The following is a 229385-nucleotide window of genomic DNA, read 5'->3' as shown; positions in this document are numbered from 1 at the left end:
TGCGGCGGTCCAAAATTGATCAGCTTGTCGCAAAAGGAAAGAAAGGTGCTAAAGCGGCAAAGCATGTCATCACTCACCTTGATGAATATTTATCAGCCTGTCAGCTGGGCATCACAGTCGCAGCTTTAGGACTGGGATGGCTTGGGGAACCGACTGTGCAAACTCTGCTTCGACCGCTTTTTCATAAAGCAGGCTTAAATGAATCGCTTACCCACCTACTTTCACTCGTCATCGCATTTTTAGCGGTTACGTATTTAAATGTCGTTATTGGGGAACTGGCGCCAAAGAGTTTTGCCATTCAAAAAGCAGAAAGCATTACCTTGTTGTTCGCTAAACCGCTTATTTGGTTTTATAAGATCATGTTTCCATTCATTTGGCTGTTGAACCACTCTGCCCGATTGATTACAGGAGTGTTTGGGCTGAAGCCGGCATCAGAGCATGAGCTGGCTTATACAGAGGAAGAACTTCGGGTCCTATTGGCTGAAAGCTATAAAAGCGGAGAGATCAGAAAAAGTGAATTAAAGTACATGAATAATATCTTCACCTTTGATAAACGAATGGCAAAGGAAATTATGGTGCCGCGAAATGAAATGGTCAGTTTGTCACTAGATGAAGACTCCATTTCAAATCTTCAGGAAACAGTCAAGCAAACAAAATATACACGGTACCCAGTTGTAAGAGAGGATAAAGATAACGTCATTGGCGTGATTAATATGAAAGAAGTGCTGTTTTCCATGCTGACGAAAGATTTTTCAATCAAGAAGCATCAAATTGAACCTTTCGTACAGCCCGTTATCCATGTCATTGAGACGATTCCTATTTATAAACTACTGCTGAAAATGCAAAAGGAACGCACTCATATGGCGATCCTCATAGATGAATATGGAGGGACGTCCGGTTTGGTCACTGTCGAAGATATTATCGAGGAAATTGTAGGAGAAATCCGTGATGAATTTGATGCGGATGAAGTGCCTCATATCCGCGAACTTGGAAAGGATCATTACTTGTTAAATGCAAAATTATTAATCAGCGATGTTAACAGCCTGCTTGGAACCGATTTATCAGACGCAGAAGTAGACACCTTGGGCGGCTGGTTTTTGACACAAAACATAGACGCTGAGCCTGAAAGTACCATAGAATATGATGGCTACTCTTTTAAGGTAAAAGACATCAACAGCCATCACATTTTATTTATAGAAGTTAAAAAAGCTGAATAGCCCGTGAAAGGCTGTTCAGCTGCTATCTTTCAAGATAAACATGGCAAAGGCATCAACACTCTTTTATTTTAAACCCTTTATTGGCCAGGGCTTTAGCAAGACTTTGCTCGGTTTTCACATTCGAAAAATCCAGACCCAGCTTCACGACAGTTTGGGCAATTTCCGGCCTGATTCCTGAAATAATCGTCTCAATGCCGAGCAATTTGGTGCTGTCAATCACTTTAAAAATTTGATAGGCTACCATGGTATCAACGATAGGAACGCCCGAAATATCTAAAAATAAATACGAGAGCTTTAACGCTGAGCACTGCTCCAGCACAGACTCCAAAATCGTCCTCGCTCTGTGCGTATCAATTTCACCGACAAGCGGAAGAATCCCAATTCCATCAGTAATCGGCATAATCGGCGCACTCAATTCATTAATCATTTCTTTTTGCGCGTTTAATTGTATCATGGTCACCTGGTGATATTCTTCCGTAAACACTTCGATGATCTCATCAATGTTTTGATTCAAGATCCGGCTCCACTCATAAAATTCCTGAATGCTGATGTCTTGAGAAGAAGCTTCGCTGAATTTCTGAATCCATTCAAACATGATGTGCCTGAAAGTGTTAAACTGGCCGACACTTTGTGTAACCGTCACTTCATGAACGGCACGGTCTCTGGCGCATTGAAGAGACCACCGGTTGAGCTCATCCTCTACGTCTTCTTTTCTAAGGGATTTTGCTACGATGGTCACCAATAATTCATGCTGGTCTTTTAACTTTTGTTCTAGTTTTTGCTGATCTTTCGCTGAATACAGCCAGCTGCCGTTTGACGTACAAACTTCCAGCCATTGTTGCGTGATATCTTCTTTGTGCTCTGTTAAGTGCTGATCAAGAGCTATCATCTTAATGAGCTCCCTCCTGTTTTTGAAAAATGTACGCTATATATGTATAACGCGTCTGCCTTTACACATACTATGTTTAGATTCAATGGGCTATAGCCAAGCGGTAAGGCAATGGACTTTGACTCCGTGATCGTTGGTTCGAATCCAGCTAGCCCAGTTTCTGAACAGGTGAAAAACCGAAGATAAGCTGATTCGAATAAATCAGCGGATCTTCGGTTTTTCATCATGCAGATTGATGAACTGTTTTCTTCTTCGATAACTTCAACAATTCTCCCGGGTTATAACCAATCACCAGCTTTTTGTTGTCTACTAGAATCGGGCGTCGCAAAAGCTTCGGCTTCTCGATTAAAAGTTCCAGCACCTCATTTACCGTCATTTCTTCAATGTTTAAATTTAAATTTTTGAAAGTCTGGCTTCTTGTCGCCAAAATTTCATCAATTCCTTCTGTCGTTAACGATAAAATGTACTTTAATTCTTCTCTTGTCGGGGTTTCTCTGAATAAATGCCGTTCGTTAAATTCAATTTGATGTGCTTTAAGCCAATGTTTTGTTTTTCGGCATGACGTGCAGCTTGGATATGAGTAAAAAGTTAATTGTTGTTCCATTCGTTTTTTCCTCCTCAGTTAACCATCTCTTTGTAGAATAACTACCCGGATCATTTTTCATTTAAACCATTTACAGAACTTTTTTCGGATTATTTTTTAAAAAACATTCATACAATAGAAAACACAATCAAAGGGACAAATTCCATTTGTATATTAATAATGAAAATGTTTACATTTCTAGGTGTGATCTATTATAATAACAGTCAGAGGGACTCTCGGGAGGGGATAAAAATGAATCGCATGTTCCGGGTGTTAGGATTTTGGACGGGAATTTTTGCAGTCATGTTTTATTTAGGTGATATGAAAGATGCTTCCCTTTTATTTTTTGGACAGACGATCTTATTTGTGTTTCTATCGTATTTGAACTTAACCGAACGCATGTATATTTATATTTTTGGCGCTTATTTAACGATTTTCTTCGCCGGCTTTACATATTACTCAATTTTTATTATGGTGCCCGGCGGCGGAGGCCATTAAATGCAAAAAGAGACAAACCTTATCGGTTTGTCTCTTTTTTTACAATGAAAACCCATTTAAAAACGGATTTTGATCCTGCTCAGTCAGTACGTCTGTTTCAGGTCCATGGCCGCTTAACACCAGCGTGTGTTCCGGAAGCGTAAGCAGTTTTTCATGAATGGACGTCAGCAGCGTCTCTTGATCGCCGCCTATTAAATCCGTACGTCCTATACCGCCTTGGAACAAGACATCTCCGGAGATAACCAAGTCTGCATCTTTCACGTAGTAAGACACACTGCCTGGTGAATGTCCCGGCGTAAATAATGTTTCCAAATGAAACGGCCCGATATTCAACTCACCGTCGCCTTCAATTAGATGATCTGCAGGCTTAGCTGTGACTTCTATCCCTCGCAGCATGCCGGAGCCGTTTAAAGAAGCGTCCGTAAGCCAATTTTTTTCATTTTGATGCAGGTAAACAGGGATATCCCATTTTTCTCTCACTTCATCAAGCGCCCCAATATGGTCAAAATGGGCATGTGTAAGCAAAATGGCTAAAGGCGTCAGCCCTTTTTCTTTTATGTATTGATTGATTTTATGTCCCTCGCCGCCCGGATCAAAAATCAGGCATTGATCATCATTGATGAGAAAATATGCGTTCGCTTGAATCGGCCCTACTGGCATTCGTCTCCATTTCACTATTATCACCTCTTTCTTTTTTATGCTCTTATTATGAGGGTTTTTTAAAAAAGATTCAAACAATCGCAATGAAAACGCTATCGACAAACCTATAAAAAACAGGTAGAATAAAACTGGAAAGAATTGCAGGTTTTTCAATGTAAAGGGGGCTGTGTTATGTTACTTGTCGTGATTTTCGGCCTTGTCGCTCTTTTCGCTTTATGGGGAGTCTTGCGTTCTGTTAGAAATAAAAATATACTCGGGTTTTTATTAGCCGGTGCCACCTTATTTGTCTTTGGATGGTTTACCGTGATGACCGTAATAAACAGCGGGTATCCAACCGCACATTAAAACCTGTATCCGATCGGATACAGGTTTATTTTTATGGCTGTAAATGTTTATTGACACTTTCTATTTTGCTCTCAAGCGTCGTTTTTTTGTCACGCCTGTCATCGATGCGGATATTCGTTGCCACTCTGTGCAACCCTTTTTGAAATGGCGCTTCGTGAATTGCCTGAATGACTGCAAAAAGGTCACTGAGTTCTCCCTCGATCAGCGTATTCATCGGTGTCAGCTGATATTTGATTTTCCCTTCTGCTTGATATCCTTCTAATATCTTTTGTACATCGGCTACGTAAGCACTGACACTGGGTGTTTCCGTACCGATTGGGATAATGGTTACATCTGCGATAGCCATCGTTATTCCATCTCCTTTTGATCAATGATGAGTTGCTTCGTTTCATGTGATTTCAATAAAATAATTTGCTCAAAATGAAAGCCGTATAACGCATATTTCCCGTTCGGAGATATTTGAATCGGCTCCATTTCCCGCAGAGACACAAGATCTTTTGTCTCTCCCGATGCTACATTGACTGCTGCGAGCTTATATGCATCGCCGCTTTGTTTGAATGTATAAAACAGGCCTCCTGCTTCATCATAGTCATACTCCATTGGAGACAAACTTGTATATTTCGCTTGGAGCGGCCATTTCACTGTAACAGGTGATGTTGATTGCGGCGTTTTAAACTGATACGTCCCTTTTCCTCCGGAAGCTGATTTGACAGTAAAACTCATTTGATGGAAAGAATCGAAGAATAGAACGTCATCCTCAAGCTTCTGTTCCGTCTTAGAAGCTGTATCGAATGTATATAAAGGCCCTGTTTTATCGTCTCTTCCCTCTTTTACATAATCAAATGTATTTTTGGATGTCCAATGAATGAACGGAACCTGTACTGGGCTTAAGAAAGATTCGTCTTTTTTAGCATTCACCTGATATGTATGGAAATCCCAGTTTTCATTGAATTCCGTCACCATCATTTGATAAGGATCATACTGATTCCAAGCAGCTTCAAGCTCATACGTTTCGTAATCTTTTTCGTAAAGCGTCTCCCCTTCTGCATTAAGCAAAACCACTGCCGTCTTTTGGCTATGTGTGATTTGCAGCAGAATCATCTGCTCCCTCGCATTGATTTGAACATCAACGATTTGACCATCCGTTTGATAGAGCTTTTTCGCTTTGCCTGTAAAGATGCGGTACGCAAAAAGCTCTGTTTTTGTCGGATTAGACGCAGTATATAATATTGTGCTGTTATTCAGCCAGCCTTCCGCCCCATCCGCTTTTTCCGCGGAAAGCGGTATGATGTCTTTTTTCTCATCTTTTGCCGCCGATGCCTGTTTTTGCTGCTGATGAGATGGTTCGCATGCCGATAAACTAAACAGCAATACCGCCAGCAGAATAAAACAAACTGATCTCATCAGCATTCCCCTCCGATCATCTTTATTCTCTCATATTTGCTTCGGCAGAAAAAAGAAAAAGTTTCAGTTATTCATAAAAAAATAACGCCCTCCACAAGATGCCGCTTGTGGCGTTATATATGTGTGAAAACTGCTGAAACGGCAAAGGATTTTGGCCTTTTCCAAGTTCCACCGTATACCCTTCCTTAAAATAATGGTGAATAAACCAATCACGAAATCCAGCATAGCTGTCTATATCCCTTACTCCCTTATAAATGTTCCCGCTTAACTCCTCAAACTCTTTTATGACGGCAGCAGATTCCTCAGGCTCAAGGCCTTTATAGCCCCAATAAATTTCTTCTCCTTGAGTATGAAGAGCCAGCAGTCTGTCAGGCGGATTCTCCGTGATCAGCCGGTACATCGCAATAGATTCCGGCTCCGTAAGCGGAGAGATTCCCGGAAAATCGCGGTAGCTGGGTGCTGTCGGTTTTCGGTATTTTTCAATTTCCCATAATGATGGAAATTGTTTATTTAAATCAACCCCGTTTATATTCGCCTTCCATTCATTAAAATTCGGACGATGTTCATTTAGCCTTTCGAGCTCATCTCTTCTGGCTCCCATGACTTCTGATCCGTTTAAAACAAGATCAACGCCATCCGGATTGACAAGAGGAACGAGGGATAAGGATGTGCTGTTAAACAGCTTCATGGGAGAAAAGCCAAAATAAGGCGAATTGCAGCATAATGACATACAGTATTCCTTAAACCATTTTAGCAGGACAGACGTTGTAATCCACTCATTCGCATGAAATGACGCGTTCATATGGACCTTTTTTACGGCATGCTCCCCACCAGCCTTCAGCTCCCAGATAGGCCTGCCGAGTACAGAACGGCCAATTTCCCGGCATGAGACAAACGGAAAAACATCAATAATCTTCTTTATTTCCTTTTCAACAGCTGAATCATCATAGATTTTCTCTTGCTCAATCCAGCTATCAGAAAGTTTCAGCTGCCGAGGCTGTAAAAAGCGCTTTATGTCCTGAATGGTTTGAAGCTCTTTGCCGCTATGCTCCTCTATCACATAACCAGGGCAATACAATTGATGTTTTTGTGCGGAGCGATTTGCACTTTTAAGCAATTCCTCGTCTATCTTCAGTTCTTTCGCCACTCTGGCCAAATTGTTCTTGATCTCAGGTTTCACCGTAATAAACGCCATCATCATCCCCCTTTTTTGTTACTATATGACAGCGTATTTAAAAAAAGAAAGCCTCCCGCTCACTTTAACGCGGGAGACATTGTGATTACGATGCCTGATCAAGCATTTGTTTTTCTTTCCGTTTTGACGAATTGTCCAGCCTTTTCTGATCATAAAATCGCAACAAATCCCCATAAATGATTTCATCAGAAAGTGATAGCTCCTGTTTTGCTTTATCAGCAAATGCTTCACATTGTTTTGTCTCCTCTAACGGTTTTCCCGTCTCTTTGTCATAACACGCACCGTCTGTATAAACAACCTGATCTGTGATAAAGCTCCCGTCCCGGAGCACTGTAAAGTCCAGTTTTTCGTTTGAAAGCAGATCGTTGCCGAATTGAATTTGATCTTTCGTATCAATCCCTAAAAGATTCATTAGCGTCGGCCTGATATCAATCTGCCCGCCTACTGTTTCAATGGTTTTCGGCTTTTTATCAGTAATACCCGGAATATGGATGACCAGCGGCACTTTTTGGAGCTGTACCTCTTCAAATGGGGTTATTTCTTTTCCTAAAAACTGCCCCATCGCTTCATTATGGTTTTCTGATATACCATAATGGTCACCATATAATACAATAACAGAGTTGTCGTATAACCCGTCTTCCTTCAGCTTTTCGATAAACCGTTTCAGCGCCTCATCCTGATAACGCACTGTCGGAAAATATTTATTTAGCGTCTGGCTGCTTGAATCATATTCATCAATCAATTGGTCCTCTTCATCAAGATCAAACGGGAAGTGGTTCGTCAGTGTAATCAGCCTCGAGTAAAACGGCTGAGGCAGATTTTTCATCAGCTCTGAAGACTGCTCAAAAAATTCTTTATCCTTAAGTCCCCAGCCGACTGAATTTTCGTCAGTTACATCATACGAGTTAATATCAAAAAACGAATCATATCCAAATGAGTCGTACATTAAATCACGATTCCAAAAGCTCTTATTATTAGCGTGGAGCACCGCTGAATAGTATCCGCTGTTTTTCAAAATTTCAGGAGCGGCCATATATTGATTGCCCGCATTCGTAAAAAATACGGCACCTCGTCCAAGCGGATACAGTGAATTGTCCACGATAAATTCAGAATCCGAGGTTTTCCCCTGGCCTGTTTGGTGGTAAACATTATTAAAGTTGTAGCTCTGTTTTATAAAGTCATTCAGAAAAGGCGTGATTTCTTCTCCATTCAATTTTTCATTAATCACGAAGCTTTGCGTCGACTCTAAGGATACGAGAATGACGTTCCTTCCTTTTGCAGCGCCGAATAAGCGTTTGTTGGCATCCTTCACATTAGCGGTTACGTAGTTTTCAATCTCCGTCAGGCTGTTGCTGTCTGCCAACGCTCTCTGTGCGGATTGCTTTGACTGAAGAACGCCATCGTAAATATGAAAATTAAACAGGCTAATGTTTTTAACAAGCATTTCTCTGTCAAATGAGCGTGTCAATAGCTGAGGTCTTTCCGCCTCAGACAAGCCCAGGTTGAAGAAATAAACAGAAGCAACGAACAAAAAATAAGCCGCCCGTTCATTTTTCGTTGAGGGAATGTCCGATTGAAAAGCTTTTTGCCGGATGTGAAGCCATATTAAAACCGCAATATCTACAGCTAATAGGAGGTCTGTCGGCTCAAGAAGTGTTCCGATGCTGCTTCCGAGATCACCCATATTGCTCGTTTGAAAAAGAACAGGGATTGTTAAGAAATCATTGTAAAAACGGTAAAAAACCATATTTGCCAGCAATACAAACGTGACAAGACAGCTCATCGCGATAATGTAGCGATTTCTGTTTTTGCCTTTTAAAAACAGGCTGAGGCCAAAAATAAGCAACAAAAAACTCAATGGGTTGATAAACAGAATAAATTCCTGTGTTAGATTGTCGATTTTAATATGAAAACTGGTTTTGTAAACAGCATACGTTTTCAGCCACATCAATAAAATGGCAATCAGCATAAATGAAATCTTCGAAAAAAACGTTTTTCGCATTTCAACCTCCTATGCAGCACGCTCAAAAAAATCAGTCTATTCCCAACATTCTCATTAACACATCAAATTAAATCTTAACCTGAGCACAACAAAAAATCAATTTCATTTACACAATTTTAACAATTTTGATGTTTCAGCCATTCATTTTTAGCGATCCAAGCGCCTCCGATAACGCCGGCATCATTTCCAAGTGCTGCGATTGAAATATCAGCAGCTTGGGCTGCCCGCGGAAACGCGCATTTGCGGAATGTTTTCTCGACTTTTGATCTCAGCAGTTCTCCGGCTCTCGATACGCCGCCGCCAAGAACGATTTTGGATGGATTAAGCGAGCTTGCCAAATTTCCGAGCACCAAACCAAGATGCTTGGCTACATAATCAACCACCTCAAGGGCAATTTCATCATTTTCACCCGCCGCTTCAAACACATCCCGCGCTGACAATTGTTCGGTTGCTTTTAAACGTGTCGTCTTTTTAGCATTTGCTATTTTTTCTTTTGCAATTCTTACAATTCCGGTTGCTGACGCAATTGTTTCGATACAGCCCGTTTTGCCGCAGTTGCAGGGCGCTCCGCCTTCAGGGATGCTGCAAATATGGCCGATTTCTCCGCCGGCGCCATTTATACCATGTACAATTTCACCATTTGCAATGATGCCGCCGCCAACTCCTGTGCCAAGCGTCACGAGAATGACGTCTTTTGCGCCATCACCCGCTCCCTTCCACATTTCCCCGAGCGCAGCAATATTCGCGTCATTTTCTATAACAGCTGGGATGCCGGTTTCTGTCTCCAGATGGTTTTTCAAAGCATAATTTTTCCACCCTAGATTTACTGTTTCATAAACCACTCCTGCCGCCATATCTACAGGGCCTGGTGCACCCATTCCGATGTATTTGATGATGTGCTTCGGTTTTTGCAGCTCATCCAGCTTGCTGTCGATTGTTTTTGCAATTGTGACAGTAATCGTGTCGCCGGTTTTATCAGTCGGAACTTCCCACTTATGCTGAATTTCGCCATATTGATTAATAAAAGCGAGTTTAATCGTCGTTCCTCCCAGGTCAATGCCCGCAAACCATATCTCGTCCATTTTTATCACCTTAGCCTTTATAAAAATCTCTTCCGTTTTTTGTTTGTTCCAATTCTTTTCGAAGGACAGCTGCCGCTCTGGCCCACTGCTCCTTTTCAATCATGTGGTTCATGTATAATTCCTTTAATTCATCCAGCATAAACTCAATTTCAAGCTCTCTGTCTCCAAAATAAACAATGTGGCCAAACGTTTTTAACAGCTGCTGCACATCATAAAATGTATTCATTTTCCTCACCATTTCTTGAACTTAACTATCATAAGCGTATTCATAAGGAAGCGGTCAGTCAAGAAGAAAACGCTGACAAAAAAGCCAGCTTCCTTTCCATATTCCACCTCTATGATTCTTTATTGTTTTCAATTTGCCGCTGCAGCTCCTTGTAGCGCTGCTCCTTCGGCTTCAGTTTCACAGCCGTCTGGATGGCCTTTTCTGCTTGTGCAAGCTCATTTTTTTCCGCATACAATAACGCTAAATTGTAATAGGAAGCATGGTCTTTAGGTTCTTTTTTCACTGCTCGTTCCAAAAGGGAAACCGCCTGATCATATTCGCCGATTTGAATATCAGAAACAGCAAGAATTTTCAAAAGATCGGCAGAGGCATCTTTTTGCGCTGCTTCTCCGTTCAGCAATTCTGTTACTTCTTCATACTTTCCTTCCTGATACAGCTCGCTTGCCTGCTGAATCAGCGCTGACTCCTGGTGTGAAGGCGAATGCAATCCGTAATATAAAAATCCAACAGCCAAAGCAATCAGCAAAACCGCTGACAACAATCTTTTTCCAAAGGCTCCGGCTTTAGGCAACCCCAGTGCTGCTGCAGCGAAAAAGCCGCCAATCAAGCCGCCGATATGTCCTGAATTATCAATATTCGAAACCGCAAAACCAAAGCCCAGATTGATGATAATAATGACAATAATATTGGTTCCTATAGTTCTTAAAAACATTTTTCGATTAGACAAAGCAACATACAGTAATGCACCTAAGCATCCGAATATGGCTCCTGATGCCCCTGCCGAAGGATACGGGCTGAACACAAAACTCGCAATCGAACCCGTAATGCCAGCAGCCAGATAAATCAGCAAAAATCTCCCCGATCCATACATCCGCTCAACCGCTGTACCAACCGACCATAAAGCCAGCGTATTAAAAGCTAAATGCGCTATGCCGATGTGAAGCACGATCGGTGTCAGAAGCCGCCACCATTCTCCTTGTGCAATCAGGCTGTTTTCTTTTGCTCCAAAAGCCACCAGTGTCTCCGTATTAGTGCTGCCTCCGTTTATTTCGAGCAAGAAAAACATCAGGATCTGAAGCGCAATAAATAAATATGTAAAAGTCGGTTTTCCGTTTTGAAAAACCGCCGCTTCAGTTTTTCTCTGTTCTTCTTGTTTCAGCACTAGCGAAAGGAAGCGTTCTCGCGCCATTTGCGCGTTTTCAAACGAAGCGTGTTCCTCTGAACAATCTTCTGTACGAAATGATGGAAAAACCGCTTGAAGATCATCTCGAAGCATCGTTCCTCTAACGATCGCCGGCTCAACTGACACAGTTCCCTTCTCAAAAGTTTTTTTTGCAATCTCTTCCCAGTCATCAACAGGGGCTTCCGTTGAAAAAAACACATTCAGCAGCTTCATCCTTCGTCTGCCCAATTGATGTCTGACTCGTTCTACTCGTTCGGCCTGCTCTTCGATGTCTCTAACCATTTCTTGACGGAAATCAAGATCGTGCTTATAAAGACGAACTAGATCATGAGAGGACTTGTCCGGCGCTTCCAGCCATATTTCATCTGACTCACCGGCTTGTATGACGCCATACCCGCTATTCACCAGGTGCGCCGCAATTTTCCAATATGTATACTCCAGCAAAAACATGTTTACCGCTCCAATAGTTTTTTTTTCATTATAACAGCTGGCGCTCCGAAACGCCTACTGAAAGCAAAAAATCCCGTTTTTCACGGGATTTTAGAAAGCTTGCTGTATAAACTTATTGCGGATAAATGGAATTCTTAAAAACAAATGGATAAAAGACCGCCTGATTCCTGGCTGGCTGAGTACAGTATTCATAAGACGGTAGCGATTTTGATAAAACATGACGGCAGAAACCGCGAAAATGGCATATATCAAAAGTTTTTTCATGATATCCCTCCTGCCAATAGGGTTTGTTATTCTGCCTTATTTATTCTCGAATAAGGGACAGGAAAGTTATGAAAAACAAGAAATAATCCGATCCTCTGTTATCAGCTTATGTACCGGGATGTCATGCGGCAAACGGGGTACGTGCGCAAACAGCTGGCACTCCAAAAGCAAAGAGACTGTCTCCCCTTCATATTCACTTAAATAGCGATCATAATAGCCGCCTCCAAAGCCGACCCTAAACCCGTTAACATCAAAACAAACACCTGGAACGATCACCAAGTCAATTTGTGATGGGTTTACTTCTTTTGTTTTTTCAATTACCGGCTCGAGCAGTCCGGCGTAAACGGTTTCGAGCTGATCATCGGTCTTATATGTCCGAAATTGCATTTTCTTCGTGTCCGGATGGCATTTTGGGATGCAAACTTGTTTCCCTTCTTCCCAAGCCTGCTCAATGACAGGACGCGTCGGTATCTCTAATCCTCTGGAGATGGTGACCGCAATGGTGCCGGCATTTTGCCACTCCGGCAGAGAAAACAAGTACTTATACATACGTTCCGTTTTTTGAAGCAGATCTTCATTTGATAAAGCAGACAGTGCCTCCAGCGTCTTTTTTCTTAATTGTGATTTCATCTCTCATCCCCCTCGGAATAGAAAAAAAGCCAGAACCTTTTTCAAAGCTCTGGCTTTTTTCTTACACCTCAAACAGCAAAGCTGTTATTTTGTTTCACGGTGTAACGTAGATTTTTTATCACGTGGGCAATATTTTTTAAATTCAACGCGGTCTGGATTGTTGCGTTTGTTCTTTTTAGAAATATAGTTACGCTCACCACATTCAGTGCAAGCCAAAGTAATATTAACGCGCATTATTTTCCCTCCAAACTAAAATCATTTACTTATTCAGACTTATATATAATACCACTATAATGGACGGAATGCTAGGCTGTTTTTCAATGAATTGCTGAATTATTGAAGATACGCTCATAAAGCTGCAAATATGATGACATAATGAGTCGGGGGTGGTGGAGCTTGAACACTTGTTGTCTGCCAGCTTCTTTTATCCGGCGGGCTTTTTCCCGGTCTTTTAAAAAACTGTCCAGCAGATCAGCCGCTTCCTGTACGAGCGTAAAATCAGCGATGATTGCCGTTTTGTCATGAACCGCATAATCACAAAAACCACCTGACCGAGAAACGACAGTCAGCACACCTTGTTCCATGCTTTCTTGCGCGGCAAGCCCAAACGGTTCATAAGAACTAGGGAAAACAGCCATTTCACAGTGAGACAGTAACGTTCTGATATCTTTCCTATTTAGAAACGGCAGAAACATGACGCGATCCTTCAGGTTATATGCCGCAGCCAATTTCTCATAGCAGGACAGAGACGGCCCCTCCCCAGCCAGCACTAGATAGAGGTCAGGCTGACGCTGCTTCAAGATGGCAAACACCTTTAACAGCTGCGATAATCCTTTTTCCGGAACAAACCTTCCATATGAAAAGAGGAATCTTCTATTCATGCTTCTCGGGATTTTCCCCTTCTCTTTCTCCATAGATGCAGGACTCGGGATAGCGGTTATTTTCTTATGTGCCGCCTTATCAAGAGACCGCTTCATAAATGTGCTTAATACGATCAATGCATCAGCGGATTCTATAAGGAGCCGTTCGGTCATGAGCCTGTATGGGTGTGGGGCTTCTCGGCACACCTTCTTCCTTTCGCTTTCAAGACCGTGGATTGTCGCAGCAAGCGGAAGGCCAAGCCGTTGTTTCAAATACTGGGCGGCAGGGGCAGTTGTGTCATCATGGGCATGAATCAGATCAAAGCGTTTATTGTGTGATAACACATGGCGAACCATTGTAAAGTTAGCATCAGCTATGTAATCTTCAAACTTCGCATACGAAAACAGCTGCCCGCTCGGAGTACAAACCGTAATGTTGATATGAGGGTTTAAATAGGAAATGAGGCGGTTTAAATGGACACCGAGCCCGCTTTTCGGCTCATCGGGATGTTCGGGTGAAAGCATGAGAATGTTCACCGTTCTTTTTCCCCTCTCCCATAACAGGTGTATGCAGAAAATTGCGCCTCCCACCTGGTGTGCGCTTCTTCAATCTGAAAACTGTTTATATGACGAATCCCATTTTCATCAAGATAGATGTCGTCTGTACCGGCAAGCTTGAGAGAGACATTCATTGAATTCACAATTCTGTATTCAGCCCGATATACAGCATCACCAGCCGCCTGTCTAATCGTCCATTCTCCTTTATCATACGTTGTGCGTTTTGTCCTGACAGCTTCAATGTCTTTTCTTTTGATGACAATGCGCAATTCTTTTATCATATCCTGCGTTTTTTCGAAAAGGACCGCTTCAGCCAGCCGCATTGTTTCTTCCGAGATTTCCCAGCTTACGGTCAAGGTGTGAGCGTTTTGAATGATTATGTCGAATGTGTCCCTAAAAAAGGAAAGCTTATGTCGTATATTATAGGGAAATGGGTGTTTATCCATGGACTCCTAACATTCTCCTTTCCAATCGTTCACTTCGTGTTCCTATTAAACCATTACATAAAGAAGAAGCAAAGAAAGATTTCTCGACAAAATCTCGTTTTTTTCGCGAATTCCTTTAGAAACTATTGGTTTTATGGTATAAAAAAGAAGGATAAAAAAAGAATAGAAGGTGATGAAACGTGGAAATTGCTATTATTGCGTTGTTTATCGTCAGTATAGCGCTAATTGCATTCTCATATTCTCAAAGAGACCCGATGAAAGATGTAGAACAGGAGCTCGAAACACTGCAGCTTTCTGCGATGCAGGAAATTTACAAGCTCAAAAAGAAAATGACAGTGCTTGAGGAAGAATTACTGGAAACAAACCTTGTCATTCGCAAATCAAAGCAGAGCGACATCAATCAAAAAATCGCTAAACAAATACTTTCTAAATATAATAACGGTATGTCAGCTGAAGCGATTGCTAAAGCTGAGCATGTATCAGTGGAAGACGTGAATACGATTATCAAAGATAATGAGAAGGTGCTCGTATGACAAAACGGGGCATTCAGGCATTTGCTGGCGGCATCATTTTAGCGACAGCCGTTCTTGCAGCTGTTTTTTATCTGACTGACGAAGATCAGGCCGCTGCTGTAAAAGATAATAAAACAGTAACTGAACAAGACGTGAACAATTACCTTGATTCTAAAAAAATGGTTTCTGTGAACCGTGATGAATATCAAAAACTTCTTGATTCAAAAGAGAAATCGTTGACCGATGACAGCAGCTCAGACACGAAAACAGACAAAGTCAAAACGTACAAGCTCAAAATTAAAGATGGCATGAGCACTGCGGATGTATCTGCTATTCTTGAAAAAGAGGGCATTATCTCTTCGGCTCAAGACTTTAATGACTATGTCATTGATGCCGGCTATCACAAAGAAATTCGTGCCGGCGAGTTTAAAGTAAAATCAGACATGAGTTTCAAAAAGATCGTAAAAACGTTAACACGATAAAAAAACAGGCTGACTCAGCCTGTTTTTTTCATCCAAACTTTCCTGAAATGTAATCGAGCGTTCTTTGGTCCTTCGGGTTAGAGAACATTTTATTCGTATTGTCGCATTCAACAAGCTCGCCCATGTAGAAAAAGGCGGTTTGATCAGAAACCCTTGCTGCCTGCTGCATGTTATGCGTGACAATGACAATTGTATATTTATTTTTCAGCTCTAGAATGAGTTCTTCAATTTTTCTCGTTGAGATTGGATCTAGTGCAGATGTCGGTTCATCCATCAGCAAAATATCAGGATTGGTCGCAAGTGCTCTGGCGATGCAAAGACGCTGCTGCTGGCCCCCTGACAGCGAAAGAGCGGACGTATGCAATCGATCCTTCACCTCATCCCATAACGCCACGTCTTTTAATGACTTTTCCACAATTTCCTGAAGCTTCTTCTTATTTTTGGTGCCGTGGACTCTCGGTCCGTAAGCCACATTATCAAAAATAGATTGCGGAAACGGATTCCCTTTTTGGAATACCATGCCGATATTTTTCCGTAAATCCACGATGTCCACTTTATCCTTTAAAATATTGCTGCCATTATAGTTCAGCTCACCTGCAAGCTTTACATTTGGCGTCATTTGAATCATTAAATTCAATGTCTTGATAAAGGTCGATTTCCCGCATCCGGATGGACCGATAATCGCCGTAACCTCATTTTCATAAATGCTCAAATTGATATTTTTTAAAGCATGATGCTGTCCATACCATAAGTTCATTCCATTGACTTGATAGACTTCCTGTTTCATTACAGCTTCGGTAGCAATACTCATTGCCGCCCTCCTATCCGAATTTCCCGTTAATATAATCCTCTGTCTTTTGCTTTTTCGGACTCGTGAAAATCTGTTCGGTCTGTCCGTATTCTACAAGCTCGCCGTTTAAAAAGAATGCCGTCCGGTCAGAAACCCGCAGAGCCTGCTGCATATTGTGCGTGACAATAATAATTGAGTATTCTCTTTTCAATCCTGTAATTAATTCCTCTATTTTCGCATTTGAAATCGGATCAAGCGCTGAAGCTGGTTCATCAAGCAGAAGAACAGCCGGCTTCATCGCAAGTGTTCTCGCGATGCATAAACGCTGCTGCTGGCCGCCGGATAACGAGAGTGCGGATGAATGTAAACGATCCTTCACCTCATCCCAGAGGGCCGCTTTTGTTAAACTTTCTTCCACAATTTCATCTAAAACAGCTTTATTCCGCTCTCCGGCATATTTCAATGCATGTGTGATATTCGCATAGATCGATTTCGGAAATGGATTTGGTTTTTGAAAAACCATTCCGATTTCTCTTCTCAAGCTGACAACGTTAATATTGCCGCCCAATATATTTAATCCTTCATAAAGGATTTCACCTTCCGCTCTTGCAGATGGAATTAAATCGTTCATTCGGTTAATATTTCTCAAAAAAGTAGATTTTCCGCATCCCGACGGCCCAATTAAAGCAGTCACCGCATTTTTTTCAATATCCATGTTTACATGATGAACGGCTTGTTTATTTCCGTAATAAATGGACAGATCTTTGACCTCAAGCACGTGATTCTGCTTCGGAACAATAACAGCTCGCTCAGGTTTTTCTTTTACCATTTGTTCAGACATGTTTTTCGCCTCTTTCCGTTCTAATTTGCCGTAAGCTTTTTGTAGATCATCGTGCCAAGCCATCTCGCCGCGAGATTAAACACAAGAACAGAAATCACCAGCACGGCAGAACCACCGTTGGCAATCGCTTCAGCATCCGGAATCATTCCTTGTGTATTGACGTTCCAAATGTGGACCGCAAGTGTTTCAGCGGGCCTGAAAATATTAAGCGGTGATGTTTCCGAAAACGGGTTCCACTCCGTAAAATTAAGACGCGGTGTTGTCAGGCCTGCCGTAAATAATAATGCGGCCGCTTCCCCGAACACCCTTCCTGACGCTAAAATTGCTCCTGTGATGATAGAAGGAATCGCACTTGGAATTAAAACTGTTTTTACGGTATGCCAGCGTGATACACCTAAAGCGAGAGAGGCTTCCTTCAGATCTTTAGGGACTGAACGGATCGCGTCTTCTGTCACACGCACCATGACAGGAAGGTTAAAAACAGTTAACGCAAGCGCTCCGCCTATGATCGTATATCCCCAGCCTGTTAAGTTGACAAACATCAATAATCCAAACATCCCAATGACAATAGACGGAAGAGATGAAAGCACCTCTATACATGTTCTGATGAAGTCAGTTACTTTGTTATTAGGCGCGTATTCAGCCATGAAGACTCCGCCGCCCACACCGAGCGGGATTGTAATCAGCATTGTAATAAACAAAATATAAAAGGAGTTAAACAGCTGATCTCGTATGCCTCCTCCAGCTGCAATGGCGCTCGATTTTGTTGTAATAAATTGAAAACTGAGCTGAGAAACACCGTTTATAATAATATAGGAAAACAAACCTACTAAAATGGCAGCGATAATGGCTGCACACAAACCAAACATTCCGGTCGCCAGTTTATCTGTTATTTTGCGGTTCATTACACTTTCCTCCTAGATGACAAGTAGCGAATAAGCAGGATGAACAAGAATGACATCACCAGAAGCACAAGCCCCATTGACCACAGCGTATTGTTTTCAACGCTTCCGTATGTGGTGTGGCCCATATTCAGCGTGATGATCGTTGTCAGCGTTCCCGCAGTGTCAAACAGGCTTTCCGGCAATACTCTTGTATTTCCAATGACCATCTGAACAGCCAAAGCTTCGCCGAACGCCCGAGCCATGCCTAACACAACAGCTGTCATCAATGTTGGAAAAGCTGCAGGCACAAGTACTTTTCTGATCGTCTGCCATCTTGTCGCACCAAGCGCGTAAGAACCCTCTCGTAAACTCTTCGGAAGAGAAGCCATTGCATCAGCAGAAATCGATGTGATCGTCGGCAGAATCATGACGGAAAGGACAATCGTTCCCGCCAATAAACTGTGCCCTGTTCCGCTCGATTTGAACTGGGCGATAAACGGCACCAATACTGTAAGACCTATGAATCCATAAACAACAGATGGAATACCGACTAAAAGCTCAATCACCGGCTGCAACACTTTCTTTCCCCAATTCGGGGCAATCTCTGTCATAAAAATCGCACCTGCAATGCCAAGCGGCGCAGCGATTAGAGCAGAAAGAATCGTTACTGCAAATGAGCCAAAAATAAATGGCAGCACTCCGTATTTCGGATCAGTATCTGTAGGATTCCAATTTAAGCTCGTTAAGAATTCAATTGGGCTTACACCATTTACAAGAAAAGATTGCAGCCCCTTCACGCCGAGGAAAATGGTGATCGCAACAGATGCCGCAATCATAATCAGCGCACATGCTGTCACAATCATTCTTCCCCGAACTTCATCCAATTGCCGATTTTGCCTTGAGCTGATTAAACGCTCGCTCACAGACATATTTTCTCTATTGTTTATCATTGTTTTACACTCCTATGAATGTGTTAAGAGGAGAAACGGTTGTCCCCGCACTCCTCTTTTTATTAAGATCAGCTTTGCTTCCCGTTGGCATCGCGTGTCACTTTCATATCAGTAACCGGAATGTAGCCTTGGTCAGTAACAATGCTTTTTTGAATGTCTTCACTCTTTAGATAATCAAGAAATTCTTTAGCTAAACCTGTCGCTTCACCTTTTGTATAAGAATGCTGATATGCCCAGATCGGATACTCGCCAGTTGCTACATTTTTCGCTTCAGGTTTAACACCGTCAATAGATAGAGGAGTTACTTTGTCATCTGTTAAATATGAGAATGCAAGATATCCAATCGCTCCCGGAGTATCAGCAATGATTTTTTTCACCGTGTTGGAGGAATCTTCAGTAATGCCTTCTGCAGGCTCCGCTCCGTCAAGCGCATATTTCACAAATGTAGCACGTGTGCCGGAAGAATCAGGACGGTTTACAAGTGTAATCTTTTGGTCTTTGCCGCCGAGCTCTTTCCAGTTTTTAATTTTGCCAGTGAAGATTTTTTTCAATTCATCTTTTGAAATATCCTTCACACCAGCATCAGGGTTTACAGCTGCTGCCATACCAACTACAGCGACTTGATGATCGACAAGCGCTTTTGCATCGATGCCTTCTTTTTCTTCAGCAAAAACGTCTGAATTCCCGATCTGAACAGCTCCTTCAGAGACTTGAGAAAGCCCTGTTCCAGAACCGCCAGCTTGTACCTGTATATCAGCATCAGGGTTTTCTTCCATAAATTTTTCCGCGGCTGCAAGTACTAGTGGCTGCATGGCCGATGAACCAGAAATGGTTAAAGAACCTGATGCCTTTTCTTCTCCTTTTGCAGAATCGCTATTCGATTTTTTACTTTCTCCTGCATTTCCGCATGCAGCTGCAATCATCATAAAAGCAGCCATCAGAAGCATAAGCACCAATTTGTTTTTTTTCATTTCCTGAATTCCCCCTGCGTATAATGTGTAATTTGTCCTACACGTATAGAGTAAAGGTTCTATGTAAAAAGGGTTTGAACCGAATGTTAAGGTTTTGTAAATCAGTGCGTTTTTTTGTATAAAAAAAACGCCCACATCATGTGAGCGTTTCTTTTTAGTTATCAGAAGACGTTGTGTTTTCTGCATTTTCTTCAATTTTGTCTTTATTCTTTTGCTGAGTATCTTCTTTGTCCTGCTTCGATTTCAGCTCAAAATATTTATCCATTACTTCCCTGCCGATTTCGTTTGTAATGGTATATTTAGCGCTGTAATCAATATAAGCCCAAGGGACTACTACAGAGATCGCAATCTCAGGATTATCAGCCGGTGCATAGGCAACAAGTGTCGTATTATAAGTCGCTGTTCCTGTTTTTGATTTATCAGGTCCATCATAGAACGATTGTGCTGTTCCTGTTTTGCCGGCAGGCTGATAGGACGCTGAAGCAAATTGGCTGGCAGCTGTCCCTTTTGTCATCACCCGTCTGAATCCGGCCTGAACCTCTTTAATGTATTCACTCTTCATGTCGATTTTATTCAGCACTTCCGGCTGAACGGATTGTACGACAGCACCGATCCCTCTTTTAGCATCAGGTTCTCTGACTTCCTTTACAAGCTGAGGCTTTAAGCGATATCCGCCGTTTGCAATCGTTGATACGTATTGCGCAAGTTCCAGCGGTGTATATGTGTCGTATTGCCCGATCGCATAGTCAAGCAAGAATCCCGTCAATCTGTCTGTTCCTTTATAGCCTGTCATTTCATTCGGAAGATCAATTCCAGTTTTGACACCTAATCCAAATTGGCTGAAATAATTACGGAACGTATCAAAGGCCGTCGTATCAATCGGTAAAGCTTGGTGCGGTTTATATTCACCTTTTCCGAGCGCGATCGCTGTTTTAAACATAAATACGTTGGAAGACTGCTCTAAGGCTCTTTGAATGTTAACAGGTCCTAAAGTAGTCCAGGATTTTTTACCATTTTTATCCTGACCGATATACAATGGTTCATCCTGAAAAACTGTATTCAGGTTGATGGCACCGGTTTGAAGGCCTGTCAAGACTGTTGCCCCTTTGACTGCTGAACCCATGGCGTAAGATGACGTCATTGTACCTAAAGCGTAATCATCAATTTTATATTTCCCATTTTCTTGTTTAATCTGCTTGCCCGCCATTGAAAGCACTTCACCGTTTCTTGGGTCCATCATGACAACGAATGCCCGGTCTAACAATTGCGTGCTTGGTCTTGCTTTAGCAGATTTGAGGTTCTTCTCAATGATTTTTTCCACTTCTTTTTGCAAATCAATGTCAATCGTAAGCACGAGATCTTTACCGGCTTTACCTTCAGAAACGGTTTTCGTTCCCGTGACATTGCCGTTTGAATCTGTGATATTTTCGACTTTGGCTTTTTGGCCCTGCAGAAGGCTTTCGTATTGGTATTCCAAATAGCTTTTTCCGACCCTGTCATTACGGCTGTAGCCAAGCGACAGATAATGGTCGAGCAAGTTGGACGGCAATCCTTCATTAGAGCTGGAAACACTTCCGAGCACTGAGCGAAGAAGGTTTTTATAAGGATATTCACGTTCCCAATCGGACGTGACATCAACACCTGGCAGTTCGTCTAAATGTTCACTTACCACTGCCATTTCCTTCGCTGATACATCTTCGTTTTTGATATATTGAGGGGTCAATGCATAGCCCGAATCCATCTGTCTTTTGATAGCAAGGATCTGCATATCTTTATCCGTCAATTCATTCAGCTGCTTATCAGTAATCCGTTTTAGCTGAAGCTGGTATAAATCGTCATCGGATATTTTTTTGTCTTCAACCTGCTGTCTTTCTTTAGAGCTAATGAGCTTTTTCGCTTCTTTCGGTCTAGTCAAAATCCAATAATCTTTTTTATCCCGTTCTGTTACTTTTTTTGTATCGACTTTGATCATGTCAGACAGCTTTTTTGCGATCTTTAAGCGCTGTTCTTGCGTGGTCGATTTAGATCTCGTGTATGTGATTGCATTTAAAGCCTTATTTGTCACAATGGCATTAAAGTTTCGATCATAAATTTTCCCGCGTGGTACCGCTGAGCTGACTTCACTTTGTTCCTGCTTATTCGCTTGGTTTTTGTAATCATCACCTTGCACGATCTGCTTGATGCCCAGTTCCACAATAATCCAGGTAAATATAACAAAGGCAGCTAAAAATAAAATATTCAGCCGGATCGGAAGCGACTTCTTTTTCTCTTTATGATTTTGCTTTTTTGGTTTATTTCTCCTCATAACATCACCTTTTCTATTTACAGAAAGAAAAGACACTCAAGTAAGAGTGCCAGTTTTCATTTTAAAGGTTTTTTCGACTTTTTTCTACAGATAACCCCTTTTTGGCAAAAAAATTATCTCTCGCCTTTTAAAAGGGTCGGTTCTGTTACCCGTTTTTGGCCGTCTTCTTCCATGGTTTCATTTTCCCCTTCTTTCTCCTTAAAACGAATATCCTTGACAAAGTAATAAATCAAAGGATGTCCTATACCCAATATCGCAAGTGACAAAGGAATTCCCACATCCTCTTTCAGAAGGGCCACAATCAGGAGAAAGCACAAAATGGAAACAATTCTGCCGGCGTTCAAGAACATTTCTCTAAGCACGATATATTCAATTCTTGCTTTTCTGGCATGCCTCGCGCGCCCTATCACATCATATGTAAGTGATACATATGGCACAAGCAACAGAGGATAGCCGATGGCAATAAAAACGCCGTACGTTAATAATGTCGAAAAGCTCATATGGAACAGAATCAAAAACAGCGCGCCATACAAAATAAGTCCGCCCAGCAAAATCGATTTTTTTCTCGCCTTTTTCTTAATCAGCCTGGATGCAAAGTAGTAGGCAAAGAAGGAAACAGCTGAATTGACAAGACCGAATGTACCGAGAGCAAGCTCGCTGTTTGTCTCAATAAATACAAACACACTGATTAAAAAGACAAAAATCCCTTCTCTCAAACCCTGAAAAAAATGCGCATTCGTGATTCTCCGCCAATTCATATTGCTATGGCGCTCTCCAAATACTTTGCTCAGCATAAAACGGCCCTTTGATTCTCTCCGTTTTAAGAAAAAGCTCATCACGACAGCCAGGGCAAATAAACTGAGGGAGAGACTGAAAATCACTGTATAACCCGTATTATTTTCAAGCCTTGAGATCACGAATCCGGCTACAATCGGGCCGATCATTCCTGCAGAGGAAGACAGAATGCCCATAAACCCGTTGAAAAAGTCTCGTGTATCCGGCTCTGTTATTTCAAAGGTCAGCACGTTAAACGCTAGCCAATAAAAGCCATAGCCAACTCCGAGCACCGCGCCGATTAGCACGAGGCGGCTGGCCGCCGTTTCTCCGGCTAAAAGCACACTTAAATAAAAGGCAGCTAAAAAAATGACGCCGAACCTTAAAATGAATACCCTGTCTATTTTTTTGGCTAACCGTCCAGCCAAATAAAAGGTTATCGGCTGCATTGTCACAATGGATAAATTATATATCGCCAAATCAATAAATTTCCCTGACTGCTTCCAAAGATACACATTAACAAATGTATTGGACAGTGCAATTCCCAGCGAGTAAAGCCCGCCAATGGTCAGCAGAAAGAGTAACCCTTTGTTTACGTCTACATCGCCTATCACTTTTTTTAGTTTGCTCATTACTGACTCCCCTTTACTATCCCTTAGTCTGTCTCACTCAAACCGAGATATGTAAAAAGAAGACATAAAAAAACAAGGTCCCATAATGAGGACCTTGTTTGTGCCATTATTTTGCTTCGCTGTATAGACGAGCCACTTCGTCCCAGTTTACAACATTCCAGAAAGCTGAAATGTAATCAGGACGGCGGTTTTGATAGTTAAGGTAGTAAGCATGCTCCCAAACGTCAAGACCTAAGATAGGCGTTTTGCCTTCTGAAAGCGGAGAATCTTGGTTTGGCGTGCTTGTGATTTCAAGTTTACCGTTGTTCACAACAAGCCATGCCCAGCCAGAACCGAAGCGTCCAGCTGCTGCTGCTGCGAATTGCTCTTTGAATTTGTCAAAGCTTCCAAATACACTGTTAATCTCTTCAGCAAGCGCGCCAGTCGGTTCGCCTCCGCCGTTTGGAGATAAAAGTGTCCAGAATAATTTGTGGTTCGCGTGTCCGCCGCCGTTGTTGCGGACTGCAGTGCGGATGTTTTCAGGAACAGAATCAAGATCTGCAACAAGCTCTTCAACTGATTTGTTGGCAAGAGCAGTGTTTCCTTCAACCGCTTTGTTTAAATTTGTCACGTATGTGTTGTGGTGTTTCGTATGGTGAATAGTCATAGTTTCCTTGTCGATATGCGGTTCTAAAGCATCGTACGCATAAGGTAATTCTGGAAGTTCGTAAGCCATGATAATTCCTCCTTAGTATATATGTACTGAAATGCCGCTTCACAGCGAGCCTTTCTTCATTCAATGTAACAAAAGAATGCTTTGTAATCAATGAAAAAGCTCACGATTTGGCTCATTTCAGCGGACATATTTCACTTTAACCGATAATCTGCCCCATTAAACCTGCCGCCAGCATTTCTTATAGGACCGTCCATAAAAAGTATCCGATCATCAAAAGCTGTATGATGCCCTTGGCAATAACCCCTGTTAAAAAACCAATGAGTGAGCCGAGGCCAATTTTAAACGCTGACTTTAAGTCCTTCTGATGGACGATAAGTTCTGCGCAAACAGCCCCGATAAACGGACCCAATATGATCCCTGCAACCGGAATGACAAAAGGCCCGATTAATAAACCGATCGTGCTTCCCCATATGGCAGCTTTGCTTCCTCCGAACCTTTTTACTCCAAGCAGATTCGACACGTAATCTGCTGCGAATAATACTGCGGCAAAAACTGCCTCAACAAGCCAGAACATATAAGAATACGGACTGAATGAAAATAAAAATCCGTACAATACAAATCCGGCAACAATAAATACTACGCTTGGAATAACAGGATACACCAGCCCGATAAAGGCAATGATAAAAACCGCTGCAATTAACAGCCAATACAACATATCCATAGCTTCCATCCTCCCATTTTACTCTGTCTTCTTCATGTCTTCCTTGTATTCACACGCATGCAACGATACAATAAGCAACATATATTAGTTTAGCTAGGAAGTGAAGATAGTGAATGTGTTTCAGCTTTTCATTAAAAGTACATACTCTCCCCGTGATATTGCAAAAACAAGATTTCAAGGAATCGGAAAAGCGATTCTTTATGTATTTTTGCTCTCTGTCCTGTTTGCAATCCCTACCGCTTATTATGTAAGTACAGGGACCGTAAAATCAATGAACGGCTTTAAAACTGTTTTAAACAAAGATTTCCCTGATTTCACAATTTCAAACGGCAAACTTCAAACGAATGAGAAAAAAGCCACGGAATCTCAAGCAAATGGTTTCGTTATCGTGTTCGATCCGACAGACTCCTATGGCACTGAACAAATTGAAGCAAAGCAAAACGCGATCGGCATCCTTCAGAACAAATTTGTTTTGGCCATTGACGGACAGGCCCAAGAAATGTCTTACTCAATGATGCCGTCAGAGTTACAGAAAAAAGATGTCATTGCAGGGTTAAACCAAAATAAAGCGATGATTGTAACTGTTCTCTCAGCTCTTATTTTTCTCGTAACAGCAGCGGGAAAATTTATTGAAGTATCGTTTTTAGCGCTTATCGGGTTAATCATTAAGAATTCGCAGAAAAAACATTTATCCTATCATCAGCTCTGGAAGCTTTCTGCTTATTCCATCACCCTTTCAACTGTATTCTTTACAATCATGCGGGCATTAGAAGCAACCGTACCAAGTGAATTTTTGCTGAACTGGTTTGTCAATTTTGTCATCCTGTTTCTCGTTTTAAAAGAGATTCCGTCCAAAAAAGCTGCTGTATAAACCGAGGCTGCATTCGCAGTCTCTTTTCTTTTGTCATGAATCGAAATGGACAAGCATACTATGATATAAAATTTCGTATGCGGGAGGAAAAGCGATGAAGCGTCTCACCTTAGTATGCAGCATTGTTTTTATACTTTTTATTCTTTTTTATGACCTTAAAATTGGAACCATACCCATTCAGGACCTCCCTGTCTATGAAGCATCAGCAAAAACGGCTGCACAAGAACCGGCTTATAAAACGGTGAAGGTAAAACCGGGTGATACGGTTATGTCGATAGTCGGATCAGCAGGTTCTCCGGATGACATTGTAAAGGATTTTGAAGCACTGAATCCAAATGTGAAAGCCAATGCCATTCAAGCGGGAACAGCGTATAAATTCCCGGTCTACCCTTAATTTAACGTTAATTTCTTGTCAGTTCGGCGAAGACACTGTTACAATGTAATTTGTAAAATAAATTCACATAAACCATACTAGAATTGTTATATCTAGAAGCGGCAACTACAATTAAGGAGCGATTGCAAGTGAGTGAAATCACACATCGTACAAAAACGCGTCCCGTCAAAGTGGGACCTTTAACAATAGGCGGCAACAATGAAGTTGTCATCCAAAGCATGACAACAACGAAAACACATGATGTAGAAGCAACGGTTGCGGAAATTAACCGTTTGGCTGAAGCCGGATGCCAAATCGTTCGGGTAGCATGTCCGGATGAACGGGCAGCAAACGCCATTGCGGATATTAAAAAGCGCATTTCCATTCCTCTCGTTGTTGACATACATTTCGATTATAAACTTGCGTTGAAAGCCATTGAAGGCGGCGCAGATAAAATCCGAATCAACCCCGGCAACATCGGCCGGCGCGAAAAAGTTGAAGCGGTTGTTAAAGCGGCCAAAGACAAAGGCATTCCGATCAGAATCGGAGTAAACGCCGGTTCATTGGAAAAACGCATTTTAGAAAAATACGGTTATCCGACTGCCGATGGAATGGTAGAAAGCGCACTTCATCACATTAAAATTCTTGAGGATCTTGATTTTCACGATATTATTGTCAGCATGAAGGCCTCTGACGTGAACCTTGCAATCGAGGCTTATGAAAAAGCGGCGAAAGCGTTTGACTACCCGCTTCACCTCGGGATCACCGAGTCAGGAACACTGTTTGCCGGCACAGTAAAGAGCGCAGCAGGACTCGGCGCCATTTTAAGCAAAGGCATCGGGAACACCATGCGCATTTCACTAAGCGCAGACCCTGTAGAAGAGGTAAAAGTAGCAAGGGAGCTTCTGAAATCTTTCGGCTTAGCCTCCAATGCTGCCACGCTCATCTCATGCCCGACTTGCGGCCGTATTGAAATTGATCTAATCAGCATTGCCAATGAAGTGGAAGAGTATATTTCTAAGATAAAAGCGCCGATTAAAGTTGCTGTTCTCGGCTGCGCTGTAAACGGACCTGGTGAAGCGAGAGAAGCTGATATCGGAATCGCCGGCGCACGCGGTGAAGGACTGCTGTTCCGGAAAGGGAAAATTGTCCGTAAGGTTCCAGAGGAAACGATGGTAGAAGAACTCAAAAAAGAAATTGACATTCTTGCTGAGGAACACTACGCAAAACTTGAAGCTGAAAAAGCAAAATTAAAAGAAGAAACACAAAAAGCTTGACGGGAACCCGTCAAGCTTTTTTGTGTTAGAAAAATGGAATAATAAATATTCCAAGCACTAATGAAACGACACCGATACCCATTGCCCAGGCGCCAAGGCCTTGAGCACCTCTTCTTCTTGCGATATAGCCGACAATAATACCGGCAGCTCCCAATAAAACAGGCAGTACAAACAATGAAATAATAGACAAGGCTAAAGCGATATATCCTATTCCCCGTCCTTCATTGACATTGCCGCCGCTGCGATCATTGTCTTGGTCATTGCTGCGGTCAGCAGCACGATAAGGCTCTGCGATTTCAGCAGCTGTTTCCTCAAAAAAACCGTCATTGTCACGGGTAATATTTGTCCCTTCAGATCCATGATCAACATAGTAACTGTTGTTATCACGCTTTTCGTAATCGTTTGCCACCTTCAATTCCCCCTTCTGTTTTATTAAAGGAGCTTTTATAGTTTGATCCATTTTGCCTGATTCATGTTTGCTAAACTTTTCTGTTAATGTCAATTGTTTATGTTACACTTGAAGGGATGAAACTGAAGGAGTGTGGGCATGTTACGCTTAGGAATAGATATTGACGGCACAATCACGGCTCAGGATACATTCGTCCCTTATTTGAACCGTTCGTTTAATCTTTCCATTTCATTAAACGATATGACGGATTATGATTTAACAAAGCTGTTAAACATTACCCAGGAAGAATTTTGGGATTGGATGAATCAAAATGAAGCGATCATATATAAGGAAGCATTGCTTGCACAGCATGCGAAACAGTCACTTGATCTTCTCAAAGAGGAGCACAAGCTTATTTATATTACAGCGAGACGGACTCATTTAACTGATATTACCTATGAATGGTTTGACAGACAAAACATTCATTATGACCACATCGAACTCGTTGGCGGTCATCACAAAGTTGAAGCGGTCAAGAATCATAACATCGACCTGTTTTTTGAGGATCATCACGGTAACGCCATGATGATTGCGAAAGAAGCCGGGATACCGGTGATTTTGTTCAATTCCCCTTATAATCAGCTTCCGATTGATTCAAACATCATCAGAGTAAACAACTGGCTAGAAGCCGTTCAATGGATGAACAACAACAAGCATCACTTAATACGCGTCAATAACTGAAAAAGGAGCCCAAACCGGGCCCCTTTTTCATATATACGCATTTTACGCAGTAGTGTTGTCTTGGTTTTCCGCTGTACAATCAGGGCATGTGCCGTAAATCTCAAATTTATGTCCGCTGACCTGATAGCCATCCAAATCATCACAAAGCTTGTCCATCGGACATGATTCAATTTCCTTTGTTTTGCCGCAGGCAAGACAAATAAAATGATGGTGGTGATGGGTGAATGAACACTTAAATCGGAAGAGCTTTTCACCGGACAGCTCAGTTGTTTCCAAAATCCCAAGTTCTTCATATAAAGAAAGATTTCTGTAGATTGTATCAAAGCTTAAGCCTGGATAATCATCATTCAGTGCAGACAGTACGTTTTTAGCGGTAAGATATCTGTCTGAATCAGCAAAAAGCTGCAGCATATCCTCCCGTTTGTTTGTATATTTATATCCGTTTTCTTTTAGTAGGTTCAGCGCTTCTTGTACGTTCATGAAGGGTCCCCCTTTTCGCTTTGCTTAAGAACGTATCACATGTATGAAAAAGAAAATGGCAGCTGTCTGTCCAGCAAGCCATTTTCTTTACTGCAGATAAAATTATACCCATAAAATGAATAAAAGTAAATGAAAGCCTAGTGGATTGCGTTTTTGAATTTTCCGCCTCTCGTTTCATGAGTATTCATAATTGTTATGAATGCATTTTGATCAACTTCAAACACGATCGATTTGAGCTTTGTCACTTCCAGCCTTGTGACAACCGCGTAAATTACGTCTTTTTCTTCGTCCGTATATCCGCCTTTCCCCTTCAGCTTCGTTGTGCCCCGACCGAGACGGTGCAAAATCGCGTCGGAAATCTCATCATACTGCTCAGACACAATAATGACAGCTTTTGTTTCATCAAGCCCTTGGATCACGGCATCAATCGTTTTCATCGCAATATAATAAGTCATGAATGAGTACATCGCTTGCTCAGGACCGAACACAAAAACTGCCCAAATGAAAATGAACACATTGATGAACATAACGAACTCACCTACAGAAAACGGGAGTTTTTTGGTCAGCAAAATACCGAGAATTTCTGTACCATCCATTGAACCTCCATTTCGAATAACAAGCCCGACGCCAAAGCCGAGTAAAAGACCTCCGAACACAGTAGCCAAAATAGGCTGGGTTGTAATGGCTTCTACATGGTGAAGTGAGGATTCAATAACGGCAAGCCCGACAATCCCTATAAACGTAGAGACTAGAAAGGTCTTACCGATATATTTATATCCGAAGATCATAAAAGGAATATTTAATATGACAACGAAAAAAGCGAAATTCAGAAAGGGGTTTGACATAAAGAGGTGGTCTAAAATAAGAGATACACCGATAATCCCGCCATCAATAAAATCATTGGGGATTAAAAATAATTCAATACTTACAGCCGCAGATGCAGCTCCTACCAGAATCATAAAGACCCTGAAAATAAAATGGGTAAATGTTTCTTTCTTATGTTGTTTTGTTGGGGTCATAAAATCTCCTTTCCTGCAATAACTATTTTAAATACATTATAAATCTATTTTACCATTAAACACTGACACATTTTACTGATTTGCCCATACATTAAGTCTGGAGGTGGAATGACCGATGATTTTATTTCAAAGAATTATTTTGCAGCGGCTTAATCAGGCTACTGCTGATGATTTGCTGAAGTACTCAAAACAATACGGAATCAGCTTAACAAGATCGCAGGCCGTTGAAGTAGCGAACCTGTTATCCGGGAAAAATGTAAACATCTTTAATGAGAGTGAACGAATGCGGCTGCTGAAACAAGTAGAGACGATTACATCGAAAGAAACAGCTCAAACAGTTAATGAACTATTCAAACAATTTACAAGCTAAAAAATGGGGGTGTTATCCCCCATTTTTTATTGCTGTAAAATCTTTTCAAGCAATGTATCATCAAATTGTTTTTCTTTCAGCATTTCAATCTCAAAACGGTATGGCGGTTTTTTGTTCTTTTTATCTTCACCGACGTATGGTGTTTCAAGAATTTTTGGAATGTCTTTTAACTGCTCATGGTGAACAACATATTGCAGTGCGTCAAAACCTATTTCACCAAAGCCAATATTTTCATGGCGGTCTTTTCTCGCACCTTTGACATTTTTGCTGTCATTGATATGAAGCACTTTAATACGGTCAATGCCAATGATTTTATCGAACTCATTTAGCACTCCGTCAAAGTCTTCGACAATGTTATACCCGGCATCATGTGTATGGCACGTGTCAAAGCACACTGACAGCTGCTCATTGTGTGTAACGCCTTCGATAATCTGCGCAAGCTCCTCAAAGCTTCTGCCGCATTCTGATCCTTTTCCAGCCATTGTTTCTAATGCAATCTGGACATTTTGATTCGGATCAATCACTTCATTTAAGCCTTCAATAATTTTTTTGATGCCGGCTTCAGCTCCTGCCCCTACGTGAGCGCCAGGATGAAGGACAATTTGCTTCGCTCCGATGGCCGCTGTCCGTTCAATTTCTGAACGAAGAAAATCAACACCCAGCTCAAAAGTGGACGGATTTGTCGTGTTGCCAATATTAATAATATAAGGCGCGTGTACGATAATCTCGTCAATGCCGTTTTCTTGCATATGTGCCCGGCCTGCTTCTATATTTAAGTCTTCAATTTTCTTTCGGCGCGTATTTTGCGGTGCGCCTGTATAGATCATAAACGTATTCGCCCCATAAGAGACTGCTTCCTGGCTTGCAGCCAGAAGCATATGTTTTCCGCTCATAGAGACGTGTGAGCCTATTCTCAGCAACAGGTTCCCCTACTTTCTTTTCTTAGATTGGTTTCTTCTCTGTTTTTTCTTGATTTTCTCCATCTCATAGCTCATTTTCTTTTTATACCCAGGCTTAACCTTCTTCGGCTTTTTCACGAGACGATGAGCAATTTCATCCGCTTCATTCGGCGTTTTTTTACGTTTTTTGCGGCGCTGACGGTCATCGCCTTTTTTCCATTCGCCCTTTTCAAGCTCTAAGTACTCAAATTCGATGCCCATTTTTTCAAGTCTTACTAATGCATCCTCATCAGTAAGCTCATAAATGGTCATCGCTTGTCCTGATGAGCCGGCACGAGCCGTTCTGCCCACACGGTGAACATAGAAATCGAGATCATCCGGCAGCTCATAGTTGATAACATGGCTGACACCTTTAATATCAATACCTCTTGCGGCAAGGTCAGTTGCAATGATATATGTGAATTCCAAATCATTGATCTGCTTCATGACTTTTTTCCGCTCACGTGGTGTTAATCCGCCGTGCAGCAAGCCGATTTTCATGCCTTTGCCAGTCAGATACTGGGCAATATGGTCAGCCGTATTTTTCGTGTTGGCAAACACAATCCCCAGGTATGGATTCAGATGCGACATGATGTCAAAAAGGAGCTTGTCCTTGTCACGATGTTTCGAAGGAATGAGGATATGCTCGATTTTCGCAGCAGTCACCTGTTTTGGCTCCACATGGGCGTATTTCGGATTTTCCATGTATTTCTTCAAGAATGGTTTCAGCTTTTCCGGTATGGTCGCTGAGAACACAAGCATTTGCAGATCCTCAGGCATGCGGGAACCGATGTAATCTACATCTGCAAGGAATCCCATGTCCAGCATTAAATCCGCTTCATCAATAACAAGAGATTCCGCTTTATGAACACTTAACGCCTGTTCTTTGATTAAGTCAGCAATCCGTCCAGGTGTACCGACAACAAGATGCGGCTGTATTTTCAATTTATCAATTGATTTTTGTTTATCAGTGCCTCCGATAAAACATTTCGAGCGAATCTGACTTCCTTCTTCACCCTGCGTGATTTTAAGCGCTTCCTGATAAATCTGGTTGGCAAGCTCTCTTGTCGGAGCCGTAATGACTACCTGAACGACATCCTTAGCAGGATCGATTTTGTTTAATAAAGGCAGTAAATAAGCGTGAGTCTTTCCAGTACCCGTCTGAGACTGGCCGATGACGCTTTCTTTTTTTAACACTGCAGGAATCAGCCTTTTCTGGATATCAGTCGGTTCGTAAAAACCAAGGCGATGTACTGCATCTATAATAAATGGTTTCAATTCATAAAGTTCAAATTTCGTTTCTTTCATTTTTCCCAGCTCCTTAAAGCGGCACATTATGTGTCCATCATCACATTATACCCGATTTTGCTTAAAAACACCACGTTTGCAAGGCGTTTGTTTTATTCAGTTATGTAAAGCAAATACCGCAGCCCATGCATATTCTAATAGCAGAGAGAGCTGAAAGGAGGTACAAGTATGTTTTCACCGCAGCAGCCAATGAGAAATTACCCACAGCCCGGACCGCCCCGCCCCATGCCAAATCAGCGAATGATGGGCAGAAGACCGCCTAATATGCGAGGACCTTCATTTGGAGCACAGCAGCAAGGTTTTCAGCAAGCCGGACAATTTCTTCCTCAGGCAAATGCCGGAGCGAGAAATGGTGCAGGTGCAGGCGGAGGCTTAAAAGGAATGCTGTCAAGGTTCCTCCCCGGCGGAGGAGGCGCTGGCAGCGCCGGGGTTCCCGGAATTCCAGGAGCAGGTGCAGCAGCGAGCGGAGGTGCTGGCCTGCAAGGCATTCAAAATATTGCCAATCCTGCATCATTATCCAGTATGCTTGGAAATGTGCAAAAAGTACTCGGCATGGCGCAGCAAGTCACCCCTATGATCCAGCAGTACGGCCCATTAGTCCGCAATCTGCCAGCAATGATGAAGCTGTACAGCCAATTAAGTAAAAGTGATGATACTGAGACAGAGGCCAATGAGGAAAGTGAAAAACAATCCGTTTCAGAAGAATCATCAGAAAAAGAAAAAGAGACTGAAACAAAAACCTCAGATGGGAACAAAAAATCAAAACCAAAAAGTTCTTCTCTCCCAAAGAAATCTAAAACAACTGACAATAAAGAACAAGAATTAAAAACATCTGCCCCGAAGAAAAAGGAAGCTGCCTCTCCTGCTCCGAAAAGAACATCAGGCAGTTCAAAACCGAGATTATATATTTAACATTCTTTGATATCTTAAGTGAGATTGGCTATAATGAGATCAGAAGAATGCAAGAATAGAGCCGTTTGATTACGGCTTTTTATATTGCCTTTACTCACTTCAGTATTGGAGGACAACCGAAAATGGACGTAATTAAAATTTCACCGCGCGGCTATTGCTATGGTGTTGTTGATGCTATGGTCATTGCCAAAAATGCGTCGCTAGATAAAAGCTTGCCAAGACCCATCTATATACTCGGGATGATTGTTCATAATAAACACGTCACTGATGCGTTTGAAGAGGAAGGGATTTTTACATTGGACGGCTCTAACCGTCTGGACATCTTAAAGCAGGTTGACAAAGGAACTGTCATTTTCACTGCGCACGGTGTTTCTCCCGAAGTCAGAAGAATCGCAGAAGAAAAAGGGTTAGTCGCAATTGATGCTACATGTCCGGATGTGACAAAAACTCATAATCTAATCTTAGAGATGAAAGAAAAAGGATATCACGTGATCTATATCGGCAAAAAAGGGCATCCAGAGCCTGAGGGAGCCGTTGGCGTAGCGCCGGAGATCGTTCACTTAGTTGAAACAGAAGAAGATGTAAAGAACCTTGATATCCAATCTGAGAAGTTAATCGTGACGAATCAAACAACAATGTCTCAATGGGATGTTCACGACATTATGGAGCTTGTCAAAGAAAAATATCCTCATGTCGAATATCACCAAGAGATTTGCCTCGCTACTCAAGTGCGGCAGGAAGCTGTATCAGAGCAGGCAAAAAAAGCGGACTTAACAATCGTTGTCGGAGACCCGAAAAGCAACAATTCAAATAGGCTTGCTCAAGTGTCAGAGGAAATAGCCGGGACAAAAGCATACCGGATCGGCGACTTAAGCGAATTGAAGCTCGAATGGCTGAAAGGCGTTAATACCGTTGCAGTTACAGCGGGAGCTTCAACACCGACGCCGATCACAAAAGAAGTCATTCGCTTTTTAGAGCAGTTTGATCACGAAGATCCATCAACTTGGACAACTGAACATAATATACCGCTCAAAAAAATACTTCCAAAAGTAAAAGCAAAAAACTGAGGCTGTAAAAGCCTCAGTTTTTTTATAGAAATGTAAATGGATTTGTATCTGTTTCAGAAACAAAGATATTCACGCCAAACTTTTTATCATTACACATTGATGTAAGTTTTCTCGTGACGCCTTCTTTCATGATTTTTTCCGCGTAATGGCCCGGATCAACCACATTTAGGCCAAGCATCATCGCATCATGGGCCACATGGAAGTATAAATCTCCTGTGACGTAAACATCGGCTCCCTTTCGTTTTGCATGATGAATATACTTGTTTCCATCTCCGCCAAGAACAGCTACTTTTTTCACCATGCTGTCAGCATCCCCAACCATTCTGACACCATTGACGTCAAGCTTGTCTTTCACAAATAAAGCGAATTCCTTGAGCGTCATCTCATTTTTAAGGGTTCCGACACGGCCGAGCCCTTTTTCGGCGGGAGTCTGTTCGACAGGATAGATATCGTAAGCGACTTCTTCATATGGATGGCTTTTTATCATTGCATTGATAACAGCCTTTTCGACGCTTTTAGGAAATACAGTCTCAAGCCTTACTTCATGAACAAGCTCAAGCTCTCCCACTTCACCGATAAAAGGCTTAGCTCCGTCCAATGGCTTAAAGCTGCCGATTCCTTCAGATGAAAACGCGCAATGGCTGTATTCACCGATATGGCCGGCCCCCGCATTTCCGAGCGCGGCTCTGACCTGCTCTTCATATTCCTTCGGCACGTAAACTGCCAGCTTTTTCAGAGGATCCGTATAAGTAGGTGCCAGCACTTCCGTCTCACTCAGCTCTAATGCTTCAGCAAGCAAATCATTCACACCGCCGTCCGCAACGTCTAAATTTGTATGAGCTGCATAAACAGCAATATCATGCTTCAAACACTTTTCAATTAACCTTCCGGCAGGCTGATCTGTTGAAATATGCTTTAGCGGCCGGAAAATTGGTGGATGGTGTGCAATAATCAAGTCAACCTCTTTTTCAATCGCTTCATCGATAACGCTCTCTAACACATCAAGTGTAACCATCACATTTTTAATTGGTTTGTTTAAGGTGCCGATTTGCAGGCCGATTTTATCTCCTTCAACCGCATAGGCTTTCGGGGAAAATTGTTCAAACAGCTGGATGATCTGCTGCCCATTTACACTTTTAGCCATGATCGATTACCTCCTTTAACAGCTCCATTCGATCGGCGAGCTCCTTTAATTTTTGTTTGTTTTGCTCTGTATCCGCCGCTTGGCTGATCTGTTCATAAATGCTTTGAGTGTGCTGAAGCTCTTGTGTCCACTTTTTCAAAAAGACAGCATTTTTTTCTTTTGCCAAGAAAGGGCCAACGAGCATCCCGGCTGATAAAGAAATACCGTCATAAGCCGCATCCCTGTCTCCCGCTTCTGCCACCAGCACCTCATAGCACTTTCCGTCCTCTTCAAGGATTACCTCATCTATCAGCGCATATCTTTCTTTATAAAGCCACTCCCTGATATGAACAGCATGAATATTCGGCTGTAAAATGAGCCGTTCCTTCCCCGTTAATTTGTCTTTGCCCGCTTCTAAAATGTGAGCGATCAAAGCCCCGCCCATTCCGGCAATCGTAATGGCATCAGCTTCACCTTTTTTAATCACTTCCAGTCCGTCTCCCTGCCTTACAGAAATGTGCGAGTTTAAGCCTGATTTTTCAACCTGCCGCTTTGCAGACAAAAATGGGCCGTCTGTTATTTCTCCGGCAATCGCCCCGCTGGCTTTATGATTCAGCACCGCATAACAAGGAAGGTAGGCGTGGTCAGAGCCGATATCGGCCATCACCGCTCCATTCGGTATGTACTCCGCTACTGTTTGCAATCGTTTAGATAATTTTAATTCGTTCACTTGTCATCACAACTTTTCTCAATCATTTTTTCCTTTACTATCATATAAAAAATCAGCCCGGAATCCAAGCTGAAGCAAATGATTTTGAAATTATTTCTTTTGATGCGGGTCTGCACGCAGCAGTCAAAAATAAAAGGCTGTCGAGAACATCTCGGCGGCCTGTGAATGTATAAAGAGAAAAATAGTTCTTTTATTTAATTTTTGACACCCACTCTGCCATATCATCCAGCTTATCGGCCGGAACAAGACCGGAAGGCATTCCATTACCGCCTTTTTCGATCTTTGTTTTAATTTCAGCGACATCTTTCTTATCCCCTACACCTTTTAAGCTAGGACCCGAAACACCTTCATAATTTTCACCGTGGCATGCGATGCAGTTTGCCTTGTAAATTTCTTCTGGTGAAGCGTTTGCATCTTTCTTTTCAGCAGATTTGCTTTCTCCTCCGCTCGCAATCTCCCGAGAGTCATCAAGTCCTTTTACTGATAAAAAGAAAGTTAGACCAATTCCTAAAACAGCGATCAGCAAAAATGGAATAAGCGGGTTCCATTTCATTTCCCTTCCCCCTTTTTGATCCTTCCCCCTATGTAAACACTTCTAATTCTAACTTATTTTTACAAAAAGTAAATGGATTGCTATACAAAAGTTTTTTATTCACACTTTATACAAAATTGAATAGAAACATGCCTAAATCTCTAATATCCTTTTTATTCTATTGTATAATGTATTGTATACGCTTACAATAGAAAATATGGAATTAGATTTTGAAATTTTTCACCACAATGTTCATTTGCAAATGACATCATTTTTCAGTAAAATAAAGGCATATTATCCATATATCTTTTTAAAAAAAGAAGAACGGATCTTCAAGACCCGTTCCATCTTATTCAAGGAAATCTTTCAAACGTTTACTTCTGCTAGGATGTCTTAGTTTCCGCAACGCTTTGGCTTCGATTTGTCGAATACGCTCTCTCGTTACTCCAAATACTTTGCCGACCTCTTCTAATGTTCTTGTACGGCCGTCATCAAGACCGAATCGAAGACGCAATACATTTTCTTCACGATCAGTTAACGTATCAAGCACATCTTCCAGCTGCTCTTTCAATAGCTCGTATGCGGCGTGGTCAGAAGGTGAAGTTGCTTCTTGGTCTTCAATGAAATCACCAAGGTGCGAGTCATCCTCTTCACCGATCGGTGTTTCCAGAGATACCGGCTCTTGAGCAATCTTTAAGATTTCGCGTACTTTTTCAGGCGTTAAATCCATATCTTCCGCAATTTCTTCAGGTGTTGGTTCTCTGCCTAAGTCTTGCAGTAATTGACGCTGCACACGGATTAATTTATTAATGGTTTCAACCATATGAACGGGAATCCGGATCGTTCTCGCCTGATCGGCAATGGCGCGTGTAATCGCCTGTCTGATCCACCACGTAGCATACGTACTGAATTTATAACCTTTGCGATAATCAAATTTTTCAACGGCTTTCATCAGGCCCATGTTTCCTTCCTGGATCAGATCAAGGAACAGCATACCGCGTCCGACATACCGTTTTGCGATACTGACAACAAGCCGCAGGTTCGCTTCAGCCAATCTGCGTTTAGATTCTTCGTCACCTTCTTCAATCTTTTGAGCGTAGGCGATTTCTTCTTTTGCAGAAAGAAGGTTAACCCGACCGATTTCCTTTAAATACATACGAACTGGGTCATTGATTTTAACGCCAGGCGGTACACTTAGGTCATTAAGGTCAAATTCTTCTTCGGCTTTGGCAAGCTGCTGAATATTAGGATCTTCTGTTTCTTCATTCTCACTAATTAATTCAACACCTTGTTCACCTAAAAATTCATAATACTCATCCATTTGGTCTGATTCAATTTCAAAGCTGGACATACGCTCAGCAATTTCTTCATATGTCAAAACGCCACGTTTTTTACCAGACTCTGTTAATTGCTCTTTTACTTGGTCGAATGTTAATTCTGTCTCGTGGGTTTGTTTATCAGCCATTATGGATCCCTCCTTCCAAAGCTTGCAACGAATTCTATAAGCGGTATGATTCTTATTCGGTCCATTCAGGCGTTTTCTATGTGAACTGCCTTTAACAATGTGCGAATAATGAAATGACAATTCATGATGAGGTTAAGCGATCTATTTGCTCCTCCGCAAGGAATCATTGCCAATAAATGCTCCTCATCAGTTCTCCAGTTATTTTAAAGATCGGTTCAATGTAACGATTTCTTGAGCCAAAGAAGCAGCTCTTAAAAAATCTTTTTGCCTTTCTGCTTCGGCTCTTTCCGCCTCTTTTTCTTTTATCATTGACCAATTTCTTTGATTCAACACTTTTTTTACATAATCTGATAACTCGGCTTCGCTAAGCTCTTGATTAACCTGAAGCATTAATATATCGGACAAGAGCTGGCTTATATGATCATCCGTCACCCTGGCCATCAGATGCTGAGGCGTCAGCTCGGCTCCCTCTTCATAAAAAGCATAAAGATAAGCGGCTAATGCCCGGTGCTCATCAATATTAAATTGAAACCCTACCCGGTCAATCACTTTTTTGATGACGCTCCGATCTCGAAGCATGTGAGCGAGTAACAGCCTTTCTGCATTTTCATACGCCGGACGCAAACGTTTTTGCCTTGCTTTTGTCGTCAGATGCGCTCGCCGCGTTTTAGTTTCACCGCTATTGTCAGCAGGTTTGTTTTGCTTGCTGAAAACAGACAGCTGCTCAGTTAAAGACTCCTGTGAAAGCGAAAACTCTGAAGCAAGCTGCTTTACATAGACTTCCTGCTCTAGAGACCCTGAAAGCGTGCTGATTTCTTTCAGTACGTCTTTAATGTAAGCTAGGCGGTCGCCTTCATCGGACAGGTTCTTTCCTTTTCGGAAATATTGCATTTTGAACGCCATTACGGTGACACTTGCGTCAATAATGTCGTTTTTAAATTTTTCCCCGCCGAATTTTTTGATGTAATCATCAGGGTCCAATCCGTCAGGAATCATTGCAACTCTGACTTTGCAGCCTTTTTTTTGCAGAAGCTCCGAAGCTTTTAAGGTGGCTTCATAACCGGCTTTATCAGAGTCATAGCAAAGAATGATTTCTTCGACGTTTCTTCTCAGGATCTTGACATGATCATCTGTAAGAGACGTTCCCATCGTGGCTATGCTTTCCTTTACATCCGAGCTTACGGCCGATATGACATCAGCAAACCCTTCAAATAAGACTGCTCTTTCCTGCTTTCTGATATGAAGGCGGGCCTTATAAAAATTGTAAAGCAGTTTGCTTTTATGAAAGAGCGGGGTTTCAGGACTGTTCATATACTTAGGCTGCTGGCTGCCAAGAGCCCTGCCTGAGAAAGCAACAACAGCCCCGTGATGATCATGGATCGGAAACATGACACGGTTTCTGAAGCGGTCGAAATATCCGCTTCCGTCTTCGCGTCTGATCAGGAGACCCGCTTTTTCCATTTGCGCCTCACTAAATCCCCTCTTTACAAGGAATTTCGTGATAAAGTCCCAAGAATCAAGAGCATAGCCAATCTGAAATTCATTAATCAGCTCTTTCGTAAAGCCCCTAGAAAGCAGATAATCCAGTGCCTCTTGACCTTCTTTTGTATTTATTAACAAATGATGGTAAAATTTCTTCAGGAGCTCATGTGCCTCAGCCATTTTTTGTTCTCCAGAAGACTCTGGCCGGGCTCCGGAATGGACTGTTATATCATCTGGAAAATCAATTTGGTATTTGTCAGCAAGGTGAGAAACCGACTCGGCAAAAGAATAGCCTTCCATCTGCCTTAAAAAAGAGAAAACATTGCCGCCCGCTCCGCAGCCAAAGCAATGAAAAATCTGTTTGTCGGGCGATACGGAAAACGAAGGTGTGCTTTCTCCATGAAAAGGACAGAGTCCAAAGTAGTTTCGGCCTTGCTTCTTTAATTGAACATAATCACCTATGACTTCAACGATATCTGCCGACTTTTGCACCTGATCCACAATTTCATCTGGTATCCGATTTCCCATCTTATAACACTCCGTCGTACATTATTCGATGCTTTAGTGCAAAATCCCTTCATCGTTCGACAGGATTTTTTGCAGCAGTGTAATAAATCGTTCTCGATCTTCTTTATTCAATTTTTTAGGCCCTTTGGCATATACGCCTTTTCTTCTTTGTTTGCCGGAAAAATGACGGCCCTCTAGGGCAAAATCAATCGTGTCTTCCTTGTAAAGACGACCTCTTTCCGACATAACAGAGACATTTCTGTTCAACAGCAGAGATGCTAATCCGATGTCCTGCGTCACAACAATATCTCCCGGTTTCACGTGATTTGCGATATATAAATCAGCAGCTTCTTTATGAGGATCAACATACTTCCATTTTTCTTCATTGCTTCTGGAAAGCTGATAATGTTCAAATGAAGCGACAAAAAGAACTTGAACTTCATACTCGGATGCTGTTTGTAAAATTTCATCTTTTACCGGACAAGCATCAGCATCGACAAAAATCGTCTTTTCTTGTTCATTAAGAAGAGTAATTCTCCATCCCTCCATTAAACTCCTGCATAAAAGCAAGCAAAATCGCACATCCTTTATTATTGTGGATGTATATGAATTTGTCGAAAAATTTCCGGGAGAAATTCTTGACATCTTACCCATAATAGTTTATTCGTATCACACGATCCTTAAACCTAAAATTAATCATTTTATCACAATTTTTTATTATAATACAAACTTCACAAAGATGCTATTGTTTTTCATTATTCCCTTTTGGCACAGCCAAAAACCCAGGATAGAGCGTCCTGAGTTATATGTTTTTTGTTTTGAGATGATGGATAATATTTGCTGTTTCCTCAACCGCTTTATTTGAAACATCAACAACCTGGCAGCCGATCCGATCCACAATCTTTTCGAAATACTCGAGTTCCTCTTTGATTCTGTTGATATTTGCATAAATCGCTTTATCATTAAGCCCGAGTGATTTTAAACGTTCTTTTCTGATATGATTCAGTTTATCAGGGCTAATCTTTAAACCGATGCATTTTTTCGGATCAACGTTAAAGAGTTCTTCCGGCGGATCAACCTCCGGTACAATCGGAACATTGGCAACCTTCAGGCGTTTGTGTGCGAGATATTGAGACAGCGGTGTTTTAGACGTTCTTGACACGCCGATCAAAACGATATCAGCTTTTAAAATCCCTCTTGGATCACGTCCATCATCGTATTTAACTGCAAACTCGATGGCCTCCACTTTTTTGAAATAATCTTCATCAAGCTGGCGCACCCGCCCCGGTTCGTATTTCGCTGTTAAACCGTAGGCTGTTTCCATTTTATCAATCAACGGGCCGATAATATCATAATATAAAACATTTGCTTTTTCCGCTTCGGCTATCAAATATTCTCTGATTTCCGGCACCACGAGTGTAAAACAGATAATGCCGCCGTCTGCCTTTGCAAGTGAAATCACTTCATTGATAGTGCCTATATCTTCAACATAAGGAATTCTTCTTACATGAGTATCATCCGCCGATCCGTTAAATTGGCTGAGTGCTGCTTTTACTACCAATTCAGCCGTTTCACCGACGGAATCCGATACAACATAGATGATGCGGTTATTCATATTATCCCCCCGTTAGTTTGCAATCTTATAGGATTTCATTTTCAGATAAACTGACAAGTATTTTGGTCATATTTGTTTTTGTCACTCTGCCGATCACTTCAAAGCCTTTATCGGTGTCTTTGATGACAGGCAGTGCATCAATTTGTTTTTCTATTAAGTGCTTTGCAATGTCCATCACATAATCCTCGCGTCTGCACACCGTAATGTTCGGCATCCTTGTCATAATGATGTGAACAGGGACCGATGTAAGCTCCTGCTGGCCAATGCTCGCTCTGAGCAAGTCTTTTCGTGAAAGCACCCCGACTAAAACAGCATCGCGGTCCACCACAAACAGAGTACCTACATCTTCTAAAAACATGGTGCAAATCGCATCGTACACAGAAACGTTTTCGTGAATCACTACGGGGATAGATTGAAAGTCTTTCACCTGAAGCTTTTTGAGTTTATCCGCCAAAAGCTGTGTGCCGGTTTTTCCCGTATAGAAATAACCGACTCTCGGGCGCGCCTCGAGGAATCCTGACATGGTGAGTATGGCTAAATCCGGGCGCAATGTCGCCCTGGTTAGGTTCAGCTTTTCTGCAATATGCTCCCCTGTAATCGGCCCGTTTTCTTTTACAATCTGCAAAATATGTTCTTGCCGTTTATTTAGTTCGATCGTACTCACCACCTTTTCACTTCATAGCTATGTAAAGAAATAATAATCCATATTATAACGTAAATATCTTGTAATCAAACAAAAAACTTATAAATGGGGAAAAGACGATTACCGATCACACAGCAACCGCCTTTTCTCTCTTTATTTTACAATAAGGGCATTCATATTCGCAAAGGACTTGATCTCATCCGCCAAGCTTACCATTTGCGCTAAACGATTTGCCTTTAATGACTCATTATCCGCTATAACCATTGTATGATCGAAGTAAGCATCGATCGGTTCTTTTAAGGCTGCAAGTGAAGCAAGCGCCGCCTCATAATCTTTGTTGCTGAAGTTTTCCTGCAGATTTTGCTTCGCTGTTTGGTAGGCATCAAACAGTTTTGCTTCGTATTCATTTTCAAAAAGATCAGGCTGAATGTCTCCGCGGACTCCTTTTTTGCTGATAGAGATCACTCGGCCTAACGCTTCGGCTGTTTCCTTAAAACCAGGTGCACCAAGCTTTTGCTCCAGTACTTGTGCTTTATGCAGCGCAGAGTACGGCTCAAGCTCAGAGCTTTCCAGCACGGCGTCAATGACATCATGTCTGATTTGTTCAGCATTCAAGACATATTTCAAGCGCTGAGTGAAGAAATCCAGCAGTTCAATTTCTTTATCGGTTTGTACGAAAGTTAGCAGCTCTTCAAATGAAATTCCCCAGTTGCGGTCAAGAAGAATCGCAACAATACCGCTAGCTTGGCGGCGCAGTCCGTAAGGGTCCTGGGAACCGGTCGGAATTACGCCGATAGAGAAGAATGAAGCGATTGTGTCAAGCTTATCCGCCATTGCCACAACAGCTCCGGTGAAAGTAGAAGGCGTTTCTCCGCCCGCTGATCTAGGCATATAATGTTCATTAACTGCCGCCGCCACAGCTTCATCTTCGCCAAGCATTCTCGCATACTTTTCGCCCATAATTCCTTGAAGTTCAGGGAATTCATATATCATATGCGTCACAAGGTCGAATTTAGAAATTTCAGCAGCCCGCTTCACATGTTTTAATGTATCTTCATCAGCCTGAAGACGAACGGCAAGTTTCTCTGCGATTGATGTGACTCTTCTAACCTTATCAGCAAGAGAACCAAGCTCTTCATGGAAAACGATATTTTCAAGCTTCTTCACATTTGCATCAATGTTTAGTTTCTGATCTTCCTTGTAGAAGAATGACGCATCAGATAAACGTGCGCGCAGCACTTTTTCATTGCCTCGGGCCACATTTTCAATCGCGTGGCTGTTGCCGTTTCGGACTGTGATAAAGTGAGGCAGCAGGTCACCGTTTTTGTCTTTGACAGGGAAGTAGCGCTGATGCTCTTTCATTGTTGTGACAAGCACTTCTTCAGGAATTGACAGAAACTCGGATTCAAATGAACCGTAAAGAGCTGTCGGGTATTCTACTAAATGATTCACTTCATCAAGAAGGTCTTCGTCAACTGGAATGCTCCAATCGTTTTCAGCAGCCATTGCTTCCAGCTGAGATTGAATCATTTGCTTTCGGACGCTAGGATCAGCAATAACATGCCGTTCTTTCAGCTGCTCTTCATAAGCTGAAGGTGATTCAATTGACACTTCATGTCCGAGGAAACGATGTCCCTGTGTTGTCCGTCCAGACTCAACGTTTGTGATCGAAAATGGAATGACATCCTGTCCAAATAATGCGACAATCCATTTGATCGGTCGGATATAACGCAAATCTTCATTTCCCCAGCGCATGTTTTTCGGGAAATGCAAGCTTGTAATTAAACCGCTCAGTTCCGGCAGAAGCGACTTCGTTTCTTGGCCGGCTTGGAATTTTTGCACGAATACATACTCTATGCCTTTTACTTCTTTGATGTACAGGTCTTCCACATTTGCGCCTTGGCCTTTTGAAAAGCCGATTGCCGCTTTTGTCCAGTTCCCGTCCGCATCAAGGGCAATTTTTTTCGCAGGCCCTTTTGCTTCTTCTTTTATATCATCCTGCTTTTCTGCGACATCCTTAACGAACACAGCAAGACGTCTCGGTGTATTGAAGAGTTTCACTTCACCGTGAGTAATATTTTTTTCTTTAAGCCAGCCTGTCAGCTTGTCGCCAAGCTGAACCATGCTTTCATTCAAAAAGCGCGCCGGCATTTCCTCTAATCCGATCTCTAAAAGTAAATCCTGTTTACTCATGAGAAGAACCCTCCCCTTTAAGCATTGGGAACCCTAGTTTTTCTCGTTCCTCATAGTAGGTTTTTGCTACTTTTCTAGCTAAATTCCGCACTCTTGCGATATAGCCCGTCCGCTCGGTAACAGAGATCGCACCTTTGGCATCAAGCAGGTTGAAAGTGTGCGAGCATTTCAGCACATAGTCATATGCTGGATGAACAAGTCCGTTGTCCATTTGCTTGATCGCTTCTTTTTCATATGTGCTGAACAATTGGAACAGCATATCGACGTCTGATGTTTCAAACGTATAAACAGAATGCTCATATTCAGCCATCATGAATAAATCTTTTACTGTAAACCCTGACGTCCATTCCAAGTCAAACACGTTTTCTTTATCCTGGATATAAGACGCGAGACGCTCAATTCCATACGTAATCTCTACAGAAACGGGTTTACACTCTAATCCCCCGACCTGCTGGAAATACGTAAATTGAGTTATTTCCATTCCGTCAAGCCAAACTTCCCAGCCTAGACCCGCACAGCCTAAAGACGGATTCTCCCAGTTGTCTTCAACAAAGCGAATATCGTGCTCAAGCGGATCAATTCCAAGAGCACGCAAGGAATCCAAATACAGCTCTTGAATGTTATCAGGTGACGGTTTAATAATGACCTGGAACTGATGATGCTGATACAGTCTGTTCGGGTTCTCCCCGTAGCGGCCGTCTGCCGGACGTCTGGAAGGCTCTACATAAGCCACTTTCCACGGCTCAGGACCGATACTGCGCAAAAATGTATACGGGCTCATCGTGCCGGCTCCTTTTTCTACATCGTAAGCCTGCATAAGCACACAGCCCTGACTGGACCAATGCTTTTGCAAGGTTAGAATCATGTCTTGAATATTCATTTCAAGCACCTCCACTTTTCTTTCATAAGTTGACTGCGGCAGCAACCAAAAAACTCCCGTCTCTATGCTTGCCAGCCGCAAACATAGGGACGAGAGTTCTCCCGCGGTTCCACCCTAGTTGCTGAGAACAAAATCCCAGCCTCTTTTTTTAAAATTGCTCAAGAATGCCTTTCGTTGCGTGCTCATCCTTAGCTTACACCGCCCTAAGGTCGCTTTCATGAGGTAAACGCAAGTACTTCTTTCTCTCACTGCAACATATTTTATAATAAATGATCATATAAAAAGATGGACCAAATGTCAACTTTTGTTTTCACCCATAAGATGTTTCATGCTTTCCATTTGATCTAAAAAGCGCTTTGATTTTAAATACAATCCCGAATATTCTTCGTAATATAAATCAATCACTTGCTTTAATTCAGCTTTTGTTTCCTCTTTTAAGGACACATTGCCGAGTCTCGACAGATCAAAATAGTAAAAGAGCCTTAACAGCCTTGCCGTTTGCGGTTTAATCGGTATCCTGTAAGGATCTTTTTCAAAACAGCGGTGGCATATAAAACCATTATCACGAACAGAGAAATGAAAGGTTCCGTCTTGGCTTTTACAATGTACACAATGATTCAGCTCAGGATACAGGCCCATGACACCGAGCATCTTCATTTGAACAATGAAGGTGATAACATCCGGATCTGTTCCTTCATTCAACTGTTTTAATGATTCTAATATGAATTCAAATAAATAAGGATTTGGCTTTTTTTCTTCTGTGCCTCTGTCGACTAACTCAGCAACATAGGCAGCATATGCTGTTAAAAACAAGTCTTCCCTGATGCCTCTCATGCTGAGGATCATTTCCCCCTGCTGAAGCGTTCCGAGGCCCGATGTTTTTTGCATTAAGAAAGAACCATACAAAAAGGGCTGGCTGACTGCTGATAAACGGCTGTTCGGTTTTTTGGCGCCTCGTGCCATAACACCTATTTTTCCGTGTTCTCTTGTCAGTAATGTTACGATTTTATTCGTCTCTCCGTAATCATTTGTGCGAAGAACGATCCCTTCACATTTTGTCAGCATTTCCGCACCTTCCTCAAGCAGGAGCGGCCAAGAGGTTTATAAAATTGGATAATCAAATCGGGCTAGCTCATCTTCTAGTTCTTCGGGTCTTTCCATGTTCTCTTTTTCCAGTTCTTTAAAAAGAAGATACGTATCAACATTTCCTGTTTGAGAAAATACGTTCCAGGTAAAATTCAACACAAGAAACCCACCTTTCTGTAGTTAAACTAGCTTACCTAAACTCCAAATTCTTACCTTTATCTTGACCAGATGTCCTCCATTTCATGTTAAACAAAATTTGCTAATGTATCCCTGTTCCTGTGAGATAATGACACACACGGGAAGAGATTAATATTCGTCCTCTTTAAAGCCAAAATCGCGAAGCTGGGACATTTTATTACGCCAGTCTTTCTGCACTTTCACCCACAATTCAAGGTAGACACGGGAGCCCAACAGTGCTTCAATATCCGCTCTCGCTCTTTTTCCAACCTCTTTTAGAAGGCTTCCTTTTTTACCGATCACGATGCCTTTCTGGGAATCCCGCTCGACCACAATCGTTGCCGCTACGTGCACAGAACCGTTGTCCTGCCCTTTGATGGATTCGATGGCCACCGCAATGCTGTGCGGGATTTCTTCTCTCGTCAAATGCAGCACCTTTTCCCTGATTAATTCAGAAATGATAAATCGTTCAGGGTGGTCAGTTACCTGGTCACTCGGATAGAATTGCGGCCCTTCCGGCAAATACGCTTCGATCTGCGCGAGCAAGGTTTCGATGTTATTTCCTTCTAAAGCAGAAATCGGAACAATTTCCTTAAAAGGATAACGTTTGCGGTATTCGTCAATTAGCAGAAGCAATTGGTCGGGATGAATTTTATCAATTTTGTTTACGATTAAGAATACAGGCGTAGACATCGTCTGCAATTTCTCAATGATGAATTCGTCGCCCTTCCCGTAGCCTTCCTCAGCATTGATCATAAACAAGATCAAATCGACTTCTTTTAATGTATTTTGCGCCACTTTCATCATAAAGTCCCCAAGTTTATGCTTAGGTTTATGAATCCCTGGTGTGTCAATAAAAATGGTTTGTGATGTGCCTGTCGTCAGTACTCCTTGCACCTTGTTTCTCGTCGTTTGGGGCTTATCGCTCATGATCGCGATTTTTTGTCCAATGACTCTGTTCAAAAATGTAGATTTTCCTACGTTTGGTCTTCCAATAATGGATACAAATCCTGATTTAAAGCTTTCGTTCGTCATGTAAATCCTCCGATGAAAATGCGCCTGGCAATAATTCTTCCACAGTCATTTCTTTTATTTGTCCTTGTAAATTAGTCAGTACGACAATAACGTCTTTTGTGCAAAGCTCAGAAATCACCTGTCGGCAGGCTCCGCACGGAGATACTGGTCCAGGGGTGTCAGCCGCAACGGCCAGCATCTGAAACTCTGTATCCCCTTCAGAAACAGCTTTAAATAAAGCGGTACGCTCGGCGCAATTGCACATGCTGTATGCCGCGTTCTCAATATTGCAGCCTCTGTACACTTTTCCATCCTTGGTAAGAAGAGCGGCTCCTACTTGGAATTTGGAATACGGCGCATATGCCATATCACGCGCTTTTAAAGCTTCTGTTATTAATTCTTGTCTGTTCATGTGTACATTCCTCTCTTACCTATAATGGTACCGCTATCACTTTATATTTTACATAATCGCGCGCTTTTTTTCACGCCCATTTCTAAAAATGTAAAATAAATGTAAGAATTTTCAGCCATTACAGCTTTGGCAAAAAAATAAGTAAACCAATGATACACGAAATCACGGCAAAAACGCAAACAGCCCCGGCAGCAGCGTCCTTGGCCGCTTTAGCAAGAGGGTGATGTTTGTCAGTTATTAAATCAACCGTATGTTCAATGGCTGTATTTAAAAGTTCAAGCGAAAACATACCACCTATCAAAAGGAATATAATCATCCACTCAATAATGCTGAGCTCTACAAGGAAGCCGCAAATGAGAACAGCGCAGGCGGCTGCGGCATGAAATTGGAAATTCCGCTCCGTCCGCGCTGTTTCCCATATGCCCCGGCCTGCATGCACGAAGCTTTTGAAGAATCGATTCAGCTCATTTCTATGATCTTTTGAGTCCATAAGCGTCCAGCAATTCCTTTTGCTTAGTAAACATCTCCTCTTCTTCCTCTTTCGTCATATGGTCATATCCTAAAAGGTGCAGAAATCCGTGTACAGCTAGAAATCCGAGCTCTCTTTTAAAAGAATGATTATACTCCTCTGCCTGCTCTCTTGTGCGATCGGCACTGATGATAATATCACCTAAAACCGGAGGCATTTCGGCGCCCACGATTTCGATCTCGCCTTCTCCCTCTTCTTCAAGAGCAAATGAGATGACATCTGTCGGAGCATCCTTTCCCCGGTATTCTTTGTTAATCTGATGTATGTCATCATTGGAAACAATCGTGACAGAAACTTCAGCCTGATCCTGAACGCCTTCACGCTCAGCGGCAAATTGAAGCAGATTTTCTACTTCTTTGAGCATCTCTTCTGAGACGCTTCCCGTTTCATCAACGATATCAATCAGTAAACTCATCTATTTCACCTTCTTAGTAGCCTCCGGATATTCAATCCGGGAGTGGAAAATTCCTTTTAATGTTGCACAGAGCGTTTTTGCGATTGTATCCAGCTCTTTAAATGTCAAATCGCATTCACTGAACTGTCCGTCCTGAAGCTTATCGGATATAATACCCCGGACAAGCTTTTCAATTCGTTCAGGATTTGGATTGTGCATGGATCTGACGGCCGCTTCAACACTGTCGGCCACTGATATAATTGCGGCTTCCTTTGACTGCGGCTTCGGTCCCGGATAACGGAACTCTTCCTCTGTAATCTGGTCGCCTTTTTCCTTCGCTTTATAGTAAAAAAACTTTAAAAGCGAGGTTCCATGATGCTGCTCAGCAATATCGACAAGCTCTTTCGGAAATTTATAGCTTCTCAGCATATTCGCACCGTCTGTCGTATGCGAGATAATAATATTTTTGCTCAACTGAGGTGACAGCTTGTCATGCGGATTGTCAATATTCATTTGGTTTTCAATAAAATATTGCGGGCGCTTTGTTTTTCCGAGATCGTGATAATATGCGCCGACTCTTGCAAGCAAACCATTAGCCCCAACCGCTTCACAGGCTGCCTCTGATAAATTGGCAACCATTACACTGTGATGATATGTACCTGGTGTTTCCGTCAGTATTTTGCGCAATAGCGGATGGTTAGGATTAGACAGCTCGAGCAGCCTCATGGTGGATAAAATGCCAAAGCCCGTCTCAAAAAACGGCATCAGACCGATGATCAATACAGATGAAGCAAACCCCGACACAACCCCCATGAGCATTAACGTGCCGATTTCAAGACCCGACAGCGCAGTGTTCTGGATCAATAATAAGGATAGAACGACAACCATATTAATAAACGCCACGAAAAGTCCGGTCTGCAAAATCTTTGATCTTGCATTGTGTTTTCCTAAAAATAATACACCTGAAATGCCGCTGATCAAATAATAAATCCCTATGACATAATTGAATGTTCCTGTCACACCCTGATTAAACATCATACTTCCGCAAATCGCAAGAATGATACTTCCCAAAATGGCAATGCGTTCATTCATCAGCAGTTTGATTAAGATGGCGCCGGCCGCAATGGGGACCAGATAGCCGATATTATTATACTCCATCTTCTGAAACAAACTGACAACCTCCATGATCACAAGCAAAAGTGTTGTGATTATGGAGAATAACAGAATGGATTGGTTTTTAAACTTCAGATTTTGTTTCTGTTTTTCAAAATAATATACAAGTGTTGCAATGAAAAGTCCGATCATAATCAATAGCCCGCTGATCGGTTTAAAGAGATTTGAGTTATTTAATAACCCGGTCAGCTCAAGTTTCCTGTACACTTCCCGATCAATGAGGTCATTTTCTTCCACGAGCACTTGCCCCTGTTTGATTTGAACCTGCTGGACATTATCTGAGGCTTCCTGCCGTTTTGCCTCTGTTGCTTTCGGATCGAAGACGTAATTCGGAATAATAGCAAAACGCCCGATTTCTGTCGCGGCTCCCAAGTATTTAGAAGGAATAGAATTGCTTTTTAGCTCTTTTTCTACCTTATCCTTTGCATCAGATAGTTTATCCGATGGGATTTCACTGCTCATGACCGTATTTACTGCGGTAATGACCGTATCTCTGACAAAAGAAAAGTCTTCACTGTCTGCTTTCAGCAATGTCTTGATGGAATCCTCCGATATAGAATCATTCACATCTGATGTCAATTTGTCCTTTACAGATTTGACCATTGATTTTTCCGATGGTGATTTACTGCCTTCTTCCGATGATTTTTTCACTTCACTAATACTGTCGAATATTGATGACACAAGGTCAATCCGATTGTCTGTATATTCTTTTTTTAATGTATATTGATCTTCAACCGCGTCCTCAGCGGCTTGCTTTTTTTCCTCTGTGGCTTTTTGATCTTCTACGGTTGCCGGAGCGTAAATGGTCTTGTCGCTGACTGAAAACAGGTCTAAATCAAGTGTTTCCGGCTTAACATGTACAAAAAGCAAAGCAAACATAATGGCAGCCAGCAGAAGATACAGCAGTACATGCATGGAGCGGGCATTTTTAAAACTGCTCCATTTTTTCGAGCTGCTTTTGGTCTTAGCCTTCTTTTTCAACACAAGAACCTCCTCTTGAAACATCAAGCCCATAAGCAATCATAAAAATGACCCGATAACGCGCGATCGGGTCATTCAGCATTAATTTTGCTTATCGTATGCTTCAATAATTTTCGCAACAAGCGGATGTCTGACCACGTCTGTCTGGTCTAGCTCAATCATAGAAATGCCGTCTATTCCTTTCAGCATCTCCTTCGCTACTGCAAGTCCCGATTTGACGCCTTTCGGCAGATCAATTTGGCTGACGTCACCTGTAATGATCATTTTAGAGCCAAAACCCAGTCTCGTCAAAAACATTTTCATTTGAGCAGGCGTGGTATTCTGTGCTTCATCAAGTATAACATAAGCATCATCGAGCGTCCGCCCCCTCATATATGCGAGCGGAGCAATTTCAATGATGCCTCTTTCCATCAGACGTTCTGTATGATCTGCCCCAAGCACATCATGGAGAGCGTCATACAGCGGGCGCAAATAAGGATCTACTTTTTCTTTTAGGTCACCTGGGAGAAAACCAAGGCTTTCACCGGCTTCCACGGCAGGTCTTGTTAAAATGATTTTTTTGATATGTCCGTTTTTTAAAGCATGGACTGCTTTTACGACAGCCAGGTACGTTTTCCCGGTTCCCGCCGGACCAATGCCGAATACAAGGTCATTCCGCTTCATAGCGGCCACGTATTCCCGCTGTCCCATTGTTTTTACACGGATTGATTTGCCTTTTGCGTTTTTTGTAATTTCTTCTTCATACATGCTTTCAAAGTATTCAAGTTCATTCTTCTTTGCCATTTTGATGGCGTAAATCACATCACGTTCAGAGATCTCTATCCCCTTGCGAATTAAAGCGAGGAGCGATCCCAGCAGCCTGTCTGCAATCTGAAACGATTCATCATCGCCTGAAACATAAATCGTCTCGCCGCGCGTAATGATATTTAAATTCAGATCTTTCTCCATCAATTTCAAAAAAGAATCTTGGTTCCCGAAGAGTGAAAGCGCCTCGTCCGGGTTTTTCAGTTTTTGATTCATCGCAAGTAAATGTTCTGTCATTCTTCAGTCTCCCTGACAATAGGTGTGGTTTGAACGATATCTTCTATAACTTGGTAGAGAATAATCAACTTTACTTTACCATTCTCAACAGTCTGGTGCAAAACTTTTTCACTTTTCACCTCGCCGTTTTCGCCTATTTTATCCTCTACATCCTGTTTACCCAATTTAATGCCTTCTTGAACTGCTTCTTCTTTTGTATATTTTCGCAAAGCCTCTTCACTTTCTCTCGTTTGCTCTTTGACATAGGATACAGGGAGCTTAAATCCGAGAAAATGAAGCGAATGCTTTTCTTGTTCTGTTTTTGGATGCTTCAATTCCTCTTTTTTAAACGTCATCCCCCAGATCGGGATTGCCAAAGAACCAAAAGAAAGCTTGTGCTTTGTCCTTACTTTGCCCGTATAGACGTTAAATAATGTTTCAAGCGGGACTGTCACTTCTGATCTATACCAGGTTTCTCCATAAATTTCTGCTTTTGAGGCGACTTCCTGCTGATGGTCTTCGCTGCCGATCAGTCCCGAAACAAGCAGCTGCCCCTTTTCAACATGATCGTGTATGGCGGCCATGGGCTGTCCTTTTTGCACAAACATTCTCGTAATGGTTGCTTTCTTTTTGGCGACAATATTGCGCGGGCTAACATACTTTTCTTTTTCGGGCTCATTTTTCTCCACAACTTTCATGTGAATGGTCGTCCCCTTCAGATCAACTCCGACCCAAGTAATATTGTCTATTCCATTGGTTAATGATTTCTGTATTTTTTCGGGCGACATCATTAAAAACTGCAGACGGCCCTTTTTGACGCCGATTTCATTAAGATGCTGCCTCATTTGATGTTCTGTTTCAGGCTTAGCGCCTGTCACATCAATTTTCCACACCATATTGGACAGCAAAAACAAAAGGATGAAAAAAATCGCAAAACCGATCGTAAACCCTATATTCAGCTTTGATTTCAGCAACAGGAAGGGAAATCCCTTCCGATTGATAAATCGGGCTTTACATTTAAATTTACTTCTCACCCGCCGAAAGGCATGTACATCCTGAAGCTGTATATATAACGATACGGCTTCTTTCTTTTTTTTGACATGAAAGACCGGAATCCCCTGTCTTGTGCATTCATTAAGGAGCCGCTCAATCCCTCTTCCCGTCAATTCAAGCTGGACCTTACCCGAAAAAAAAGACAGCCATTTATTTTTCACAACATTTCCCCCTCGGCTTTATGACTCAACATATCGAACGACATCAATCGTACCCTCCAAAAGTATCTCTTCCGGAAGAATCGCCTTGATGACAAAATTTTTACCAGATATGATGCACTGGCCCTGCTTCAGCATCAGCCTCACTTCATTCTCACTGAAAAGCAAAAGGCCTCTGTGGTTTTCTATGTAGATATGAAGTCTGCCAACCATTGTAATCCTCGGCAGATCCATCATAACGTCCGGGGGAATTTCCAATGCTCTTGTCAGCCAAGCTTTCATACGATTCTTTCTTTGCCCCATACAAAAAGAACCCCCTTTCATCTCATATGTATGATTTGAAAGGAGGTTCTAACACTTTAATTTTTACGGGCTGAGCGCATCGTACGGTGAGGTTTTTTCGCCCGTGGAGGCCCGAACACCTCTCCTAGAACGATCCCCTGTACGACGGTGTCCTTATTCACCTGAAGCATTTTTTGTTTTGTGTATACTGTTTTTTGTTTGGCAGCAGCAAGATCTCGTTCCAGCCCTTTCAGGTTTCTTGCTGTTTCCCTGCGTCTTTCTTCCGCTTCCCGTCTTGCCTGTTCCATACGGTTAGGGATAGGTGCAGGGGCATCTTCTTTTGAGTGCTTCTTTTGAGGAGAAGCAGATTGCACGTGTTGAGGTTTTTTTCTTTTTTGGCTGTTTTGCTTTTCTTCTTTGCTCTTTTTGCCGAAAATCGCAGAAATGATTCCGATGATCGCTGCAATAATAAGCGGATTGGTCAGTAAATCTTCCATCAGCGTTCTCCCTTCTTAGAGAGATTATGATTTGCGGTCTTCATCCGAAGGGTCTTTCGTCAGCTTGCCGAATGAATCACGCATTTCTGTGTCAGCATCGATGTTCTTGATATTCATGTAATCCATGACGCCAATATTCCCTTCACGCAAAGCTTCTGCCATCGCAAGCGGCACTTCCGCCTCGGCTTCTACCACTTTCGCGCGCATTTCTTCTACGCGGGCACGCATTTCCTGTTCTTGAGCGACAGCCATCGCACGTCGTTCTTCCGCTTTTGCCTGCGCGATGTTTTTATCAGCCTCGGCCTGATCGGTTTGTAAAATTGCACCGATGTTTTTGCCGATATCTACATCTGCAATATCAATTGAGAGAATTTCAAACGCAGTTCCTGAGTCCAATCCTTTTCCAAGGACTGTCTGAGAAATCATGTCAGGGTTTTCAAGCACTTTTTTATGATTATCAGATGAACCGATTGTAGAAACGATCCCCTCACCTACACGAGCTACAATGGTTTCTTCCCCTGCTCCCCCAACGAGGCGCTCGATATTCGCTCTTACTGTGATTCTCGCTTTCGCTTTCACTTCAATCCCGTCCATTGCGACACCGGCTATGAATGGTGTTTCAATCACCTTAGGATTAACGCTCATTTGAACAGCTTCCAACACGTCCCGGCCTGCAAGATCAATGGCAGCACAGCGCTCGAATGTAAGTTCAATGTTAGCTCGCTGAGCGGCGATAAGCGCGTTGACGACTCTGTCAACATTACCTCCAGCCAGATAGTGGCTTTCAAGCTGGTTTGTTCCAACATTAAGTCCCGCTTTATGCGCTTTAATCAGCGGGTTAACAACCCGATTCGGAATGACGCGGCGAAGCCTCATCCCAACTAGAGTGAAAATGCTGATTTTCACTCCGGCTGCCAAAGCTGAAATCCAAAGCATTACAGGCACAAATGTAAAAAATACTGCCAAAACAATGATCGCTACTGCGACAATTGCCAGAATCATAAGTGTTGACGGATCCATATAACTTCTCCTCGTTTCTATTTAAATTTCTCTCACAACAATGCGTGAGCCTTCTACTTTAATCACTTTTACTTTTTTATCTTTTTCTGTAAACGATCCCTCCGAAACAACGTCAAGGCGTTCATCATCAATAATCACGGTACCGGAAGGACGCAGCGGTGTAAAGGTTATACCCACTTTTCCTATTAAGTCCGTTCGCGTTTGATTTGAAACGTAGCCGCTCTCCGTATTTGTAGAATCATTTAATATCAATTTCTTAAAGAATTTCATACGTTTTCCCAACACCCTTGTCAGTAAAATAAACGCTGTAATCGAAACAGCTGAGGCGATCAAGAGAGAAACCGCCATGACAGTGAAGCTCCCCGCAGCTAAAAACAGGCTCGCAATAATCGCTCCCAAGCCCAGTAATCCAATGATTCCTCCGGGAAGAAAAATCTCAAGCAGAATGAGAATCACCCCTGCTATAAAGAGGAGAACCGTCTCATACCCGGCAAGACCGGCTGCAAGATGCCCGTAAAAGAACAGCAATAACGCAATGAGTCCAGCCGTTCCAGGGAGGCCGACACCCGGGGAAAAAAGCTCCACCGTCAGACCTAAAAAAGCGATTGTCAGCAGAATAGGGACAATGACCGGATTCGTCAGCCATCTTGCTGTCTTTTCCGCAAAGCTCTCCTTTGCGTAGCTGATCTGCGCTTTTTCGAACCCAAGCTTCTTTACGAGCGTGGACAAATTGTCAGCAGTGCCTTCTGAATAGCCTACCTCAATTGCCTTGTCTGCGTTAAGTGTCAACAGATCTCCCTTAGGCGCGCCGACTTCCTTGGCATCTATATCCGGGTCAGCCATTGCGAGCGCATATTTTGGATCGCGGTTATTTTTCACTGCGGCATCTTCCATCTCTGCCAGCCAAAGTGATTGAGCTTTTTGGTCAGCGGCATTGCCTTGGCCATCAACAATCGCGGCGGCTCCCATTTTTCCGCCAGGCGCCATATAAATGTGATCTGCTTGAAGTGCAATATATGCACCAGCAGACAACGCGCGTTTGTTGACATATGCAGTTACGGGGATCTCGCTTTCGGTTATCAAATCGGCCATATCAATAGCAGATTTGACCAATCCCCCCGGGGTATTGATATCAAGAATAATATGGTCTGCATGTGCATCCTTTGCGTCTTGTAACGAACGGGACAAAAACGTGACGAGACCCTGTTCGACATTTTTTTCAACCGGAATCACATAAACAGTTTGTTTTTCTGCTTTAGCGTTCAGCTGTACGCCTAATAAAGAAAGCAAAAATATACCCAAAAGAGCAGCACGGAATCCTTTGATTTGAAGCAAGGGCGGTGTATCCCTCCTTCCTTTTATAATAAGTGCCTTCTCTTCATACGTAACAAATGTATCAAAGGTTTCATTTTTTTATGTATAAAAAAAGACATCTCTCTTAGAAAGATGTCCTTTTCTTTGCCATTTAAGACAGTTGACTGCTCACAAGCTTATTAATTAAACTTCCGTCAGCTTTACCTTTTACTTTAGGCATAATTGCCCCCATCACTTTGCCCATGTCCGCTTTTGAGCTCGCACCGACCTCCGCGATGGTTTCATTTACGATTGTACGCAGCTCTTCTTCTGACAGCTGCTCAGGTAAATAAACTTCTAAAATGTCCAGCTCTTTTTGAACTTTATCTACTAAATCTAAACGATTAGCGTTTGAAAATTCCTGGAGGGAGTCTTTACGTTGCTTAAGTTCACGAGAAAGGACAGTGAGTTCCTCATCCTCGGTCAAACTGTCTTTCTTAAGCTTAATTGCTTCATTTTGAAGTGAAGCCTTAACCATTCGAACGACAGTCAGTTTGTCTTTCTCACGGTTTTTCATATACAGCTTCATATCCTGGTTGAGACGCTCAAGAAGACTCATAAATCCACCCTCTTTTAGAATTTGCGTTTTCTAGCAGCTTCAGACTTTTTCTTGCGCTTTACGCTAGGTTTTTCATAAAATTCACGCTTTCTTGCTTCTTGCAAAGTACCTGTCTTTGATACACTGCGTTTGAAGCGACGAAGAGCATCTTCAAGCGATTCGTTTTTTCTAACGACCGTTTTTGACATTCTCTTTCCCTCCCTCCGAATACACCAATCGACTACCTTTAAGTTACACATATAAACATGTACTTTGACATTATAATATAAGCCATCAGTCAGGTCAACTAAGTGAGTTCACTTTTCCGTCATGAGTGCGACTGCCTGTCTATATAATGATAGAAAGGGGTTGGTGAATAGGATGTTAATTCTGATTAGCTTTACTGCTCTTATATTATTCTTTCTCACAGGCATGAACATGCTTCGAAAAGGCTTAATTTCTATGGCGTACTCAAAAATTGAAGATCGTTTGCTTTTATTTACAGACCATCCATTAAAAGCGTTTCTTATCAGCATTGTATTTACGGGGATACTTCAGAGCAGTTCAGCCTTTATGGTCATTGTCATCGGCTTTGTTAGTGCGGGTGTGCTTTCTTTTAAGCGGACGATACCGATGATTCTCGGAACAAACGTTGGGTCTACCTTTACAACTGAATTTATTGCTATCAAAATGGATATTTTGATTTGGGTTCTTTTAATAGGAGGTTTATTGTTTTTTCTGACTGGCAGGTATCCTTTGAAACAGCTGGGAACAAGCTTCCTCGGACTGGGCATCATCTTCTTTTGCATCAGCGGATTCAGCCACCTTGCCGGGCCGCTGACGAAGCTGAAAACGGGAGCCGACGTTCTATACCATGTTAACGATTCAAACTGGTCCGCTTTGCTCATCGGCATGGTGTTAACTGCCATCATTCACTCCAGTTCTGTCTGTATCGGCATTTTGATGAGTTTTATGAATGAAGGGATTATCGGACTGACACAGGCGATGAGCGTCGTACTCGGATCAAATATCGGGACATGCATTACAGCTGTCATGGCTGCTGTATCCGGTGGATATGCGGCGAAACAGACAGCGTATGCGCATGTGGTATTTAACGTGCTAGGGGTGGCTCTAGTATTGCCTTTTCTGACCGCAGCGACCGGCTTTGTAGAGCAGTTATCACCCGATCCTGCCCAAAGGATTGCTCATTTCAGCCTTTTATTTAATGTAGTAACAGCTCTTTTATTTCTTCCGCTTACAAACTTGTTTTACCGCTTGATTCACCTTCTTATCCCGGCTAAATAAAAAACCGGTACATTTTAATGCACCGATTTTTTAGGTTAAGAAGACAAACGCATGTGTTCAGTTATTTCATCCTCAACCACACGGACAAACTGTCCTTCGTTGTAAGGATAACCTGCTTTTAGGATTTTGACTTTTACGATTTTGCCGATCATATCTTCCGTACCTTTGAAAACAACCTTCATATAATTGTCTGTGTAACCGACAAACATATTTTCTTCTTCTGTTTCCTTAAACGCTTCCTCAGGGATAATCTCAAGCACTTCATTTTCATACTGAGAAGCGTATTCTTTTGCAAGCTGGTCAGAAAGAGCAATCAGGCGGTGCACACGTTCGTTTTTCACGTTTTCATCCACTTGGTCTTCCATTCGCGCAGCTGGTGTTCCTGTACGTTTACTGTAAGGGAAAACATGCAGTTCAGAGAATTTATGTTCTTTAATAAAGTTATAGGTTTCCATAAATTCTTCTTCTGTTTCTCCAGGGAATCCGACGATGACATCAGAAGTAACAGCTAAGCCTGGCAGTGCTTTTTTCAATTTATTTAAACGGTCTGCAAAGAATTCCATTGTATATTTGCGTCTCATTCGTTTAAGCACTGTGTTTGATCCGGATTGGATAGGAATATGCAAATGATTCACTATCTTATCTGAGCGGTCTAAGACCTCGATCACTTCGTCAGTGATTTGGCTGGCTTCGATTGAAGAAATTCTGATCCGTTTCACGCCTTCCACACGGGTGTCTAATTCGCTCAAAAGCTTCGCGAAGTTGTAATCTTTCATATCTTCGCCATAGCCGCCTGTATGAATACCCGTAAGAACAATTTCCTTATATCCGGCATCAACAAGCTGCTGCGCTTGTTTAATGACTTCTTCAGGATCGCGGGAGCGGAGCAGGCCGCGCGCCCACGGAATGATACAGAATGTGCAGAAATTATTGCAGCCCTCCTGTATTTTTAATGACGCTCTTGTGCGGTCCGTGAAAGCAGGCACATCAAGCTCTTCATATACTCTTGCTTTCATGATGTTGCTGACGCCATTAATCGGCTGGCGTTCTTCTCGGTATTGGTCAATGTAGCCAAGCATTTTTTCACGGTCCTGTGTTCCAACTACAATGTCGACACCGGGGATCGCCATAATCTCAGCAGGTGAGGTTTGCGCGTAGCAGCCTGTGACACAGATGACACCGTCAGGATTTTGACGAATGGCGCGTCTGATCACTTGGCGGCTTTTTTTATCTCCCGTATTTGTAACCGTACATGTATTAATGACATATACATCAGCTGTTTGTTCAAAGTCTCTTCTTTCATAGCCCGCTTCTTTGAAAAGCTGCCAGATTGCTTCTGTTTCATAATGGTTGACTTTACAGCCAAGCGTATGGAAAGCAACAGTTGCCATTACTGATCACCTCTTAATAACTCTGTTTGATAAGAAATCGCACTCAACGCGTATAGCGGAGCGGTTTCTGTCCTTAAAATTCTCGGTCCAAGGCCGCACGTCACACCGTCTTGCTCTGTGAGCCGTTCAACCTCCGCTTCTGTTAAACCGCCTTCGGGACCAAATACGATCAATAGAGATGATCCTTTCGGAAGGCTGCTTACAATCGCGCTGAATGCGCTTATTTCCCCTTGCTTCGATGACTCCTCGTATGCAACGACACATTTATCGAAATCCTGCATCCTTTGAAGAAGCTGCTGAAAAGAATGGACATCCATCACTCGCGGCACTTCGTTACGGTACGATTGCTCAGCCGCTTCCTTCGCAATTTTCGTCCATCTTTCCCGCTTTTTCTTTGCCTTTTTGTCATCCAGCTTGACAACAGAACGCGCGGCTTGGAAAGGAATAAAGGCATGAGCTCCGAGCTCAGTCCCCTTTTGGATAATCCATTCAAGCTTATCTCCTTTCGGAAGGCCGCTCGCAATATAGACCTTTATCGGAAGCTCTCTGTTTTCATTCGTCCATTCTATCACAAGGCAGGACACTTTATCTTTGGAAACAGATTGAAGTTCACATTTTGCCTCGAAGCCGTCTTGAGAGCAGCAGATAATCTGATCTCCCTCATTCATTCTCATCACGTTCACAATATGATGAACTTCTTCGCCGGTAATCGAAAAAGTCGGCGCTTCCTCTATTTGCTGCTTCGTGAGCTCGATAAAATATCGTTGCATACGCTGTGACACCTACTAACTGTTATTTTTTCGCAATAATGCTGACCCAATCTTCCATTGAAAGGATTTCTACAATGGTAAAGCCAGCTTGTTCCAGTGCTTCTTTTACTTCTTGTTTTTTATGACCGATGATTCCTGACGTAATAAAGTGACCGCCTTCTTTTAACAGGCTGTACGCTTGTGAAGTAAAGCGAAGAATGACTTCAGCCAAAATGTTGGCCACAATCACATCATGTTCCCCTTCAATCCCGTCTAACAAATTGTTTTGCTTCACTTGAGCAATATCGCTGACTTTGTTCAGCTTGAGATTGAGGCGTGCACTTTCTACAGCCACGGGATCAAGATCGTAGGCATGAACCGATTCAGCCTCAAGCATTGCAGCCGCAATACTTAAAATTCCCGAACCAGTGCCGACATCAATCACCTTATCACCCTTTTGCACAAAGCGTTCAAGCGCCTGAATGCAGAGTACGGTTGTCGGATGTGTCCCTGTGCCGAAAGCCATTCCCGGGTCCATTTCAATAATCAGTTCATCAGTATGGACCGGCGTATATTCCTCCCACGTCGGCACAATTGTAAACTTTTCAGAAATTTTCACAGGATGATAATACTTTTTCCAGGCAGTCGCCCACTCTTCTTCATTTACTTCAGAAATAGTGATGTGGTTTCTGCCCAAATCAATATTGTAAAGAAGGAGATTATTAATCGTTTCTTTGATGCCGTCTACAGTTTCGCCCAGAAAACTGTTAACCGGCAGATATGCTTTGACAATGACACCCTCATCTGGGTAATCATTGGGGTCGAGCTGGTAGATTTCCCCGTACACATTCTCACGTTCTTTAATTAAATCAAGCGGGTCCTCTATCACAACCCCACTTGCACCAGCTTCATGCAATATATTTGAGATAGGTTCGACCGCTTCATGTGTTGTGTGAATGCTTAATTCGGACCATTTCAAAACTACCAACTCCTCATCCAATAATTAATCGCCTTTAAACGCGCGTTTTACCTTGTCAAAGAAACTCATTTCCTGTTCGTCAGGCAGGTTTCCGCTGACTTCGGCAAATTCGCGGATAATGTCTTTTTGTTTATCAGTCAGATTTGTCGGCGTAACGACGCGGACGACGATATGCTGGTCACCCTGTCCATAGCCTCTGACATTTTGAACGCCTTTGCCTCTTAATCTGAATTTCGTTCCTGTTTGTGTACCGGCCGGAATTTTCAATTTCACTTTTCCATGCAGCGTCGGCACTTCTACCTCATCTCCAAGAGCAGCCTGAGCAAACGTTAACGGCATTTCACAGTAAATATCATCGCCGTCACGCTCGAAGAACTCGTGTGCGCGTACATGGAACACGACAAATAAATCCCCGGCAGGGCCGCCGTTTATTCCTGGTTCACCCTGTCCCGAGAGACGAAGCTGCTGCCCGTCATCTACACCGGCTGGAATTGTCACATTGATTTTCTTGCGTTTTTTGATTTTTCCTTTGCCGCCGCAGTCCGCACATTTGTTTTTAATGATTTTGCCTGTACCTTCACAGTGGTGGCAGACCCGTCTGTTAACGACTTTTCCAAACGGTGTATTTTGCTCCACGTTTAACTGGCCGGAGCCTCCGCAGTGGGAGCATGTTTCTGGATTTGTTCCAGGTTTCGCACCTGAGCCTTTACATGTTTCGCACGTTTCCTCGCGGGGAATTTCGATGGTTGTTTCTTTACCGAAAGCCGCATCCTCAAACGACAGGGTCATCGTATACTGTAAATCAGCACCCTGGCGCGGAGCGTTTGGATCTCTTCGTCTTGTGCCTCCGCCGAATATACTTGAGAAAATATCATCGAAACCAAAACCGCCGAAATCGCCGCCGCCAAAACCTCCGCCGCCGAAGCCTTGGTTAGGGTCAGTGTGACCAAATTGATCGTAATGCGCACGTTTTTGGTCATCTGACAGCGTTTCGTATGCTTCTTTTACCTCTTTAAATTTTTCATCTGATCCGGCTTCTTTGTTAATATCAGGATGATATTTTTTTGACAGCTTCCGATAAGCTTTTTTAATTTCATCCTTTGAAGCGCTCTTACTTACTCCCAGCACTTCATAGTAATCACGCTTACTCATCTCGCTTCACTCTCCCGAATTTCTCACATAAATTAGATTGTATCATTTTGAATTATGATTTTTCAATTCCTTTTATCCCGGGCAAGAAAAAAAGTCAAAGCCAAGAGATGCCTGACTTTGACTTTCTAATCATTGAATCAGATTATGAAATGTGTTCTTTTCGGTCAGCTCCGGAAGCGGGGCTGACACTAAAAAGAACTTATTTTTTGTTTTGGTCGTCGTTTACTTCTTCGTATTCAGCGTCGACAACGTTGTCATCCGCTTTGCCTTCAGCGTTTGCTCCGCCTTGAGCTTGCTGTGCTTTAGCAGCTTCTTCATAAAGCTTCATAGAAAGCTCTTGAACGATTGTTTGAAGCTCATCTTTTTTCGCTTTGATCTCTTCAAATTCGTTTTTCTCAATCGCTGCTTTTAAAGCGTCTTTGGCATCGTTGGCTTTTTTCACTTGTTCTTCGTCCACTTTGCCTTCAAGATCTTTTAATGTTTTCTCAGTTTGGAAAACAAGCTGATCTGCTTCGTTGCGGACTTCGATTTCTTCTTTTTTCTTCGCATCAGCGTCAGCATTTTCTTCCGCTTCTTTTACCATGCGTTCGATCTCTTCATCTGAGAGACCTGAAGAAGATTTGATTGTAATGTTTTGTTCTTTTCCTGTGCCTAAGTCTTTTGCTCTTACGTTTACGATACCGTTTTTGTCAATATCGAAAGAAACTTCGATTTGAGGCACGCCGCGCGGTGCTGGCGGGATATCAGTAAGCTGGAAGCGGCCGAGTGTTTTGTTGTCGGCAGACATTGGGCGCTCACCTTGAAGAACATGGATATCAACAGCTGTTTGGTTATCAGCAGCAGTTGAGAACACTTGAGATTTGCTTGTTGGGATCGTCGTGTTGCGGTCGATCAGTTTTGTAAACACACCGCCCATTGTTTCGATACCGAGAGAAAGCGGTGTAACGTCAAGAAGAACAACATCTTTTACGTCACCTGTGATAACGCCGCCCTGAATCGCAGCACCAAGCGCTACAACTTCATCCGGGTTTACGCCTTTATGCGCTTCTTTTCCAGTTTCTTTTTTGATTGCTTCTTGTACGGCAGGGATACGAGTTGATCCGCCGACAAGGATGACTTTGTCGATTTCGCTTGCAGAAAGTCCTGCATCTTGAAGCGCTTGACGGACAGGACCCATTGTGCGCTCTACTAAATGAGAAGAAAGCTCTTCGAATTTAGCGCGAGTTAATGTAAGTTCAAGGTGAAGCGGTCCTGCTTCTCCAGCTGTGATAAACGGTAAAGAAATTTGCGTAGAAGATACGCCGGAAAGATCTTTTTTCGCTTTTTCAGCTGCGTCTTTCAAACGCTGAAGCGCCATTTTGTCTTTTGACAAATCAATGCCGTTTTCTTTTTTGAATTCAGACACCAGATGATCGATGATAACTTGGTCAAAATCGTCCCCACCCAGACGGTTGTCGCCGGCAGTTGAACGAACTTCGAATACACCGTCGCCAAGCTCAAGGATGGAAACGTCGAATGTACCGCCGCCAAGGTCGTATACTAGGATCGTTTGATCTTCATCTGTTTTATCAAGTCCGTATGCAAGCGCTGCTGCAGTCGGCTCGTTGATGATACGTTCTACTTCAAGACCTGCAATTTTACCAGCGTCTTTTGTTGCTTGACGCTCAGCATCGTTAAAGTATGCAGGAACTGTGATAACTGCTTTTGATACTGTTTCGCCAAGATAGCTTTCAGCGTATGATTTAAGGTGTTGAAGGATGATAGCAGACACTTCTTGTGGAGTGTAATCCTTTCCTTCAATTTCAACTTTATAATCAGTACCCATATGACGTTTGATAGACATAATTGTGTTAGGGTTTGTAATAGATTGGCGTTTAGCCACTTCCCCTACTTGACGTTCGCCGTTTTTAAATGCAACAACTGATGGCGTTGTGCGGTTTCCTTCAGCGTTAGCAATAACTTTAGGCTCGCCGCCTTCAAGCACTGCCACACATGAGTTTGTTGTTCCTAAGTCGATTCCGATAACTTTACTCACTTGAATAACCTCCTGCTATGTAATTATTGATTCACTTTGACCATGGAAGGGCGAATGACGCGATCCTTCAGCTTATAGCCTTTTTGCATTTCCTCAACAACAATGTTGGAGCCGTAGTTTTCGTCTTCAGCCTGCATAACAGCTTGGTGCAGATTAGGATCAAATTCCTGCCCTACAGCTTCGATGGCTTCGACGCCTTCTTTTTTCAAGGCTTCTACGAGCTGACGGTGGACCATTTCCATTCCCTGGAGCAAACTTTTCGTCTGTTCATTGTCGGCTTCAACCTGAAGCGCTCGTTCAAAGCTGTCAAGAGCCGGCAGTAAATCAGTCACGATATTTTGAGAACGGTATTTTTGGGACGCTTCCATCTCTAAACGGCTGCGTCGTTTATAGTTTTCAAAGTCTGCTTGAACACGCAAAAGTTTGTTTTCTTTTTCCTCAAGCAAACCTTGCAATTCGTTAATTTGGTTTTGAAGAAGTTCGCTTTCATTTGTTTCTTCCTGCTGTTCATCAGCGGCAGCTTGTTCTTCAATGATTTCTTGCTCTTCTGTTTCGTTTTGTTCAACGGTTTGTTTTTCTTCTGACATTGTGTTCACCTCCCTCAAAGTGTAAGGAGAAGGACAGGTGCTGCCCTTCGATAAAATTTGCCAAAATTCCCTTATTCATCATACAGACTTGTTAATGCTTTTGACAAGTCCGAAGTCACATGCTGAAGCAGGCTGACAACCCTGGAATAATTCATGCGGGTCGGGCCGATAATCGCAATTGAGCCGATCTGCTTCTGGTCTACGGAATAAGAAGCCGTAATCAGACTGCAATTTTCCATCTCTTCATAGTCGTTTTCTTTTCCGATTTTAATCGAAATTCCCGTGTGCGGGGATTGAACCAGCTTTAAAACATCCTGTTCTTTCTCAATTAATGAAAGCAGCGACCGAACTCGGGTGATATCATGGAACTCAGGCTGGTTCAGCATATTGATTTTCCCGCCAAAAAACAACTTTTCAACGTGATTTGTGGAATGAAAGGTTGAACGAAGCGCGTCGAGTATATTGTCATAGTTCTTAATGTGCTGTCTTAGGTACATGACAACTTCCTTAAATATGCGCTCATTCAGTTCATCCATTGGAACGCCGCTTAATCGGTCGTTCAGTATATTGACCAGTTTTTCAATATCAGACAGATCCATTTTGGTCGGAAAGTTAATCGTTTTGTTTTCCACATGCCCCGTATTGGTAACGAGAATCGCTACCGCCATATCAGGCTGAATCGGAATGATTTGAATCTGTTTAAGGTAATTCTCACTCAGCTTCGGCCCGAGTACGATGGATGTGTAATTCGTCAGATCGGACAAAATTTGCGCTGATTTTTGAACTGTCTTCTCCAGCTCGAAAATTTTCTCTTTGAAGATCGAGTGGATTTGGTCCAGGTCGCTTTTCGTCAGTTTGACGGGTGACAGCAAATGGTCAACATAGTACCGATACCCTTTTTCTGACGGAACACGTCCTGAGGATGAATGGGTTTTTTCAATAAAGCCCAATTCCTCCAAGTCAGCCATCTCGTTTCTTATTGTTGCAGAGCTAAATGTGATTTCATCTTTTTTCGAAAGAGTTCTTGATCCCACCGGCTGTGCCGATTTAATAAAATCGTTGATTATAACCTGTAGGATCAGCAGCTGACGATTTGTTAACATCATCATCACCTCTGTTAGCACTCTCAATAAGCGAGTGCTAATTCTATAACAAAAGTATCAAACCACAAGAAAAATGTCAATTATAACTCACCCAAAAAAGCGCCAAAAACTTCATTGCCTAATAATTTCCCTTGATGAGTCAAATAAACGGCAGACTCCGAATTGTGAATCAGCCCTTTTTCAGCGAGGTCTTTTAACACGCTTGGGAAAAGTCCATCCAGGGAGCGGCCGTATTTTTCTGCGAATCGTTTTTTGCTGACACCGGCTGTTTTTCTCAAACCTAAAAACATTTCTTCCTCAATCTGTTCTTCTGTTGTCACTTCATGTGTATCTCTGTACGGAAAACCCTTTTCAGCTATCAGGTCAATGTAATGCTTAACAGGTCCGACGTTCACTGTTCGTGTGCCGCCAATATATCCGTGAGCGCCAGCTCCGAAACCGAAATATTGTTCGTTGCTCCAATACGTTAGATTGTGCTTAGATTCCATGCCTGCCTTAGCAAAGTTGCTGATTTCATATTGATGAATGCCGTGAGCTTCCATCTTGCTCATCACTATTTCATACATTTCAGCTTCCTGCTCCTGCGGCGGAAGATGAAGCCGCCCTTTTTGCATCAAATTATAAAATACCGTTTTCGGTTCTACAATAAGGGAGTAAACGGAATAATGCTCAGCGTCCAATGATAAAGCAGTGTTTATGGAATGTTCCAGATGCTTGAGGGTTTGCCCCGGAAGCCCGAACATGAGATCAAGACTGATATTCTCAAAACCGATTTCCCGCGCTCTTTCAAAAGAGGTGAATACATCTTTTTGCTTGTGCACTCGGCCGATTTTTTCTAACAGATCGTCTTCGAACGTTTGCACACCAAAGCTAAGGCGATTTACGCCTGCTTCTTTTAATATTTTTAATTTCTCTGCGGACAAATCGTCCGGATTCGCTTCAACCGCAAATTCCGATAAGTCGCTTGAGGGCTTTAGCACGCGGTTGATCATATCCATCAGCTTTTTAAGCTGTTCCTCAGACAGGGAGGTCGGCGTGCCTCCTCCGATAAAGATTGTTTTGAGATCAGGCTGCCCGGTTTTTGCTATTGTATTTATCATTTCCTGTTCGAGTGCGTTTAAATACTCGTCGACTGGCTGACTTTGAATAAAATATTTATTGAAATCGCAGTAGTGGCAAATATGCTCACAAAATGGGATATGGATATAAGCTGATTTCAACGGATTCACCTTCTTTACAGAAAGAAGCCGCAGTACAAGACTGCGGCGGCTTCTATTGTTTTTTCGGACTGTCGTCCATTTTCAGAACTGCCATAAATGCTTCTTGCGGCACTTCAACTGAGCCGACCTGCTTCATACGGCGCTTTCCTTCTTTTTGTTTTTCAAGAAGTTTCCGTTTACGCGAGATGTCCCCTCCGTAACATTTAGCCAATACGTTTTTACGCATTGCTTTTATGGTGGAGCGGGCCACGATTTTCTGGCCGATTGCGGCTTGTACCGGAACTTCAAACTGCTGGCGCGGAATGAGTTCTTTCAGTTTTTCAACGATCACTTTTCCCCGTTCATATGCGTAATCACGATGCACGATAAAGGAAAGGGCATCGATTTTTTCACCATTCAGCATAATGTCCATTTTCACAAGCTTGGACGGTTTGTAGCCGATCAGTTCATAATCAAAGGACGCATAGCCTTTAGTGCTTGATTTCAGCTGATCAAAAAACTCATATACGATTTCCGCTAATGGCATATCATAAATGATGCTGACACGGTTTGCGTCTAAATACTGCATATCAATGAAATTGCCGCGTTTTCCTTGGCAAAGCTCCATTACAGCGCCGACATAGTCATTCGGCACCATCATCGTCGCTTTTACGTATGGCTCCTCAACCCTTTCGATCTTTTGAGGATCCGGCATGTTGGACGGGTTGTCGACAACGACCTTTTCGCCGTCTGTCATATACACGTCATAGATAACGCTTGGCGCTGTCGTAATCAGGTCGATGTTGAACTCACGCTCAATTCGCTCCTGAATGATCTCCATGTGAAGCATGCCTAAAAATCCGCAGCGGAACCCGAATCCAAGCGCTTGCGAAGTTTCCGCTTCATATTGAAGGGAGGAATCATTCAGCTCAAGCTTTTCAAGAGCTTCCCTTAAATCATTATACTTCGCTGTATCAATCGGATACAAACCACAGTACACCATCGGGTTTAGCTTGCGGTATCCCGGCAGCGCTTCTTCTGCAGGATTGGCAGCGCTCGTTATTGTATCACCGACACGTGTGTCACCAACATTTTTGATTGAGGCAGTCAGGAAGCCTACATCACCGACCGTCAGTTCATTTGTCGGAGTTGCTTTCGGCGTGAACACGCCCACCTCTGTTACTTCGAATTCTTTGCCGGTTGCCATCATTTTGATTTTTTGTCCCGGCTTTACCGTTCCTTCAACGACTCTGATATAAGCCACGACACCGCGGTAGGCGTCATAAAGCGAGTCGAAGATCAGCGCTTTGAGCGGCGCCTCCGGATCTCCGGTCGGAGCTGGCACCTTTTCTACGATTTGTTCTAAAATCTCCTCAATCCCGATACCGGCTTTTGCTGAAGCAAGCACGGCTTCTGATGCGTCAAGGCCGATAACGTCTTCTACCTCTTGGCGCACACGTTCGGGCTCGGCGCTCGGAAGGTCGATTTTATTGATGACCGGAAGGATTTCAAGATCGTTGTCAAGCGCTAAGTAGACATTGGCGAGCGTCTGCGCTTCAATCCCCTGGGCTGCATCCACGACAAGAATCGCTCCCTCGCAGGCAGCAAGGCTTCGGGATACTTCATACGTGAAGTCGACGTGTCCCGGCGTATCGATTAGATGAAAGATATATTCTTCTCCGTCTTTTGCTTTATATTTAAGCTGAACAGAGTTTAATTTAATGGTTATGCCCCGCTCACGTTCAAGATCCATAGAATCGAGCAATTGTTCTTTCATTTCTCGTTGAGTGATTGCCGACGTTTTTTCTAAAATACGATCCGCTAAGGTCGATTTTCCGTGGTCAATATGGGCAATGATAGAGAAATTCCGTATTCTCGATTGCCTCTCTAAACGCTTTTCTTTATCTGTCACAATCTATCACTCCTACTATTAAACGCAAAATACACTAGCTTAGATTATATCAATAGGATTGTAAAGATTCAATGTAAAACAAGAAAGAGAAAAGTTCCCTATCATATCTGGGTTGCTTTTCTCTTTCACGTACTTATTGATTCATATCCCGTATCCATTCATACATTGACTGGGCAGTATTGGTTACGGTGTCCGAAAGCGCTTTTCCGGCTTTTGAAAACATATTGAATGTCTCCACCTTTTCCAGCTCTTTTTGTTTTTCTACTAAATCTTTTGCCGTGACTGTTTCTCCTAGGATTGAGGCTTCTTTTTCATTATCTTTTCCGTCGGTGAGCGTAAACGCCCCCTTCAGTGAAGGGTCATGATAGCCTTTCATACTCAGCATCCCGTGGTTTGCCTGCTGCATGCCGAACAGAACGCCTAAAAACATGATCGTGACAAGCAGTAAGCACTTTCCAAAGTATGCAATCAAATCAACCACCTATTTCTTATTGTTTTTTCGTCTCCCCGCTCGCTGCGTTGACCTTTTCAGCATCCCAGTACATTTCGCTGAATACGTCCGCGGCCGCGTTAGCCGCACGCTGCAGCTCTTCGAGATTATTATCCACTCCGCCAAACTCGAGCAAAAGCGCTCTATCGGTTAAATCCTGATTGTAAACACCATTATCGCCTGGCGAGCCTTTGGAAAAGACACCTGTGCTAAGTCCGGGGTATTTTTTCTCCATCAGTTTATGAAGCTCACTCGCAATTTTATAGTTTTCTTCGAAGTTTTTGCTTTTTTTCCCGACGACAAAGGCTACCCTGGCATAGCTTTTCCCTTTAATCGTTGCGGTTGTGTCTTTTTTGCGCCGAGAGTCTCTGTGGATGTCAATGATATATTGCAGATTTTTGTTTGAAGCGAGGGCGTCTTTCACGACCGGCCTTGATTCATCATAGGACCTGGCATAGTTTAAGCCTTTTTTATTCAATTTTGACTGTATATCGGTTTTATTCACTGTGGCTCCGATTCCCTGGGATTCAAGCGCTTGTCCGAACATATCTCCTACAAGCGTGACATTGGCTTTAGAATGGCGCGCCATGTCAGGATCGGTCTCGCCTTTTAATAGAGGGAGATATGATTCCGTATTGTGCGTGTGATAGATAAACACGACCTTTTTATCACCTGTTGTTTGTTTCGGCGGATCTTTTTGCGCATTATCTGATTGCGTTTGCTGTTTTTCAATCTCTGCCAAATTCGCTTCTCTTTCTTCCTCCATCACCTTAGACGGCGGCGGCGATTCCGCAGGCATATTCGTATAATCCGTTCCTTGTCCAGCTAACAAAATCTCGGTATCAAATTGTGCAAATCCTGGCAGCTCCCGACCGAGAAAGCTCCGCGGATCTTCGAGGTTAATGCTCGTCGCCAGCTTTAAAGAAAGACGAGAAAGATGAAATGAGCTGTCTGTTTGAGAGAGGTCAGAAGCGAAATAATGGTTTTCCATCTGCAGCAAATGTGCAAATACGTCACCCGGCAATTCTTCAGCAATCCCATAAAAAGAGTCAGACGACGGCCTAAGTTCCGGCCGGAGAGACGTCAGCACACCGGATAGAACAAAAATCACGATAAGGCTTACGATAAATAGAAAGATGGCTTTTACCGCTTTCCCTCCATTTACCGCAACAACAATCTGTCTGTTTCTGCGTTTATTTCTCATTGAATCCCTCCAGCGCTTGTCTAGTAATTACTCTATGAACAAGCTAGAGGAAGTAGAACTGTTTAGTGATTGTAGGAGCCTTTGTTTTCTTGTGACACTTTTTCATGAAGCGCTGTGTTTAATCCGTTCGCTAAAACATTTGCCATATCGTCGATAAATGAATCGACTTCCTTCGGTGTAACCATTAAGTTGTGCCCTAAAGGCGAAAGCACCTCGTGAATGAGCTGCCGTTTTTCATCTTCTTGAAGGGTTCCGACAATACCTAGGAACGATTGGCGCTGCTTTTGATCGGGAAGATCGTCTTCAGTGAGCACTTTCTTTTTCCCAAACGTCATGCCTGCCGGAACAAGCGATCTTGATGGCCTGTTATCCTTCATTTCTCTGCCAAAATGTTTTAATATGTAGTCCACCGTGTCGCTGGCAATTGTCACGGCATCAACTACTGTCGGAACACCGATAGCAATCACCGGAACACCAAGCGTGTCTTTGCTTAAATCTTTTCGTTTATTCCCCACTCCAGACCCCGGGTGAATGCCTGTATCCGATATTTGAATGGTTGTGTTGACCCTTTCCACCGCCCGCGCCGCCAACGCATCAATGGCGATGACAAAATCAGGCTTCGATTGCTCAATCACACCTTTAATAATGTCACTTGTTTCGATTCCTGTTATCCCCATTACACCCGGTGCAAAAGCACTGACAGGCCTGTAACCCTCCTGTACGTTTTCCGGCTGAAGCTTAAACAAGTGCCTTGTTACCAACAGATTTTCTACTGCCATCGGTCCAAGCGCATCAGGTGTCACGTTCCAGTTGCCGAGCCCAACGATCAAACAGCTCGCATCTTTTGAGATATTAAGGTTTTCAAGAAAAGCTGAGAATTCCTCCGCAAAGACAGCAGAGACCTTCTCCTGCATTTCCGAATCATTCTCCCTGATTCCCTGTGCTTCAAGCGTTAAATAGCGCCCTTCTTTTTTTCCCGAAAGCTCTGCGCCTTCCTTTGTAACATCAACTGTGCGGATTTTAATGCCGCCGTGATCACGCTCTTTTTCAATAAAGCCTTTAATTTCTTTTGTCGGCACAGCCTGCTGATTGGCCATTGCTTCCTTCGTTTCCACTGCCAAATCGGTCCGTATCAAATACTGATTCACATCCAGCTCACTCTTTTTCATACAGGGGCCTCCTTCACATTAAGTACCTATATTGTTGCCATTTGCTGAATAAATCATGCTAAAAAGAGAACCTTCAATGAAAAATACTTTACATTTATATTGCAATCTAAAGGTGTGTTTGATAGAATACAATTTGTTCTATTGTGAAGAAGATTTAACCTTAAGACACTGTGCTACAGGTTGTATCTTAGGAGGTGAAACACATGCCAAACATTAAATCAGCGATTAAACGTACAAAAACAAACAACGAACGCCGCGTTCATAACGCGACAATCAAATCTGCTATGCGTACTGCAATCAAACAAGTTGAAGCTTCTGTTGCCAACAACGAAGCTGACAAAGCGAAAACTGCTCTTACTGAAGCAGCTAAACGTATTGATAAAGCAGTGAAAACAGGTCTTGTACACAAAAATACCGCAGCTCGATACAAATCAAGACTAGCGAAAAAAGTGAACGGACTTTCTGCATAATATAAAAACGATCCTCAATAATGGGGATCGTTTTTTTCATTTCTTTTTAACAGCTGTAAAAGGAACAGTTCGAGCAGGAGCTGCTTGTCCTTTTTCCCGGTTTTCATCTCATAGTCCATGACGGCAAGCTGTTCAATAATTAAACGGAGCTCCTCCTCTGAAAAAAGCCTTGCTTGATCCATCGCCAGCTTTACCCGAAATGGGTGAACTTTTAGATTAGAAGCGATTTGTTTTTGTCCGTATCCCTGTTCCGCGAAGTACTTCGTCTGCAGAATCAGCCGGAACTGATTCGAAATAAGCGCCATAATTTTGATCGGTTCTTCATTTTGTTTTAGCAAATCATAAAAAATTTGCAGACTCTCTGTTCGTTTTCGGTTGACGATTTTATTGATCAGCTCAAAAATATTTTGTTCAAGGCTTCTAGCAACAAGCATTTTTACATCATCCAGCGTAATTTCTTCACGATCTCCAATAAACGTGCAGAGCTTTTGAATCTCCTGAAAAATCGATGACAGATGACCGTTCACAAGCAGAACCAAATGCTCCGCCGCTTCCGTGCCGATTGTTTTCTGCTCTGTTTTTGCAAGGTTGACAGTAAAGTCTGTCGTTTCCTTTGCATTTAATTCCTTCGCCTCCATCATAAACGCGTGCTTCTTTAACGCTTTCGTCAGCTTTTTTCGCTCATCAAGCTTTTCATACGGAGCAAGCAGGACAAAGACTGTGTAAGGCGCAGGTGATTGTATATATGATTCAAGCGCACTGACGTTGTGCTCAATTTTTTCTTTTTTCTTTTCACCTGTTAAAAAATATGGATTTTTCACAATGACAAGACGCCGCTCCCCCATAAACGGAAACGTTTCAGCATCTGCAATCGCTTGATCCAGCGGGTCCTCTTCCAGATCAAAAACGGACAGATTGAAATCCTTTGTCTCCTGATCAACGACCGTCTGTCTGATCCTGCTGACGGTTTCTTGCAGCAGATATGTCTCTTTTCCGTATAAACAATAAACCGGATGGACCTCTCCTTTTTTCAGGCTTTTCCACACATCAAATACCATTGTTGTACGACTTCCTCTCTTTCATCATCCCCTTCTATCCTAAATTGAGTTTGCAAAATAGTAAAGAGGAAGCCTGACTGCTGCTTCCCCATTTATATTAAACGCCTGTTCGCAAGCCCCCGGGACAGCTTGTAAAAAGGCGATAATCACCAGAACAGAAAACGTTACCTTAGCTTCTAGATTTTTCAAAACAATTCCATTATACTTAAGTCAGTCAGGAGGGATAAAGTTGAATGATTTTGAAAAAAACGTTCAAAGCAAACGAAATGATGCTGTAGATTCAGCTGTTGGTTTTGTTGTGTCCTTCGGATTTTTCGCCTTCTTGTTTGTCATGGCAACGGTTATTCACCTAGTTGGTTCATAACAGCGACTGCCCGGGCTGCTGATTTCTCGGCAGTCTTTTTTAGTTCGTCTCTGTTATATCTGATGTATCATATGGAGGATAGACAGAAAAGGTTCCAACTCTGTTTTTGTATCTATATTGGATCGTTCCGTTTTGATCTGTTCGCAGCACGCGGATAGAATGTCTCTGTAATAGTTGCAGAACTTTTTGATGAGGATGATGGTACCGATTGTTTTTCCCGGCTGAGATAATGGCCGTTTTCGGCTGAAGCTGTTGGATGAAGTCTTCACCGGTAGAGCCTTTGCTCCCATGGTGCCCCACCTTTAAGACATCTGCTTTAATATTTGGAAACACGTCCATCACCTCCTGTTCCCCTTCTTTCTCCAGATCACCCGTCAAAATCCAGCTCAGAACGCCCGTCTCCATCCACAGAACGAGAGAGGAATTATTTTTGCTTGCCGGATCAGGTGTTTCAGGTGACAGTACATGGAACTGCAAATCCTTTATTTGCAACACATCGCCTCGCTTCACCTCTTCAATTGTCACTCCCTCTTTTCTGGCTGTCTGCAGCACTTTCTCATCTTTAGGTTCAGAAACGAACCCTTTCGGAATCACGAGGCGCTTTACTTTATGATGCTTCAGCAGAGTCTCCGCCTCTCCGATATGATCTTGGTCAGCGTGCGTCAGGATTAAAGCGTCAAGCTGTTTGATTCCCTTAGCAGTTAAAAACGGAATCAGCACCTTTTCCCCCAGTGAAAACGGATGCTGTTTTTCGCGCCAAGGCTCTGACGAGTAAGACAAAGTGCCGCCGGTATCAATTAAGACACGACCCCGCTGATGCGGAGCACCTACAAACATGCTGTCACCCTGTCCAATATCTATCATATCCACTTCTCCTTCGGAACTAAGACACGGATATATAAAGAGCAGAAACAGCACCGTGCAGCAAATGCCTCCGGTTACCATCAACTGCGACAAGGAGCGTTTTTCAATCGCCATAAGCAATAGGATGATCGCAACCGTGAATAAAAAAAGCAAAACAGGGGCAGGATGTGCGATCATAATCGTGAACACATCAACATCTGCAATGTTTGTGATTAGCCTATTGGTCCAGCTTATCAATAAATCAAACCAGCTGAAAAACAATCTCCCAAACGAAGCGGAAAGACTTAATAGAAGAACACCTGCTACAGCTCCCGGCAAAATACAGAAGGTATAAAATGGTACCATCAACATATTCATCGGTACGCTGATGATAGAAAACTGATGAAAATGATATAGAAGAATCGGAAGCGAGCCCAGCTGAGCGATGAGTGATACAATTGTCAGCTGTCCCAAGGAGGTTTTAACCTGCTGAAAAATAGAAGAGGATAGAATTAAAGAAAAACTGACGGCGAACGATAGCTGAAAACCGGCTTCAAAGAGATGATAAGGATTGAAGAGCAGAAGGACGATGTATGAAAGGCAAATTGCAGTTGCAGAGTGGACACGCCATTTGACAAGGCTTCCAGCTAAGTAAACACCCGACATGAGAGCGGCGCGTAGCACTGAAGGAGCAGCGCCGGTCAACATCACATAGAGTGGCAGAAATAACAGCAACAGAATTGACGCCTTTTCTCTAGTTATACCAAGGCGAATCATGATATAAAACAAACCTGCTGTCAAAATCCCCACGTGGAGTCCTGATATTGCCAAGAGATGGACAACACCAAGCTTTTGATACGCGGTAAGCACTTCGTCCTCCACATAAAATCTGTCACCGACTGTAAGTGCCTGTACAATTCCTGCCGAATCAGGAGGCAGAAGGCTGTTTGTGAATGATATGATATGTTTTCTCAAGCTGAGCACCTTGTACTTAAAATTTTCAGGTTCACTGCAGTTTTGGATAGACGTGACAGAGTAGTTCCAATGAATATGCTGCCGATAAAGATACTCGTTATAATCAAATGCACCCGGCACAGTTGCGTGATTCGGTTCTTCCAATGTACCAGTCAACTCACATGACATTCCTGGTTCTATGTATAACAGCTGTTCTTTTTCACCAGCAGACTGAATGCGATACGCAGCAGCCCATTTTTCCTTATCAGGTGTCTTAACCATCATAGACATACGGTCGCCGTCAATTTTGGGAATAGTGTCAATCACTGCCTTGAATTGATAGGTTCCCTGCCGATAGGAAGAGACATTCTGAGAATCTGTGACTGCATACAGTACAAAAAACAATATAAAAGAGAAGAAACAAACAATAATAAGAAAAGCGTGCCTCGTTTTGATTAACATGATGAGGAGAAAGAGGATGAAAAGAAAAATAGCGGGGAAATAAGCGGCGGCAGTAATTCCAACCGTTGCCGAAGCTGCCGCCATAGGCAATAACAAACGCGAATTACGCATTCATCACACGTAGCTCGTGAAAAGTATATTCGCCTGTTCATGTATCTTTTTCAATTCTTCCTCCGCTAAACCGGCATCGGCCAATTTCCCTATAAGACCCGCTACAAATGAAAGCTTTTCTCTGTTTTTCAGATCAACGATCATTTCATCGAGTTCAACCTGTTCAACAGTTACACCCGCCTGTTCAAATAATTCCTGCGCATACGGATGTGTTTTGTAATCCTCAGCATAATAAACCGTTTTGATACCAGCTTGAATAATAGATTTGCAGCATTGAATGCACGGATAATGCGTCACATAAATCTCCGCTCCATCAGTCGGCACCCCAAACTTAGAGCATTGAAGAATCGCATTCATTTCAGCGTGAATCGTTCTTGCGCAATGATCATCTATCATTAAGCATCCTTCATCTGCACAATGTACACCGCCCGCGATTGACCCGTTGTAGCCTCCTGCTATCATGCGTTTGTCTCTGACTATAGTAGCGCCGACAGATAATCTCGGACATGTGCTGCGCAGCGCCAATAAATGGCTTTGAGCCATAAAGTATTGATTCCATGAAATTCGTTCCACGTTGTTCCCTCCAAATGTTGTGTTGCCTGACCTATAGTTTACCTATCATAATGCATGACCGTCAAATCACTTTACTGTAATGGAAGACTTTATTTTCTCAAATGACTTTTCACCTATTCCTGAAACCTTAGTGATTTCTTCAATTGTTTGGAAACGCCCGTTTTCTTCCCGGTATGCAATAATAGCTTCAGCTTTGGATGGCCCCACCCCTGAGATGCCTTGTAACTCCTCTAAGGTTGCTGTATTGATATTCACCAGCGCTCCCTTCCCTCCATCGCTTTGGACAGACCCTCCGCCACCTTGCTGCACTGCTGTTTCCTCTCCCTTTTTCGGGATGTACACCACTGTCCCGTCCTGCAGAATCTCCGCCAAATTTACTTGCGCTTCGTCTGCTTGTTCACTGGTCCCGCCCGCTTTCTCAATTGCCTGAGATACTCTGTCCCCTGTTCGCAATTCATAAACGCCAGGATGCCGAACAGCACCTTTGATGTCTATCACAATTGTTTCATTTGACTCGTCGTTGTTTGCTTCCTGCTTTACCACTGTATTTTCTGTCTCTGTTGGTACAGCTTGCTTCACCGGCTCTTTATTTTTCCCTGTGGCCAGAAAGATCATAATCGCTGTGAAAACAGCCGCAGAAGCCGCTAAAATAATTGCTTTCTTATGCTGATTCAACCAATTCATCGTGCATGTTCCCCGCTTTCGTCATATTTTATTTTCATAACACATATGGTTTAGAGGATAATAGCTCAAAGGAGGGGAAACCATTGAAGATAGGCTTTATCGGCACAGGAAATATGGGTACGATCCTTATCGAATCATTTATTGAATCAAAAGCGGCCGATCCCTCAAACATAACAATCACAAACCGCACAATTGAAAAAGCGTTGCACATAAAAAACCGCTACAACAGCATAAACGTTACCGAAAGTCTCGAAAAGCTCGCTTCTGAGAACGAGATGATTTTTATTTGTGTTAAGCCGCTTGATATATATCCTTTACTGGCAATAGCGTTACCTTATTTAAGAAAAGATCATATTCTCATTTCAATTACAAGCCCCGTTCAAACCGAACAGCTCGAACAATATGTGCCGTGTCAAGTGGCGCGAGTGATCCCAAGTATTACGAACAGAGCGCTGGCAGGTGTTTCTCTCGTCACTTTCGGCACAAGCTGCGGCGAATCTGCAAAAGCGAAAATCAATGAGCTGATGCAGCATATCTCTCATCCGCTGCAAATTGAAAGTGACATCACGAGGGTTGCATCAGACATCGTAAGCTGCGGCCCCGCTTTTATGAGCTATCTGATTCAGCGGTTTATAGATGCAGCTGTTTCGGAAACATCAGTGTCTAAACAGGACGCGATTTTGATGTGTAAGGAAATGCTTGTCGGAATGGGAAAACTGTTAGAAACCGAATTGTATACCCTGCCTGCATTACAGGAAAAGGTTTGCGTTAAAGGCGGTGTAACAGGAGAAGGCATTAAAGCGCTGGAAAGCGGTGTGCAGGATATGTTTCACCGGGTATTTCAAAATACTCATATGAAGTACGAGGAGGATATTTCCGCAGTGAAAAAGCAGTTTCATGTGTAGACGAGTATGTCATACGTTCGTCTGTACTGCAAAAGCATAAAAAAGCATTTTAAAAAACCATCGTTTTAGGAAACGATGGTTTTTGATTTCTGCGCCTTGAAAAAGAGGCGTTCTGATTGTGCTGATGGCTCGGTATCCGTAAAATCAGCTGTCACGCGATGGAGCTGAAAGCCGCAGTTCTTAAGCATTTCTTCGTATTCTTCCACCGGGAACGTTCTTTGCTCGTGTGTCTCATCAAAACGATCATACGCTTCTCCGTTCCACACAAAAAACGACATATCATGAATGACAGAAAGCTCGTCACTTCCGGCAAAGCTCTGCCAAATATAGCTGATATCTTCGTCCTGGTCAGCAAATGTGCTATCCGGAAAGACTTCCGCAATTTTAAAAGATGAATGAACATCAAACAGCAGGATGCCTTCAGGCTTTAATACCCGAAAAACACTTTTAAAGGTTTCGATCACATCATTTTTTGTTTTTAAATAATTTAATGAGTCACAGCATATCACAACAGCGTCAAATTGACCGTCAAAGCCGGTAATCTCTCTCATATCCTGCTGAAGAAATAAAATAGGCTGGCTACTCGATACCTTTTGCTGGGCGAAAGAAAGCATCTCTTCGCTGAGATCGATGCCTGTAACCTCGAAGCCTTTTTCGGCAAGCCGGATGGAGATTTCCCCCGTGCCGCATGCCAGATCGAGAATACGGCCTTTTTCCGGGAGAGATGCTTCAATCCATTTTGTCCATTGATCGTAAGGCGCGTGTGACATTAACTCGTCATACACGCTTGCAAAGCCTTGATAAATCATTGATTCATTCCAAGATCAAGATCTGCGAGTGGAGCGTCTCCCCACAGCTTTTCAAGGTTGTAGTAGCTTCTTTCGTCCTTGTGGAAGACATGGACAATCACATCGCCTAGATCAACGAGAACCCATCTTGCTTCATCAAAGCCTTCCATCTTTTTGACTTGAATGCCGTTTTCATCAGCTTGATCCTTGATTTCACGGGCAATAGCCTGTACCTGTTTATCTGAATTTCCGTGGCAGATCAGAAAATAATCAGCAACCAGAGAAATACCTTCCATATCCAGTGCTAAAATATCCTCTGCCCGTTTATCATCGCAAGCCGCAGCTGCGATCTTTAAAATGGACTTTTGGTTCATTCACAAATTCCTCCTGTTCAGCTGCCAGACACAAGCCAGTTATACGTTAAAAATGTGTCTGGAAAAACCGGTTGATTTTTTTTCATAAGAAAAACCATTGTATTTTTAATGGACTGAATCAGCGCTTGATTCAAATCTGTCTCAGCAAGCTTACGCACCTCATCGACACCGGGAAATGCCCGGTTTGGCTCAATGTAATCGGCAACGTAAATGACTTTTTCTAAAAGTGTCATGCCGGGGCGGCCTGAGGTATGATACCTAATGGCGTCAAGAATGTCTTCATCTTGAACCCCTGCCTCTCTTTGGACCAAATAAGCGCCGACCGGAGCGTGCCAGAGCTCCGGATTATGATCCAATAAATGCGCAGGCATTTTTTCACGCGCAATAATTTGTTTCATTTCTTCTTTCGGGCGGAATTTGGCGTAATCATGAAAGATTGCCGCTGTTTCCGCTTTTTTAGAATCGGCTCCAAAACGCTCCGCAAGTTCGATCGCCGTGTTCATCACGCCAACCGTATGGATATATCGGTGTTCGGTCAATTGCTGCTTCACGCATGCAAGTGCCTCCTCACGATTCATATAAACCATTCTCCTCTACATACTTCTTCACTTTATCAGGGATTAAGTAGTCAGTGGGCTTCTTGCTTTTAAACCGTTCCCTTATCATAGTTGATGATACCTCAAATTCCGGAACGTCTGCAAAGAGAAGCGGATAAGGGGTTTCAACATGAAAACCGGGGCGCTTTACTCCAATAAATTGAATGAGGTTCAGCAGCTCGTCCAGCTTATACCATTTCGGCAAATATTCAATCATATCAGCGCCGATAATAAAGAACAGCTGATCATTTGGATAACGCTGCTTCAGTAAAGAAACGGTATCAAAGGTATATGATGGCCCTTCTCTTTCCATTTCAACAAGCTCCAGCTTAAAGGACGGATTAGATTGAATTGCAAGCTTTAGCATTTCCACGCGATGAAAGCTGTCGGTATAGTCTTCGTTCTGTTTATGCGGCGGAATTTGATTAGGCATAAACCAAATTTCATCAAGCCCCGCCTGGTACAGCACCTCATTCGCCATTAAGAGGTGACCATTATGCGGAGGGTCAAACGTGCCTCCGAAAATTCCGATTTTCTTCATTTCAACCACCTTTAAGGAAGCTCGATTTGTTTATTTTCCTTTGATTCCTTATATAACACAATCGTATTGCCGATTGTCTGCACCAATTGAGAGCGGCTTCCTTTTACAAGAGCTTCCGCTACATCGTTTTTATCCTCTTCGCAATTCTGAAGCACGCTGACTTTAATCAGCTCTCTCGCTTCAAGCGCCTCAGCAATTTGTTTAATCATGTTGTCGTTTACTCCGCCTTTACCTACTTGAAAAATCGGCGTTAAATGATGCGCTTTTGAACGCAAAAAACGTTTTTGTTTACCTGTTAACATTCTGTTCCTCCTAATTTTCCTATTACAATAGATCTCATTTTTTCAATATCAGGCTCTTGTCCAGTCCACAATTGGAAAGACAATGCTGCCTGTTCAACAAACATGCCCACACCATCGAGTGTTTTCAAGCCTTTTTGGCTTGCTTCTTTTAAAAGGGCCGTCTGTATTGGATTATACACGATATCACATACGACGGCACTGCTCGCGGCACGCTGTAATGAAAGCGGCACATCGTCCACGTTCGGATACATGCCCACAGACGTTGTATGGATGATAACATCATACTGCTCAAGACGTTCTTCTGCTTCTTTTATGCTTAATACTTCTTTATTGTGAAACGAGGGAGTAGCTTCTGTAAGCCGCTTTGCTTTTTCTAACGTCCGGTTGCAAATGTCAAATTTTTTCGGGGTATTTCGGACAATTGTTGTAAAAATGGCTCTCGCCGCTCCGCCAGCGCCGATCATTAAGAATGACAGTTCAGAGATGGGCTTGTCTAATACCTTCATTAATGACTTCACGAAGCCTTCCCCATCGGTATTGTATCCGACAAGCTTATCTCCCTCTCTTCTGACCGTGTTTACGGCACCGAGCACTTTTGCACTCTCATCAATATGATCCAAATAATCCATAATGGAAACCTTGTGCGGAACAGTCACATTGATTCCTTGTACGCCTAGAGCTCTTATTCCTTTTACCGCATCCTCCAGATCATTCTCTTCTACCTTGAAGGCATGATAATGTCCGTCAAGCCCGAGGTCTTTCAATGATGCGTTATGAATATCAGGTGACATAGAATGGCCAATAGGATTTCCGATAACCCCGTACAGCTTTTTCATACACCTCTCCCCTTTTCTTAAATTAATGAACGCCGAACAAATACATGAACGCCTTTTGGCGCGTATGCAGTTACCTTTTTATCAGCGTCATGGACAGTAACCCAGCCTAACCCAGAGAAAACGATATCTGTCTTTTTGTCTTTTATCGTAAACGTATGGGCGACCAATTCCGGAAACTCATCCATTTCATCTTTACCCGGAGGTGTGAGCAATTCCCCTGCATGCTTTTCATAAAGCGCGTCTGCATTTTCAAGTTTTGTTCTATGAATCATCAGCTCATTCGGCATATAGCAAATAAAAGGAGATCTTTCCCCAGACACATAATCAAACCTTGCAAGTCCGCCAAAATACAGTGTTTGCTGATCATTAAGCTGGAATGTGCGAGGCTTCAGCTCCTTTTTAGGAGATAATATTTTCAGATCCTTTTTATTGACATAATGCGCCATTTGATGGTTGTTGATAATTCCCGGTGTATCATAAAGCGATGAACCGTCATCCAGCGGGATTTCAATCGCATCAAGGGTTGTGCCAGGAAATTGGGATGTTGTAATAATATCTTCTTCTCCTGACACTTCTTTAATAATCCGGTTAATAAAGGTTGACTTTCCTACATTTGTACATCCGACAACATAGACGTCTTTTCCGTTGCGGTAATGCTCAATCGCGTCAATTACTTCTCTGATTCCCTGGCCGCGTCCCGCACTGACCAAAAATACGTCAACCGGTTTTAAGCCAAGCTCTTTCGCTTCACGCTTCATCCATTGGATCAGACGCTCTCTTTTCAGTGACTTAGGCAAAATATCCGCTTTATTGCCAACTAATAAGATAGGGTTTCCCCCCACCAAGCGCTGCAGCCCATTAATCCAGCTGCCGTTAAAATCAAAAATATCAACAATTTTTACGACAAGAGAGTCCGTTTCTCCAATACCGTGAAGAATGTTCAAAAAATCATCATCAGTTAAGGAGACATCTTGTATTTCATTATAGTTTTTCAGTCTGAAGCAACGCTGGCAAATCACATTTTCTTTCGTAAGCGATGCAGGCGGCGCGTACCCCAAACCTGTTTTGTCCTCGGTTTGGATCGTAACTCCGCACCCGATACAAACAACCTTTTCCATTTCTTACTCCTCCCACTGAATGTGCCCTTTTCGTTTGAGAGCACTCAGTATTCTGCGTTCGACCTGGCGGTTAAAGCGCGTAATGAATCCGTCAGAGGAAGCGACTGGCACGACCAAAATCGTATGGTAGCCGTTTCGGTTTCCCCCGAGTACATCGGTCAGCAGCTGGTCTCCGATGACAACGCAGTCCTCTTTTTTCAGCTCCATATTGCGCACCGCTCTATTAAAGGCTTTACCCATCGGTTTTCTTGCTTTATAGATGAATGGGATTCCAAGCGGTTCTGAGAAAAGTTTCACTCTTCTTTCGTTATTATTAGAGACAATTGTCACTTTAATGCCGTGTTCCTTCATTTCTTCAAACCACTCGATCAATCGCGGCGTCGCGTTCGGCCTGTCCCATTCAACAAGCGTATTATCCAGGTCAGTAATAATTCCTTTTACATTTCGTTCCTTTAATTTCTCAGGTGTAATATGAAAAATATTTTTTACAAACTCGTCAGGTAAAAAAAACTTTTTTAACAAAACCCGCACCCTTCCCTTTTCTTTCTCTCAAAATGATTGTCGAAAAAAATCGAACTTGCGCCTAAAGAAAAACTGAGCAAAAAAATTTCGACAAAAATTGGGTTTCTTCACCAGGTGTGGATAAATTTACACACACTATCCACTCTTATTACATCACTCTTTAGACAAATTATAAACACGATACTCACAAGTTATCCACTTTTTGGTGTGGATAACAGAACGATTGTTCTTATATGCATTTCATGGTAGATTAAAGATAACTTCAACCTCAGATGAACGCAACTTATCATTGTATGCGTTAAAATCATGAATGATTCCAACTTTTAAGGAGGTGCCTCTCCCATTAATTGGGTTCCTAGCATGAGAAAACTGTCTGATGAATTACTAATAGAATCTTATTTCAAAGCCACCGAAATGAATTTAAACCGTGACTTTATCGAGTTAATTGAAAACGAAATAAAAAGAAGATCGCTCGGACATATTATTTCCGTATCTTCTTAATAGGAATTTGTCTATTTTTTCCGGGCGTATTTCCTTTTTTTACTCAGATGACTGATATTATATCACTTTGGCTGCGCGCTTTACTACTATTTTCAGCAAAAAACACCCCTAAAAAGAGGTGTTTTAAAGGGCCGGTTATTATGCTAACCAGTATATGCCGCCCACAACCAGGAGAACAACAACTAAAACAACAATAAAAGCGTATCCATATGCTCTGCCTGCGCCATACATGTGAAGCGCCTCCTTAATAAGGTTTTATAACAGCCTATGTAGGAGAAATAAATCGGACTAGGCGGTTGTCCGGCTCAACGCTGCAGGATCTGCCCATCTTGTATTCCTTCATATACGATCCTTGCCCCTTTAGGTGTCATATGATTTCCAGAAGGATCTATAAGACCAGATTGGATAAGCGCTTCATCAGTTGCTTTTCCGCCGTCTGCTTCTATAAAATGCTTCCAGTTATCTACAAGAGGGACATCCAGGCGCTTCGACACATCTCTTGTAATATCGTTATATGAGTTGTGCCATTTCCTTGCTCCGCCTTTTGGTTCAAAAGCAGCTGCTTGATATCTGGAATAGTAAAACAGATGATGCTTCCCATTACCTTCTATAATTGGGATACACGTCATTAAGATTGGCTTGATCCCGTGTTTTCTGCTTTCTTCAATAAAATAAACCAGATTTTCTCTAAAACGCTGCTTCGACACTCTCGGTTTCCCCTCAGTCAGTATGGCAGCGTCATTGGTGCCGAACATAATAAACAAATACTTCGGTTTTTGATCCAGCACATCTGTCTGAAATCGGAGACGGGCATCCTCTGTCGTCTGTCCGCCGATTCCCGCATTGAGTATATCAAGGTTACCGCGCTCAGCTGTTTTTAATATATTGACCCACTGCTGTGCTTTTGGATAATCGCGATAATCCCAATTAGAGCCACGCGTATTGCTGTCACCAAATGCTACAACGTCTTCGTATCCCCTTCCCTCGCATCCTGCTGTAACAAACAGCAGAAGGAAAAGGATGATAAAATGTTTCATCTTTACACCCCCAAAAGCCTCACCTTAATGTTATACCTCTGTTTCTCTTCATTCAATGAAGAGTTTTTCGCTATCACTGTTTTTTCCTATAGTTAACGTGTCCCCCTCAGTGAATATCATTCTGCTTTCATTGCGGCGCAGCTGATGATTTTTTAAAATTCCCTTCTTTCCAATCTGAAAAACACACAAACCAAAGAAAAGAAAATAACCTGAATCCGCACTGGAAACAGGTTATCCGTTAAATCCTGCATTTACTTTAACTTCGATTTAAGCTTGGCCTTTGTTTTTGGCCCATAAATCCCGTCTGCAGTTAATCCGTTCATGAGCTGAAAACGCTTGACGGCATTCGCTGTTTTCGGTCCGTAAACTCCATCTATGCCATTGTTTTTGGCTCCCTTATCAGGGTAAAAGTGAAGTGCAGCTAAAGCCTTTTGCAGCTGGAGAATGTTTGTGCCCTTTCGATAAGGCGAAGAGAGCTTTATAACCCCAGACGGCAGAGGATATGATGGTGAAGTTTCTTTTGGAGGTGTATCCGAGGAAGAAATTCCGTTTATAAAAGAGTTCCAGTGGTCCAAGAGTTTCCGCGGACATTCTTTCCCGGACCATTTTTTGTGGGGAACAACACGATGTAACGGAATATTGTTTTCCTTCATCAGCTTTCTGATCAGCCACTGGGCATTTGATGTTGCTTTTTCAAAATCGCCGTCAGCATTTTCGCAGATTTCAATCCCGATCGATTTGCGGTTTCCTGTCCCGTTTGTACCGTCTCCCGCATGCCAGCCGTTTTCATCTATCGGGAGATGCTGATAAATGACTGAATCGTCAACTGTAAAATGCCAGCTTTCGGATGTGTTCGGGTTTTTCACAAAATTGGCGTGCATTTTCGCATCAGCGCCTTTTGCTGTATTCGCTGTATTATGCACCGTAATATAAGCAGGCGTCATCGAATAGCCAGGACGATTATTATTTGATAGCGGTATAAAATCCTTTTTTATGGTTACCATTTCTATCCCTCCCTATTATTAAGAATGCAGAAAACACAGAGATGGACAGCCTTTTTTATGAGGTAAAAAAGAATTGTGTTCTTAACCTGGTTTTCAGTTGAACCGCTGAAATGGCACCAGTTATACTAATTTAGATGACGGAGGTTTTGGCTCCTGACATCACCTAAGTTGGGAGTGACCATAGACATGTTAAAAAAAGTAATAGGTATACTTGTGATTATCGCTATCATTGCAGTCGGTTTTTTTCAGAAAGAAGCTTGGCTTGATGCAATCAAAGCAGGAGGGATGTTTTCCGTTTTATTTAGTATGCTGCTGATTGCTGCCGATGTTTTTTTCCCAATAGTGCCGTTTGCTTTGGTTGCTGCTTTAAATGGCGCAGTGTTCGGGACTGCAAATGGAATTTGGATTACACTGACCGGCTCAATGCTTGGTACAATATTGCTGTTTTTTCTCGCCAGGTACAGTTTTAGAGATTGGGCCAGAAAAAAAGTTCAGGCCTATCCTGCCATACAAAGCTACGAGGCTTCCTTCAACAAAAACGCTTTTACCGCTGTTTTATTAGGAAGGCTGATACCTGTCATACCTTCACTTGTAATGAACGTGATCTGCGGGCTGAGCCAGGTTCGCTGGCATGTTTTTTTCTTTGCGTCTTTAATAGGGAAAATCCCCAATATTGTTGTTGTCACTATTGCAGGTGCCAATTTCACCAGCAATAAATTATTGTCTATCACCATTTACGGTGCATATATTCTGATCATCATGCTGGTCATTTATAAAAAGTTCCCTCATCTTCTGAAGGTGCCAAAAAAATAAGGAGGCTTGTTGGCCCCCTTACTTTTTTTCTGTCGCATGGCCTCCAAATTCATTTCGAAGCGCAGCAACCACCTTTCCTGTAAACGTATCGTCTGTTAAAGAACGGTATCTCATCATCAGTGACATGGCGATGACCGGAGTTGCCGTCTGCAGATCAAGCGCGGTTTCCACCGTCCATTTTCCTTCACCTGAGGAATGCATAATGCCCTTGATCTGATCCAGTTTCGCATCCTTAGCGAAAGCTCGCTCAGTCAGTCCCATAAGCCAAGAACGAATGACAGAACCATGATTCCACACTCTGGCAACCTTCTCGTAGTCAAAATCAAATTGGCTGTTTTCAAGCACTTCGAATCCTTCACCAATCGCGGCCATCATTCCATACTCAATTCCATTATGGATCATTTTTAAAAAATGTCCGCTTCCCGCTTCACCAGCGTATAGATAACCATTTTCGACGGCAGTATCACGAAAAAGCGGTTCCACAATCTCCCATGCTTCATGATCGCCCCCCACCATAAAACAGGCTCCATGCCGTGCGCCTTCCATTCCGCCCGACGTTCCGGCATCGAGATAATGGATACCCGCTTCTTTCATTTGATTGTAGCGGCGAATTGATTCTTTATAATGAGAGTTTCCAGCTTCGATAATCATATCGCCTTTACTTAATAAAGGTGATACATCACGCAAAACAGCATCGACAATGCCATGCGGTACCATAACCCATAGGATACGCGGCGGGTCTAATAAAGAAATGAACTCTTTAAGATTCGTTGTCCCCTCAGCCCCGTATGCTTTCAGTTCATCAACAGCCGCTTGATTTACATCATATCCAACCGCTTGATGATTGCGGTCAATGAATTGCTTTCCTATGTTTATGCCCATTTTCCCTAAGCCGATTAATCCAATTTTCATATCTGTTCCTCCTGATTGTCTAAAAAGCCTTTACTCTTTATGTTCCCTTTGGATTGTATTGTGATACGCAGAAAACAAATGGGGCTTACATCGTCTGCGCATGTAAATTTTATTTTTCATGACTGACTGTGCCTGCCAGTTCTATTACTGAATCTCTTTATATCCATAATTATCACTTTATCCTTGATTTACCATCAGTTTAAGTTAAAATATGGGAAGGTATTCGATTTTTTTAGTAAAAAGAAGGTGACATGTTGCAGAATCAATCTCATACTCTTATCGGAGTTACGAAAACCGCTGTATTCTTTTTATACGCTGCACTTGCAATCATCGGTTTTGCAATCGGGTATTTTATTCCGCAGATTGCGAAATGGGCATTATCCCTCCCCTGGATCCCTCTTGAAGGACCACTTCGGCTCATTACCTCTTTTCAGGGATCTACAGCTTCATTTATCACTGCTCTTCTCGGTATGTGTGCGGGGATTTGGTTCGCTCATTCTGTTATTGCAATGCTGCTGTCTGTCAAAATTACAGATCACACAGTGGAATTCATCAAAGGAAAAAAAGTGCAAACAATTCATTCCGATGACATCGCTCTTGTATTTATGGATCACAAACGGCTTGTCCTCCTGGGAACAGCCGGATATGAATTGGTACGGGAAGAAATTGATGAAAAACCAGTAAACGTTGAGAAGGCCTTTAGACAGCATCATTACGAATGGGCAACAGATGGTGATCCGTTTAAAGATCAATTTCGCCGATGGATTCCTGATGCACCAGACCTATCGCAAGGCGCCCATGCCTTATTAAAAGCTCGTCACAAAGCACTGCAGGACGAAGAAAAAGACGATATTGAAGAATTCCGTCTCGAACTGGCACAGCTGGGCATCGTTGTACGGGACGAAGGCACACGCCAATATTGGCGAAAAGCAGAAACCTATCCCCCGAAAATTCAGCTCGGCGAAGGATTGTAACAACAGAGGCTCAAGAAAGAGCCTCTTCTTTATTACTGCACAATAAACAGCACTCTGGTGCCGTCAGGGTAGCTGCTCATTTGATTCCCTACCCACGAGCCGGCGCCGCGATTATCAGAAGGCGTCACATATCGGACATCAGCCCCTGCACCGCCTTCCTCGCAGACCGCCATCGGCCACTCATCCCGGTCATAGCCCGGCTTGGTCGGGATTCCCTTTAAAGATTCCTCCCGCCTTTTGTCTGCTCCATCTCTGTCAATGGTACAAATATCTGGATGTCCCTCTGCAATCGCATCCCTAATATGACTGCCGGTTTCCGGATAACGAGACAGCGGAAAATATAACACTTTGTCATACGAAGATGCGCCTTGGATCTGTTGCGGAACCATTAAACAAAGAAGAACTGCTGCAGCAAGAAACAGGCCTGCCATCCATTTTTTCATTCCCATCCCCCCATACCTTTGTTCATTTCAATGTATGGGCGCTTGATGAAGAATATTTTTAACATTTGAAGTTAGTATGCTGCTTACCAAAGCCGGACTCCCCCGCGAGAAATTTCCCGGTACAGACACAGACAGCCTCCCGGTCACATACATTTACATATAGGCTTTTGCCTACATACTTTTGTGGAGGTGACGATGGTGACAGGTGTTTTCGCAGCGCTCGGCTTTGTTGTTAAAGAGCTTGTCTTTTTAGTATCTTACGTGAAAAACAATGCCTTTCCACAACCGCTCTCAAGCAGCGAAGAAAAAAAATACTTAGAGCTCATGGCTAAAGGGGATGAACATGCCAGAAACATGCTGATTGAGCATAATCTTCGCTTGGTCGCCCATATTGTGAAAAAGTTCGAAAATACAGGTGAGGATGCAGAGGACTTAATCTCCATCGGAACGATCGGGCTGATAAAAGGAATTGAAAGCTATTCCGCTGGTAAAGGGACAAAGCTGGCGACGTATGCTGCGAGGTGTATTGAAAATGAGATTGTAATTACAAAAGGGGGGTGCATACACCCCTCTTTAATACGTTTCAATATATATGGTGTCAGAATCCACAATGGTAACTTCTTTCACGATAAAGTTAACAATTGTTTTTTTATCTTCAAGAGTTAAGTTATCTGCACCGATTGATTGAAAATAGTCGATGGCTCTTTTTAGAGCATTTTCACTTGAGCTCGTATCATCTAGGACTTTCATTTTTGACTGGATTTCGTTACACTTTTCAGTAAGCTGATTTTGCTTTTTTTGCAGTTCAATAATTTGTGCTTTGATTTCATCTATGTCTAAATCATCGTCATCGCTTAGGCTGATTAGCGTTAAAAGACGCTTGCGGCCTTTTTTTGTTTTCTCTATCTCTTTTTCAATAAGTTCTAATTCATCAGACAGGTGATTTGATTGTTCAGCCTCTTTAAAAGAAACATACTTTTGAGGATTTGTGATGAATTTAAAAATTTCACCCCATACATGCCGGTTCAATTTATTCTCAGACATTTCTTTTCCGCAGCCGCGGTCCTTTGCGCCAGAATAATTTTTCCGGCAAGTATATACATAGTAGTCTTTACCATGTGATTTTCTTTTCTTCCCTGTCATGGTATTTCCGCATTTTCCGCATCTAACCAAACCCGATAACAAGTAATTGTGAGGGCTGATACTCAAGTGTTTTCTTTTACTTTGACCTAAGAGTTCTTGAGCATAATCCCATTGTTCAGCTGGAACAATTGCTGGAATTGTCACAGTGATTTGTTCTTCTTCAGGCCTTATTTTAATTATAGATTTGTTCCCTGCCTGCTTTGAAACATAGGAACCCTCTGTATCATATTTATACTGTCTATGTTCACCCTTATAGGAAGAGTTCATTAATATTTGCCGAACAACCTGCCTGTGCCATACTTTGGCGCCTTTTTTTGTTTTAACCCCCATCTGAGTTAAATGTAGAGCAATACCATTTACTCTGCCGAAAAAAGGGCTTTTATGATCGGTGAAATAGTTAAAAATCATCCGAATGATTTTTGCTTCCTCTTCTAATATCTCAAGAGTTCTTTTCTCTTTAACAAATTTATAGCCATATAGTTTAGAATCTTTAATGATCATGCCTTTTTTCATTTTTTGAAGTCGGCCGCTTGATGTCCGTTCTTTGATTTTGGCTTTTTCAAATTCTGAGATTGCCCCGCGCATTGCGAAAAACAATTGACCTTCTGGAGAATTGGCGTATTCACCATTTACAAAAATCAAAGGTATGTTTCGCTTTCGCAATTCGTCATCAATGATTAGCTGATTCATTAATTTCCGAGAAAGACGGTCAGGATCGTAACAAATGACTTGACTTATAAGTCCCTTGCTTGCATCCTCCCTCAAGCGATTCAAAGCCGGACGTTCTAAAAGCTCTCCTGAAAATCCTTCATCTGCATACTTCAGCACATCTTTAGTCCCTGCTTTCTTTATACAGGCCTCGATTTGGCTGTCGATGCTCGATCCCTTGATCGCTTGTTCCTCGGTCGATACCCTTACATATATTGCTATCACCCTGAATCTCCTTCCTATAAAGTTTTATTAAATAATGATAGCAATCGTTAATGCATTTGTCAGCTTGCGGTCCCTCGATGATTATCACTTTCATAAAATGCATCACCCCTTGGGTAATGCTATGTAACAGCTGTTTGTCCAAATGAGGAGATTTTAAATTAAACTATAGTGTTATTAAACGTTTCAATGAATATGCAAAAAATTTAAAAAAAGTTGTTGTGACTTTTCTACACTCCTTTAGGTCCTCAATAGAAAAGATTTTATTTTCTATGCCTCAACATTCGCTTATTATAGTTTTCAATGATTTATTATTATTTGAGAGTACAATGGAGTAGTGTTTTTCATTGTTAGATAGTTAATGACATTTCACTGGTGTCAAGTTCGTATAGCTAGACATTAATAAAAAAAGGACACATATAAATATGCATCCTTTAACAAAAGAGTTTATTTATTTCCCTGTTTCAGCAAATTCCTTCAACCTATTCCCTATTTCATCACGAACTCTTTGGAAAAACGCCCATTTTTCTTCTTCTGTCCCTTGTGCTCTTGCCGGATCATCAAAACCCCAATGCTCACGTTTTACATGTGGAGGCGTCATCGGGCATTTATCAGCAGCATCTCCACAAAGCGTAACAACTAAATCAGCATTGTTCAGAATATCAGAATCGATTATATCTGACGTTTGATTAGAGATATCTATACCAACTTCCTTCATCGCTTTAACAGCATTCGGATTTAATCCATGTGCTTCTATCCCCGCGCTATACACTTTCCACTCATCACCTAAATATTGTTTAGCCCATCCTTCAGCCATTTGGCTCCGGCAAGAGTTCCCTGTACATAAAAAGTAAATGATTTTATTCTCCATATATTCCACCTCTACATCGAGTGACTTCCAAAGTATTTTCGTTGAAACCATAAAGCAACCTTAACAAGTGCTATCATGACTGGCACTTCTACAAGCGGACCAATTACGGCGGCAAATGCTGCACCCGAATGAATTCCAAATACACCAACAGCTACAGCAATCGCTAATTCAAAGTTATTGCTTCCTGCTGTAAAAGCTAAAGTAGTAGTTACAGCATAGTTTGCCCCGATTTTCTTCCCTAAAAAGAAGGAAACAAAGAACATTAAAACAAAGTAAATCAATAATGGAATCGCAACTCGGACAACATCTAACGGCAAGCTAACAATTACATCACCTTTTAAGGAAAACATGACGATAATTGTAAATAGCAAAGCAATTAACGTAATTGGACTAATCTTAGGAATGAACACTTTTTCATACCATTCTTTGCCCTTCACTTTTACAAAAATATAACGTGTCACCATTCCTGCAATAAAAGGAACTCCAAGGTAAATGAATACTGATTTTGCGACTTCTGCCATCGTAATATTCACTACTGCTCCTTCCATCCCTAACCATTGCGGAATAACTGTTACAAAAATGTAAGCATAAACTGAGAAAAAAAGCATTTGGAAAATTGAGTTGAAAGCAACTAATCCTGCCGCGTATTCCGTATCACCTTTTGATAAGTCATTCCAAACAATAACCATCGCAATACAGCGAGCTAATCCAATCATAATAAGCCCAATCATATACTCCGGTTTATCTGGCAAAAAGATGATAGCCAAAATAAACATGAGAGTCGGTCCGATGATCCAGTTTTGCACTAAAGATAAAATTAACACTTTAATATCTTTAAATACCCGTCCAATTTCTTCATATCGAACCTTTGCTAGTGGTGGATACATCATTAATACTAATCCAATAGCTAAAGGGATAGATGTAGTTCCTACTTGTAATTTGTTTAATCCACCAACAAAACTCGGAAATATAAAACCTAATCCTATCCCCAATGCCATCGCAAGAAAAATCCAGATGGTTAAATAACGGTCTAAAAAAGATAAACGTTTCATTACTTTATCCTCACCTTTTTTACTAACAGCAAGAGTTCGTTGTAATATCACTTGGCGGTGTTACACAACAAGAGGAGGAATCTTGTTTTTGAACCTCGCTGTTCGATTTGGTATAGAAAAATTCCCACTCGTTCCCATCTGGATCAGTAATCCAAAATTTATCTTGGACTGCATAACAACAAGTCGTATCCATTTCTTCACGTGCAAAAAACCCTTCTTTTTCAAGCCTTTTCTTGTGTTTCAAAACTTCTTCCAAACTATCTACTTGGAATCCAAAATGATTCACTTGATTTCCCTTCACCTCATCTGCGACATTTAAAGTGAAATTCAGTCCAGGAGTCTCTAATAGAAACTTTGCATAGTCTGTTTTTACTTTTACAGCCTTTACTCCAAAAACTTTTTCATAAAAATTGATCGATTTCTCTAAACTGACAACGTTAACCCCTACATGAACATATTTCATTTTAATTCCCCCTCTTATATATTAATCAAAAAAATTTGATATAATACCTAAAAAATTTTTTTAGCAGCAATCTCCTTCACCTTTTTTTCTAAATATACAACAAAGCTCTTCTGATAATAAACCATTTACTTCCTCATCATTTAGATCATAATAACTCCATGTTCCCTTTGTCTCTTTCGTTATTAAGTTGGCATCCAATAAAATTTTTAGATGATAAGAAAGTTTAGATTGCGTCACCTCAAAAATCTCAGTCAGATCACAAACACAGGTTTTTCCCCTTTGACAAAGTTCATACATGATCTCTAATCGTTTCTGATCAGCAAGAGCCTTAAATTTTTGTTCATATTTCCGTAGCAGTTCTGATTTCGTCTCATCCATTCATATCGCCTTCTTTAATCAATTTTTTTTGATGTATTTATTATACTCATGATTTTTAAATTAATGCAAGCAAATAAATCAATTTATTTTGATTAATTGTAAAACCCGCTAAAAGCTTGTGTAACCAGATAGAGGTTTTCCATTTTTATTATTTCCTCCATCGCTACTTTGCTACTACAGCAACGGAGATCATAAACGCTAATTTCTAATTTCAAGAAAAAAACATTAAATAATTTTTGTGAATATGTAGAATCGATAATAATTCGAGATAATACGTATTTAGTCAGAGCACACAGATTTATCATCAATTAAAACCTTATGTGAAGATATAAGCCATTCAATCCATCCTTCCACATAAGGTTTTAAACAATTTAATCAGACCTTTTCTTTTTGAATAAGTTCTTCATTTTCATAAAAGGGCATTGTGACACTTGATTTTCATCATCTCGCAAGAAGTACTGTTTCCACTCCAGATTGTCTTTTTTTCCATACCATCCTAAATGCGGATGGATAGGTACTTCATCATATGCCTCAAGCCTTTTTCGAATTTGCTTACTCATATTTCGTCCAAATGCAGTAGTATCATTTAGATCCTCAAAAACCCATCTAGGCTGAAACGTCAACATAAAATAAGGAAAACTTCTGCTTTTTCTTTTGCTGTGAGCCGGTGTAGCACACAGAACAAAATATGGTTCTCCATTAAAACAGTATTCCCATTGAAAGTTATCTGGATTTTCTGGTATATCATCTGGCCAATCAGCTGGATCTTCCATACTCAATGAATTGAGCAACTGCCAAAACAACGATTCGTAATCCTCAATTTTGTAATCAGTCAGTAATTCTTCTGGTGTATGAAATATTACAGTTAATGATGCATACTTTCCTGTCTCTCGTGAAATAGTTCCATACCGAGTAAGCAATGGCGCTAATTCCTTCGCAGTCTCGGGATTCCTAGGATCACCGACAAAAGCAATTCGCAGCTGGTCGCTTAAAAATGCTTGCCTTCCCGGTATACAAGGAAATTTATTTTCTTTATCACCTATTTTTTCATTCAAATAGTTAAACGAATCTAATTGCCAACCAGGTAGCGTTTCTTTAATTTTTTCAAGATCACTTTTAGCATATAACTCAGTCAATAAATCCACCTCCGAAGGCATTTATCATAATGTATTGCGGGAGCACGAAGGAGGTGAATGTCTAATTACTTTTTCATAAATCCGAATGAATATTAATTAAATGGTTAATGCTTTAATGGGTAAGTAGTATTTGCTTATCACAAAAAACAAAAATCCAGGTTTAAGTCTGCGTTTAGACGTTCATGCACACTCAGCCCTCAAAACGTATAACGCCGGACTTTCTGGATTTTTTTATTTTAACACCAACAAACGATCTTTAATTGAGTAAAAAGTAAACATATTGGTATTATCTCTAAAACAGTATGCACTTAGATTAGTGATGATTTTGATGCTCTTGATGCTTTTTGTTATCAGGTTTAAAAACGTTCTTGTCCTCTTCAAGTAGCTTACCGACTATAACCTGTCTGGTGGGCATTACATGTGCGTCTCTTGTTTTTACATCTGCTTTAATATTATATAAGCCATCATCAGTAAATGTCTTTGTAGCAACGTATATCCCATTGTTTTCATACTCAGCTTCTACCACTTCTAAATGCTCTTTATGATTTTCTTTCCATATCTCAAACTTTACATTCGTTGCATACTCTACTTTTTTTCCTTCTTGCGTCAGTTTCATTTTTAAATTTTGTTCTTTATTCTTTGATAGGCTAGAAGGTAAAATTATCTCTACATCAAGTTGTTTTGATTGTACATACTGGTCAGCAGCATTAGGATCAACAGTGCATGAAGTTAATAGGAGCATTAATATGATTAGGAAAAAGAAAGACAATCCTCTACTATTCAAATCGACCTCACTAATCAATCAATTTTTATTAATTTATTATGGTTTTCAACTTTGAAATCCTTTTAATGAGGAGATTATCAATTATCCAGACTAGCACAAGAGATATTCCTACCAAAGGGAATAGGACACCAAACATTATGATGATAAGTATTAGGAGTTTCATGGTTTTGAGTTCGGGAGATTTTGGTGCCCCTAACTTTCCGGCAGGTTTACGTTTCCACCAAAGAATAAATCCACTTATCCCAACTGCTACAATTCCAATACAGATCATTAAACCGATCAATTGGTTAACCAGTCCAAACTGTGTCCCTTTGTGAAGAGTTATTCCAAGAGCAATTATTTTTCCCATAGTGCCGTAGTTGTCATAACGATAATCTGCTAGGACAGCCCCCGTGTATTGATCTATATGCATCGTTGCCTCATCTTGTGCTTTGGGCGGAAAAACGGACATTGTATAAACTCCGTCAGTTTTTTGAGGAATGTAAATATCATAACCAGGCGTAATGTTTTGTTCTTCTGCAATCGTTACAACATCATCAATAGAAAGTTACTTGAAACAGGAACTTCTAGATTCTCAGCTGCCCAAGGGACATCGGCAACTTCTTTTGTTTGAGTTGATGTCGGAGCTTCTCCAACCCAAATAGATGGAGGATATCCGAATCCTGAATTTGTAGTTAATTGCTGAAATGTGTTTCCCCATAAACCAGACCATGGTAATCCCGTTAAAACCAAAAATAACATGCCTGCAGAAATCCAGAATGCAGGTACTGCATGTAAATCCCTAGTCAATATTTTCTTTCCTTTTGTAACTCTGGGAATCATGACACCCCGTACCTTCATTCTATTTCTGGGCCACCATAAATAAATACCGGTCACGATAAGTATTAGCGCCCAACAAGCTGTTAATTCCACAATTCTGTCCCCTGCTGTTCCTGCCATTAATTCACCGTGAAATTCTTCGATTTTATCCATTATTCGATTATCATCAGCAAGTTGCCCTATAATTTGCCCATTATGTGGATTAACAAACACAATATAGGAACTGTCTTTGGAAACAATACCCACTTCGGCAGATCGTTCTGGATGATCACTGGGTCTATATTTTATTATTTCAGCGTCAGGATACCTTTCTTTTATTGCTTCAAATTGTACTGATGGAGAGACTGTTTTTGATTCTGCCTGAACCTCGTATAGATCTTTGTATAAATGATTTTCGATTTGAGGCTTAAACAAGTACACACCACCTGTGACAGCCAATATAAGTAAGAAAGGCAAAAAGATCAAACCCGCATAAAAATGCCATCGCCAAACTGTCTGATAAAGTGAAGTTCTCGCTGTTTTTCTCTTAGAATATTCCTTCTTTTCAATTGCAGAATAATCTGATTTTAACATTTGTTTTCTCCTTTTTATTTTCTAAAACAAATTATTGTCTTATCACAAAGTCAATATTTAATGTTGTTACAAAAAGAAATGTGCAAGACAAATTACATAGCCCCTTCCTCATTCTCTCTTTTTAAAAAAATACTAAAGAGACCTTATAACAACAATACGATCATGTTAATATTTGTTAATTTTTGTTGAATTATGTTATTTCATAACAAAAAAAGACTCTTTTAAGGTCTTTTAAGATTTTACGCATAGGTTTTGTTTAGATTCCATTTTTTCAAACAAGAATAACCTTACTTTGGTGCAAGTCATGAAATCCTAAAGAAGATTTAATAAAACTCCAAAACAAAAAAGATACCAATATAGTTTGGTATCTTAAATAAAGTGAATGCTTATGAAGTAGTGAAGTCATTCATTATATGGTTTTAAGGCTAGCACTATAATCCTTGCTTACCTCAACGCTTGTTATACTTCAGGCCTCATTTCTGTTTTTATATTCGCTATATCTTTTTCTGTTACGTAAAGAGTAGAGATTGAACCAATAGAATTAAGTGAGCTTTAGAAGACTTAAAAAGCTCTGATAACAAATCTCTTTATAATATTCATGTGAATTTATATCTTCACTCATTAGCCATTGAATGAGCAATCCATCTACAATAGATCGCATTGTTTTTGAAGCTTTTTCAACATCTATACTTTGGTCAAATACTCCTGTTTCCTGTCCAAAAATAATAATGTTAGATGTGATGCCCCAGCACTGTTGATAAAAGCTATGGTTAATTTTCCTGTACGTTTCATTTCGGGTTGCCTGAGACAAGAAATCTAAATAAACCTTGTAAAACTTTTCATTTTCCTCGGGAGAGACAAATATTGAATTTACATAAGCTTTCAACTTATCCAGTGGCGTAGATTCCGAATCCACTGCTTTCAATTCATGTTTATAAATTTTATTTGTAATCCACTCAAGTAGTTGAGAAAGGGTATCTTCCTTATTATCAAAGTAATAATGCACGACGCCCTTACTAACTCCTGCGTGATCAGCAATACTTTGTAGTGTAACTGAATTATAACCTTGTGTTGACACAGCTTGGAAAGCTGCCCTTAATATTTGATTCTTTCTTTCTTCTGCTTTTTTCTTCATAATAAACCTCCAGAAAGCTAACCTTCAATTAGTATACAACAGTTCATGAAATCCACACAAAATTATTCTGACCAGACAAAATAGTTTGACCGGTCAGAATAATTGTGTATACTTAAAGTGGTTTCACATCAAGATAGCATATTGGAGGATTTATAAAATGAAAGACGAATTCAAGGCTCTAGTTGTAAACAAAGTTGATGATGAATTTTCAATTAAAGTAAAGAATGTTTCTCCAGCGTTTTTACCAGAAAGTGATGTCCACATCCAAGTACACTACTCTGGAATTAACTACAAAGATGGACTTGCAGGGAACCCCAATGGGAAAATCGTAAGAAAATACCCATTTATACCGGGTATAGATTTAGCAGGTGTAGTCATTTCTTCTAATGATCCTCGCTTTAAAGAGGGAGATAAGGTGATTGCCACAAGTTATGATATAGGTGTTTCTCATTTTGGCGGTTTTAGCGAATATGCAAGTCTCCCTGGAGACTGGATTGTACCTTTACCTGATAATTTGACCCTCAAAGAAGCAATGATAGTAGGAACAGCTGGCTTCACAGCGGCACTATCTATTCAACGTCTAGAAGAAAATAACCTATCTCCTGAAAAAGGAAAAGTTCTGGTAACAGGAGCAACAGGTGGCGTTGGTAGTTTTGCTGTTTCATTCCTTAACTCTCTCGGTTATCAAGTAGAAGCTAGTACAGGTAAAGAATCAGAATATGATTACTTACGAAAACTTGGAGCTAGTACAATTATTTCACGGGATATGACCTATGGAGGGAAGGTCAAAGCCTTAGGATCACAAAAATGGGCGGCAGCTGTTGATCCTGTAGGCGGGGAACCTCTTGCCTCTATCTTAAGCCAAATTCAATATGGAGGTTCCGTTGCTGTTAGTGGATTAACAGCTGGAACAAAACTGCCAACTACTGTTTTTCCATTCATCTTAAGAGGTGTTAATTTACTTGGGATTGATTCTGTATCTTGTCCAATGGAAACACGGTTAAAAACATGGCATCGTGTAGCAACTGATTTTAAACCATCTAGTTTAGAGGAATTTATTTCACAAGAAATTACTTTAGATCAACTTCCTAACGTTCTTCCTGAAATATTGGAAGGACAAGTAAGAGGGAGAACGATTGTAAATATCGTATGATTATTCATCAGAACTCATCCAGTTGCTAAAGATGAAACAATGTCTTAAAGGGCTAGTAAAGGGATTCTCAACAGGAATTCCTTTACTTATTATAGCTTACTTTATGTAAATGCAAAAATATAAGGAGTGATCCTCCCCATTCAGCTTACACAGTCTTAATGATATGAAAACGCTTATTCATCGTACATTATAAATGTGGCTCCTAGTCTAGAGTTTCGTTTATGGGCAAACAAAGCTCAAATAAATAGGAACCCACCTTGTCACAATAAACTCAATAGACTAATGCTGAGAAGTCTCCATATTTACTACAATACACCCACACCCCTGTTTGACTGGTTCCCTTGGAGAGAAGAAGACTTTGAAAAAGCCAAATGCGAAAACAAGCCGTTTCTGGTCAGCATCGGTTATTCGAACTTTCATTAGTGACAAGTTCGTGTATCTACACATATCCCTTAAGATGTACATAACTTTGAAATTGTAATTAAAGACAAATAAAAAAGGAACTCATTTGAATTCCTTTTTATAACTTATTAGTTTAATCGAATGATAGTCAAGGCTGCTCCGGTTGATCCCCCTCCTAAAAGAATAACTGTAGCTACTACTCCGAATAATTGAAGTGATATTCTGTCTCCTGCATCCAAAGTAGCGAACACATCATCATTGTAACTAGAAGTTGATACTGCTGGAGAAATGATTGAACCTGGTATTGGATCACCATTACGCATTAATCTAGAACCAGCAAGTAATGAAAGAGTGGTATTGATTTGATATGAGAGATAATAACGTCCTGCCACTGGCACAGTAAACATATTATTACCTCCATTTACTGTAAAACCGTCTAAGCTTTGATTGTTCGGTAAGGGTACTGGGGAACCACCCAGTACCACTGCAATTGTACTACCAACTGTATTAGATGCATACATAGAGTTTCCTGTTACACTTCCGCCTGTTCCTGTTGGTCCGGTTATTCCTGTTGCTCCCGTTACTCCCGTTGGTCCCGTTGCTCCCGTTATTCCTGTTGCTCCCGTTATTCCGGTTGCTCCTGTTGCTCCCGTTGCTCCTGTTGCTCCCGTTGCTCCGGTTGGTCCTGTTGCACCCGTTGGTCCGGTTATTCCTGTTGCTCCCGTTACTCCCGTTGGTCCGGTTGCTCCTGTTATTCCGGTTGCACCCGTTGGTCCGGTTGGTCCCGTTATTCCTGTTGCTCCCGTTACTCCCGTTGGTCCGGTTGCTCCTGTTATTCCGGTTGCACCCGTTGGTCCGGTTGCTCCTGTTATTCCGGTTGCACCCGTTGGTCCGGTTGCTCCCGTTGCTCCGGTCGGTCCTGTTGGTCCTCTACTACTACCTCCACATGCGTTAAGTTGAGCGCACATTTCTGTCACTACTTTCAGCAAAAGTTTGTGGAATCAAAGATACAAACTGATTAATATTGATAATTTAATGAAAAAGAAACGGTCACATTTGCTGTTCCAGTTCCCCCTGCCCCAACAATACCTATTGAGTTGATATCATTCAAAGTGATTGATCTACTTTCTCCTGGTGCTACTGTAAATCCCGCAACTGCTGTTCCATTAACTGTAAGAGAAGCTGTGGGGCCTACTCCTACAATCCCATTGTTTTCTACCATTATTGTTCCATTTATAACAAAAGAAGTTGCGTCTTCCCAAACTGGTGTAGCTACAGCTCCAGTATCCCCCAAATCAATCGTGAAACATACAGCATCGTTTACAAAACCCGTTTGCTCGTTACTACAACCGCCCAAAATAGCCATAATTATCCTCCTCATTCATATTATCTTTATAAAAATATGTTATTAAAAACAATTTCGATTGGATAATCAACCAAACTTAAAAATATTTAATAGATTTAATAATGTGATTCAGCTGAACATCTATTTGTCCTTTCGATTTTCTTTTTGATGATTCGATCTTAAGACACTCAAGATCTTTAACCGTAATAGAGCAACTTTCTCCTTTATTCACACCTAATGAATATATATTTTCTTTAGTCTGAAGAATAATTTTAATCGAAGAATTCTTGGTATCTTTATGATGAAGAGTGACTGTAGCAGTATTAGCAAAGTTAGATTCGTTGTTCCATAGAACTCCTGTTTTATTTTCATTTGTTAAAAAACAAATTTCAAATTTATCTTTTATACTTGGTTTTAAAATCAGATAATCATATACAGGAATTTTAACTTCACCAATACCACAAAAAAATGAAATATCAATCAAAATACGTGAATCTGAACGATACAAAACCTTATTGGCACATAATGTTTTCATACAACAAGGAACGAGTAATTCTAGCACAACACATTTTCGCAGTTCATTAACCGAAATAACTTTAAAATAACACGTCTGAAATAGTTCTCCATTCGATATGCCAGATGCAATAAAATGTTCTCCTTCTTGATTAATTAAAAAAACTGGTGTTACAGCAAAACATTCATCAACTTTTATTTGTTTTTCACTTTGAATTCGTTTAAGTTTTTCAATGATGCAGCATGTCAAGTTAAACCAACTCAATTCATTGCTTTAAAGTTAAAGTGGCTTTTTATAACTTATAATATGTGACGTGAGATTAATTGTGCATTTGGTGAGGTACACCTTCATTGACTTGTATTTGATGCTATGTAATTGGTGATCTTCTAGACAAATTGACTAACTAAAACAAGAAGATGAGAGGCCAACAAGTGTAATAAAAAAGTTATTGCGGTCTCACCGAAAATTTAAATTGCGGTGCCCTATTGCCTTTTTCTGCGAACAAAAACTTGTTAATATTTACATTACTAGTAGAGTTAAGGGAAGGGTGAATATCTTGATATCAATCACATCAGCTGAAGTGGGAATGAAGATTAATGAATGGCATAGGCATATTCAAAAATTCAACGTTACTGATGCTGAAATGTTAAAAGCTGAAATCGAACGTGATATAGAGGTTATGGAAGAAGATCAAGATTTGCTTATTTATTATCAATTAATGGCCTTCCGCCATAAAATCATGTTGGAATACACGATGCCATCCGATGAAAACCGAATGGAACTTTCAGAATATTTAAAGAAAATCGAAGGGCATAAGAAGAAGCTAGACAATATGCGGGCATATTATTATAACTTCTTCCGCGGGATGTATGAGTTTAGAAACGGTGAATACACAAAGGCCATTACATATTACAAAAAAGCTGAACGCAAAATTCCTACAATCTCCGACAAGATTGAAAAAGCTGAGTTTTATTTTAAACTGTCTGAAGTCTATTATCATATGAAAATGACACACATTTCGATGCATTACGCTGAGCTTTCATATAACATCTATAAAAAACACGAGCTTTATTCTGTTCGGCGTATACAGTGCCATTTTGTCATTGCCGGTAACTATGATGACCTTGAAAATCATGAGAAAGCTCTCCCCCACCTTCAAGAAGCTTTAAAAGGTGCTGAGCTGCTTAAAAGTAAAAATACTCATATCTATGCCACTGCGTTTTTCAATCTCGGCAATTGTTATCACAAAATGGACAACTTAAATAAGGCTGCTCGTTACATCGAACAAGCCTTGGTTCAATACAGAAAAATTAACTCTGACGTACTTCCGCAAGCTTATCATGACCTAGCATTGATTTATTTTAAACAAGGCAAAAAAGAACAAGCAATGGATTGCTTCCGCAAAGGAATTAGAAGTGCTGTAGATTTTAAAGACGAACTTTTTATGAACTTATTTGAAGCATTAGACGTTCTTTATATAAGAAATGGCGATACACCTAAACTCCTCAACATTTTTTCTCGTTTAGAGAACGGCAAAGGATACCCTTATCTGGAAGAGCTGGCATTGTTAGGAGGCAACCTTTTCGATTATAATGGAAAAATAGAGGATAGTATCATCTGTTTCAAGAAGATGGTATATGCTCAAAAGCAAATATCGAAAGGGGAATGCATGTATGAAATCTAAATTGTTTATCAGTTTATCCGCCGTTTTAATTGGACTTGCCTTTTTCGGATCTATGTCTAATGGCGAAATGAAGGAAGCATCCCGGAATGTAACTCTAGCACCTACTCATGAATTCCTTGTTTGATTCGATAAACAACATTAGTTCTGATTCCCTTTAGCCGTTTCATAACGGCTTTTTCTTATTTCTGATACTGAAAAAATCCATCATACATAAAGCTTTTGAGGTGAACATTTTGGACTTATTTGATGAATGCTTAGAAGCTCTAGGGAAAAACAAAGAAATCTTATCAGAAGAATTAACGGCAAATTATTATGAACTGCTTTCAAACAGTTTTCCCTTTACATCTTGGGGACAAATCAAGTGGAAAGAAGTTTGTTGTCATCAATCTATAGTTTACGAGGACGAGATTTACGATTGGCTAGCTAAACACCATTTTAAAGATAGGAACATTATTATTCTTTGGGGTTACGGAGAACAGCCAGCATTAAAAACCAGTCTTGAGCATGCATTAAACGTAATTGATGATGTAACTGCCGTTGGATCAGATACTTTTATGTTTAGTGAATTTGGCTACGTTATCGAATTTTTTCATGATGGCGATGTTACAATTGGAAAGTCCCCTTTCATTGAAAGGATTAACAAATAGGTAAAATGACACAGATCGAATGATTCATTTCCACCATTTGATCCACATAACAGTTAGTTTCATCATTCTTCCATGGTAATATTTTGTTATGACGATTAAATGAAAGGATATGATCATGAAAGTATTTGAAGCCAAAACCTTGCTCACCGAGGCTGAAAAGCGAGCAAAGGAATACAAAGATTTAAAAAGTAAAATGGTCAAATTAAAGAAAGCGTTCAAAGCTGTTGCAGATTTAGATGATAGCGAGTTTTCAGGCAAAGGTGCTAATAACATCAAATCATTTTATGAAGATCAAGCTGGCATTGCTGACCAATGGATTGATTTAATTGAGATGAAAATTTCTTTCTTAACGAGTATTCCTGGTTTCTTAGAAGACGCCAACTTATCAGATGCCTACATAGAAGAAACCTTTTTAGCGCATGAGCTTGCTAACGCCTCCACCAAATCAAAATCCATCATGTCTGAACAGAAAAAAGCCATGCAAGATATATTAAATGATATCAACGATATACTGCCTTTGGATCTGTTCTCGACAGAAACTTTTAAAAATGAACTTTCGTCTGCCGAAAAGAAACGAAAAGAAGCCATTGAGAAAATGGATGAAGTTGACGAAAACTTAACATCAGAATACGGACTATCAGAAGCAAATGAACAAATGATTCAAGCTGATTATCAAGCTTTAATGAATGCGACAGCAAAAGGCAAAAGCGCCTCTCCTATTCACTATAATGCGATGGCTTATAGAGACAGTGAGATTCACAAGATGACTGAGGATGTAAAGAAACAATCAACAGACTACATCTCTTTTAAGGACCAACAGGCGGAACAAAGAAGAATAGCAAAAGAACAAGAAGAACTGGCGAACAGACCATGGTATGAAAAGTCTTGGGATGCTGTTTGTAATTTTACAGGAGAGGTCTCTGGATATTATGATTATAAAAGAGCCGCTGATGGGGTTGATCCTGTTACCGGCGAAAAGCTAACTGCTGGACAACGGGTCGCTGCCGGTGCAATGGCTGCGGCAGGATACATCCCTATCGTAGGATGGGCAGGTAAATTAGCTAAAGGCGGAAAAGCTGTTTATTCAACAAGTAAGGCATTGTATAGAGCAGACAAAGCTCTCGATGTATACAAAACACCTAAGACATTCCATGCTCTTCAAAACTCCAGCAAAGGACTTTATGGACTTGCTTCTGCAAATGGTTTTAGCGAGGCCATAACAGGACGCGATATGTTCGGGAATAAAGTCTCTAAAGAGAGGCAAGAACAGAGCCTTAGTGGAGCAATGGCAATGTTGGTTCCTTTCGGAGCTCGTGGAATTAACAAAAAGCTTAATGCAAAATCGAGTTCCCGAGTTAGCGAAACATCTACTAACACCAGCAAAAAACCTAAAGTTCCTAAAACGTACAAAAGACCAACTTATTTCCGTAAAGGCGTTAGAGATAAGGTTTGGGAAAATGCTAAGGATTCAACCGGATCTGTTAAAGACCCGTTAACAAAACAGGTAATGAAAAAAGATGAACCATGGGATATGGGTCATAAACCAGGTTATGAATTTAGAAAACATCAACAAAGTGCAATGGAAAGAAATATTAGTCGAAAGCAATTTTTAGATGAACATAATAATCCAGACCATTATCAACCTGAATTACCTTCCTCCAATAGGAGTCATAAAGGGGAAGATATGACGGATGATTACTTTGGAGATTAAGGAGAGATTGTCTAATGGGCGTTACACAAGAAAATAAAGTAATTGCTAGAACAGTTTTAGGAGCTTTTGGAGGTAAACCGAAGGTTACGAAATATTGGGATGATAACAAGAGTAGCAGCATTGATATTTTATCGGTCAGTGACCAGCCTCAGGAAGGTATCACGTCATATTCAACTCTAGGTTTGTCGGATCATTCTATTAATTATGAGGTGAATGGCACTCCGTTGCGGATAGAAATCGTAGCTGCAATGGAGTCAGCTTCAGACATATATGCTAATGTTTTATCAACTTGTGCCTTTAATATAATCAACTCAAATTTCACTTGTGCACCAGGTGTTATTTTTAAAAATGTGATTAGTATGTATGATCAGGAAACCGATATGAAACATATTATGTTCGTTCCCCCATTTTTATGGGAGGAAGATTTAGAACTACTTGAATTTAGTAACAAAAATGTTACTTGGCTAATGGCTTTACCTATATCCGAAGGAGAATTGCAAGTAGCTGAAAAACACGGCTCAGATTATTTACAAGATCTTCTGGAATCAAAACAGATTGATATTTTTGATATAAAGAGAGAATCTGTTGTTTAATGACTTTAATAAAGAAGAGTCACTTTATAAGCCCCTCTCAATGAGAAGGGCTTATTTTATTTAATTTGAAATCAGCTGCAAATAATAGAAGAAAATGACTGAGGTAAGGAGAATTCTATGATTAATGAAGAAAAACACACAAACCCTCAAGCTAATAACAATATATTTGGAAGGATAGATACCTGGTATTCTGTTCATAGGAGTTCGAACTTGAGGGAAAATAAAGAAAGACCAGCTTATTATGTGGCTGGTCCTTATCTTTAATTAAAGAAATGGTTATGTAAAGCTTTAGAAAATCCAAAACCTTCTTCTGGTCCCTTTAACCAGAGAGAAATAAACTTTTCGAAATCCACTTCTTTTTCAATATCTTTCAAAATTCTTTTAAATTCTTCAGTAAAGTTATGAAGAGAGACCTCTTCGCCATTTTTAATCTTATCAGTGTACTGGCTCGTTAACTCTCTTAATTCTTGATACTGTTTTTCACTTAAATCATAGGCCAAAACTTGATCAAATAAGCCAAACCGATCATAATCAGCTGCTAATTGTTGGACTAACCTTAGTTGAAAAGCCTGCTTCTCGACTTTTTTTTCTAGGTTGTCAAGCCTTTCTTCTACTGTTACCAATTCAAATCACCTCAATTAAAAAGCTAAGAAAGTAAATACACTTGCAATAGTTCTAGCTGTAGAAGATTTTACACCAGCATCAATTAGATATGAGGAAACCGTGTCAATAATTGCGTCCTCCACAACGTCACCTCGTTTAACTAACTCGTCCAAAGCATCTGCTACATCATCAGTATGTTTTGCGAATGTTTTTCCTGCTGATCCACCTAACTCATCGACTACCTCACCAACAATTCTCCCACCATGTCGAAGCGCACTGGCTGTTGCCTTCATTGCTTCTTTAGCAATCCATTTTTTAATACCATTTGTGTGAAATTCACCAGATTGTTCAGTTGTATTAGTTGGTAATTCGGATAGTTTAACGGGAGTTTGATAAGTGACTTCCTGCTGTGCCTGTAATGTTACCTCTTGAGCTTTGGCATGTCCATCCAACGGAAGAACTAATGATAAAGAGAATGTTAATGCAGATGTTGCTAAAAGTAATTTCTTAAACATGAAATCAATCCCTTTCTTTTAAATTATTTACATGTAAATGATAACATTATGTTCAGACTAGAAAAATAATACTTTTTACTCAAATATTAGAATAATTTTGAACTATCTGTAACAAAATAAACATAAGTATCTCCTTGAGAAAGATACTCAAGGAGACTATTTATTTACTTCAAGAGAGCTTCAAGTTTCGCTTTCGTTTTTGGTCCGTAAATACCGTCTTGAGTAAGCCCGTACATAGACTGGAATCGTCTAATTGCATCTGCTGTTTTCGGACCATACACGCCGTCAATGCCGTTGTTTTTTGCTCCTTTATCCGGGTAAAAGTATAGTGCAGCCAGTGCTTTTTGAATTTGTGTTACCTTTTCCCCTCTCATCATTGGGCTCTTCACTTTAAAAATACCGGATGGTAGCGCATATGACGTTTTTTTGCTGCTTGTGTTTGTTGTTTTCTTTTTAGCTACACTTGCTTTGCTTGAGTTTGTTTTTCCGCCCAACTTTTTCAATTCTGCTTCAATTGCAGTCTTAACTTGAATCCATCTTCCCTCTGACAAAATGCGGTGCGGGCAATACTTACCATTCCAGTCTTGATGTTTGCGGACTCGATCAATACCCCATCCACGTTCTTTAAGTAGCTGAGCCACAAACTTAATAGCAAGCTTTTCCGCTGCCTTATATCGTACCCCTCCTGACTTGCTATAACAAATTTCGACACCAATAGACTTGCGATTCCCTGTACCGTTTGTTCCATCTCCTGTGTGCCAAGCGTTACGATTCGTTGGAATACCTTGAATGACTTGTTTATCGTCTACTGCAAAGTGAAAACTTGTTGAGCTAGAGTTATTCTTCATGTAAGAAATCTCATTGGCTGCTGAAGCATCATTCGCAGTGTTATGAATAGTGATATATTCAGCTTTCATTGGATTAGGACATTTCAATCCATACTTTGATTTAGAGACTAGATTCTTTACAACTTTAATGGCCATATACCCTCTCTCCTTCTGTCAGTAAGATAAAAAAAGCCACTGGCTTAGCCAGCAGCTTTGTCTGCGTTATTCTTACTCTGTTCTTTTTCGTTCTCAATTGTTTGTAATCGATCTGTTATTGATGATGGTATTTTAACACCAATCTGTGCTAAGTTTTCAGTTATTGACAAACCTTCATTAGCGATATAAAAAAGAACGGTACCAAAGGTTAAGACACCGTTCAAATTGAGTACTGTATCAATCACGTTTGCTAAAATGACCGCAAAGAAATTGAGTAGCTTGCGGACATAGCCAAACCATGCGCTTCGACTTCGCAGTTTTTTGAATTTCCATGCCTTGATTACTCCTGTTAAAACGTCAATTATGCTAAGTACTAGAAGTAAATCAAGGTACTTCACCCCTCCAAATAAATATACTCTTGCTAAATCTAATGTTTCAAAATTGATAAACAAACTTGTCTCCTCCATTCTAATCACCTCCTCCGAGGCAAATAAAAAAGGACAGCCGGATCTTATGAGACGGCCGTCCCTCTAACTGAAAAGTTTCCATTTGTTAAAGCTGTAAGCTCCATAACAATTTCTTTAAAGCCAGTAATGCTAAAAGACCAAGCTTCTGATTTTCCTTTTGTGCTAGTGGCAAACGTTCCGTCATCCACTTTCTGCCCTCTAAGGGCTCTTTTTGTTCCCGATAAGGATTTACCCCAGAACTTCAATTCACTTGTCTCAGCCGTCCCATAAACCTCAATGAGCAACGTTTTGAATGATCCAACGGTGAATGGGTTACCCTCACCTATGGTTTCTGTTTTATCGTGAAAGACAATATCCATTGTTTTTGATTGAGTGTCTAATGAGCTAAGATTCAAGCCTTCAGTTTGAACTTTTAAACGACCATCATTAGTTAACCCGCTTTTATCTAACTGGACTGAGAACGGAGCAACTGCTGTAATAGGAACAGTATGGTTAATGTTTATATCCTCTTCACCTGCGCCCAATGACTGGTAAAGTAAGAATTCAGATTGCTGCAGGTTACCATTTGCGTATCTGAAACGGAAATATCGTTTAGTTAAATGAATCCACTCAGTCTCGCCAAGCGTATTTGCTTTAACAACCAATGAAGAGATTGTGGTCCATGAATTCATATCGTTACTTTCTTCAATGAATAAGGTACCTTCACGATCAGAATAAGCGTGACCTTTTACTTTTGAAATTAAAACCTGACCTAATCGATCTTGTCCATATTGCGTGTAGACTTCAGTGGCTTTTAAAACTGCGTTCGTCAGCAGCTCTGAATTACCGGAGATTGAAGCTACCGGCACAACAAAATCTCTGTTTCCTTCTCTGTATGGCTTGGCTGCCCCCGGCTTACCAGTTGCATCTGTTGAAAATTGAAAACTATATGATGCCATTATAAATCCTCCTTGCTATTGTAGATCATTAGTGGTGAGCATGGGTTTACAACGGAACCACCTCCTTTAAGGAAAAATAAAAAAGCCCTAAATGGCTTCTCCTGTGATCTCTTTATACTGTTCAGCTGTAATGAGTTTTTTCTCTATTCCTTCCTGTAAATCTTCGGGCGAACAATCTTTGAGATGAATTGCCTGTTTCACCATTTCAGAAGAAGCCCAGTTATAATGCAAAGCCAGCACCCAATAATTCATGAACCTTGCCCTCCTTGTAGAGTAAGCAGTTGCAACTTTATTTTTGAAAGCTCGCTTCCCAAAGTTTGGTTTAATTCTTCAAGCTGTTTACGAGCCAGTTTTTCCTGTGACAACTCTCTTGCAAGTAGATCCACTTGAACTGGTGGTTCATATGCAGATGTACTCTGAAGCTCTTCCCACCAAGTTTTTAACTCTGCTTCCGTGGGTATAGGTGCCCTAATATTCCACTCTGCTATATATGAGGGAGTTCCATCACCATTATTCTGGACAATAAAATCCTTTGTGGGATCAGCTGTTGGGTATTTAAAAAGAATAGCTTCACCTATATTCATCGTTACCTCCTAAAATCTTGGATAGTTTCGGCCTCCAAGTTCTTGTATATCAAAAAAGTTAAATACACCATTTTTATCATCTACTGCCCTTTTCAGTGTTTCGTCTCCTCCGTAATTACAGTAGCACCAGATTTCAACGTAATCTCCTTTATTCATGGGTACAGTCGCATTGCCGTTTAAACCAAGATTCATCCCATTATCCTTTTCCTGAAAGTCTCCTCTTACATGGTGCAGTGTTTTATATGCTTTTCCATTTAGGTAAACCTTCAAATGAAAGTTTATATAAGATGTATAATTTAAGGTATATATACTTGCCCCGATTAAGTACATTCCATCGTTCGGAGCAATAAATCGATTGTTTTTAGTATCAAAAGCATTATGGCTATCCTTGATGACCCTGTTAAATGCAATTTTAGTGTGATCAATCTTTTTTAAATACTGAACACCTGTAGTTCCAATATTCGCATGAGCAAAACCTGATATCTTTTGCCACGGAGTCCAGCCTGAACCACTCCACCAGTGTCTAATCCAAACTCCTGTACTGTCATAGTAAGTCCCAGACTCATTCCCTGTTCCGTAAAAGTATTGAGTGAAACGGTAATTATTATATTTTTCATTTTTGACAATGCCATAACCCAAGGGGTAGCCTGTAGTATTTCCCTGCCCAATGTCCATTAAGGTCAGTCCTAAAGGATATTCTTCCCCTCCTGTTCTTGCATCTTGAATAGCATTGTCTCCAGTAATTAACGTCAGATTGTTATTTTTATAGTTGGTATCCACGTAATATTTTGCATCCGATAAAGCCTTATCCGCTTTTTCCTGAGCTCCGACAATTGTTTCTTTTGCATTCCAATTCTCCCGTTCCACTGGTGTAATGTGCCGTTGTAAATCATTACGATGCTCTTCAAATTCTTTTTTCGAAGCTTGCTGTACATTATCAACGTTCCCTAGCCCGATTTGCGCCTTTGTTGTATTGTGAGGGTTGTTCATGTCATTTTTATGTACAGCTAAATCTTTATGCGCATCTTGAATGCCTTTCTCCCAACGGTTCACATCATCTTCATTAATCGGATCGTCCGGGAGCCAATCTGTTTTTGCATCATAAGCCATTGTTAAACCACCTCAAAAGTAATCCTAAAATCTAGCGTTCTATTATTACTAACGTCTAAATCTGTTGTTCTTTCCGTAATCACGTTGTTTTGATCATCAAGTATCTGAACACTCTTAATATGTTTGATGTCTTCCTCTCGTTGAGTAAGCACCGTGACAACGGCACCCTGAATGGTGAGTTCCACAATTTCTGTTTCATTTCCATTCAGCAGCACTTTCGATATTCTATTTTTCAAATCTGCAGCTGTACGCTCTCTATAAAGCTGTGTAATCATACAAGGACCACCTCGTTATTATTGAGCGTGACGGAATAACCTACCTTTAGCTCACTTGCTTTTCGATACCTTCTGTTATTCAAAATGACAGTATCTTTTATTTGGAGTGGCTCATTCAAAGCAGCTCGCAAGGTATATGCCAAATGAGCTGGCTTCATATTCTCCAATGTTTCTATGAGCTCGCTCATATGCTGCATATCATCTATATCAATATCAACCTTAAAACGGTACTCTCCGGGAAGCAGCCGAACCTGAGCTGACGGATTTTTCAGGAACCGGTTCAACGCGTGTTCAATGGCCCTATATGTTGCCGGCGGTATATTGGACATTTTAGAGATTAGGCGCAATCGGCGGATCTCATCGGTGTCACCTGATTCCCGCGGTACGTTCAAAATCTTTTCCCATCGTTCAAGCCCCCAGGTTGCCGTAGTAACAAACAGCTGATCTGTCAGATCAAAGATGCTGTTATTTTGCTTCTCAAATTCCGGAGCTTCCGCTTTAAGAAGTTCAGCCATTTCCTTTAACTTGGTAAGGAACGGCGGCAGGTAAGCAGTCATTTCATCGAGTTTGCTCAATGATGTTCACCTGCCCCAATTTAGGGATTTCGACGGCACTCAGAACCAAATTTTCGGCCACGCCGTTGATTTTAATATCTGCGTAATCACTTACTGAAGGTGAATTGTAGACGATATTATTAATCTGCGATAAACGGATGACGTTATCTTCAAAGGCAATCTTTTTAAAAAGATTTAAAACACCTGATTCAATTTCTTGCTTTACCTGATCGATAGAGCTATTGACCTCGGGAAGTACCTCGGCTGAAATCTCAACCTCTTTCCATACCGCACTCTCCACTGTGACAAAGGCACCTATTGGCGCTTGTCCCTCACCTTGTCCGGGTTCAGGATCAATATAGTTTTTCACCTTTGATATTAAAATATCGGAAGCAGGTTCCAAGTTAGCATTGGTCACGACAATTTTGACTGTACCGTCCCCGTTCCAAAGCGGAAAGACCTTTACCTTCCCCACTCCGTCTACTTCTTCAGCCCATTGTTTATAGTGTGCTTTATTGGCACTGACAGCTTCTCGACGCACGCGGGTAAAATATCTAGCTCTTAAACTGTCATCATCCTCTTCTTCACGTCCAGGAATCAGAATCTCTTTCACAATCGCTTTTTGAAGCCCAGGTATAGTGTCTAATGACAATAGATTCTGACCGGATATGTTTGCGTTCCCTGCTTCCCCCGCTGTTTCACACTCCAACGTCCCGTCAGCTGTGTATTGAAAATAAAGATTATCAACATAAAAGCGAGACCCTACAGGAATGGTCACGCCTTCAGTAAACTCCCCTGCCCTGACTGCTTTTGTGGCAGCAGTCCGCTCAATGCCTGCTTCAGTAGCTCGTCGATCTAAAAATTCCCCTTGGGCCGTGTCTGAGAAGACAAGTTCCAGAACAGTATCGAGCCAAATATAAGACTTGGCCAATTCTGCGGCTACAGGAGCTAACGCGTTATAAATCACGCTGCCTTCCCTTTTATCAATGTCCGCTGAAATGCTGTTCAACATTCGATCCATAATCGATTCATAGGTTTGATCTTCAAACATCCTCGCCAAGCACCTCCTCGATCTCCAATGTTCCTTCGTCAGTCTCGACTGTAAAGGAGACACGGAACGATTCGCCTTGTTTTTCTATTTCAAAATCTGTAACAGCAGAAATCCGATCGTCATAGATCAGTGCTTCCTCTATCAGCCGAGGGATCTCCATTTTCTTATATGCGTCTGTTGTTTCGTTATCTGCCAGCACGTCTTGAAGTTCATTTCCAATGTCATGACTGTAAACAGAATATGCGTATCGCTCAGTATGGAGAGACAAATATACAAACTGCTTGATCGCTTCAAGGCCTGTGATGATTTCATTTGTGATACGGCCATTTTCAAAATCTATTTTGTAGGTTTGCGAGGTCTCTATGACTTCGCTGTCATCTTCTATATCCTCAAACTCGATTTCCGGAGACAAAGCCATTCCAAACACCTCCTATATTTTGTCGAGAATAAAAAATGATTGCCCGCCTTTTAAGGAGACAATCATCACACGCTCACCTGTATTTAATGCTTCTTCACCGGCCCGCAGCCGCTTTGGAACAATAATCAAATCAGCAGGTATTATTAATTTGTCATTTTCATTAAGCCTTATTTCAACAGGGGAAACGGAAACCACTTCAGCCGGTAGAATATCCACTGGCGACTCAGAATCAACTGCACGGACAGCCAAATGTTTGATTGCTTCACTTAATCTCATGAGGAAACACCATCAGGGATAGAATTTTTCTCAACCACATCAATGGTCATCGTGTGTGTCGATCCTTTAAATTCGTGTTTGTCTGTATCGATCCAGTATGTTTTCTTAACCCCGACTTCCGGAATTGAGATATAGATGGGCAACCCGCTCTGAAGATCCGGAATGCCAATCGCTTGAATACTCTTGAGTTCTTTTTTAACACCTTTTTTCTGTGCCTGTTTGACTTTCGCACGCTCCTGAAGCTGCGCCTGGTTAATGTTATCAGAAACCGTTTCGACATACTGAAGCACACCATATTTACTGATCCCTGAGCTGTCACTTGCAGTGGCTGTGTATGTTTTATTGTCTTTCTGCCGGCGGAGCTTTACTTTTGTGGCCGTGTCATTAATTGAAGTGCTGTATTGATAGCCGGTGATGTTCACACCCGTCTCCAACACCCATACTTCTGACAGATCTGGCCAAGCGCGAAGGCCAAGCTTCCCCTTCGCAGAATATAATTGATAATTCCTTCCGGTTTGGCTTTTCGTTTGTTTCAAGGCTTTTAGAATCATGTCATAAAGGCTCGTATCATCTTTAAACACTAATGATTTAATGGTGTAACCTGTATTTGCAATGGATGTAGTCGGAATCTGAAAATCTCGCGCCAACCGTTTTATAATCTCGTCTGCACGTTGATTTGAGAAAACATAAACATCTTTGTTCTTGACCAAATATTGCAGCATATCATAAGCCGTAAAAGTCATCCAGTGTTCTTCCGGATTGCGAGAAAACACAATGCCCCGGAACAGTTCTTTGCCCTTCCACTTAAATAAAACTGTATCCCCTTCAGATACGCTGTAATATGAATGGGTTCCCTGTTTCGTAATGATCTTGGCCGTAATCGATCGCGGCGCCTGATACCGTTGCCCTTCGAGGGAAACACTTTCAGTTACCAGCTCAAGCCATTCCGTTTCTTTAATGACGAAAAGTTCTATCATGTCATCACCTGCTTACTGCGGTATTTTTAATTTTTGCCCAGGAAAGATCCAGTGTCCTGGCTGTCTTATATTCCGTTTGCTTCGTTTGATCATAGCCTTTTTATTGACTTTCCATATCTTGCGCCATTTTGTACTGTCTCCATAAAATTTGCCGGCAAGGTCCCACAGTGTATCGCCTTTCTTAACGGTGTATGTTTTAGGAGCTGATTTAGATGGCCGTTTCTTCTTCGTCTTTTTCTTCTGCTTGATCTTCCGCGGCGAAGCAGTTTTGTATTCCTTCAGCTTTATTTCATAATCACGATCACCTATATCTTTTTGGCCCTCTGTATAAGAAAAAACCTCGATACTGCAAGTTAAATTAATTTTCGTTCCAGTAATTAAGAATTGAACCGGCTTTTTAGATTTCACCCATTTCTCGATCTTTGCAATAGCATTTTCAGGAGAAGGAAATCCCTTATACTCAGCAAGCGGGCTGTGTTTCTTTGGAAAAAAAGAAGAGAACGAAATTTCTTTCGCTCCCGGTTTATCAATAAAAGTGATCTCCCCAAAACTAGCCACTTTTACTGATTCATTTTGAATTGTGTTGGATATATCAATTTGTTCAGGAAGGACCGGAAGCCGCAGCTTGTCCTTCCCTTGTGAAATCCAGAATTCATATATGGATTTAGTCAAAAGCAACGACTCCCTTCGTTCCAATGTTGATATCCTGTTCAAGCTCATCGACAAGGGCCTGCTTAATCTTAGCTACAAGACTGTTCATGTCTTGGTCATTGTGAAAATGCTGATCGCCATTAAACTGAATAATGACCTCTTTGCCACCTGCAGCTTTAAACGTTGTTTGATTACGACCCGTTGTGGCAGCTGTTACCTGACCTGAAGATAATTCAGTTTGACCTTTTTCAGATGGGTCTGTGACTTCCATTCCGAGTGCCTTAGCTGCTTGGGCTAATAAATAACGTCCACGGATGCCTCGCTCCTCCGGAATGATCCATTCCCTTTTGTTTCCTTCACCGACACGGGCAATCTGCTCTTTGGTAATAAGTCCGCCGTTAGCGTAGCCAACATATGGACCTCCATGTCTCATGCTTCTAATGCCTGGTACATTATTAATTGATCCATATCTGCTTTTGATATAGCCAATCGCAGCAGCAGCGTTGTGAATCGGGTTAAGAATGTTATTCATGCCCGGCAATTTGTGTGCGTTGAAGGTACTTGGGATTGTCTGCATGAGCCCCTGAGATGGATGTCCTGCTTTCGCATTACTATCCCATAAGTTGATTGCCTTCGGATTACCGCCTGACTCATGCTGAGCAATTGTCATCAGCCCTGGAAGCCAGCTCATCGGTGTCTTTGTAGCCATGATAGCAGCCATGAGCCATTGCTTCACATTTCCGCTTACTGCGCCCATTCCAGAATAAGCGGCAGCTAGTGAGCCTGCTTGTTTTTCAGCAAACTTTTTTACATCAACAGAATCCAGACCTTTTACAATACCTATAGAGGCAAAACGCCCAAGACTCATCATGACACGGGAAGGTGAATGAATATCCAGCTCTTCACGAAATGCCTTCTCAACTTTTTTCGCCAGTTCCTTGGCAGCCTCATTGACTTCACTTGCCTTAGAAGTCATGCCTGAAACAAAATTACCGATCATACCTCTTCCCCATCCGTTTGATGATTCTTTAGAGCGGATAAACGGCTTGTTAATATGAGTGCTGACGTATTGATCAGTACCAGTTTGTGAGCTATTTTGTCCGGAAGCAAAACCTTTGATCGTTCCGCTTCCCCATGATGAAGATTTATTAACAGTGTTCTGAAATGGCATTTTAACCTTCGTCTGCAAGAAGCCATCTGTACCGGTCGAAGTGCTGTTTTGACCTTTAGCATAACCATTGACCACTTGCTTTCCGTAATTCGGAGAATAAGAGATTAAATTGTTCATTGGTTGTCCAACGTTTTTCTGTTTCCATGCTTCCATAGAAACAACATTATCTCTAATTCCTTGATCAAAGCTCTTCGTGAACTGTTGACCAAATGATGTTGCTTGTTCATCAAGACTGGATGTGTCAATAATAGGAGATACAGAAGCAGTCACCGCCGCACTACGGACTAGCGGGGAAGTTGCCGGTTCACCTCCTGCAGATGAAGCAGACGCTATATCATCAACCACACTCATCCCTAATTTCGAAGCAGCTTGAGAAAGGAGCATTTTGCCGCGACCTTTATTATTCTCAACAGGGATAACGAATTCTTTACCAGCTTCACCAATCCAAGATATTGTTGGCTTCGTAATGTAACCACCAGTAGCATGTTTCTTTGGCTTTTCTTTTCCCGAACCAAATAAATAATTTACGCCACTCTTCACATATCCCCACGCTTTACCAGCAGTTTTTTTCGCACTTGAAGCTACTTTACCACCAACTTCTTTTACCCCGCCTAAAATACTGCTTCCCAATTCCTTTACACTCTGCCACTTTTCAGACCACCACTTCTTACTAAAAAGGGTTTCTGAGATGGAACTCTTAACACTTTTCCATATTGATTTAGCATTGTCCCATTTATTTTTGGACCAGCTTTTTACACTTTCCCATTTTCCTGACCACCACTTCTCGCTAAATAGAGTGGATTTCAGCTTTCCTTTAACTGATTGCCAAACAGAAGACGCGCTGTCCCACTTACTTTGAGCCCAACTTTTTACGCCTTCCCATTTACCTGACCACCACTTCTCACTAAACAAAGTGGATTTTATTTTTCCCTTTACGGACTCCCAAACAGATGATGCACTATTCCATTTGTTTTGTGCCCAGCTTTTAACGCCAGACCACTTTTCAGACCACCATTCACTATTAAATAAAGTGGACTTCACCTTTTCTTTTACATTAGACCATGTATCACTTAACCCATTGATGGAAGTCTTCGCATTACTCTTAATGCCTGACCATTTTTCAGACCACCATTTTTGATCAAATAATGTACTGTTTAGTTTCTTCTTTACTTCTGAACCATCAAACGCTTTACCTAAACTTGAGCCGCCCATGGTGCCTGCTATACCACCAACTAATCCACCAATAGCTGTTCCCACTCCTGGAATAACACTGCCAATAGCTGCTCCTGTAGCCGCTCCAGCAAGGCCACCGCCAGCTGATCCAATTTTTTCACCAACATTATCTTTATTCATCCCAATTAAATCGGTTGCCGCTAACGCTGTTCCTAATAGAGGGACTCCCTTTGCAAACTTGCCAACACTTTTCAGAGGACTTAAGACTTTCCCGAACTTCGATGTACCGCCTGCAGCTCTACCAGCTGAGTATAGCTCCGATCTCGTAGTGATTATTGCTGATCTTGAATCTCTAGTTGGATTAGTACCTACAGTTCTACCGGAACGCCTTCTCTCCAACCGTTCAGATGACACAGCAATTGAACTATCAGAAGGGTTCATTCGGTTTGGATTACCGCGTCGACCTAAAACTCTTTTCCCTCGTCTTCTACGAATGCGATCATTTTTACCTCCATCGCTACAACAGCAATATGTCAAGCTGCCGCTTCGAGGTAAACTCGTTGGACCTGTGGCAGTTTTGGATTCTCTGCCCCTTGTGCTAGCATTACGATTACTGTTTCTATTCCTCCTTTCACTTTGCGTATTAGTACCAGCTTTAGGAGTACGTTTTGGAATTAATTTTCGGATTACGCCTGCTGCATCACTTCCGACAGTACCTATGCCTTTTAACAGCGGACGAAGTATTTTCAAATAACCAATCAATCCAATTAAAGAGGGGATCACAACTTTAATCGCTGTTTTCAAATCATCCCAATGGTTGACGCTCCACTCAATGGCTACGTTTAACTTATCACCTATCTCCTCACCTAGATCAGCAATATCTTTTTTGATCTCTTTAAGTTTTTCCTGACCTTCTTTACTGTTAATGAACGAGCTGATTTTATCAAAGGCCGGTCCTAATCCAGTTAGCAGAGAGGTTCCCATATCCTTAGATATGCTTTCAAAATCTCTCATGGCATCATTAACCGGTGTCATCGGGTTATTATCCCGAAGTTTCGTAAAGCTTCGTTCCAATTCACCGCTTGTTTTGGCACTTGTACCAATACCCTCAGCCATATCTAAAATAGGCTGCTTAAGGTCTTCATATTGTGTCCCGATAAGCTCAGTCGCAATAGCAGCCCGCTTTGTTTTGTCTTTCACTTTAGAAAGGGCTTTTGCCACCCTAAATAAACTTTCCTCTCCGCTTATTGAACCATCTTTGAAGCCCTTGAACATTTTCTTAGTTTCCTTGGCTCCGAACAGTGTTTTAAATGCGTCCACTTGACTATCAGACATTTCGGTTCGGCGGATGTTAAACTCACGCATACTATCGGCTAGGTTATCGAAGTTTCTGGCTCCACCCTTTGTTCCTTTTATCATCGCGTTTGCAATTTGGCCGCCTGTGAGCTTCAAGTCTTTAAAGGTGGAACTGTATTCATTCATCGTGTCTAATAAATCATCAGCCTGGTCACCGGCATTCCGGTATACATAAGCAATTAAGTCTCCGCTTTGTTTCCCAGACAATTTCAAGTTGTTATACATTGAACTGAAAGCACGATCTACCTCTGCCTGATCAGCATTCATAAGCTGGGCAATCTTACTTGATGACTCAGTCAATTCAGCCAGAGCTTTTTTAGACGCCCCTGTCTGTTGCGATAAGTTTCTTAGAGATAAACTGACTTCTTCCCGAGAACTGCCCGCTTTATTGTTGAAATAGATCTGATCCGTCATTTTTGCAACATCTTTCTTATTAACGTTTGAAGTTGCTGACACATAAGCATCCTGAGACATTGTGCTTTTACCAGAACCCATAATTGAACCTGCAGAAAAACCACCTGCAACTGCCAGAGTAATGGTAGCACCCTTCAAGCTGTCTATTTTCGCTTCAATAGCATCCAGAGCCGCTGAAGCTCTATCCTTAATAGAAACAGTTGGCTCTGCATGTTCGCTATCTACATCAGTCACATGACGACGGATCTCATCTAATTGGTTAGAAGCATGATCACGTACTGAAACAGTTGGCTCAGCGTGCGAGCTATTCAAATCAGTGAGACCTCCACGGATCAAACGAAAACGTGGTGTAGCTTGATCATTTACGGAAACCGTCACCTCATGACTGCCTTCGGTAAGATCCTCTGCTTGCTGGCGTATAGAATGTAAGCCATTCGAAACTCGATCATCTAAACCCATTTCAAGCAATCGAGCCCGAGCCGTCAAACGGTTGGCTGATCGATCAATTTGCCGCATAACTCTTTCAGTCCGGTCTTCAGCCTCAAAAATAAGAGGGCCATTAGCAGCCCTCTTAAGTCTTTCAGCATTGCCTTGTATCATTCGAAGCTTGCGGGAAATCTTATCATGTAATTCAAACGTGGCTGTTAGTTTAGCCATAGTTAATTACCTCCCTTCTTCGCTTCTTTTTCTAACAGCTCAAGCTTAAAACCGATTAATCCATATAAGAGCGCCTTGAATGCTTTCGGAGCCTCATATAGTTCTCTTAATTCTGACGGGGCGTATTTGAGCTCATGCATAGCATAGTAAAGGTATACAGCCTCTTTGTCCCCGTCTTTTACTAGTTTTTTGCTGCTTCTTCAAGGTCTTCGAGATCATCATCAAAACCGTTGATTTCAATTGCTTTGTTCAGCCAATTTGCATATTCACCGCCGACTGAAAGAACACGTTTGGCGACTTCCACTGGATCTTCTGTTTTGTAAGCCTCACGTAGTTCCTTAGCTTTAAAGTTCGGATAAACAGTCGTTTCAACCGCAATACGAGCATAAAAGCGTTGGCTGTCCAACTCCTTCACACGGCCGCGGCCTTTTACATTTTTGTAAGTGGTGTTCTCTTTCTCAAGTTCGTCAATTCGTTCAGTCGTAATTGCTTTGAAAATGAATGGAACAACATTGCCTTCTTTGTCTACAAACCGTTTAGAAATCGGAACTTCTACCTCTTCCGCTTCAATTGTTTGTCCTGGCATAAAGAATGAAAGATCGTATACTTTTTCGTTTTGTTTTTCACTCATGTTTATTAACTCCTTCAAAATTCGATTTAAAGTTTTTCGCAATAAAAAAAGCACATTCTCCTGTGCAAACAAATTGAAATGATCAATTTATTTAGGGGATGTGCTTACCATAATATTCATGTATAATAGATTCTTGAAACTACCTTTTCCTATCTATAAAGGAGGGTGGTAGATAATGAATTCATGTAAACACCTCCTGAGAGGAGGTGAAAAACAATGACCACTGTCCAGTTTCTGCAAGTTTTGGCACCGATAGCGTTAAAGGTTGTTGCAGACAGATATTTTAGAAAGAAAGACACAAACGAATCAAAAGACATTGCAGTGTCTAAAGTATGTTTGTGTCAACAGACGCGACGGGTGATTAGTCCGAATAAAAGATATAAACGGAATATTCGCCCGAATAGACGCTTTAAAAGGAAAAGGTAGCTTCGTTTATAAGAGCTAGAGTGTTGCAGCACCCTGGCTTTTATATTTTATGCATTTCTCATGAAAGAAATACACGTTAACAAGTTGTATTGTTGTAATTGGTACCAACTATAAGCTTACACCAGTAGTTGCAATACTTTTGCTTGGTACCATTATAACATGAATATATATTGATTATATAATTATTTGTATCTTTTATTCGTTACTTTTTTTATCTCAGATCTCAAAATGGCCTTATCTTTAGAAGTCTTCACCCTATTTCTTTTATGAAAAACTCCTAGGATTTCGAAAGTGTTATGGTACAATATGGTTTAGTATAAATGAATATTGGCTTTCAACATCTCAAGGGCGGTCTGGCTCACTCCCTCATGAAAGGGGGTGATGCACTTGTCAACATTTCAAGCATTAATGCTTATGCTTGCTTTCGGGTCATTTATAATTGCCCTGTTGACTTATATAAAGAAAAAATAGACCCACCCCTTGAGCTCGGCAAAGTTAAAGGGTAAAGTCTATCCTAAATACTTTCATGAAGTTGTTAAGCCAGCCCTCTTGATGGGCCAACATTTATACCGACCCGGCGGCAACCGGGTCTTTTTTATTTTATGCATTTCTCATGAAAGAAATACACAGAAATCCAAGAAAAAGAAATGCATTACATTGATATTCGTGAATACCTTTGCCAATAGTATCAATAGTATTTATACTACTATTTTAACCACTTTACCACAGCGTTATCAAGTGGTAATGTACTAGATTTTCTTAGATTCCATTAGCTTTCCCTAGATTCTACGAGTTCCGTCTAAAATTTTTCAAGAAGAATTGAAATGCATTACAGTTGATTCTTAAAAAGTTTCCTTAAGCTTTTCAGGAACATCAAAATCCTCAAAGGTAAACGGCACTTCTTCTTCCAATGCTTCAGAATCAACATCAAGCCCAGCGATTTTCGCAGAATCAAAGTTTACATCGTACAAGGTGACTCGTTCAGTACCACGTCCTGAAGAAGCATCATCCAGAACAGCTTGTAAGGTGAAATAAGGATCGCTTCCCTTTTTCACATAGTCCATCATAATAAGAACAAATTGAGAAGTCACTTTATAAAAAGTGGCTGTTCCCGTTCCATTTGCTCCGGTCGTTTTGTGCCCCGTCATCCGACGACCCATGATATTGACCTCGGATTTGTTTTTCTCTACATTGGCTTCAAACGTTTTGATATGGGCCATTTCTTCTCCATCAAGAAACAACCTGCCCTCTTTACCTGAAATGGTGTTTTGCGCTTTTAATGCCATTCCTATTTCACCTCAACATTAAAGTAGAACTTTTCAGCTGCATCCACCGGTTGAACTGCTAGATCAATCAGGAAGCCGTCACGATCATTATTCAGAGCAATTGTAATGTCATTCTCTGAATCAAAATCAGTAATGCCCCCATTATCTTGAAGAACACTCAAGTATTGAGTAATCAGCGTTTTTACAAACTGTAGTCCGTCATTTGTAGCAGGAACGTCACTGCCGCTTGCTTTGCGAGACTTGATCAATGCTTTCAATTGAGATGTCAGGTCATTATTGATTGCATCAAGTACACGGACAATTTTGTTTTTCTGGAACATCTTATTTTTCTCTGCTGTTAGGCTTGTGAGTGAATTAATGTCCTTTTCAACCGATACTGATTTATCACGAGAATCATAAGTAAACAAGAATTCGCCATTTGACAATCGTTCAACGATTTCATCGTTGTCAATTCGGTTAAGGACATCTACAGCTCCCTCGTATTCTACAAATGTAAGTGATTGATTAAATGTAGCCCCCGCACTTGCGCCTGCAACCCAAGCAGTAGCTTTTTCAGGAGTGATCTCCGTTCCGTCTTGAAGTAGGACGCCACCAGTTACATTGATAATACCCTCATGGTCTCCCTTGTAATTTGAAAGTACACCTTGAACCTTTTGCCCTTGGTTGTCTCTCAGCCGTTTGATAAACGCAACAAACGTTGCTTTTAATTGCTCGTTATCCTCTACAGGCAGTGCAATTGTGTCAAAGTATTCCGTTTCAGCCGCTTCCAAGAAAGCTGTATAATCAGCATTGGTCGGTGTTTTGTCTGTTCCACCTGACAAGCGGATTCCGGAAGTTGCCGGAAGAGCACCGCTGACGTCTTCAGGGGCCGTACCGGTTAACGGAATAGTGACTGTTAAATCCCCTTTCCCCGTAAACGTGACATAGTTATTTTGTTTAAGCTCTTCAGCTTTAGACACTGTTTGTTTATCCACTTCTGACTGATCAAGGTAGGTAGTGACATCAACTTTCGAAGAGTCAATAACGTTTTCTGTAATACTGATAATGATGTCATTCCCCTTTGTGCCGCCATAAAGAGCAGTAGCTTTTACACCTTCGCTAATGTCTGCTGAGGCACGAAGACCTTCCGTCAGACGATAAAGCAAGACTGTACTTGCCTTTTTCATTGCCTCACGTAAAAGCAACAGCGAAGGATCATCAATGTTCAACCCCACTTTTTTATTCAAGTCCTCGATTGAAGAGATAGAAATGAATTTCTTAACCTCACCCCAGCTGGATGCTATCGGTAGCGCAACTGTTCCACGTTCTCCGGCAGAAACACGGTTCTCCGCGGTCGTTTTAAAGTTAAAGTAAATACCGGCACGCTCTTTTTCCTTGCCGGGTGTGAATGTTCCGCCGTTCATCTATTTGACCTCCTTTTGAAGAAACTGAGTAATCAACTTCTTCGCTTCCGATTTTGTAATACTTGTTTTATGAACATGAAAAAGAGCACCGTCAAACACCTCGGGTCTTACCCCAAAGAGCTCTCGACTGTGCTCTCGCAAATCCTTAATATAAAAAGCATTTTCTGCTTTCTCTTTTTTAGTGGCCATCATTTCACCCCACTTTTAAATTTAAAACCATCAATTGAACGCTGTTCTTCCTGCTCATACCAATAGCGGCTCGTCCAGTTTAAGACAATGGTGGCGTAATCATCTGATACCCGCGTTTCTATTCGAGATAGGCGAATAAAATCCCCCGTATCCTCGCCAGATTCTTGTATAAGCGGAATTATGCCCCTTCTGCTTCTAAGTGTATCCGCAATCCTTTCTGCTTCATTATGAGCCTTCTGTGCGTTTTCGTGAAAGAGTTTTACGTTTAAAACATAGGCTTTCTGAAACGTAGATACTGTGTCCGCCCCATCGACCGTTGAAGCCGGTGGAAAGTAAAGAGACGGAACAGCAAAGTCCTGCGGTATTCCTTCTTCATACACTTGAACAGGATACAGTTTGTATAGATAGCCCATAATTGAACCTACTTCTTGATTCATGGCAGCACCGCCTTAAAATTCTTCATCGATCCATTGTTGCAGCTTCCGCTCAAGGCTTCTCTCAAACATCAACTGAAAAATAGCCATGGCGTTATCCCAAAAACCAGAACCGTCGATCCACTGGAACCTTAGCATCATTCCGGAATTTCTTTCAGCAGGGTCATACTCAAAACGGTCGCCTTTCCACCGCCCTGGAACCCACCGTCTATCCTGATTTTTAGACGGATCGATAGTAAAGTGACCATCATTGACGTATGAGGCGTATTCCAGATTTGTTCCAACATCCAACTTTAAGCTGCCTTTTGTCATTGAAAAGATATTACCCTGGTCACCTTTCTGAAAGGAATTAAGCAAGCGGCGTGTGTCTACCGTCTTCGTCCTGATAATTTCATCTTGAATAATGTCTAGGAACTCAAAACCCATAGCTTCAAGCCACTCCTCGTATTTCCCTTTCAATTCTCCACGAGAAGCACGGTTTAATGACTGAATGAACTGATCAAGACCTTTGATCTTCACAAATATTCAACCTCCCGTACTGCCGTAACTTCCCAATGATGATTCCTGACTTTGCGGGGCTTCTGTAATTTATAAGCAGTACCATCCCAAACCGCCCTGTCATTTACTCGAATATCAGCAGTAGCAGGGAAATGCACAAGGAATGATTGATAAATAGCTACATTCGGTTCTTGTTGGATAATGGACTGACTCTTTTCTGTAAAATAACACGGCTGATTTTCTATGTCCGGCTCATCAGGGTACGAAAAAGCCGGTTGAACATCTTCAACCGGCACCCCGAATTTTTGCTGTCTATTTTCTTTTTTCTCCTGTAGATGGTAAATGTCACATCTGTGAGTCAATAAGGATTGATAACTCATATTGATCTCATCCGCACTTTCGCTTCAATCCCTTCTAAATCAGGGTCAGCCGGTTTCACATAATCTTTTATTAATGCATACACATCAGGTTTTTGAAGAGAACTGCCATCCCCCAGAGTATATGAATAGTCACCAATTTTTTCAGTTGTATATCCTTTAATAATTGACTCGTCGCCATTTATAAGAGCATAAAACTGAGACAACTTTAATAGGGCCAGTCGAACCGTTTCAGGCAAAGGAATATACTCTGCATCTGTAAAATCATGTCCAACTTTAAGAATGATATCGGCAGTTGCCTCAAGTATATCCTGTTTTAACAACTCGTCAGGCCTGGTCTTTACAGACTCAAAAACTGAATAACTCTTTAATTCATCGGGAGTGATTAACAGCATAAGGTCACTCCCCTTTGTTATCTATTTCGTTAAGGATGTAGGCAATTCTTTCATCTGCGTTTTTGAAGTCAGACGGATTGCCACCAAGATTAGAAATAATGGATTCATGCTCTGCTTTATTCATACCTTTCAATTCCGATTCAGTATAATTTATCGGATCATCCTTTTGATTCTTAAGATCTTTATCTAGCACAAAATATGGATTTTCATTTAAATACTCATAGAGTTTTTTCGATACTGTTTGACTGACACCTGATCGAAAGGTAACTCCCATCACATTGTATGTTTTGCCTTTAATAAGCTTTGCAGTATACACGCCAGACCACCTACTCCTTCACTTTCACAATCTTGGCTACTGCGTCTTCTTCTTCAAAAACACTATCCAATTTCGCTGTCAAAACGATGATAAACATACGGCGACGGATGTCCTTATCTACTTCAATCCGAATGTTACGAGAGAATCCGAGAATAATATTCTTCGGATGAGTAAGGATGATATCAGAAACATCTGTGGCTGTATCTCCTTCTCCAATCGTATAAGGTTGTAAGTTCGCAATACCTTTGACCGGAACACCAAACGCAGAAGAAAGACCACCTTGAACAGCTGCATCCCCTAAGTTCGTTTGACGATCCGCTACACGATCTTTCCATTCAACCTCAATACCAGGCGATGTATAGAAACGGAACTCCTGCGGAATTCGCAAATATTTAGGAGGTACAGCTTTGTATCCTCGCTTGAACGTTTGGCGTGTCAGTTCCTCACCTGCAGCATCGACAATATGAGATGTAGCTTGTTTTCTGATGCCATCTAATTGTGCAAGATATGAGTCGGACGAAGATGTATCACCATTTACAAGCAATTCTTCAATATCAACTGCAGCACGTTCTGCTATCATTTGCATAATTGTATTTTGAAGACCATCTTTTTCGATGTTGTTTTCAAGTGTGTCATAAGTGATGTTAACTTCAGCAATTACTTCTTTTGTGCTTAAGTTAACTGTACTAGTTGATGGAACTGACTTTTGATCTTTAATTAGCGCAACTCCCTCTTGGGCTGCCCTTAAAATACGCTGACCAAAACCGATCTTCTCGATTTTTTGCGTATCATGATCCATTTGAATAACTCGCGCATCTCTTAAAATAGTTGGCGTATCTTGTACCATTCGAATAAAAGTTGAAGCTTGAGTAGGATTCATAATCCCACCGCTCTCTAAAGTAGAAAGCGTCATTTCTGCTTTATTAATAACCTCTTGATTCCTCATTCGTATCCTCCTTATCCATTAAAACAACCCTGACCAGATTGATTTTTGAACTTGTTCAGAACCCGATTCTTCAGTTTGCTTAGATGTTCCCCGGCTTTTTTCAATTGCTTCAATACGATCAGCGAGTGGTTGAACAGCTTCTGAAATTGCTTTTTTCAACTTCTCGCCCTCCTTTTCAGCATCTTCTTCTATTTTTTCTTTATCTTTCTTTTTAAGCTCTTCCTCTTTTTCTAATGTCTCGAGCCGTTTCTTAATTGGCTCTAATGCTTCTTGAATGGATTTCGTTACTTCCTCCGAAGTCATTTCTTCTTCCCCCTCTTCTGTTTCCACTTGGCTCAGTAAATTTCCCAGAGCAGTATGAGCATTTTTAATTTCTTGTAGGTTTGAAGCGGAAAACTTTCTGCCCGCCTTTGTAACTGGCTCTTCATAAGATTGCTGTTGTTTTCCAACAAAAAAGTTTTTGAGCAAATTAAAAAGCCCTTTCTCATCTGTTTTATCTTGAGAAACGGGCTTTTCTTCTTGTTTTTCAATTGTCTCAGCAGTCCCTGCCATTGAATAACCGGTAATTTCACCTTTTTTGATTTGCTCCCATACTTCCTCGGAAGCCTTCGTCACAAGGACCCATGATCCTTTTTTGATGGTTTCCCCATTCATTTCAAAGTCTGCAGGCGCGACATAGGATTCCACCACTTCACCAACGCCGCCTTGAAAATCATGCTGCTTGTCAATTTCTCGGGCATCTTTCAGGAATCCATGAGCGGCTTTTTCGATTTCTGCCGCTGTCATGAAATCTCCGTGAGCGTCCACTGTGTCTGGTTCATATACAATACCGTACACAAGTTTTTGCTCGTCCGCTTCTTTCGTAAGGACCTCGACTTCCTTTTGAAAGTCTGGCTGTTTTTCTGATTTCATAAAAAAGAACTGCTTTTGATTAGCAGCCTTGTCTACGTAGGAAACGTGTGTGATTTTTGCGTTTACCAATTCTCTTGGCATATTGTTCACCTCCTTTCAATAATTTTCTTAGATGTTTTTAAAATTAGTTCATAGTAATCTATAGCTTCTATCAAACTTAATGAATCATCTGCCTTTTTTGAGTAATGATTAACATCCAACATGAATTTCCTTAAATGATTTATTGAATTGTAAATGTTTAAATCGATTTTATATAATTTTTCTAAAGCTCTTTTTTTCTCAGACCAGCTTAACCCCTCAGGTATTACACCCTTTGACTCTATTAATCCGTCTATTGTCGTCTCGAAACTGACCCAGGAAGCTATAATACCCGCCGACGGAGAAAGCTCTGCTATATCAGTAATAAATTCCACTTCTTCACGTGCTTTTTCTAGTACATTCTCATCTTCAGAATCAGAGTCACTTTCAGATTCACCCAGTGATTTACTGACCTTTTCTAATTCTTCTTGGAAATTAATATTTATATCTTTATAGGTTAAACTCAATAATTTACCCAGTTTAGACATAAGTGTCTTTCTCAAAAGAATTACGATAATCACAATTGCAATAGGCCAAGAATTAAAAATCGTAGAAAAAAACTCTAGCCAGCTCATGACTTCCCTCATTTCTTAAAGTAATGAGGAAATTATACAATTTTATTCCATGTTTGCTAAGGCTTCTCTTCGAATCTCTTCTTTTTCATCTGCTGACAATCCCAAAATCTCGTTATCTACCACAGGCGATAGAACACAATGGCAATTTACCCGTTCCCCTGCCGATAGTTTAGGATCTCGTGGAAACATGCAGGTCTCTCCGCTACCTGGTATATGAAATTCTTCATCCACTCCAATGACTGTGCCGTCAAGATCGATGTGATTTTCACGAAGATTGTTCTTCTTCCCTCCGCTGTGCCGCCACTTCTTTTTCTTTACTGCTGGCGATTGTGCATATGATTCATGCTGCGCGGCAGAGGAAGCAGCAAGCACTTCAGTGATGGCCGTAGTACGTGCCCGGTCCCTATCAAATTGCAGCATGTCTTTGAGAGTCAATTCAATGTCCTGTATAGATAATCCCTTCTCGATAGCATCAGTCAGTACGTTTTCCACTGCTTCATGAGTATTCAGCTTCATGATCCCAGCCAACTTCTTTGACCAATCCTTAATCCAATTAACTGTACGGGTAGATAAGACTTTAAAAGGCACTTCTGGATCTATAGAATCCATGATTACTTCAGCCAGCTCTTCAATAGTCTGTTGCAGGAATCCTTCGGTAAGTTCCTGAAATTCTTCCTCAAAGTCGTCCTCGGCAAATAGGTTCTGCGTAAAAAACACTAGAAGGGCTTCTAGCGTCTCTTTTGAGTCTTTGCCTATAAAACCATTCACACCATCTAAAAACTTCTTACGCTGGCGCCTGAGTAATCTAGCGATGCCTTTTTCATATTCCTCCACATACTTGGGTATATTAGATTTGCCAGGAAAGTCAGGTACCATCTCCCCCAATTGTTTATACTGATTTTCCTTGGCTTTTTGAATAAATGCGTTCAAACTGTCCAATAGCTTATCCGCTTTGTTCATCTCTTCAAATCCTCCAGAACATCCCGCATATCTTTTAATAACCCGATCATATCAGGAGTACCGTTCTTAGATTTAAACAGCGCAGCCAAAGAATCGGAAGCGGACGACTCGTTAGTTTTACCAAGCGGCCTGTTGTATTCTTCTTCTGGCCATTCTTCAAGTGTCTTACCGAGTACTCGGCCAGCCAAATCACGTAGATCATTCGGAGAAACTGCACCTGCTGTTATAAACGGTGTTAGAACCTTAGCAATTTCTAAAGGATCTCTAAAGTCTGGCCCTTTCAACATAAGACGAACCTTATGAATTTCAAGATCATTTAGAAATAAAGCATTCAGTTTACCTGTGATCAACTTTCGTTCAGGCTGAAAGACCTGTTCCTCAGTAATCTTTCTTGCTGTATCTGCAGTCGCTCTGTTGTAATCTTGAGCTTCACCAGTATAAAGTGGAGGCAAACGAAAAGCCGATCTAATTTTATCTCGGCTCTTTTGGTCATATTCAAGAAACAAAGCATCTTCTTGAAGGATTTCAGCAAGTGATTTAATATCAACTTTTACTGGAGCAATCTCTTCATCACCATGAATGTTTTTCCCCTTCGCTATGCCTTCCGCTTCAAGTAAAAGAAACTTATGTGCGTTCTCCACTCCTTCAAGACCATTCATATAATCCTGCAATTGTGTATATGAGTCCTCTGACAACATACCATTTTCAATTGTAATGGCTGCGGGAATATGTCTACCTTGCTTGAAGTACATGAAGTTCAGCTCTTCAGCTTTACGAGCACCATACAAATTAACAATATGGCCAATCCATCTGGGCTTACCATAAGTACCGCTTCCTATCTTGAAATGAACTACTTCATTAGCTTGTTTCTCGAATGGAGTCTGCTCATCATATTGACCTGACTCCAGATTTAAAGTGCGTGGGTCCCCATACTCTTTAAAGTAAACCATACGGCCGTCAATCATCTGAACATACTTACGAAATCGTTTTTCTCTTTTGATTGATTTCATTTGTCCTTGTTCGAAGTATGTAAAATCAACTTCGATTGGTTCAGACAGTTTGCAAACCCGAACATTTTGAACGTCCATATATTCAATACCAGCTGGCTTATTTTCACCGTTTCGAATCACTTCGATAAAGCCATTTCCTGTCTTTTCTCGGTCTTCAATAACAAAGCCGAGTAAAGTCTCTGCTGACTCATCAAAGTGAAGATATTTAACGAACTCTTCAAGCTTAGTCCATTCACTTTCAGCTTCTGTTTTTTCTTCATTTGTCACATCTGGAGAATTGACATCAAACGAATACTCAAAATCAAAACCAAAACCCACAATATTTGTCCTGTAGGCATCAACACATTGCTGCAATATCGTTGAATACTCAGCAATCATCTTTAATTCTTTAAGGTTATACGGAGGCGGCAAAATATTGCTGTCATAGCTGTCCGCAAATTCATCTTCATAAATTTGTTTCGTTGATTCAGTAGGTGGAGAAGCTTTGATCACTCGTGCTTTAACAGATTGTTTTGACATGCTTTACCTCCTTCCTGGTCTTGATCTTTGCGGTCTACCTTTAGATTCTTCTTTCAAATCGGTTACCTCATAATCATCGAGAGCGTACCAAATAGCTGACAGTGTATGCGGGTCTATGGTGAACTCATCTTCTATGATGTTCCCCAGCTTATCAGTAGCATAAGTGAGCGGTTTAAGTTCATAAATCGTGTTCTCGCAACTGTCAGAGCAAATGATCTTCTTGAACCGTTTGATCTTCTTTGTGTATTGGAGACGTGATCCTTGGTACTTACGGGCACCCACCATATTGAAACCGTGTTGCTGAAAGAAACGTATTGTTTTGGGCTCTGCTGAATCCGATTTGATTAACTCTTTAGTCTCTACAAATTCCTTGAGTTCTTCGGCTGTCTTATCGTCAGTCAATCCATTTTTGTAATACTCCCAGTAGATATAGAGGTATTTCTTTTCAGGATCAACAGCAACCCTAACGACGGCGTTATACGACTCAACAAAACCAAAGTCCATGCCAACTCGTTTAAGAGGGCGGTTAATATCAGCAATAGCCTTCAAAACCTCTTCATGAGGCCATTCTTCAAACTGCGGTAGTACCCGAATTCCATTCACGCCAAAATGACCTTTCCGCGCAATTCGGTAAAGGTCAGGGTCATATTCCTTCAATTCTTCAAGTTGCTGGACATAGCTTTCTGGCAGAAAAAGATTATCATCCGCCGTTGAGTGATGATAATAGGTGTCGTTGCTAACGATTATCCGCTTTTCATAAAGCTCCTTATCATCCAGTACAAATCGTTTCTCTCGATCATCTTTAAAGAAATGTTTAAAAGTCCAATTATCTTCTCCAACTGGATTTGTTGAAAGTATCATGTGAAGCGGCAATGTCGGGTGACGAAGACGTCCTAACAGCTCCTTGAATCCCTCATACTTCACTTCTGAACATTCCTCAATCCAAATAAGCGAAATATTATTGATTGATTTCAGTTTGGCTGGCTTATCCATCCCTTTAAAGATGATGCGACTGCCATTTGAAAATCGAATCTGCATAGGAGAAGATACACACCTAACGATATGATCTAATTTCAGATCACTTACAAGTTCATCAAAAAGAGAAAATGTGGAGTCCCTATGTGTGTCGTACACTTCTCTGATAACAAGAGCAGTCCGTTTTTCTTTAAGCAATTTCAGAATAATCTTCAAAGCAACATGATAACTTTTGGATGATCCATAACCACCAACAAGAAACTGAAACTTTTGATTCCAGTCAAAGAGAAATTCTTTAAAATGTGGATTTACTTGTTTAATCACTGTCATCACCTTTGTTCACAATGGTGATTTCAAAAGGTTTATCTTCTTCTGTAAGTTCTTCAATCTCTAATTTTTTCTTGTTGATATTTAAACACATATGCTCCAATTTAAGGCGTCGTTCGTCTTCTGCATGAGCTAATTCATCAAACTGTTTAATTAGATTCCTGAGCTCCGCCATTGCCCGAGATTGAGCATTTAAGAACGTTGCATGACGATCCCAAGAAAATTGGAATTCATACTCTTCCTCTTCAACTTCGTTTGTCTCAGATAGGACAGACTTTTTCTTTTTCAATTCTTTAATCATTTCTTCCTTATCAGAAACGAACATGATCTTTTGCGCTCTAATAATCGCGGCATATTGGATCTGTATTTGGTCCCATATCATATCGACAGGTGAGCGCTCCTGAATCTCTTCCATGATGGTTAGTGTTTCTTTTGGCAGGAACTTTGAGAAGAATCCATGTATCACAGCGTTTTGATTTCCATTTGGTGCACCACCCTTATTCCCTAAAGCATTTTTGTTACCGAGTGGTGCACCTACTTTTTTTGTGTGCACACTTTTCTTGGAGGGTGCACCCTTTTTTCTTTGCCAACCATGCCGCTGTTTCCACGATTTAATGGTGTTCACTGACACTCCGTACTTCTCGGCAAGATCCTTGTATTTCATACCTTTAACGTAATCTTTATACGCCTGTATGTGCTTTTCAATCATCTACATCCACCGCCGCCTCCTTTGAATTGAGTTGTTTTGAAATCAATGTGCTGGAATAAATATAACCAGCAAAAAAATAAAAGCTCCCCCATGTAGGAGAGCGCATATGGTACTTTTTCTCGCACTTAAAGAACCTATTACAGTTCTATTTTTCGATAATCTTGATCATCTAATAGCCTAATAAGATAATTTATTTTTTTCCTTTCTTTTTTTTATGTTTATTATCAAAAAAACCAAATACAACTGCCAATGCAATAATTATCGCGACCCACCAAGACCAATCCACTTTATTACCTCTTTTCTATAAATATTAATTTAAGTAACCTGCTTAATTAGCTGCCTTCATCGGTACTGCTAATATTGATACGTTTATAATAAGTTCTAGGTTTCATTAATCATATCCTCTCTAAGCTAAGCCATTACTCAGAGGCTGTTAGTCGCAAATAATCTCTTCTAAGATAAAGGACATGGTTACATCGCAAATTAAAAGAGCATCCCGAGGGATACTCTTTTTTAATTAGTTTTATCTTTTTTTCACATCAAATTGCGTTACAAGTCGCATGTTTACATTCGCAATACGCTTACCATCTTCAAACTCATACCAATGTTCACATTCTTGCAATTCTTTTATAAGTGCTTTTTCAGATTCGGCAATTACTTTAGCTGTTCTTACATTTTCATTATCAAACCAAAAAACAACCTCAAATTTCATAATCTTTCACCTCTTGCTTTATTATCGGGCAAGAGGTCTTTAAATGGAATGGTTCGCAAAATTTGTCGAATGATTTATTATCCTGTGTACTATATAGTTTAGGTGGCTCAATAAAATTTCTGCCGCGCCGACCTGCCTCCCATTTTACACCACAGATTTTTTCAGATTCAACAAACGCTCAAAGTGACAATCTTGGCATAATTGGCTGATCAACACGTCTTTCATTTTGCGTACAGTTTCCCGTGAAAAGCCAAGATGAAGACTAATAGCACGGTAGCTCATTCCCTCCATCATGCAGTCATAAATGACTTTATGCTGCTCCCCTTTGATCTTTTCGGCACCTAGCTCAACTGCATATACTCGCTCTTCATAATACTTAAGACGTTTGAAAAGACGTTCCTCTCTCATATCCATTTGCCTCAGCTCAGCCTGACTCTTCCCAGGACTTCCTTTTGGCATAGCAGCTTCTAATCCATATTGTGCAATACCCCAATTCTTCATTGGAATTACGGAACCATAGAGTACTCTTTGCAATCGATGAACCTCTTTCACCATCCAGTGATAGCTATTGATTAGATTTTCAATTTCTTTTTGATTCATGATTGTGTCCTCCTTTTCAAATAAAAAACGGACACCAAACAAACAACGTAAATGCTGTAAGTTCAGTGTCCGCAGGCTTTCCGTCTTGGACTAATCTTTTAAATTTAATAATAAATCATTCAAATCGTAAATAAATTTGTAAACAACTTCGTGAAATTCTTTGCAAAATTCCCTATTTAGTATATGTATTCTGTCACGGTCATCAATTTCAATATAATTGGTTTTTCTAATAATTTGAATTAATTCTTTTTGCTTTGTTTCATCTGGTATCATTGTTATTATTCCTGAATTGTGAATATAACAATTTCTAATCTTAGAATAATCAACTATTTTATTCCAAACATTGTTCGAGAATATTTCTGACTCTTTAAATTTCTCATTACTTTTATATCTTAATTTAAAATAACTTTTGGCTTTAAAAATCCCTCTATCATACTTAACTTTTTCTAAAATTGCTTTATCTAAACATCTACTTATAAGGTGGTACTCTAAAAAGCTATATATACTTGTAAATACACTACTTCTCAAAATTGAAGGATATGTGATATTGAAGTCATGGTATTCATCAATATAATAATCCCAATAATCTTCTTCAATTTCTGGGCTTAATTCTTTTGCTTCATTTTCATATCGTTTTTTTGCTATTTCAAACCTATCTTCAACATCATCCAGATATTCTATAAATTCATTTAAAGGTGACAAAACTCTTAAATAGAAAACAGCACCTGATCCCTTTAAAAACATTACTATCCTCCAGCGTTTTAGTTTATTTTACTACAAACCAATTTTAAGTGCTTCTTAAAACAAAGTTTATACCACCTTAAACCCTATCTCATGATCAACCCGCGCAAAGCTCCCCTTCACAGTTTGGATCACTGTTTTACCGTGCTCAGGAGCATCTAAGACATGGGCAGTACCTTGATTCCCGTCTAAAACAATGATCTTAACTTTCCCTGGGTCAATCTTCTGCTGAATAGTGAAGTCTTTTTTGATGTTTATTTCTCTTGGATTGTACACTTGAAGCGCCCCCTATGTTATGATAGAAGTACCAGTTCATATCAAGAACACTGAGGCTAAGCGCTTCAGTGTTTTTTATTTTTACGCAGAAACCTCTTTTATCTTGATCTCCACCCTCGGCTCATCGCTATAAAACTTGCTGACTTTCAGATCCACAACCTGACTATCATCTTTGTATATCAGATGATTCAAAGCATCTTTCACACCCTTTACATAGTTATCAACGTCGGGCTTTGTGGTCGGCCTCAGAAGACCTTTTTCAGCTTTTTCTTTCTTCTTTGATGAGTTTGAAACTGATTTTGGCATTGGTCTATACACTTTGACATCCATTGCAACTGGACCAGTAATAATTGTTTCTGGGCGATGCTGAGATGCAACCAATGCCACATACTGCTTAAAGTGCTTTGATTTCGCTGGATCACGCATATGCACCTTCCCATTTCGTATTGATCCACGCGGCCGTCCTTGTGCGACTGGCTCACCATAAACAGTGAACTTAATGCAATCCAACTGTTCTTTACCTCCCGTCAAGCTGTTCCCATAGCTGAATTTCTTTTTCTATTCTCGATGCGGAGAGTAAAATTGTCAGCAGAGACACGACTGCTTTAAGCACTCAGCATCCGCTCCATTTGCTTTATTTTTTCCTTAAGTAAACGGATTGTTGGTGTAAGATCTTTACCTTCAGTTGGATTTGAAGGTCCAAATATATAAAGTCCACCAGTTGCTTTTACATTCATTTTCTCCTTCATTCCCAATCACCTAACCTATGATTTAATTGCATTCGATCGCCTTTAATAATCACTATGTAATCACGACACATCTGGTGAATACGTGAACCAAGAGCCTCGTCTATATCCAAAATCTCATCAATTGTTAACTCCGAAGAAATCAGCAAAGGCTTATGATTCAAATAACGATAATTTAGGACTGACTGGATTTGTTCAACCTGCCAGTCGGTTGCCCTTGGTTGACCGTTTATTGGTTTAAATAAGTCATCAAGGAATAGAACTTCGACCTTTCTCATGGCATCCAGTTTTGCTTCTAAATTGTCAAAGTCAGCTTTCAAATCACCCATGCCCTCTACATAAGGGAAATACATGCAGTGTACTGATTTTTTCTTGATCAGATTATTCATTATCGCCGTGAGCAAATGAGTTTTACCGCTACCTGGCTGTCCAAGTAATGCGATACTGTTTTGCCGTTCTCCTTTGATTTTTTGAAAATCTTTATAGTATTCCACTGCACATTCATAGGCGTCCTTGATCATGTCTGGCTTACCGTCCGTGATGAAGTTACCAAAGAGAAGCTTTTCAAACTCTTCTGTAATGCCACTAGCTGACATGAGTCTGGCTATTTTCTTTCGTCTCACACATTCACACTGTTTTGAATAAGTATCTTTCCATTCACTAGCTTTGTCCGGCGTGCAAACCTTCCCCAAAAGAAAATCATCTTCGAGTACCATTTCGTCTGGAACCATAAGATCTAACTGTTCATCTAAATGCCAAGGAGTATCTTTATGGACCCGATAAACGACAATTCCACGATCATTACAATAAGGACAATTAAATTCAGCCTTTTCTACGGATGCGGCCTGTTTTGTTCCCAAAAAGCGGGCTGACTTTTCCCGAAGTTCCTGCATGATCGTTTGAAATGCGGTGTCTATACTGACTGCTTTGTTTATAGCCATATTGTTTCTCCTTTCTCTTTTGAGTGAATGGATTTGATAAGATGGCTTGAACATATGACAAACTTGCTGATTTCCCCTTTAGCTGAAACGCTGTCTTGATAGCCTCCATCACTTTTTCTTCACCATAATCGTCGACCATGTATCCAATTCGCTGTGCCTCTATAGGACCGACTGACCGAGCAACTTTGTTTTCATATAGCTCAAAGGCATTTTTCATTTTGTCATCGACCTCCTGATGTTCAATCTCAGCTGGTTCCAAAGCTTTTTTCTTCATGTAATTTCCTAGCTGTATGTAGTCCGCATAATGAAGTATGGTGACGATGAACCCTCTTTTTTGTGGAAGACGGTGCAATTTGATATATCCCTGTTTCTCCATTCGGTCTAGTGAGTATTTGATCTGTGCAGCTGACCAGTTAAAATCTTTTGCAAGTTCCACAATTTTGATAATGGTCTGCCCAAGCTCTAGCTCTTGATTTGGCCTGTATTCAGCTCTTTTGAACAAGTGATCATAAATTTTTTCATCCCTAAACTCTTTGAATGGTAGTCGGGGTATGACCACATACCCCATTGCTTTTATGTCCAAGTCACTCACCTACTTCCTTTCACAGAGTGCAGTTATGTCACAGGTGCCGGCCTCAATCGAACGGAAGTTCATCTTCTTTTATGTCTACAGGCTTACCGTCAAAAGGATCAGCTTCTTGTTCGCTTGTTTTTTCCGGTTCGTCTTTGTTTGAAGGCTCGGAATCGATAATTTCTGAGCTATCCGCTTCATTGGTAATGTCAATCCGTTCTCTTGTTTTATCTTCCTCAATAACTGCTTTTTGCATTTCCACAGAGAGAATCCCCCACTTGCTCAAAACTGCTTTTAATACAGTCTTAAGAGCCATCGCATCCCAATCATTTTTCCATCCAAAATCAGATTTGCTGAATTTCTTTTTGTGTTTCTCTACTTGTGCCTTTGTCCAGTACACTGTTTTTCGGAAGCCATTTATCAACTCAAAATAAGCTGCATAACCACTTACCGCGTCTGATTCTCGTTTTTCAAAATCAATCTCGATCTCCTCAGTCAATGGATTCCACTTCTGCAATTCTCCTTCATGAATCGGTATGCAATTGATGGACTTATATTGGCCTGTTCGTAAGGCAAGCTGGATATATCCTTTGTACCCAAGCTGGAATTGAGCCTTACCTCCATAAGGAACAATCCAGGCATATCCTAAGTTTTTATCTATAGGCAGATCGAGTGTAGCTGCCACCATTGCTGAGGATATGACACTCATAGGATCTGTTTTCTGCAGCATCTGCTCGCTGTTATATAGGCTTAAGATAGAGGCAGTAAACTGTGTAGCCCTCTTCCCTAATACTTCCTCAAATCGCTTAATAACGGATGGGGAGGAAAGTAAACCCTTCATGGTTGCTCCTTGCTGTTGCACAGGTGCGCTTTTTTGTTTCTTTTGGATGTTGTTTTTAATTGATTGATTAGTAGCCATAATCAGCTAACCTCCTTGATTCTAAAACGTCTGAAATGAGTTTCCTTTTTGACCTCCTCGTAAATATCCGGAAACTGCTCTTTCAGCTTTTTCGTGTCAACTCGATTTGAGACAACAGGCTTCCAATAAGCTTGATAGTTGCCGATAAACCCATACTCTGCATCCTTCATTTCATGTTTGATCTGGTTTTCTAATTCTTTTGCCTGACTTTGAAGCTCTGAGAGCTGTTCTTTAAGATGCAAATATTGTTGAATACGTTCTCGATTAGTCGCAGTTAAATCAATAGCTTTGTTATTTTCCGTTTCGGCATATCTCTTTTTGAGGTATTCCTCCGCAGCACTTGACCCATCTAAAGCAGGAGCTTGTCCACCTAAGACCTTTTCATTCCAGAACTCAATCTCTGCTTCAAAGATCATGTCAATTAACTCGTCGTCTCTCTCAATCTCTTTCCAAACAAACTTGTTTCCGCCAATCAGCACAGCAAAGTAAGCCTTCTGATATTCAGGTCCAAGTACACCCAGGTAATGCTGGACCTGAACGATATAGCTCTCGGGGATTTCTTCGTCCTCCCATTCTTTTAAGTTGTAAGCAGAGGTTGTTTTACATTCAAGGATCGCTTTTTCACCAACGATCATTCGGTCTACATTAGCCAAAATGAAATCATGTTCTGGATGTCTAAGTATTGCTTTTTTACGTCTAACCTTCTTGCCACTACGAATCTCAAATTCTTTTGCAACAATGTCTTCAAGCAATGATCCAAAGTAAGCAGCTTCACTTTGCGATTCACTAACAGGGACCTGTCCTGTTTTGTCTAACCATAATTCAAAAGGTGTCTTCCACTTGTTTAACCCCAAGATAATGGATGCATCTGAGCCGCCAATCCCTTTTCTTCTTTCAATAAGCCATTCATCACGGCTCATTTCAGAAGTCTTAGCAAGAACCTCAGCTCTTCTTGTCATAACCCTAACCCCCATTGTTTTTATTGAGGCTATCTGATAAAATATTTGCACATGAGTTTTTTAGATAGCCTTTAAAGAAGTCCACTTTGCCGAGTGGGCTTTTTTATTGCGCATTTTTAAATTCAAAACCAAGTTGCTCCCTTAAATATCTTTCCAAGTTCTCTCTCAGAATGATTTCGCCGCCATCAATTACATAATCATCAACTGGTGTTACTTCATCACCGTAAAAATCTATTTGCACATCCGTTTCAGTCAGCTTATCGTGCCAGTTGTTTATGACCATTGGATTTTCGACCATTCTTATTCTCCTCTCTGAATTTGTCTGCACGTCTATCCCATAACAGATGGAATTCACTATTGTTACGAATCATCGCACACCATTTACGAACTTCCAGAGCAGTTGCCGGTTTATGAACAAAATGAACCATCATCCTATACACCTGCTCACTACAGTTAAGTTGATACCTTGCTGTTGCATTTTCAATGCCGTTTCATAAAGACGTCCTTTGTTTGCAAGCCGGCTAATATCCTCAGTAAGAACCTTGATGCTTCCAGCGAGACTAATCGCTTCTTCATAATCACCATCACGTAAAGCCTCTGACAGCATGATTGATAGCTCTTCTGCTGATTCGATTTTTCTTTTTGCGATAGGAACATCTGACTTCAAGAAATGATTAGTATTCATACTGAAACCGCCTGCCTTCCTTCTTGTTTTGCCATAGCAACTTGATCAACTAGAGCTTTCCGCGTCCACCTATCTGCAAGCTCCTGCATTTTCAACCCGTGAGTACGAACAAGTGAATAAATCAATGTTTTGTTAGCCGCAATCAAATCAAAAATCTGCTTAATATCAGCCATCGGCAGCTCTTCAGTTTTACCTGGTCTATTATCAGTAAGCCAACGGGCTAAATGTTTGGTTGCTTGTAATGCTTCCTCCAATTGGTGAACCATATTAATCACCGCATTACTTGCACATTCATTGAGTGCCGGATCAATAGGAGCAGCGGCTGTGGGATGAAGTTTAAATAAGTAATGAACAAGATCAATATGTTCATAGGCATCGCACTTCTCAAACCACTTGATACATAACTCTGGAGTAAGCTTGGCAAGTCCATTTTCAACATCTGAAACATACCTTTGATCCTTACCTCCGATTAACTTTCCGATTTGGTATTGGGAAAGACCTGCAGCCTTACGGGCACTACGCATAATCTGCGGTAAATTCCGCATGTTGTATGGGTTGTTCTCCATATGTTTGCCTCCTGTTATATTAGGTTTTTAGTTTTAAAATTGAAGTTGAAAGACCATGCTGTTTATAAATGACTTAGGCTGATTCCTTTTTATTTTTTTGCGCAAGCTTCTCTTGGTGTTCATTCATACGCTGAACAAGTATGCCACTGAGGTATTTGTAGGCTTTGGCCTCTGCCTGTTCAAACAGTGGTCCTTTTTTCAAGATGACTTTCATAATTAAAAGGCCTCCTTTGTGAATTCTAATCATGCTGAATCCTTAGAATTATGTTTCGTTTCGTTACATACATCCTCAAAAAAAATAGTCCAGTCAAAGCCTAATTTCTCTCCTATTTTTTTTGAGACAATAACACTAGGCTTCCTAGTACCATTTTCTATCATGGTGTAGTATGCTCTACCAATCTGTGCAGCTTTGGCAACTTCTTCTTGAGTAAACCCTTTTTCTAAGCGGTTTTTCTTAAGCCATTTTCTCATCATTTTTCACCCCCTTAATCAGAAAATGTAACGTTTCGTTACTTAGATAATAGTATCGATTCGTTACATTGTCAACACATTTTCATAAAAAAAGTATCGTTTTGTTACCAAAACTTATATGTAACCCTTTGTTACGTTACAATGAGATATAGAATAAAAACAAAAGTCAGGTGATTAATATGTTCTCCGAGAACTTGAAAAAGTGCAGAAAACAAAAGAAACTAACCCAACAAAATATGGCTGATAAACTTGGAATTACTCGGCCTGCCTACACCGCCTATGAACTAGGTAGTCGTGAGCCTGACTATAAAACCTTAATTAATATTTCAAACATACTTGATGTTTCTTTGGATTATCTTCTTAAAGGAGAAAGCAATGAAAAAGTATTTCAGGATGAAGCAAAAAAAGTGTTAAACGATCCTGAAACATTCCTTGCAGCAAAAGACGGTGAGGTAACAGATGAGATCTTACAGGCTGCTTTGGAGATTATAACGGAGCAATTAAAAGAAAGACGGAAATCAGATAAATAAACGCAGTTAGTTTATTATTATTTATTTCTGTTTATTATGTTTAATTCTGTTTACTAATAAGATTTAGATTCTCATTTATATTTCATTCATACCCTCATTTAAAAAGTGATTTTGAATCCTTTACAAACCCTTACGTGACAAGGGTTTTTGTTGTTTTTCTCATTTATATTTTCATTTATGTTTCTTTTATATTCTCATGTAAAAAAATTGAGCGTTTATTGTGAGGGAAATTGCAGAGTATCGAAATGGGAAAAGAGGGCTTCTTGTTAAAAACCTTGCAAAGTGTATGTGAAAAAAATAAACAATACAATTATCGTAACAACAATAATTGTTTCTTTAATAAAATTTTTATTATCTTCATTCTTTTGTTTCTTTTTTTTAATCTCTTCTCTGTATTTTCTTTGAACCTCTTTCTTCTTATCATTATTTTTCATGATTAAACTCCTTTGAAGTCCATTTATTCCCTTGCCCCTATCATTTGCAATTGTAATAATTCACTAATGATTACACCAACAAAAAAGGATCGGCAAGTGCTTTTCACTCAATGGTAACCAACATAAGCACTAGCTGGACAGGTTTTAGGATGTATCTAATCGTTGAGGTTCCATTTCCTGCAACTGATCCAAAAACTTCCTTATGAAGAACAATCTCTTCTCTGTTGTGGGGATGCTACCAAAAATAGTAGGCAAATTGATAGCGGTATTAAAAAAACAGCTCATTAAATGCCATACTGGAACTGTCTTTGATTTTTGGATTTATTTTCTGATGCAGCTATTGCTATCCGTTAGTTTAATTAGAACTCAGATAATCCAAGACACGGTCAACTCTTTCATTGACTGAGCAGTCGTCTTCAATCTTTAACACTGGACAAGATAAATCTGCCATCCAATGTTCATGCAAAGCTCTACTTCTAACTTCCATTCCAGCATTATCATATAAAGAAGCCCACTCTAAAAATGTTTTTGATTGTTCATATTTACTGCCACCGGCTAACACTTCGTTTCCATAACGCTGAAATTCCCTGTGCCTTAGTCTCTCAAGCCGTATATCTTGTGGAATCCATAAGAAGACGACAAGGTCAAAATAACTTTTTAGATTATCGCCCCAGCCACACACTGCACCAGAAAGAATCCATTTTTCATTGATTGTTAAGTCTTTTTCAAGCAACTTTCTTCTTTCAGGAATTTCTCTTTTTTTAGTGAATTTGTCTAACCAATAGTAATTATCAGTATCAAGATGCGTATGAGGCAAACGCTTTGATAATGCAGCACCCAATGTTGAAGTTCCGACACCAGAGGCTCCCAATATGTGAATATTTTTTTTCATACTTCCCCTCCTTATTAAGCAACCAAACTCCCTGTTTGTTGCATAACGTACTTACTATTATTTTGACATAAATCCCTAAAAGACCTTTACTTTTCGAGGGAAATCCAGATGCGTGTTAAAATCATAATACTTACGAAAACAGTCATGATTAAACGGATTCATATTCCATCTCCTTAGACGCATTTTCCTATGAAAAAAGTCTTGATTTCCATATAATATTTAAACGAATCCAATTTTTAGATTGTCGTCTTTAAGGAGGTTTTTCATCTTGAGGTATACAAACAGTCATTTAGAGGATTGGATTGAAAACTTATACAAGAAGATTGATATTACAGAACCAGAACAAATTAATTTTGAACGGATTGCCGAGGCTTTAGATATCAGGCTTTCGTTTAAACCTGTTACAAGCTTCGCACTTAAACACAGCGGGATTTATAATATATGCTTGGACAGCCGAAAAAGCCGAACTGAACAATGGTATGATTTCGCTCATGAATTTTGCCATATATATAGACATGAAGGCGATAAAAAAACAATGCCTGCAACTTGGACAGATTATTTAGAGTGGCAGTCCAATTATTTTACATATCACTTTTGCATTCCAACTTTCATGTTGCGTAATATTAATCTTTCGTACATACAATCACATGCAATTGAAAATATAGCTTGGTTATTTAAGGTATCCCCTTCGTTTGCGAAGAAACGTTTGAGCATTTATTACAGGAAGCTGACTCAACCTTTATTTAATCAAACAGTTACGGGAAATCTGTGCACCCCCCTTTTGTAATTAATAATGAAATCCTCATGCATTTGCGCGCATTGAAAAAAACAAAAAAAGACGTCTCCCTTCACGATCCGATCGGGCAGGATAAGGAAGGGAATGAAATAAGCCTGATTGACGTTTTGAAATCAGAAAACGAAGACGTGATAGATACGATCCAGCTCAATATGGAGCTTGAAAAAGTGAAACAATACATTGACATTTTAGATGACCGTGAGAAGGAAGTGATTGTCGGGCGGTTTGGACTTGATTTGAAGAAGGAAAAAACGCAGCGAGAGATTGCCAAAGAACTCGGTATCTCACGCAGCTATGTATCGCGGATTGAAAAACGGGCGCTGATGAAGATGTTTCATGAGTTTTATCGGGCAGAGAAGGAAAAGCGGAAGAAGGCGAAGGGGAAATAATGCAGAAGAAGCCGGATCTCATACTCCGGCTTTCTCTATTTGAAAGAGTTATGAAAATCATTTTTCAATATATTCGTGGTTTTTATTCTCAGCCTACATCTTGGTGTTCCAAAATCGTAGCACAATGTAGTACTTAGAATTCTTTTGTATACTGTGAAACTGTCCCTGCATGCGGGACATCATTCGCGCAATGCTTCTTTCACCGAGTCCGTTGCTTTCCGGTGTTATATCTGCAAGTTTAATCGTATTGCTAACATGGATCTCAAATATCTCTTGATCCGATACAAACGTGATACTGATTTTTTCTTCCGGATCTGCGTATTTCAATAAGTTTGACATCACATTATCAAATACACGACCAAGCTCCTCCAAATTCACGTTAATATAGGTTTCCGGCAGCTCGCCTGAAATATGGACCCGAAAATGCTCCTGATGAAGGATAGCAATCTGATCTGATATTAGATCGTAGATCACTTCTTTCACTGCAACGGTCTCCAGATCGGCCTCATATTCCTTGTTCAGCAGGAAATACGCAAACAGATTGTCAGACAAGCTTTTTAATTGCAGTGCTTTACCATAAGCATTGGCTACATACCGATCTTTGCTGGCACCCGCTTCGCCTCCCTCTTTTTTGGCAAACTCCAGATTCATGATCAGCGACGTCAGCGGTGTGCGCATATCGTGCGACATTTCGGTAACCAGGCTGCGGCTCTCAGCTTGCAATTCCTCGATAGCTTTAAGTTTATCCAGGAAAGCTTTCCGCAGATCCTCAATGCTCTTTGCAATCATCGCTAATTCATCATGCCCTTTTATCGTCATCTCGTAGTCCAGTTCGCCCCCTTCAAGAATATGAATCTCTTGATGAATCGTTTTAAGGTAGCGAAGACTTTGGCGAATTCCGAAGAGAACAATGATTAAAAAGATGAGGGTTGCCCCGAGCAAATCCAATGCAAAGGCCAGATCATAATATCGGGAAGAGTAGAAACCGTCGATAATGACTCGTCCTTCACCATCGCTAAACTTGACAGGATGTGAATGATTTTGAGCGTACTGAGTCAGCTTTTCCTTTCCATAATCCGATTCGGAATAAATAGAATCATATTGCAGCTCCTGATCCTTGAATATGGTGAGGTTAATGTAATTTTCTTTTTTGACCCACTCGCCAAACGCTTTTCTATCTGATGTAGACAACTCATTTTCTGAAACGTACTTGCTGAATTTTTGAATGTATCTTGCTGACTCCTCGTGATAATACTCTTCCGAACTCAGATATCCCTCGATCAGATCATCTGTGATCTTTTGCAACGTCAGAAAGATCACACCACTCACAATCGCAGCAACCATTATCAGCAAAGCCAGTTTTTTGGTTAGCGTAAATTTAAGATGCGCCAAATCGATATCCTCTTCCCCATTCAGTTTTTATATAAACCGGACGTGCCGGATCATCCTCAATTTTGGAGCGCAGCTTCCGTATATGCACCATCACCGTATTGTTGGAACAGTAAAAGTAAGGCTGTCCCCACACACTCTCATATATATTTTGGGCAGAAAATATTTTGTTGCGTTTGCTCATCAGAAGTTTCAGGATACGATACTCCAGATCTGACAACTTGATTTGCTTCTCCTCTTTCCACACCTCATTAAATTCTTCGCTCACTCTTAGTTTGCCCCCGATAAGAAATGTTTCTTCCTGTTCCTTCTTTTCCTGATAGATAGTATATCTGCGTAATTGAGCAATCACTCTAGCGTGAAGTTCCTCTTCCGAGAATGGTTTAGTCATATAATCATCGCCGCCGGCGAGTAACCCCTCAGTTTTATCGAGTGTACTCGATCTGGCCGTCAGAAACAGAATCGGGACGTTAGAGGATTTCCTGATGTGCTGACATGTTTCAATTCCCGAAATGCCTGGCATCATAATATCCAAAATAACCAAATCAAGCGAGTCATTCACAAGTTGCAATGCTCGCTTTCCATCCTTGGCTCTTAGCACCTCGTAACCTGCACGTGTAAGGGATTCCTCCAAAAGATCACCAATATCCTCATCATCCTCTACGACTAATATTCGATAGGCCATGTCTCTCTCACCTCATGATTCTTGTTGTTATTTCTCGTGTGTCCTTACTATATATCGTTCATAGTAATAAGTACGTTATAAGATACTACGTAAATCTTAACAATTTATGAAAGCTGATGCTCGCCACAAATTTGTCACATTTTCTAAAAAAAATGATGACTCTTCATAAATTGTTAAGATTCGGTCTTTATATTTATCCATTGTAAGGCTCAAGTTTTTCAGATCCGCACTACACATTGCCGTGATAAATGGGAAAGGAGTATTGATATGATTGTACAAAAAGAAGGACGCGGGCAACCGGTGAGTCTGCGGGAACGGGTTCATTTTCTGGACATCGTACGAGGATTTGCCTTGCTTGGCATTATTATTGTCAATTATTTTCTGATCGTAGATTCAGTAAAGGGATTCGAAATGGCCTCCGATGACGTACTGCATAAGCTGGTTTCCTGGTTTGCCGAAGGGAAATTCGTTACGTTATTCTCCTTCCTGTTCGGAGTCGGGTTTATGATCTTTATGGATCGAGCCGCGCAGAAGGTAGAGAGTCCCAACAAGCTGTTTGCCCGCAGGTTATCTATCCTGTTGGGATTTGGCATTTTGCACATCACATTTGTTTGGGTCGGTGACATATTGGCCTTTTACGCCGTAAGTGGCTTCCTGTTACTCGCCTTCTATAAACGCACGGCCAAAACGGTGCTTAGATGGATTATCGCACTTATCGTGTTTCAATTCCTGACTCCTGTTTTCACAATGTTGTACAATGTCATCAATACTGCAGGGTCAAAAAACCCAAATTTTTCAGAGTTTACTTTGTTTAGCCACAGCAGCCTTACCTACATGGAATCCATCAGCACTCGGTGGACAGATATGGTCACGATGGCTGCCGGCTCTTTCTCTATGATCTATTCCATGTTTCTCATGTTTCTGCTGGGCGTGTACTTTGTTAAGATGGAATTTTTCAAAGACATGGAAGCGAAAAAGCCTATATGGAAGCGTATCTGGATCATTAGCACAATCGCTTTTCTAATAACACAAAGCAGTATATTACTAGACATGTTTAATCTTTCTGAGAATATGCTGTGGAAGGACATTTCCTCTGTCTTGGGTCAAAATGGCGGCATAACCGGAAGTATGTTTTATATGAGCACTTTTGCAATGCTGTTTCTATACGTTCCTCAGCTGCGAGGCCCTATGATGATATTCACCAAAGTCGGACGGATGTCATTGACCTGTTATCTGCTTCACTCTATCATTGGAACAGTTCTGTTCCTCAGGTACGGATTCGGGCTTGCGGATCATATTCAATCCGCCGGCACGTTCATGTTCAGTCTGGCCGTGTACTTCGTTCTTATGAGCTTTAGTACATTGTGGTTGAAACGGTTTAGGTACGGTCCGATGGAATTAGTATGGCGCAAGCTGACGTACGGCAAAGTAAACGGGAGTCCCAAAGCAACTCCGCTGCATTCGGAAAAATCTATTCAGAAATAACCCCCTTGCACAGATTGCATGACTTCAAATTAGTGTTGTTGAATGAAGCGGGCATTAAACGGACAGATTTGATATATGGACTAGTTATTTTTATATCATTTAGGCTTCTTTGGGCTAATAAATCCACCAGAGTTTACTCAATGTGCATTGCTCATGATCGAATCTAAATTGAATCTTTTACGCATGTTCATAGTCAAAGGCGCCTCATTCGACTATTTTTGTAACTTTTCGCAGGAAAAATTCGAGAATGATGACAAATCCCGCATACGACACTTAATACGGTAGTGAACAATAGTAAATTAGGGTTACATGCAGCTTGTTTTCCAATGAAACAAAGAAAAAGAATCATACAAAAAGACAGGAGAAAGCTTTTGAAGTATTTTAACGCCAAATTTACCGCGGAAGAAAGAGCGATGGAATCACTTTTTTGTGAAAAGGCCTCGCAGAGCAGCTCGAATGTTTTACTGAACGACTGGACTCGATATTTCAGCAACTGAGGGAGTGAACAATCATGAAAACTAAAAATGAACCAAAAGTTATTCTGGAACCAGCAAAGGAATCTGATCTGCCAGAATTCCAAAAAAAATTACAAGAAGCCTTTGCGATCGCCGTGATTGAAACGTTCGGTGATTGCGAAGATGGGCCGATTCCATCGGACAATGATGTTCAGGAGTCTTTCAATGCTCCCGGAGCAGTGGTATATCATATTCTTCAGGATGGTAAGAATGTCGGTGGTGCAGTAGTACGTATCAACAGCCAAACAAATCATAATTCGCTAGATTTATTCTATGTATCTCCAGAATATCACAGCCAAGGGATTGGTCTTTCTGCTTGGAAAGCCATTGAAGCACAGTATCCGGATACTGTGCTTTGGGAAACCGTGACACCTTATTTCGAAAAGCGAAATATCAACTTCTATGTGAATAAGTGTGGATTTCATATCGTAGAGTTCTACAATGAACATCACTCTGATCCGCATATGCATCGCAATGGACGCGAAGATGACAAGCCCCTGCCGGATGATGAGGACTTTTTCAGATTTGTAAAGATTATGAAAAAAAAGGACTAAACAATTGAACACGGCGAGATGCCGCAGAGAGTTGCTGGTAACTTTTTTATATTTCATTATCAGAGGAAGGTAATAATGATGTTTAAAAGGTGTTTTGATCCCTGTCTCATAAACAGGGGTCAAAACACCTTTGAATCATCGGTTTCTTTTCTGACATATACCACGCCCACTAGTCCCTCAACATAGTAAAAACATATCATGAGTTACAAAAGCTTTTATTCAAAGCATATGTTTACTTTATTTATACTTATTTTCATCATTTTTCAGAATTCTGGACACTAATCGGGTACCTATTAGAGACCAAGGAACTCTACATTTCATTAAGAAATACGTACTCATTGCCCTGCTTTAATTAATTTTAAGCCCTCGCACTATGCCCCCCTGAATTAAGTATTCGATGTAACTTTGAAATTAAGTTTATGAAAATCTGTCACAAACCCTTATTTTCATAACACATCATTTGTTTCAGCTTCCCTCGCGAATACCGGATTAATGCTCGGCTTTAAGATAGTCAACCAATCTCTCCGCACTGTTCTTAACATCTTCTTTTGAAAGATGAAGTGTCCCATATTGTGTAAACGCAGGAAGAAAACGCATTCCTATATAGTTAGCAGTGACTTGAAACGGTCTGATAAGCTCGCTGATCGTGATATTATATTCTCCGCCTGCTTGATAATCAGATTCCTGTGCGCCTAAGGAGATAGCTAAGAGTAGTTCTTTTCCATGCAATTTAGTTCCTCCAGTTCCATAAGCCCAGCCATGTGTTAACACATCATCTTCCCATTGTTTGAGTAACGCGGGACTGCTGTACCAATACATTGGGAACTGAAAAACGATACGCTCATGATCTAACAGGAGCTGCTGCTCTTTTTCTACATCAATGATAAAATAAGGGTATTCACCGTACAGGTCATGAACCGTAATGTCTTTCTCTTGCTTTAAACGATTCATCCAGGTTTTGTTGACAACAGACGTTTCCAAATTAGGATGTATAACGATAACTAATGTTTTCATTAGACTGATTATCCTTTCTTTGCCAATTAGTTATTATTGCTTTTACGATAATGAATTGATTCTAATTTTAAAATAGCAACTTTATTTTACACCTATTTTATCCTTTTTCATGAATTCAGGGCAACTAATTGGGCACCAAAATCAATGATGAATTAAGACATTGTTTTGTAGAAATCCGATATAACAGAATAATCCCTTATTTAGAAAATTTCCATCTTTCCCCTCAATCCTTATCAATTCAAACTCATTAAGGAGATACTTTATCACCAACTTTAAATAATAATGGAATAAGTGCTAATAAAATAATTCCTACAACCAACGTAGATATTATTAACTCCTTCCATACAATCAAATTCTTTAAAAACATTTGATAAATAACTAATGAGTTTACTGGAATGTTAAGCAATAAGCCCGTAAGAAGTCCAGGTGCATACTTTTTCATTACAACAGTTGCGATAAGATGTGGAAAAATAGCGTTGATAACCATAGAACCTAGAAAGCCAATGAAAATCCATTTTGCAATATCTGATTCTGGCATATATAAAAAACCAAATGCAGATAAATAAGCCAACATAGTTATAACAATGACAGCAAAATGAAATTCATTTGAAGTTACTGGCTTTTGAAACTTTGAAGATTGTTGTGACCACTCAGGTAACCAAATAGCTTCCTCAATATTATGCAGTGTAATAGCAAAACAAAAAAATGCTACGAAATAAACCACCTATCATTTCCTCCCCGGTGCCACAACCAATATGGTTTGGCAACATTATATTACATTTGAGGCTGATTGGATATGGTGTTAAAAGAGAGAAGAATCTGCCTTAGTAGTTGCTTCTTAATTATATGTGCAATAACGTGTTGTTACGTGGCATGTCATATTCAAATATAATAACTCTAAAGCAAACAAAGATACCTATATAGTTTGGCATCCTCTTTTTTAGTTCGAGTCCCTCTATTTATTTTGGACACAAAATAGACCTAATTTATATTGACTCATTACACCCATCACCTACCATACCCATAAAACCAATCAGGATTAAAATGTTTTAAAAAAGGTAATCAAAGGTGACGTTATGGTCTTTTTTATTTTCTTAACGCTGCCCTAATGCAAAAAAACACTGGACACCACTAAGTCAAATGCATTTCATGGTACTATAGTCAAGACTTGTCCAAGTCACCATTATCAAAAAGAATTTCATCAAACACTTGAAATATTTATTGAACGCGGCCAAGTGTCATAACATTAATAAGAAACCAACAAGTGATGAATCTTTTAATCTTTCATTTTACCCGATGACTCATATCAAAGGAGCTCTAACCAAATTTTAATGGCTGTCGCACCTATTAATAGCGCTAAAATCCATTGCAGGAATTTTGTGTTTACTTTTTGCCCAACTGATGCACCAATAGGAGAAGCAATTAAACTAGCAATCATAAGAACCAGAGCTGGTACAAAAAGAACCTGGCCCGTGATTACTTTTCCAACTGTTGCGCCAATAGATGAAAGAAATGTAATCGCAAGAGATGAAGCGACTGTGACTCTAACAGGAATATTTAAAATCGATAACATAATGGGGACTAGGATAAAGGCGCCGCCAGCTCCTAAAATACCTGATACGCCACCAATGATAAACGCTAAGGAAGAAGCCAACCATTTATTAAATATCACTTCTTTGTCTTGGCTATGTTCTTGTCCTTTTTTAGGTATAAACATTAAAATAACTGCTATAATAGCCAGAATTCCGTATATAAAGTTAATTCCTTTTTCAGATATATAATGAGAAAAGTAACTCCCCAATACACTCCCTAAAAGGATGCTGCTTCCCATGTAAATCATTAATGCTTTATTTAGAAGACCACTCTTACGATAAGCCCAAACACCGCCGAGTGTCGCAAAAAAAACTTGAATAGCCCCTATCCCTGAAACTTCATGGGCAGTTAATGACATCACTCCCACTAAAGAAGGAATGTACAATAGCATTGGATAATTAATAACTGCTCCGCCAATACCAATCATTCCGGAAATAAAGGCACCAATAAACCCTATAATGAAAAGAGTTGTGATAAAGGCAATATCCATTTTATTTGCCTCCTTTCATAGGAAAAGGGTATCTTTCTATTCGATACCCTTTCACATTCATTAGCCTTTTTGAATCCAAAATTTCAATATATCGCCCTCGTCCGTTTGCTCTAAAAGGTCATGTCCGCCTGATTTAGACCAGGCTGTAAGATCATTTTTGGCTCCCTTATCTGTTGCATGCACTTCTAATATTTGACCTGATTCCAGTTCATTCATCGCTTTTTTTGTTCTGACAATTGGCATTGGGCATGCCAAGCCTTTTGCGTCTAATACTTTATCTGATTTCATGTTCTTCTCTCCTCTTTTTAGCAGAAACTTGTGTTACCGTATTGCACAGCGGTTTGGGCCAATCTCCATTTCACGCTGTTTTTCTTCATCTGGGCTGATTTTCCCCATGTTTGTTTCTCGAATCTCTTGGTATGCATTTGGTTGCGGAGGCAAATGATCTGTTACTAGGTGTCTAAATTCTGTTTCATCCGCAATGTTCAAACCATGGTTCTCGCTAAATAATGTACTTAGTTGTTTACCAACACTTCCATTCTCATTTAGCTCGTCAATGATCATAAAGTGTGCCGGTAATACAATTAAATCCTTTGATAACGCTTTGTAACGGCTATAAAGCGTTTTTCTTAAATCTCCTACCCAATCTTCTGCCATACCGGCTAAGTCTGGTCTGCCGATTGAATCAATAAACAAGATATCACCTGAAAGAAGATACTGGTCATCGACAATGAAAGAAGTGGAGCCAATCGTGTGCCCCGGAGAATAAATCGGTTGAATTTTAATCGTTGTATTTCCAATAATAATGTCATTTCCTTCTTCCAACGGCTGATAATCGAATTCCACTTCTTCAGCATCTTTAGGCGGTAACCAGTAGGTTGCTTTTGTTTTTTCAGCAATGACTCTGCCGCCTGAAATATGGTCCGCGTGAAGATGTGTATCAAATACGTGAGTAATCGTTGCACCCTTCCCCTTCGCAAAATCTATAAAGAAATTCACCATACGTGTCGCATCAATAATTGCTGCTTCACCATTGGAAATGACCATGTATGACAAGCAGCCTTTACCGATTCGAACAAACTGATACATCTCACCGCCATCTTTTAAATCCCCGACTTTTACCGGCTCTAAATGTTCGCTCCATGCTTTCATTCCACCCTTAAGGTAGGATACAGAATGACCTGCTTCAGAAAGCATTTCGGATACCATAACGGATGAACCTTCTTTTGCGCAAACGACCAGCACTTCTTTATCAGAAGGAATTTTCTCCAAGATATCTTCTACGCCATCTAAAAGATCAAAATAAGGAACATTCAAATGGTCAAAGTCATGCCCTTCTATCTTCCAATCACTAAAATCATTTTCATTACGCACATCCAAAATAAATAAAGGTTCTTTGTTAAAGATTTTTTTTGTCACTTCTTTTGGGGTCATTGCCTTTACGGTCATGTTTCAATACCTCCTATATCAAATCTTTTAGCGGGACTAAAACGTTAAGGATACATCAGCATCTTTCGTAAAACCAAAAAAGGTAACAGCCCCGCCTACTTCGATTCCTTCCATAAAATCATCTTTTGTTAAACCCATAACGTCCATCGTTATTTGACAACCAAATCATGCAACTCCCATTTCAATCAGTTAAGAATAGAAGGCACATTTGCGTTCCTACAACCTTCTGCGACATGCTCTTTTCCTTGTCGCAATATTACAGACTTTATAAGCATCAAACAGACCGCTATTTGCCGCAATAATCGCTACTCTTGTACTCATCTGTTCATCATGCTTTTTATTTATTCGGTTTTACCTGTCCAATCCCGCATACCCGGGACAACATTAATAACCTTTTTAAAACCTTGTTTTTTCATGGTGCGGGCCGCCATTTCACTCCTTCTTCCCGAATGGCAGATAATATAAATTTCATCATTTTCGTTTAATTCGTTAGCGCGCTTTTCCACTTCACCAAGAGGGATATGCACAACTCCTGGGATATGAGCTTTTTCATATTCCTCTATCTCTCGAACATCTAAAATGTTAAGAGACTCGTCACTATCTACTTTCTGTTTGAAAGCTTCTAATGAAATCTCAGGAATTGAAGATGCATTTTCTGATGAATGCTCTCCTCCTTTTCGAAGAAAATGACGAAGTATTTCTCCCTCTGCTTCAGTACCCAGATATTCATGGCCTGTACTTTTTGCCCATGCTTCCAGATCTGCTGTAGAACCTTTATCTGTCGCATGAATTTCCAATACTTCACCAGCTTTTAAATCCTTCATTCTCTTCTTCGTTTTTACGATAGGCATTGGACACGCCAAACCTTTAGCGTCTAGTACAATAGTTGCTTTCATCATTTTTTCCTCCTTTTCTTATATAGGGGTGGGGGTATACAAATATACAAAAAGTTTCTCACTGTAAGTTAACACCATGTATTCATACCCCCTTTTATATTTGTGATGTTTTTAAATCCTTGTTTCTTCAATATTTTTACTTGCCTTTAAACTTCTCATTCCGCTTAGCAATGAGTAAATGAGTAACATTAGATAAATAAGTTGACACTGCCTTCCTCAGCATCTGCCAAATAAGCTGCTACACCAGCATAGTCAATATCATCTAATAGTTCTTTTTCCTGTAAACCAAGAAGATCCATTGTCATCGTACAAGCTACGAGCTTTACCCCCTGTTCTTGAGCCATCTCAATCAACTGAGGTAAAGTAAGTACATTATGCTTTTTCATCACATTTTTAATCATTTTAGGGCCCATACCTGCAAAGTTCATTTTAGATAAACCCATCTTATCAGCACCACGAGGCATCATCTTTCCAAACATTTTTTCAAGAAATCCTTTTTTCACTGGAATCAGCTCTTCTTTACGTAAAGCGTTAAATCCCCAAAAAGTATGGAAGATCGTCACTTCATGATCGTAGGCAGCTGCACCATTTGCAATAATATAGGCTGCCATTGCTTTATCATAATCCCCGCTAAATAAAACAATTGTTGTGCGTTTTGTTTGTTCTGTCATGTTTATTCTCCTAACTAATTACCCCCTCGGGTATATTAAAGTCAAAAAATTTTTTCGAAAGATCTGCTATTATTCAACTCTTTAAATACCGGTAGGGGTATAATATGACGCATATAAAAATTCGTCAACCTTAGGTTGATGAATTTTTATCGGCTCTTTACCAATAAGTCAACTGCTTCTTTTACTAAATTTTGTGTGTCTTCGCCTTTTTCTAAACTTTCACGAACACAATGTTCAAGGTTTGTGCTCACAATTAAACCCATCGCTCGATCGATCGCATTACGGGAAGCTGCTAATTGGGTCACAACCTCTCTACAATCTTTTCCTTGTTCCATCATAGTCAATACACCTTTAATTTGTCCTTCAATCCGTCGTAAGCGGTTTTTAATCTTTTGATCATACTCCATATATCAATGAAATCCTTTCTTTCATTTATTTTTACATTTACATGCTGCCAGTTCATAACTGTTTACATGGATACCTTTGCGCTTTAGAAAACGCACTCCTAAATTTAATTCCACCCGATCACGAGCTATTATGTGTATTTTATCACGTGGAATCTCTAAATAAAAACGTTTTAGATACGCATATGGGATGTTTAAAATAATATTATCCGAAAAATTGGGTACATCGTTATAATGGCGAATATCTAATATTGTTATGTCTATAGCCTTTAATTTATCTTTATGGATACAAGAGATTCCGGTTATAGGATAATAACGTCTATACGTTGCAATGATAATCACAAAAATAAGCAGGAATGCAATAACTAAATAATTGATACTACTTACACCACCTTATTAACTCTTTGTTATTCACAAAACAATAATATACCCCTGTGGGTATATAGTCAAGTGTGAAAGTTACTTACTTTGAACTGATAGATTCATTTCAATATCCGCGGATTGAAAAAATACTTACATTTCGATAATGCCAATTCTGCTAAAAGTAACTCTAATAAAGAAATAAGCCGATTTTATTTTAAATCGACTTTATTTTATCAATTACTTTTTAAATTAGCACAAGACTGCTTGGATATTACACTGGGTTTCATTTGCATAAAAACAATTCTTAGGTACTGGTTCCCCATGTTTCATGCTGGATGTGACTCCAATTACTCAGAAATCTGCGAATAACTATGCTAATCTTCCGCAGCCACTGCATCTGCTTTGGTTTTATGAACTGTACCAAATGGATGGTTAGGAGGAGCATAAATGGAGTAAAGTTTTAATGGCGTATTACCTGTATTAATCACGTTATGCCAAGTGCCGGCAGGTACAACAATGGCAGAATCATCATAAATATTTCTTTGAAAGTTCAAATGACCTTTGCTCTTTCCCATTTTGACGATCCCACGCCCCTGCTCAATCCGTAAGAACTGGTCAACGTTAGGATGGATTTCCAAACCAATATCTTCTCCAATACCAAGACTCATCAAAGTAACTTGAAAATGCTTTCCTGTCCATAAAGCAGTACGGAACGTATTGTTTTGTTTTGTGGCTCTATTGATATTTACAACAAATGGTTTTGGTCCATAATCCTTCAAAAGAAGGTTTCTATCTTCATATGAAAAGCGCAAATCGGCACCTCTGTGTACGTTCTCCATCTCATTTGGAATAGTCCAATAAACAGATCTTCCATCATTATACATCGGTACAGTCACATAATAATAACATTGAGGCGAAAAAGGGTTATAGTACATTTTTTGATCCCCACAATTATAAATTTTTGTGATAGTATCCTATGCATTTATTAAGGGAGTGTGCTAAATCAAGAAAACTCATATTAAACACAAAAATGAATGTTCGATCACCGTTTGATTCACGGATGAATAATTTATCACCGACCTTGTAATCGTTTTCTGGATATTGAATTTCACTAGCCTTTGTTAACAAGACATCGAATGACACCTTTATATGATGGATTATCAAAGGTCGACGATCCTAAATGGCTTTTGAACATTTACATAGCACAACAACAGAGTATACGGAATTCTGTTGTTTGTCCCCCCCTATCCCAGCTCTTTAAGATTTATCTCTTTGGATGCGCCTTGATGGCCAGCTTTTCAGCAGCGTAGTATTTAGCGCCTCCTGAAGCGTTATAGCATATTTCAACGCCGATAGACTTGCGGTTCCCAGTGCCGTTTGTACCGTCACCTGTATGTGGGCTCGTTTTTAGTAAACCAGTTTATATTCTTTTTGGGCACACAACAGAAACAATTTTTCCATATGAAAATCTCGTAATCTTACACCTCTTTAACTTGAAGGAGGATTTTGGCATATGTATTTTCATACCCGTCAACTACCATCTCATCCAGCATATATTCCTCATATGCATTTTCCCCTATTTGCATTCCATTTCTTTCAATGAACTCAATGATTCTCCGGTATGCCTCTTCAGTATTTCCGCCTATTTCATATCCAACTGCATACAGGCCTTTTGGTCGTACATGATAATTTATGTTCTCTGCCCCATCTTTTACTTTTATATAAAAGTAACTGTAATTGTAGAAGTCTTTTTCTAAGATTTGTTCCCGTGCAAAGATTCCGCCTATCGGATATCCTTCATCTAATTCATATTGCTGAACTTCATGAATGAGTTCTGAAATGGCTGCCACATATTTTCGTTCCGGTAAGTTTAATGTTTTTCGGCTTAACATGAATGTTTCTTCATTTAAATATTCAAAAGAAATTGAGGAAAAATCAGTCTCAAGTGCTTGTTCTGTAAGTGTCACTTTTGTTTGTAAAATCGTTTGCAACTGCTTAAGCTCATTTATTTTTTTATCAATCTCAATAGACTTTTCTTTTAGAACATGCAGGATCTTGTCTGGTGTTTTTCCTTTTATTAGACACTTTATTTCTTTTAATGGAACCCCAAGCTCTTTAAATAGACTGATGACTTGAAAAATCTCAAATTGATGATAGGAATAATATCTATACCCATTTTCTTTTTTTATTTCCGGCGAGAAAAGACCAATCTCATCATAATGAAATAAGGTTTGTTTTTTTACACGGCAGAGCTTCGAAAACTCCCCTGTTGTGAAATACTTCTTAACATCTTCGCTCATAAAAACCTCCTTGACTATACGGTAACCATATACCTTATGATTTGATTGTACTTGAAAAAAGCTTCAAGCGAAAAGGATAGGTAAAAAGGGTTCAATTGAGTAAAAGGGGAATTCAGATGAAAAAATCAATAAATGAGCAAAAAACGATATTCATTATACTATTAAGCAACATCTTCGTAGCATTTCTTGGTATCGGTTTAATCATTCCAGTTATGCCTTCTTTTATGAAAATCATGCATTTATCCGGCAGCACAATGGGTTATCTTGTTGCGGCTTTTGCCATTTCTCAGTTAATTACTTCACCTTTTGCAGGTAGGTGGGTTGACCGTTTCGGGAGAAAAAAAATGATTATTCTCGGGTTGCTTATATTCAGTTTATCTGAGTTGATTTTCGGATTAGGGACCCATGTTTCAATATTTTATTTCTCGAGGATATTGGGTGGTGTAAGTGCGGCTTTTATCATGCCCGCGGTAACAGCATATGTAGCTGATATTACAACCCTAAAGGAAAGGTCAAAGGCTATGGGGTATGTTTCTGCTGCAATTAGCACCGGCTTTATTATTGGGCCTGGTGCGGGAGGATTTATTGCCGGCTTTGGTATCCGCATGCCGTTTTTCTTCGCCTCCGCCATCGCGTTAATAGCAGCTGTCACTTCCGTTTTTATACTAAAAGAGTCATTGTCGACAGAAGAACGCCATCAACTCTCATCTCATACAAAGGAATCAAATTTTATTAAAGACTTGAAGAGATCCATTCATCCTGTCTATTTCATTGCATTTATTATCGTCTTTGTAATGGCTTTTGGTTTATCAGCTTATGAAACGGTATTCAGCTTGTTTTCTGATCATAAATTTGGCTTCACACCAAAAGATATTGCAACCATTATTACGATTAGCTCCATTGTTGCGGTAGTTATTCAAGTTTTACTATTCGGGAAATTGGTCAACAAACTTGGAGAGAAAAGAATGATTCAGCTGTGCTTAATAACCGGTGCGATCTTGGCTTTCGTGTCTACTGTTATGTCAGGATTTTTAACTGTTTTGCTTGTAACTTGTTTTATTTTTCTAGCGTTCGATTTGCTACGTCCGGCCTTAACCGCTCATTTATCCAATATGGCCAGTAACCAGCAGGGTTTCGTAGCAGGCATGAACTCCACATACACCAGCCTGGGAAATATATTTGGACCTGCTCTAGGCGGTATACTATTTGATCTTAACATTCATTATCCTTTCCTTTTTGCAGGTTTCGTTATGATTGTCGGCCTTGGTCTTACAATGGTTTGGAAAGAAAAAAAGAATGATGCTGCAGCTTTGAATTAATTCATTTTCTATAAAGTCAAGTCATTTGGATGCAGGGAATGCCCCTGGTTAGGCACAATAAGAAAAGGTACTTAATATGATAGGCTACATGTTGCTTGACGTGAATATAGTTTAAGCTGAGTTTTAGCAATATCAGGATACCGGGATAAGAAAAAAGGAGAAGGTAGTATGAGTATAAAAATAAAAGGAGTAACTGATGATAATCGTGCTGCAATTCTTGATCTACATGTCAGCCAGAATCAATTATCATATATTGAATCTACAAAAATATGTTTAGAGGATGCAAACGAATGTCACTATTATAAACCTGTCGGGCTTTACTATGAAGGAGATCTAGTCGGTTTTGCAATGTATGGATTGTTTCCCGAGTATGATGAAGATAATAAAAACGGACGAGTCTGGCTTGACCGATTTTTTATTGACGAACGCTATCAGGGAAAAGGATTAGGGAAGAAAATGCTTAAAGCCCTCATTCAGCACCTTGCTGAGCTATATAAATGCAAAAGAATTTATTTAAGTATATTTGAAAATAATATTCATGCTATACGCCTTTATCAAAGGTTTGGTTTTCAATTTAATGGTGAACTCGACTTTAATGGTGAGAAGGTAATGGTAAAAGAGCTATAGATATCCAAGCCTCCTTGTTTGCTGAGAAACGTTTGAACTTCGATAATGATTACCTACTTAAACTGCAAGTTAAAAAAGCCTGGATGAAAATTTCATCTCAGGCTTTAAGCATCTTATTAGTCAAAATCTCATGTGTTTTATCCAGATGTTATTCTTTTTTCCAGACAATTTCTAAATAATTAATATGCCGGCCAACTGTTTTGTACACTTTAAAAATATACCCATCGGCTTCTATAACGGACCCAACTGCAGCGTCTATTTGTTGAGTCATAAACCAGCCGCCTATTGTATCCACTTCGTCACTTGCTAACGTCGTTCCCAATAAATCATTTACATCTTCAATGAGCACTTTCGAATCTAAGATATAGTGATTATCATTTACTTTTCTAATATTAGGCACTTCATCTTTATCAAATTCATCTCTGATTTCCCCGACAATTTCTTCAAGAATATCTTCAGCAGTGACTAAACCTGAAGTTCCGCCATATTCATCCACAAGAATAGCGATATGTGTTCGCTCTTTTTGCATTTTTACCAATAAATCATGAATTGGAACGGATTCAATAACATGGATAACAGGGTTGATATGATTTTCTAACTTGAAATCCTCTTTTATCTTCTGGTCTGTGTCAATATAAGCTGACAAGAATTCTTTAGCATTGATAAAACCAATGATTGAATCTTTATCTCCATTTAGGACTGGGTACCTTGTATAACTCTCTGTCTTAATGGTCTTAACAATAGTTTCATAAGAATCCTCACTAGAAATCGCTACGATCTCTCTTCTCGGAATCATAATTTCTTTGGCGATTCTTTCATCAAATTCAAAAATATTATTTACATATTTCAACTCATTTTGATTGATTTCACCGCTCTTATAGCTTTCAGACAGTAAGATGCGCAGTTCTTCTTCAGAATGAGCAAGTTCATGTTCTGATGCAGGTTTCAAACCGAAGAGTCCTACTATAAACCGGGCTGAACCATTTAAAAACCATATAAAAGGGAACAGGATGCGGTAAAACCAAATAATTGGCTTTGCAGTCAAAAGAGTGATGGTTTCCGCTTTTTGGATAGCGAGTGTTTTAGGAGCAAGTTCTCCAACTACAACGTGCAAAAAAGTCGCCATCACAAAAGCAATCACTAAGATCAATACATGTGAGACTGTTTCACTTACATGAAAATGAGCAAATAAGGGGTGCAAAATCACTTCAAAAGTCGATTCTCCAACCCAGCCAATTCCCAACGCTGTAACCGTGATCCCTAATTGACAAGCTGACAAATATTCGTCCAAATGAGTAATGACCTTTTTGGCTGATACGGCACCTTTTTTTCCCTCTAATATGAGTTGGTCAATTTTTGATGACCTGATCTTTACTATCGCAAATTCAGTCGCAACAAAAAATGCTGTTAAGACAATTAAAATAGTAAAGATTATAAGGTTAATGGTTGTCAATGATTTGCCTTACCTAGTAAGGCGTACACCTCCGATATAAATATTTATTTTTATAACCCGTTTTTTCTGAATAAACAAAAAACAGTATATATATAACATTATAAGTTCAAAAGAACCTAAAATCAACTCTGAATGATGTAAATAATCATCTTTTTCCGTATGGAGAGTGGTTCCCGTAGTATTCAACTAGCGATTGGTGACGTTTTAAGACTTAAAATAGAAGCCTGAATTTTCTGGTGTGTTTCAATAATATCCAACCGTCTTGATTTATTTAATGTCTTTATTAAGGTTTTCTTTTAAAATTTGAATCAATTCCGCCTGTTGCTTTATATTTTTGCGGCCATTTCTATTAATTGCAGCAAGTTCACAGACAATTCCAGCTGAAATGAAAAACAATAAACCTTCAAACATTTTAAATCCCCCACCGTCTAAGTGATAGTCAGATTTGTTTTTTCTTTTTGTAATACCTGCTTATAATCTTCCTTACGCTGATATATGTTATTTAAAATGAGTCCAATAATGACAAACAGTGTTCCTACTATATCAAATGCAGTTATGTTATATCCTTTGATCACCATGATTAACAATGTAGTAATGGGGACAAAGTTAATAAATAAAATCCCATTAATGGATGATAGGATTTTAATGCCATAGTTCCAACTAAGGAGGGCTATGATACCTGGTAAAGTAATCATAAATAAAAAATCATACTTAATTGCTGCAATCACTTTAATACTCGGTACCGACACGTAACCTTGCGCGGTAAGTATAGCTGTCATGATTCCTGTTATAGCTGTGCCGAATAAACATGTCAAAGTTGAATAACGAAGTGTGGACCACTCTCGGAATATCTGTCCCCCCATTGTGTAGACAACCCACCCTAAAACACCAATGAATATAAAGAGTATCGAGAATAGATGATCCCCTAATGAAAAAAAGAAACTTATATTACCTTTGGTTATGACCATCGAAGCCCCCAAAAAGGCAATCAATATACTGATCATTGTGTATTTTTTAGGTTTCACATGTTTATATCCCCATAGAATAACAATTGAAAGCATCGGCATGAGTGCCTCGGCAATGGATGCTGTCATAATTCCAGACTTCCCCATCAACCTTTGACCTAAAAAAATAAGAACATTGTATACAGTAAACGCCATCACCCCAAATAAAATGATCCATTTTGCTTTACCCTCTAAATAAAATGATTTTTTTCCTTCTCTCACCAATAATAAAATCACTAACATAATCGTTACCACACCGTAGCGAATAAATGAAAAATAAAACGGATCAACAAATTCTAATGCATGATCTGCAACTGGAAACATCGCGCCCCAAGACATACTTGCTACTAAACATGTAAGGGCACCAATGAATAATTGACCTTTTTTCATTGAATTCCCCTCCTTTTCTTTAAAATTACAATGAGAATTATAAAAAGAAGTAAGCATCAAGTAAAATGAACAAAAGTGATGAAAAACATCATTGATAATGATACTTTAATGAAGGGGGGATCTTCATGGAACTGCGAGACTTACAAATTTTCAAATGCGTAGCCCATCACAAGAGTATTACCGGTGCTGCAAAAGAGTTAAATTATGTACAATCTAATGTAACTGCGCGGATTAAGCAATTAGAGAATGAACTCAAAACACCTCTTTTCAATCGCCATAAAAAAGGGGTTTCACTAAGCCCAGAGGGCCGAAAAATGATTGAATACGTTAACAAAATTTTGAAAGATGTTGAAGAACTGGAGCAAGTCTTTCTAGATACTGATATACCGTCTGGAATATTAAAAATCGGTACAGTGGAAACAGTGAGGATACTGCCGACCATCATAGCTTCCTATTATAAAAAGTATCCTAATGTGGATTTATCATTGCAGGCTGGTCTAACAGAGGAACTTATTAAAAAGGTCATGAATCACGAATTAGACGGAGCTTTTATTTCAGGCCCTTTGAAACATTCTATCCTGGAACAGTATGATGTTTATACTGAAAAACTTACTCTTGTAACCAGTAACAAAACGTTTAATATAGAGGATTTTTCAACGACTCCGATTCTTGTTTTTAATCAGGGGTGCGGGTATCGGTCTAGGCTTGAACAGTGGCTCAAAGATGAAGGTGTGCTCCCAAACAGAATGATGGAATTTAACATCCTGGAGACAATCTTAAATAGTGTTGCACTTGGACTCGGTATAACAGTGGTACCGGAATCTGCTGTTATGCATCTTGCTGCACAAGGTAAGGTTTATTGTCACCCATTACCTGAGAAAGACAGCTGTATCTCAACAATCTTTATACGCCATAAAGATGCGTACCTGACAAATTCAATGCGCAGCCTCCTTAAGACCATTGTTGAACATAAAAATATGAGTATGTCTTAAAGTACTTTTTCTCTTTCTATGTTAACTTCTTAAATAAAAGAGAAAGCGCATCTCCACTTCGCTACCCTTATTCACGCAAAAAATAGAGCAGTAAACATGTGAGTTACTGCTCTGCTTCGTTTATTCACCGTTCATTTGTTTTACAATGTATTCAGCATCATTTCCTACACCTTGAAGCAACGCTGAACCTCGCTTATGCTGCCAAGGCAACCCTATAAAGTACAATCCTTCTACAGGTGAAACACCTCTATGATGTATGATTCGACCTTCTTGATCCAAAACACCTTTTATATTTATCCAACATAAGGGATTCCTGAAACCAGTAGCCCAAATAATATTGTTTACTTCTAATGTAGATGAATCTTTAAAAATGATTTCATTTTGCTTTGCGGCAATGACTCTTTTTTTTAAGAGGATCTCCTTCTGTTTTATTGCATGTTTTAATTCATGCCCAAATACTGGATCACCTTTCTTTTGAATGAATTTGCCTACTATTGATGTATGACTTGCATGTAAAACTCCTAATTTATCAAACCACCAAAAGATGCTTCTTTTTCCGATCATTAAAGGGAAATAAACTAGTTTATTACTACAGGCTAAATATGTAACTCTTTCTTTGGATAATTCAACAGCTATTTGAGCACCACTATTCCCACCACCAACTACTAGTACATTTCCATATGCCAATTGTTTTGAATTCTTGTATTGTGATGAGTGTAGTTGATTAATATTATCGGATAAATCCTTTGATATTGATGGAATATTAGGGGTATGAAAAGGCCCTGTAGCAATGACAAGATTCTTCGTTTGATATTCTTCCCGATTTGTTTTTATTAAGAAATAATTCTTTATTTTTAGGACACTTATTACTTCTGTCCGTAATTGGATTGGAATTTCAAATTTTTTAACATACTTCTTTAGATAAGCAACAATTTCATTTTTTGAAGGAAATCCATGTTTTTCTCCTTCAAGATGCATTCCAGGCAAAGAGCTATACATTCGAGAAGTAAATAAAACTAATGAGTCATACCGATCTTTCCAGCTCTCCCCCACCTCATGACTTTTATCCAAAATGATAAACTTTTGATCGGACTGCTTAAGATAATATCCTATTGAGATCCCTGCTTGACCAGCCCCGATTACTATAGTGTCGTACACATTATCACCCCGCCAATTTCAAATTGTCAGTAGACAGAATCTGCAAAATCCTAGTTGATCTCCTCACTATAAAGTTAGATAAAAAATTTAATGGTGATGGTGGTCACGCTGCTTCTCCATTTTGGGCTGACAAAGGATCGCATTGTCGTGATTATGCGCTTCGGTTTCCATTTGAATGGTTACGTGCGTAATGCCTTTATGCTCAAGTTCATGTTCAATTTCGCGTAAAATATTTTCACTTTCTGAAATGGTCAGTTGATCGTTAACAACTGCGTGGCAAGAAAGAGCATTCAATCCGCTTGTGATAGACCATATGTGTAAATCATGAATGTTTTGAATTCCCTCTATCCCTTCAATTGTACGAATGATATCAGAGACATCGATATTTTCTGGAGTTCCTTCCATTAAGATGTGAATGGAATCTTTAGTCACATTGTAACCGCTTCTTAGAACAAGAATAGCCACAATGATACTAGCCAATGGGTCTGCCCAGCCCCATCCAAAGAAGATGATGAGGATGGCAGCTAAAATGGCACCTACAGAGCCGAGCATATCGCTTATTACATGTAAATAAGCTCCTCTTATATTCAGATTATTCTTTGTATCTCCGCCACTCATCATAATCCAAGCGACCAATAGATTCACAACTAACCCGATGATACTAATTGTAAGCATGCCGGTTGTTGCTACTTCTGGTGGATTAGAGAAGCGTTCGATTGCTTCATAAATGATATAAAGAGAAATAAGAATTAAGGCAGCACCGTTTATCACAGCTGCAAGAATCTCAAATCGTTTATAGCCGAATGTCTTATTGTGATTTGCCTTTTTTTCAGCTAATGTAAAAGCAATCAGGGCAACCATTAATGAAATTGAATCACTCAGCATATGGCCTGCATCAGATAAAAGCGCCAGACTATTTGTTAAAAATCCACCTATAGCTTCTATAATCATATAACCTGTAATCATGATAAAAGAGATCAATAAAACCTTTTTATTTGCTCCTTCATTAAATAATATTTATATATGAGCATGTGTTCATATATAAATATTATTTGCTCTTTACTGAAATGTCAAAATATTTTTATAGAAATCCACAATACCTCCTTAATTATTCTCTTATAAACATAAAAAAGCGGAGCAAACCCATGGTTTGCTCCGCTAACCTAGTTTCTCTATCCTTTTCTTCAATCAAGCATTTGAGGGTAGTATTCAACTACAATTTACCTATTAAAAATTGGGCCTCCCCAAGTCCAAAACTCCAGTCAGCATTATCATTTTCAACAATAGATACAATTAAATCAGTTGATGCGATACCACACTCAGATTCCAGTCTTTCGGCTAACAGCCTGTAAAATTTTTGTTTCTTCTCTTCCGGTCGGGATTTACTTGTAAACTGAAAGTGAACTTAAGCCGGCAAATTTAGAAAATTTCGTGCAGTATGAAGGAACTCTTGATCAATTACCGGATGTTCTTCCTACCTTACGAAGAGGCGAAGCAAGAGGAAGGATGATTGTAAATTTGGTTGAACACATTTAATTAGCAATGCAACCGGCGAACAAGCACTTTGTCCTTCCTGCAGATCTGAGTGATATTGCTGTTGATTGATCAACTTGTTTTTGTTCGGAATATACTCAGTATATAGCCGCATATTCCCCCTGTAATAGCTGGAATGAGCCACCCCAGCCCTATGTTATACATAGGAAGAATCTGAGAGAAAATATGATTCACAACTTCAATTTTTATTCCCGCCTCCTTCAAACCGTCAAATAAGCTGATGATGAATGCGAATAATAAACTGCCTTGATACACTTCTGTCTTCCCTTTAAATACAGAATGCAAAAACGTTAAAAATATTAAGGAAATCGCGATAGGATACATCGTCAGTAAGACAGGCATTGACACCTTAATGAGCTGGGTTAATCCTATATTTGCGACAAGTGTACTAAACACTGATAAAACGACAGCAATTTTTTTATAAGAAATGTTCGGAAATAATTCATGAAAAAATGAAGAACACGCTGTGATCAGTCCGACACTTGTCGTCAGACACGCCACTGTAATCATTAAGCCCAATAAGATTGAACCATAAGACCTCTGCTCCATTTTCTAAAATCCCTAGTTCTTCAACGCTGGAAGCCCCCATATAGGAAAGGGCTGTATACATAACTGCTAAGAGTACAGCTGCAATCGCGGCTGCTTTTGCACAAACACCCATCAGCTGTTTTTTGGTAGAAGCTCCTTGTTCTTTCAATGCATTCACGATGATAATTCCAAAAACAAATGCTACAAGGGCATCCAGAGTGAGGTATCCTTCCTGAAATCCTTTAAAAAACGCTTGTGATGTGTACCCTTTTGATGGTGCTTGAATGGTTCCAATTGGGCGAATAAGAGCTACCACTACAAGCAATCCGATAAATGTCAGCTTAATTGGCGTCAAAAATTTCCCAACTATATCAATGATTTTTGAAGGATTGAGTGATAACAAGCATGCCAATGCGAAAAATAATATTGTAAATAAGATTAATGAGACAGGGCCTGCATCATTTGATAAAAAAGGTTTTACCCCAATTTCAAACGATACGTTTCCTGATCTTGGGATAGCGAAAAAAGGCCCGATTGCCAAATAGAGAATCGTCGTAAATACAATGCCAAACACCGGGTGAACACGGCTGGCTAACGACTGTAAGTTTTGTTTACCCGAAAAAACAAATGCTGTTATAGCCAGTAACGGCAATCCAACTCCGGTCACTAAGAAACCTGCATTAGCGACCCATACATTTTTCCCAGCCATTTGACCAAGCATAGGCGGAAAAATGAGGTTTCCTGCTCCAAAAAACAATGCAAATAGCATTAATCCTATAATGATGATATAGGAAGCAGACACTTTTTTTGACATTATATATCCTCCGATTAAAGTAGACACTTCTTGAATAGCCAGGAAACATTACAGATGCTATTTGCACAGGCACAGTGTTGATTCCAAAATAAGCTTGTGTCAGTTTTATATATTTTTATCAAGTTTAATAAAAGCATGATTTGATAGTTTCCGATATCGGTTAAAAAACCAATTGCACCAAAACCATATAAACAACGGTTCCCCCCGCTATGGAAAGAAGCATATTTTTCTTCCACAAGTGAAGCAGTACAACTGCAGCTGCTCCAACCAATTCAGGAATGCCATGACTTCCAGAAAGCAGACTCACATCTTTTAAACAATAAATGACCAAAAGCCCGATTACCGCTGATGGCAGCACTTTACCAAGATACTGTACATATTTCGGTGTCGGTTTGCCAGACGGGAAAATCATGAATGGAAGGAACCGTGTCAGCATTGTTCCTAGCACGACCATTGCAATGGTGATCATTTGCTGCGTCATAGTCATCGTCATACGGAAACCTCAGCTTTCTCCAATGGTTTTCTCAGAACAGTCAGTACCCCTAAAATGGCGAGCATAGCAGGAATAATAAATTGGTTTCCGCCAAAAAGGATAAGACAGGCTACTGAAAGTCCAAGTCCTGAGAGAGCACTGTAATGCTTTTTCTCTTTCATCCATTGTTCTATGAATATCACAATAAACAGAGCAGTCATCACAAAATCAAGCCCTTCGGTATTAAACTTCACGTACGACCCAAAAATACCTCCTATCGCTGCCCCCGCGACCCAATATAAATGATTAAGCAGTGTCACAAAAAACATAAACCAGCCCTTGTCAACATTCGCCGGAACATTAGCGGTATAATTGATAGAAAATGACTCATCGCACATTCCGAAAATCAGATAAAGCTTTTTCTTTCCAGTCCCCCTGTACTTATCCAACATGGAAATTCCATAAAACAAATGCCGGGCATTGACCATTAACGTCAAAAAAAGAGCATTCATAGGGTTGAACGCACCAAGTAAAAAATTCGCTGCAACAAACTCCATTGAGCCCGCAAATATCATAAAACTCATGATGATTGGATAGATTGCGCTAAATCCCAAAGAATGCATAAAGATTCCATAAGCTATCCCCAAAAATAAAAACCCCGCAAAAATCGGAATGGTATATGGGAATGCAGAACGAAATGCAGCCCATATTTGACTTCTCTTATTCATATGAGTGTTTATAGCAGGAGAGCTTAAATGTAACGATTCTTTATTTTTATTCAAATCAACAACCTCCTACATTTCATCAATTGGCACACTGACAGTTCTTTTTTCTGTACTCATGACTATGCTTGTGTCAACTCCACTAATAGCAGGGTTCTGCATTAATGAATCAATGATAAAATTCCGATAACTCTCCATGTCCTTCGCCACAATCTTAAGCATATAGTCATGGCTTCCTGTAAGTGTGTAGCATTCTTGAACCTGTGGGAATTTGTTTATATCCTCTAAAAATGAATGAATTGTCTCCCTATTTAAGGGTGATAAGTTGATGAGAGCTAGTGCTGTGACTTCGATTCCAAGTTTTTTCTCATCAACAATAGTCGTAAACTTTTTAATTATACCTGCTTCTACTAGGTTCTTTGTTCTTGCAAGGCAAGCTGATGGTGAAAGCCCAATTTTCTTAGATAAATTTAAATTTGATATTGAAGCATCTTCCTGCAATTCTCTTAAGATGGCCTTATCAGTTTCGTCAAGCATAATACCCATTTCACAACCCCCAATACCCTTGACAGAATTATATTTCATCCAATTTAAATAGTAACGAATTTTTATTCGATAATCAAATATTATTTAAATTTAAATCCCTTTAAAATATTATTCACAGAATAAAATTATCCCCGTGATTAACTCATAATGAAATTAACTTACATCAGAAAGAAGTCATGGGAGAGTTATGTACTTGTGTGACTTGATACCAACATCATAAGAAACTTATCAGAAGCCAAAAAGTTATTGCGGTCTCACCGAAAATTGAATTTGCGGTGCCCATTGCCTTTTTCCGCGAACGAAAATTGTTAAAATTCGCAAAACAGAAAGTCTACTCTATTATTATTTTAAATTCGTCCTTTAGTTCCTCTTGAGCCTCTTGTAAAACTTCTAATACATCGTCAGCGTATGAACCTAAAAATGTATGAACTCAAAATTTTTCAAGACTAAAGTGAGCGGCAAATCCACCCACCCTGTCAGGCAATCCCATAAAGATTTATCTTTTAAAACATCATGTAAAACTTCTATATTTTCAAAGTCTTTTCCATCTATCATTATTTTTCTCATTAGAAACTATGCCCTCCATTATTTTATCTTAACAAACGTTTACTATGTAACAGCTGTTTGTCCAAATGAGGCTGAAAACAAATAAAAAACACCGATAGGATGAAACTATTGGTGTTTGCAAGACATCTTCATGCCCGGTAGGCATAAATAATGCTAAACTTTGTTTTTAAAAAGCTATCATATCAAATTTTTATGTTACAGCTTTTACTATCGTTTAATCTAATTGAGGAGTAAAACAAGATATGTTTGAAAATCACATATCCCCAAAAAATTAAAAACTAATCGGCAGTTCTTCGAGTGCTCTCATCAGAAAATTCCCTTTCCATTTCATTTGTTTCTTTTCGCCTTTTAACTGTATATTTGGACAGCGGCGTAATAAGGTGGAAATCGCAATCTTTGCTTCTAAGCGGGCTAGCTGTGCACCAAGGCAAAAATGATTGCCATGGCCAAAAGCAATATGGCGGTTGTTCTTTCTTTCAATATCAAATATGTCGGCATTTGGAAATATCTTTTCATCACGGTTTGCTGATGCTAAAGAAATGATGATCACATCTTTCCGTTTAATCTCCTGCCCATGCAGTATAAAAGGTTCAGCCGTCCAGCGAATTGTCGTTAGCTCAACAGGGCTGTGAAACCGCAATGCTTCTTCTATGGCTGAATTCATCAAGTCTGGCTGCTGGCGGAGCTTTTCAAATTGATCACCGTGACACATCAGAGCATATGTCATATTGGTGATTAAGTTTACGGTTGTTTCATGACCTGCAACGATAAGCAGCATAATCATCGAGTACAATTCTTCTGTACTTAATTGTGTGCCTTCACTTTCCGCTTGAATTAATGCACTGATTAAATCTCCTGCAGGTTCTCTCCTTTTTTTGCGAACTAAGGATTCCAGATATTCAACAAACTCCCCTAACAAGTGGTCATTCTCCTGTAGTCTTTCAGGGGCATCTGAAAAATCAATAATTGCTTGCGACCACACTCTGAATTTTTGACGATCTTCCAAGGGAATGCCGAGCATTTCACTTATCACGATAATCGGCAATGGAAACGCATAATCGTCTACTAGGTTCATGAATTTGTTGGGCTGTACTTTATCCAATAAAGAATCTGCGATATGCTGGATTTTGTCTTCCAACTGCAAAATCATCCGATGCGTAAATGCTTTTTGAACAAGAGTTCGCAAGCGGTTGTGATCAGGGGGATCTGAATTAAGCATATGTTTTGTTAAAGACTCTTCATTCTTCAATAGAGCAGGACGTTTTTCTTTTGCGGTAAATACATTTTCATAGTTTTTCTTTAATTTTTCATTCTTTAATAAATGTATTGCATCATCATATCTCGATATGAGCCAGCCTTTCCCCAGAGCTCCTAAAGATAATGGGTAGAGAGGCTGTGATTTTCGCAATTCTTTATAAAATTCATACGCTTCATCTTTAAATGCTCTCGAAGACAATTGACTTTCCGTCAAAATGGTTACACTATTTTTTTCTTTTGAAGACATTCATTCGACCTCCATCTTTATGAAAGGTTAAGATAATCTTTAAATATAAAATCAATACGATTTGTAAAATGATCTATTGAGATCAGCATTCGTGATAAGGGCCAAGATGCCGCCCCGCATTTTGAAATAAAAGGTATGAGACAGTCATTAATTATTTTGCTGCCCAAACTCTTTCCCTGATAAAATGGCGAAACTCCTAATACTTCTAAATACCATGCTGGCTCTTTTAAGGATTTGGAAGATTTTTCAGTCTCATTAGTCACCGCCAACATGTTCAATACTGAAAATCCCCCCATTTTGATTAATGTTATCCCCCCTGCTGCTATATAATCGATCAAGTTAATGTCGGGCGATGTTTTAATAGAGCGGCAACAACCATTTCACCATTCTGAATGTCAACAAAAAAGAAATGCTTTTTAAAATATGCTCTTGTCAGTACTTTATGCATTTCAAAAATAAATGAATGATCTTTTTTTCGCGTTTTACGAGTAAATCCATAAAAGGATATTGATTGAAAGATTCATGGAATAGCTTTACCACTTTGCTTCATTCGATAAAGAAACATTGATACATCTCCTCTGAGCAAGTAAAGCAGGAAATCGAATTAAAGCGCCCTTCCTATAGGAAAGGCGCCTGCCGTTTTACTGTGCCAAAATGTTTTTCATCAGTGAGTTTTTATAAAATCATTTATTAATTGATCAGTTGTCAATATTTTGGCAAATTCATCATGCAATGTAGCTAGAGATATATTATGAATAGTCGCCGCATCATAATATGTATCATTTTGGTCTCTCATTCCGAAGGCTGCTGTTGCATCTGAAATCAGGTATGTATCAAACCCTAAATTAGCACTCATTCTTGTGGTGGTTGATACACAGTGAGGCGTGGTTAAACCAGTTATGACTACAGTGTTTATTTCATTTAATTTTAAGAATTCTTCTAAATTCGTACCAATAAAGCTGCTATTTACTGTCTTGGTTATAATGACTTCTTCATCCATAGGCTTAACTATTTCCTTTATCGCAAACCCTTCATTCTTTGGATGGAATAAAGAATGAGGTTTATCAGAAGTGTGTTGTATGTATATGACTGTCCATCCTTTTTCTCTCCATAATTTTAGTATTTTACTAATATTTTCTTCCGCCTTTACGTTATTCCGTTCCCCCCATTTTTTATCATCGAAGGCTTTTTGTACATCCACAATGATTAAAGCTTTTTTCTTTTCTTCCACAAGATACCCTCCTACGTAGAATTTCTATTTATTACTACATTCTAAATACAAATTTTACTTTTGTACAATTGTTTAATGATGAATTTCGAATGAGCGCCTTCTTTATTGAAAAATGCGTTCTAAACTGCAACTGTGCCCAAGCCGTTAACCTTCAATAATCTAATCTGAGAATCACTGGCTCTACAGAGAATGATAAAAAGCACTCTAATAACGAGTGCCGAAATGAAAAACTATTGATTTAGAAGCCATTTGATACGCTCAGCTGAAAAGATGTAGTGGAGTATTATTAGACATAAAAAGACAATACCAACTGGTTTTAAATGACTAAAATAAAGCGCTGCAACAGCCAGTGCAAAGATCAATAATTCAATAACTAGCCTTGTTACCCCGTTTACAGCTATTACAGTTTGTCCACTTCGACTAGGATCATTAGGTACTGCAAATACAGACCAGACAATCATAACTGCAATAGGTAAAACCCAAGTTAAAACATATTTAAAATAACCATTAAAGCTTATCCAAGCAAACACCCCTAAGGAGATTAGTGCAGCAATTTCAAGGGTGAATCTTAAAAGTAAATTAGTCTGATTCAGTTTTTCCAACTCCTCTATAAAAAACACCCCCGCAGGAGATGCTCTTTCTCTGCTTTATTTCAGCGTATAAAAACTTTTCTGTTCTTCCTCTTTAGATTCTATTGTAGTTTTCGGCGAGATTACCTCTACTTTTGAAGAGATGATACCGACTGCTGCTGTTACCAATGCTCCAATAATAGAACGATGATAAGTATAATGAAATATGACAACTTTTCCCCTCCTATCCAGTTAATTATCCAAATAATCAGGAAGTTGTCTACAATTTGCAGAATTTGTCGAACGAAGTAAAGATTATACCTGGGAGGCTTTACTCATTGTATGAATTACAGTAAATAAATTGCCTTCCCTTTTGAGAAGACGTTCCTCTCTTATATCCATTTGTTGCAACTTAGCTAGACTCTTCCAATAGGCTTCCTTTTGGCGCAGCTGCTTCTATTCCAAATTGAGCAACACCTGAATGTTTCATTGGAATTTCTGAACCATCGATCGTTGCTGAATTTGTTACAAATGCATACGTAGGAGTAGTCGAATGGCGGTTGAAAAATGAAATGCCTTACCCACCTCGAGTGATGGCAGAAAAAAGTGGGGGTTTTGTTAGAGAGGAATCTATAGATATGTGTATCGAAGATTTGACAGCATTAAAAATTATACTTACATCGTTGGGAATAGGCCAACAATAAAGCGGAAGAACGTTGTCATTTGAAGTGGTTTGGAGTAAAAATGATTCGAATATGTTCTTATCATTGGTAAACGAACAAAAAAAGAACATGTTTTGAAAAAAGATAGATCAAAACATCTTCTTATATGTTGTCATAGCGTAACTTTTTTATAAAAAGGTTGATTACATTTTCGGGGCTTCCAAACCAAATTTTGCCCATTCTTCTTTTGCTGGACCATAAATACCTGGAACAGTTAAACCTGCTTGTCTCATAAGAACAGTCATTTGTCCCCGATGGTGGTTTTGATGTTGAATTAAAAACATCAAAAGTGAACCGTTAGGCAATTGTTGTCCGATAAAGTTGATACGTTCTTGAAGTGTATGGTCAGTCCATTGGGTTTTTAATGCCTGTACAAATGCATTACTGGCTTGATGATAGCTGTCAGCTATAAACTGAGCCGAAGTTGGAACAGGATAATCTTCAGCTGGGGCATGGAACGTTAAGTCTGTGTTTGAGGTAATGATGCGAATGGCAGCAACAGTGTGCCAGGCAATACGGCCTAGAGTCCAATTTTGTGAAGTTATTTCTTGATTAAGTGATTCATCAGTCAGACTATTTAATAGTTTCTGTGTAGCATCTGCTTCGAACTCCCAAGATTTCAAAAAATGGTCTAAGGTTTGAAACACAAAAATCCTCCTTTTTATTCTTTTGTTTTTTCAATGTGCCTATAGGTTAATTATAATGCCTCGTTTCGTTAAAAAGAACAAAAATTTTGGACAAGAATAATCATAGTAAAATGCGTAGACATTCTTAAACATAACGATTTACGCATCTTTTTACAAACATGGTGACTCCTTGGTCTCCATTGTCAGCGAGAATCAAATATCATATGAAAACAATCCTATATTCTTATTACTTTACTGAGCAATAAATACCTTCCGTATACTTAGTGATGCCTTCATCGTAATCAGGATACTGATATGCAAGACTTTCTGATACAGCTTTTGAATACTTTCTAAATAATGCATAGCAAGTAAATAAAGACTTCCACATTTCCTGATACCCATTCACAGAATATGTAGACATGAGTTCCTCCCATTCTTTATTTGAAAGGTACCGCTTCATAAATTTATAGTTCTTCCCCATACTAAATGAATACCCTTTCTGAGATGCGATATGCCAGACCATCATTCTCAATAAATTAGGACGTACAATTTCATTTAAATGGTCAATGGCAAAAAGGATTTCATTTCTTGCTAGTCCTTTTACTACGTAAGTCGAAACCATCCAGAACTCATTACAGCAATCATCAAATTCCCTTGCAGTCGGCTTTTTCATCCAGTATTGGCGATCATTTGGGGTCACTTTATAGTTGATGAACGAACCCTTATCGAGCAAGACCTTAACCAAACCATCGTTATTAGCAAAATAATCTTCTGCTTCACGAATTGGAATAAGGGTTAGATCTAATTTGTTCCCATCCTCAAAAAGAATGATGTATGAAAACCAATTACCTAATTCGGGAGGAAAAAGCTCCATATCTTCTGGTTTTTGCATCATAATGCGCTTCCCAAAGATTTCGAGCCACTGATCATTTTCTTTAAAAGAATCTACATCAGTTACAAAATACGAGATGTCATAATCTTGGAAGTTGTCAGGAGGGATATTTCTGTTTGTACGTGACCCTTCCAAAGTGACCAATCGGATTCTCTCATCGTTCAAAGCAAAGTCCAAAAAAATGTCCATCATTTCCTGCTCACTTCGCATTACATGTTCCTCCGTTTCAGCCTTAATATCTAACTGTAAAACCGAATATTGATCTGTACGTCTTATAGATTTTTTTACTCTTGAATGTGATGTATTCTTCTAAGCTTTATTTTACATGATGTTCTTCTATATATCATTCAATATTAAGATGCAAGACATCTCAAAATCAGATATCAACTATGACGGACTACATGAATATTCAGTTTTTTGTAGAGCCGCCATGGGACGACACTATCTTTGACGCACTTTAATCCCCCCTGCTTTATCGTCATGTTAACTGGTATGAGAGATTGACAAAAAGAAGGAAAACGATATATTTAAACGAATACGAGTTTTTGAGTAAATTTTAAAATGACACTTTTTTCAAAAATCATGTCTTAACGGGGGGATTCGGTATGAATGAATTTATGAAAAAGTTTTCTTTAACAAAACCGATTATTCAAGCTCCAATGGCTGGCGGTATTACAAAGCCCCGACTTGCATCTGCAGTTTCGAATCAAGGTGCTCTTGGCAGCTTAGCATCGGGGTATCTTACGCCAGACCTCCTAGAACAACAAATAAAAGAAATGTTTGAGCTGACAGACGCTCCTTTTCAAATTAATGTGTTTGTTCCGCTAGGTCTAGAGATGCCACCAAAAGATCAGATTAAAAAGTGGAAAGAAAACATACCGTTAGCTAATCAAGTAAATCAATTCACATCTGTACAAGAAGAGTGGGATGACTTCTATCAAAAAATTGATCTAATTTTAAAATACAAGGTTAAGGCTTGCTCATTCACTTTTGATCTGCCGCCTGAAGACGCAGTAAAGGAGCTAAAAAACGCTGGATGCTGTTTAATAGGAACCGCTTCAACAGTAGAAGAAGCATTGTTAATGGAAGAACGGGGAATGGATATAGTAGTCCTTCAAGGAAGTGAAGCCGGTGGACATCGCGGAGCATTTTTACCTTCCAAAGGTGAATCTGCCGTAGGTTTAATGGCTCTGATTCCACAAGCAGCAGATGCACTGAGCGTACCTGTCATAGCTGCTGGGGGAATGATAGACCACAGAGGAGTAAAAGCAGCTTTAACCCTCGGAGCCCAAGGAGTTCAAATCGGTTCTGCCTTTTTAATTTGTCACGAGAGTAACGCACATCCAGTGCATAAACAGAAAATACTAGAAGCAAACGAAGCAGATACAAAGCTTACGACATTATTTTCAGGTAAAGAGGCCAGAGGAATCGTTAATAAATGGATGGAAGAAAAAGAACAGTTTGAGACACAAACCCTTCCGTACCCTTATCAAAATACACTAACGAAGGCAATGAGACAGAAGGCTTCACTTCAAAATAACCATGATCAGATGTCTTTATGGGCAGGTCAAGGGATACGGTCATTGACTGAGGAAATTTCGGTTAAGCAGCTTTTAAATCAGCTTTGCCAAGAGGATATAAAAATATAGGCGCACCTCATTGATAGAGCAAAAAGCAAACTTCGACAGGCAGTTTGCTTTTTTTTCGTAATTTCATCCCCTGACTCTGGAAATCTCAATACTCCTACATTTTCAAAGCTAATTGATTCGGGTTATCAATCATCCCATTGATACGATGCGATCTTAATGATTTCACCACAACCACAATACATCACCAACATTTCGATCTTATCTCCTCTTCTCAAGTTTTGCTACCTATACGAAAAATCGATAACTCCCATATTAAATTCGAATAGTAAAATGGTTCTTTTTCGTTTGATTCAGATGATATAAAGTCATATGATAAAAAAAGAATGAGACAGAAAGCGTGAGAAGTGATGAAAATAGGATTTTTTGATTCTGGAATTGGTGGCATGACTGTATTGTATGAGGCCATAAAAGTTCTTCCTTATGAAGATTACATTTTTTATGCAGATACGTTAAACGTTCCATACGGTGAAAAATCAAAGGGTAAAGTTAAAGAATATATTTTCAATGCAGCTGAATTTCTGGCCAGTCAAAATATCAAAGCTCTTGTTATTGCGTGTAATACAGCTACTAGCATTGCGATAGAGGATCTTCGGAGAAATTTCGACTTTCCGATAATCGGAATCGAACCCGCTGTAAAGCCTGCTATAAATAAATGTACAGAGGAAAAGAAAAAGAGTTCTGGTAGTTGCTACTAATTTGACCCTTAAAGAAGAGAAATTTCATAATCTAGTTAAAGAAATTGATCACCATGACCTTGTTGATTGCTTAGCTCTTCCAGGACTAGTTGAATTTGCTGAGAACTTTGATTTTGGTGAAGACAAGATCATTAAATATCTAGAGAACGAACTATCTTCTTTTGATCTGAAACAATATGGAACGATTGTGTTAGGATGCACTCATTTTCCGTTTTTCAAAAACAGTTTTGAAAAACTGTTTGGGATAAAAGTTGATATTATTTCAGGCAGTGTCGGTACTGCAAAACAGTTGAAAAAAGTTCTTGCAGATCGTAACCAGCTTGGTAAAGGATCGGGCTCAATCACCTTTTTCAATTCTGGCCATAAAATTGTGGACCAAGTAGTCATATCAAAGTACAAAAGATTGTTTGAAATATTAGATGAAACTCAAAGGAGTCATGTTGGACATTGAATGTAAATGAAAAAGACAATCTCCTGAAGAGAAACATGAACTAAGAAGCGGGCTTAAAAAGCCCACTTTTTTTCTAACAAACAATTGAGTTATACACACATATCTGATTACAGTGTTTTCTCTCTTTCCCCTCTTATTTCTCCCCCCTCTCTATAGCTTTTGTATTTCAATAAAACACAAGTCTCGATTGAAAAGTTATCGTAACATTTACACTTCACAGGAGATTTTTCACGATTGCGAATCGACCGTTTGCCAGATGCACAAAGTCATAATGTGTAAATTCTGTATCTATGTGCATGTTTATTATGGAATTATTTTCATAATGTTTTATAATACAAGATGATAGCGTTTTCTAATTATAATGATAGGGGGAAATAATGATGATGAAAAAAGGTCTGCTTGCGGGTGCGCTTACGGCAACCGTGCTTTTTGGCACATGTGCAGTAGATGTACCGGGTATTATTAGTCCAAAAACCGCAGAAGCTGCATCACAGCTAACTGATGGAATCGGCGGGAGGGCTTACTTGAACAGTAATGGTGCCATTCTTGTTACGAAAATCCAGCTTCCTAGCTCCACTCAGGTTTCAAATGGGACAGCCTACATCTACTCTGGTTTTAGCGGAGGCACAGAATCCGATATTGGGCTTCAGTACAGTGATAAATATAATGTATGGAAACCATATATGAAAGTTGGTTCAAAAGGACAGGATCAGGTTCAGTACCTCGAAGGAGGAAGCCAATTCACGAATACGAAAGGCTTCCGTCCCGGCAGCACCGTACAACTTACCATCTACAAAAACCTTAACGGCAATACCCGCGCTACATACTGGGGCACGAACAATGCCGGATACAACGGCCGTCTCATCTCAGAAATCAGCAAAACAAATGTCGGCTCCATCTCAAAATGGAAAGCGCTCGCTACAGTTGCAACAACAGGGTCACGCCAATCTATCAAATCAAATTTTTCAACATCTTTTACAAACATCACCATCGACAACAAAGCAATAACACCTGTAATTGATACACAAGACTTCGCTAAAGTAACAGTCTCAGGCAACAGTGTCAGTTTATCCGTTGTCAAAAATTAAAACATGTTAAACATACAATGCGTTAGGCTATTGAGAAGCTCTCGATAGTCTTAAAGGGGGCTTAACATGCCCCTTTTTTCATTTCAATTTAACTTTCAGTTAGCTTCGGTACATGCCGTCTATCTCCGTCTTTTATCTGGGTGAAGTAAGGGCAGCTTGCCCCTTCTGAACCTATTCCATTTGCTCAACGCAAAAGGTGTGCATCACTGTCTTAAAAATGTTAAAATAAATGGCGGATGGTGCACTTTATTTTTAGATGAGGCATGCTTACGCTCGATATGCAAGTCAAATGATTAAGGGTCTGCAAGAGAGAGAAGTTTTGGGTGTACTTTCATAAAAGAGGGATGTCTTCATATAGCTCGATTGCACCAGGAAGATTAACCAGCGATTGGCCGAGAACAACACATCACTTTGAAACGGATTCATTCCAAAATGATAAGTATGATCCAATAACTAATAAAGATCAGTTAGCAGTCCAGCCTTAAAAATATTTTTACATCAATTAAACTAGCATCACTATCGAATAAGCTCTATCTGCATATCATGTACTATCCTCTTTTAAGGAAGGTGATGTTATGAGGTCATTTTCATTAATTGTAGTTCTATTCATCCTATTAATCATCGTTGGGACATCTTTCTTTGGTGGCTATTAAGAACACACCTTACCTCATATCCATCAGACGCCATAAGAAATCTTTATGGCGTCTGTTTTATATATAAAATAAGGATTGGGTTGTAGTTTGCCAACAAACTAGAAGATCTCCTTGGGTGTCATTCGTTTACCCGGAGAGGAGTATACCTATTAAAGCACTTCCTTGACCTTACTTCCTTCTTCGTCTTTTTCTATGACTTGATACTCTTTCTCCCAAAACTGTGCATTCTTTATCCCTAATTTTTTTGGATCAAATACTGGATCTCTTCCCTCTTTTTTTTGCTCCTCATAATCTCTTAGTACTTGTAAAGCAATTTTCGTCATAAATAAGATGGTTATTAAATTCAACCATGCCATACTTCCCATTCCAAGGTCTCCGAGTGCCCATGCGGTTTCACCCGTTTGCACACTTCCGTAAAACACCATAACGAGCAAAATGAGTTTTAAAGCATACAAGATCCATTTAAAAGATGTTTCTCGATTTTGATGAATAAAAGCTAAACAAGTTTCGGCTTTATAATAGTATGACATGAGTGTCGTAAAACCAAAGAAGAACAGGGCAATCGCTAAGAAGGCTGCACCAAAACCAGGGATGACTGAATCTACAGCAAGTGAAGGATAAGCAGAAGGGTCTTTTCCAACTACAGAATTTGACGTGATGAAGGCTCCTCCATCAGGGGACACATTGTACATTCCCGTTATCAGTATGGTAAAAGCCGTCGCTGAGCAAATCACTAACGTGGTTAGATAGACGGAAAAAGCTTGCACTAAACCTTGTTTTGCAGGATGTGATACTTCAGCAGCTCCAGCTTCAAAGGTCTCACTGCCAATTCCGGCGGCATGTGAAAAAGTACCGCGCTGCACTCCCCAAGTAATCGCAGAACCTACAACCCCTCCAAACACTGAATCGGCACCAAACGCACTTTTTAAGATTAACATGATGACACCGGGTAAATGTTCTAGATTAAACCCTACTATTACAAGACATAATAGGACATAACTAATCGCCATTGTAGGCACCACTGTTTCAGCAACCTTTCCCAATCTTTTGACTCCCCCAAAAATAATGATTGCCAATATGACAACCAACAACCCGCCTGTGATGGCAGTAGAGATGCCAAATGCTTGGTGAACAGACGAGGCAATTGTATTTGCTTGTAATGTTGGCCATAATACAGCCATAACAATGATTGTGACAACAGCAAATAAAATCGCGAGTTTTCTCATCTTTAACCCTTTGTCAATATAAAAAGGGGCTCCTCCGCGATACTCTCCTCTAATTTTACTTTTATAGACTTGAGTAAGGGTAATTTCAATAAATGAGGTAACAGCGCCAAGTATCCCCATCATCCAAATCCAAAAAACTGCGCCTGGTCCTCCAAAAGCAATAGCTGATGCGACCCCGGCAATCGTACCAGTTCCAACACGGCTCCCCAAAGACATTGATAGTGCTTTAAATGGAGATAATCCCGCTTCTGAATCTTTTCCTTTAAAAGTTAATATCACCATATCCTTTAGATGCCTAAATTGCAGAAAACGGGTTGCCACTGAGTGAAAAATACCGATTATCAGAAAAAAAATAACCAAAGCCGAGCTCCATATATAGCTATTTAAAGAATCTACAACATGTTGTATCATCTGTATTAGCCCCTTTATCCATCTTAACAGATGCTTATTATCTTTCTCCCATTCTTCCCTTTGCCCGTTACTCTTTAAAATAATGAGTTGTCAAATTACCATCAATGGACCACACAAGGAGTTCGTTCTCTAGTATAGACGCTCAACAAAATCGAACCTAGTTATATAATTTAAATATTCTGAAAAATTTTCAACTTCGTTCAGTCAGTGAATCCGGATGAGGATGGGTATTCATTTTTCAGCGGAAAACATAGAGAATGTCTGTATTTAGTAAATGTTATAGCTTTGCCCTGTTTGAGCCCATAAAATGCTTTTTCTAAATGCTAAACCTACCCGTTTCGAAGCGACAGGTTCAAATCCTTGGAACAGCAGACCGTATTTCTCAATGGAGTCTTCAAGCATGCTTGGACTCACATGGTTAATGCGGATGCCTCTTGGCATTTCAATTGCCGCAGATTGAACAAAAGCACGAATGCCGCCGTTTGCCATGGCTGCTGAAGCAGCTTTTACAATAGGGTCATCCATTAAAATGCCTGTTGTTAGAGTGATACTGCCATTATCACGTATATACTTTAACCCAAGCAGAACCAGATTAATCTGCCCAAGCAGCTTGCTGTTCACTGCGATTTGATTTTGTTCCGGTGTCATTTCTTTGACATAACCAAAGTGTGCAGCGCCTGCTGCGCTTGCGACGGCATCGACTTGTCCTACCTGTTCAAACATCTTGGAAATACTCGCTGGAGAGGTGATGTCTACCTCTACATCTGAATTCGTTCGGCTTGCTGTAATGATCTCGACATCATTGCTCAGTTCTTTGTATACCGCTGAACCAATCGTTCCATTTGCTCCTACAAGTAACAACTTCAATTGTATTCCCTCCTAGAACCTCTCTGTGCATAAAAACCCTTTAGTTTGTTTTATAGCATTTGTACATGTGTTCACGAGCCTTAGGGATATTCGGCTGAAATTGGATGAGCGCCTCAGCTCTTGTCTTTCTTACAAAATGTATGGCCTGATTGATAAGATCCTCTATCTCACTAGTACGATTACTCATTTCAGCTGCAATGGTTAAGCCTGCGACTTTCCCTTGAGCCATGGCTACTTTCGCACTCTCAACACCAGTAATGTTTCCTGCTACATAAAGACCAGGAATGTTTGTTTGCATTTTCTCACTGTGCACCGGTATGTGTCCGCCCAATTCGGGTACGTATTGAAACGAGCAGCCTGCAATCGATGCTAGTTCAGCCATTGGCGTAAGCCCGCCTGCAATACAAACAACATCTGCTTCAACTATTTTTTCAGTCTCAGGAATCGGCGCTCCAGACGAGGTAATTTTAGTTGTCCGCACTCCGATTACTTGCTTATCTCCTAATATTTCTAAGGCAGCTGTTTTCACTTTTATCGGGATACCAAACATCTTAATTCCCTTAGCCGGATAACATTTCGCAACAAGAGACGGCGGAAAAATCCTCCCCGCTTTTCCTAGCTGTCTTAGCAGTGCGTTTGGTGCAAGATGAGTTAATTTCATAAGCGATTTCAAAACACTAATTGGCTGTCCTGCTTCCTTCGAAATTAGGCTTGGTTTAGGGATCAAGATTTCTTTCACGTCTACACCGCAAAGCCTCAGCTCGTTTGCAATCGCCATCGACAACACATTTGCACCAATAATTACACACGATTGACCGGGCTTCACTCGGTAAACATTGCCCATCACTTGTGCGGCGCCAATCGAAATCACTCCTGGAAGCGTCCATCCCGGTATCGGAATAGGCACCTCACTGGCTCCAGTGGCAAGCAGCAGCGCCTTCGACTTCAGGGTTCCATTTGATGTGTGGACACGCCATCCAGCTTTGCTTTTTTCAATATCATAAACGGATGTTTCACATTTGATCGCAATGCCAGCTGTTATGGCGCGTTTATGCAGCTTATCTGATTCTTAAATGCCGTTCCACCATTCTCCATCAGGCTCTTGATGAAGCTGGCCAAGCAGCCTGCCGCCAACACGGGGAAATTCATCAATGACAAGAACATGTAAACCTTGTTCAGCAGCCTCAATGGCAGCACTCAAGCCTGCCGGACCCGCGCCCACTACTAACAGATCTATCATGCTACTCACCCCCTTTTTTATATCCAGGTACAGAATGAATAACCATCCCCTCTTTTATCGGGGTCAAACAAGCCCGGACAACCTTGCAGTCTCCAAGTTGCACTCTGCACTCAAAACAATGGCCAATGTTGCAATAAATGCCTCTGCCTGTTCCACTAGCCTCATGTTGACGGAGTGTCCGCACTCCAGCTGCTAACAAAGCTGAAGCAATCGAATCTCCTTCATAGCCTTCATAAGCCTCCCCATTAAAATAAAATGTAAAGGGCTGCTGATTTTCTAAAGAGCCAAGAACAGGGTGATGTTCAACCCTCATTGTCATGATCGCTCCCCCCTAGTGCTCCAAATGTGACTGGACGAACTGGAGGGCGATAACTGAGCTGAATGTCATTCCTCACCATCTCCTGATTTAATACTTTTGTGATTTGGTCTATGACACACCGGCAGGTTTTTCCTCCGCAAAATCCCATGCCTGCTCTCGTACGTAATTTCACTTCTCGAGATGAACACTTGTATCGCTCTATCGTATCTTTAATCAGTTTTAAAGAAATTTCTTCACACCTGCATACAATGGTATTCATTTCATCCATGTCATAAATCCTCCCGTTTAAATGAATCCCATATATGGTTTTTGAGCAGTTGCCATGTGGACCCAACGAATCATCGTAATAAAATCATACACTGGCAACCCAACAGCCTGCTGTATCACCGAAGCATAAGGAGGAAGATCGCTGCACTCCAGCAAAATGGCGCCAATGTTTGGATGTTGATCCACTAACTCAATTGCCGCTCGAACAACTTCCTGACGAACGAGCCCATTATTGAATCTTCCTCTGCTTTCAGTAATCGCTGAGAACTCCGGCAAATGACCCAAATTTTTAACGACTACGCAGTCTTCATGATGAATACCGCAGCTTTTATATAATTTTGAAGTCAATCCATTGCTGTCAGCTGTCAGCATGCCGACTTGCTGCCCTTCTTTAAGGCCGGTTTTGATCCAAGGCAGTTGAATGACACTGGACATAAAAACAGGAATGTTCACTGCATCCGCCACTTCTTTTTGAAAATTCCCGAAAAACCCGCATGCACCGCAAATCGCTCTTGCTCCTTCTGCCTCTAATTGCTTAGCAGCCGCTACCACATCATCTGCAAGAGTAGGATCTCCCACATGAATACGCTCCTGTGTACAATTCGGGACAACTTTTAAAACCACAGGAAAGTCATATGTTGATAGATTTGCCACATTTCCTGGCAAAACAGGATACCAGCATTCATCTAAAAATAAGATTCCGACAGAATACCCTGATGCATACTGGCCTTTTTTCATTGCAATGATGTCATCCGAGTTTGATTGAATAAATCCATAATGTGAATGATTGTATGTGTTCAGCGTCATTGTTCATTCCTCCGCCTGGGTTTTGTTGTTGGAACAGGGAAGAATGCCATGTTGGACATCCTTCCCTAAACATATTTAAACAGGATTGACTTCGTAGCCTAATTGCAAAAGCGTCTCTTTCATTTTAGATGTAAGCTCCTTAGAAGCTGGGACTAATGGTGCTCGAACTTCTCCCCCATTGAGCCCTATTAAATCCAAACCTGCTTTTACTGGACCTGGTACAGGTTCAGCTTCGACATAATCATAGAGAGGAAGAAGTCTTTGGTTCAAGGCAATTGCGCCATCTATATCTCCCTCTTCTTTAAAAAGCTGATACATTCTTACGATTTCTTTTGGCACCAGGTTATGAATAATCCCTGTAGCACCGTGTCCTCCTACAGCCAAAGTTGGCAGGATTAAGTGTTCAAAACCTGTAAGAACAGAGAAGTTTTGCTGGTCTTTCGTCAGTCCAATGACTTTGCATGTATGCTCTTGATCTGTGGTATTTTTCACGCCAACAATCCCTTCCACCTGGCTCAATTCAGCAATCAATTCAGGTGAAAGCTCCACATTTGTAGCCGCTGGGTAATGATAAATGACAATGCCGATTCCAGATTCCGCTGCCAGCGTTTTGTAATAGTTTTTCAGTCCTTCTTCACTCGTCTTCATATAGTAAGGTGTTACAACCAAGGCACAGTCGGCTCCAATTTCCGCCGCGTATTTTGTTAATTCAAGTGTATCCTCTGTTCGATGTGCACTTGTTCCAGCCATAATGGGTGCACGTCCATTTGAATATTCCACTGCAGCTTTTAATACGGTTTTTCTTTCTTCCATCGACATGAGCGAATATTCTCCCGTGCTTCCCCCTGCCAGCAAACAATGCATTCCGCCATCGATTACATGATCAATCAGATTTTTATATGCTTCAAAATCCACATTTCCTTTCTTGTCAAAAGGGGTAGGCATTGCTGGAATCATTCCGACTGGATTATACATGTTCATTCCTCCAATTTTATTTTTGTTTAAACCGTTTGCTCTAGCGCTCCGTTTTTATACCTTGAAAAATTCAATCGATCGATATTAAAATCTGTTTCTTGGTTTGAGATTAACTGCGCAACCATTTTTCCTGTGATCGGAGCCATACTGATACCGTCTCCCTCATGGCCGCTTGCAATATAAAACCCTGGCACTTCTTCCACTTCAGAAACAATTGGAAGATGATCTACCACCCAAGGACGTATTCCGGCATAAGCCCGAATACAATGAATATCCTTTAGTGCCGGCAAAAAGCGTATAGCCCGTTCGGCAATACCCCGCATTACATCATGTTCCGAACGAATATCATAGCCTTTAAAAGCGCGGTGTCCGCCGACCAAAAAATTATGCGCTTCCGTTGGTTCAATGGTGAATGCAATATTGTGGTCTTCTACTAATTGACTGACGCTGCGTTTATACTGAATGTCTTCAAACTTTGATAACATGTAGCCGAACTCATGAACTTTTTGATTCACGATCTTTTTTGTCTTTTCCGTTATTAAAATCAACCCTTTTCGAGGGCGGATGGGAATATCAATTCCGACCATTTCCCCGATCTTGCTAGCCCAAACCCCGGCGCAGTTCACAATTCGGTTCGCATGGATTGTTGTTCTATCTGTTTTGACCGACTCTACCCGGCCATCCGGCGCTTGAACAATCTCCCTTACTTCATGATTTGTAAAAAGGGTTAATCCGTACTTTTTAGCCTCTTCAATAAAGGCGTAACAGACAAGATATGGGTTCATGGTCGAATCTACTTCAGTCCATATCCCGCCCTTTAAGTCACGGGCTAAATGCGGTTCAATATCAGGCAGCTCCTGCCGGTCAACCATACGCATCTCATATCCAGCCGCAACCTGCTGAGCTACATAATCCCGTGAAATTTCAAGTTCTTGATCTGTTTCACATACATAAAGGCTTCCTCTTGAGAAAAATTCAAAATCAAAAGAAAATTCTTTGGCCAGCTCTTTATAAAGCTGAATGCTCTTAAAACCAATGGCCGTATCAATGCCGGGCTTTTTATCGCAAATGAGGGCAACTGCATCACACCGGCTTGAAGTTCCATTCGCGACATCACCTTTCTCAACCAGTGCTACACTGTATCCTTCTTTCGAAAGATAATAAGCAACACTTGAGCCAATGATGCCAGCGCCAATGACGACAATATCAAAACTGTTCAAGATGGTACCTCCCCAGAATAGCTGCTTTAATCAAAAGCTATCCTTTGTATACTCCTGATGGCTGAACATGCAAGGCAATATTCACTTGTTTCTTATATAAATATTCTTCAAAGCCGTAAGTACCGAGATCGCCGCCAATTCCACTTTGCTTATAACCGCTCCATGGCGCTTCATTAAAAGTGGGATGATACGTGTTAACCCAAGTAATTCCTGCTTGAAGTCCGCGAATCACACGCTGTGCTTTTGCTCCATCATTTGTAAAGACAGCTGCCGCTAAACCAAAATCAGTTCCATTTGCTAATTCAACAGCTTCCTCTTCTGTTTCAAAAACCTGTATGACGAGAACAGGACCAAATATCTCTTCCTGTACAATTCTCATTGTTGGCGTTGTATCTGTAAAAATGGTTGGCGCCACATAATTTCCGTTCGCTAATTCACCATCAATAAGCTGCATGCCGCCGCACAAAAGACTTGCTCCTTCTTCTTTTCCAATTTGAATGTAATGCAGGACTGTTTCCATGTGATCTCTAGAGATTAACGGCCCCATTTCAGACGTCTCTTTCCATCCTGGGCCAACTTTAATGTTTTTCGCACGTGCAACAAGTTCCGGGACAAATTTGTCATAAATAGACTTCTCAAGAATAAGACGAGAACCCGCTGAACACACTTGTCCCTGCCCGGCAAATATGGCTAACAGTGCATAGTCAACCGCTGTTTCAAAATCTGCGTCAGCAAACACAATGTTTGGCGATTTCCCTCCTAATTCTAAGCCCACTTTTTTTACTGTATCAGCGGCATCTTTCATAATTTGCTTTCCTGTTGATGTTCCTCCGGTAAAAGAAATCTTATCAACATCAGGATGTGTTACTAGCGTGTTGCCTACAGTGGTTCCAGAGCCGAGCACTAAATTGGCAACACCTTTTGGAAAACCTGCTTCATCAATGATCTCAAATAACCGGATCAAGGTGAGCGGTGTTTGAGTGGCTGGCTTCACCACCACAGTACAGCCGGCGGCAAGAGCAGCAGACATTTTTTGCGCCGCCATGACTAGCGGAAAATTCCATGGCACAATCTGGGCAACAACCCCTATTGGTTCACGAATCACCATTGCCTGAATTTCATCAGGCACTTCATATGTCTGGCCATGGGGCTGCATCGCAAGCCCGGCATAATATTGAAATTGATGAATCGCATCTTCAACATCCACTAATGAATCACTGTAGAGCTTTCCATTATTCAATGTTTCGAGCTTTGCAATCTCTTCTTTTTGTTCTTCCAGCTTTCTAGAAACCTTCAACAGCAGGTCTGCTCTAGTACGGGCATAAGCTGTTTTCCATCCGTTCTTGTAAAAGGCGTTCTTCGCAGCTTGAACAGCTCGATCAGCTTCATCTGCGCCTCCTTCAGTAACCGTTGCAATGACCGTGTTATTCGCCGGATTCAGAATTTCTCTCGTTTGTCCTAATGAACTTTCAACCCACTCGCCGTTAATGTACATCTTTTGAATTGCCTTTTTGTCTTTAAGGACTGCTTCAAACGTTTCTGAAATATGAATCATCGTTCCACCCCCGAGATTTAAATGACTTGAAGACTCTCCTTCACCGTTTTCACGATAAATTGATAATCATCCTCTGTAATACTGAGAGGAGGAGCTAGCTGCAAAATATTGTTATAGCCTGCGACGGTGTCGCCGTTCTTCCCAATAAGCAAACCTTTCTCCTTACAAGCCTTCATCACTGCGTTTATTTTCTCCAGTTCAATCGGTTCTTTCTTCTCCTTGTTCTTCACTAATTCTATGCCGAGCAGCAGGCCTTTTCCCCGAACATCGCCGACATGATTATGTTTTAGGAGAATCTGAAGATCTTGAAGCATTCTTTCCCCTAACACTTTGGAGCGCTCAAACAATCCTTCTTGTTCCATAATCTCAATATTCTTTAATGCGACTGCACAAGAGGCAGGACTGCCTCCGTAAGTATTCACATGCCGAAAACGATCGTTTGTTTCATCGCCGCTAAATGTTTCATAGATTTCTCTGCGCACGGCTGTTGCAGATAATGGCATATAGCCGCTTGTAATTCCTTTTGCCATTGTAATGATGTCCGGCTTTACACCATAGTTCATAAAACCAAAAGGCTTGCCTGTTCTTCCGAAGCCGCAAATCACTTCATCTACAATCAGGAGCGCACCATGATGATCACATATTTCCTTCACCCGTTTTAAATAATTTTCCGGCGGCATTAAGATCCCGCCTCCTGTAATGATCGGCTCCATGATGACGCCTGCGATGGTTTCACTCAATTCCCATGTCATAAGCTGATGGATGGTCTCCGCGCTTTCCAGCGTAACGGCATCTTCCGGCTTCCTGTATAAGTCAGGCGGAGAAACATGTAAAAAGCCTTGGCCCAGTGGTTCATATTTATATTTTCTTTGCGCTTGACCTGTAGCTGCCAGCGCTCCCATTGTATTGCCATGGTAAGCTCTGTAGCGGGAAACAAACTTAAAACGATTGGCTTCTCCTTTTTGCTGATGGTACTGCCTTGCCATTTTAAAGGCCGTTTCATTTGCTTCTGAGCCGCTGTTTGAGAAAAAGAATACATAGTCATCTTCCAAATACTGATTTAGTTTCTCTGCTAGCTTGATAGCTGGACCATGACTATGAGACAGCGGAAAATAAGGCAGTTTTTCAAGCTGATCATAAGCTGCTTTTGCAAGTTCTTTTCTTCCATATCCGACATTTACACACCATAAGCCTGACATGCCGTCTAAATATTGATTCCCTACTGCATCTGTCACCCAGGCACCTTTTGCGGATTCCGCTATTAGCAATTCAGGGTCTTCGGCAGCACCTTTCATCGCATGCCACACATATTTAGCATCTTTTAATCTTAATTCTTCTGTGTTTAGGGACGCTTCTTTTTGCAATTGAAAGACCTCATTTCTACGATCGATTTTCTTCCAAATGGAATGGTGGGAAGCATAGGGTTTAGTAACGTGCCGTCACCATCTTTTTTCTTGTGAAAAAGTTCACTCCATCCTTCCCGTTGGCATGGAGATCGCCATAAAATGAATGCTTATAGCCAGAGAACGGGAAGAAAGCCATAGGTGCCGGAACGCCTAAATTAATTCCGAGCATTCCTGAATCGATTTCTTCTCTAAATTCACGTATTGCTTTGGCGCTGTTTGTATATAAGCATGCCCCATTGGCAAACTCAGAACGGTTAGCAACTTCAATCGCTTCTGTAAGCGTATTCACTCGTACAATTGATAAAACAGGAGCGAAAATTTCTTCTTTCCAAATCTTCATGTTTGTATGAACGTGATCAAATATTGTCGCCCCAACAAAATATCCTTTATCATTCTTCATATCTTGCCTTCCGTCTCTTACAAGTTTTGCACCTTCAGCTTCTCCAGAAGATATATAGGAGTGTGTACGTTCTTTTTGTTCCTTTCGAATAACCGGTCCTAGAAAGACATCTTTATTTGTTCCATCACCAATCACCATGTCATCTGCACCTTTTTTCAAACGGCTGACGAGAGAATCAGCAATGTCTCCGACAGCGACAACAACGGATGCTGCCATACAGCGCTGGCCTGCCGAACCGAATGCTGCGCCTACAATATTTTTCACTGCCACATCAAGATCGGCATCTTCTAAAACGATACTGTGATTTTTCGCACCCGCTAACGCTTGAACGCGTTTTCCGTTCTTTGCTGCCGTCTTATAAATGTACTCCGCTACAGGCTGCGAACCGACAAATGAAACCGCTTTAATTAATTCATGCTCCAATAAACCGTTTACAACATCATGGGCTCCGTGGACAATATTTAACACGCCATCCGGCAAACCGGCTTCTTTGAATAATTCCGCCAGGCGATTAGCCAACATTGGGGTGCGTTCTGAAGGCTTTAAAACAAATGTATTTCCGCATGCAATAGCTAAAGGAAACATCCAGCAAGGCACCATCATAGGAAAGTTAAATGGAGCAATTCCTCCCACAACACCCAAAGGATAACGGTACATTCCTGATTCAACTCCGGTTGCTATATCAGGCAATTGCTCTCCCATCATTAAGGATGGGGCACCAGCAGCAAATTCAACACATTCAATTCCTCTCTGCACTTCTCCATAAGCATCAGAGAACGTTTTTCCATTTTCCAAAGTAATCAAATGTGCTAACTCATCCCAATGTTTTACTAATAATTGCTGGTATGTAAAAAGAATTCTGGCTCTTTTAGGAACTGCAACACGTTTCCACTCAGTAAATGCCTTATTTGCTTCCTTTACAGCAAAATCAATATCACTTTTTCCTGAAATAGGTACTTTAGCAATTGCTTCTCCTGTTGCAGGATTATAAACATCCTCATATTGCTGCTTTTCAGGATCTGTCCACTTGCCAGAAATAAAGTTTTTCAAATATATCGTGTCTGTTAGTGTATTCATGCAACCCCTCCAAAAAAATTGTGTGTTGACTTAAATTCAGTTTATTCAGTAAATTGATAATAGTAAAATAAAAATAAAATATGCTGGGTATACAATTTTTTTATGGAAGGAAATCTGCTATGACACTTCAACGCTACGATATTTTTAATAAGGTTGTACAATTTCAAAATATCAGCAAAGCAGCTTCAGAGCTCCATCTCACTCAACCTGGGATTAGCAACGCTATTAAAACGCTTGAGGAAGATTTAGGTGTAAAACTTTTGATTCGAAACCGAACAGGGATCTCTTTGACAAGAGAGGGCGAGAAAATATATCAATATTCTTTAAAAATAACAAAATTAAATGATGCATTATTTCAGGAAGCCTCTGCTTTGAGAGGGTTAGAGACAGGGGTTATAAAGGTAGGATCTTTTGCAAGTGTAACAGCCAACTGGATGCCTATCATTATCAAGCGATTCAACGAAAAATACCCAGGCATAACCGTTAACATTTATGAGGACGATTATTTAAACTTAGAAAAAGCAGTCTTATCAGGTGAATTAGATTGTTGTTTCAATACTTATGTGAATACGAAAGGGATTTGCTTCACCCCTTTAATCAAGGACAAATTATATTGTATTGTTTCTCTTGAGAGCCCGCTGAGTACACAATTAAAAGTGAAAGCAAACCAATTAGAGGAATTTCCTTTAATTAAGCCTAAAAAAGGATGGGATAACGAGGTTGCTGCGTTTTTTAAAGAGCATCATATTCAACAAAAGGTTCGATATGAAGTTTCGGATGACCAATCGATTCTAGCGCTTGTTGAAGCTAATTTAGGAATTAATATTCGGCCTGAATTGGTTCTTAAGGGCGTCCGCAACAAAATTAAGGCGATTGAGTTGGAGGAAAGTACTTATCGTACCATAGGAATTTGTACAACATCTCAAATATCTCATGCAACAAAAATGTTTGTGGAAACCGTTAAAGAACTATATCAAAAGATTGATAATTAACTCGTTGTTTACGACAAACTCGATATACTTTCAGCCATAAACCATTAAAACATATCCACTTTTACAATCTAGCCTTCATTCCGTTATTCTTCAAACCAAGTTATTTTTCATTTCTCAATCTGCTTTCAAATTTCATTTCCGGACAATATATTAACAATACAGAAATATTCAGATTATCACGCCAAGCTCTACCGCCTGTTCTAGTGTCTCGTAATGATCTAAAGCTCTGTCTTAAGCACGCCCTTCCAATCTCGTGCATGCTACTGACACCAATCACTTAGAATACAAAGGGCCGGGGATCTTTTCAGTTATTTAAATATGGACTATTGTTGATCGAAAGAGAAAGTTGAAATACCTTTCCATTGTGAAATGAATCGAGGGTTAGAAATATAAAAGACCGCAAAGCATTTTTGAAGAAGCTTTGCGGTCTTTGCGTCTCTTTTTGCTTCGTATAAGTCAAAGGATTTCCAACGGAACCCACTGCACATCCATCCATTGAAAGGTTTCCTCTACTCTTACGAATATTAGTCTAGATAGATTCATTTGGCCCGTGTGAGATGAACCCAAGGCATAGGGGGTTCTTCAAGAGCATGTATGCCACGTAACAATGAATGTGAATGTGAAGGAACCTAAATGTTTCAATCCGTTTTGTTTTAAAAAGGGTGTTGATGTTCCTCTGCTTTACTATTTAATATCCGGTAGCTAGACTTTCCAATATGAAGCGGTATATCCAATTTTTCTAAATTTTGCATTCCATTTTTTAAGAAAAACTCTTTATCTTGATATCTCTGTAAAACTTCTCCAACAATCCACTCTTGATCGCCCAAAGTGGAAATACTGTGCACTTTACACATCAGTTAAAATCGGCACCTCGGTTTTTAGTCCTTCTACGTATTGAATATGAAATTCTTCAAACTTATCGATATCTCTACCACTAAAGGTGCCTAATGCTTGAATGAATTCCGAACATCTCCCCGGAAGAAAATTCACACCGACAACACCACTTTTTTCAATCATTTTGTAAGTATATGTCTCTTTGTTTACTGATATCCCATACATTCCAGGAGAAGATCCAATATACGTATGCCACCCAGAAGCCATTGCGTTTCTTCCATATTATGTGACGCAAGGATCTTTTAGCGCTTCAAGGCTTTAGTATGTGACCCTATCCCTCAGGTAATGGCTTACTTAGTTTTAGTTAACATGTAGCTTTGTTTGATCATATCGTATATGTCTTCCTCTGGAACAGTTCCGTCAAGAATGATAGAATTCCAATGGTCTTTGTTGAGATGAAATGCTGGAACTACCGAAGTGTATTTCTGTCTCCAAAAATCAAGAAAACCGGGTTCACACTTCACATTGATCCAAATATGGTCATCTTTTTCAAATATCCATGCAAACACTTTACTGTTTTCTGCGTGTCGTATTAATGTCCAATTCTTATCACGAAACGGATAATCTTCATATGCATTTTTAAAACTCAAACAATAATCAATTGCCTCCTGTCTGCTTTTCATTGGTTGTCTCTCCTTCAACATATGACTGCCTAGTTTTTCTTTAACTGTTGATGACCTCTCCTTAATTTAACCAAAAATGAATAAGTGAATAAAACAATCTGATTGGCCACAGGATCAGCACTATCTAACATCAAACCTCTATACTATTTCCCACGTATAAAAAATCCTTCCAACGCTAATTAAACATATAGAAGCTCCCGTTGGTCTACTGCTTATGTATGTTTACTGGCGGTGCGTTGCCTGTTTACCGGCATCATCAATCATAACGGGCACAAATTAACAAAAAAGCTGGTGCCAACTTGCACCAGCTTGAAAACATATTCTTTATGGAGTAAACTGCTCTTTTTCTAAGGTGGCAAATGCTTGGAATACAAACTTATTTTGCCTTGACTTTTAATTGGATATGGTTGGACTTATAGATGACTTCCACTTTGTACTTGCTTGACAATCCGATGGTCTCGATTGAAGAAAATGCCCCATGTAACTTTTGATAGGTGATGATTGTGGATCCATCAGCCGGTACGTAATTGTCCGTAAAATGGAGGCGTAATGTCCCTTTCATTTTAGCCTTGCCCATAATCTGAAGCATATCCTTTTTCCCGCTTAGATTCAGCTCAAGTATACCCTTGGCAGATTGTTTGTAGTCTCCTCGGATAACCAATTTTCCTGAGACATCTTCCTTCAAGGTGCCTCCGTTGTTTGAAACGTCACCGCTCCCAAAGGCCGTCTTCGAGTCGCCCTCAAGCGTTCCCTGATCGATCCGCGTGCCGCCGGAGTATGTATTGTTCCCCTCCAGCTTTAACGCGCCTGTTCCTTTTTTGGTCAGCTTTCCAGTGCCGGAGATATCGTTTCGCCAGCGATCCAATGCATGGAAGCCGCCTTTTGAAGAATCCATATTCACGGTAACGTCTCTCGCAAAAGCGCCATATCCATCGGCGGCGGAAAAGAGATCAAGCCGTCCCCACCCTTCAGGATCATCAAGAACAGGATAGCCGTAAGGAAGACCGGTAGTGGCTAAAATCCAACGGCGCTGCGTGTGGTCAAGATAAGGAAAACGGGTTTCCAGCAGAACTTCAGCTCCCTTAGGAACTGCCATTGGTTTAACAGGTGAATGGATTTGACCAAATCCATATGTCAATCGTTGGGTGTATTGTTTTTTATTCTTACTATAATCGCTGAATCGGTCTTCCGCTGTACCAGTTTGCGTCAACAACTTCCTATGGGCCTCATCATAAGCAGCCTTTTTCAAACGTTTATTGGCTGGATCAGATAAAATAGCTGCCGCCAAGGCAGTCGCCATGACACGTCCTCCCATTACATCAAGCGGGGAATGCATACCGGCAACAATGCGGTTATTGCCGAGCTCCGAAGCCCGGGTAAGGAGCTCCTGATAACGCTCCGGTACGGCATAAGCCATAGCAAAAGCGCTGAGATATGCAGCATTCGTATGTCCGCTCGGAAAACCTCCGTCTTTGCTCGGATCAGGATTGATAGCGGGAACAAGAGTTGGAACAAGAATAGAATTGCTTTCCCAGCGAAACGGGCGGGGATATTGGAAGTATCCCTTAGCCGGGTTCGTTGAGGAATAAGTGCCGCGTAACGTATTGACCAAGCTCACCATATTGCCGAGACTGGAACTCGTGCTGCCAGAATTGGTTCCTTCGTCAGTATATTTTTTTGTCACCGCATCTGCCGGGATACTGTTAATCGTTGTCGTCGCGCCCGCCTCCATTCGATATACATCGGTAAGCGGACCAAGACCGTCAATCACACTGTAGCTCTGATTCCTGCGATCATCAAAATATGCGGCATTTTCCTCACTAACTGTGCGGCGTTCAGCGATGTCAACAACTTTTTGAATGTTGGCATCCAACACACTGCTGTTCAGTTTGGCACCACTATCCCAAGTGCTTCCCGGCGTCCAAAGCTTATTAAATTCAGATAGCACCCCGATCACGGGATTAGAATTCACAGTAGTATGTACAGAGCTGTTATTTTTGTAATGATCTACGAAATATCCTGAAGGAGGGGGCGGGGGCGGAGTTACTGTTTTTGGATTCGTTGTTGTGCTCGCATAACAAACACTCATAGAACTTTGAAATAATGCCAGAGAACATAAAGCCACTGCTAAATGCTTCTTCATCCTTAGTATTTTCATTTTTTATCATATCTCCCTTACTTATCTCATAACACTTTTTATTTAGATCGTATCTAAACTTTGTTAATGAAATAATGTTGTTTTATTAATGTTTTGTTTATTTTTCAGGTGCCAATGAGATAGAAGTCTACGTCCGGCGGAGAGAAAAAAACTTAAAAAGACAAAAAGCTGCTGACGAAGAGTCAGCAGCTAACACTGGTGCCTATGGGCATGTTTCAGCATTATTTATAAAAGAACACCAAACTTCATACTAATCATCAATTAATGCGCCATCATCTCATGGGCAATATCGTGTCCGTCCATTTTTGTCGGGTAGTAGGTAGGCCAATGTGTGACTTCATCAAGTAAAGCTTCGCGGTCGTCACCCCAATAGAGATGATAATGACTAGCTTTAGTCGGATAGATACTATGATCACTAAACTGGATATACTGAGGAAGCCCTTCAGCTTTTTTAACTAGTTTGAATATGTATCTCACCCCTCTATTGCCTGCCTCATATGTTAAAATTTCGTACCCGTCATACGTATACTTACCAGAGTATTTTTTTCCGTTTTTGAAGAACGTTACAGTATCTTTCTGAATTACAATACGCTCAACATCTGTTTTATACCCTTTTTTATAATACTCTTTATATTCTTCAGCTGTCTTGTCGCCTTCGTGTTCTGATTTATATGAAAACACTTCGTCAAGAGTACCATCTTGCAGGTATGGATAGACAGATTGCCAATCTCCTTCCCAATCAGAAAGTGAGCGGTCCTTTACTTGATTGTTTTTAAAATAGCCTTCATAAATTTTTTCGGATTCTTCATCATGTGCATGACTATGATCGTGAGAATGTTCGTGTGTATGACTTTCAGATGTTTGCTTTTGCGTTTTAGAAGAATCTTCTTCAACTGCTGAGGATGATGTTGTTTTTTGAGACTCACCTTTTGATGAACCGGAAGTCTGACATCCTGCCAATACGAGTAATGAACCTATAGCGAATATACCTAACCTCTTTGCAAATAAAATCTTCATTCCAACACTCCTTTTTCATTAAATCGAAAACATTACGATTTATATTATACATATATCCCTTGCAAACATCAAAGGGAAAATGCTCCTCATATGACTGAATCGTATCTGGCAGCTGATGGCCAGTTTCATTAAAAAACTGACTTTGTCAGTCAGTTTCCTTTACAATACGAAGGTCTACGATATTTCCATATCGATCCGCTTCAATATGACAGCAACCTTCAAGCAGCTGTTTTAATTTTCCCCGTCCGCGTTGCACCCTTGATTTTGCGCCCGAGTAAGAAATGCCGAGCTTTTCACTTAACTCTTTTTGTGATAACCCTTGAAATTCAGTCAGTTCGAGCGCCTCTCGATACTTTTCCGGCAACTTTTTGATAAGTCGAGGGAATACAAACTGCTGCTTCCTCTGCATTGTCATCAAAATGCAGAGGAGTGTCTCTTTACAAAATAGTAATAGCCCCTGTAATGATTGCTAACAACGTAATAACTAATGATGTAATTACAGCCCACTTAACGGCAAACCTTTGAAATGACCCCAAGTCCATTTTAAGCATGCTTACTAGCAATACTGTTGACGCAACCAATGGACTCATCAGATGAACCGGCTGCCCCATTATAGAAGCCCTTGCAATTTCTACTGGTTCTATACCATATGCTGAGGCAGCTTCTGCAAAGATAGGTACCATACCAAAGTAATATGCATCATTTGATAAAACAAAAGTAAACGGAATACTAGTGAGTGCTACAATAACGGGGAAAAACCCTCCCATTGATGAGGGAATAACGGATATTAATGATCCTGCTATGGCATCCACCATCTTTGTCCCGGATAATATACCAGCAAATACTCCTGCTGAAAATACCAATAATACTACAGTTATGGCATTACCAGAATGCTCGGCGATTCGCTCCTTCTGCATTTTTACATTCGGATAATTTATAGTAAGGGCAAGAACAAAACCAATTAAAAATAAAACTGACGGATGCTTAGTTCCAAGCACAATAAACACCATGATACTTATAACGAGGAATAAATTAAGATATATTAAGCGTGGTCTTTTCAATTGCTCGCTCTCCAAACTAGCAGCCATATAAGATTGAGAGCTGTCCTTTGTTATATGTCTAGGCTTTAATTGAACGATGCCTATTCGATTCCTCTCTTTCCTTCCCATTAGAAAAGCCAGAAATATCACACAAGCAATACCTCCAAGCATGGTCGGAAGTAATGGCACAAAAAAATCTGAAGGATCCAAACCCAGCACTGAAATCGCTCTTGTAGCTGGTCCGCCCCATGGAGTCATTCCGCTAACGATACTCAACGACAGCATTGCTAATGTCGCCATAACCATGGGATTCATACCAATTCTTTTATACAAAGGTAACATTGCTGAGACTGTTATCATATAGGTTGTTGTACCGTCCCCATCTAAAGCGATAAGCATTGCCAAGACGGCAGACCCTATCGCTATTTTCACAGGGTCTCCCTTTACTATAGATAAAATTTTTTCTATTAGCGGATCAAATAAACCTGCATCAATTAAAATTCCGAAAAAAAGAATAGCAAACAATAGCAATGCCGCTGAACTTGCAACTGTTTGAATTCCTTCTAAAATCATGTCGCCAATACCCTTACCAAAACCTCCAATAAGAGCAAAAACAATGGGAGTGATGGTCAAGGCAACAATAGGCGAGACTTTCTTTGTCATTATTAATATTGTAAAAACAGTTACCATCGAAAAACCTAAAATAGTAAGCATATTACACCTCCAAGAATGCGCTTTCAAATGACTTTTGATTAACATATCTTATACGGTGTAATAAGTTAAATAAATATTTTTTTACTGTGTTTCAAAAAAAATTCTATCATAACTTTAAATGGTTACCATTTGTTCACCCTTTAAAAAATCAATGAATGCTTTAACGAGTTTGATTCCTAATGATTTTTGATCGTACATTAGCCAAGTATCTCTCATTAGAGGCTTACCCTTAGCATTATACAGTTCCATTGTGTACAAATGATCAGATTCCTGCAGGCAAATTTCTGGTGCTATGGAGTAACCAAGACCATGCTTTACCATCTCTTTGCAAGTCTCTTGTCGATCCACTTCCATTGCAATAATGGGGGCTTGTTTTAGATTCGTATGCATCCAATCTTCTATAATCGTTTTTAAAGAAGCATCCGTTTTATATTTGATAAAAGGTAAAAAAGGAAGCTGCTCTATCGTTATTGGTTTTTTTGAGATGATATGTAATTTTTCCCGTGTCAGCCGTTCCTCCACCCCTTTCCAGCGATGGCTTCCTCTCAGTATACCGACTTGTACAATACCAGCATCTAATAATTTCATGACATCTGTGCTCCAGCCTGTTTGTACACTATATTGGACATTAGGATACATAGTGGAAAATTCCCTTAATAACTTAGGGAGCTTATATTGAGCGAAATTGCTTGATACCCCCAGCCTTAGATGTCCTTGCACCTCTTTGCTTAGATTAGAGATATGATCTTTGGTATCTTGAAGTTCCTGTAGCATTCTTCTTGCATAAGCAACCAAGTGTTCTCCTTCCGCAGTAAAGGTAATTCCTTTATGCCTTTTGGTGAATAATTCAATTCCGAAAATCTCCTCAATCTTATTCAACCGATAAGTGATGGAAGGCTGTGATGTAAATAATCGTTCTGCTGTTTTTGTTACACTTTGTTCTTCGTGAAGAATTTTCAATAAAATCCAATCTTTCTCATCCATTTTCATCTTCCTTTCTAGTCCTTCTTTCACAATTATAAAAGTTTTTTTATCGAATATTAAGAAAACTTATATTTTATTTTTATTTTTTTACCTTCTACACTAAAAAACATAAAAAATACTACCTTTAAGATGAGGATGATGACGATGGTCAAGACGAATGTAACAATCATGAGAGGCGGAACAAGCAAAGGCGTTTTTTTCCACGAATCAGCCATGCCTAACAATAAAAACGAATGGGAGCCCTTTTTGCTTGATGTCATGGGAAGTCCTGATAAAAGACAAATAGATGGTTTGGGTGGCGGTAATTCCCTTACTAGTAAAGTGGCAATAATAAAGAAAGCATATACTTCGGATATTGATGTTCACTATACTTTCGGTCAAGTCAGCATTTCGGAAGAAAAGGTGGACTTTAAGGGGAACTGCGGAAATATCTCCGCTGCTGTTGGTCCATTTGCTATCGAAGAAGGACTTGTAAAAGCGACAGAACCAATGACTGCGGTAAGGATCCTGAATACCAATACGAATAAAATGATCATTGCGGAAGTGGAAGTGGAAGACGGTCAGGTCAAATATGACGGAGATGTTACGATATCTGGAGTGCCTGGATCTGGATCTCCAATCTATTTAAACTTTCATGATGCCGCTGGTTCAGTTACCGGTCATTTATTGCCTACTGGAAATAGTTCGGAGTTTTTAGATACAAGTCAAGGCCAAATAGAGGTGTCTATTATCGACTATGCAAATCCATTAGTTTTTGTGGAAGCCAGCAGTATCGGCCTGGAGGGAACGGAACTTGCAGAAGAATTTACTGATTTACAGTTGGCTCAATTTGAAGAATTAAGATCCATTGCGGCAGAGAAATGCGGCTTTGCCAGTCGATTTTCAGCTACAAAGTTATCGCCGGCTGTCCCCAAACTGGCTATAGTAGCAAAACCAGAGAAATATAAAGATAGTACAGGTGCTTGGCATTCAAGCGTTGAGATGGACTTACACATCAGGATGATGTCCATGCAAAAGCCACATCAAGCACTGGCTGTCACTGGAGCGATATGTACAACAAGAGCCCTTTCAGTGGAAGGTGCAATCCCTGCAAGAATAGCAAAAAACCACTCTACAAAGGTTCGGCTAGCTCATTCTTCTGGTATTATTGAAACAATGGTGGAGCCCACTGGTATAAAGATCGTCCGTACCGCACGACGTATTATGGACGGAACAGTTTATACGCATGGAGACTATCAAATGATGTAGATGGACTGTGCAAAAAGCCTCCCCCTTTCCATCGTTAATAGATGGATTGAATGCGCCTTCTTGCACAGATCCATTGTAATCTTGCATGGCTTTAAAAAAGCCTCTATATTGTATTTTATGAAATCGCCAAGGTCCTTTCATGTATCTGCCTCAAGCATGACATAATCATTATAGAGAAAATTGAATACTTTTTACTGCAAATAAAAAGATACCAACATCATTGGTATCTTTTAGATTGAGTTCATCTGCAGCGGTTTCTTTTCCTCACTGCTTATTTGATTACAAAATTACCGTACTCGTTTGAACGAACATGAATCGGTCCGTTTAGATTATAGTTGTTCTCCTTGGCGATAGAGCGAAGCACGTCCACACGGGCAACTGATTCTCTCCATTCGTCACGGGTGTCATGATTGGCCGGATTCATCAGATCGTCATAGCGTACGTCCAAGAATTTATTCAACCACTTCTTCTCGTCTATTCCGTCTTTAGGTGATCCGCCCGCTTTTTTGTTCGTACGTTTAATCAAGGCATAAAAAGAGTCAGGGTCATCACCATCGCCATGCTGAATAACCGTATCGTACATCACAGCTCTAGCCAATGCTGTTTTTAGTCCGGCATTATCCGATCGTTTCATGGCAGGCTGATAATACAAATGGTCATTTACTTTGTCTTGAGCGGCGCGAAATTCCTTATCATTTGCAAGCGACTTCCAGGCAGAAGCGAATCCCTTGAGATTGCTTGTATCATCGCTTTCTTCCTTGGCCAGACGGCGCAATTCAGTCAGATACTTTTTCAGTTTGTTATTCGGAACTGCCTTTGTGTATACTTCTACTACTTCCAATGCATCCCCGGTAGCCGTTGTAAAGCCCGCCCGTCCGCATGTATAGCCTCGCCCGTCATCCAATCGCTCTACATATCCATATTGGATCTCCGTTGTGCCGTTTTCAAAGATACTTGTCAGCTGTTCCGCCCGGCGCTTTTGATCTTTATTCAGTCCCGCCGCAAAAACCGTTTCGCTCATCATCAGGGTAAAAAACATGGTGAAAACAAGTAATGAGATCGCTGCTTTTTTCCAAAAATCTGCTTTTTGCATACTGATTTTCATTTTACTTCCCCTTTCTAAATATTGTAAATACAGACTCAGTATACATGATGAAACTGCCCTATTGTTGAAAATACATCAATTTGTAAATATTTTGAATCTAAAGTAATATAGCTTGAATCTTACTCTTTTCATTGCCAATCAGCCTTAGCCCCTCTCACTGGGAAGGTCCCTTTCATACTGCTTCAACTTTCATTAACAAGATGCCATAGGCTTTACTCTATTTTATAATGGAAGTGATCATCGAAAATCGTTAGGGAGGTGATGTAAATGGCAAGCAAGATGAGAATGCCAGATTCCGCAACGTCCCATGCAAAGCCTACTATTGGGAAGGCGATACTTTGCATGGGGTAGACTTTCTAAAAGATCGCCCAAGTAAGCTTTTCTGATATAGTGGCTTTGCACCTTATTTGACATAAAAAAATAAGGAGCTGGCAGAAATGGCATATGTAAAAGCAACCGCTATTTTACCTGAAAAGCTGATATCGGAAATTCAAAAGTATGTTCAAGGAAAAACAATATATATCCCTAAACCTGAATCCTCTCATCAAAAATGGGGTGCGTGTTCAGGAACAAGAAAGCTGATCGATGACAGAAACGCTTCTATTAAAAAAGCATTTAAAAACGGCAAAACCATTCATCAATTATCTGATGAATATCACCTCTCTATTGAAACAATAAAAAAAATTGTCTACTCTAAATAAACAAAACGGAAGCACTGATAAAAAATAATCAGTGCTTTTTATATGGCGAGTTTGTTTCTTAGTTATTTCCTGCATATGATACCATTGGCCAATTGTGTAAAGTTAAGGGAGAGGAGAAGAAAGGAAGGTCCTACAAATGACGATAAACAATGGAACGTTGCAAGTACCCGGCGCGAACATCCACTATCAGGTGCGTGGCTCAGGTCCAATCATTCTTTTGGTCCACGGCGGAGGCGGTGATGCCGACAAGTTCCATCATGTTGCCAATCATCTGGCTAACTGGTACTCGGTTGTTACTTACGATCGCCGCGGCCATTCCCGCAGCAATCTCGCCAATCAGATTGAGGATTACCGTGTGGAAACACACAGTGACGATGCTCACAGTCTTCTAGCCAAAATCACCAATAAGCCGGCATACGTATTTGGAAGCAGCTCCGGGGCTGTTATCGGGCTTGATCTGTGCATACGCCATCCCGAACAAGTACATGTCATGATCCCACACGAACCAATCTTATTGCAGCTTCTGCATGGAAATGAGCTGAAACAAGCCGAGCAATTTATGGAAGACCTTAAGAAAAATCATCGAAGTGAAGTCATTAAGTTAATGTCAAGATTAGAGACAGACGAACAATCAAAGGCTGTGCTGACAAAGCGGCTTCTCGGCAATTCAACGTATTTCACTGAGTATGAAATTCAAGGAATTCTCAACTATACATTAGATTTCGAAGCATTAAAAACTGTGTTTACATCTTCACCGATGAAGGTACTCCCAGCTGGCGGAAGTGCTTCTCGGGAGCTTTTTCCTTATCGTTGCGCGAACGCCCTAGCGGAACAATTGAAAACAGAATTGGTTGAATTCCCCGGAAATCATACGGGGTACACAATATACCATAAAGAATTTTCTGAGAGGTTACACGACATGTTAGAAAAAGAAAAGAAACATACGTGTTAAGGATTCATTAAAATTTTCATAATAGGACAGGTAAAACTAACTATGGAATTAGAGAAGATTTCACGAAGCGTAAAAAGAACTTTTCACTAACGAGAACGCAATGTGAGATGTTTAACCAAAGTGATATTAGGAATTTCATCGAAAAATAGGTTTGTACATTACGTTCTCCTATTGATTATTTCCTATCTTAATTCCGTATTTATACCATTAGATACAACTCTAAAGCGGCTCGTTATTTTGTCCTCAACAACAACCAGTGTCTAACATCATGAATCTCTTTTGAAAATCACCACAAATGCAGGTATGGAAGACTTCATCGCAACAAAAACCATACCAACAACAATAGTTGGTATGGTTCGTCCTAGATAGGCCCTTAAGAAGAGATTCTATTGTACGGAGTATTTAGCTAATTGCATTTGTAACCGACAGGGCCGTCTGATCCTGTGTACACATATGTGTCAGACACATATCCAATATTCACGACACCCCGGGAATCTTTCCACTGGATTTGGTCCCAGATATTACTCGTTCCATACTTCCCTGTAACAGTCGTTCCATAAGCATAACAATAATAAGGAACACGGGAGCCGCTCGGAATGGAAAGCATAATAGGATAATTTGTACCAGGACCGCTGCGCATATTGACAGGCGCACCGCTGCTTGTTGAGACAGTAAAGTACTGAACGGCAAGTGCCTGACTGGAAAAAATGAATAATGATGCAATCATAACGGTTAACATACTCAGCATTTTCAGTTTAGTCAATGTCATCCCTCTTTCTTCAATTCCTTCATTTTAAGAAACGATAGAACATATGCTACCAGCTGCATTTAGGAACAACCGGACCGTCTGAGCCTGTATACATATATGTATCAGAGACAAATCCAGGAACGATCTCCCCGCTGGCAAGCGTCCGCTCTGTGTAATTCCAAATATTGCTCGTTCCATACTTTCCAGTTACAGTTGTACCGGTTTTGTAGCAATAGATCGGGATGCGGGTTCCGCTCGGAATGGTCGTTACAATTCCCCAACTTGTACCTGGGCCGCTGCGCATGTTGACAGGAGCACCGCTGCTTGTTGAAACCGTATAATACTGAGCCGCAAGTGCATGGCTAGAAAGGATGAACACAGATGCAATCATCACCGTTAGCATACTTAGCCTCTTTAACTTATTCACCTTATACCCTCCCCTTATAAATGCCGTACGTTTGACTTTCTTACATCCAGTTAAGGATTTACTTTCAGATACCATGCCTCCTCCCCTCCCATATATTTATCAATGTACCATAAACTAGATCTTTCAAAAGTGGAATTATTCCTATGTTTTCGACAATTAAGGATACAAAATAAATGGTAGTCAGGCTTGATATTGATGGTGTGTTACATTTGGCTCTTAATCATTTGTCCAGTCGGTAATCACGATTGACAATCAGGAAAAAGGACATGGATCAAGCGGCTTCGTTTCCACCAATTAACTCAATCAGTGTACTGCTTCCTTGTATCCACGCTTCTTCTCGATTCATAGATACTCCACCTTTTTCACCAATCAAAAACGGACACCATACAAATCAGCGTAAATGCTGCAAGTTCAGTGTCCGCAACCTATTATGACTTTGCTTTCTTTTACCAGGGCGTATAAAAATGATTAGATACGTTATCAAACGTTATTCTATGATTTTGCGAGTCGAAAAATCATAACATTTTATATATTTCAATCAGATTATGATCTGGATCTCTGAAGTGAGCAACTCGGGCACTCCATTCCTTGCGATCATGCGGTTTATTCTCACATTTAACTCCTTTTTCGTGTAAATCGTCATACGTTTTATCAACATCTTCTACCTTAAACTGAAGCAAAAATTTTGATTGAGCTTCTCCTTCCAAGGACTTTTTTTCCTCTCCAACGATTTCAGCCATCGTTTCTCGAGATAAAAGCTCTATTTTCGTTTCCCCATTATCAAAGAGTGCATATTCCATTTCATTCTCTAACCAACTTATTGGAAGTCCTAATGAATCTTTATAAAACTCGACGCTTTTCTTAAAATCATTCACCAACAGTCTAATTTGTAACAGCTTCATATCGAGTGCCTCCTATAAAACCATACTTTTACTGGTCATCCAATTTAATGATACCAAAGAAACCTGACAGCCCTATGTCAAGTTTCCATAAATAAATTTCCACACTTCACCCTTATATCTGATTTAAGTGCAGTTTAGTCCATGTCATAAGAACGAGCAAAAACAGCGATTCTTAAAACAAAAAATGATACCGAGTGTATTTTCTGTATGCTTCAACTTCATTTCGGGAAATGTAACGTTGATAAAAGGAGGTTACATCAATATGGATCATCAAACATTGGCAGCTCATGAGGCTGTTGACTTACATGAAATCGTGAACTTTAAAACACTTTGTATAGCGAAATCAAAGTTAATGCAAGGGCTTGTGTTTGACCAAGAACTGAAGGACTTGATGGAAAAAGATGTACAGCAATCCATTCAAGACCTTACTGAATTACAAGCGGTTTATGAGCGTGCCTCATTTCAGGCCCCTGTCCCTCAAAGCCGCCCAACGCCAATCATCAATTGAAAGGGAGGTAAGCCTCTTTGAATAATGATCATTTAGACCCCATTAATTCGCTGAATGTGCCTGAACTAGCAGACACTACATTCGCGATGGATTTTCTTATACGAGCTAAGGAAGGCGTAAGGAATACTGCTGTAGCTTTGACAGAAACCGCTTCACCAGATGTAAGAGCACTGCTTCGGAAACAGCTGATGCAAGGAATTGCGATGCACCAAGAGATTACGGAACTGATGATCAGCAAAAAATGGTTCCACCCATATGAGCTGAGCGAACAGTATAAGCTGGATCAGCTCTCTGCAAAAAACACGATCATGGTCGGCAATATGAACCTCTTTCCTGATGAAACAAATCGCAAAGGGATGTTTGACCGGACACCTGATGAACACTAACACTGGAGGTTGTACAGCATGAAGGCAGTAACGTATCAAGGCATTAAAAATGTTGTTGTCAAAGATGTCCCCGATCCAAAGATTGAAAAATCCGATGACATGATTATCAAAGTCACCAGTACAGCCATTTGCGGATCAGATTTACACTTAATCCATGGATTGATTCCTAATCTCCATGAAGACTATGTCATCGGCCATGAACCGATGGGAATTGTTGAAGAAGTTGGACCAGGGGTTACAAAGGTCAAAAAAGGTGACCGCGTCATTATCCCTTTTACGATCGCCTGCGGTGAATGTTTTTTTTGTAAAAACCAGCTGGAAAGCCAATGTGATCAGTCTAATGACAATGGGGAAATGGGTGCTTATTTCGGCTATTCAGGGCAAACTGGCGGTTATCCAGGCGGGCAAGCTGAATATTTAAGAGTGCCGTTTGCGAATTTTACCCATTTTAAAATCCCTGAATCTTGTGAGGAACCCGATGAGAAATTAAGCGTGATTGCCGATGCTATGACCACCGGCTTTTGGAGTGTGGACAATGCCGGTGTAAAAGACGGCGATACTGTTATCGTTCTCGGCTGCGGACCAGTCGGCCTGTTTGCTCAAAAGTTTTGTTGGCTAAAAGGCGCAAAACGCGTCATAGCAGTTGACTATGTAAACTATCGCTTACAGCATGCGAAACGTACAAACAAAGTAGAAATCGTTAATTTTGAAGACCATGAGAATACAGGGAATTATTTAAAGGAAATCACGAAAGGCGGAGCGGATGTAGTCATTGACGCTGTTGGGATGGATGGTAAAATGAGCGATCTCGAGTTCCTTGCCAGCGGCTTAAAGCTTCATGGCGGAACAATGAGTGCATTGGTCATTGCCTCTCAAGCTGTTCGCAAAGGAGGAACCATACAAATTACAGGTGTGTACGGAGGCAGATATAACGGTTTTCCGCTAGGCGATATCATGCAGCGAAACGTCAATATACGCTCTGGACAGGCTCCTGTGATCCACTATATGCCGTACATGTTTGAACTAGTATCAACGGGCAAAATTGACCCGGGAGATGTTGTCAGCCATGTCCTGCCGCTTAGTGAAGCTAAGCATGGCTATGACATTTTTGATTCAAAAATGGATGATTGTATCAAAGTTGTGTTAAAGCCTTAAAAAACGGAGGTTACAGAAATGGAATACGCCTTACACGAAGTGCTTGAGGTTCAGGAAATGACTTCATTTAAGACACTTTGTTTGACGAAATCTAAAACAATGAAAGCACTGGTATCTGATCCGAAGCTGAAAGAAATCATGCAGCAAGATGTTGATATCACCACACGCCAGCTGCAGGAATTTGCCTCTATTTTATCTAATGCAAAGCACGAATGAGGAGATGAATAAATCATGAATCCTATCATAGAATATCTGACTGGCATGAATGTTCTAACAGACCAAATCATTGCTATGGACTTATTAATTTCAGCAAAAAACGGAGTCAGAAATTATGCGATGGCAGCCACTGAAGCCGGAACGCCTGAAGTAAAAGAAGTCCTTATCCGCCATTTGGAAGAAGCACTCGATATGCACGAACAACTCTCGAGCTATATGATGGAAAAAGGCTGGTACCATCCTTGGAATACTGACGAACAAGTCAAGCTGAATTTAAAAAATATTGATACAGCCATTCAATTGCCGACCCTTTAACATACAATGACTGATTTGCTGAGGAACAATATTGATTGGCCACAACTGTTCCTCAGCTTCAAAATGAGCACTGTTTGTTCGGGTCCTATGACCGTAAATAGATTAACCCGCTTTTTTCCATCTGATCTCCGATAATGTTTGCAATTTCTCCAATCCAAATAAGGAATCGTAACCACCTCTTTTTATGCGATCTCTTGATGGAGAAAACAGGCCAGAATCAAAATCCTTCGTTTTAACCTGCCCTCTTCAAACGCAAGGAATGCTACCTTCTTTGCTCCACTGATCCGTGAAGACTTTCCGTTTTAGGCCTGCTTTTGAGCTTTGCCTCGTTTTCGCGCAATTTCCCATCATAATCTTTAATTTTTGTGTCTAATCTTTTAATTGTTTCATCAATTTCTTTCCGCTTCTCTATCAGCCGCTGTCGTTCGTCAGCCAGGATATTTTTTCGAGCTTCTACTGTACGGTCACCTTCGGTAAATAATGTTGTATATTCAATTAGCGCTTCTATCGATAGTCCCGCATTTCGCATGCATTTAATGAATTCAATCCATTTGATATCTTCTTCATCATAGTCGCGAATGCCGCTGTCTTTTCATTTTACAGGCGGGATTAATCCTACACGTTCGTAATATCGGAGTGTTGCGGCTGTCAGGCCAAACTGCTTTGCCACCTGAGCAATATTCATGATCTTCACCTCTCTATCCTGTATGTTGTGAAGGTAACACTTAAAGTTAACTTTAAGTCAAGCTCAAAACAAGTGCTGAATCTGGGTTTATATATTCGGGACTTGCCTTAAAGCACACTTTAAACTCTATACTTCTCCATGCAATAAAAACAGGTTAGATGGAGGGATTGCTGAATGGCAAATAAACAAACTGCCGGAAGAGAACAATTAGGAGAATTTACGCCAAAGTTTGCTGAACTTCATGATGATGTTCTATTCGGTGACATTTGGGCAAGAGAGGAACAACTTTCACCCCGGGATCGCAGCATCATTACAGCTTCTGCATTCTGACTGTATCTCACCTTATAAATCAGGTTCATTTTAAATGGTTTTTTTAAAAAACCCTTGCCTTAAAGCAGACTTTAAGGTTTATCGTTATGTTGAAGACACCATAAAACATAAATAAGTGCATGTTTTTATTTACAACACTTATGATGAAGAAAGGATAGGTTCATATGTGTAATCAACATCAAACCCGTGTATTAAGCGTGTCACATGCAAAAGCCAAATTTGAACAAACGACGATTGAGCGAAGAGAATTACGGCCGCACGATGTCTTAATCGATATTAAATTCAGCGGTATTTGCCATTCAGACATTCATAGTGCTTTTGATGAATGGGGCGGTGGCATCTTCCCAATGGTGCCAGGACATGAAATAGCCGGTGTCGTAACAGCCGTTGGAGCAGAAGTCACAAAGTTTGCTGTCGGGGACCGCGTTGGTGTCGGCTGTTTTGTTGACTCATGCGGAGAATGCGAATACTGTCTAAACGGAGAGGAACAGTTCTGCACGAAGGGTGTTGTTCAAACGTATAACTCAGTAGACTACGACGGAAACCCCACTTATGGCGGGTACAGCCAAAAAATCGTTGTCACTGACAGATTTGTTGTTCGAATCCCAGATCGTTTGGAAATGGATGTTGCCAGTCCGCTGTTGTGTGCAGGTATCACAACATATTCTCCGCTGAAACACTGGAATGTTGGCCCGGGTAAAAAAGTTGCGATTGTAGGCGTGGGTGGCCTTGGACATTTGGCGATTCAATTTGCACATGCGATGGGTGCAGAGGTAACTGTCCTGAGCCGTTCCATGAATAAGAAAGAGGAAGCTCTGGAACTCGGGGCAAATCATTACTTGGCAACAAGTGACCCAGCTACATTCACTGCATTGGCCGGGCGTTTTGACGTGATCTTAAATACGGTATCGGCAAATCTCGATGTAGATGCCTATTTATCAATGCTTCGTATAGACGGGACACTTGTAAACGTTGGAGCTCCTGCCAAGCCGGACACATACAGTGTGTTTTCCCTAATCATGGGGCGCCGCAGCATTGCAGGTTCTCTAGTCGGCGGAATTCAAGAAACTCAAGAGATGCTGGATTTCGCAGCTGAGCATGGCATCGAACCTAAAATCGAAGTCATCGGAGCTGACCAAGTGGACGAAGCATACGAACGTATCCTCCGAAGCGATGTCCGTTATCGATTTGTGATTGATATTTCCACATTGTAATAGGTTAGTCCTTATATGGGGCTGACCCGCTTTTATTGAAACTCACGAAAAACGATCTCGTTAAGCAAATATTTTGAAGGCCGGTCAATCTTCCTGTTATTCTATGAATAGAGAGTTATTAGGAGGGTTTTTATGAGCAAAAAAATTGCAGTTCTTGTTACAGACCAATTCGAAGACATCGAATATACAAGTCCGGTAAAAGCATACGAAGAAGCTGGCTACAGTGTTGTGGCTATCGATTTGGAAGCCGGCAAAGAAGTTACCGGTAAGCATGGCGAGAAAGTAAAGATTGACAAAGCCATCTCTGATGTGGATGCAAGTGACTTTGATGCACTTTTAATTCCTGGGGGATTCTCTCCGGATTTGCTTCGTGCAGATGACCGTCCGGGTGAATTCGCAAAAGCATTTGTCGAAAACAAAAAACCTGTTTTCGCAATTTGCCACGGCCCGCAAGTACTGATTGATACGGATCTTCTAAAAGGCAAAGATATCACAGGCTACCGCAGCATCCGCAAAGATTTAATCAATGCCGGTGCAAACTACAAAGATGCAGAAGTAGTCGTCAGCCACAACATTGTCACAAGCAGAACACCTGATGATTTGGAAGCATTTAACCGCGAATCTTTAAACTTGTTGAAATAACGAGAAGGCACAGACTGTTCGGGTCTGTGCCTTTTTTAAAATTAAGACTCCTTCTTTACATTCTGAAAGACAGCAGTCGCGTCCCACACATTCAAGCCAAATTGGCCTTCTGAAAATGCGGAATCATTTGCATCAATCACAAGACGATCATCTAAATAGATTTTAAAGCGATCGCCCTCGGCCTCTGTTTTCAGATGATACTTTTTATTAACGTCTATCGGTGTTTTGTATTCAGCAATGACAGAAGCAGCACCGTTCTCAAATTTAAAGAATTTCACTAGATCATGCTTCGCATCCACATTGGCAAGGTAACCGTTTTTGGCATCTTTGTCAGAGCGAAACATAAGTGCTCCTGCCCCTCTTCCGTTTCCATCCTTAATGGTGATATCAGATTCATAAGTGAAGTCTGACCCGGATGCTGAAGACAAGATAAAGGAATCTCCGTCCGACCTCCCTTGTTTCCCCTCAATTGTGTCGGCCCATGTGCCATTTACATTCGTCCAGCCAGTCAAATTGGACATAAAAGGTGACGTTCCCCATACCTTTTTCAAAGGGTGTATCGTTAAAGATTTTACCTTTACACCGCCATTTGCAGCATATAATTCAAGCCCTTTGCTTGATCGGTCTGGGAGAATAATATCCGTTATGACCTGCTTTCCGTCATTCCCAAATACTTCAACCGAAGAGCGGTCAACAAAAATGCGCATCTTAACCTTCCCATTTACCGGCTTCAATGGGGCTGTTTCTTTTCCGGTGTTAAAGGCCGGATTAAAGGTATTGTTGCCCGACTCGCTCCGGTCAACGAACAATTTGGCGTTCCTTCGGTCATAGCCGACCTTCGTAAATTGATTTTCACCTGTTCGGACCTTAAAACCAAATTCAGCAGCTGAACCAGGGCTTACTTTAAATTCTGCATTTATTTCATAGGCATCTCCAGATTGCCCTGCTAACACATTATGACTTGCAGGCGATATGGTCAGATTCTTCCACTTCTTAGAGGTCCCGCGAATGGTTTCCAGCTCTTTCACTGGTGTTTGGACCACTCTAACCCCTTCGGTAAACGCTTTCAATTTTAACTCTCTTGGAATGGACGTTGCACTTCTCCATGGGGATGTCGGAACATCATTCGCATATTGCCAATTGCTCATCCACCCTAACCATAGCCGGCGGCTGTCTGTTGATGGAATATCGGACCAGGATACAGCCGCATAAAAGTCTCTGCCGTAATCCGTCCAGAGAACTTTGTTTGACGGGTTTTCATTTTTAAAATGAGTTCCATCAAAGTCCCCTACAAAATATTGCATGCCTGATCCTCCCGAGACCGCTCCGTTTCCGACACTGACCTGCATGACCCATTTCTTTTGATTCGGATTGCCGTCTACCGGAAGCTCAAATAAATCCGGGCATTCCCATACTCCCCCGTGGCTTCCTTGATCCTGTCCAAATTCACTTGCATACGTCCACTGCTTCAGATTTTTTGATGTATAAATGAGGATACGGTCACCGGCCGCAAGCACCATTACCCACTTTTTTTCTTTTTCATACCAAAAGACTTTTGGATCGCGAAAATCTTTTTTACCCGGGTTTGGAATGACAGGGTTGCCAGCGTATTTCGTCCATGTTCTTCCTTTGTCGTTGCTATAGGCAATACTTTGCACTTGATGGCCTTCCCGATCCTGTGTATAAATGGCCACAAGCGGCTTCTCTTTGCCTGTTTGAAAACCGCTTGTGTTATTTTTATCTACAACTGCGCTTCCAGAAAAGATCGTGCCTTTTTCATCCGGATACAGCGCAACAGGAAGGTGTTCCCATGTAACCAAATCTTTGCTGACGGCATGCCCCCAATGCATGGGCCCCCACTGAAGCCCGTATGGATGGTATTGATAGAACAAGTGATATTCCCCGGCATAATATACCATTCCGTTTGGGTCATTCATCCAGTTTGCCTCTGGTGTGAAGTGGTATTGAGGACGGTAATCCTCATCATAGTAGCTTGAATCGGCTGCATCTGCCGAAAATGCCATAGTCAACAGCAGGGTGAACATGATCATGACTTGAATAAGTCTCTTTTTCATTTGTTCCTTCGCTCCTCTCTTCATGTTTGAACACTTTCAAGAGAGACTGCTAAGCAAGCTGGTCCGTTTCTGGCAATTCTCCTCTGTTTCGCTGTTATCCGAATGATTTATATATGAAAAGACTGCTGCAGTTTCTCTCTTTTTCCTTCACACACCTTATGCTAAGAATCCAGCCCAATACCCGAGAATCCCGATGACAAAGATGCCGCAAATAATGAGAAGAGGATTCACCCCTTTGCGAAGCATCCATGCCACCAATAACGTTAATCCGAGAGGCAGCGCACCCGGCATAATGCTGTCTAACACATTTTGTACCGTTTGAACATCTACTTTTCCGCTTTCATCCTTAATCCTGGATACAACGATTGGAATGTTGATGGTGGTCCATTTGGACACGAGAGCCCCCATAACAAATAATCCGAGAATCGAAGCGCCCTCTGTAAGCTTTTGAATGCGATTCCCCGCTAAATCCTGAAGAATCTCCATTCCTTTCACATAGCCATACTTTAATCCATAATATTTTGTGCTTAATCTTATGGCATTCAGCAAGAAAAAGAATAGCAAAGGGCCGGCAATGTTTCCTCCTAAAGCAAGGGAGGCTCCTAGCGCAGCTAAGACAGGACGAATCGTTCCCCAGAAAATTGGGTCGCCTACGCCCGCTATTGGTCCCATCAAACCAATTTTCATTCCGCTTATCGCTTTTCCGTCAATTCCTTTATTGTTCGCCATTTCTTCTTCCATGGCTGCCGTCACACCAAATATAGGCGCTGTCAGCCACGGATGTGTATTAAACCATTCCAAATGCCGCTGCAAGGCTTCGTTTCTTTTCGCTCCGGGACCGTACAATTTTTTGATCGCCGGTATCATGACATAACAATATCCCATTGCCTGCACACGTTCGAAGTTAAAGGAACCGAGTAAAAAATTTGAACGAATAAACATGCTGAAAATTTCTTTCTTCGTTAATCGTTTTTCTTTCTCCATTTTTTCTTCCCCCCTCATCGTTTAGGCATCAAGATCATCATCGTCATCATAAACAGCAACACTGCCACTGTCTGATGCGGCCGCGACTGCTCCGTGAGCGCTTTGTTTTTGCATCACCTGCTGGTATAAAAGCGCCAGACAGAGACCAAGGGCTCCAAATCCCACTAAGTTAAAATCGGTAAACGCCGCTAATAAGAAACCAATATAGAAAAATGGCTTTAAATAAGGAATATTCATCATATTGATCACCATGGCATACCCGACAACCACAATAATGCCTCCGCCTATTTGCAGTCCTTTTGTAATGACATCAGGAATATTTCCCAGGAACGCCTGAACAGCGCTGACACTAATTAAAGCAACAATCAATGTAGGAATCATGACGCGCAAAGCTTGAAACACCATCGCGGTAATATGCATAATTTCAATTCCTTTTATATTTCCCGCTTTCGCATATTGATCAGCGCGGTGGATGAAAAAGACAGTGATCGTCCGAACAAAAATCGTCAGCGCCTGACCCGCAGCTGCTAAAGCAACAGCGACAGCAATCCCTTCGCCAATTCCTTGATCAGCGGTAATAACTAAAATGGTTGAGATGACAGAGGCGATCGCTGTATCAGGTGCCATGGCAAGCCCGACGTTCATCCAGCCGAGCGCCATCAGCTCCAGTGTGCCTCCAAGAATAATTCCCGTTTTTAAGTCCCCGAGCACCAAGCCAACCAACGTACAGGCCACAAGCGGACGGTGTGTCTGCCCTTCATCCAATACACTTGCGATTCCGGTGATTGCTGCAATGATTAACAACAAAATAATTTGTAATGAAGACATATTCTCATCCCCTTGATTATTTTGTTACGTTCCGTAAAATCTGTACAAAATCCTCACTGGCATCTGAAGGCAGCTGCCTCAATTCCAGTTTCACGCCCTTGTCACTTAATGTTTCAAATGCCTTTATATCTTGTTCTGTGACACTGACTGATTTTGTGATTTGCCTGCGGTGATTTTCAAAACGCATTCCCCCGACGTTTACGGTTTTGATCGGTACACCTGCTTCTATAAGAGATACAATATCGGACGGATTTTCAAACAAGAGCATTGCCGTTACCCCTTCGTAGCGCGGACTATGAAATGCTTTTGCCATTTTAGAAACCGAGACGGCATTCGCCTTTACATTTGAAGGCGCAACAGAAAGGATCAGCGTTTTTCTCATTTCGTCCTGAGCAATATCGTCGGAGACAACGATGATTCGGTCGGCTGCATGGACTTTTATCCACCTTGTCAGGATTTGGCCGTGAATAAAGCGGTCATCAATTCTTGCTAACACAATGTTCATCATAATTCATCCTCTCTTGTATCTTGATTGGCTGTTTTTACTTTTTCTAAATGTTCACTGCACACTTGAAAGCTTTGCTGACTCATTGCTTTTAAGTTGTTCAGCAAATCTTTGAGAGCCAGATGTTCTCTCAGGCTTAATACCTCCAGCAGAATCGGCAGGTTTACGCCGGCTGCCATATCCATTCTTTGATCCTCAGCAATAAAGGAAGCTGCCGCGTTATATGGCGTCCCTCCAAAAATATCGACTAAAAAAAGCACTTCATGTTCTTCCGGGATATCCTTGAGCGCCTGATGATATTTTTCTTGCAGCGTTTGTATTCCTTCCCCTTTAAAAAACGGCACTGCAATCAGGTTATTTTCTTCACCGAATATCATCCCTGAAGACTCTTTTAATGCTATGGGAAAATCTCCATGACCGCTGATAATAACTGAAATCATGTCTATTGCTCCTTTCCTGTTTTGTACATCCATATATAATGCAAGGATCGTGCCAACACAGTTGTGTTAAGCGTTTTCATTGTTATTTCAGCCAATCGCAATTTGTTGTTGAAACACTTAAAACGAAAAAAATAAACCTGTATTAAAATGGTGTTCCATTTAATACAGGTTCATATGAAAAAACTGTTTTTAAAACAGCTGGCCATGCACTTCTTCAGCAAATATGGCGGCTATAAATAATTTTTCATCATCACTTATGCGAAGTCCGAGCTTTTCTTCATAAGGGGCTAATGTTCGCTCTGTCACGTACACCATTTCCTTCAGCTGATCATTGATCTCTTCTTCCTCTGAGAAAGCGATCGGATTTTGCTTAATTACCCTTTCAAAGGCGAAAGCCGTGTGCATAATGACTTTGATCAAAACCGCATTATTGAAAATGACCCCCAGCTCATCTTGAACGGTTTGCAGCCACTCCAATAACATTTCGATCACATGATGGGGATTCAAGAAGACAAGGTATTTTTTCAGGATATCCTCGCAAAGCTCCCTAACAATCATATTTGCTTCGTTCAATCCATTGCTCAAGGGGATGCTTCCTTTTGTAATCGCCTGTTGAATCAGCTTCTCTCCCTCCCCTTCAATTAACACTTCTAAAGATACATGCGGAGCATTGATTTTAGGATCTTTCGTTCCGACTGTCGCAAGGATTTCATACTCTTTTTCGATTTCTTTTATGCTGTTGGCCAGCTTAATCGATGATACGGTCAATATGTGAATCGGTGTATCGGAGGCCTTGTTTACGATCGTGGTTAGAATGTCTTCCAGCTTTTTGGCCGTCCCGCTGCCCGTGGTGCAGATGGATACCAATGCCTTCTTTTTGCCGGGTGCCGCTGGCTGACGCTCCCACAACTCGATAAAATCCTTCGTGACCGATTGATAGATCGCATGCAAATTTAAATTCAAATAGTTGACCTTTCTGACAGCATCCAGCACCATTGAAGTCGTAACATTACTGATCGTTTTAATAGAAATGCCTGTCTTTTCCTCCAGCCTGCTTTCCAGCATTGCAAGCGACCCCATATCTACCAGCATTAAAACACCTTCGCCTTCATCAACCTGTTTCATTTTTTCTGCTACGCATTCAAAAATGTCCGAAGGTGAAACAGTAAGCGGCATGTCAACTGCTGCAATCGGCGTACTCCCTAGCAGTTCTGTCGCGACTTCAACCATTGAACTCGCCGTGCTGTTTCCATGAGCAGCCACGATAATACCGACTCTTTTGTTCTCCTTTAACGATTTGATGGAATGAATTAACATCGTTAAGTAGATGACTTCTATTTCAGGAATAGCCACTTTAAAATATTCCTGAATTTTATCTTTAAAAATCATCGCCACCCGATATTCTTTCACATGAGTATCACGAATTTCATCTGTCTCCTGTGTATTCAAAACATCAATTTGCTTTCCTCGCTTTAAAAATGCGTCAATATGCATACTCAAGAAATAAATAAACTTACGGTCAAATGTGCAATCCAGCTCATGTTCAGCTATTTCTTTTAACTGTTTTGTCATTTGAATCACATCATCTTCAACGAATGTCAGCAGGTTGTCTTTTTGAAAAGCTTGATGATGAAAAAAACTTCTGACATGCAAATGGACATCAGTCAAGATGTACTGGTTAATATCCTTTTTGGATAAACCTTCTTTCATAAGCGTTTTCACTTTTTCCTCAATCAAATGATATAAGTTAAATGAGAGGTCTTCGTCAATTTTTGTTGTTTCATCTTCTACAATCGGAGAGATAATCGTTGTAATATTGACATATTCAGAAATGGCTTTGCTTCTTTGCATGTTTTTGCTGCTGGACATCCATTCTTGCTTGATTTCATCAGGCAGATCGCGAACAGTCAGTTCAATAACTTCATTTCTGTCAAGGTTATGCAAAAATCCGTGTGCGCAAACTAACTGGACATTTGATTTCAGCTGTCCGACATTCCCAAATTTCGCAGAGTGAATAAGCGCATTATAGACATCGATATGCACACTCAGATTCTTCTTAATTCGCTCTGCTTCTTTCCCTAATAAAAACGTCGTCAGATCCACTCTTTCTTTAAGCGATCGTTCTTCAAGCGAAGGAATATGAATGGTCATTGGGATTCTTCGCAAAAACGTTTTCAATAGTGCAGAACTCGGATTTTCTGTAGTCGCACAAATAAACAATACGTTCGATGTTCGTTTATGTTCAGATTCTCCAAGCCTGTTATAAGAACCGCTGTCAATAAAATAAAACAGCATTTCTTGTCCCTCGGGAGGGAGACGGTGGATTTCATCCATAAAAAGAATGCCCCCATTGGCCTGTTCGACTAAACCCGCCTTATCCTCGGCAGCACCTGTAAATGAACCTTTTTTGTGTCCGAATAATTGAGAAAGCAATAATTGAGGGTTGTTGTAGTAGTCTGCACAGTTAAATGTAATAAATGGTGCGCCGGCCTTCAATATGTCAGAGTAAATGGCAAACTGGTAAATTCGGTTCGCAAAAAGGGATTTACCGGAACCAGTCGGCCCTAGGAGGAGCATATGCAGACCGTTCGGCGGATAAAAGACAGCTGCTTTTGCCTGGGAGATCGCTTTCTTCAAACTCCCTTTTGCCCCTATCATAAGCTCTAGGGGATTCGTGGAAATGTGTTGATGATTTTGCTTTGAATTTCCGGAAAACGCCTGAAGGTCTTTCACTTCCATCATCTCTGTATCCCATTTCTTGTTGAATAATTTTTCTGCTATCTCGACTGGGATGTATCTTACAGGAAACGTTTTAATTTTGATGACCTTTTTGGACCGGACGAGATTGTTCAATTCAAAGCTGACATTGGACCGCTCCATTTTCAGCTGCTCGGCAATCTCCTTTGCTGAATTCCCTTGTATTTTTAAAAGATGATCTAAGGTTGAATCATGAAAATTATGCTTGAGCTGATGGTATATTTTATCTATTCTTCTCACGTCTATCATCCTTTGTCCTTATTAGATAAGCCATTAACAAGAATATTTCGAAACTTTATAGTCCGCGTTGAGATTATCTGCTGATACACGTTTAAAAAGGTCTCTATAGCAGATTGACAAAACTGGCTTTTATGCGTATATGTTTACATTTTGAATCATTTGCATCTCATATTAGTATGATAGATGCTCAGTTCTGGAGGGCCAGTCCCCTTCAAAAGTAATAATCAGTAAACAGTTTATCATTCTCGGGGAATGTAATGATGTCAAAATCATCAATGACAAAAAATGAATCTTATAGATCATGACAAATTACCCAAATATAACCCCTTAAGTTCGCTCACAACTAAAAAGACGGACACAATATGTGACCGCCACAGTATTACAATTTGCAAAACTTCGTCATTTTTGCAATCCACTTTGAAGGTTAAGAAATCTGTAAGCTTAAAAACTTTATCTCCGATTCTCTCGATTTGATCCCCCTGCAGGTCTCAAACATAGTGGGTATGCAATTATACAAATCGTTACTGATTAAAGCTAGCCTGTCAGATTGTCCAAATGTCTTTCCTGTTTTACTCTGCTATTCAGGTAGAATCACGAGTGAAAAATAGAGCCAGAAGACATGTAACAGCACTTAAAATAGTTTTAAAATTTAAAAATAAAAGTATCTATTCTTTTAAATGTTATAATATCCGATAAAACTTTACTCATCTTTTTATTACTGGAGGAAAATAAAATTGATAGGCAATTCTAGCAAAGACAATTTTGGCCAGCAACAGAAATTGTCTAGAGGCCTTAAAAACAGGCATATACAATTAATGGCGATTGGAGGTGCAATCGGTACAGGTTTATTTTTAGGTTCAGGTAAATCCATCCATTTTGCAGGACCATCCATTTTATTTGCTTACTTGATCACCGGCGTATTTTGCTTTTTCATTATGCGTTCGCTCGGAGAACTGCTCTTATCAAATGCGGGATACCACTCTTTTGTTGATTTTGTAAGGGACTATTTAGGAAACATGGCAGCATTTATCACTGGGTGGACCTACTGGTTCTGTTGGATCTCCCTCGCGATGGCTGATTTAACGGCGGTCGGCATTTATACGCAATATTGGCTTCCCGATGCGCCTCAATGGCTGCCGGGTCTTCTTGCGCTTATTATCCTGCTGATCATGAACCTTGCCACCGTTAAACTTTTCGGAGAATTAGAATTTTGGTTTGCATTGATCAAAGTCATTGCCATACTGGCTCTGATCGTAACTGGTATTTTCCTGATTGCGAAAGGTTTTTCCGCAGCTTCCGGCCCTGCCAGCCTCACCAACCTTTGGAGCCACGGCGGCATGTTCCCAAATGGATGGCATGGGTTTATCCTATCGTTCCAAATGGTCGTCTTCGCTTTCGTGGGTATTGAACTTGTCGGACTGACAGCAGGTGAAACAGAAAATCCCCAAAAAGTGATCCCTAAAGCCATCAATCAAATCCCTGTCCGGATTTTACTTTTTTATGTTGGCGCACTTTTCGTGATTATGTGTATCTATCCTTGGAATGTGTTGAATCCAAACGAAAGCCCATTTGTTCAGGTCTTCTCTGCAGTAGGCATCGTTGTGGCTGCCAGTTTGATCAATTTTGTTGTATTAACATCAGCCGCATCAGCTGCAAATAGCGCTTTATTCAGCACAAGCCGAATGGTCTATTCGCTTGCAAAGGATCATCACGCACCTGGACTATTAAAGAAATTAACTTCTTCTAACGTGCCAAGCAATGCGCTGTTCTTTTCATCCATCGCCATTCTGATTGGCGTTAGTCTGAATTATTTAATGCCCGAGCAAGTCTTCACACTGATTACAAGTGTTTCTACAATATGCTTCATTTTTATTTGGGGCATCACGGTGATTTGCCATTTGAAATATCGAAAAACAAGGCAGCATGAAGCGAAAGCAAACAAATTTAAAATGCCTTTTTACCCATTATCCAACTATTTAACACTTGCATTTCTCGCGTTCATTCTTGTCATATTGGCACTCGCGGATGATACACGTATTGCTTTGTTTGTCACCCCGGTCTGGTTTGTTTTATTGATTATTTTGTATAAGGTGCAAACCCGCAGAGGACATAAGATGAAATAAAAAAAAGACAAGGGATACTCACTCCCTTGTCTTTTTTATGGGTCAAACACAAATTAAACTTTGGTTTCAAATTTCATTCACTTCATTTAAGTGTTAACTCAAACCAGTTTTGATGCCGAAACCTACTAATATTATTCCGGTAATTTTTTGAAACACTTTCTGGAACTTCGAGTTTTTCATCCATTTTTTTGCGTAATCAATAATATAAACAAGAAACAGGAACCACAACACCGCTAATAAGGTTAGGATTGAAGCTAAAATAATGAGCTGCTGGTTTATATTTCCGTTCAAATTGATAAATTGGGGCATGATTGTAACATACACCAAAACAGTTTTAGGATTGAGAATGTTACTGAGTGATCCCTGCATAAAGGAAGTTTTATAATAACGTTTCGGAGAACTTGCCATATTTTTTGCTTGGGATTGCATGTCATCTAACGAAAACATACTTTTAGCAAAAAAACTTTTTACACCTAAATAAATTAAGTATGCCGCTCCCAAATATTTGATCGTTGTGAAAAGAATCACTGACTTTGCGATCACCACTGATAATCCTAAAATGGCAATCACCGTCCAAAAGGAAAGTCCTGTTGCCAATCCGAGAATGTTATAACGGCCGGCTTTCGGGCCATACCTAAGCGTATTTTTCATCACAAGCATCGTATCTGCCCCCGGTATGATAACCATCATGGCAGCGATCGGTATGTATGCGAGTAAGCTGTGCATTGTTCTCTCCCCCTTTAAAAAATCCCCTCAATCATTTAGTGACTACAAAAGTAACTACTTATAAAAGTGTATCAATCAGTTTGGAATAAATCAATATGGTTTGTTAAAATAGCGATTACTAAGGCAGCGATTGCTCTTTATATTGGAGGATATATGAAAGAAAATATGTTAGACATTTTAAAAAACCTCAATTTTACCGAATATGAATCGAAAGCGTATTTGGCATTATTGCAAGAATCACCTTTAACAGGCTATGCCGTTGCCAAAAAATCCGGAGTTCCCCGTTCTAAAATTTATGAAGTCTTGGAAAGCCTTGTGTTAAGGGGAGATGTTTTTGTCAGTCATGGAAATACGCCTCAGTATGTTCCTGTCCCCGCAAAAGAACTGATTAAAAACCGCCGGCTCAAAGCGGAAGAGCATTTTGATCAGGCTGAGAAATATTTTGAAAAGTTCGAGCAGACTGCTAATGACCGGGAAAACATCTGGAATATCACCGGCCGCAGTGAAATTCTTGAAAAGGTGAAGGCTTGTATCTTATCTGCCAAAAAAAGAATCCTCTTAGAAATATGGAAAGAGGATTTTAAGGAGATAGAAGCAGAGCTCAAACAGGCGGCAGAACAAGGCGTTATTGTCACCATTATTGCGTACGGAGACATCGTATCTGATTTTGCCAATGTTTATCTTCATGATATGAGCAGTGAAATTACAGAAGAGTATGACGGACGGTGGCTTGTCTATAGCGGAGATGATTCAGAAGTCGTAGCAGGCATTGTCTCACTTGGCAACGACAGCCGTGCTGCATGGACGATGCATGTAGGTTTAGTCATGCCTATTACTGAAGTGATCATTCATGATCTGTACCTCATGGAAATTCTGAAAAAGCATAGAGAGCTTTTAGAAGAGAGCTTCGGGAAAAATCTCATCCAGTTGCGCCGTAAATTTTCTATTCACTCAGATTTCAAAAAACATTATTTGGAATAATATTCGCATCGCTTAACCAAAACAAGGCTTGTACAAAACAAGCCTTGTTTTTTTATGCATAAACCCCCCTATGCTGATTTACTTCTCTCTTTTAAAAAAATGTGATTCTGCGCAAACTATTTTTCAGCCTGCCGCGTCTATCCTAGGTAACAGCCTACGATATACGTATATTCAAAAAGGAGCCCTTTATTGCAATGAAGAAAAAACAAACAACAAAAGCGTTGCTTGTCACATGCATAACTGACCATAAGCAAGATTTCTACAGGTTGGCTTTCAGTTATGTGAAAAATCAAGATGACGCATTAGATATTGTTCAGGAATCGATAAAAAAAGCGCTGAGCTCAGTTGAAACGGTCAGGAACCCTGAGACGATAAAAAGCTGGTTTTATAAAATTTTAGTGCGGACAGCCATTGATTTTTTGCGCAAACAAAAAAAGATAAGAGTGATGGACGACGAAACGATAGAATTTTTAAGCAAAGGAAAGGAAGACCATTACAAGGATACTGATCTCCATGAAGCGCTTGACGAATTGCCATACCGCTATAAAACCATTATTATTTTACGCTTTTTTGAAGACCTCAAATTAGAAGAAATTGCGGAAATTACAGGAGAAAACACGAATACCGTCAAAACGCCGCCTATACAGAGCATTGAAGCTGATGCGCATTCAGCTGACGAAGGAGGATCTTTCTTAATGGATAAGAGATTACAGCAATTAAGAGAAGAATATAAAAATGTTCCGATTCCTAAAGAATTGGATATCATTGTTGAAAAAGCCCTTCAGCAAGAACCAAAAAAGAAAAGAATCGTCATGTGGCCGACATCAGCAACAATCGCTGCAGCTATTTTTTTCACTGCGCTTGTTAATATCAACCCTGACACTGCTCAGGCTATGTCAAAGATCCCTGTCATCGGCAAAATCGTCAAAGCGATCACCTTTATTGAAATCAAAGAGGAAAAAGACCAATCAAGCATTGATGTCAAAACACCTGCTTTGTCCGGGCTTTCTAATAAAGAGCTTGAAAACAGCATTAACGAGAAATACTTGAAAGAAAGCCAGCAGCTGTATAAAGAGTTTATACAGTCCACATCCAAAAACAAAAAAGGGCATCTCAGCATCTACAGTGATTACGAGACGGTCACAGACACGCCAGATTTACTCTCTATCCGGCGCAATATTGAAAAAACACAAGCATCTTCCTACACACAAAGCCGTTATATTACAATTGACAAAAAGAATGATATTTTACTTACATTAAAAAGCTTATTCAAAGATGAGCGCTATATTAAAGTCATCAGTCAAAATATTAGAGAGCAAATGAAACAGCAAATGAAGGAAGATCCAAATAAAATATATTGGCTCACTGACGAAGATGCAGAACCGTTCAAAACGATTCTTCCTGATCAGACGTTTTACATTACTGAAGACCATAAACTTGTGATCTCATTTGACGAATATGAAGTCGCCCCCGGCTATATGGGCGTTACCGAGTTTACAATTCCAACCAGCGTCATTTCAAACTTGCTCGTGGGAGAACGTTATATTCGATAAAATAAAAACATCCATCTAAGATTATGGATGTTTTCTCTCTTCTCTATTCGAGGTCGTAACCTCGCTATCAAAAACAACGAGAATATTTGCTTACTATTGGAGGAATACCCATGTATCACAAGACACAGCATCATCGATACATCCCTGGACTTGATGGCCTTCGCGCTTTTGCCGTCCTGTCAGTTATCGCTTATCACCTAAATTTCAATTGGGCTAACGGTGGTTTTATCGGAGTTGATATCTTTTTTGTTTTATCCGGATATTTGATTACATCCATTCTATTACCGGCATATGGAAATGATATCAATCTTGATTTTCGGGACTTTTGGGTGCGCCGCATTCGGCGGCTTCTGCCGGCAGCGTACCTTATGATCTTTTCCACTGTTGTGTGGGTCGTATTGTTTGATCGAGAACTATTGCACACTGTACGTGGAGATGCGATCTCTTCTCTCTTTTATATGAGCAATTGGTGGTTTATTTTTCACAAGCTATCATATTTTGATAGTTTCGGTTCCCCATCACCTCTAAAAAAACCTTTGGTCGCTGGCGATTGAAGAACAATTTTATATCATATGGCCGATGTTCTTAGTTGCTGGAATGTACATAATGAAAAGCCGCGCCAGATTGGCTGCGGTGATATCATTGCTTGCGCTTTGTTCAGCCGTGATGATGAGCGTACTGTATGAACCTGGCGGAGATCCGAGCCGCGTTTACTATGGCACAGACACTCGTTCGTTTGAACTTCTCATCGGATGTGCCTTGGCTTTGGTATGGCCGATGAAAAGGCTGTCTTCCAACAGGCTGCCAAGCAAACTGAAGCACACTTTGCACGCCACTGAATTTTTGGCATTTTGTATTTTAGTGTTGTGTGTCTATTTCACAGATGAATACGAGCCTTTTCTTTACAGAGGCGGAATGCTATTCATTAGCGTGACTGCCGCAATCCTTATTGCATGTGTTTGCCATCCGAGCAGCTTTTTAGGCAATCTGCTTTCATGGAGGCCGCTTCGGTGGCTTGGAACGAGGTCTTACGGAATTTATCTTTGGCACTACCCTGTTATTGTGTTAAGCACGCCAGTTCAAGAAATCGGAAACCCTGTTCTTTGGCATATCGTGCTAAAGGTGATTGTGACATGTATACTTGCCGAGCTTTCCTATCATTTTATTGAGAAGCCGATACGGACACAGGGATTTAGGTCATTTTTCCGTCGTGTTTTTATACATAGAATCAAGGAATGGAAAACGACATCTGTCATCAGCAAACTGTCAATTGGTTTCGTCATTTTCGCTATACTTATTTTTGCAGGAGGGCTGTCTGGGTTAGCCGGAGAGCAAAAGCACCCTACCAAATGGACCTATAGCTCACAAGAAACAAATGCTGACACCAGCCAGGCTTCTGGGGATAAAAAGAACGCTGCAGCAGATAAAAAACACAATCCTGAACAAAAAACAACAGATTCCATTCAGGGTCAAAAGGAAAACAAAGATAGTGGGCAAGAGACTCATAAAAAGAAAGACACGCAATCTCAACAGACGAAAGAACCCGCAGATACTGCGAAAGAGGTGTTAGCTATAGGAGATTCCGTCATGCTTGATATTTCTTCACACCTGCGTCAGTCACTTTCACATGTGACGATTGATGGAAAGGTAGGAAGACAAATGTCTCAAGCTTTGGAACTCGCAAGGGAGTACAAGTCTTTTAATCAGCCGAACAAGGCTGTCATCATTGAGCTTGGAACCAATGGCTACTTTACAAACAGCCAAATCGAACAACTGCTTCAATCTTTCTCAAAAGCCCATATCTATCTTGTCAATACACGGGTTCCCCGCCAATGGGAAAGCAAGGTTAATGAATCTTTACAGCACCAGGCAAGCGCACATCAAAATGTTACGTTAGTTGACTGGCATACAGAAGCCCTTCAGCATCCGGAATATTTTACCCCTGATGGTGTTCACTTGGTTCCTAAAGGGGCAAAAGCTTTGACCGCTCTTATTGTTCAGGCGATGAAATCATAAAAAAGAGATCCTATGCGGATCACTTTTTCACTTTAGTTTCTGATCGTTGATTATGTCTCCTTTCAGCAAGGCTGCCCTTATGTTTACATTCCGTTTACGTAAGGGTAAGCCAAAATAGAATGGAGGGATGATAATGAAAGGAAATAAAGAACATGACATCCAAAAAGAGCTGAAACGATATGAGTTTTTTTTCCAAAAACGATATAAGGTTCTTTATACAGTAAACGATTTTATCATCGGTGCTATGTTTCTCGTTGGAAGTTTTTTCTTTTTCTATGGCCAATTATTTATCGAAAACACCTTAAGTGTCAATACAGGCACATCAAGTCAGCAAAATGACAGATTCTTCACTAAGTAAAATGGCTTTTATTGTTTTTCAGCCTTTATCGAATTGGACAAATGAAAAATAATACAAATTTAATTACCAGTCGGAAATTCGCACGGCCTCAAATTTGTGGGGGTAACAACTTTTACTGCTCGAGCTATTTATCTCACAATAGCTCTTAAAAGAGACGAAAAAAGAAGTAAAGAGTGTCGACCTTTATGTTTTTTTCAGCAAAAATGAAAAATCAGAAATAGCAGGTTGATACGGTAAGGTTGAAAATAGCTTCACTTGTAAAAGGTCAT

The 229385-nt window shown here is 40.5% G+C and carries 252 protein-coding genes, 1 tRNA gene, 25 pseudogenes and 1 other annotated feature (1 of these 279 cut by a window edge); of the genes and pseudogenes, 64 read left to right on the top strand and 214 right to left on the bottom strand.

The genetic code is table 11. The features are described 5' to 3' along the window. On the top strand, positions 1-1217 hold the 3' portion of the coding sequence (locus tag SB658_RS03400) for a hemolysin family protein (RefSeq protein WP_003230150.1). Its footprint begins 112 nt before the window's first position; only the last 1217 of its 1329 coding nucleotides appear in the window; its start codon lies beyond the left edge, outside the window; the stop codon is at positions 1215-1217. A gap of 52 nt (positions 1218-1269) precedes the next feature. Here the strand turns inward: SB658_RS03400 and rsbRD are convergent, their stop codons facing one another. Then, positions 1270-2106, bottom strand: coding sequence for an RsbT co-antagonist protein RsbRD (gene rsbRD / locus SB658_RS03395; protein ID WP_041850019.1), 837 nt, complete (start codon positions 2104-2106; stop codon positions 1270-1272). An 86-nt stretch (positions 2107-2192) separates the two neighbouring features. On the opposite strand from rsbRD, the gene SB658_RS03390 reads away from it, so the two are divergent. After that, positions 2193-2263 (top strand) — tRNA-Gln (locus SB658_RS03390). Between the two features lie 66 nt (positions 2264-2329). Here SB658_RS03390 and mgsR read toward each other — a convergent pair. Then, positions 2330-2710 (bottom strand): transcriptional regulator MgsR, encoded by a 381-nt coding sequence (gene mgsR / locus SB658_RS03385; protein ID WP_003230147.1) that lies wholly within the window; start codon positions 2708-2710, stop codon positions 2330-2332. A 231-nt stretch (positions 2711-2941) separates the two neighbouring features. Here mgsR and SB658_RS03380 point away from each other — a divergent pair, with 231 nt between their 5' ends. Further along, the gene (locus SB658_RS03380) at positions 2942-3187 is read left to right on the top strand and encodes a DUF2626 domain-containing protein (protein ID WP_003226300.1); all 246 of its coding nucleotides are present in this window, start codon (positions 2942-2944) and stop codon (positions 3185-3187) included. Positions 3188-3226: 39 nt separating this feature from the next. Here the strand turns inward: SB658_RS03380 and SB658_RS03375 are convergent, their stop codons facing one another. After that, a complete protein-coding gene (locus SB658_RS03375) occupies positions 3227-3862 on the bottom strand; it encodes an MBL fold metallo-hydrolase (RefSeq protein WP_123373073.1) in 636 nt (211 codons plus the stop codon). Positions 3863-4018: 156 nt separating this feature from the next. Between SB658_RS03375 and SB658_RS03370 the strand changes: the two genes are divergently transcribed. Then, positions 4019-4192 (top strand): DUF2759 domain-containing protein, encoded by a 174-nt coding sequence (locus tag SB658_RS03370; RefSeq protein WP_003230141.1) that lies wholly within the window; start codon positions 4019-4021, stop codon positions 4190-4192. Positions 4193-4223: 31 nt separating this feature from the next. Here the strand turns inward: SB658_RS03370 and SB658_RS03365 are convergent, their stop codons facing one another. The 12 genes from SB658_RS03365 to SB658_RS03310 form a co-directional block, all read right to left on the bottom strand. Further along, a complete protein-coding gene (locus SB658_RS03365; protein WP_003230139.1) occupies positions 4224-4538 on the bottom strand; it encodes an MTH1187 family thiamine-binding protein in 315 nt (104 codons plus the stop codon). Between the two features lie 2 nt (positions 4539-4540). Then, on the bottom strand, positions 4541-5596 hold the full coding sequence (locus SB658_RS03360) for a YqgU-like beta propeller domain-containing protein (protein WP_454430587.1): 1056 nt from the start codon (positions 5594-5596) through the stop codon (positions 4541-4543). A gap of 67 nt (positions 5597-5663) precedes the next feature. Beyond that, positions 5664-6794, bottom strand: a complete 1131-nt coding sequence (locus SB658_RS03355; RefSeq protein ID WP_144500745.1) for a M14 family metallopeptidase — start codon at positions 6792-6794, stop codon at positions 5664-5666. 82 nt (positions 6795-6876) lie between these two features. Continuing rightward, positions 6877-8793, bottom strand: a complete 1917-nt coding sequence (locus tag SB658_RS03350) for an LTA synthase family protein (protein WP_144500708.1) — start codon at positions 8791-8793, stop codon at positions 6877-6879. 116 nt (positions 8794-8909) lie between these two features. Beyond that, positions 8910-9875, bottom strand: a complete 966-nt coding sequence (glcK, locus tag SB658_RS03345; protein WP_003230132.1) for a glucose kinase GlcK — start codon at positions 9873-9875, stop codon at positions 8910-8912. 10 nt (positions 9876-9885) lie between these two features. Continuing rightward, positions 9886-10101: a YqgQ family protein gene (locus SB658_RS03340; protein WP_004399107.1), complete on the bottom strand. Its 216-nt coding sequence runs from the start codon at positions 10099-10101 to the stop codon at positions 9886-9888. A gap of 109 nt (positions 10102-10210) precedes the next feature. Next, positions 10211-11734, bottom strand: coding sequence for a rhomboid protease YqgP (gene yqgP, locus SB658_RS03335; protein ID WP_003230128.1), 1524 nt, complete (start codon positions 11732-11734; stop codon positions 10211-10213). A gap of 90 nt (positions 11735-11824) precedes the next feature. Beyond that, positions 11825-11998 carry a hypothetical protein gene (locus SB658_RS03330; RefSeq protein ID WP_003230126.1) on the bottom strand — a complete coding sequence of 58 codons (174 nt, stop codon included), beginning with the start codon at positions 11996-11998 and terminating at the stop codon, positions 11825-11827. 66 nt (positions 11999-12064) lie between these two features. Beyond that, positions 12065-12628, bottom strand: a complete 564-nt coding sequence (locus SB658_RS03325) for a 5-formyltetrahydrofolate cyclo-ligase (protein ID WP_029726712.1) — start codon at positions 12626-12628, stop codon at positions 12065-12067. Positions 12629-12712: 84 nt separating this feature from the next. Then, positions 12713-12862 carry a 50S ribosomal protein L33 gene (rpmG, locus tag SB658_RS03320; RefSeq protein WP_003153056.1) on the bottom strand — a complete coding sequence of 50 codons (150 nt, stop codon included), beginning with the start codon at positions 12860-12862 and terminating at the stop codon, positions 12713-12715. A gap of 83 nt (positions 12863-12945) precedes the next feature. Then, positions 12946-14025, bottom strand: a complete 1080-nt coding sequence (locus tag SB658_RS03315; RefSeq protein WP_029726711.1) for a glycosyltransferase family 4 protein — start codon at positions 14023-14025, stop codon at positions 12946-12948. After that, on the bottom strand, positions 14022-14492 hold the full coding sequence (locus tag SB658_RS03310; RefSeq protein ID WP_009967744.1) for a hypothetical protein: 471 nt from the start codon (positions 14490-14492) through the stop codon (positions 14022-14024). Before SB658_RS03310 ends, SB658_RS03315 begins: the two co-directional genes overlap by 4 nt. Before the next feature lie 179 nt (positions 14493-14671). On the opposite strand from SB658_RS03310, the gene SB658_RS03305 reads away from it, so the two are divergent. Beyond that, positions 14672-15025 carry a hypothetical protein gene (locus tag SB658_RS03305; RefSeq protein ID WP_014477348.1) on the top strand — a complete coding sequence of 118 codons (354 nt, stop codon included), beginning with the start codon at positions 14672-14674 and terminating at the stop codon, positions 15023-15025. Continuing rightward, positions 15022-15486 (top strand): endolytic transglycosylase MltG, encoded by a 465-nt coding sequence (locus SB658_RS03300; protein ID WP_014480272.1) that lies wholly within the window; start codon positions 15022-15024, stop codon positions 15484-15486. Before SB658_RS03305 ends, SB658_RS03300 begins: the two co-directional genes overlap by 4 nt. Before the next feature lie 28 nt (positions 15487-15514). On the opposite strand, the gene pstB (SB658_RS03295) is transcribed toward SB658_RS03300, so the two are convergent. The 9 genes from pstB (SB658_RS03295) to SB658_RS03255 form a co-directional block, all read right to left on the bottom strand. Beyond that, positions 15515-16297 carry a phosphate ABC transporter ATP-binding protein PstB gene (gene pstB, locus SB658_RS03295; protein ID WP_014480273.1) on the bottom strand — a complete coding sequence of 261 codons (783 nt, stop codon included), beginning with the start codon at positions 16295-16297 and terminating at the stop codon, positions 15515-15517. Between the two features lie 10 nt (positions 16298-16307). After that, positions 16308-17117 carry a phosphate ABC transporter ATP-binding protein PstB gene (gene pstB / locus SB658_RS03290; protein WP_009967747.1) on the bottom strand — a complete coding sequence of 270 codons (810 nt, stop codon included), beginning with the start codon at positions 17115-17117 and terminating at the stop codon, positions 16308-16310. A gap of 20 nt (positions 17118-17137) precedes the next feature. Continuing rightward, positions 17138-18022 carry a phosphate ABC transporter permease PstA gene (gene pstA / locus SB658_RS03285; RefSeq protein WP_003230103.1) on the bottom strand — a complete coding sequence of 295 codons (885 nt, stop codon included), beginning with the start codon at positions 18020-18022 and terminating at the stop codon, positions 17138-17140. Further along, complete coding sequence (gene pstC / locus SB658_RS03280) at positions 18022-18951, bottom strand: phosphate ABC transporter permease subunit PstC (protein WP_015714268.1); 930 nt, start codon at positions 18949-18951, stop codon at positions 18022-18024. The genes pstA and pstC overlap by 1 nt, the downstream gene beginning before the upstream one ends. Before the next feature lie 68 nt (positions 18952-19019). Next, positions 19020-19922 (bottom strand): phosphate ABC transporter substrate-binding protein, encoded by a 903-nt coding sequence (locus SB658_RS03275; protein WP_029726710.1) that lies wholly within the window; start codon positions 19920-19922, stop codon positions 19020-19022. A gap of 154 nt (positions 19923-20076) precedes the next feature. Next, on the bottom strand, positions 20077-22227 hold the full coding sequence (gene pbpA, locus SB658_RS03270) for a penicillin-binding protein 2A (protein WP_017696170.1): 2151 nt from the start codon (positions 22225-22227) through the stop codon (positions 20077-20079). A 113-nt stretch (positions 22228-22340) separates the two neighbouring features. Further along, positions 22341-23633, bottom strand: coding sequence for an MFS transporter (locus SB658_RS03265; RefSeq protein WP_003230095.1), 1293 nt, complete (start codon positions 23631-23633; stop codon positions 22341-22343). A 106-nt stretch (positions 23634-23739) separates the two neighbouring features. After that, positions 23740-24348 (bottom strand): superoxide dismutase SodA, encoded by a 609-nt coding sequence (gene sodA / locus SB658_RS03260; protein WP_004398583.1) that lies wholly within the window; start codon positions 24346-24348, stop codon positions 23740-23742. Between the two features lie 178 nt (positions 24349-24526). Beyond that, a complete protein-coding gene (locus SB658_RS03255) occupies positions 24527-25009 on the bottom strand; it encodes a DUF456 domain-containing protein (protein ID WP_004398518.1) in 483 nt (160 codons plus the stop codon). Positions 25010-25118: 109 nt separating this feature from the next. Here SB658_RS03255 and SB658_RS03250 point away from each other — a divergent pair, with 109 nt between their 5' ends. The 3 genes from SB658_RS03250 (at position 25119) to ispG (ending at position 27530) form a co-directional block, all read left to right on the top strand. Next, positions 25119-25880 (top strand): DUF1189 domain-containing protein, encoded by a 762-nt coding sequence (locus SB658_RS03250; protein WP_029726709.1) that lies wholly within the window; start codon positions 25119-25121, stop codon positions 25878-25880. A 94-nt stretch (positions 25881-25974) separates the two neighbouring features. After that, positions 25975-26274, top strand: coding sequence for a LysM peptidoglycan-binding domain-containing protein (locus SB658_RS03245; protein WP_014477356.1), 300 nt, complete (start codon positions 25975-25977; stop codon positions 26272-26274). A 122-nt stretch (positions 26275-26396) separates the two neighbouring features. Then, positions 26397-27530 carry a flavodoxin-dependent (E)-4-hydroxy-3-methylbut-2-enyl-diphosphate synthase gene (gene ispG, locus SB658_RS03240; RefSeq protein WP_010886567.1) on the top strand — a complete coding sequence of 378 codons (1134 nt, stop codon included), beginning with the start codon at positions 26397-26399 and terminating at the stop codon, positions 27528-27530. 25 nt (positions 27531-27555) lie between these two features. Here the strand turns inward: ispG and SB658_RS03235 are convergent, their stop codons facing one another. Next, the gene (locus tag SB658_RS03235) at positions 27556-27945 is read right to left on the bottom strand and encodes a DUF308 domain-containing protein (RefSeq protein WP_010886568.1); all 390 of its coding nucleotides are present in this window, start codon (positions 27943-27945) and stop codon (positions 27556-27558) included. Between the two features lie 132 nt (positions 27946-28077). Between SB658_RS03235 and SB658_RS03230 the strand changes: the two genes are divergently transcribed. Next, a complete protein-coding gene (locus SB658_RS03230) occupies positions 28078-28659 on the top strand; it encodes a nucleotidase (protein WP_003246215.1) in 582 nt (193 codons plus the stop codon). Positions 28660-28701: 42 nt separating this feature from the next. Here SB658_RS03230 and zur read toward each other — a convergent pair whose 3' ends face one another. Continuing rightward, entirely contained in the window at positions 28702-29139 is a 438-nt protein-coding gene (zur, locus tag SB658_RS03225) for a zinc uptake transcriptional repressor Zur (RefSeq protein WP_003230079.1), read from the bottom strand. Between the two features lie 137 nt (positions 29140-29276). After that, positions 29277-30158 (bottom strand): YitT family protein, encoded by an 882-nt coding sequence (locus SB658_RS03220; RefSeq protein WP_003230077.1) that lies wholly within the window; start codon positions 30156-30158, stop codon positions 29277-29279. Positions 30159-30273: 115 nt separating this feature from the next. Here SB658_RS03220 and SB658_RS03215 point away from each other — a divergent pair, with 115 nt between their 5' ends. Next, positions 30274-30528: a DUF2624 domain-containing protein gene (locus tag SB658_RS03215; RefSeq protein WP_410601151.1), complete on the top strand. Its 255-nt coding sequence runs from the start codon at positions 30274-30276 to the stop codon at positions 30526-30528. A gap of 26 nt (positions 30529-30554) precedes the next feature. Here SB658_RS03215 and SB658_RS03210 read toward each other — a convergent pair whose 3' ends face one another. After that, the gene (locus SB658_RS03210; protein ID WP_009967756.1) at positions 30555-31448 is read right to left on the bottom strand and encodes a deoxyribonuclease IV; all 894 of its coding nucleotides are present in this window, start codon (positions 31446-31448) and stop codon (positions 30555-30557) included. A 9-nt stretch (positions 31449-31457) separates the two neighbouring features. Next, positions 31458-32774 carry a DEAD-box ATP-dependent RNA helicase CshB gene (gene cshB, locus SB658_RS03205; RefSeq protein WP_004399101.1) on the bottom strand — a complete coding sequence of 439 codons (1317 nt, stop codon included), beginning with the start codon at positions 32772-32774 and terminating at the stop codon, positions 31458-31460. A gap of 168 nt (positions 32775-32942) precedes the next feature. Between cshB and SB658_RS03200 the strand changes: the two genes are divergently transcribed. Together SB658_RS03200 and SB658_RS03195 are read left to right on the top strand one after the other, a co-directional pair. Continuing rightward, positions 32943-33686 carry a YqfQ family protein gene (locus tag SB658_RS03200; RefSeq protein ID WP_003246095.1) on the top strand — a complete coding sequence of 248 codons (744 nt, stop codon included), beginning with the start codon at positions 32943-32945 and terminating at the stop codon, positions 33684-33686. 122 nt (positions 33687-33808) lie between these two features. Continuing rightward, positions 33809-34753 carry a 4-hydroxy-3-methylbut-2-enyl diphosphate reductase gene (locus SB658_RS03195; protein ID WP_003246170.1) on the top strand — a complete coding sequence of 315 codons (945 nt, stop codon included), beginning with the start codon at positions 33809-33811 and terminating at the stop codon, positions 34751-34753. A 22-nt stretch (positions 34754-34775) separates the two neighbouring features. On the opposite strand, the gene SB658_RS03190 is transcribed toward SB658_RS03195, so the two are convergent. The 25 genes from SB658_RS03190 to rpsU form a co-directional block, all read right to left on the bottom strand. Then, on the bottom strand, positions 34776-35897 hold the full coding sequence (locus SB658_RS03190) for a Nif3-like dinuclear metal center hexameric protein (protein WP_029726707.1): 1122 nt from the start codon (positions 35895-35897) through the stop codon (positions 34776-34778). Beyond that, positions 35890-36540, bottom strand: a complete 651-nt coding sequence (trmK, locus tag SB658_RS03185) for a tRNA (adenine(22)-N(1))-methyltransferase TrmK (RefSeq protein WP_003246178.1) — start codon at positions 36538-36540, stop codon at positions 35890-35892. The genes SB658_RS03190 and trmK overlap by 8 nt, the downstream gene beginning before the upstream one ends. A gap of 256 nt (positions 36541-36796) precedes the next feature. Further along, positions 36797-37159 carry a cytochrome c550 gene (gene cccA, locus SB658_RS03180; RefSeq protein WP_003230068.1) on the bottom strand — a complete coding sequence of 121 codons (363 nt, stop codon included), beginning with the start codon at positions 37157-37159 and terminating at the stop codon, positions 36797-36799. A 328-nt stretch (positions 37160-37487) separates the two neighbouring features. After that, the gene (gene rpoD, locus SB658_RS03175; RefSeq protein ID WP_003226225.1) at positions 37488-38603 is read right to left on the bottom strand and encodes an RNA polymerase sigma factor RpoD; all 1116 of its coding nucleotides are present in this window, start codon (positions 38601-38603) and stop codon (positions 37488-37490) included. Positions 38604-38801: 198 nt separating this feature from the next. Further along, positions 38802-40613 (bottom strand): DNA primase, encoded by a 1812-nt coding sequence (dnaG, locus tag SB658_RS03170; RefSeq protein WP_003230066.1) that lies wholly within the window; start codon positions 40611-40613, stop codon positions 38802-38804. A 33-nt stretch (positions 40614-40646) separates the two neighbouring features. Beyond that, on the bottom strand, positions 40647-41141 hold the full coding sequence (locus SB658_RS03165) for a YaiI/YqxD family protein (RefSeq protein ID WP_003230065.1): 495 nt from the start codon (positions 41139-41141) through the stop codon (positions 40647-40649). 253 nt (positions 41142-41394) lie between these two features. Then, positions 41395-42207, bottom strand: a complete 813-nt coding sequence (locus tag SB658_RS03160) for a pyruvate, water dikinase regulatory protein (protein ID WP_003230064.1) — start codon at positions 42205-42207, stop codon at positions 41395-41397. Positions 42208-42232: 25 nt separating this feature from the next. Then, positions 42233-42871 (bottom strand): transcriptional regulator CcpN, encoded by a 639-nt coding sequence (ccpN, locus tag SB658_RS03155; RefSeq protein WP_003237058.1) that lies wholly within the window; start codon positions 42869-42871, stop codon positions 42233-42235. A gap of 132 nt (positions 42872-43003) precedes the next feature. Then, complete coding sequence (gene glyS / locus SB658_RS03150; RefSeq protein WP_029726706.1) at positions 43004-45043, bottom strand: glycine--tRNA ligase subunit beta; 2040 nt, start codon at positions 45041-45043, stop codon at positions 43004-43006. Further along, positions 45036-45923, bottom strand: coding sequence for a glycine--tRNA ligase subunit alpha (gene glyQ, locus SB658_RS03145; RefSeq protein ID WP_003226213.1), 888 nt, complete (start codon positions 45921-45923; stop codon positions 45036-45038). The genes glyS and glyQ overlap by 8 nt, the downstream gene beginning before the upstream one ends. Positions 45924-46005: 82 nt before the next feature. Beyond that, positions 46006-46181 (bottom strand) — a binding site (T-box leader). Between the two features lie 39 nt (positions 46182-46220). Beyond that, a complete protein-coding gene (gene recO, locus SB658_RS03140; RefSeq protein WP_003230055.1) occupies positions 46221-46988 on the bottom strand; it encodes a DNA repair protein RecO in 768 nt (255 codons plus the stop codon). Between the two features lie 36 nt (positions 46989-47024). After that, complete coding sequence (locus SB658_RS03135; RefSeq protein WP_003230053.1) at positions 47025-47168, bottom strand: YqzL family protein; 144 nt, start codon at positions 47166-47168, stop codon at positions 47025-47027. Positions 47169-47315: 147 nt separating this feature from the next. Further along, positions 47316-48221: a GTPase Era gene (gene era / locus SB658_RS03130; RefSeq protein ID WP_003230051.1), complete on the bottom strand. Its 906-nt coding sequence runs from the start codon at positions 48219-48221 to the stop codon at positions 47316-47318. Continuing rightward, the gene (locus SB658_RS03125) at positions 48202-48612 is read right to left on the bottom strand and encodes a cytidine deaminase (RefSeq protein WP_003230049.1); all 411 of its coding nucleotides are present in this window, start codon (positions 48610-48612) and stop codon (positions 48202-48204) included. The genes era and SB658_RS03125 overlap by 20 nt, the downstream gene beginning before the upstream one ends. 118 nt (positions 48613-48730) lie before the next feature. Then, complete coding sequence (locus SB658_RS03120) at positions 48731-49102, bottom strand: diacylglycerol kinase family protein (RefSeq protein WP_004398824.1); 372 nt, start codon at positions 49100-49102, stop codon at positions 48731-48733. Continuing rightward, positions 49083-49556 (bottom strand): rRNA maturation RNase YbeY, encoded by a 474-nt coding sequence (gene ybeY / locus SB658_RS03115; RefSeq protein WP_003230039.1) that lies wholly within the window; start codon positions 49554-49556, stop codon positions 49083-49085. Before ybeY ends, SB658_RS03120 begins: the two co-directional genes overlap by 20 nt. Continuing rightward, entirely contained in the window at positions 49557-51692 is a 2136-nt protein-coding gene (gene pgpH / locus SB658_RS03110; protein ID WP_010886570.1) for a cyclic-di-AMP phosphodiesterase PgpH, read from the bottom strand. It lies immediately after the preceding gene. Between the two features lie 78 nt (positions 51693-51770). Beyond that, on the bottom strand, positions 51771-52730 hold the full coding sequence (locus SB658_RS03105; protein ID WP_003230035.1) for a PhoH family protein: 960 nt from the start codon (positions 52728-52730) through the stop codon (positions 51771-51773). After that, on the bottom strand, positions 52727-53923 hold the full coding sequence (yqfD, locus tag SB658_RS03100; protein ID WP_003230033.1) for a sporulation protein YqfD: 1197 nt from the start codon (positions 53921-53923) through the stop codon (positions 52727-52729). The genes SB658_RS03105 and yqfD overlap by 4 nt, the downstream gene beginning before the upstream one ends. A gap of 18 nt (positions 53924-53941) precedes the next feature. Then, positions 53942-54223 carry a sporulation protein YqfC gene (gene yqfC / locus SB658_RS03095; RefSeq protein WP_003226191.1) on the bottom strand — a complete coding sequence of 94 codons (282 nt, stop codon included), beginning with the start codon at positions 54221-54223 and terminating at the stop codon, positions 53942-53944. 56 nt (positions 54224-54279) lie between these two features. Continuing rightward, positions 54280-54699: a hypothetical protein gene (locus SB658_RS03090; protein ID WP_021480054.1), complete on the bottom strand. Its 420-nt coding sequence runs from the start codon at positions 54697-54699 to the stop codon at positions 54280-54282. 24 nt (positions 54700-54723) lie between these two features. After that, positions 54724-55719: a flotillin-like protein FloA gene (floA, locus tag SB658_RS03085; protein WP_003230026.1), complete on the bottom strand. Its 996-nt coding sequence runs from the start codon at positions 55717-55719 to the stop codon at positions 54724-54726. A 21-nt stretch (positions 55720-55740) separates the two neighbouring features. Continuing rightward, positions 55741-57054 carry an NfeD family protein gene (locus tag SB658_RS03080; RefSeq protein ID WP_144500704.1) on the bottom strand — a complete coding sequence of 438 codons (1314 nt, stop codon included), beginning with the start codon at positions 57052-57054 and terminating at the stop codon, positions 55741-55743. Positions 57055-57184: 130 nt separating this feature from the next. Continuing rightward, entirely contained in the window at positions 57185-57631 is a 447-nt protein-coding gene (locus SB658_RS03075) for a GatB/YqeY domain-containing protein (protein ID WP_003230022.1), read from the bottom strand. A gap of 14 nt (positions 57632-57645) precedes the next feature. Then, entirely contained in the window at positions 57646-57819 is a 174-nt protein-coding gene (rpsU, locus tag SB658_RS03070; RefSeq protein WP_003152957.1) for a 30S ribosomal protein S21, read from the bottom strand. A gap of 172 nt (positions 57820-57991) precedes the next feature. Between rpsU and SB658_RS03065 the strand changes: the two genes are divergently transcribed. Continuing rightward, positions 57992-58915 (top strand): Na/Pi symporter, encoded by a 924-nt coding sequence (locus tag SB658_RS03065; RefSeq protein WP_014480301.1) that lies wholly within the window; start codon positions 57992-57994, stop codon positions 58913-58915. 35 nt (positions 58916-58950) lie between these two features. Here the strand turns inward: SB658_RS03065 and mtaB are convergent, their stop codons facing one another. From mtaB to gpr, 12 genes are all read right to left on the bottom strand, one after another. Next, positions 58951-60306, bottom strand: coding sequence for a tRNA (N(6)-L-threonylcarbamoyladenosine(37)-C(2))-methylthiotransferase MtaB (gene mtaB / locus SB658_RS03060; protein WP_003230017.1), 1356 nt, complete (start codon positions 60304-60306; stop codon positions 58951-58953). After that, entirely contained in the window at positions 60306-61076 is a 771-nt protein-coding gene (locus SB658_RS03055; protein WP_003230015.1) for a 16S rRNA (uracil(1498)-N(3))-methyltransferase, read from the bottom strand. The genes mtaB and SB658_RS03055 overlap by 1 nt, the downstream gene beginning before the upstream one ends. 22 nt (positions 61077-61098) lie before the next feature. After that, positions 61099-62034 carry a 50S ribosomal protein L11 methyltransferase gene (gene prmA, locus SB658_RS03050; protein ID WP_004398884.1) on the bottom strand — a complete coding sequence of 312 codons (936 nt, stop codon included), beginning with the start codon at positions 62032-62034 and terminating at the stop codon, positions 61099-61101. A 24-nt stretch (positions 62035-62058) separates the two neighbouring features. Beyond that, positions 62059-63186 carry a molecular chaperone DnaJ gene (dnaJ, locus tag SB658_RS03045; protein ID WP_003230010.1) on the bottom strand — a complete coding sequence of 376 codons (1128 nt, stop codon included), beginning with the start codon at positions 63184-63186 and terminating at the stop codon, positions 62059-62061. 199 nt (positions 63187-63385) lie between these two features. Beyond that, positions 63386-65221, bottom strand: a complete 1836-nt coding sequence (dnaK, locus tag SB658_RS03040) for a molecular chaperone DnaK (protein ID WP_004398786.1) — start codon at positions 65219-65221, stop codon at positions 63386-63388. Positions 65222-65244: 23 nt separating this feature from the next. Continuing rightward, a complete protein-coding gene (gene grpE, locus SB658_RS03035; RefSeq protein ID WP_003230005.1) occupies positions 65245-65808 on the bottom strand; it encodes a nucleotide exchange factor GrpE in 564 nt (187 codons plus the stop codon). Positions 65809-65879: 71 nt separating this feature from the next. Further along, entirely contained in the window at positions 65880-66911 is a 1032-nt protein-coding gene (gene hrcA, locus SB658_RS03030) for a heat-inducible transcriptional repressor HrcA (protein ID WP_003246126.1), read from the bottom strand. An 80-nt stretch (positions 66912-66991) separates the two neighbouring features. After that, positions 66992-68131, bottom strand: coding sequence for a radical SAM family heme chaperone HemW (gene hemW / locus SB658_RS03025; protein WP_004398764.1), 1140 nt, complete (start codon positions 68129-68131; stop codon positions 66992-66994). A 52-nt stretch (positions 68132-68183) separates the two neighbouring features. Then, positions 68184-70022, bottom strand: coding sequence for a translation elongation factor 4 (gene lepA / locus SB658_RS03020; protein ID WP_003229999.1), 1839 nt, complete (start codon positions 70020-70022; stop codon positions 68184-68186). 133 nt (positions 70023-70155) lie between these two features. Next, complete coding sequence (locus tag SB658_RS03015) at positions 70156-70494, bottom strand: YqxA family protein (RefSeq protein WP_004399162.1); 339 nt, start codon at positions 70492-70494, stop codon at positions 70156-70158. Positions 70495-70510: 16 nt separating this feature from the next. Beyond that, positions 70511-71716: a spore autolysin SpoIIP gene (gene spoIIP, locus SB658_RS03010; protein ID WP_003229993.1), complete on the bottom strand. Its 1206-nt coding sequence runs from the start codon at positions 71714-71716 to the stop codon at positions 70511-70513. A 62-nt stretch (positions 71717-71778) separates the two neighbouring features. After that, the gene (gene gpr / locus SB658_RS03005) at positions 71779-72885 is read right to left on the bottom strand and encodes a GPR endopeptidase (RefSeq protein WP_003229991.1); all 1107 of its coding nucleotides are present in this window, start codon (positions 72883-72885) and stop codon (positions 71779-71781) included. A gap of 203 nt (positions 72886-73088) precedes the next feature. On the opposite strand from gpr, the gene rpsT reads away from it, so the two are divergent. Next, complete coding sequence (gene rpsT / locus SB658_RS03000; protein ID WP_003229989.1) at positions 73089-73355, top strand: 30S ribosomal protein S20; 267 nt, start codon at positions 73089-73091, stop codon at positions 73353-73355. Between the two features lie 14 nt (positions 73356-73369). Here rpsT and holA read toward each other — a convergent pair whose 3' ends face one another. Continuing rightward, positions 73370-74413, bottom strand: a complete 1044-nt coding sequence (holA, locus tag SB658_RS02995) for a DNA polymerase III subunit delta (protein ID WP_003229987.1) — start codon at positions 74411-74413, stop codon at positions 73370-73372. A gap of 39 nt (positions 74414-74452) precedes the next feature. Beyond that, entirely contained in the window at positions 74453-74602 is a 150-nt protein-coding gene (locus SB658_RS02990; protein ID WP_003229985.1) for a hypothetical protein, read from the bottom strand. Positions 74603-74642: 40 nt separating this feature from the next. Between SB658_RS02990 and SB658_RS02985 the strand changes: the two genes are divergently transcribed. Continuing rightward, positions 74643-74777, top strand: a complete 135-nt coding sequence (locus SB658_RS02985; RefSeq protein WP_003229983.1) for a YqzM family protein — start codon at positions 74643-74645, stop codon at positions 74775-74777. Between the two features lie 39 nt (positions 74778-74816). On the opposite strand, the gene SB658_RS02980 is transcribed toward SB658_RS02985, so the two are convergent. The 3 genes from SB658_RS02980 to comEA form a co-directional block, all read right to left on the bottom strand. Continuing rightward, positions 74817-77147: a DNA internalization-related competence protein ComEC/Rec2 gene (locus tag SB658_RS02980; RefSeq protein ID WP_410601139.1), complete on the bottom strand. Its 2331-nt coding sequence runs from the start codon at positions 77145-77147 to the stop codon at positions 74817-74819. Between the two features lie 3 nt (positions 77148-77150). Next, positions 77151-77720, bottom strand: coding sequence for a ComE operon protein 2 (locus SB658_RS02975; protein WP_072174291.1), 570 nt, complete (start codon positions 77718-77720; stop codon positions 77151-77153). 66 nt (positions 77721-77786) lie between these two features. Then, a complete protein-coding gene (gene comEA / locus SB658_RS02970) occupies positions 77787-78404 on the bottom strand; it encodes a competence protein ComEA (RefSeq protein WP_144500701.1) in 618 nt (205 codons plus the stop codon). Positions 78405-78487: 83 nt separating this feature from the next. Here comEA and comER point away from each other — a divergent pair, with 83 nt between their 5' ends. After that, entirely contained in the window at positions 78488-79309 is an 822-nt protein-coding gene (comER, locus tag SB658_RS02965; RefSeq protein ID WP_144500700.1) for a late competence protein ComER, read from the top strand. A gap of 65 nt (positions 79310-79374) precedes the next feature. Here comER and SB658_RS02960 read toward each other — a convergent pair whose 3' ends face one another. The 8 genes from SB658_RS02960 to SB658_RS02925 are packed head-to-tail and all read right to left on the bottom strand — an operon-like array spanning position 79375 to position 84386. Beyond that, on the bottom strand, positions 79375-80118 hold the full coding sequence (locus tag SB658_RS02960; protein WP_003229973.1) for a class I SAM-dependent DNA methyltransferase: 744 nt from the start codon (positions 80116-80118) through the stop codon (positions 79375-79377). Next, positions 80115-80471 carry a ribosome silencing factor gene (gene rsfS, locus SB658_RS02955; RefSeq protein WP_014480315.1) on the bottom strand — a complete coding sequence of 119 codons (357 nt, stop codon included), beginning with the start codon at positions 80469-80471 and terminating at the stop codon, positions 80115-80117. Before rsfS ends, SB658_RS02960 begins: the two co-directional genes overlap by 4 nt. Before the next feature lie 17 nt (positions 80472-80488). Continuing rightward, a complete protein-coding gene (yqeK, locus tag SB658_RS02950) occupies positions 80489-81049 on the bottom strand; it encodes a bis(5'-nucleosyl)-tetraphosphatase (symmetrical) YqeK (RefSeq protein WP_014480316.1) in 561 nt (186 codons plus the stop codon). After that, complete coding sequence (locus SB658_RS02945; protein WP_004398676.1) at positions 81039-81608, bottom strand: nicotinate-nucleotide adenylyltransferase; 570 nt, start codon at positions 81606-81608, stop codon at positions 81039-81041. Before SB658_RS02945 ends, yqeK begins: the two co-directional genes overlap by 11 nt. An 11-nt stretch (positions 81609-81619) precedes the next feature. Beyond that, entirely contained in the window at positions 81620-81910 is a 291-nt protein-coding gene (yhbY, locus tag SB658_RS02940) for a ribosome assembly RNA-binding protein YhbY (protein WP_003226133.1), read from the bottom strand. Continuing rightward, complete coding sequence (aroE, locus tag SB658_RS02935) at positions 81904-82746, bottom strand: shikimate dehydrogenase (RefSeq protein ID WP_076458133.1); 843 nt, start codon at positions 82744-82746, stop codon at positions 81904-81906. Before aroE ends, yhbY begins: the two co-directional genes overlap by 7 nt. A 17-nt stretch (positions 82747-82763) precedes the next feature. Beyond that, a complete protein-coding gene (gene yqeH, locus SB658_RS02930) occupies positions 82764-83864 on the bottom strand; it encodes a ribosome biogenesis GTPase YqeH (protein ID WP_003229966.1) in 1101 nt (366 codons plus the stop codon). Between the two features lie 3 nt (positions 83865-83867). Further along, on the bottom strand, positions 83868-84386 hold the full coding sequence (locus SB658_RS02925) for a YqeG family HAD IIIA-type phosphatase (RefSeq protein WP_003226126.1): 519 nt from the start codon (positions 84384-84386) through the stop codon (positions 83868-83870). Positions 84387-84746: 360 nt separating this feature from the next. Here SB658_RS02925 and sda point away from each other — a divergent pair, with 360 nt between their 5' ends. Beyond that, the gene (gene sda, locus SB658_RS02920; RefSeq protein ID WP_003226124.1) at positions 84747-84887 is read left to right on the top strand and encodes a sporulation histidine kinase inhibitor Sda; all 141 of its coding nucleotides are present in this window, start codon (positions 84747-84749) and stop codon (positions 84885-84887) included. Between the two features lie 305 nt (positions 84888-85192). On the opposite strand, the gene SB658_RS02915 is transcribed toward sda, so the two are convergent. Beyond that, on the bottom strand, positions 85193-85924 hold the full coding sequence (locus tag SB658_RS02915; RefSeq protein WP_003229964.1) for an SGNH/GDSL hydrolase family protein: 732 nt from the start codon (positions 85922-85924) through the stop codon (positions 85193-85195). Between the two features lie 251 nt (positions 85925-86175). After that, on the bottom strand, positions 86176-86928 hold the full coding sequence (gene cwlH, locus SB658_RS02910; RefSeq protein WP_144500699.1) for an N-acetylmuramoyl-L-alanine amidase CwlH: 753 nt from the start codon (positions 86926-86928) through the stop codon (positions 86176-86178). A gap of 186 nt (positions 86929-87114) precedes the next feature. Here cwlH and SB658_RS02905 point away from each other — a divergent pair, with 186 nt between their 5' ends. Then, a complete protein-coding gene (locus SB658_RS02905; RefSeq protein WP_144500698.1) occupies positions 87115-87741 on the top strand; it encodes a TVP38/TMEM64 family protein in 627 nt (208 codons plus the stop codon). Positions 87742-87759: 18 nt separating this feature from the next. On the opposite strand, the gene gnd is transcribed toward SB658_RS02905, so the two are convergent. Further along, complete coding sequence (gnd, locus tag SB658_RS02900; protein ID WP_038429331.1) at positions 87760-88653, bottom strand: phosphogluconate dehydrogenase (NAD(+)-dependent, decarboxylating); 894 nt, start codon at positions 88651-88653, stop codon at positions 87760-87762. 251 nt (positions 88654-88904) lie between these two features. On the opposite strand from gnd, the gene SB658_RS02895 reads away from it, so the two are divergent. Beyond that, positions 88905-89627 carry a YqeB family protein gene (locus SB658_RS02895; RefSeq protein ID WP_010886572.1) on the top strand — a complete coding sequence of 241 codons (723 nt, stop codon included), beginning with the start codon at positions 88905-88907 and terminating at the stop codon, positions 89625-89627. Between the two features lie 32 nt (positions 89628-89659). Here the strand turns inward: SB658_RS02895 and nucB are convergent, their stop codons facing one another. Beyond that, positions 89660-90070 (bottom strand): sporulation-specific Dnase NucB, encoded by a 411-nt coding sequence (gene nucB / locus SB658_RS02890; protein WP_009967785.1) that lies wholly within the window; start codon positions 90068-90070, stop codon positions 89660-89662. A 195-nt stretch (positions 90071-90265) separates the two neighbouring features. Between nucB and SB658_RS02885 the strand changes: the two are divergent. Continuing rightward, positions 90266-90616 (top strand): annotated as a pseudogene (locus SB658_RS02885) (sigma-70 family RNA polymerase sigma factor); the annotation flags it as partial. Positions 90617-90643: 27 nt separating this feature from the next. Here SB658_RS02885 and spoIVCA read toward each other — a convergent pair. The 10 genes and pseudogenes from spoIVCA to SB658_RS02835 form a co-directional block, all read right to left on the bottom strand. After that, positions 90644-92104 (bottom strand): site-specific DNA recombinase SpoIVCA, encoded by a 1461-nt coding sequence (gene spoIVCA, locus SB658_RS02880; protein ID WP_223257626.1) that lies wholly within the window; start codon positions 92102-92104, stop codon positions 90644-90646. After that, positions 92062-92240: pseudogene (locus SB658_RS02875) on the bottom strand (hypothetical protein). The gene spoIVCA and the pseudogene SB658_RS02875 overlap by 43 nt, the downstream one beginning before the upstream one ends. A gap of 354 nt (positions 92241-92594) precedes the next feature. Beyond that, complete coding sequence (locus SB658_RS02870; RefSeq protein WP_004398596.1) at positions 92595-93014, bottom strand: thioredoxin-dependent arsenate reductase; 420 nt, start codon at positions 93012-93014, stop codon at positions 92595-92597. Between the two features lie 11 nt (positions 93015-93025). Beyond that, positions 93026-94066, bottom strand: a complete 1041-nt coding sequence (gene acr3 / locus SB658_RS02865; protein WP_004398718.1) for an arsenite efflux transporter Acr3 — start codon at positions 94064-94066, stop codon at positions 93026-93028. A gap of 22 nt (positions 94067-94088) precedes the next feature. Continuing rightward, on the bottom strand, positions 94089-94529 hold the full coding sequence (locus SB658_RS02860) for an ArsI/CadI family heavy metal resistance metalloenzyme (RefSeq protein WP_003229954.1): 441 nt from the start codon (positions 94527-94529) through the stop codon (positions 94089-94091). 60 nt (positions 94530-94589) lie between these two features. Then, a complete protein-coding gene (arsR, locus tag SB658_RS02855) occupies positions 94590-94907 on the bottom strand; it encodes an arsenical resistance operon transcriptional regulator ArsR (protein ID WP_004399122.1) in 318 nt (105 codons plus the stop codon). Between the two features lie 371 nt (positions 94908-95278). Further along, positions 95279-96043, bottom strand: coding sequence for a YqcI/YcgG family protein (locus tag SB658_RS02850; protein ID WP_004398670.1), 765 nt, complete (start codon positions 96041-96043; stop codon positions 95279-95281). A 313-nt stretch (positions 96044-96356) separates the two neighbouring features. Continuing rightward, positions 96357-96827: a FixH family protein gene (locus SB658_RS02845; protein WP_015714301.1), complete on the bottom strand. Its 471-nt coding sequence runs from the start codon at positions 96825-96827 to the stop codon at positions 96357-96359. Positions 96828-96855: 28 nt separating this feature from the next. Beyond that, a pseudogene (locus SB658_RS02840) lies at positions 96856-98219 on the bottom strand (PepSY-associated TM helix domain-containing protein). Positions 98220-98760: 541 nt separating this feature from the next. Continuing rightward, complete coding sequence (locus SB658_RS02835) at positions 98761-99354, bottom strand: TetR/AcrR family transcriptional regulator (protein ID WP_015714302.1); 594 nt, start codon at positions 99352-99354, stop codon at positions 98761-98763. 157 nt (positions 99355-99511) lie between these two features. On the opposite strand from SB658_RS02835, the gene SB658_RS02830 reads away from it, so the two are divergent. Together SB658_RS02830 and SB658_RS02825 are read left to right on the top strand one after the other, a co-directional pair. Then, positions 99512-100507 carry an NADPH:quinone oxidoreductase family protein gene (locus SB658_RS02830; RefSeq protein ID WP_015714303.1) on the top strand — a complete coding sequence of 332 codons (996 nt, stop codon included), beginning with the start codon at positions 99512-99514 and terminating at the stop codon, positions 100505-100507. A 287-nt stretch (positions 100508-100794) separates the two neighbouring features. After that, a pseudogene (locus tag SB658_RS02825) lies at positions 100795-100927 on the top strand (DUF255 domain-containing protein); the annotation flags it as partial. 110 nt (positions 100928-101037) lie between these two features. Here SB658_RS02825 and SB658_RS02820 read toward each other — a convergent pair. From SB658_RS02820 to SB658_RS02810, 3 genes are all read right to left on the bottom strand, one after another. Then, positions 101038-101430: a BclA C-terminal domain-containing protein gene (locus SB658_RS02820; RefSeq protein ID WP_230488262.1), complete on the bottom strand. Its 393-nt coding sequence runs from the start codon at positions 101428-101430 to the stop codon at positions 101038-101040. A gap of 497 nt (positions 101431-101927) precedes the next feature. Beyond that, complete coding sequence (locus SB658_RS02815) at positions 101928-102275, bottom strand: DUF3992 domain-containing protein (protein WP_015714305.1); 348 nt, start codon at positions 102273-102275, stop codon at positions 101928-101930. Positions 102276-102351: 76 nt separating this feature from the next. Then, entirely contained in the window at positions 102352-103017 is a 666-nt protein-coding gene (locus tag SB658_RS02810) for a CotZ-related putative spore coat protein (protein ID WP_015714306.1), read from the bottom strand. 307 nt (positions 103018-103324) lie between these two features. Here SB658_RS02810 and rapE point away from each other — a divergent pair, with 307 nt between their 5' ends. The 6 genes from rapE to SB658_RS02780 all read left to right on the top strand — a co-directional run bounded on the left by rapE (position 103325) and on the right by SB658_RS02780 (position 107667). Continuing rightward, entirely contained in the window at positions 103325-104452 is a 1128-nt protein-coding gene (gene rapE / locus SB658_RS02805) for a response regulator aspartate phosphatase RapE (RefSeq protein WP_015714307.1), read from the top strand. Beyond that, on the top strand, positions 104442-104576 hold the full coding sequence (gene phrE / locus SB658_RS02800) for a phosphatase RapE inhibitor PhrE (protein ID WP_014114495.1): 135 nt from the start codon (positions 104442-104444) through the stop codon (positions 104574-104576). Before rapE ends, phrE begins: the two co-directional genes overlap by 11 nt. Before the next feature lie 109 nt (positions 104577-104685). Beyond that, entirely contained in the window at positions 104686-105099 is a 414-nt protein-coding gene (locus SB658_RS28360; protein WP_015714308.1) for a CDI toxin immunity protein, read from the top strand. A gap of 115 nt (positions 105100-105214) precedes the next feature. After that, positions 105215-106810, top strand: a complete 1596-nt coding sequence (yqcG, locus tag SB658_RS02790; RefSeq protein WP_015714309.1) for an LXG family T7SS effector endonuclease toxin YqcG — start codon at positions 105215-105217, stop codon at positions 106808-106810. 14 nt (positions 106811-106824) lie between these two features. Further along, positions 106825-107403, top strand: coding sequence for a type VII secretion system immunity protein YqcF (gene yqcF / locus SB658_RS02785; protein WP_015714310.1), 579 nt, complete (start codon positions 106825-106827; stop codon positions 107401-107403). Positions 107404-107520: 117 nt separating this feature from the next. Further along, positions 107521-107667 carry a hypothetical protein gene (locus SB658_RS02780; RefSeq protein ID WP_009967791.1) on the top strand — a complete coding sequence of 49 codons (147 nt, stop codon included), beginning with the start codon at positions 107521-107523 and terminating at the stop codon, positions 107665-107667. Here SB658_RS02780 and SB658_RS02775 read toward each other — a convergent pair. From SB658_RS02775 to SB658_RS02690, 18 genes are all read right to left on the bottom strand, one after another. Continuing rightward, positions 107664-108026, bottom strand: coding sequence for a hypothetical protein (locus SB658_RS02775; protein ID WP_003229947.1), 363 nt, complete (start codon positions 108024-108026; stop codon positions 107664-107666). The genes SB658_RS02780 and SB658_RS02775 overlap by 4 nt on opposite strands. Before the next feature lie 15 nt (positions 108027-108041). Beyond that, positions 108042-108521, bottom strand: coding sequence for a hypothetical protein (locus tag SB658_RS02770; RefSeq protein ID WP_004399085.1), 480 nt, complete (start codon positions 108519-108521; stop codon positions 108042-108044). A gap of 164 nt (positions 108522-108685) precedes the next feature. After that, the gene (cwlA, locus tag SB658_RS02765; protein WP_003229946.1) at positions 108686-109504 is read right to left on the bottom strand and encodes an N-acetylmuramoyl-L-alanine amidase CwlA; all 819 of its coding nucleotides are present in this window, start codon (positions 109502-109504) and stop codon (positions 108686-108688) included. A 44-nt stretch (positions 109505-109548) separates the two neighbouring features. Next, entirely contained in the window at positions 109549-109971 is a 423-nt protein-coding gene (locus SB658_RS02760) for a phage holin family protein (RefSeq protein WP_003246208.1), read from the bottom strand. A gap of 44 nt (positions 109972-110015) precedes the next feature. Next, on the bottom strand, positions 110016-110909 hold the full coding sequence (xepA, locus tag SB658_RS02755; protein WP_003246010.1) for a phage-like element PBSX protein XepA: 894 nt from the start codon (positions 110907-110909) through the stop codon (positions 110016-110018). An 87-nt stretch (positions 110910-110996) separates the two neighbouring features. Next, positions 110997-111161, bottom strand: coding sequence for an XkdX family protein (locus SB658_RS02750; protein ID WP_003229944.1), 165 nt, complete (start codon positions 111159-111161; stop codon positions 110997-110999). Next, positions 111158-111493 (bottom strand): XkdW family protein, encoded by a 336-nt coding sequence (locus SB658_RS02745; RefSeq protein WP_009967793.1) that lies wholly within the window; start codon positions 111491-111493, stop codon positions 111158-111160. The genes SB658_RS02750 and SB658_RS02745 overlap by 4 nt, the downstream gene beginning before the upstream one ends. Before the next feature lie 9 nt (positions 111494-111502). After that, positions 111503-112603 (bottom strand): pyocin knob domain-containing protein, encoded by a 1101-nt coding sequence (locus SB658_RS02740; RefSeq protein WP_003229943.1) that lies wholly within the window; start codon positions 112601-112603, stop codon positions 111503-111505. A gap of 2 nt (positions 112604-112605) precedes the next feature. Next, a complete protein-coding gene (locus tag SB658_RS02735; protein ID WP_003229942.1) occupies positions 112606-112878 on the bottom strand; it encodes a hypothetical protein in 273 nt (90 codons plus the stop codon). Further along, the gene (locus tag SB658_RS02730; protein ID WP_003229941.1) at positions 112875-113453 is read right to left on the bottom strand and encodes a YmfQ family protein; all 579 of its coding nucleotides are present in this window, start codon (positions 113451-113453) and stop codon (positions 112875-112877) included. Before SB658_RS02730 ends, SB658_RS02735 begins: the two co-directional genes overlap by 4 nt. Continuing rightward, positions 113437-114483, bottom strand: a complete 1047-nt coding sequence (locus SB658_RS02725; RefSeq protein WP_003229940.1) for a baseplate J/gp47 family protein — start codon at positions 114481-114483, stop codon at positions 113437-113439. Before SB658_RS02725 ends, SB658_RS02730 begins: the two co-directional genes overlap by 17 nt. Then, positions 114476-114901 (bottom strand): DUF2634 domain-containing protein, encoded by a 426-nt coding sequence (locus tag SB658_RS02720; protein WP_004398572.1) that lies wholly within the window; start codon positions 114899-114901, stop codon positions 114476-114478. The genes SB658_RS02725 and SB658_RS02720 overlap by 8 nt, the downstream gene beginning before the upstream one ends. Positions 114902-114913: 12 nt before the next feature. Beyond that, positions 114914-115177: a DUF2577 family protein gene (locus SB658_RS02715; protein WP_003229938.1), complete on the bottom strand. Its 264-nt coding sequence runs from the start codon at positions 115175-115177 to the stop codon at positions 114914-114916. After that, positions 115174-116154 carry an XkdQ/YqbQ family protein gene (locus SB658_RS02710; protein ID WP_004398524.1) on the bottom strand — a complete coding sequence of 327 codons (981 nt, stop codon included), beginning with the start codon at positions 116152-116154 and terminating at the stop codon, positions 115174-115176. Before SB658_RS02710 ends, SB658_RS02715 begins: the two co-directional genes overlap by 4 nt. A 12-nt stretch (positions 116155-116166) precedes the next feature. Next, on the bottom strand, positions 116167-116826 hold the full coding sequence (locus SB658_RS02705; RefSeq protein WP_004398548.1) for a LysM peptidoglycan-binding domain-containing protein: 660 nt from the start codon (positions 116824-116826) through the stop codon (positions 116167-116169). Next, a complete protein-coding gene (locus SB658_RS02700) occupies positions 116819-121576 on the bottom strand; it encodes a phage tail tape measure protein (protein WP_144500614.1) in 4758 nt (1585 codons plus the stop codon). The genes SB658_RS02705 and SB658_RS02700 overlap by 8 nt, the downstream gene beginning before the upstream one ends. A 2-nt stretch (positions 121577-121578) precedes the next feature. Then, positions 121579-121716, bottom strand: coding sequence for a hypothetical protein (locus SB658_RS02695; protein WP_003229934.1), 138 nt, complete (start codon positions 121714-121716; stop codon positions 121579-121581). 41 nt (positions 121717-121757) lie between these two features. Beyond that, positions 121758-122207 (bottom strand): phage tail assembly chaperone, encoded by a 450-nt coding sequence (locus SB658_RS02690; protein WP_003229933.1) that lies wholly within the window; start codon positions 122205-122207, stop codon positions 121758-121760. 807 nt (positions 122208-123014) lie between these two features. On the opposite strand from SB658_RS02690, the gene bsrH reads away from it, so the two are divergent. Beyond that, on the top strand, positions 123015-123104 hold the full coding sequence (gene bsrH, locus SB658_RS02685) for a type I toxin-antitoxin system toxin BsrH (protein WP_074794433.1): 90 nt from the start codon (positions 123015-123017) through the stop codon (positions 123102-123104). Positions 123105-123475: 371 nt separating this feature from the next. Here the strand turns inward: bsrH and SB658_RS02680 are convergent, their stop codons facing one another. From SB658_RS02680 to SB658_RS02530, 31 genes are all read right to left on the bottom strand, one after another. Further along, complete coding sequence (locus SB658_RS02680) at positions 123476-123919, bottom strand: phage tail tube protein (RefSeq protein WP_015714312.1); 444 nt, start codon at positions 123917-123919, stop codon at positions 123476-123478. 2 nt (positions 123920-123921) lie between these two features. Beyond that, positions 123922-125322, bottom strand: a complete 1401-nt coding sequence (locus SB658_RS02675) for a phage tail sheath family protein (protein WP_015714313.1) — start codon at positions 125320-125322, stop codon at positions 123922-123924. Further along, entirely contained in the window at positions 125323-125514 is a 192-nt protein-coding gene (locus tag SB658_RS02670; protein ID WP_032679171.1) for a YqzN/YkzM domain-containing protein, read from the bottom strand. It lies immediately after the preceding gene. Then, the gene (locus SB658_RS02665; protein WP_015714315.1) at positions 125511-125948 is read right to left on the bottom strand and encodes a phage tail terminator family protein; all 438 of its coding nucleotides are present in this window, start codon (positions 125946-125948) and stop codon (positions 125511-125513) included. Before SB658_RS02665 ends, SB658_RS02670 begins: the two co-directional genes overlap by 4 nt. Before the next feature lie 12 nt (positions 125949-125960). Continuing rightward, positions 125961-126464 (bottom strand): HK97 gp10 family phage protein, encoded by a 504-nt coding sequence (locus SB658_RS02660; RefSeq protein ID WP_015714316.1) that lies wholly within the window; start codon positions 126462-126464, stop codon positions 125961-125963. Further along, positions 126461-126823 (bottom strand): YqbH/XkdH family protein, encoded by a 363-nt coding sequence (locus SB658_RS02655; protein WP_015714317.1) that lies wholly within the window; start codon positions 126821-126823, stop codon positions 126461-126463. The genes SB658_RS02660 and SB658_RS02655 overlap by 4 nt, the downstream gene beginning before the upstream one ends. Next, on the bottom strand, positions 126820-127215 hold the full coding sequence (yqbG, locus tag SB658_RS02650; protein ID WP_015714318.1) for a protein YqbG: 396 nt from the start codon (positions 127213-127215) through the stop codon (positions 126820-126822). Before yqbG ends, SB658_RS02655 begins: the two co-directional genes overlap by 4 nt. Before the next feature lie 4 nt (positions 127216-127219). Continuing rightward, complete coding sequence (locus tag SB658_RS02645; RefSeq protein ID WP_015714319.1) at positions 127220-127531, bottom strand: YqbF domain-containing protein; 312 nt, start codon at positions 127529-127531, stop codon at positions 127220-127222. 10 nt (positions 127532-127541) lie between these two features. Continuing rightward, positions 127542-128477, bottom strand: coding sequence for a phage major capsid protein (locus tag SB658_RS02640; RefSeq protein WP_015714320.1), 936 nt, complete (start codon positions 128475-128477; stop codon positions 127542-127544). A gap of 18 nt (positions 128478-128495) precedes the next feature. After that, a complete protein-coding gene (locus SB658_RS02635; protein ID WP_015714321.1) occupies positions 128496-129470 on the bottom strand; it encodes an XkdF-like putative serine protease domain-containing protein in 975 nt (324 codons plus the stop codon). Positions 129471-129475: 5 nt separating this feature from the next. Beyond that, the gene (locus SB658_RS02630; protein WP_015714322.1) at positions 129476-130042 is read right to left on the bottom strand and encodes a hypothetical protein; all 567 of its coding nucleotides are present in this window, start codon (positions 130040-130042) and stop codon (positions 129476-129478) included. A gap of 42 nt (positions 130043-130084) precedes the next feature. Then, positions 130085-131002, bottom strand: coding sequence for a phage minor head protein (locus tag SB658_RS02625; protein ID WP_015714323.1), 918 nt, complete (start codon positions 131000-131002; stop codon positions 130085-130087). After that, a complete protein-coding gene (locus SB658_RS02620) occupies positions 130999-132531 on the bottom strand; it encodes a phage portal protein (protein ID WP_015714324.1) in 1533 nt (510 codons plus the stop codon). The genes SB658_RS02625 and SB658_RS02620 overlap by 4 nt, the downstream gene beginning before the upstream one ends. 3 nt (positions 132532-132534) lie before the next feature. Continuing rightward, positions 132535-133830, bottom strand: coding sequence for a PBSX family phage terminase large subunit (locus SB658_RS02615; RefSeq protein WP_015714325.1), 1296 nt, complete (start codon positions 133828-133830; stop codon positions 132535-132537). Continuing rightward, positions 133823-134542 (bottom strand): phage terminase small subunit, encoded by a 720-nt coding sequence (gene terS / locus SB658_RS02610; protein WP_032722175.1) that lies wholly within the window; start codon positions 134540-134542, stop codon positions 133823-133825. Before terS ends, SB658_RS02615 begins: the two co-directional genes overlap by 8 nt. Before the next feature lie 523 nt (positions 134543-135065). Beyond that, on the bottom strand, positions 135066-135254 hold the full coding sequence (locus SB658_RS02605) for a hypothetical protein (protein ID WP_032722176.1): 189 nt from the start codon (positions 135252-135254) through the stop codon (positions 135066-135068). A 144-nt stretch (positions 135255-135398) separates the two neighbouring features. Beyond that, on the bottom strand, positions 135399-135854 hold the full coding sequence (locus SB658_RS02600; RefSeq protein WP_032722177.1) for a hypothetical protein: 456 nt from the start codon (positions 135852-135854) through the stop codon (positions 135399-135401). Between the two features lie 90 nt (positions 135855-135944). Continuing rightward, complete coding sequence (locus SB658_RS02595; protein ID WP_032722179.1) at positions 135945-136598, bottom strand: hypothetical protein; 654 nt, start codon at positions 136596-136598, stop codon at positions 135945-135947. Positions 136599-136664: 66 nt separating this feature from the next. Continuing rightward, positions 136665-136871: an XtrA/YqaO family protein gene (locus tag SB658_RS02590; RefSeq protein ID WP_032722180.1), complete on the bottom strand. Its 207-nt coding sequence runs from the start codon at positions 136869-136871 to the stop codon at positions 136665-136667. An 81-nt stretch (positions 136872-136952) separates the two neighbouring features. Then, positions 136953-137381: a RusA family crossover junction endodeoxyribonuclease gene (locus tag SB658_RS02585; RefSeq protein ID WP_032722181.1), complete on the bottom strand. Its 429-nt coding sequence runs from the start codon at positions 137379-137381 to the stop codon at positions 136953-136955. 95 nt (positions 137382-137476) lie between these two features. Further along, positions 137477-137626 (bottom strand): hypothetical protein, encoded by a 150-nt coding sequence (locus tag SB658_RS02580; protein ID WP_074794430.1) that lies wholly within the window; start codon positions 137624-137626, stop codon positions 137477-137479. After that, positions 137617-138558 (bottom strand): ATP-binding protein, encoded by a 942-nt coding sequence (locus SB658_RS02575; protein WP_074794427.1) that lies wholly within the window; start codon positions 138556-138558, stop codon positions 137617-137619. The genes SB658_RS02580 and SB658_RS02575 overlap by 10 nt, the downstream gene beginning before the upstream one ends. Next, positions 138440-139117, bottom strand: a complete 678-nt coding sequence (locus SB658_RS02570; protein ID WP_116758330.1) for a DnaD domain protein — start codon at positions 139115-139117, stop codon at positions 138440-138442. The genes SB658_RS02575 and SB658_RS02570 overlap by 119 nt, the downstream gene beginning before the upstream one ends. Before the next feature lie 76 nt (positions 139118-139193). Beyond that, positions 139194-140048, bottom strand: coding sequence for a recombinase RecT (locus SB658_RS02565; RefSeq protein WP_015714338.1), 855 nt, complete (start codon positions 140046-140048; stop codon positions 139194-139196). A 2-nt stretch (positions 140049-140050) separates the two neighbouring features. Then, complete coding sequence (locus SB658_RS02560; protein ID WP_015714339.1) at positions 140051-141007, bottom strand: YqaJ viral recombinase family nuclease; 957 nt, start codon at positions 141005-141007, stop codon at positions 140051-140053. Positions 141008-141110: 103 nt separating this feature from the next. Further along, positions 141111-141305: a YqaI family protein gene (locus tag SB658_RS02555; protein WP_003229905.1), complete on the bottom strand. Its 195-nt coding sequence runs from the start codon at positions 141303-141305 to the stop codon at positions 141111-141113. Beyond that, the gene (locus tag SB658_RS02550) at positions 141265-141438 is read right to left on the bottom strand and encodes a hypothetical protein (protein WP_120028409.1); all 174 of its coding nucleotides are present in this window, start codon (positions 141436-141438) and stop codon (positions 141265-141267) included. The genes SB658_RS02555 and SB658_RS02550 overlap by 41 nt, the downstream gene beginning before the upstream one ends. Next, complete coding sequence (locus SB658_RS02545) at positions 141435-141692, bottom strand: YqaH family protein (RefSeq protein ID WP_015714340.1); 258 nt, start codon at positions 141690-141692, stop codon at positions 141435-141437. Before SB658_RS02545 ends, SB658_RS02550 begins: the two co-directional genes overlap by 4 nt. Continuing rightward, positions 141689-142258 carry a helix-turn-helix domain-containing protein gene (locus SB658_RS02540; RefSeq protein WP_015714341.1) on the bottom strand — a complete coding sequence of 190 codons (570 nt, stop codon included), beginning with the start codon at positions 142256-142258 and terminating at the stop codon, positions 141689-141691. The genes SB658_RS02545 and SB658_RS02540 overlap by 4 nt, the downstream gene beginning before the upstream one ends. 73 nt (positions 142259-142331) lie before the next feature. Next, complete coding sequence (locus SB658_RS02535; protein WP_003229902.1) at positions 142332-142472, bottom strand: hypothetical protein; 141 nt, start codon at positions 142470-142472, stop codon at positions 142332-142334. 29 nt (positions 142473-142501) lie between these two features. Next, the gene (locus SB658_RS02530; RefSeq protein WP_004398958.1) at positions 142502-142732 is read right to left on the bottom strand and encodes a helix-turn-helix transcriptional regulator; all 231 of its coding nucleotides are present in this window, start codon (positions 142730-142732) and stop codon (positions 142502-142504) included. Positions 142733-142908: 176 nt separating this feature from the next. Here SB658_RS02530 and sknR point away from each other — a divergent pair, with 176 nt between their 5' ends. Next, positions 142909-143259, top strand: coding sequence for a transcriptional regulator SknR (sknR, locus tag SB658_RS02525; protein WP_004398704.1), 351 nt, complete (start codon positions 142909-142911; stop codon positions 143257-143259). Between the two features lie 266 nt (positions 143260-143525). On the opposite strand, the gene SB658_RS02520 is transcribed toward sknR, so the two are convergent. Beyond that, the gene (locus SB658_RS02520; protein ID WP_003229900.1) at positions 143526-143693 is read right to left on the bottom strand and encodes a hypothetical protein; all 168 of its coding nucleotides are present in this window, start codon (positions 143691-143693) and stop codon (positions 143526-143528) included. A gap of 355 nt (positions 143694-144048) precedes the next feature. Then, the gene (locus SB658_RS02515; protein ID WP_004399117.1) at positions 144049-144585 is read right to left on the bottom strand and encodes an ATP-binding protein; all 537 of its coding nucleotides are present in this window, start codon (positions 144583-144585) and stop codon (positions 144049-144051) included. A gap of 268 nt (positions 144586-144853) precedes the next feature. On the opposite strand from SB658_RS02515, the gene SB658_RS02510 reads away from it, so the two are divergent. From SB658_RS02510 to SB658_RS02500, 3 genes and pseudogenes are all read left to right on the top strand, one after another. Beyond that, positions 144854-145372 carry an ImmA/IrrE family metallo-endopeptidase gene (locus tag SB658_RS02510; protein ID WP_015714342.1) on the top strand — a complete coding sequence of 173 codons (519 nt, stop codon included), beginning with the start codon at positions 144854-144856 and terminating at the stop codon, positions 145370-145372. Then, a pseudogene (locus tag SB658_RS02505) lies at positions 145372-145770 on the top strand (sigma-70 family RNA polymerase sigma factor); the annotation flags it as partial. The gene SB658_RS02510 and the pseudogene SB658_RS02505, both read left to right, overlap by 1 nt. After that, positions 145770-145835 (top strand): annotated as a pseudogene (locus SB658_RS02500) (hypothetical protein); the annotation flags it as partial. The pseudogenes SB658_RS02505 and SB658_RS02500, both read left to right, overlap by 1 nt. Positions 145836-145863: 28 nt before the next feature. On the opposite strand, the gene yrkQ reads toward SB658_RS02500, so the two are convergent. Both yrkQ and yrkP read right to left on the bottom strand, forming a co-directional pair. Beyond that, positions 145864-147162 (bottom strand): two-component system sensor histidine kinase YrkQ, encoded by a 1299-nt coding sequence (gene yrkQ / locus SB658_RS02495; RefSeq protein ID WP_003246194.1) that lies wholly within the window; start codon positions 147160-147162, stop codon positions 145864-145866. Continuing rightward, positions 147149-147844, bottom strand: coding sequence for a two-component response regulator YrkP (gene yrkP / locus SB658_RS02490; protein ID WP_021480140.1), 696 nt, complete (start codon positions 147842-147844; stop codon positions 147149-147151). The genes yrkQ and yrkP overlap by 14 nt, the downstream gene beginning before the upstream one ends. A 267-nt stretch (positions 147845-148111) precedes the next feature. Between yrkP and SB658_RS02485 the strand changes: the two genes are divergently transcribed. The 3 genes from SB658_RS02485 (at position 148112) to SB658_RS02475 (ending at position 150398) form a co-directional block, all read left to right on the top strand. Continuing rightward, positions 148112-149329, top strand: a complete 1218-nt coding sequence (locus tag SB658_RS02485; protein ID WP_021480142.1) for a DUF418 domain-containing protein — start codon at positions 148112-148114, stop codon at positions 149327-149329. Beyond that, positions 149248-149496: a hypothetical protein gene (locus SB658_RS02480; protein ID WP_119123070.1), complete on the top strand. Its 249-nt coding sequence runs from the start codon at positions 149248-149250 to the stop codon at positions 149494-149496. The genes SB658_RS02485 and SB658_RS02480 overlap by 82 nt, the downstream gene beginning before the upstream one ends. Before the next feature lie 344 nt (positions 149497-149840). Continuing rightward, complete coding sequence (locus SB658_RS02475) at positions 149841-150398, top strand: GNAT family N-acetyltransferase (protein ID WP_021480144.1); 558 nt, start codon at positions 149841-149843, stop codon at positions 150396-150398. A gap of 489 nt (positions 150399-150887) precedes the next feature. Here SB658_RS02475 and SB658_RS02470 read toward each other — a convergent pair whose 3' ends face one another. The 15 genes and pseudogenes from SB658_RS02470 to bltR form a co-directional block, all read right to left on the bottom strand. Beyond that, entirely contained in the window at positions 150888-151412 is a 525-nt protein-coding gene (locus SB658_RS02470) for an NAD(P)H-dependent oxidoreductase (RefSeq protein ID WP_072176380.1), read from the bottom strand. A 247-nt stretch (positions 151413-151659) separates the two neighbouring features. After that, positions 151660-152136 (bottom strand): HXXEE domain-containing protein, encoded by a 477-nt coding sequence (locus SB658_RS02465; RefSeq protein WP_004398792.1) that lies wholly within the window; start codon positions 152134-152136, stop codon positions 151660-151662. Positions 152137-152718: 582 nt separating this feature from the next. Next, entirely contained in the window at positions 152719-153495 is a 777-nt protein-coding gene (locus tag SB658_RS02460) for a sulfite exporter TauE/SafE family protein (RefSeq protein ID WP_032726225.1), read from the bottom strand. Positions 153496-153555: 60 nt separating this feature from the next. After that, positions 153556-153783: a sulfurtransferase TusA family protein gene (locus SB658_RS02455; RefSeq protein ID WP_003229888.1), complete on the bottom strand. Its 228-nt coding sequence runs from the start codon at positions 153781-153783 to the stop codon at positions 153556-153558. A 33-nt stretch (positions 153784-153816) separates the two neighbouring features. Further along, positions 153817-154951, bottom strand: a pseudogene (locus SB658_RS02450) (MBL fold metallo-hydrolase). 29 nt (positions 154952-154980) lie between these two features. Further along, positions 154981-155265 (bottom strand): annotated as a pseudogene (locus SB658_RS02445) (DsrE/DsrF/DrsH-like family protein). Positions 155266-155285: 20 nt separating this feature from the next. Beyond that, a complete protein-coding gene (locus SB658_RS02440; RefSeq protein WP_004399169.1) occupies positions 155286-155843 on the bottom strand; it encodes a sulfurtransferase TusA family protein in 558 nt (185 codons plus the stop codon). A 65-nt stretch (positions 155844-155908) separates the two neighbouring features. Further along, positions 155909-156005: pseudogene (locus tag SB658_RS02435) on the bottom strand (rhodanese-like domain-containing protein); the annotation flags it as partial. A gap of 23 nt (positions 156006-156028) precedes the next feature. Next, positions 156029-156511: a DsrE/DsrF/DrsH-like family protein gene (locus SB658_RS02430; RefSeq protein WP_003229885.1), complete on the bottom strand. Its 483-nt coding sequence runs from the start codon at positions 156509-156511 to the stop codon at positions 156029-156031. Positions 156512-156657: 146 nt separating this feature from the next. Continuing rightward, positions 156658-156918, bottom strand: a complete 261-nt coding sequence (locus tag SB658_RS02425) for a metal-sensitive transcriptional regulator (RefSeq protein ID WP_003237170.1) — start codon at positions 156916-156918, stop codon at positions 156658-156660. A gap of 21 nt (positions 156919-156939) precedes the next feature. After that, on the bottom strand, positions 156940-157257 hold the full coding sequence (locus SB658_RS02420) for a sulfurtransferase (RefSeq protein ID WP_080481201.1): 318 nt from the start codon (positions 157255-157257) through the stop codon (positions 156940-156942). A gap of 395 nt (positions 157258-157652) precedes the next feature. After that, positions 157653-158213 carry a cupin domain-containing protein gene (locus SB658_RS02415; protein WP_120363475.1) on the bottom strand — a complete coding sequence of 187 codons (561 nt, stop codon included), beginning with the start codon at positions 158211-158213 and terminating at the stop codon, positions 157653-157655. Positions 158214-158438: 225 nt separating this feature from the next. Further along, positions 158439-158583 (bottom strand): annotated as a pseudogene (locus SB658_RS02410) (hypothetical protein). Next, positions 158564-158674 (bottom strand): annotated as a pseudogene (locus tag SB658_RS02405) (N-acetylmuramoyl-L-alanine amidase); the annotation flags it as partial. The pseudogenes SB658_RS02410 and SB658_RS02405, both read right to left, overlap by 20 nt. Positions 158675-158756: 82 nt before the next feature. After that, a complete protein-coding gene (gene bltR / locus SB658_RS02400; RefSeq protein WP_014480349.1) occupies positions 158757-159578 on the bottom strand; it encodes a multidrug efflux transcriptional regulator BltR in 822 nt (273 codons plus the stop codon). Between the two features lie 116 nt (positions 159579-159694). Here bltR and blt point away from each other — a divergent pair, with 116 nt between their 5' ends. Together blt and bltD are read left to right on the top strand one after the other, a co-directional pair. Further along, complete coding sequence (blt, locus tag SB658_RS02395) at positions 159695-160897, top strand: multidrug efflux MFS transporter Blt (RefSeq protein ID WP_015714356.1); 1203 nt, start codon at positions 159695-159697, stop codon at positions 160895-160897. Positions 160898-161065: 168 nt separating this feature from the next. Further along, positions 161066-161524 (top strand): spermine/spermidine acetyltransferase, encoded by a 459-nt coding sequence (bltD, locus tag SB658_RS02390; protein ID WP_015714357.1) that lies wholly within the window; start codon positions 161066-161068, stop codon positions 161522-161524. Positions 161525-161672: 148 nt separating this feature from the next. Here the strand turns inward: bltD and SB658_RS02385 are convergent, their stop codons facing one another. The 3 genes from SB658_RS02385 to SB658_RS02375 form a co-directional block, all read right to left on the bottom strand. Beyond that, entirely contained in the window at positions 161673-162977 is a 1305-nt protein-coding gene (locus SB658_RS02385; RefSeq protein ID WP_019712547.1) for a hemolysin family protein, read from the bottom strand. A 267-nt stretch (positions 162978-163244) separates the two neighbouring features. Further along, positions 163245-163388, bottom strand: coding sequence for a YrzO family protein (locus tag SB658_RS02380; RefSeq protein WP_014477437.1), 144 nt, complete (start codon positions 163386-163388; stop codon positions 163245-163247). 17 nt (positions 163389-163405) lie between these two features. Then, positions 163406-164371: a DMT family transporter gene (locus SB658_RS02375; protein WP_015714359.1), complete on the bottom strand. Its 966-nt coding sequence runs from the start codon at positions 164369-164371 to the stop codon at positions 163406-163408. Between the two features lie 125 nt (positions 164372-164496). Here SB658_RS02375 and czcR point away from each other — a divergent pair, with 125 nt between their 5' ends. Further along, positions 164497-165363, top strand: a complete 867-nt coding sequence (gene czcR / locus SB658_RS02370) for a LysR family transcriptional regulator CzcR (RefSeq protein ID WP_015384170.1) — start codon at positions 164497-164499, stop codon at positions 165361-165363. 120 nt (positions 165364-165483) lie between these two features. Here the strand turns inward: czcR and SB658_RS02365 are convergent, their stop codons facing one another. The 13 genes and pseudogenes from SB658_RS02365 to SB658_RS02305 form a co-directional block, all read right to left on the bottom strand. After that, positions 165484-166521 (bottom strand): flavin-containing monooxygenase, encoded by a 1038-nt coding sequence (locus tag SB658_RS02365; protein ID WP_144500696.1) that lies wholly within the window; start codon positions 166519-166521, stop codon positions 165484-165486. 87 nt (positions 166522-166608) lie between these two features. Continuing rightward, entirely contained in the window at positions 166609-167538 is a 930-nt protein-coding gene (gene czcD, locus SB658_RS02360) for a CDF family zinc transporter CzcD (RefSeq protein WP_144500695.1), read from the bottom strand. Between the two features lie 196 nt (positions 167539-167734). Continuing rightward, positions 167735-167911: pseudogene (locus SB658_RS02355) on the bottom strand (tautomerase family protein); the annotation flags it as partial. Between the two features lie 215 nt (positions 167912-168126). After that, a pseudogene (gene brnQ / locus SB658_RS02350) lies at positions 168127-169417 on the bottom strand (branched-chain amino acid transport system II carrier protein). Positions 169418-169577: 160 nt separating this feature from the next. Beyond that, on the bottom strand, positions 169578-169910 hold the full coding sequence (azlD, locus tag SB658_RS02345; RefSeq protein WP_003245988.1) for a branched-chain amino acid transporter AzlD: 333 nt from the start codon (positions 169908-169910) through the stop codon (positions 169578-169580). Next, positions 169907-170671 (bottom strand): azaleucine resistance protein AzlC, encoded by a 765-nt coding sequence (gene azlC / locus SB658_RS02340; protein WP_015251618.1) that lies wholly within the window; start codon positions 170669-170671, stop codon positions 169907-169909. The genes azlD and azlC overlap by 4 nt, the downstream gene beginning before the upstream one ends. A 12-nt stretch (positions 170672-170683) precedes the next feature. Beyond that, the gene (gene azlB, locus SB658_RS02335; RefSeq protein ID WP_015251617.1) at positions 170684-171157 is read right to left on the bottom strand and encodes an azlBCD operon transcriptional regulator AzlB; all 474 of its coding nucleotides are present in this window, start codon (positions 171155-171157) and stop codon (positions 170684-170686) included. Between the two features lie 331 nt (positions 171158-171488). Next, positions 171489-171724: pseudogene (locus SB658_RS02330) on the bottom strand (barstar family protein). Positions 171725-171995: 271 nt separating this feature from the next. Continuing rightward, the gene (locus tag SB658_RS02325) at positions 171996-173228 is read right to left on the bottom strand and encodes a cytochrome P450 family protein (protein ID WP_144500693.1); all 1233 of its coding nucleotides are present in this window, start codon (positions 173226-173228) and stop codon (positions 171996-171998) included. Positions 173229-173245: 17 nt separating this feature from the next. Then, entirely contained in the window at positions 173246-173506 is a 261-nt protein-coding gene (locus SB658_RS02320; RefSeq protein ID WP_249678483.1) for a hypothetical protein, read from the bottom strand. 386 nt (positions 173507-173892) lie between these two features. Beyond that, entirely contained in the window at positions 173893-174459 is a 567-nt protein-coding gene (locus SB658_RS02315; protein ID WP_038427808.1) for a cysteine hydrolase family protein, read from the bottom strand. 230 nt (positions 174460-174689) lie between these two features. Then, positions 174690-175061, bottom strand: coding sequence for a YrdB family protein (locus tag SB658_RS02310; protein ID WP_072692745.1), 372 nt, complete (start codon positions 175059-175061; stop codon positions 174690-174692). A gap of 336 nt (positions 175062-175397) precedes the next feature. Then, positions 175398-175533, bottom strand: a pseudogene (locus SB658_RS02305) (sigma-70 family RNA polymerase sigma factor); the annotation flags it as partial. A gap of 13 nt (positions 175534-175546) precedes the next feature. On the opposite strand from SB658_RS02305, the pseudogene SB658_RS02300 reads away from it, so the two are divergent. After that, positions 175547-175664: pseudogene (locus tag SB658_RS02300) on the top strand (TetR-like C-terminal domain-containing protein); the annotation flags it as partial. Between the two features lie 229 nt (positions 175665-175893). On the opposite strand, the gene SB658_RS02295 reads toward SB658_RS02300, so the two are convergent. Both SB658_RS02295 and aadK read right to left on the bottom strand, forming a co-directional pair. Continuing rightward, entirely contained in the window at positions 175894-176397 is a 504-nt protein-coding gene (locus SB658_RS02295; RefSeq protein WP_038427809.1) for a DinB family protein, read from the bottom strand. A gap of 226 nt (positions 176398-176623) precedes the next feature. Beyond that, complete coding sequence (gene aadK / locus SB658_RS02290) at positions 176624-177478, bottom strand: aminoglycoside 6-adenylyltransferase AadK (protein WP_069703846.1); 855 nt, start codon at positions 177476-177478, stop codon at positions 176624-176626. Between the two features lie 395 nt (positions 177479-177873). Between aadK and SB658_RS02285 the strand changes: the two genes are divergently transcribed. From SB658_RS02285 to SB658_RS02270, 4 genes and pseudogenes are all read left to right on the top strand, one after another. After that, entirely contained in the window at positions 177874-178917 is a 1044-nt protein-coding gene (locus SB658_RS02285) for a nitronate monooxygenase (protein ID WP_069703845.1), read from the top strand. A 347-nt stretch (positions 178918-179264) separates the two neighbouring features. Continuing rightward, positions 179265-180063 (top strand): annotated as a pseudogene (murI, locus tag SB658_RS02280) (glutamate racemase). 380 nt (positions 180064-180443) lie between these two features. Beyond that, complete coding sequence (locus SB658_RS02275) at positions 180444-181151, top strand: YrpD family protein (protein ID WP_032726255.1); 708 nt, start codon at positions 180444-180446, stop codon at positions 181149-181151. A 575-nt stretch (positions 181152-181726) separates the two neighbouring features. Continuing rightward, the gene (locus SB658_RS02270) at positions 181727-181804 is read left to right on the top strand and encodes a YjcZ family sporulation protein (protein ID WP_089172745.1); all 78 of its coding nucleotides are present in this window, start codon (positions 181727-181729) and stop codon (positions 181802-181804) included. 149 nt (positions 181805-181953) lie between these two features. Here SB658_RS02270 and SB658_RS02265 read toward each other — a convergent pair whose 3' ends face one another. From SB658_RS02265 to SB658_RS02215, 11 genes and pseudogenes are all read right to left on the bottom strand, one after another. After that, on the bottom strand, positions 181954-183438 hold the full coding sequence (locus SB658_RS02265; RefSeq protein ID WP_249852811.1) for an alanine/glycine:cation symporter family protein: 1485 nt from the start codon (positions 183436-183438) through the stop codon (positions 181954-181956). 270 nt (positions 183439-183708) lie between these two features. Next, positions 183709-184308: a short chain dehydrogenase gene (locus SB658_RS02260; RefSeq protein WP_144500691.1), complete on the bottom strand. Its 600-nt coding sequence runs from the start codon at positions 184306-184308 to the stop codon at positions 183709-183711. Between the two features lie 40 nt (positions 184309-184348). After that, positions 184349-185548, bottom strand: a pseudogene (locus SB658_RS02255) (NAD(P)/FAD-dependent oxidoreductase). Between the two features lies 1 nt (position 185549). Beyond that, positions 185550-185867 carry a (2Fe-2S)-binding protein gene (locus tag SB658_RS02250; RefSeq protein ID WP_144500690.1) on the bottom strand — a complete coding sequence of 106 codons (318 nt, stop codon included), beginning with the start codon at positions 185865-185867 and terminating at the stop codon, positions 185550-185552. After that, positions 185851-186135 carry a (2Fe-2S)-binding protein gene (locus tag SB658_RS02245; RefSeq protein WP_249852201.1) on the bottom strand — a complete coding sequence of 95 codons (285 nt, stop codon included), beginning with the start codon at positions 186133-186135 and terminating at the stop codon, positions 185851-185853. Before SB658_RS02245 ends, SB658_RS02250 begins: the two co-directional genes overlap by 17 nt. 17 nt (positions 186136-186152) lie before the next feature. Then, complete coding sequence (locus tag SB658_RS02240) at positions 186153-186941, bottom strand: aspartate/glutamate racemase family protein (RefSeq protein ID WP_144500688.1); 789 nt, start codon at positions 186939-186941, stop codon at positions 186153-186155. Positions 186942-187016: 75 nt separating this feature from the next. Continuing rightward, entirely contained in the window at positions 187017-187916 is a 900-nt protein-coding gene (dapA, locus tag SB658_RS02235) for a 4-hydroxy-tetrahydrodipicolinate synthase (protein ID WP_144500687.1), read from the bottom strand. 26 nt (positions 187917-187942) lie between these two features. After that, on the bottom strand, positions 187943-189136 hold the full coding sequence (locus SB658_RS02230; RefSeq protein WP_186437835.1) for an NAD(P)/FAD-dependent oxidoreductase: 1194 nt from the start codon (positions 189134-189136) through the stop codon (positions 187943-187945). 37 nt (positions 189137-189173) lie between these two features. Then, entirely contained in the window at positions 189174-190691 is a 1518-nt protein-coding gene (locus SB658_RS02225; protein WP_144500685.1) for an aldehyde dehydrogenase family protein, read from the bottom strand. 17 nt (positions 190692-190708) lie between these two features. Beyond that, complete coding sequence (locus SB658_RS02220) at positions 190709-192055, bottom strand: aspartate aminotransferase family protein (RefSeq protein WP_410601092.1); 1347 nt, start codon at positions 192053-192055, stop codon at positions 190709-190711. Between the two features lie 61 nt (positions 192056-192116). Continuing rightward, positions 192117-193574 (bottom strand): CoA-acylating methylmalonate-semialdehyde dehydrogenase, encoded by a 1458-nt coding sequence (locus tag SB658_RS02215; protein WP_144500683.1) that lies wholly within the window; start codon positions 193572-193574, stop codon positions 192117-192119. A gap of 119 nt (positions 193575-193693) precedes the next feature. Here SB658_RS02215 and SB658_RS02210 point away from each other — a divergent pair, with 119 nt between their 5' ends. Continuing rightward, positions 193694-194566 (top strand): LysR family transcriptional regulator, encoded by an 873-nt coding sequence (locus SB658_RS02210; protein ID WP_144500682.1) that lies wholly within the window; start codon positions 193694-193696, stop codon positions 194564-194566. A 653-nt stretch (positions 194567-195219) separates the two neighbouring features. On the opposite strand, the pseudogene SB658_RS02205 reads toward SB658_RS02210, so the two are convergent. The 7 genes and pseudogenes from SB658_RS02205 to SB658_RS02175 form a co-directional block, all read right to left on the bottom strand. Further along, positions 195220-195676 (bottom strand): annotated as a pseudogene (locus SB658_RS02205) (flavin reductase family protein); the annotation flags it as partial. A 74-nt stretch (positions 195677-195750) separates the two neighbouring features. Next, positions 195751-196083, bottom strand: coding sequence for an MmcQ/YjbR family DNA-binding protein (locus SB658_RS02200; protein ID WP_144500681.1), 333 nt, complete (start codon positions 196081-196083; stop codon positions 195751-195753). A gap of 376 nt (positions 196084-196459) precedes the next feature. Further along, positions 196460-198241 carry an acid phosphatase gene (locus SB658_RS02195; protein WP_144500680.1) on the bottom strand — a complete coding sequence of 594 codons (1782 nt, stop codon included), beginning with the start codon at positions 198239-198241 and terminating at the stop codon, positions 196460-196462. A gap of 261 nt (positions 198242-198502) precedes the next feature. Further along, on the bottom strand, positions 198503-199258 hold the full coding sequence (locus tag SB658_RS02190) for a metal-binding protein ZinT (RefSeq protein ID WP_144500679.1): 756 nt from the start codon (positions 199256-199258) through the stop codon (positions 198503-198505). A 145-nt stretch (positions 199259-199403) separates the two neighbouring features. After that, positions 199404-199683: pseudogene (locus tag SB658_RS02185) on the bottom strand (sigma-70 family RNA polymerase sigma factor); the annotation flags it as partial. A gap of 12 nt (positions 199684-199695) precedes the next feature. After that, positions 199696-201012, bottom strand: a complete 1317-nt coding sequence (locus SB658_RS02180; protein WP_029727157.1) for a citrate:proton symporter — start codon at positions 201010-201012, stop codon at positions 199696-199698. Positions 201013-201126: 114 nt separating this feature from the next. Further along, entirely contained in the window at positions 201127-201996 is an 870-nt protein-coding gene (locus SB658_RS02175) for a LysR family transcriptional regulator (protein ID WP_015251604.1), read from the bottom strand. A gap of 144 nt (positions 201997-202140) precedes the next feature. Here SB658_RS02175 and SB658_RS02170 point away from each other — a divergent pair, with 144 nt between their 5' ends. Then, entirely contained in the window at positions 202141-203244 is a 1104-nt protein-coding gene (locus SB658_RS02170; RefSeq protein ID WP_017696050.1) for a 2-methylaconitate cis-trans isomerase PrpF family protein, read from the top strand. Between the two features lie 271 nt (positions 203245-203515). Here SB658_RS02170 and csn read toward each other — a convergent pair whose 3' ends face one another. Then, positions 203516-204349 carry a chitosanase gene (gene csn / locus SB658_RS02165; RefSeq protein ID WP_029727156.1) on the bottom strand — a complete coding sequence of 278 codons (834 nt, stop codon included), beginning with the start codon at positions 204347-204349 and terminating at the stop codon, positions 203516-203518. Positions 204350-204786: 437 nt separating this feature from the next. On the opposite strand from csn, the gene SB658_RS02160 reads away from it, so the two are divergent. Then, positions 204787-205050, top strand: coding sequence for a CD3324 family protein (locus SB658_RS02160; RefSeq protein WP_003229850.1), 264 nt, complete (start codon positions 204787-204789; stop codon positions 205048-205050). A gap of 136 nt (positions 205051-205186) precedes the next feature. Then, positions 205187-206002, top strand: a complete 816-nt coding sequence (locus SB658_RS02155) for an alpha/beta hydrolase (RefSeq protein WP_144500678.1) — start codon at positions 205187-205189, stop codon at positions 206000-206002. Positions 206003-206408: 406 nt separating this feature from the next. On the opposite strand, the gene SB658_RS02150 is transcribed toward SB658_RS02155, so the two are convergent. The 4 genes from SB658_RS02150 to SB658_RS02135 form a co-directional block, all read right to left on the bottom strand. Next, positions 206409-206765: an SH3 domain-containing protein gene (locus tag SB658_RS02150; protein ID WP_004398671.1), complete on the bottom strand. Its 357-nt coding sequence runs from the start codon at positions 206763-206765 to the stop codon at positions 206409-206411. Positions 206766-206817: 52 nt separating this feature from the next. After that, the gene (locus tag SB658_RS02145; RefSeq protein WP_144500677.1) at positions 206818-207177 is read right to left on the bottom strand and encodes an SH3 domain-containing protein; all 360 of its coding nucleotides are present in this window, start codon (positions 207175-207177) and stop codon (positions 206818-206820) included. Positions 207178-207448: 271 nt separating this feature from the next. After that, positions 207449-207550 (bottom strand): hypothetical protein, encoded by a 102-nt coding sequence (locus tag SB658_RS02140; protein ID WP_119123071.1) that lies wholly within the window; start codon positions 207548-207550, stop codon positions 207449-207451. Positions 207551-207692: 142 nt separating this feature from the next. Then, entirely contained in the window at positions 207693-208079 is a 387-nt protein-coding gene (locus SB658_RS02135) for a VOC family protein (RefSeq protein ID WP_004398984.1), read from the bottom strand. A gap of 262 nt (positions 208080-208341) precedes the next feature. On the opposite strand from SB658_RS02135, the gene SB658_RS02130 reads away from it, so the two are divergent. The 5 genes from SB658_RS02130 to SB658_RS02110 are packed head-to-tail and all read left to right on the top strand — an operon-like array spanning position 208342 to position 210659. Next, positions 208342-208587: a spore coat protein F-like protein YraG gene (locus tag SB658_RS02130; protein WP_003229845.1), complete on the top strand. Its 246-nt coding sequence runs from the start codon at positions 208342-208344 to the stop codon at positions 208585-208587. A gap of 17 nt (positions 208588-208604) precedes the next feature. Beyond that, complete coding sequence (locus tag SB658_RS02125; RefSeq protein WP_009967868.1) at positions 208605-208973, top strand: spore coat protein; 369 nt, start codon at positions 208605-208607, stop codon at positions 208971-208973. A gap of 18 nt (positions 208974-208991) precedes the next feature. Next, a complete protein-coding gene (locus SB658_RS02120; protein WP_024571543.1) occupies positions 208992-210128 on the top strand; it encodes a zinc-dependent alcohol dehydrogenase in 1137 nt (378 codons plus the stop codon). An 18-nt stretch (positions 210129-210146) separates the two neighbouring features. Then, positions 210147-210344: a hypothetical protein gene (locus SB658_RS02115; protein WP_021480190.1), complete on the top strand. Its 198-nt coding sequence runs from the start codon at positions 210147-210149 to the stop codon at positions 210342-210344. 15 nt (positions 210345-210359) lie between these two features. Further along, positions 210360-210659: a spore coat protein gene (locus tag SB658_RS02110; RefSeq protein WP_043856871.1), complete on the top strand. Its 300-nt coding sequence runs from the start codon at positions 210360-210362 to the stop codon at positions 210657-210659. A 262-nt stretch (positions 210660-210921) separates the two neighbouring features. Here SB658_RS02110 and adhR read toward each other — a convergent pair. Then, positions 210922-211344 (bottom strand): annotated as a pseudogene (gene adhR, locus SB658_RS02105) (aldehyde stress transcriptional regulator AdhR). Between the two features lie 174 nt (positions 211345-211518). Between adhR and SB658_RS02100 the strand changes: the two are divergent. From SB658_RS02100 to yraA, 3 genes and pseudogenes are all read left to right on the top strand, one after another. After that, positions 211519-211708, top strand: a pseudogene (locus tag SB658_RS02100) (carboxymuconolactone decarboxylase family protein). A 130-nt stretch (positions 211709-211838) separates the two neighbouring features. Next, complete coding sequence (locus SB658_RS02095) at positions 211839-212888, top strand: NAD(P)-dependent alcohol dehydrogenase (protein ID WP_144500676.1); 1050 nt, start codon at positions 211839-211841, stop codon at positions 212886-212888. Between the two features lie 132 nt (positions 212889-213020). Beyond that, positions 213021-213530 (top strand): cysteine protease YraA, encoded by a 510-nt coding sequence (gene yraA / locus SB658_RS02090; RefSeq protein WP_003229836.1) that lies wholly within the window; start codon positions 213021-213023, stop codon positions 213528-213530. Between the two features lie 41 nt (positions 213531-213571). Here the strand turns inward: yraA and sacC are convergent, their stop codons facing one another. From sacC to levR, 7 genes are all read right to left on the bottom strand, one after another. Next, positions 213572-215575, bottom strand: a complete 2004-nt coding sequence (gene sacC, locus SB658_RS02085; RefSeq protein WP_250634991.1) for a levanase — start codon at positions 215573-215575, stop codon at positions 213572-213574. Further along, positions 215514-215645, bottom strand: a complete 132-nt coding sequence (locus tag SB658_RS02080; RefSeq protein ID WP_223497671.1) for a hypothetical protein — start codon at positions 215643-215645, stop codon at positions 215514-215516. The genes sacC and SB658_RS02080 overlap by 62 nt, the downstream gene beginning before the upstream one ends. Positions 215646-215761: 116 nt before the next feature. Then, positions 215762-216589, bottom strand: coding sequence for a PTS fructose transporter subunit IID (gene levG / locus SB658_RS02075; protein WP_003229834.1), 828 nt, complete (start codon positions 216587-216589; stop codon positions 215762-215764). A 21-nt stretch (positions 216590-216610) separates the two neighbouring features. Further along, on the bottom strand, positions 216611-217417 hold the full coding sequence (gene levF / locus SB658_RS02070; protein ID WP_014477476.1) for a PTS fructose transporter subunit IIC: 807 nt from the start codon (positions 217415-217417) through the stop codon (positions 216611-216613). 16 nt (positions 217418-217433) lie between these two features. Beyond that, positions 217434-217922, bottom strand: a complete 489-nt coding sequence (levE, locus tag SB658_RS02065; RefSeq protein ID WP_072175811.1) for a PTS fructose transporter subunit IIB — start codon at positions 217920-217922, stop codon at positions 217434-217436. Further along, the gene (gene levD / locus SB658_RS02060; protein WP_003246144.1) at positions 217922-218362 is read right to left on the bottom strand and encodes a PTS fructose transporter subunit IIA; all 441 of its coding nucleotides are present in this window, start codon (positions 218360-218362) and stop codon (positions 217922-217924) included. The genes levE and levD overlap by 1 nt, the downstream gene beginning before the upstream one ends. A 189-nt stretch (positions 218363-218551) precedes the next feature. Next, complete coding sequence (gene levR, locus SB658_RS02055; RefSeq protein WP_072175810.1) at positions 218552-221359, bottom strand: transcriptional regulator LevR; 2808 nt, start codon at positions 221357-221359, stop codon at positions 218552-218554. Between the two features lie 555 nt (positions 221360-221914). Here levR and SB658_RS02050 point away from each other — a divergent pair. Continuing rightward, on the top strand, positions 221915-222055 hold the full coding sequence (locus SB658_RS02050) for a hypothetical protein (RefSeq protein WP_128422323.1): 141 nt from the start codon (positions 221915-221917) through the stop codon (positions 222053-222055). A gap of 38 nt (positions 222056-222093) precedes the next feature. Continuing rightward, positions 222094-223482 carry an amino acid permease gene (locus SB658_RS02045; RefSeq protein ID WP_015714401.1) on the top strand — a complete coding sequence of 463 codons (1389 nt, stop codon included), beginning with the start codon at positions 222094-222096 and terminating at the stop codon, positions 223480-223482. Positions 223483-223575: 93 nt separating this feature from the next. On the opposite strand, the gene SB658_RS02040 is transcribed toward SB658_RS02045, so the two are convergent. Further along, the gene (locus SB658_RS02040; protein ID WP_003229828.1) at positions 223576-224208 is read right to left on the bottom strand and encodes a LysE family transporter; all 633 of its coding nucleotides are present in this window, start codon (positions 224206-224208) and stop codon (positions 223576-223578) included. 153 nt (positions 224209-224361) lie between these two features. On the opposite strand from SB658_RS02040, the gene SB658_RS02035 reads away from it, so the two are divergent. From SB658_RS02035 to SB658_RS02015, 5 genes and pseudogenes are all read left to right on the top strand, one after another. Beyond that, the gene (locus SB658_RS02035; protein ID WP_128422324.1) at positions 224362-225189 is read left to right on the top strand and encodes a TrmB family transcriptional regulator; all 828 of its coding nucleotides are present in this window, start codon (positions 224362-224364) and stop codon (positions 225187-225189) included. Positions 225190-225383: 194 nt separating this feature from the next. Beyond that, positions 225384-225885, top strand: a pseudogene (gene sigV, locus SB658_RS02030) (RNA polymerase sigma factor SigV). Beyond that, positions 225885-226742, top strand: a complete 858-nt coding sequence (gene rsiV, locus SB658_RS02025; RefSeq protein WP_015714403.1) for an anti-sigma-V factor RsiV — start codon at positions 225885-225887, stop codon at positions 226740-226742. The pseudogene sigV and the gene rsiV overlap by 1 nt, the downstream one beginning before the upstream one ends. A gap of 110 nt (positions 226743-226852) precedes the next feature. Next, positions 226853-228758 (top strand): annotated as a pseudogene (gene oatA / locus SB658_RS02020) (peptidoglycan O-acetyltransferase OatA). Between the two features lie 133 nt (positions 228759-228891). After that, a pseudogene (locus tag SB658_RS02015) lies at positions 228892-229044 on the top strand (YrhK family protein); the annotation flags it as partial. Positions 229045-229385 lie beyond the last annotated feature (341 nt).

This window comes from Bacillus sp. SIMBA_008 (assembly GCF_046535495.1).
GTDB classification, from domain to species: domain Bacteria; phylum Bacillota; class Bacilli; order Bacillales; family Bacillaceae; genus Bacillus; species Bacillus subtilis.
The sequence above is the reverse complement of the archived record's forward strand: the minus strand, read 5'-3'. Positions and strand labels throughout refer to the sequence as shown.

Excerpts from the sequence above, each read along its gene's own strand:
- SB658_RS02050 (WP_128422323.1), top strand. The coding sequence starts at position 221,915 with ATGTCTTTCCTGTTTTACTCTGCTATTCAGGTAGAATCACGAGTGAAA.
- SB658_RS02325 (WP_144500693.1), bottom strand. The coding sequence starts at position 173,228 with ATGTCTTCAAAAGAAAAAAATAGTGTAACCATTTTGACGGAAAGTCAA.
- yrkP (WP_021480140.1), bottom strand. The coding sequence starts at position 147,844 with ATGGCCTATCGAATATTAGTCGTAGAGGATGATGAGGATATTGGTGAT.
- SB658_RS03160 (WP_003230064.1), bottom strand. The coding sequence starts at position 42,207 with ATGAATAACCGCATCATCTATGTTGTATCGGATTCCGTCGGTGAAACG.
- SB658_RS02780 (WP_009967791.1), top strand. The coding sequence starts at position 107,521 with ATGATTAATGAAGAAAAACACACAAACCCTCAAGCTAATAACAATATA.
- SB658_RS02485 (WP_021480142.1), top strand. The coding sequence starts at position 148,112 with ATGATTGTACAAAAAGAAGGACGCGGGCAACCGGTGAGTCTGCGGGAA.
- SB658_RS03065 (WP_014480301.1), top strand. The coding sequence starts at position 57,992 with ATGTTAATTCTGATTAGCTTTACTGCTCTTATATTATTCTTTCTCACA.
- SB658_RS02715 (WP_003229938.1), bottom strand. The coding sequence starts at position 115,177 with ATGAGATTAAGTGAAGCAATCAAACATTTGGCTGTCCGTGCAGTTGAT.
- SB658_RS02625 (WP_015714323.1), bottom strand. The coding sequence starts at position 131,002 with ATGAACAAAGCGGATAAGCTATTGGACAGTTTGAACGCATTTATTCAA.
- pstB (WP_014480273.1), bottom strand. The coding sequence starts at position 16,297 with ATGAGTATTGCTACCGAAGCTGTAATGAAACAGGAAGTCTATCAAGTC.
- era (WP_003230051.1), bottom strand. The coding sequence starts at position 48,221 with ATGACGAACGAAAGCTTTAAATCAGGATTTGTATCCATTATTGGAAGA.
- SB658_RS02035 (WP_128422324.1), top strand. The coding sequence starts at position 224,362 with ATGAAAGAAAATATGTTAGACATTTTAAAAAACCTCAATTTTACCGAA.
- dapA (WP_144500687.1), bottom strand. The coding sequence starts at position 187,916 with ATGTATAATCCAGTCGGAATGATTCCAGCAATGCCTACCCCTTTTGAC.
- SB658_RS02130 (WP_003229845.1), top strand. The coding sequence starts at position 208,342 with ATGGATCATCAAACATTGGCAGCTCATGAGGCTGTTGACTTACATGAA.
- SB658_RS02530 (WP_004398958.1), bottom strand. The coding sequence starts at position 142,732 with ATGATGAGAAAATGGCTTAAGAAAAACCGCTTAGAAAAAGGGTTTACT.
- SB658_RS02700 (WP_144500614.1), bottom strand. The coding sequence starts at position 121,576 with ATGGCTAAACTAACAGCCACGTTTGAATTACATGATAAGATTTCCCGC.
- SB658_RS02460 (WP_032726225.1), bottom strand. The coding sequence starts at position 153,495 with ATGGATATTGCCTTTATCACAACTCTTTTCATTATAGGGTTTATTGGT.
- rsfS (WP_014480315.1), bottom strand. The coding sequence starts at position 80,471 with ATGAACCAAAAGTCCATTTTAAAGATCGCAGCTGCGGCTTGCGATGAT.
- SB658_RS02175 (WP_015251604.1), bottom strand. The coding sequence starts at position 201,996 with ATGGATGAGAAAGATTGGATTTTATTGAAAATTCTTCACGAAGAACAA.
- SB658_RS02250 (WP_144500690.1), bottom strand. The coding sequence starts at position 185,867 with ATGACAATGAGGGTTGAACATCACCCTGTTCTTGGCTCTTTAGAAAAT.
- cwlA (WP_003229946.1), bottom strand. The coding sequence starts at position 109,504 with ATGGCCATTAAAGTTGTAAAGAATCTAGTCTCTAAATCAAAGTATGGA.
- yqgP (WP_003230128.1), bottom strand. The coding sequence starts at position 11,734 with ATGTTTTTGCTGGAGTATACATATTGGAAAATTGCGGCGCACCTGGTG.
- SB658_RS02670 (WP_032679171.1), bottom strand. The coding sequence starts at position 125,514 with ATGATGGCCACTAAAAAAGAGAAAGCAGAAAATGCTTTTTATATTAAG.
- SB658_RS02680 (WP_015714312.1), bottom strand. The coding sequence starts at position 123,919 with ATGGCATTAAAAGCGCAAAACACCATTTCAGGTAAAGAGGGCAGGTTG.
- pstB (WP_009967747.1), bottom strand. The coding sequence starts at position 17,117 with ATGTCTGAACAAATGGTAAAAGAAAAACCTGAGCGAGCTGTTATTGTT.
- SB658_RS02430 (WP_003229885.1), bottom strand. The coding sequence starts at position 156,511 with ATGACAGAACAAACAAAACGCACAACAATTGTTTTATTTAGCGGGGAT.
- SB658_RS03325 (WP_029726712.1), bottom strand. The coding sequence starts at position 12,628 with ATGAAATCACAATTAAGAAAAAAGACGCTGGAGGCACTGTCTGCTTTA.
- bltD (WP_015714357.1), top strand. The coding sequence starts at position 161,066 with ATGAGTATAAAAATAAAAGGAGTAACTGATGATAATCGTGCTGCAATT.
- SB658_RS02120 (WP_024571543.1), top strand. The coding sequence starts at position 208,992 with ATGAAGGCAGTAACGTATCAAGGCATTAAAAATGTTGTTGTCAAAGAT.
- SB658_RS03075 (WP_003230022.1), bottom strand. The coding sequence starts at position 57,631 with ATGAGTCTTCTTGAGCGTCTCAACCAGGATATGAAGCTGTATATGAAA.
- dnaG (WP_003230066.1), bottom strand. The coding sequence starts at position 40,613 with ATGGGAAATCGGATACCAGATGAAATTGTGGATCAGGTGCAAAAGTCG.
- xepA (WP_003246010.1), bottom strand. The coding sequence starts at position 110,909 with ATGGCATCATATAGTTTTCAATTTTCAACAGATGCAACTGGTAAGCCG.
- aadK (WP_069703846.1), bottom strand. The coding sequence starts at position 177,478 with ATGCGAAGTGAGCAGGAAATGATGGACATTTTTTTGGACTTTGCTTTG.
- sknR (WP_004398704.1), top strand. The coding sequence starts at position 142,909 with ATGTTCTCCGAGAACTTGAAAAAGTGCAGAAAACAAAAGAAACTAACC.
- terS (WP_032722175.1), bottom strand. The coding sequence starts at position 134,542 with ATGATTGAAAAGCACATACAGGCGTATAAAGATTACGTTAAAGGTATG.
- yqeH (WP_003229966.1), bottom strand. The coding sequence starts at position 83,864 with ATGGAAAAGGTTGTTTGTATCGGGTGCGGAGTTACGATCCAAACCGAG.
- SB658_RS03255 (WP_004398518.1), bottom strand. The coding sequence starts at position 25,009 with ATGGATATGTTGTATTGGCTGTTAATTGCAGCGGTTTTTATCATTGCC.
- cshB (WP_004399101.1), bottom strand. The coding sequence starts at position 32,774 with ATGAAAGAAACGAAATTTGAACTTTATGAATTGAAACCATTTATTATA.
- sacC (WP_250634991.1), bottom strand. The coding sequence starts at position 215,575 with ATGTTCACCCTGCTGTTGACTATGGCATTTTCGGCAGATGCAGCCGAT.
- SB658_RS03165 (WP_003230065.1), bottom strand. The coding sequence starts at position 41,141 with ATGGAGGGATGGAGAATTACTCTTCTTAATGAACAAGAAAAGACGATT.
- SB658_RS02605 (WP_032722176.1), bottom strand. The coding sequence starts at position 135,254 with ATGAAATTTGAGGTTGTTTTTTGGTTTGATAATGAAAATGTAAGAACA.
- SB658_RS02870 (WP_004398596.1), bottom strand. The coding sequence starts at position 93,014 with ATGGAGAATAAAATCATTTACTTTTTATGTACAGGGAACTCTTGCCGG.
- czcR (WP_015384170.1), top strand. The coding sequence starts at position 164,497 with ATGGAACTGCGAGACTTACAAATTTTCAAATGCGTAGCCCATCACAAG.
- SB658_RS02735 (WP_003229942.1), bottom strand. The coding sequence starts at position 112,878 with ATGATTACACAGCTTTATAGAGAGCGTACAGCTGCAGATTTGAAAAAT.
- csn (WP_029727156.1), bottom strand. The coding sequence starts at position 204,349 with ATGAAAATCAGTATGCAAAAAGCAGATTTTTGGAAAAAAGCAGCGATC.
- SB658_RS02720 (WP_004398572.1), bottom strand. The coding sequence starts at position 114,901 with ATGGCTTTGTCTCCGGAAATCGAGTTTGAGGATATAGAAGATGACAGC.
- rpoD (WP_003226225.1), bottom strand. The coding sequence starts at position 38,603 with ATGGCTGATAAACAAACCCACGAGACAGAATTAACATTCGACCAAGTA.
- SB658_RS02240 (WP_144500688.1), bottom strand. The coding sequence starts at position 186,941 with ATGACGCTGAACACATACAATCATTCACATTATGGATTTATTCAATCA.
- SB658_RS02630 (WP_015714322.1), bottom strand. The coding sequence starts at position 130,042 with ATGAGCTGGCTAGAGTTTTTTTCTACGATTTTTAATTCTTGGCCTATT.
- SB658_RS03370 (WP_003230141.1), top strand. The coding sequence starts at position 4,019 with ATGTTACTTGTCGTGATTTTCGGCCTTGTCGCTCTTTTCGCTTTATGG.
- SB658_RS02745 (WP_009967793.1), bottom strand. The coding sequence starts at position 111,493 with ATGAATATAGGTGAAGCTATTCTTTTTAAATACCCAACAGCTGATCCC.
- SB658_RS02600 (WP_032722177.1), bottom strand. The coding sequence starts at position 135,854 with ATGAATCAAAAAGAAATTGAAAATCTAATCAATAGCTATCACTGGATG.
- SB658_RS02665 (WP_015714315.1), bottom strand. The coding sequence starts at position 125,948 with ATGAATCAAGAAGTAGGTTCAATTATGGGCTATCTATACAAACTGTAT.
- SB658_RS02225 (WP_144500685.1), bottom strand. The coding sequence starts at position 190,691 with ATGATTCATATTTCAGAAACGTTTGAAGCAGTCCTTAAAGACAAAAAG.
- SB658_RS02945 (WP_004398676.1), bottom strand. The coding sequence starts at position 81,608 with ATGAAGAAAATCGGAATTTTCGGAGGCACGTTTGACCCTCCGCATAAT.
- SB658_RS02895 (WP_010886572.1), top strand. The coding sequence starts at position 88,905 with ATGTTGCAGAATCAATCTCATACTCTTATCGGAGTTACGAAAACCGCT.
- SB658_RS03340 (WP_004399107.1), bottom strand. The coding sequence starts at position 10,101 with ATGAATACATTTTATGATGTGCAGCAGCTGTTAAAAACGTTTGGCCAC.
- yqbG (WP_015714318.1), bottom strand. The coding sequence starts at position 127,215 with ATGCTGTTAATCACTCCCGATGAATTAAAGAGTTATTCAGTTTTTGAG.
- SB658_RS02210 (WP_144500682.1), top strand. The coding sequence starts at position 193,694 with ATGACACTTCAACGCTACGATATTTTTAATAAGGTTGTACAATTTCAA.
- floA (WP_003230026.1), bottom strand. The coding sequence starts at position 55,719 with ATGGATCCGTCAACACTTATGATTCTGGCAATTGTCGCAGTAGCGATC.
- SB658_RS02245 (WP_249852201.1), bottom strand. The coding sequence starts at position 186,135 with ATGGATGAAATGAATACCATTGTATGCAGGTGTGAAGAAATTTCTTTA.
- SB658_RS03090 (WP_021480054.1), bottom strand. The coding sequence starts at position 54,699 with ATGGAAGATTTACTGACCAATCCGCTTATTATTGCAGCGATCATCGGA.
- SB658_RS02815 (WP_015714305.1), bottom strand. The coding sequence starts at position 102,275 with ATGGCTATTTTGGGCGGTTGTAGTAACGAGCAAACGGGTTTTGTAAAC.
- SB658_RS03265 (WP_003230095.1), bottom strand. The coding sequence starts at position 23,633 with ATGAGCAAACTAAAAAAAGTGATAGGCGATGTAGACGTAAACAAAGGG.
- glyQ (WP_003226213.1), bottom strand. The coding sequence starts at position 45,923 with ATGAATATTCAAGACATGATTCTAACCTTGCAAAAGCATTGGTCCAGT.
- SB658_RS03275 (WP_029726710.1), bottom strand. The coding sequence starts at position 19,922 with ATGAAAAAAAACAAATTGGTGCTTATGCTTCTGATGGCTGCTTTTATG.
- SB658_RS02760 (WP_003246208.1), bottom strand. The coding sequence starts at position 109,971 with ATGGAGGAGACAAGTTTGTTTATCAATTTTGAAACATTAGATTTAGCA.
- levD (WP_003246144.1), bottom strand. The coding sequence starts at position 218,362 with ATGATTTCAGTTATTATCAGCGGTCATGGAGATTTTCCCATAGCATTA.
- SB658_RS02275 (WP_032726255.1), top strand. The coding sequence starts at position 180,444 with ATGATGAAAAAAGGTCTGCTTGCGGGTGCGCTTACGGCAACCGTGCTT.
- mtaB (WP_003230017.1), bottom strand. The coding sequence starts at position 60,306 with ATGGCAACTGTTGCTTTCCATACGCTTGGCTGTAAAGTCAACCATTAT.
- levG (WP_003229834.1), bottom strand. The coding sequence starts at position 216,589 with ATGGAGAAAGAAAAACGATTAACGAAGAAAGAAATTTTCAGCATGTTT.
- hrcA (WP_003246126.1), bottom strand. The coding sequence starts at position 66,911 with ATGTTAACAAATCGTCAGCTGCTGATCCTACAGGTTATAATCAACGAT.
- blt (WP_015714356.1), top strand. The coding sequence starts at position 159,695 with ATGAAAAAATCAATAAATGAGCAAAAAACGATATTCATTATACTATTA.
- SB658_RS02440 (WP_004399169.1), bottom strand. The coding sequence starts at position 155,843 with ATGATGAAAGCAACTATTGTACTAGACGCTAAAGGTTTGGCGTGTCCA.
- SB658_RS02480 (WP_119123070.1), top strand. The coding sequence starts at position 149,248 with ATGGCGCAAGCTGACGTACGGCAAAGTAAACGGGAGTCCCAAAGCAAC.
- SB658_RS03220 (WP_003230077.1), bottom strand. The coding sequence starts at position 30,158 with ATGACCCCAACAAAACAACATAAGAAAGAAACATTTACCCATTTTATT.
- SB658_RS02725 (WP_003229940.1), bottom strand. The coding sequence starts at position 114,483 with ATGTTTGAAGATCAAACCTATGAATCGATTATGGATCGAATGTTGAAC.
- SB658_RS03120 (WP_004398824.1), bottom strand. The coding sequence starts at position 49,102 with ATGGACTCAAAAGATCATAGAAATGAGCTGAATCGATTCTTCAAAAGC.
- azlD (WP_003245988.1), bottom strand. The coding sequence starts at position 169,910 with ATGACGATGACTATGACGCAGCAAATGATCACCATTGCAATGGTCGTG.
- phrE (WP_014114495.1), top strand. The coding sequence starts at position 104,442 with ATGAAATCTAAATTGTTTATCAGTTTATCCGCCGTTTTAATTGGACTT.
- SB658_RS03055 (WP_003230015.1), bottom strand. The coding sequence starts at position 61,076 with ATGCAACGATATTTTATCGAGCTCACGAAGCAGCAAATAGAGGAAGCG.
- SB658_RS02160 (WP_003229850.1), top strand. The coding sequence starts at position 204,787 with ATGGCATATGTAAAAGCAACCGCTATTTTACCTGAAAAGCTGATATCG.
- SB658_RS03355 (WP_144500745.1), bottom strand. The coding sequence starts at position 6,794 with ATGATGGCGTTTATTACGGTGAAACCTGAGATCAAGAACAATTTGGCC.
- SB658_RS02540 (WP_015714341.1), bottom strand. The coding sequence starts at position 142,258 with ATGGAGAACAACCCATACAACATGCGGAATTTACCGCAGATTATGCGT.
- SB658_RS03200 (WP_003246095.1), top strand. The coding sequence starts at position 32,943 with ATGTTTTCACCGCAGCAGCCAATGAGAAATTACCCACAGCCCGGACCG.
- SB658_RS02675 (WP_015714313.1), bottom strand. The coding sequence starts at position 125,322 with ATGAACGGCGGAACATTCACACCCGGCAAGGAAAAAGAGCGTGCCGGT.
- SB658_RS03190 (WP_029726707.1), bottom strand. The coding sequence starts at position 35,897 with ATGGCTAAAAGTGTAAATGGGCAGCAGATCATCCAGCTGTTTGAACAA.
- pstA (WP_003230103.1), bottom strand. The coding sequence starts at position 18,022 with ATGAACCGCAAAATAACAGATAAACTGGCGACCGGAATGTTTGGTTTG.
- SB658_RS02560 (WP_015714339.1), bottom strand. The coding sequence starts at position 141,007 with ATGACAAGAAGAGCTGAGGTTCTTGCTAAGACTTCTGAAATGAGCCGT.
- SB658_RS03230 (WP_003246215.1), top strand. The coding sequence starts at position 28,078 with ATGTTACGCTTAGGAATAGATATTGACGGCACAATCACGGCTCAGGAT.
- sodA (WP_004398583.1), bottom strand. The coding sequence starts at position 24,348 with ATGGCTTACGAACTTCCAGAATTACCTTATGCGTACGATGCTTTAGAA.
- holA (WP_003229987.1), bottom strand. The coding sequence starts at position 74,413 with ATGGTATTTGATGTGTGGAAAAGCCTGAAAAAAGGAGAGGTCCATCCG.
- yqfC (WP_003226191.1), bottom strand. The coding sequence starts at position 54,223 with ATGGGGCAAAGAAAGAATCGTATGAAAGCTTGGCTGACAAGAGCATTG.
- SB658_RS02695 (WP_003229934.1), bottom strand. The coding sequence starts at position 121,716 with ATGCATGAGCTCAAATACGCCCCGTCAGAATTAAGAGAACTATATGAG.
- SB658_RS02375 (WP_015714359.1), bottom strand. The coding sequence starts at position 164,371 with ATGAAAAAAGGTCAATTATTCATTGGTGCCCTTACATGTTTAGTAGCA.
- sda (WP_003226124.1), top strand. The coding sequence starts at position 84,747 with ATGAGAAAACTGTCTGATGAATTACTAATAGAATCTTATTTCAAAGCC.
- SB658_RS02270 (WP_089172745.1), top strand. The coding sequence starts at position 181,727 with ATGAGGTCATTTTCATTAATTGTAGTTCTATTCATCCTATTAATCATC.
- recO (WP_003230055.1), bottom strand. The coding sequence starts at position 46,988 with ATGCTGACAAAATGTGAAGGGATCGTTCTTCGCACAAATGATTACGGA.
- bltR (WP_014480349.1), bottom strand. The coding sequence starts at position 159,578 with ATGAGCGAAGATGTTAAGAAGTATTTCACAACAGGGGAGTTTTCGAAG.
- levE (WP_072175811.1), bottom strand. The coding sequence starts at position 217,922 with ATGAACATTGTGTTAGCAAGAATTGATGACCGCTTTATTCACGGCCAA.
- glcK (WP_003230132.1), bottom strand. The coding sequence starts at position 9,875 with ATGGACGAGATATGGTTTGCGGGCATTGACCTGGGAGGAACGACGATT.
- SB658_RS02960 (WP_003229973.1), bottom strand. The coding sequence starts at position 80,118 with ATGATTTATCAAGGCTTTGCAAGCGTGTATGACGAGTTAATGTCACAC.
- SB658_RS02040 (WP_003229828.1), bottom strand. The coding sequence starts at position 224,208 with ATGCACAGCTTACTCGCATACATACCGATCGCTGCCATGATGGTTATC.
- SB658_RS02215 (WP_144500683.1), bottom strand. The coding sequence starts at position 193,574 with ATGAATACACTAACAGACACGATATATTTGAAAAACTTTATTTCTGGC.
- yqcF (WP_015714310.1), top strand. The coding sequence starts at position 106,825 with ATGGGCGTTACACAAGAAAATAAAGTAATTGCTAGAACAGTTTTAGGA.
- nucB (WP_009967785.1), bottom strand. The coding sequence starts at position 90,070 with ATGAAAAAATGGATGGCAGGCCTGTTTCTTGCTGCAGCAGTTCTTCTT.
- SB658_RS02690 (WP_003229933.1), bottom strand. The coding sequence starts at position 122,207 with ATGAGTGAAAAACAAAACGAAAAAGTATACGATCTTTCATTCTTTATG.
- yqcG (WP_015714309.1), top strand. The coding sequence starts at position 105,215 with ATGAAAGTATTTGAAGCCAAAACCTTGCTCACCGAGGCTGAAAAGCGA.
- cwlH (WP_144500699.1), bottom strand. The coding sequence starts at position 86,928 with ATGGTAACCATAAAAAAGGATTTTATACCGCTATCAAATAATAATCGT.
- SB658_RS02200 (WP_144500681.1), bottom strand. The coding sequence starts at position 196,083 with ATGAAAAGCAGACAGGAGGCAATTGATTATTGTTTGAGTTTTAAAAAT.
- pbpA (WP_017696170.1), bottom strand. The coding sequence starts at position 22,227 with ATGAGGAGAAATAAACCAAAAAAGCAAAATCATAAAGAGAAAAAGAAG.
- SB658_RS03105 (WP_003230035.1), bottom strand. The coding sequence starts at position 52,730 with ATGACAGAACATTTACTTGCGATGAATCAAAAACTGAAAAACCCGGAC.
- mgsR (WP_003230147.1), bottom strand. The coding sequence starts at position 2,710 with ATGGAACAACAATTAACTTTTTACTCATATCCAAGCTGCACGTCATGC.
- SB658_RS02620 (WP_015714324.1), bottom strand. The coding sequence starts at position 132,531 with ATGTCAAAACAATCTGTTAAAGCACGAGTGATCAAAGCTTCTCCACCT.
- grpE (WP_003230005.1), bottom strand. The coding sequence starts at position 65,808 with ATGTCAGAAGAAAAACAAACCGTTGAACAAAACGAAACAGAAGAGCAA.
- aroE (WP_076458133.1), bottom strand. The coding sequence starts at position 82,746 with ATGAAAAAGCTGTACGGGGTTATCGGAAATCCTATTGGCCATTCTATG.
- yqeK (WP_014480316.1), bottom strand. The coding sequence starts at position 81,049 with ATGAATCGTGAGGAGGCACTTGCATGCGTGAAGCAGCAATTGACCGAA.
- pstC (WP_015714268.1), bottom strand. The coding sequence starts at position 18,951 with ATGATAAACAATAGAGAAAATATGTCTGTGAGCGAGCGTTTAATCAGC.
- SB658_RS02830 (WP_015714303.1), top strand. The coding sequence starts at position 99,512 with ATGAAAGACGAATTCAAGGCTCTAGTTGTAAACAAAGTTGATGATGAA.
- zur (WP_003230079.1), bottom strand. The coding sequence starts at position 29,139 with ATGAACGTACAAGAAGCGCTGAACCTACTAAAAGAAAACGGATATAAA.
- SB658_RS03365 (WP_003230139.1), bottom strand. The coding sequence starts at position 4,538 with ATGGCTATCGCAGATGTAACCATTATCCCAATCGGTACGGAAACACCC.
- SB658_RS02110 (WP_043856871.1), top strand. The coding sequence starts at position 210,360 with ATGAATCCTATCATAGAATATCTGACTGGCATGAATGTTCTAACAGAC.
- SB658_RS02545 (WP_015714340.1), bottom strand. The coding sequence starts at position 141,692 with ATGAATACTAATCATTTCTTGAAGTCAGATGTTCCTATCGCAAAAAGA.
- SB658_RS02520 (WP_003229900.1), bottom strand. The coding sequence starts at position 143,693 with ATGAAAAATAATGATAAGAAGAAAGAGGTTCAAAGAAAATACAGAGAA.
- SB658_RS02415 (WP_120363475.1), bottom strand. The coding sequence starts at position 158,213 with ATGTACTATAACCCTTTTTCGCCTCAATGTTATTATTATGTGACTGTA.
- yhbY (WP_003226133.1), bottom strand. The coding sequence starts at position 81,910 with ATGTTAACAGGTAAACAAAAACGTTTTTTGCGTTCAAAAGCGCATCAT.
- SB658_RS02635 (WP_015714321.1), bottom strand. The coding sequence starts at position 129,470 with ATGCCAAGAGAATTGGTAAACGCAAAAATCACACACGTTTCCTACGTA.
- SB658_RS02170 (WP_017696050.1), top strand. The coding sequence starts at position 202,141 with ATGGTCAAGACGAATGTAACAATCATGAGAGGCGGAACAAGCAAAGGC.
- glyS (WP_029726706.1), bottom strand. The coding sequence starts at position 45,043 with ATGAGTAAACAGGATTTACTTTTAGAGATCGGATTAGAGGAAATGCCG.
- SB658_RS02980 (WP_410601139.1), bottom strand. The coding sequence starts at position 77,147 with ATGCGTAATTCGCGTTTGTTATTGCCTATGGCGGCAGCTTCGGCAACG.
- rpsU (WP_003152957.1), bottom strand. The coding sequence starts at position 57,819 with ATGTCAAAAACGGTCGTTAGAAAAAACGAATCGCTTGAAGATGCTCTT.
- SB658_RS02750 (WP_003229944.1), bottom strand. The coding sequence starts at position 111,161 with ATGAATTATTGGGTGCTGGCTTTGCATTATAACTGGGCTTCTTCTGAA.
- yraA (WP_003229836.1), top strand. The coding sequence starts at position 213,021 with ATGAGCAAAAAAATTGCAGTTCTTGTTACAGACCAATTCGAAGACATC.
- SB658_RS02550 (WP_120028409.1), bottom strand. The coding sequence starts at position 141,438 with ATGATGGTTCATTTTGTTCATAAACCGGCAACTGCTCTGGAAGTTCGT.
- SB658_RS02135 (WP_004398984.1), bottom strand. The coding sequence starts at position 208,079 with ATGAAGCTGTTACAAATTAGACTGTTGGTGAATGATTTTAAGAAAAGC.
- rpmG (WP_003153056.1), bottom strand. The coding sequence starts at position 12,862 with ATGCGCGTTAATATTACTTTGGCTTGCACTGAATGTGGTGAGCGTAAC.
- SB658_RS03330 (WP_003230126.1), bottom strand. The coding sequence starts at position 11,998 with ATGAAAAAACTTTTGATATATGCCATTTTCGCGGTTTCTGCCGTCATG.
- azlB (WP_015251617.1), bottom strand. The coding sequence starts at position 171,157 with ATGGGTATTATGCTTGACGAAACTGATAAGGCCATCTTAAGAGAATTG.
- SB658_RS02180 (WP_029727157.1), bottom strand. The coding sequence starts at position 201,012 with ATGCTTACTATTTTAGGTTTTTCGATGGTAACTGTTTTTACAATATTA.
- SB658_RS03300 (WP_014480272.1), top strand. The coding sequence starts at position 15,022 with ATGACAAAACGGGGCATTCAGGCATTTGCTGGCGGCATCATTTTAGCG.
- SB658_RS03380 (WP_003226300.1), top strand. The coding sequence starts at position 2,942 with ATGAATCGCATGTTCCGGGTGTTAGGATTTTGGACGGGAATTTTTGCA.
- SB658_RS03360 (WP_454430587.1), bottom strand. The coding sequence starts at position 5,596 with ATGAGATCAGTTTGTTTTATTCTGCTGGCGGTATTGCTGTTTAGTTTA.
- SB658_RS02915 (WP_003229964.1), bottom strand. The coding sequence starts at position 85,924 with ATGAAACATTTTATCATCCTTTTCCTTCTGCTGTTTGTTACAGCAGGA.
- gpr (WP_003229991.1), bottom strand. The coding sequence starts at position 72,885 with ATGAAAAAGAGTGAGCTGGATGTGAATCAGTATTTGATACGGACCGAT.
- SB658_RS03125 (WP_003230049.1), bottom strand. The coding sequence starts at position 48,612 with ATGAACAGACAAGAATTAATAACAGAAGCTTTAAAAGCGCGTGATATG.
- comEA (WP_144500701.1), bottom strand. The coding sequence starts at position 78,404 with ATGAATTGGTTGAATCAGCATAAGAAAGCAATTATTTTAGCGGCTTCT.
- SB658_RS02155 (WP_144500678.1), top strand. The coding sequence starts at position 205,187 with ATGACGATAAACAATGGAACGTTGCAAGTACCCGGCGCGAACATCCAC.
- SB658_RS02285 (WP_069703845.1), top strand. The coding sequence starts at position 177,874 with ATGAATGAATTTATGAAAAAGTTTTCTTTAACAAAACCGATTATTCAA.
- dnaJ (WP_003230010.1), bottom strand. The coding sequence starts at position 63,186 with ATGAGTAAGCGTGATTACTATGAAGTGCTGGGAGTAAGTAAGAGCGCT.
- SB658_RS02380 (WP_014477437.1), bottom strand. The coding sequence starts at position 163,388 with ATGTTTGAAGGTTTATTGTTTTTCATTTCAGCTGGAATTGTCTGTGAA.
- SB658_RS02190 (WP_144500679.1), bottom strand. The coding sequence starts at position 199,258 with ATGAAGATTTTATTTGCAAAGAGGTTAGGTATATTCGCTATAGGTTCA.
- SB658_RS02515 (WP_004399117.1), bottom strand. The coding sequence starts at position 144,585 with ATGAAAAAAAATATTCACATATTGGGAGCCTCTGGTGTCGGAACTTCA.
- SB658_RS03215 (WP_410601151.1), top strand. The coding sequence starts at position 30,274 with ATGATTTTATTTCAAAGAATTATTTTGCAGCGGCTTAATCAGGCTACT.
- SB658_RS03310 (WP_009967744.1), bottom strand. The coding sequence starts at position 14,492 with ATGGATAAACACCCATTTCCCTATAATATACGACATAAGCTTTCCTTT.
- bsrH (WP_074794433.1), top strand. The coding sequence starts at position 123,015 with ATGCACTTGTCAACATTTCAAGCATTAATGCTTATGCTTGCTTTCGGG.
- cccA (WP_003230068.1), bottom strand. The coding sequence starts at position 37,159 with ATGAAATGGAACCCGCTTATTCCATTTTTGCTGATCGCTGTTTTAGGA.
- SB658_RS02595 (WP_032722179.1), bottom strand. The coding sequence starts at position 136,598 with ATGTTTTTAAAGGGATCAGGTGCTGTTTTCTATTTAAGAGTTTTGTCA.
- SB658_RS02475 (WP_021480144.1), top strand. The coding sequence starts at position 149,841 with ATGAAAACTAAAAATGAACCAAAAGTTATTCTGGAACCAGCAAAGGAA.
- gnd (WP_038429331.1), bottom strand. The coding sequence starts at position 88,653 with ATGAAAATTGGATTAATCGGCTTAGGGAAAATGGGCATAAACATAGGA.
- SB658_RS02115 (WP_021480190.1), top strand. The coding sequence starts at position 210,147 with ATGGAATACGCCTTACACGAAGTGCTTGAGGTTCAGGAAATGACTTCA.
- acr3 (WP_004398718.1), bottom strand. The coding sequence starts at position 94,066 with ATGAAACGTTTATCTTTTTTAGACCGTTATTTAACCATCTGGATTTTT.
- SB658_RS02710 (WP_004398524.1), bottom strand. The coding sequence starts at position 116,154 with ATGATAGAACTTTTCGTCATTAAAGAAACGGAATGGCTTGAGCTGGTA.
- SB658_RS03195 (WP_003246170.1), top strand. The coding sequence starts at position 33,809 with ATGGACGTAATTAAAATTTCACCGCGCGGCTATTGCTATGGTGTTGTT.
- SB658_RS03245 (WP_014477356.1), top strand. The coding sequence starts at position 25,975 with ATGAAGCGTCTCACCTTAGTATGCAGCATTGTTTTTATACTTTTTATT.
- SB658_RS02640 (WP_015714320.1), bottom strand. The coding sequence starts at position 128,477 with ATGAGGAATCAAGAGGTTATTAATAAAGCAGAAATGACGCTTTCTACT.
- SB658_RS02455 (WP_003229888.1), bottom strand. The coding sequence starts at position 153,783 with ATGAAATCAGATAAAGTATTAGACGCAAAAGGCTTGGCATGCCCAATG.
- spoIIP (WP_003229993.1), bottom strand. The coding sequence starts at position 71,716 with ATGAGAAATAAACGCAGAAACAGACAGATTGTTGTTGCGGTAAATGGA.
- SB658_RS02535 (WP_003229902.1), bottom strand. The coding sequence starts at position 142,472 with ATGAAAGTCATCTTGAAAAAAGGACCACTGTTTGAACAGGCAGAGGCC.
- arsR (WP_004399122.1), bottom strand. The coding sequence starts at position 94,907 with ATGGATGAGACGAAATCAGAACTGCTACGGAAATATGAACAAAAATTT.
- SB658_RS02425 (WP_003237170.1), bottom strand. The coding sequence starts at position 156,918 with ATGGAGTATGATCAAAAGATTAAAAACCGCTTACGACGGATTGAAGGA.
- SB658_RS02555 (WP_003229905.1), bottom strand. The coding sequence starts at position 141,305 with ATGGTCGAAAATCCAATGGTCATAAACAACTGGCACGATAAGCTGACT.
- rpsT (WP_003229989.1), top strand. The coding sequence starts at position 73,089 with ATGCCAAACATTAAATCAGCGATTAAACGTACAAAAACAAACAACGAA.
- SB658_RS02195 (WP_144500680.1), bottom strand. The coding sequence starts at position 198,241 with ATGAAAATACTAAGGATGAAGAAGCATTTAGCAGTGGCTTTATGTTCT.
- rsbRD (WP_041850019.1), bottom strand. The coding sequence starts at position 2,106 with ATGATAGCTCTTGATCAGCACTTAACAGAGCACAAAGAAGATATCACG.
- levF (WP_014477476.1), bottom strand. The coding sequence starts at position 217,417 with ATGTCTTCATTACAAATTATTTTGTTGTTAATCATTGCAGCAATCACC.
- SB658_RS02575 (WP_074794427.1), bottom strand. The coding sequence starts at position 138,558 with ATGGCTATAAACAAAGCAGTCAGTATAGACACCGCATTTCAAACGATC.
- trmK (WP_003246178.1), bottom strand. The coding sequence starts at position 36,540 with ATGGCCGATATCGGCTCTGACCACGCCTACCTTCCTTGTTATGCGGTG.
- SB658_RS02095 (WP_144500676.1), top strand. The coding sequence starts at position 211,839 with ATGTGTAATCAACATCAAACCCGTGTATTAAGCGTGTCACATGCAAAA.
- SB658_RS02820 (WP_230488262.1), bottom strand. The coding sequence starts at position 101,430 with ATGTATGCATCTAATACAGTTGGTAGTACAATTGCAGTGGTACTGGGT.
- SB658_RS02655 (WP_015714317.1), bottom strand. The coding sequence starts at position 126,823 with ATGAGTTATCAATCCTTATTGACTCACAGATGTGACATTTACCATCTA.
- SB658_RS02740 (WP_003229943.1), bottom strand. The coding sequence starts at position 112,603 with ATGGCTTATGATGCAAAAACAGATTGGCTCCCGGACGATCCGATTAAT.
- SB658_RS02565 (WP_015714338.1), bottom strand. The coding sequence starts at position 140,048 with ATGGCTACTAATCAATCAATTAAAAACAACATCCAAAAGAAACAAAAA.
- SB658_RS02835 (WP_015714302.1), bottom strand. The coding sequence starts at position 99,354 with ATGAAGAAAAAAGCAGAAGAAAGAAAGAATCAAATATTAAGGGCAGCT.
- SB658_RS02770 (WP_004399085.1), bottom strand. The coding sequence starts at position 108,521 with ATGTTTAAGAAATTACTTTTAGCAACATCTGCATTAACATTCTCTTTA.
- SB658_RS02470 (WP_072176380.1), bottom strand. The coding sequence starts at position 151,412 with ATGAAAACATTAGTTATCGTTATACATCCTAATTTGGAAACGTCTGTT.
- SB658_RS03350 (WP_144500708.1), bottom strand. The coding sequence starts at position 8,793 with ATGCGAAAAACGTTTTTTTCGAAGATTTCATTTATGCTGATTGCCATT.
- ybeY (WP_003230039.1), bottom strand. The coding sequence starts at position 49,556 with ATGAGTTTACTGATTGATATCGTTGATGAAACGGGAAGCGTCTCAGAA.
- SB658_RS02905 (WP_144500698.1), top strand. The coding sequence starts at position 87,115 with ATGTTAAAAAAAGTAATAGGTATACTTGTGATTATCGCTATCATTGCA.
- rsiV (WP_015714403.1), top strand. The coding sequence starts at position 225,885 with ATGGATAAGAGATTACAGCAATTAAGAGAAGAATATAAAAATGTTCCG.
- SB658_RS02860 (WP_003229954.1), bottom strand. The coding sequence starts at position 94,529 with ATGAAATATGTTCATGTAGGGGTTAACGTTGTCAGTTTAGAGAAATCG.